Origin of the sequence: Pontixanthobacter rizhaonensis (assembly GCF_012972675.1) — a bacterium.
Classification (GTDB): domain Bacteria; phylum Pseudomonadota; class Alphaproteobacteria; order Sphingomonadales; family Sphingomonadaceae; genus Pontixanthobacter; species Pontixanthobacter rizhaonensis.
On sequence record NZ_JABCRE010000003.1, the window covers coordinates 57,672 to 288,357 of the forward strand.

The 230,686-nt window shown below is 55.8% G+C and carries 213 protein-coding genes, 3 tRNA genes and 1 pseudogene (2 of these 217 only partly in view); 90 read left to right on the top strand and 127 right to left on the bottom strand.

The window, feature by feature from the left end:
* Positions 1–1,249, bottom strand: partial view of a BNR-4 repeat-containing protein gene (locus tag HKD42_RS08030; RefSeq protein WP_211483569.1) — the 5' portion only. The gene continues 206 nt to the left of window position 1, outside the view; 1,249 of the gene's 1,455 nt are visible here — the first part of the coding sequence; the start codon lies at positions 1,247–1,249; its stop codon lies beyond the left edge, outside the window.
* A 174-nt stretch (positions 1,250–1,423) separates the two neighbouring features.
* Entirely contained in the window at positions 1,424–2,473 is a 1,050-nt protein-coding gene (locus HKD42_RS08035; RefSeq protein WP_170012295.1) for a LacI family DNA-binding transcriptional regulator, read from the bottom strand.
* A gap of 216 nt (positions 2,474–2,689) precedes the next feature.
* Between HKD42_RS08035 and HKD42_RS08040 the strand changes: the two genes are divergently transcribed.
* The 6 genes from HKD42_RS08040 to HKD42_RS08065 all read left to right on the top strand — a co-directional run bounded on the left by HKD42_RS08040 (position 2,690) and on the right by HKD42_RS08065 (position 9,742).
* Complete coding sequence (locus HKD42_RS08040; RefSeq protein ID WP_211483570.1) at positions 2,690–3,655, top strand: TRAP transporter substrate-binding protein; 966 nt, start codon at positions 2,690–2,692, stop codon at positions 3,653–3,655.
* Positions 3,652–4,146 (top strand): TRAP transporter small permease, encoded by a 495-nt coding sequence (locus HKD42_RS08045; protein ID WP_170012297.1) that lies wholly within the window; start codon positions 3,652–3,654, stop codon positions 4,144–4,146. The genes HKD42_RS08040 and HKD42_RS08045 overlap by 4 nt, the downstream gene beginning before the upstream one ends.
* Positions 4,143–5,441 (top strand): TRAP transporter large permease, encoded by a 1,299-nt coding sequence (locus HKD42_RS08050; protein WP_170012299.1) that lies wholly within the window; start codon positions 4,143–4,145, stop codon positions 5,439–5,441. The genes HKD42_RS08045 and HKD42_RS08050 overlap by 4 nt, the downstream gene beginning before the upstream one ends.
* Positions 5,442–5,579: 138 nt before the next feature.
* Positions 5,580–7,226, top strand: a complete 1,647-nt coding sequence (locus HKD42_RS08055; protein ID WP_170012301.1) for a purine-cytosine permease family protein — start codon at positions 5,580–5,582, stop codon at positions 7,224–7,226.
* A gap of 48 nt (positions 7,227–7,274) precedes the next feature.
* Positions 7,275–8,228 (top strand): DUF4861 family protein, encoded by a 954-nt coding sequence (locus tag HKD42_RS08060; protein WP_170012303.1) that lies wholly within the window; start codon positions 7,275–7,277, stop codon positions 8,226–8,228.
* The gene (locus HKD42_RS08065) at positions 8,225–9,742 is read left to right on the top strand and encodes a sulfatase-like hydrolase/transferase (RefSeq protein ID WP_170012305.1); all 1,518 of its coding nucleotides are present in this window, start codon (positions 8,225–8,227) and stop codon (positions 9,740–9,742) included. Before HKD42_RS08060 ends, HKD42_RS08065 begins: the two co-directional genes overlap by 4 nt.
* A gap of 32 nt (positions 9,743–9,774) precedes the next feature.
* On the opposite strand, the gene kduI is transcribed toward HKD42_RS08065, so the two are convergent.
* The gene (gene kduI / locus HKD42_RS08070; RefSeq protein WP_170012307.1) at positions 9,775–10,608 is read right to left on the bottom strand and encodes a 5-dehydro-4-deoxy-D-glucuronate isomerase; all 834 of its coding nucleotides are present in this window, start codon (positions 10,606–10,608) and stop codon (positions 9,775–9,777) included.
* Between the two features lie 106 nt (positions 10,609–10,714).
* On the opposite strand from kduI, the gene HKD42_RS08075 reads away from it, so the two are divergent.
* The gene (locus tag HKD42_RS08075; RefSeq protein WP_170012309.1) at positions 10,715–11,029 is read left to right on the top strand and encodes an L-rhamnose mutarotase; all 315 of its coding nucleotides are present in this window, start codon (positions 10,715–10,717) and stop codon (positions 11,027–11,029) included.
* 17 nt (positions 11,030–11,046) lie between these two features.
* On the opposite strand, the gene HKD42_RS08080 is transcribed toward HKD42_RS08075, so the two are convergent.
* From HKD42_RS08080 to HKD42_RS08120, 9 genes are all read right to left on the bottom strand, one after another.
* Complete coding sequence (locus tag HKD42_RS08080; RefSeq protein ID WP_170012311.1) at positions 11,047–12,435, bottom strand: family 43 glycosylhydrolase; 1,389 nt, start codon at positions 12,433–12,435, stop codon at positions 11,047–11,049.
* 12 nt (positions 12,436–12,447) lie between these two features.
* Positions 12,448–13,908, bottom strand: a complete 1,461-nt coding sequence (locus HKD42_RS08085) for a BNR-4 repeat-containing protein (RefSeq protein WP_170012313.1) — start codon at positions 13,906–13,908, stop codon at positions 12,448–12,450.
* Positions 13,908–16,265, bottom strand: coding sequence for a DUF5060 domain-containing protein (locus HKD42_RS08090; RefSeq protein WP_170012315.1), 2,358 nt, complete (start codon positions 16,263–16,265; stop codon positions 13,908–13,910). Before HKD42_RS08090 ends, HKD42_RS08085 begins: the two co-directional genes overlap by 1 nt.
* A 106-nt stretch (positions 16,266–16,371) precedes the next feature.
* Positions 16,372–19,566, bottom strand: a complete 3,195-nt coding sequence (locus HKD42_RS08095; RefSeq protein ID WP_170012317.1) for a glycosyl hydrolase — start codon at positions 19,564–19,566, stop codon at positions 16,372–16,374.
* A 1-nt stretch (position 19,567) separates the two neighbouring features.
* A complete protein-coding gene (locus HKD42_RS08100; protein ID WP_170012319.1) occupies positions 19,568–20,842 on the bottom strand; it encodes a BNR repeat-containing protein in 1,275 nt (424 codons plus the stop codon).
* Positions 20,843–21,025: 183 nt separating this feature from the next.
* The gene (locus HKD42_RS08105) at positions 21,026–24,421 is read right to left on the bottom strand and encodes a TonB-dependent receptor (RefSeq protein ID WP_170012321.1); all 3,396 of its coding nucleotides are present in this window, start codon (positions 24,419–24,421) and stop codon (positions 21,026–21,028) included.
* A 188-nt stretch (positions 24,422–24,609) separates the two neighbouring features.
* Entirely contained in the window at positions 24,610–25,794 is a 1,185-nt protein-coding gene (locus tag HKD42_RS08110) for a glycoside hydrolase family 88/105 protein (protein ID WP_170012323.1), read from the bottom strand.
* A gap of 50 nt (positions 25,795–25,844) precedes the next feature.
* On the bottom strand, positions 25,845–27,137 hold the full coding sequence (locus tag HKD42_RS08115; RefSeq protein ID WP_170012325.1) for a sugar isomerase: 1,293 nt from the start codon (positions 27,135–27,137) through the stop codon (positions 25,845–25,847).
* A gap of 26 nt (positions 27,138–27,163) precedes the next feature.
* Entirely contained in the window at positions 27,164–29,269 is a 2,106-nt protein-coding gene (locus HKD42_RS08120; protein WP_246236919.1) for a bifunctional rhamnulose-1-phosphate aldolase/short-chain dehydrogenase, read from the bottom strand.
* A 99-nt stretch (positions 29,270–29,368) separates the two neighbouring features.
* Here HKD42_RS08120 and HKD42_RS08125 point away from each other — a divergent pair, with 99 nt between their 5' ends.
* Together HKD42_RS08125 and lldD are read left to right on the top strand one after the other, a co-directional pair.
* Positions 29,369–30,769, top strand: coding sequence for an FGGY-family carbohydrate kinase (locus HKD42_RS08125; protein ID WP_246236921.1), 1,401 nt, complete (start codon positions 29,369–29,371; stop codon positions 30,767–30,769).
* A complete protein-coding gene (gene lldD / locus HKD42_RS08130) occupies positions 30,766–31,908 on the top strand; it encodes an FMN-dependent L-lactate dehydrogenase LldD (protein WP_170012329.1) in 1,143 nt (380 codons plus the stop codon). Before HKD42_RS08125 ends, lldD begins: the two co-directional genes overlap by 4 nt.
* Before the next feature lie 8 nt (positions 31,909–31,916).
* On the opposite strand, the gene HKD42_RS08135 is transcribed toward lldD, so the two are convergent.
* Entirely contained in the window at positions 31,917–32,714 is a 798-nt protein-coding gene (locus HKD42_RS08135) for a DeoR/GlpR family DNA-binding transcription regulator (RefSeq protein ID WP_170012331.1), read from the bottom strand.
* A gap of 170 nt (positions 32,715–32,884) precedes the next feature.
* Positions 32,885–34,579 (bottom strand): right-handed parallel beta-helix repeat-containing protein, encoded by a 1,695-nt coding sequence (locus HKD42_RS08140; RefSeq protein WP_170012333.1) that lies wholly within the window; start codon positions 34,577–34,579, stop codon positions 32,885–32,887.
* A gap of 129 nt (positions 34,580–34,708) precedes the next feature.
* On the opposite strand from HKD42_RS08140, the gene HKD42_RS08145 reads away from it, so the two are divergent.
* Together HKD42_RS08145 and HKD42_RS08150 are read left to right on the top strand one after the other, a co-directional pair.
* Positions 34,709–35,575: a 2-keto-4-pentenoate hydratase gene (locus HKD42_RS08145; protein WP_170012335.1), complete on the top strand. Its 867-nt coding sequence runs from the start codon at positions 34,709–34,711 to the stop codon at positions 35,573–35,575.
* Positions 35,568–38,684 (top strand): TonB-dependent receptor, encoded by a 3,117-nt coding sequence (locus HKD42_RS08150; protein WP_170012337.1) that lies wholly within the window; start codon positions 35,568–35,570, stop codon positions 38,682–38,684. Before HKD42_RS08145 ends, HKD42_RS08150 begins: the two co-directional genes overlap by 8 nt.
* Positions 38,685–38,808: 124 nt before the next feature.
* On the opposite strand, the gene HKD42_RS08155 is transcribed toward HKD42_RS08150, so the two are convergent.
* From HKD42_RS08155 to HKD42_RS08175, 5 genes are all read right to left on the bottom strand, one after another.
* Positions 38,809–40,248, bottom strand: a complete 1,440-nt coding sequence (locus tag HKD42_RS08155) for a right-handed parallel beta-helix repeat-containing protein (protein WP_170012339.1) — start codon at positions 40,246–40,248, stop codon at positions 38,809–38,811.
* A gap of 16 nt (positions 40,249–40,264) precedes the next feature.
* Entirely contained in the window at positions 40,265–42,619 is a 2,355-nt protein-coding gene (locus HKD42_RS08160; RefSeq protein ID WP_170012341.1) for a glycoside hydrolase family 3 N-terminal domain-containing protein, read from the bottom strand.
* A gap of 46 nt (positions 42,620–42,665) precedes the next feature.
* On the bottom strand, positions 42,666–43,988 hold the full coding sequence (locus tag HKD42_RS08165; protein ID WP_170012343.1) for a sulfatase family protein: 1,323 nt from the start codon (positions 43,986–43,988) through the stop codon (positions 42,666–42,668).
* A 1-nt stretch (position 43,989) separates the two neighbouring features.
* Positions 43,990–46,740 (bottom strand): family 78 glycoside hydrolase catalytic domain, encoded by a 2,751-nt coding sequence (locus tag HKD42_RS08170; RefSeq protein WP_211483571.1) that lies wholly within the window; start codon positions 46,738–46,740, stop codon positions 43,990–43,992.
* A 327-nt stretch (positions 46,741–47,067) separates the two neighbouring features.
* A complete protein-coding gene (locus HKD42_RS08175; protein ID WP_170012347.1) occupies positions 47,068–48,747 on the bottom strand; it encodes a sulfatase family protein in 1,680 nt (559 codons plus the stop codon).
* A 206-nt stretch (positions 48,748–48,953) separates the two neighbouring features.
* Between HKD42_RS08175 and HKD42_RS08180 the strand changes: the two genes are divergently transcribed.
* Positions 48,954–49,577, top strand: coding sequence for a 3-keto-disaccharide hydrolase (locus tag HKD42_RS08180; RefSeq protein ID WP_170012349.1), 624 nt, complete (start codon positions 48,954–48,956; stop codon positions 49,575–49,577).
* Between the two features lie 5 nt (positions 49,578–49,582).
* Here the strand turns inward: HKD42_RS08180 and HKD42_RS08185 are convergent, their stop codons facing one another.
* Both HKD42_RS08185 and HKD42_RS08190 read right to left on the bottom strand, forming a co-directional pair.
* Entirely contained in the window at positions 49,583–51,313 is a 1,731-nt protein-coding gene (locus HKD42_RS08185) for a GMC oxidoreductase (RefSeq protein WP_170012351.1), read from the bottom strand.
* Positions 51,310–51,912: a gluconate 2-dehydrogenase subunit 3 family protein gene (locus HKD42_RS08190; protein WP_170012353.1), complete on the bottom strand. Its 603-nt coding sequence runs from the start codon at positions 51,910–51,912 to the stop codon at positions 51,310–51,312. Before HKD42_RS08190 ends, HKD42_RS08185 begins: the two co-directional genes overlap by 4 nt.
* 92 nt (positions 51,913–52,004) lie before the next feature.
* Between HKD42_RS08190 and HKD42_RS08195 the strand changes: the two genes are divergently transcribed.
* Positions 52,005–53,573 carry a sulfatase gene (locus HKD42_RS08195; protein ID WP_211483572.1) on the top strand — a complete coding sequence of 523 codons (1,569 nt, stop codon included), beginning with the start codon at positions 52,005–52,007 and terminating at the stop codon, positions 53,571–53,573.
* A 152-nt stretch (positions 53,574–53,725) separates the two neighbouring features.
* Here the strand turns inward: HKD42_RS08195 and HKD42_RS08200 are convergent, their stop codons facing one another.
* From HKD42_RS08200 to HKD42_RS08210, 3 genes are all read right to left on the bottom strand, one after another.
* Positions 53,726–57,082 carry an amidohydrolase family protein gene (locus HKD42_RS08200; protein ID WP_170012355.1) on the bottom strand — a complete coding sequence of 1,119 codons (3,357 nt, stop codon included), beginning with the start codon at positions 57,080–57,082 and terminating at the stop codon, positions 53,726–53,728.
* A 323-nt stretch (positions 57,083–57,405) separates the two neighbouring features.
* Entirely contained in the window at positions 57,406–58,023 is a 618-nt protein-coding gene (locus HKD42_RS08205; protein WP_170012357.1) for a hypothetical protein, read from the bottom strand.
* A gap of 55 nt (positions 58,024–58,078) precedes the next feature.
* On the bottom strand, positions 58,079–62,227 hold the full coding sequence (locus HKD42_RS08210; RefSeq protein ID WP_170012359.1) for an Eco57I restriction-modification methylase domain-containing protein: 4,149 nt from the start codon (positions 62,225–62,227) through the stop codon (positions 58,079–58,081).
* Between the two features lie 141 nt (positions 62,228–62,368).
* Here HKD42_RS08210 and HKD42_RS08215 point away from each other — a divergent pair, with 141 nt between their 5' ends.
* Positions 62,369–62,971, top strand: coding sequence for an SOS response-associated peptidase (locus HKD42_RS08215; protein ID WP_170012361.1), 603 nt, complete (start codon positions 62,369–62,371; stop codon positions 62,969–62,971).
* Positions 62,972–63,020: 49 nt separating this feature from the next.
* On the opposite strand, the gene HKD42_RS13305 is transcribed toward HKD42_RS08215, so the two are convergent.
* The 5 genes from HKD42_RS13305 to HKD42_RS08240 all read right to left on the bottom strand — a co-directional run bounded on the left by HKD42_RS13305 (position 63,021) and on the right by HKD42_RS08240 (position 66,810).
* Positions 63,021–63,539 (bottom strand): winged helix DNA-binding protein, encoded by a 519-nt coding sequence (locus tag HKD42_RS13305; protein ID WP_170012363.1) that lies wholly within the window; start codon positions 63,537–63,539, stop codon positions 63,021–63,023.
* A 376-nt stretch (positions 63,540–63,915) separates the two neighbouring features.
* The gene (locus HKD42_RS08225; RefSeq protein ID WP_170012365.1) at positions 63,916–64,437 is read right to left on the bottom strand and encodes a hypothetical protein; all 522 of its coding nucleotides are present in this window, start codon (positions 64,435–64,437) and stop codon (positions 63,916–63,918) included.
* Positions 64,438–64,908: 471 nt separating this feature from the next.
* Positions 64,909–65,091: a helix-turn-helix domain-containing protein gene (locus HKD42_RS08230; protein WP_170012367.1), complete on the bottom strand. Its 183-nt coding sequence runs from the start codon at positions 65,089–65,091 to the stop codon at positions 64,909–64,911.
* A gap of 282 nt (positions 65,092–65,373) precedes the next feature.
* Positions 65,374–66,588: a tyrosine-type recombinase/integrase gene (locus HKD42_RS08235; RefSeq protein ID WP_170012369.1), complete on the bottom strand. Its 1,215-nt coding sequence runs from the start codon at positions 66,586–66,588 to the stop codon at positions 65,374–65,376.
* Positions 66,589–66,720: 132 nt separating this feature from the next.
* Positions 66,721–66,810: transfer RNA gene (locus HKD42_RS08240), tRNA-Ser, on the bottom strand.
* A 211-nt stretch (positions 66,811–67,021) separates the two neighbouring features.
* Here HKD42_RS08240 and hspQ point away from each other — a divergent pair.
* Together hspQ and HKD42_RS08250 are read left to right on the top strand one after the other, a co-directional pair.
* Positions 67,022–67,402, top strand: a complete 381-nt coding sequence (hspQ, locus tag HKD42_RS08245) for a heat shock protein HspQ (RefSeq protein ID WP_170012371.1) — start codon at positions 67,022–67,024, stop codon at positions 67,400–67,402.
* Between the two features lie 59 nt (positions 67,403–67,461).
* Complete coding sequence (locus tag HKD42_RS08250; RefSeq protein WP_170012373.1) at positions 67,462–68,055, top strand: hypothetical protein; 594 nt, start codon at positions 67,462–67,464, stop codon at positions 68,053–68,055.
* Here HKD42_RS08250 and HKD42_RS08255 read toward each other — a convergent pair.
* Positions 68,052–68,921: an ABC transporter permease gene (locus HKD42_RS08255; protein WP_170012375.1), complete on the bottom strand. Its 870-nt coding sequence runs from the start codon at positions 68,919–68,921 to the stop codon at positions 68,052–68,054. The genes HKD42_RS08250 and HKD42_RS08255 overlap by 4 nt on opposite strands.
* A gap of 85 nt (positions 68,922–69,006) precedes the next feature.
* On the opposite strand from HKD42_RS08255, the gene HKD42_RS08260 reads away from it, so the two are divergent.
* The 6 genes from HKD42_RS08260 (at position 69,007) to HKD42_RS08285 (ending at position 73,481) form a co-directional block, all read left to right on the top strand.
* Positions 69,007–69,702: a GcrA family cell cycle regulator gene (locus HKD42_RS08260; protein ID WP_170012377.1), complete on the top strand. Its 696-nt coding sequence runs from the start codon at positions 69,007–69,009 to the stop codon at positions 69,700–69,702.
* Positions 69,703–69,817: 115 nt separating this feature from the next.
* Positions 69,818–70,570, top strand: coding sequence for a molybdate ABC transporter substrate-binding protein (gene modA / locus HKD42_RS08265; RefSeq protein ID WP_170012379.1), 753 nt, complete (start codon positions 69,818–69,820; stop codon positions 70,568–70,570).
* A complete protein-coding gene (gene modB / locus HKD42_RS08270; RefSeq protein WP_170012381.1) occupies positions 70,567–71,268 on the top strand; it encodes a molybdate ABC transporter permease subunit in 702 nt (233 codons plus the stop codon). The genes modA and modB overlap by 4 nt, the downstream gene beginning before the upstream one ends.
* Positions 71,258–71,878: an ATP-binding cassette domain-containing protein gene (locus HKD42_RS08275; protein WP_170012383.1), complete on the top strand. Its 621-nt coding sequence runs from the start codon at positions 71,258–71,260 to the stop codon at positions 71,876–71,878. The genes modB and HKD42_RS08275 overlap by 11 nt, the downstream gene beginning before the upstream one ends.
* 58 nt (positions 71,879–71,936) lie before the next feature.
* Positions 71,937–72,461 (top strand): DUF1993 domain-containing protein, encoded by a 525-nt coding sequence (locus HKD42_RS08280; protein ID WP_170012385.1) that lies wholly within the window; start codon positions 71,937–71,939, stop codon positions 72,459–72,461.
* A gap of 87 nt (positions 72,462–72,548) precedes the next feature.
* Positions 72,549–73,481 carry a DUF481 domain-containing protein gene (locus HKD42_RS08285; RefSeq protein ID WP_170012387.1) on the top strand — a complete coding sequence of 311 codons (933 nt, stop codon included), beginning with the start codon at positions 72,549–72,551 and terminating at the stop codon, positions 73,479–73,481.
* A 5-nt stretch (positions 73,482–73,486) separates the two neighbouring features.
* Here HKD42_RS08285 and HKD42_RS08290 read toward each other — a convergent pair whose 3' ends face one another.
* The 6 genes from HKD42_RS08290 to HKD42_RS08315 all read right to left on the bottom strand — a co-directional run bounded on the left by HKD42_RS08290 (position 73,487) and on the right by HKD42_RS08315 (position 80,551).
* Positions 73,487–74,164 (bottom strand): polyamine aminopropyltransferase, encoded by a 678-nt coding sequence (locus HKD42_RS08290; RefSeq protein WP_170012389.1) that lies wholly within the window; start codon positions 74,162–74,164, stop codon positions 73,487–73,489.
* Between the two features lie 9 nt (positions 74,165–74,173).
* Positions 74,174–75,223: a succinylglutamate desuccinylase/aspartoacylase domain-containing protein gene (locus HKD42_RS08295; protein ID WP_170012391.1), complete on the bottom strand. Its 1,050-nt coding sequence runs from the start codon at positions 75,221–75,223 to the stop codon at positions 74,174–74,176.
* A gap of 136 nt (positions 75,224–75,359) precedes the next feature.
* Entirely contained in the window at positions 75,360–77,645 is a 2,286-nt protein-coding gene (gene pnp, locus HKD42_RS08300) for a polyribonucleotide nucleotidyltransferase (RefSeq protein WP_170012393.1), read from the bottom strand.
* 176 nt (positions 77,646–77,821) lie between these two features.
* On the bottom strand, positions 77,822–78,091 hold the full coding sequence (rpsO, locus tag HKD42_RS08305; RefSeq protein WP_170012394.1) for a 30S ribosomal protein S15: 270 nt from the start codon (positions 78,089–78,091) through the stop codon (positions 77,822–77,824).
* 4 nt (positions 78,092–78,095) lie between these two features.
* A complete protein-coding gene (gene truB / locus HKD42_RS08310; RefSeq protein ID WP_170012395.1) occupies positions 78,096–79,103 on the bottom strand; it encodes a tRNA pseudouridine(55) synthase TruB in 1,008 nt (335 codons plus the stop codon).
* A gap of 17 nt (positions 79,104–79,120) precedes the next feature.
* A complete protein-coding gene (locus HKD42_RS08315) occupies positions 79,121–80,551 on the bottom strand; it encodes an SLC5 family protein (protein ID WP_170012396.1) in 1,431 nt (476 codons plus the stop codon).
* 133 nt (positions 80,552–80,684) lie between these two features.
* Here HKD42_RS08315 and HKD42_RS08320 point away from each other — a divergent pair, with 133 nt between their 5' ends.
* Genes HKD42_RS08320 through galK form a run of 4 tightly spaced genes read left to right on the top strand, consistent with a single transcriptional unit; the run spans position 80,685 to position 86,441 of the window.
* Positions 80,685–82,817, top strand: coding sequence for an alpha-galactosidase (locus tag HKD42_RS08320; RefSeq protein ID WP_343042277.1), 2,133 nt, complete (start codon positions 80,685–80,687; stop codon positions 82,815–82,817).
* Positions 82,810–84,321 carry a glycerol-3-phosphate dehydrogenase gene (gene glpD / locus HKD42_RS08325; RefSeq protein ID WP_170012397.1) on the top strand — a complete coding sequence of 504 codons (1,512 nt, stop codon included), beginning with the start codon at positions 82,810–82,812 and terminating at the stop codon, positions 84,319–84,321. The genes HKD42_RS08320 and glpD overlap by 8 nt, the downstream gene beginning before the upstream one ends.
* A complete protein-coding gene (locus HKD42_RS08330) occupies positions 84,321–85,400 on the top strand; it encodes a galactose-1-phosphate uridylyltransferase (RefSeq protein WP_170012398.1) in 1,080 nt (359 codons plus the stop codon). Before glpD ends, HKD42_RS08330 begins: the two co-directional genes overlap by 1 nt.
* A complete protein-coding gene (gene galK, locus HKD42_RS08335; RefSeq protein WP_170012399.1) occupies positions 85,401–86,441 on the top strand; it encodes a galactokinase in 1,041 nt (346 codons plus the stop codon). It begins immediately after the preceding gene.
* A gap of 28 nt (positions 86,442–86,469) precedes the next feature.
* Here the strand turns inward: galK and HKD42_RS08340 are convergent, their stop codons facing one another.
* Together HKD42_RS08340 and HKD42_RS08345 are read right to left on the bottom strand one after the other, a co-directional pair.
* Positions 86,470–87,015, bottom strand: a complete 546-nt coding sequence (locus HKD42_RS08340; protein WP_343042278.1) for a GNAT family N-acetyltransferase — start codon at positions 87,013–87,015, stop codon at positions 86,470–86,472.
* Complete coding sequence (locus HKD42_RS08345) at positions 87,008–87,586, bottom strand: thymidine kinase (RefSeq protein ID WP_170012401.1); 579 nt, start codon at positions 87,584–87,586, stop codon at positions 87,008–87,010. The genes HKD42_RS08340 and HKD42_RS08345 overlap by 8 nt, the downstream gene beginning before the upstream one ends.
* A 62-nt stretch (positions 87,587–87,648) precedes the next feature.
* Here HKD42_RS08345 and HKD42_RS08350 point away from each other — a divergent pair, with 62 nt between their 5' ends.
* Both HKD42_RS08350 and HKD42_RS08355 read left to right on the top strand, forming a co-directional pair.
* Positions 87,649–89,253: an AbgT family transporter gene (locus tag HKD42_RS08350; RefSeq protein WP_170012402.1), complete on the top strand. Its 1,605-nt coding sequence runs from the start codon at positions 87,649–87,651 to the stop codon at positions 89,251–89,253.
* A 3-nt stretch (positions 89,254–89,256) separates the two neighbouring features.
* On the top strand, positions 89,257–89,826 hold the full coding sequence (locus HKD42_RS08355) for a YceI family protein (protein WP_170012404.1): 570 nt from the start codon (positions 89,257–89,259) through the stop codon (positions 89,824–89,826).
* 4 nt (positions 89,827–89,830) lie between these two features.
* Here the strand turns inward: HKD42_RS08355 and rbfA are convergent, their stop codons facing one another.
* From rbfA to pspF, 13 genes are all read right to left on the bottom strand, one after another.
* Positions 89,831–90,232, bottom strand: a complete 402-nt coding sequence (gene rbfA / locus HKD42_RS08360) for a 30S ribosome-binding factor RbfA (RefSeq protein ID WP_170012406.1) — start codon at positions 90,230–90,232, stop codon at positions 89,831–89,833.
* Positions 90,225–90,794 (bottom strand): DUF1697 domain-containing protein, encoded by a 570-nt coding sequence (locus tag HKD42_RS08365; RefSeq protein WP_170012408.1) that lies wholly within the window; start codon positions 90,792–90,794, stop codon positions 90,225–90,227. Before HKD42_RS08365 ends, rbfA begins: the two co-directional genes overlap by 8 nt.
* Positions 90,795–90,796: 2 nt before the next feature.
* A complete protein-coding gene (locus HKD42_RS08370; protein ID WP_246236923.1) occupies positions 90,797–91,189 on the bottom strand; it encodes a PaaI family thioesterase in 393 nt (130 codons plus the stop codon).
* 8 nt (positions 91,190–91,197) lie between these two features.
* Entirely contained in the window at positions 91,198–91,617 is a 420-nt protein-coding gene (locus HKD42_RS08375) for a PaaI family thioesterase (RefSeq protein WP_246236925.1), read from the bottom strand.
* On the bottom strand, positions 91,614–91,931 hold the full coding sequence (locus HKD42_RS08380; protein WP_170012410.1) for a hypothetical protein: 318 nt from the start codon (positions 91,929–91,931) through the stop codon (positions 91,614–91,616). The genes HKD42_RS08375 and HKD42_RS08380 overlap by 4 nt, the downstream gene beginning before the upstream one ends.
* A complete protein-coding gene (gene infB, locus HKD42_RS08385) occupies positions 91,931–94,468 on the bottom strand; it encodes a translation initiation factor IF-2 (protein ID WP_170012412.1) in 2,538 nt (845 codons plus the stop codon). Before infB ends, HKD42_RS08380 begins: the two co-directional genes overlap by 1 nt.
* Before the next feature lie 24 nt (positions 94,469–94,492).
* Positions 94,493–95,284: a DUF448 domain-containing protein gene (locus tag HKD42_RS08390; RefSeq protein WP_170012414.1), complete on the bottom strand. Its 792-nt coding sequence runs from the start codon at positions 95,282–95,284 to the stop codon at positions 94,493–94,495.
* A complete protein-coding gene (nusA, locus tag HKD42_RS08395) occupies positions 95,265–96,938 on the bottom strand; it encodes a transcription termination factor NusA (RefSeq protein ID WP_170012416.1) in 1,674 nt (557 codons plus the stop codon). Before nusA ends, HKD42_RS08390 begins: the two co-directional genes overlap by 20 nt.
* Positions 96,938–97,501 (bottom strand): ribosome maturation protein RimP, encoded by a 564-nt coding sequence (gene rimP / locus HKD42_RS08400; RefSeq protein WP_170012418.1) that lies wholly within the window; start codon positions 97,499–97,501, stop codon positions 96,938–96,940. Before rimP ends, nusA begins: the two co-directional genes overlap by 1 nt.
* Before the next feature lie 163 nt (positions 97,502–97,664).
* Positions 97,665–97,964 carry a hypothetical protein gene (locus HKD42_RS08405; protein ID WP_170012420.1) on the bottom strand — a complete coding sequence of 100 codons (300 nt, stop codon included), beginning with the start codon at positions 97,962–97,964 and terminating at the stop codon, positions 97,665–97,667.
* A 3-nt stretch (positions 97,965–97,967) separates the two neighbouring features.
* Entirely contained in the window at positions 97,968–98,282 is a 315-nt protein-coding gene (locus HKD42_RS08410; protein ID WP_170012422.1) for a hypothetical protein, read from the bottom strand.
* Between the two features lie 110 nt (positions 98,283–98,392).
* Positions 98,393–99,211 carry a hypothetical protein gene (locus HKD42_RS08415; protein ID WP_170012424.1) on the bottom strand — a complete coding sequence of 273 codons (819 nt, stop codon included), beginning with the start codon at positions 99,209–99,211 and terminating at the stop codon, positions 98,393–98,395.
* A gap of 66 nt (positions 99,212–99,277) precedes the next feature.
* Positions 99,278–100,312, bottom strand: a complete 1,035-nt coding sequence (pspF, locus tag HKD42_RS08420) for a phage shock protein operon transcriptional activator (protein ID WP_170012426.1) — start codon at positions 100,310–100,312, stop codon at positions 99,278–99,280.
* A gap of 155 nt (positions 100,313–100,467) precedes the next feature.
* Between pspF and HKD42_RS08425 the strand changes: the two genes are divergently transcribed.
* The 12 genes from HKD42_RS08425 (at position 100,468) to HKD42_RS08480 (ending at position 104,898) form a co-directional block, all read left to right on the top strand.
* The gene (locus HKD42_RS08425) at positions 100,468–100,620 is read left to right on the top strand and encodes a hypothetical protein (RefSeq protein WP_170012428.1); all 153 of its coding nucleotides are present in this window, start codon (positions 100,468–100,470) and stop codon (positions 100,618–100,620) included.
* Positions 100,617–101,570, top strand: a complete 954-nt coding sequence (gene pspA, locus HKD42_RS08430) for a phage shock protein PspA (RefSeq protein ID WP_246236927.1) — start codon at positions 100,617–100,619, stop codon at positions 101,568–101,570. The genes HKD42_RS08425 and pspA overlap by 4 nt, the downstream gene beginning before the upstream one ends.
* 4 nt (positions 101,571–101,574) lie before the next feature.
* Positions 101,575–101,880, top strand: coding sequence for an envelope stress response membrane protein PspB (gene pspB, locus HKD42_RS08435; RefSeq protein WP_170012432.1), 306 nt, complete (start codon positions 101,575–101,577; stop codon positions 101,878–101,880).
* The gene (gene pspC / locus HKD42_RS08440; RefSeq protein ID WP_170012434.1) at positions 101,877–102,254 is read left to right on the top strand and encodes an envelope stress response membrane protein PspC; all 378 of its coding nucleotides are present in this window, start codon (positions 101,877–101,879) and stop codon (positions 102,252–102,254) included. The genes pspB and pspC overlap by 4 nt, the downstream gene beginning before the upstream one ends.
* A gap of 24 nt (positions 102,255–102,278) precedes the next feature.
* Entirely contained in the window at positions 102,279–102,584 is a 306-nt protein-coding gene (locus HKD42_RS08445; RefSeq protein WP_170012437.1) for a hypothetical protein, read from the top strand.
* Positions 102,584–102,931 carry a hypothetical protein gene (locus HKD42_RS08450; RefSeq protein ID WP_170012439.1) on the top strand — a complete coding sequence of 116 codons (348 nt, stop codon included), beginning with the start codon at positions 102,584–102,586 and terminating at the stop codon, positions 102,929–102,931. Before HKD42_RS08445 ends, HKD42_RS08450 begins: the two co-directional genes overlap by 1 nt.
* Entirely contained in the window at positions 102,931–103,308 is a 378-nt protein-coding gene (locus HKD42_RS08455) for a hypothetical protein (protein ID WP_170012441.1), read from the top strand. Before HKD42_RS08450 ends, HKD42_RS08455 begins: the two co-directional genes overlap by 1 nt.
* Positions 103,308–103,595 carry a hypothetical protein gene (locus tag HKD42_RS08460; RefSeq protein WP_170012443.1) on the top strand — a complete coding sequence of 96 codons (288 nt, stop codon included), beginning with the start codon at positions 103,308–103,310 and terminating at the stop codon, positions 103,593–103,595. The genes HKD42_RS08455 and HKD42_RS08460 overlap by 1 nt, the downstream gene beginning before the upstream one ends.
* 41 nt (positions 103,596–103,636) lie before the next feature.
* Positions 103,637–103,876 carry a hypothetical protein gene (locus HKD42_RS08465; RefSeq protein ID WP_170012445.1) on the top strand — a complete coding sequence of 80 codons (240 nt, stop codon included), beginning with the start codon at positions 103,637–103,639 and terminating at the stop codon, positions 103,874–103,876.
* Between the two features lie 24 nt (positions 103,877–103,900).
* Entirely contained in the window at positions 103,901–104,308 is a 408-nt protein-coding gene (locus HKD42_RS08470; protein WP_170012447.1) for a SufE family protein, read from the top strand.
* A gap of 3 nt (positions 104,309–104,311) precedes the next feature.
* A complete protein-coding gene (locus HKD42_RS08475) occupies positions 104,312–104,659 on the top strand; it encodes a YbaN family protein (protein ID WP_170012449.1) in 348 nt (115 codons plus the stop codon).
* Between the two features lie 80 nt (positions 104,660–104,739).
* Positions 104,740–104,898 carry a YqaE/Pmp3 family membrane protein gene (locus HKD42_RS08480; RefSeq protein ID WP_170013961.1) on the top strand — a complete coding sequence of 53 codons (159 nt, stop codon included), beginning with the start codon at positions 104,740–104,742 and terminating at the stop codon, positions 104,896–104,898.
* 78 nt (positions 104,899–104,976) lie between these two features.
* Here the strand turns inward: HKD42_RS08480 and HKD42_RS08485 are convergent, their stop codons facing one another.
* The 3 genes from HKD42_RS08485 to HKD42_RS08495 all read right to left on the bottom strand — a co-directional run bounded on the left by HKD42_RS08485 (position 104,977) and on the right by HKD42_RS08495 (position 106,743).
* Complete coding sequence (locus tag HKD42_RS08485; protein ID WP_170012451.1) at positions 104,977–105,477, bottom strand: sterol desaturase family protein; 501 nt, start codon at positions 105,475–105,477, stop codon at positions 104,977–104,979.
* A complete protein-coding gene (locus tag HKD42_RS08490; RefSeq protein ID WP_170012453.1) occupies positions 105,474–106,235 on the bottom strand; it encodes a fatty acid desaturase in 762 nt (253 codons plus the stop codon). The genes HKD42_RS08485 and HKD42_RS08490 overlap by 4 nt, the downstream gene beginning before the upstream one ends.
* A gap of 106 nt (positions 106,236–106,341) precedes the next feature.
* Positions 106,342–106,743, bottom strand: a complete 402-nt coding sequence (locus HKD42_RS08495; protein ID WP_170012455.1) for an acyl-CoA thioesterase — start codon at positions 106,741–106,743, stop codon at positions 106,342–106,344.
* 101 nt (positions 106,744–106,844) lie between these two features.
* On the opposite strand from HKD42_RS08495, the gene leuC reads away from it, so the two are divergent.
* From leuC to HKD42_RS08535, 8 genes are all read left to right on the top strand, one after another.
* Complete coding sequence (leuC, locus tag HKD42_RS08500) at positions 106,845–108,278, top strand: 3-isopropylmalate dehydratase large subunit (RefSeq protein ID WP_170012457.1); 1,434 nt, start codon at positions 106,845–106,847, stop codon at positions 108,276–108,278.
* A 46-nt stretch (positions 108,279–108,324) separates the two neighbouring features.
* Positions 108,325–108,489: an isopropylmalate isomerase gene (locus HKD42_RS08505; protein WP_170012459.1), complete on the top strand. Its 165-nt coding sequence runs from the start codon at positions 108,325–108,327 to the stop codon at positions 108,487–108,489.
* Positions 108,489–109,091 (top strand): 3-isopropylmalate dehydratase small subunit, encoded by a 603-nt coding sequence (gene leuD / locus HKD42_RS08510; protein WP_170012461.1) that lies wholly within the window; start codon positions 108,489–108,491, stop codon positions 109,089–109,091. The genes HKD42_RS08505 and leuD overlap by 1 nt, the downstream gene beginning before the upstream one ends.
* A complete protein-coding gene (locus HKD42_RS08515; RefSeq protein ID WP_170012463.1) occupies positions 109,088–110,089 on the top strand; it encodes an NADPH:quinone oxidoreductase family protein in 1,002 nt (333 codons plus the stop codon). The genes leuD and HKD42_RS08515 overlap by 4 nt, the downstream gene beginning before the upstream one ends.
* A gap of 71 nt (positions 110,090–110,160) precedes the next feature.
* Entirely contained in the window at positions 110,161–110,484 is a 324-nt protein-coding gene (locus HKD42_RS08520; RefSeq protein WP_170012465.1) for a DUF1476 domain-containing protein, read from the top strand.
* Between the two features lie 3 nt (positions 110,485–110,487).
* A complete protein-coding gene (locus tag HKD42_RS08525) occupies positions 110,488–110,724 on the top strand; it encodes a BolA/IbaG family iron-sulfur metabolism protein (RefSeq protein ID WP_170012467.1) in 237 nt (78 codons plus the stop codon).
* Positions 110,725–110,753: 29 nt separating this feature from the next.
* Positions 110,754–111,083, top strand: coding sequence for a Grx4 family monothiol glutaredoxin (gene grxD, locus HKD42_RS08530; RefSeq protein ID WP_170012469.1), 330 nt, complete (start codon positions 110,754–110,756; stop codon positions 111,081–111,083).
* A gap of 274 nt (positions 111,084–111,357) precedes the next feature.
* On the top strand, positions 111,358–112,149 hold the full coding sequence (locus HKD42_RS08535; protein ID WP_246236929.1) for an NUDIX hydrolase: 792 nt from the start codon (positions 111,358–111,360) through the stop codon (positions 112,147–112,149).
* Positions 112,150–112,290: 141 nt separating this feature from the next.
* Here the strand turns inward: HKD42_RS08535 and HKD42_RS08540 are convergent.
* Positions 112,291–112,367 (bottom strand) — tRNA-Arg (locus tag HKD42_RS08540).
* A 62-nt stretch (positions 112,368–112,429) separates the two neighbouring features.
* Between HKD42_RS08540 and HKD42_RS08545 the strand changes: the two genes are divergently transcribed.
* Positions 112,430–113,188 carry a queuosine precursor transporter gene (locus tag HKD42_RS08545; protein WP_170012471.1) on the top strand — a complete coding sequence of 253 codons (759 nt, stop codon included), beginning with the start codon at positions 112,430–112,432 and terminating at the stop codon, positions 113,186–113,188.
* A gap of 5 nt (positions 113,189–113,193) precedes the next feature.
* Here the strand turns inward: HKD42_RS08545 and HKD42_RS08550 are convergent, their stop codons facing one another.
* The 11 genes from HKD42_RS08550 to HKD42_RS08600 form a co-directional block, all read right to left on the bottom strand.
* Entirely contained in the window at positions 113,194–114,726 is a 1,533-nt protein-coding gene (locus HKD42_RS08550) for a Ppx/GppA family phosphatase (protein ID WP_170012473.1), read from the bottom strand.
* A gap of 13 nt (positions 114,727–114,739) precedes the next feature.
* Complete coding sequence (locus tag HKD42_RS08555) at positions 114,740–116,884, bottom strand: RNA degradosome polyphosphate kinase (protein WP_425500387.1); 2,145 nt, start codon at positions 116,882–116,884, stop codon at positions 114,740–114,742.
* 159 nt (positions 116,885–117,043) lie between these two features.
* On the bottom strand, positions 117,044–118,042 hold the full coding sequence (virB11, locus tag HKD42_RS08560) for a P-type DNA transfer ATPase VirB11 (protein WP_343042281.1): 999 nt from the start codon (positions 118,040–118,042) through the stop codon (positions 117,044–117,046).
* 13 nt (positions 118,043–118,055) lie between these two features.
* The gene (locus HKD42_RS08565) at positions 118,056–119,177 is read right to left on the bottom strand and encodes a TrbI/VirB10 family protein (protein WP_170013967.1); all 1,122 of its coding nucleotides are present in this window, start codon (positions 119,175–119,177) and stop codon (positions 118,056–118,058) included.
* Positions 119,177–119,965 (bottom strand): TrbG/VirB9 family P-type conjugative transfer protein, encoded by a 789-nt coding sequence (locus HKD42_RS08570; protein ID WP_170012477.1) that lies wholly within the window; start codon positions 119,963–119,965, stop codon positions 119,177–119,179. The genes HKD42_RS08565 and HKD42_RS08570 overlap by 1 nt, the downstream gene beginning before the upstream one ends.
* On the bottom strand, positions 119,962–121,155 hold the full coding sequence (locus tag HKD42_RS08575; RefSeq protein ID WP_170012479.1) for a TrbL/VirB6 family protein: 1,194 nt from the start codon (positions 121,153–121,155) through the stop codon (positions 119,962–119,964). Before HKD42_RS08575 ends, HKD42_RS08570 begins: the two co-directional genes overlap by 4 nt.
* A complete protein-coding gene (locus tag HKD42_RS08580) occupies positions 121,152–123,614 on the bottom strand; it encodes a VirB4 family type IV secretion/conjugal transfer ATPase (RefSeq protein ID WP_170012481.1) in 2,463 nt (820 codons plus the stop codon). Before HKD42_RS08580 ends, HKD42_RS08575 begins: the two co-directional genes overlap by 4 nt.
* Before the next feature lie 51 nt (positions 123,615–123,665).
* Positions 123,666–123,950, bottom strand: coding sequence for a VirB3 family type IV secretion system protein (locus HKD42_RS08585; protein WP_170012483.1), 285 nt, complete (start codon positions 123,948–123,950; stop codon positions 123,666–123,668).
* Position 123,951: 1 nt separating this feature from the next.
* On the bottom strand, positions 123,952–124,266 hold the full coding sequence (locus HKD42_RS08590) for a TrbC/VirB2 family protein (protein ID WP_170012485.1): 315 nt from the start codon (positions 124,264–124,266) through the stop codon (positions 123,952–123,954).
* A complete protein-coding gene (locus HKD42_RS08595) occupies positions 124,267–124,962 on the bottom strand; it encodes a lytic transglycosylase domain-containing protein (protein WP_425500379.1) in 696 nt (231 codons plus the stop codon). It abuts the gene before it with no gap.
* Between the two features lie 158 nt (positions 124,963–125,120).
* Positions 125,121–125,486 (bottom strand): hypothetical protein, encoded by a 366-nt coding sequence (locus HKD42_RS08600; protein WP_170012487.1) that lies wholly within the window; start codon positions 125,484–125,486, stop codon positions 125,121–125,123.
* A gap of 301 nt (positions 125,487–125,787) precedes the next feature.
* Here HKD42_RS08600 and HKD42_RS08605 point away from each other — a divergent pair, with 301 nt between their 5' ends.
* Complete coding sequence (locus HKD42_RS08605) at positions 125,788–127,365, top strand: hypothetical protein (RefSeq protein ID WP_170012489.1); 1,578 nt, start codon at positions 125,788–125,790, stop codon at positions 127,363–127,365.
* 115 nt (positions 127,366–127,480) lie between these two features.
* Positions 127,481–130,156, top strand: coding sequence for a TonB-dependent receptor domain-containing protein (locus tag HKD42_RS08610; RefSeq protein WP_170012491.1), 2,676 nt, complete (start codon positions 127,481–127,483; stop codon positions 130,154–130,156).
* A gap of 55 nt (positions 130,157–130,211) precedes the next feature.
* On the opposite strand, the gene HKD42_RS08615 is transcribed toward HKD42_RS08610, so the two are convergent.
* Together HKD42_RS08615 and HKD42_RS08620 are read right to left on the bottom strand one after the other, a co-directional pair.
* The gene (locus HKD42_RS08615) at positions 130,212–130,916 is read right to left on the bottom strand and encodes a response regulator transcription factor (RefSeq protein ID WP_425500380.1); all 705 of its coding nucleotides are present in this window, start codon (positions 130,914–130,916) and stop codon (positions 130,212–130,214) included.
* A gap of 56 nt (positions 130,917–130,972) precedes the next feature.
* On the bottom strand, positions 130,973–133,972 hold the full coding sequence (locus tag HKD42_RS08620) for a DUF2339 domain-containing protein (protein WP_170012493.1): 3,000 nt from the start codon (positions 133,970–133,972) through the stop codon (positions 130,973–130,975).
* Between the two features lie 100 nt (positions 133,973–134,072).
* On the opposite strand from HKD42_RS08620, the gene HKD42_RS08625 reads away from it, so the two are divergent.
* Positions 134,073–134,672 (top strand): TetR/AcrR family transcriptional regulator, encoded by a 600-nt coding sequence (locus HKD42_RS08625; RefSeq protein ID WP_170012495.1) that lies wholly within the window; start codon positions 134,073–134,075, stop codon positions 134,670–134,672.
* Positions 134,673–134,675: 3 nt separating this feature from the next.
* Here HKD42_RS08625 and HKD42_RS08630 read toward each other — a convergent pair whose 3' ends face one another.
* Positions 134,676–135,212 carry a flavin reductase family protein gene (locus tag HKD42_RS08630; RefSeq protein ID WP_246236931.1) on the bottom strand — a complete coding sequence of 179 codons (537 nt, stop codon included), beginning with the start codon at positions 135,210–135,212 and terminating at the stop codon, positions 134,676–134,678.
* A gap of 169 nt (positions 135,213–135,381) precedes the next feature.
* On the opposite strand from HKD42_RS08630, the gene ribB reads away from it, so the two are divergent.
* A complete protein-coding gene (gene ribB, locus HKD42_RS08635) occupies positions 135,382–136,662 on the top strand; it encodes a 3,4-dihydroxy-2-butanone-4-phosphate synthase (protein WP_246236933.1) in 1,281 nt (426 codons plus the stop codon).
* 9 nt (positions 136,663–136,671) lie between these two features.
* Here the strand turns inward: ribB and HKD42_RS08640 are convergent, their stop codons facing one another.
* Together HKD42_RS08640 and HKD42_RS08645 are read right to left on the bottom strand one after the other, a co-directional pair.
* Positions 136,672–137,463 (bottom strand): FadR/GntR family transcriptional regulator, encoded by a 792-nt coding sequence (locus HKD42_RS08640; RefSeq protein WP_170012497.1) that lies wholly within the window; start codon positions 137,461–137,463, stop codon positions 136,672–136,674.
* A gap of 10 nt (positions 137,464–137,473) precedes the next feature.
* Entirely contained in the window at positions 137,474–138,637 is a 1,164-nt protein-coding gene (locus tag HKD42_RS08645; RefSeq protein WP_170012499.1) for an acyl-CoA dehydrogenase family protein, read from the bottom strand.
* Positions 138,638–138,740: 103 nt separating this feature from the next.
* Between HKD42_RS08645 and HKD42_RS08650 the strand changes: the two genes are divergently transcribed.
* Positions 138,741–139,616, top strand: coding sequence for an alpha/beta fold hydrolase (locus HKD42_RS08650; protein WP_170012501.1), 876 nt, complete (start codon positions 138,741–138,743; stop codon positions 139,614–139,616).
* Positions 139,617–139,910: 294 nt separating this feature from the next.
* Here HKD42_RS08650 and HKD42_RS08655 read toward each other — a convergent pair whose 3' ends face one another.
* From HKD42_RS08655 to HKD42_RS08665, 3 genes are read right to left on the bottom strand one after another with little or no spacing between them, the layout of a single operon-like run.
* Entirely contained in the window at positions 139,911–141,053 is a 1,143-nt protein-coding gene (locus HKD42_RS08655; RefSeq protein WP_170012503.1) for an acyl-CoA dehydrogenase family protein, read from the bottom strand.
* A 12-nt stretch (positions 141,054–141,065) separates the two neighbouring features.
* A complete protein-coding gene (locus HKD42_RS08660; RefSeq protein WP_170012505.1) occupies positions 141,066–142,214 on the bottom strand; it encodes a CaiB/BaiF CoA transferase family protein in 1,149 nt (382 codons plus the stop codon).
* Between the two features lie 5 nt (positions 142,215–142,219).
* Positions 142,220–142,981, bottom strand: a complete 762-nt coding sequence (locus tag HKD42_RS08665; protein WP_170012507.1) for a crotonase/enoyl-CoA hydratase family protein — start codon at positions 142,979–142,981, stop codon at positions 142,220–142,222.
* Between the two features lie 140 nt (positions 142,982–143,121).
* Between HKD42_RS08665 and HKD42_RS08670 the strand changes: the two genes are divergently transcribed.
* Entirely contained in the window at positions 143,122–144,387 is a 1,266-nt protein-coding gene (locus HKD42_RS08670; protein ID WP_170012509.1) for an acetyl-CoA C-acetyltransferase, read from the top strand.
* 134 nt (positions 144,388–144,521) lie between these two features.
* Here HKD42_RS08670 and HKD42_RS08675 read toward each other — a convergent pair whose 3' ends face one another.
* The 5 genes and pseudogenes from HKD42_RS08675 to HKD42_RS08695 all read right to left on the bottom strand — a co-directional run bounded on the left by HKD42_RS08675 (position 144,522) and on the right by HKD42_RS08695 (position 151,206).
* Positions 144,522–146,144, bottom strand: coding sequence for an FAD-dependent oxidoreductase (locus tag HKD42_RS08675; RefSeq protein WP_170012510.1), 1,623 nt, complete (start codon positions 146,142–146,144; stop codon positions 144,522–144,524).
* 66 nt (positions 146,145–146,210) lie between these two features.
* On the bottom strand, positions 146,211–147,164 hold the full coding sequence (locus HKD42_RS08680) for a polyprenyl synthetase family protein (RefSeq protein WP_170012512.1): 954 nt from the start codon (positions 147,162–147,164) through the stop codon (positions 146,211–146,213).
* Between the two features lie 32 nt (positions 147,165–147,196).
* A pseudogene (locus tag HKD42_RS08685) lies at positions 147,197–149,200 on the bottom strand (FAD-dependent oxidoreductase); the annotation flags it as partial.
* A gap of 125 nt (positions 149,201–149,325) precedes the next feature.
* Positions 149,326–150,822: an NAD(P)/FAD-dependent oxidoreductase gene (locus tag HKD42_RS08690; RefSeq protein WP_170012516.1), complete on the bottom strand. Its 1,497-nt coding sequence runs from the start codon at positions 150,820–150,822 to the stop codon at positions 149,326–149,328.
* 293 nt (positions 150,823–151,115) lie between these two features.
* Positions 151,116–151,206: transfer RNA gene (locus tag HKD42_RS08695), tRNA-Ser, on the bottom strand.
* 92 nt (positions 151,207–151,298) lie between these two features.
* On the opposite strand from HKD42_RS08695, the gene HKD42_RS08700 reads away from it, so the two are divergent.
* Positions 151,299–152,321, top strand: a complete 1,023-nt coding sequence (locus HKD42_RS08700) for a peptidylprolyl isomerase (RefSeq protein ID WP_170013977.1) — start codon at positions 151,299–151,301, stop codon at positions 152,319–152,321.
* Positions 152,314–152,667, top strand: a complete 354-nt coding sequence (locus HKD42_RS08705; RefSeq protein WP_170012518.1) for a DUF1905 domain-containing protein — start codon at positions 152,314–152,316, stop codon at positions 152,665–152,667. Before HKD42_RS08700 ends, HKD42_RS08705 begins: the two co-directional genes overlap by 8 nt.
* Here the strand turns inward: HKD42_RS08705 and HKD42_RS08710 are convergent.
* From HKD42_RS08710 to hemF, 4 genes are all read right to left on the bottom strand, one after another.
* Complete coding sequence (locus HKD42_RS08710; protein WP_170012520.1) at positions 152,664–154,754, bottom strand: RelA/SpoT family protein; 2,091 nt, start codon at positions 154,752–154,754, stop codon at positions 152,664–152,666. The two genes, HKD42_RS08705 and HKD42_RS08710, sit on opposite strands and share 4 nt — an antisense overlap.
* A 96-nt stretch (positions 154,755–154,850) precedes the next feature.
* Positions 154,851–156,725: a M1 family metallopeptidase gene (locus tag HKD42_RS08715; RefSeq protein ID WP_170012522.1), complete on the bottom strand. Its 1,875-nt coding sequence runs from the start codon at positions 156,723–156,725 to the stop codon at positions 154,851–154,853.
* 53 nt (positions 156,726–156,778) lie between these two features.
* Positions 156,779–157,600 (bottom strand): Rieske 2Fe-2S domain-containing protein, encoded by an 822-nt coding sequence (locus tag HKD42_RS13450; RefSeq protein WP_170012524.1) that lies wholly within the window; start codon positions 157,598–157,600, stop codon positions 156,779–156,781.
* Positions 157,597–158,478, bottom strand: coding sequence for an oxygen-dependent coproporphyrinogen oxidase (gene hemF, locus HKD42_RS08725; RefSeq protein ID WP_170012526.1), 882 nt, complete (start codon positions 158,476–158,478; stop codon positions 157,597–157,599). Before hemF ends, HKD42_RS13450 begins: the two co-directional genes overlap by 4 nt.
* 45 nt (positions 158,479–158,523) lie before the next feature.
* On the opposite strand from hemF, the gene pdeM reads away from it, so the two are divergent.
* Together pdeM and infC are read left to right on the top strand one after the other, a co-directional pair.
* On the top strand, positions 158,524–159,228 hold the full coding sequence (pdeM, locus tag HKD42_RS08730) for a ligase-associated DNA damage response endonuclease PdeM (protein ID WP_170012528.1): 705 nt from the start codon (positions 158,524–158,526) through the stop codon (positions 159,226–159,228).
* Between the two features lie 135 nt (positions 159,229–159,363).
* Positions 159,364–159,885, top strand: a complete 522-nt coding sequence (gene infC, locus HKD42_RS08735) for a translation initiation factor IF-3 (RefSeq protein ID WP_170012530.1) — start codon at positions 159,364–159,366, stop codon at positions 159,883–159,885.
* A gap of 86 nt (positions 159,886–159,971) precedes the next feature.
* Here infC and HKD42_RS08740 read toward each other — a convergent pair whose 3' ends face one another.
* A complete protein-coding gene (locus HKD42_RS08740; protein WP_170012532.1) occupies positions 159,972–161,363 on the bottom strand; it encodes a CCXG family PEP-CTERM protein in 1,392 nt (463 codons plus the stop codon).
* A 139-nt stretch (positions 161,364–161,502) separates the two neighbouring features.
* Here HKD42_RS08740 and HKD42_RS08745 point away from each other — a divergent pair, with 139 nt between their 5' ends.
* Positions 161,503–162,927 (top strand): SLC13 family permease, encoded by a 1,425-nt coding sequence (locus HKD42_RS08745; protein WP_170012534.1) that lies wholly within the window; start codon positions 161,503–161,505, stop codon positions 162,925–162,927.
* A gap of 10 nt (positions 162,928–162,937) precedes the next feature.
* On the opposite strand, the gene HKD42_RS08750 is transcribed toward HKD42_RS08745, so the two are convergent.
* Positions 162,938–163,675: a DNA/RNA non-specific endonuclease gene (locus tag HKD42_RS08750; RefSeq protein WP_170012536.1), complete on the bottom strand. Its 738-nt coding sequence runs from the start codon at positions 163,673–163,675 to the stop codon at positions 162,938–162,940.
* A gap of 319 nt (positions 163,676–163,994) precedes the next feature.
* Here HKD42_RS08750 and HKD42_RS08755 point away from each other — a divergent pair, with 319 nt between their 5' ends.
* Genes HKD42_RS08755 through HKD42_RS08765 form a run of 3 tightly spaced genes read left to right on the top strand, consistent with a single transcriptional unit; the run spans position 163,995 to position 167,017 of the window.
* Positions 163,995–165,326: a cystathionine gamma-synthase family protein gene (locus tag HKD42_RS08755; protein WP_170012538.1), complete on the top strand. Its 1,332-nt coding sequence runs from the start codon at positions 163,995–163,997 to the stop codon at positions 165,324–165,326.
* A gap of 3 nt (positions 165,327–165,329) precedes the next feature.
* Positions 165,330–166,232, top strand: a complete 903-nt coding sequence (locus HKD42_RS08760; RefSeq protein WP_246236935.1) for an ATP-grasp domain-containing protein — start codon at positions 165,330–165,332, stop codon at positions 166,230–166,232.
* Positions 166,233–166,249: 17 nt separating this feature from the next.
* A complete protein-coding gene (locus HKD42_RS08765; RefSeq protein ID WP_170012540.1) occupies positions 166,250–167,017 on the top strand; it encodes an SDR family NAD(P)-dependent oxidoreductase in 768 nt (255 codons plus the stop codon).
* Between the two features lie 30 nt (positions 167,018–167,047).
* On the opposite strand, the gene HKD42_RS08770 is transcribed toward HKD42_RS08765, so the two are convergent.
* A complete protein-coding gene (locus HKD42_RS08770; RefSeq protein ID WP_170012542.1) occupies positions 167,048–167,578 on the bottom strand; it encodes an NADPH-dependent FMN reductase in 531 nt (176 codons plus the stop codon).
* Positions 167,579–167,584: 6 nt separating this feature from the next.
* Entirely contained in the window at positions 167,585–168,121 is a 537-nt protein-coding gene (locus tag HKD42_RS08775) for a DnaJ domain-containing protein (RefSeq protein ID WP_170012544.1), read from the bottom strand.
* 184 nt (positions 168,122–168,305) lie between these two features.
* On the opposite strand from HKD42_RS08775, the gene HKD42_RS08780 reads away from it, so the two are divergent.
* Positions 168,306–168,455 carry a hypothetical protein gene (locus HKD42_RS08780; protein ID WP_170012546.1) on the top strand — a complete coding sequence of 50 codons (150 nt, stop codon included), beginning with the start codon at positions 168,306–168,308 and terminating at the stop codon, positions 168,453–168,455.
* 45 nt (positions 168,456–168,500) lie between these two features.
* Here the strand turns inward: HKD42_RS08780 and pal are convergent, their stop codons facing one another.
* From pal to hisB, 13 genes are all read right to left on the bottom strand, one after another.
* Positions 168,501–169,013, bottom strand: coding sequence for a peptidoglycan-associated lipoprotein Pal (gene pal / locus HKD42_RS08785; RefSeq protein ID WP_170012548.1), 513 nt, complete (start codon positions 169,011–169,013; stop codon positions 168,501–168,503).
* A gap of 111 nt (positions 169,014–169,124) precedes the next feature.
* Positions 169,125–170,516 carry a Tol-Pal system beta propeller repeat protein TolB gene (tolB, locus tag HKD42_RS08790; RefSeq protein WP_170012550.1) on the bottom strand — a complete coding sequence of 464 codons (1,392 nt, stop codon included), beginning with the start codon at positions 170,514–170,516 and terminating at the stop codon, positions 169,125–169,127.
* 3 nt (positions 170,517–170,519) lie between these two features.
* A complete protein-coding gene (locus HKD42_RS08795) occupies positions 170,520–171,374 on the bottom strand; it encodes an energy transducer TonB (RefSeq protein ID WP_170012552.1) in 855 nt (284 codons plus the stop codon).
* Positions 171,375–171,386: 12 nt separating this feature from the next.
* On the bottom strand, positions 171,387–171,869 hold the full coding sequence (locus tag HKD42_RS08800; protein ID WP_170012554.1) for an ExbD/TolR family protein: 483 nt from the start codon (positions 171,867–171,869) through the stop codon (positions 171,387–171,389).
* The gene (tolQ, locus tag HKD42_RS08805; RefSeq protein ID WP_170012556.1) at positions 171,869–172,579 is read right to left on the bottom strand and encodes a protein TolQ; all 711 of its coding nucleotides are present in this window, start codon (positions 172,577–172,579) and stop codon (positions 171,869–171,871) included. The genes HKD42_RS08800 and tolQ overlap by 1 nt, the downstream gene beginning before the upstream one ends.
* Positions 172,576–173,034, bottom strand: coding sequence for a YbgC/FadM family acyl-CoA thioesterase (locus tag HKD42_RS08810; RefSeq protein WP_170012558.1), 459 nt, complete (start codon positions 173,032–173,034; stop codon positions 172,576–172,578). Before HKD42_RS08810 ends, tolQ begins: the two co-directional genes overlap by 4 nt.
* A gap of 99 nt (positions 173,035–173,133) precedes the next feature.
* Complete coding sequence (locus tag HKD42_RS08815; protein WP_170012560.1) at positions 173,134–173,514, bottom strand: HIT domain-containing protein; 381 nt, start codon at positions 173,512–173,514, stop codon at positions 173,134–173,136.
* Positions 173,514–173,849: a phosphoribosyl-ATP diphosphatase gene (locus tag HKD42_RS08820; protein ID WP_170012562.1), complete on the bottom strand. Its 336-nt coding sequence runs from the start codon at positions 173,847–173,849 to the stop codon at positions 173,514–173,516. Before HKD42_RS08820 ends, HKD42_RS08815 begins: the two co-directional genes overlap by 1 nt.
* A gap of 60 nt (positions 173,850–173,909) precedes the next feature.
* A complete protein-coding gene (locus HKD42_RS08825) occupies positions 173,910–174,104 on the bottom strand; it encodes a PEP-CTERM sorting domain-containing protein (protein WP_170012564.1) in 195 nt (64 codons plus the stop codon).
* Positions 174,105–174,211: 107 nt separating this feature from the next.
* The gene (hisF, locus tag HKD42_RS08830; protein ID WP_170012566.1) at positions 174,212–174,973 is read right to left on the bottom strand and encodes an imidazole glycerol phosphate synthase subunit HisF; all 762 of its coding nucleotides are present in this window, start codon (positions 174,971–174,973) and stop codon (positions 174,212–174,214) included.
* The gene (gene hisA / locus HKD42_RS08835) at positions 174,973–175,701 is read right to left on the bottom strand and encodes a 1-(5-phosphoribosyl)-5-[(5-phosphoribosylamino)methylideneamino]imidazole-4-carboxamide isomerase (RefSeq protein ID WP_170012568.1); all 729 of its coding nucleotides are present in this window, start codon (positions 175,699–175,701) and stop codon (positions 174,973–174,975) included. Before hisA ends, hisF begins: the two co-directional genes overlap by 1 nt.
* Entirely contained in the window at positions 175,698–176,327 is a 630-nt protein-coding gene (gene hisH, locus HKD42_RS08840) for an imidazole glycerol phosphate synthase subunit HisH (protein ID WP_343042287.1), read from the bottom strand. The genes hisA and hisH overlap by 4 nt, the downstream gene beginning before the upstream one ends.
* A complete protein-coding gene (gene hisB, locus HKD42_RS08845; RefSeq protein WP_170012571.1) occupies positions 176,320–176,913 on the bottom strand; it encodes an imidazoleglycerol-phosphate dehydratase HisB in 594 nt (197 codons plus the stop codon). The genes hisH and hisB overlap by 8 nt, the downstream gene beginning before the upstream one ends.
* A gap of 85 nt (positions 176,914–176,998) precedes the next feature.
* Here hisB and HKD42_RS08850 point away from each other — a divergent pair, with 85 nt between their 5' ends.
* The 4 genes from HKD42_RS08850 (at position 176,999) to HKD42_RS08865 (ending at position 179,695) form a co-directional block, all read left to right on the top strand.
* Positions 176,999–177,502 (top strand): SspB family protein, encoded by a 504-nt coding sequence (locus tag HKD42_RS08850; protein ID WP_170012573.1) that lies wholly within the window; start codon positions 176,999–177,001, stop codon positions 177,500–177,502.
* Positions 177,503–177,504: 2 nt separating this feature from the next.
* Positions 177,505–177,942 carry a hypothetical protein gene (locus HKD42_RS08855; protein ID WP_170012574.1) on the top strand — a complete coding sequence of 146 codons (438 nt, stop codon included), beginning with the start codon at positions 177,505–177,507 and terminating at the stop codon, positions 177,940–177,942.
* Positions 177,943–178,092: 150 nt separating this feature from the next.
* Positions 178,093–178,695, top strand: coding sequence for a guanylate kinase (gene gmk, locus HKD42_RS08860; protein WP_343042387.1), 603 nt, complete (start codon positions 178,093–178,095; stop codon positions 178,693–178,695).
* A gap of 82 nt (positions 178,696–178,777) precedes the next feature.
* Positions 178,778–179,695, top strand: a complete 918-nt coding sequence (locus tag HKD42_RS08865; RefSeq protein WP_170012575.1) for a hypothetical protein — start codon at positions 178,778–178,780, stop codon at positions 179,693–179,695.
* A 491-nt stretch (positions 179,696–180,186) separates the two neighbouring features.
* Here HKD42_RS08865 and HKD42_RS08870 read toward each other — a convergent pair whose 3' ends face one another.
* Genes HKD42_RS08870 through HKD42_RS08880 form a run of 3 tightly spaced genes read right to left on the bottom strand, consistent with a single transcriptional unit; the run spans position 180,187 to position 183,345 of the window.
* A complete protein-coding gene (locus HKD42_RS08870; RefSeq protein ID WP_170013983.1) occupies positions 180,187–180,993 on the bottom strand; it encodes an SDR family NAD(P)-dependent oxidoreductase in 807 nt (268 codons plus the stop codon).
* A gap of 15 nt (positions 180,994–181,008) precedes the next feature.
* Positions 181,009–182,148, bottom strand: a complete 1,140-nt coding sequence (locus HKD42_RS08875) for an acyl-CoA dehydrogenase family protein (RefSeq protein ID WP_170012577.1) — start codon at positions 182,146–182,148, stop codon at positions 181,009–181,011.
* A 3-nt stretch (positions 182,149–182,151) separates the two neighbouring features.
* Complete coding sequence (locus HKD42_RS08880; RefSeq protein WP_170012578.1) at positions 182,152–183,345, bottom strand: acyl-CoA dehydrogenase family protein; 1,194 nt, start codon at positions 183,343–183,345, stop codon at positions 182,152–182,154.
* 203 nt (positions 183,346–183,548) lie between these two features.
* Between HKD42_RS08880 and HKD42_RS08885 the strand changes: the two genes are divergently transcribed.
* From HKD42_RS08885 to HKD42_RS08900, 4 genes are all read left to right on the top strand, one after another.
* Complete coding sequence (locus HKD42_RS08885; protein ID WP_170012580.1) at positions 183,549–184,394, top strand: SDR family NAD(P)-dependent oxidoreductase; 846 nt, start codon at positions 183,549–183,551, stop codon at positions 184,392–184,394.
* The gene (locus HKD42_RS08890) at positions 184,391–185,830 is read left to right on the top strand and encodes an MFS transporter (protein ID WP_343042290.1); all 1,440 of its coding nucleotides are present in this window, start codon (positions 184,391–184,393) and stop codon (positions 185,828–185,830) included. The genes HKD42_RS08885 and HKD42_RS08890 overlap by 4 nt, the downstream gene beginning before the upstream one ends.
* 29 nt (positions 185,831–185,859) lie before the next feature.
* A complete protein-coding gene (locus HKD42_RS08895) occupies positions 185,860–187,149 on the top strand; it encodes an acyl-CoA dehydrogenase family protein (protein ID WP_170012582.1) in 1,290 nt (429 codons plus the stop codon).
* Positions 187,150–187,301: 152 nt separating this feature from the next.
* Positions 187,302–188,360, top strand: coding sequence for a phosphotransferase family protein (locus tag HKD42_RS08900; protein ID WP_170012583.1), 1,059 nt, complete (start codon positions 187,302–187,304; stop codon positions 188,358–188,360).
* Between the two features lie 39 nt (positions 188,361–188,399).
* Here the strand turns inward: HKD42_RS08900 and HKD42_RS08905 are convergent, their stop codons facing one another.
* Positions 188,400–190,784, bottom strand: a complete 2,385-nt coding sequence (locus HKD42_RS08905) for a S8 family peptidase (RefSeq protein ID WP_170012585.1) — start codon at positions 190,782–190,784, stop codon at positions 188,400–188,402.
* 183 nt (positions 190,785–190,967) lie between these two features.
* Here HKD42_RS08905 and dapD point away from each other — a divergent pair, with 183 nt between their 5' ends.
* From dapD to HKD42_RS08920, 3 genes are all read left to right on the top strand, one after another.
* Positions 190,968–191,807 (top strand): 2,3,4,5-tetrahydropyridine-2,6-dicarboxylate N-succinyltransferase, encoded by an 840-nt coding sequence (gene dapD, locus HKD42_RS08910; protein WP_170012587.1) that lies wholly within the window; start codon positions 190,968–190,970, stop codon positions 191,805–191,807.
* A 75-nt stretch (positions 191,808–191,882) separates the two neighbouring features.
* Entirely contained in the window at positions 191,883–192,035 is a 153-nt protein-coding gene (locus HKD42_RS08915; protein WP_170012588.1) for a hypothetical protein, read from the top strand.
* A 5-nt stretch (positions 192,036–192,040) separates the two neighbouring features.
* The gene (locus HKD42_RS08920) at positions 192,041–192,271 is read left to right on the top strand and encodes a hypervirulence associated TUDOR domain-containing protein (protein WP_170012590.1); all 231 of its coding nucleotides are present in this window, start codon (positions 192,041–192,043) and stop codon (positions 192,269–192,271) included.
* A gap of 31 nt (positions 192,272–192,302) precedes the next feature.
* On the opposite strand, the gene HKD42_RS08925 is transcribed toward HKD42_RS08920, so the two are convergent.
* A complete protein-coding gene (locus tag HKD42_RS08925) occupies positions 192,303–193,553 on the bottom strand; it encodes a dipeptidase (RefSeq protein WP_170012592.1) in 1,251 nt (416 codons plus the stop codon).
* Between the two features lie 96 nt (positions 193,554–193,649).
* Between HKD42_RS08925 and HKD42_RS08930 the strand changes: the two genes are divergently transcribed.
* A complete protein-coding gene (locus HKD42_RS08930) occupies positions 193,650–194,048 on the top strand; it encodes a DoxX family protein (RefSeq protein WP_170012594.1) in 399 nt (132 codons plus the stop codon).
* A gap of 5 nt (positions 194,049–194,053) precedes the next feature.
* Here the strand turns inward: HKD42_RS08930 and HKD42_RS08935 are convergent, their stop codons facing one another.
* Entirely contained in the window at positions 194,054–194,305 is a 252-nt protein-coding gene (locus tag HKD42_RS08935; RefSeq protein ID WP_170012595.1) for an SWIB/MDM2 domain-containing protein, read from the bottom strand.
* A gap of 61 nt (positions 194,306–194,366) precedes the next feature.
* On the bottom strand, positions 194,367–194,969 hold the full coding sequence (locus tag HKD42_RS08940; protein ID WP_170012597.1) for a YbhB/YbcL family Raf kinase inhibitor-like protein: 603 nt from the start codon (positions 194,967–194,969) through the stop codon (positions 194,367–194,369).
* Between the two features lie 252 nt (positions 194,970–195,221).
* Between HKD42_RS08940 and HKD42_RS08945 the strand changes: the two genes are divergently transcribed.
* Both HKD42_RS08945 and HKD42_RS08950 read left to right on the top strand, forming a co-directional pair.
* Complete coding sequence (locus HKD42_RS08945) at positions 195,222–196,670, top strand: S41 family peptidase (protein ID WP_170012599.1); 1,449 nt, start codon at positions 195,222–195,224, stop codon at positions 196,668–196,670.
* Between the two features lie 12 nt (positions 196,671–196,682).
* On the top strand, positions 196,683–197,033 hold the full coding sequence (locus HKD42_RS08950; RefSeq protein ID WP_170012600.1) for an Mpo1-like protein: 351 nt from the start codon (positions 196,683–196,685) through the stop codon (positions 197,031–197,033).
* A gap of 77 nt (positions 197,034–197,110) precedes the next feature.
* Here HKD42_RS08950 and HKD42_RS08955 read toward each other — a convergent pair whose 3' ends face one another.
* Positions 197,111–197,689 (bottom strand): fasciclin domain-containing protein, encoded by a 579-nt coding sequence (locus HKD42_RS08955; RefSeq protein WP_170012602.1) that lies wholly within the window; start codon positions 197,687–197,689, stop codon positions 197,111–197,113.
* A 177-nt stretch (positions 197,690–197,866) separates the two neighbouring features.
* On the opposite strand from HKD42_RS08955, the gene HKD42_RS08960 reads away from it, so the two are divergent.
* On the top strand, positions 197,867–198,316 hold the full coding sequence (locus tag HKD42_RS08960; protein ID WP_170012603.1) for a GFA family protein: 450 nt from the start codon (positions 197,867–197,869) through the stop codon (positions 198,314–198,316).
* A 33-nt stretch (positions 198,317–198,349) separates the two neighbouring features.
* On the opposite strand, the gene HKD42_RS08965 is transcribed toward HKD42_RS08960, so the two are convergent.
* The 4 genes from HKD42_RS08965 to HKD42_RS08980 all read right to left on the bottom strand — a co-directional run bounded on the left by HKD42_RS08965 (position 198,350) and on the right by HKD42_RS08980 (position 199,997).
* The gene (locus HKD42_RS08965; RefSeq protein WP_170012605.1) at positions 198,350–198,586 is read right to left on the bottom strand and encodes a hypothetical protein; all 237 of its coding nucleotides are present in this window, start codon (positions 198,584–198,586) and stop codon (positions 198,350–198,352) included.
* A gap of 77 nt (positions 198,587–198,663) precedes the next feature.
* Positions 198,664–198,870, bottom strand: a complete 207-nt coding sequence (locus HKD42_RS08970; RefSeq protein WP_170012607.1) for a cold-shock protein — start codon at positions 198,868–198,870, stop codon at positions 198,664–198,666.
* 244 nt (positions 198,871–199,114) lie between these two features.
* Positions 199,115–199,558 carry a COG3650 family protein gene (locus tag HKD42_RS08975; protein ID WP_246236937.1) on the bottom strand — a complete coding sequence of 148 codons (444 nt, stop codon included), beginning with the start codon at positions 199,556–199,558 and terminating at the stop codon, positions 199,115–199,117.
* 19 nt (positions 199,559–199,577) lie between these two features.
* Complete coding sequence (locus HKD42_RS08980) at positions 199,578–199,997, bottom strand: BLUF domain-containing protein (RefSeq protein WP_170012609.1); 420 nt, start codon at positions 199,995–199,997, stop codon at positions 199,578–199,580.
* A 163-nt stretch (positions 199,998–200,160) separates the two neighbouring features.
* Between HKD42_RS08980 and HKD42_RS08985 the strand changes: the two genes are divergently transcribed.
* Entirely contained in the window at positions 200,161–200,655 is a 495-nt protein-coding gene (locus HKD42_RS08985) for a YaiI/YqxD family protein (RefSeq protein WP_170012611.1), read from the top strand.
* A 119-nt stretch (positions 200,656–200,774) separates the two neighbouring features.
* Here HKD42_RS08985 and HKD42_RS08990 read toward each other — a convergent pair whose 3' ends face one another.
* From HKD42_RS08990 to HKD42_RS09000, 3 genes are all read right to left on the bottom strand, one after another.
* Positions 200,775–201,395 carry a hypothetical protein gene (locus HKD42_RS08990; RefSeq protein WP_170012613.1) on the bottom strand — a complete coding sequence of 207 codons (621 nt, stop codon included), beginning with the start codon at positions 201,393–201,395 and terminating at the stop codon, positions 200,775–200,777.
* Between the two features lie 156 nt (positions 201,396–201,551).
* Positions 201,552–201,941: a type II toxin-antitoxin system death-on-curing family toxin gene (locus HKD42_RS08995; RefSeq protein ID WP_170012615.1), complete on the bottom strand. Its 390-nt coding sequence runs from the start codon at positions 201,939–201,941 to the stop codon at positions 201,552–201,554.
* Between the two features lie 89 nt (positions 201,942–202,030).
* Positions 202,031–202,243, bottom strand: a complete 213-nt coding sequence (locus tag HKD42_RS09000) for an AbrB/MazE/SpoVT family DNA-binding domain-containing protein (RefSeq protein ID WP_170012616.1) — start codon at positions 202,241–202,243, stop codon at positions 202,031–202,033.
* A 310-nt stretch (positions 202,244–202,553) separates the two neighbouring features.
* Between HKD42_RS09000 and HKD42_RS09005 the strand changes: the two genes are divergently transcribed.
* Complete coding sequence (locus tag HKD42_RS09005) at positions 202,554–203,687, top strand: Fic family protein (RefSeq protein WP_170012618.1); 1,134 nt, start codon at positions 202,554–202,556, stop codon at positions 203,685–203,687.
* On the opposite strand, the gene thiC is transcribed toward HKD42_RS09005, so the two are convergent.
* Both thiC and HKD42_RS09015 read right to left on the bottom strand, forming a co-directional pair.
* Positions 203,684–205,576, bottom strand: a complete 1,893-nt coding sequence (gene thiC / locus HKD42_RS09010) for a phosphomethylpyrimidine synthase ThiC (RefSeq protein WP_170012619.1) — start codon at positions 205,574–205,576, stop codon at positions 203,684–203,686. The two genes, HKD42_RS09005 and thiC, sit on opposite strands and share 4 nt — an antisense overlap.
* Before the next feature lie 224 nt (positions 205,577–205,800).
* Positions 205,801–207,306 carry a phospholipase effector Tle1 domain-containing protein gene (locus HKD42_RS09015; protein WP_170012621.1) on the bottom strand — a complete coding sequence of 502 codons (1,506 nt, stop codon included), beginning with the start codon at positions 207,304–207,306 and terminating at the stop codon, positions 205,801–205,803.
* Positions 207,307–207,509: 203 nt separating this feature from the next.
* Between HKD42_RS09015 and HKD42_RS09020 the strand changes: the two genes are divergently transcribed.
* On the top strand, positions 207,510–208,145 hold the full coding sequence (locus HKD42_RS09020; RefSeq protein WP_170012623.1) for an SOS response-associated peptidase family protein: 636 nt from the start codon (positions 207,510–207,512) through the stop codon (positions 208,143–208,145).
* Between the two features lie 560 nt (positions 208,146–208,705).
* On the opposite strand, the gene HKD42_RS09025 is transcribed toward HKD42_RS09020, so the two are convergent.
* From HKD42_RS09025 to HKD42_RS09045, 5 genes are all read right to left on the bottom strand, one after another.
* Positions 208,706–210,088 (bottom strand): alpha,alpha-trehalose-phosphate synthase (UDP-forming), encoded by a 1,383-nt coding sequence (locus HKD42_RS09025; protein ID WP_170012625.1) that lies wholly within the window; start codon positions 210,086–210,088, stop codon positions 208,706–208,708.
* A gap of 3 nt (positions 210,089–210,091) precedes the next feature.
* Positions 210,092–211,939 carry a glycoside hydrolase family 15 protein gene (locus tag HKD42_RS09030; RefSeq protein ID WP_170012627.1) on the bottom strand — a complete coding sequence of 616 codons (1,848 nt, stop codon included), beginning with the start codon at positions 211,937–211,939 and terminating at the stop codon, positions 210,092–210,094.
* Positions 211,924–212,664, bottom strand: coding sequence for a trehalose-phosphatase (gene otsB, locus HKD42_RS09035; protein WP_170012629.1), 741 nt, complete (start codon positions 212,662–212,664; stop codon positions 211,924–211,926). Before otsB ends, HKD42_RS09030 begins: the two co-directional genes overlap by 16 nt.
* An 82-nt stretch (positions 212,665–212,746) precedes the next feature.
* Positions 212,747–213,343 (bottom strand): hypothetical protein, encoded by a 597-nt coding sequence (locus tag HKD42_RS09040; RefSeq protein ID WP_170012631.1) that lies wholly within the window; start codon positions 213,341–213,343, stop codon positions 212,747–212,749.
* 152 nt (positions 213,344–213,495) lie between these two features.
* The gene (locus HKD42_RS09045) at positions 213,496–215,349 is read right to left on the bottom strand and encodes a DUF885 domain-containing protein (protein ID WP_170012633.1); all 1,854 of its coding nucleotides are present in this window, start codon (positions 215,347–215,349) and stop codon (positions 213,496–213,498) included.
* A gap of 236 nt (positions 215,350–215,585) precedes the next feature.
* Here HKD42_RS09045 and HKD42_RS09050 point away from each other — a divergent pair, with 236 nt between their 5' ends.
* Positions 215,586–217,646, top strand: a complete 2,061-nt coding sequence (locus HKD42_RS09050) for a S9 family peptidase (protein ID WP_170012635.1) — start codon at positions 215,586–215,588, stop codon at positions 217,644–217,646.
* 82 nt (positions 217,647–217,728) lie between these two features.
* On the opposite strand, the gene HKD42_RS09055 is transcribed toward HKD42_RS09050, so the two are convergent.
* A complete protein-coding gene (locus tag HKD42_RS09055) occupies positions 217,729–218,646 on the bottom strand; it encodes a MipA/OmpV family protein (RefSeq protein ID WP_170012637.1) in 918 nt (305 codons plus the stop codon).
* Between the two features lie 154 nt (positions 218,647–218,800).
* On the opposite strand from HKD42_RS09055, the gene crtY reads away from it, so the two are divergent.
* From crtY to HKD42_RS09085, 6 genes are all read left to right on the top strand, one after another.
* Positions 218,801–220,012 (top strand): lycopene beta-cyclase CrtY, encoded by a 1,212-nt coding sequence (gene crtY, locus HKD42_RS09060; protein WP_170012639.1) that lies wholly within the window; start codon positions 218,801–218,803, stop codon positions 220,010–220,012.
* Positions 220,009–221,562 carry a phytoene desaturase gene (locus HKD42_RS09065; RefSeq protein ID WP_170012641.1) on the top strand — a complete coding sequence of 518 codons (1,554 nt, stop codon included), beginning with the start codon at positions 220,009–220,011 and terminating at the stop codon, positions 221,560–221,562. The genes crtY and HKD42_RS09065 overlap by 4 nt, the downstream gene beginning before the upstream one ends.
* Complete coding sequence (locus HKD42_RS09070; RefSeq protein WP_170012643.1) at positions 221,559–222,152, top strand: LOG family protein; 594 nt, start codon at positions 221,559–221,561, stop codon at positions 222,150–222,152. The genes HKD42_RS09065 and HKD42_RS09070 overlap by 4 nt, the downstream gene beginning before the upstream one ends.
* Positions 222,153–222,175: 23 nt before the next feature.
* On the top strand, positions 222,176–223,177 hold the full coding sequence (locus HKD42_RS09075) for a phytoene/squalene synthase family protein (protein ID WP_246236939.1): 1,002 nt from the start codon (positions 222,176–222,178) through the stop codon (positions 223,175–223,177).
* Between the two features lie 9 nt (positions 223,178–223,186).
* The gene (locus HKD42_RS09080) at positions 223,187–225,076 is read left to right on the top strand and encodes an acetyl/propionyl/methylcrotonyl-CoA carboxylase subunit alpha (RefSeq protein WP_170012645.1); all 1,890 of its coding nucleotides are present in this window, start codon (positions 223,187–223,189) and stop codon (positions 225,074–225,076) included.
* A 145-nt stretch (positions 225,077–225,221) separates the two neighbouring features.
* Positions 225,222–226,772 (top strand): acyl-CoA carboxylase subunit beta, encoded by a 1,551-nt coding sequence (locus HKD42_RS09085; RefSeq protein WP_170012647.1) that lies wholly within the window; start codon positions 225,222–225,224, stop codon positions 226,770–226,772.
* Here the strand turns inward: HKD42_RS09085 and HKD42_RS09090 are convergent.
* Positions 226,769–228,004, bottom strand: coding sequence for a multidrug effflux MFS transporter (locus HKD42_RS09090; RefSeq protein ID WP_170012649.1), 1,236 nt, complete (start codon positions 228,002–228,004; stop codon positions 226,769–226,771). The genes HKD42_RS09085 and HKD42_RS09090 overlap by 4 nt on opposite strands.
* 186 nt (positions 228,005–228,190) lie before the next feature.
* Here HKD42_RS09090 and dinB point away from each other — a divergent pair, with 186 nt between their 5' ends.
* Entirely contained in the window at positions 228,191–229,240 is a 1,050-nt protein-coding gene (dinB, locus tag HKD42_RS09095; protein WP_484573243.1) for a DNA polymerase IV, read from the top strand.
* Here the strand turns inward: dinB and HKD42_RS09100 are convergent.
* The 3 genes from HKD42_RS09100 to HKD42_RS09110 all read right to left on the bottom strand — a co-directional run.
* Entirely contained in the window at positions 229,237–229,602 is a 366-nt protein-coding gene (locus HKD42_RS09100) for an NUDIX domain-containing protein (RefSeq protein ID WP_343042292.1), read from the bottom strand. The two genes, dinB and HKD42_RS09100, sit on opposite strands and share 4 nt — an antisense overlap.
* A 101-nt stretch (positions 229,603–229,703) precedes the next feature.
* Positions 229,704–230,324, bottom strand: coding sequence for a 6-phosphogluconolactonase (locus tag HKD42_RS09105; RefSeq protein WP_170012655.1), 621 nt, complete (start codon positions 230,322–230,324; stop codon positions 229,704–229,706).
* 74 nt (positions 230,325–230,398) lie between these two features.
* Positions 230,399–230,686, bottom strand: the 3' portion of a protein-coding gene (locus HKD42_RS09110; protein WP_170012657.1) for a Dps family protein. It continues 174 nt past the right edge of the window; only the last 288 of its 462 coding nucleotides appear in the window; its start codon lies beyond the right edge, outside the window; its stop codon occupies positions 230,399–230,401.

Below are 230,686 nucleotides of genomic sequence, written 5' to 3' on the forward strand. Positions count from 1 at the left end.
AACCACTAAACTCCAGCAAAAGCTTGCCGGGTTTAAAACTCATCCCGCCATCTCGGCTTTCCCACCAGCGGACTTGGGTAACGTCGCTATCCGGTTTAACCCCGCTCAGGAGAAAGCGAACGTTTTGTCCATCGACCAGATAGTCCCCTCGGCCGATGGGTAAGCCACTTTTGACATTGCCCACCCATTCTTCACCGTTCCAGCGGAAATAGCTTGCATATTTGGGGCCGCCGATCTGCCAGCCGATATCCTGGCCAATATAGGCGTTGATATGAGGCATGCCATCCTCGTCTACGCGGGTGATGCCATTGAATGTCCACAAATCGCCGGTATCTACTGCCAATGCTTTTTGGTCAGCGACTTCTTTGGTGATGGGGATGGAGATTTCTTCCCCTTCAACATTCATCCAGCGATTTTCTGTGGCATCAAATTTCACAAAATACAGGTTTTTGCGCTCGGTTGAATGTCCGCCGCGATTATTACGCGGCGCGCCTCTGTCCCAGCAGTAGTGATAGTCGAATGCCAGAACGATCTCGTCGCCCTGCCCTTTGGAGACGCTCGCATACCAGCTGTCTGCACCCATCCCGTCATCTCGGCGTTTCGTCTTCAAGAACGATACCGGCTCGGAAAAGGTCAGGCCGTTATCCGTCGACTTTTGATACACCCAATTGCTGCGATGTGCGCCATGGCGATAGAAGAGATAGATATCGCCATTATCCATCTTAATGGCCTGATTATACGTCCCGAAAGGTGAGACATTATTGAGGTCTCTCCAACGGGTAATGTCGTATGGTTTTTGCGACACGGCATGGCGATTTTCGCCTGAATGAACACCGCCGATCGGGTTCTCTCCGTGCAGCTCCGTTACGCCGCCATGCCCGCCATAGAATATGTGGATGTAACCTTCATCGTCGATAATCATGGTCGGCTTTCCATGACTGTCGATCTTCTTTGCGGAATCTTTGCCCAGGATGCTCGTGCCGGCTTTAAAGGGACCGGTCCAAGTTTGAGATTCATGGTCATATGCGGCCACATACGGATCCTCGAGCGGCCCTTGATACGAGACATATGTCTTGCCGTCCAAATATTCGCCCGCAGGATGCTGGACAACAGCAACCCCTTCTCCAAAGCCATTATCCGCGAAGTGATCACGGTGCTGGCGATCCCGCGCAAACAGCCCGCCGCCGAACGGTACTGTCCCGGCGAGCAAGCCTGCACCCACTACTTTCAGTGATTTCCGCCTATCCAATCCAATTCCCCCCGTCAGGTCGTTCAGGGCACATTGCGATTAGCATATCATCGCTAGGTACCGACTCCCCTCAGGTGATCATTATTGGTGTATTTTGATTGAATATGCAATATGAGCGCTCGAACGGCGCTGGATCAACGATCCCGCAGCCTCAACAATTGCGCTGGCCAAGGCTTACGTAAGCCGGGCTGATGCTCGCTCGACAATGTAAGAATCGACCACCACCTGATCGAGATCGAATTCATCCGTCGTCCCGCCCAGAAATTCAGAGACCAGCTTCATGGCCGCAAGCCGGCCCATTTCCTCAATTGGCCAATGTACCGTTGTCAGCGTGGGCCACACATGCGAAGCCGTGGCGGTGTCATCGAACCCGACCACTTCCAAATCGTCTGGCACGGACAGCCCGAAACTGTAAGCTGCATGCAAAACGCCTGACGCCATTTCATCATTACTTGCAAAAATCGCGCTGGGACGGTTCTTACGGCCCAACAAAGCGCGCCCTGCCTCCAATCCGGAATCGAACCGATAGTTACCTTGTCCGATCAGTGATTCATCGAGCGTCACACCGCTATCGGCGAACGCGTCTCGAAATCCTGCTTCACGCTCCACGGGCGAACGGAAACCTTCTGGTCCGCGCACAAAGCCGATGTCTCTATGCCCCTTCGCCAGCAAAGCTGTGGTCAGCTCATGCACCACAGCTCGATCATTCGACGCAACGCAATGGGCTGGATCATCGAGAGCGGTAGATCCGATCCGCATATAGGCGATATCGAGCCGCTTACACAGATCGACGATATCATCCCGTTCTGAAATCGGCGGCAGGATCAGAACGCCCAGCGGGCGCTGCATCGACAGAAAGGCTTCTATCTCTACCAAGAGTTCCGGCGAAGTACGATCAACGGGCCTAACAGCAAGCGCCAGTTCGGAATCCTTGATCGCAGCCAACACGCCCTTTTGAAAGTTGAGCACTGTTTGGCCGTTAGGATTATCATGCAACATCGCAATCATGAAATTGCGACGCAACGCTAGCGCCCTCGCTTGGGGATTCGGTACGTAGCCTAGCTGCTTGATAGCCCGCGAAACTTTGTCGCGGGTCGCGTCACTCATCAGCGAAGATTTGTTGATGAAACGGCTGACGGTCTTCTTAGAAACACCAGCCAGCGCGGCCACATCGTTGATTGTTGGCGTAGTTTGGCCTGACAATTTATCGTCGCCTCGCGGCATCCACTGGTCCTTTCCACAAGCACAGAGCAGACTGCGGCGCGCTTGCACTCGATCCTGCTGACAAGTTTAACGCAGATTGGCAATCAAACAAATCGGGCTTGCAGTTGTTGTGACACCGGTTACCATACAGCACGTTTGTCAGCCACACTTCTTTGGCTGGTCGAATCTCGAAGAAAGGGTTTGCTTGTGCATTCAAGGCGTACACATCTTAAGTTGTTGTCTGCCGCAGGGCTTGCGGGGATGGTGCCGGGGTGCGCACGAATTGGCGGAGTAGACCGTTTAACACTGGCTCATACTCTAGACGAGCAACACCCTGTGCATCTGGCTATGGTGCGGTTTCGCGACGAACTGATCCGTCTATCCGGCGATTCTATCGAGGTGGAAATTTTCTCCAACGCGCAATTGGGCACAGAACGTGAGCTTGTTGAGCTAGTGCAGCTTGGCGCCATTTCGATGACCAAAGTGTCTTCGCTTTCGTTGGAAAATTTCGCGCCAGATATGGGTGTCTACTCTCTACCCTATCTATTTGATGACAGCGAACATCAGCGGCGAGTCGTGCAAAGCGAAATCGGGCAGGAAATCCTCGACAGTCTGAACGACATCCTTCTGAAAGGGATCGGTCACTATGATGCGGGCGCGCGCAGCTTTTACATGACTGGCGGCCCAGTAAATACTCCCGCTGACATTCGCGGCAAAACACTGCGCGTGTTGCCAAGTGAAGCGCTTGTCAAAACGGTTGAGACATTCGGCGGTGCTGCCACACCGATCGCTTTTGGCGAACTATACGCTGCCTTGCAGCAGGGCGTGGTCGATGGTGCAGAGAACAACCCGCCAAGCGTCTTGAGTGCGCGCCACCACGAAGTGTCGAAGTTCTATTCTCTTGATGAACATGTCAGCGCTCCTGATGTAGTCGTGATGAGCCAAAGCGTGTGGGACCGCCTAACGCCAGAACAGCAGGGCTGGACAAAGCAAGCCATGGCGGCATCCGAGAGTTACCAGCGCGAATTGTGGCGCAAAGCCTCTGACGAAGCCTTGGCCGAAATCGAGGCCAGTGGCGTTACAATCAACCGGCCAGACAAGGCACCATTCCGAGAGGCCGTGGCTGAACTGAAAGCAAGCTACGATGGAACACGGATCGGAGAACTGGCTGCCCGGATCGAAGCCATGTCGGAGAATGCATGATGCGGACGATAATTGAAAAGACACTCGCGGGTATTCTGGTGGTGCTGTTCAGCGCAACGGTGTTGACGGTGCTGTGGCAGGTAATCGGACGGTATGTTTTGGAAGCCCCGAGCTCCGCAACGGAGGAAATCGCCCGGTTCCTACTCATCTGGCTGGGAATGGTCTCGATGGCCTATGCCTTTGCCAAGCGCATGCATGTGGGGGTTGACCTTATCTCTGCCCGGCTTTCTTCCCGTTCGCGAGTGAATGCGGCACGCGCCATCTGGCTCGCATGTGCAGTCTTTGCGCTGGCAGTTATGGTCTATGGCGGCGGCCTGCTCGTTAAAATTACCGCGACACTAGGTCAAACGTCTGCCGCAATGGGTCTTCCAATGTGGACTATTTACGCGATTATGCCGCTGTGCGGACTGGTGATTGCTTACCTTGCGATCTCCTTCTTGATTGAAGGAACGTCGACTGAAAATGAACCGGCTACGGGAGAACCGCAATGACCACCGGCCTCATCCTGGTATTTGTGTTTTTCTTGCTCGTTGCGCTGAACGTACCGATCGGTTTTGCCATCGGTTTGGCAACACTCGCCGCGCTCGGCTCTATAATGCCGCTTGATCCTGCTACCACCACCCTAGCCCAACGTATGGTCGCCGGACTGGACAGCTTCACCCTGCTTGCTATCCCGTTCTTTATTCTGAGCGGGTACTTAATGGGCGCCGGCGGGGTTGCCAGCCGATTAATCAATGCTGCCAAGGGGTTAATCGGTGCACTGCCCGGCGGATTGGCCGTAGTCAGTATCATCTCTAGCATGCTGTTCGGATCTGTTTCAGGATCCGCAGTCGCCGCCACATCTGCCATCGGATCGTTTATGGTTCCGGCGATGAAAAAGGAAGGTTACGACGCACCATTCGCAGCCTCGGTGACCACATCCGCCTCTATCGTCGGACTGTTGATTCCTCCTTCCAACGTCATGATTGTATATGCAGTGGCGGCGGGCGGCGTATCAATTGGCGCTCTGTTTCTTGCAGGGTACGGCCCGGGCATCGTTGCAGGCCTGGCGCTGATCATCGCAGCCATACTTGTCGCGCGCAAAGCCGGGTACCCGGTTTCGGACCGGCTCTCGATCCGCGAGTCGCTGCGCACCATAATTCCGGCGATTCCAAGTATTGCTATGCTGGTGATCGTGGTCGGCGGGATCGTCTCAGGCTTGTTTACCGCAACCGAAGCCAGCGCCTTTGCCGTAATCTACTCGCTACTTCTCGGCATCTACCTTCACCGCGAAATGGGATGGAAAGACTTGCCCGGAGTGATCATCAAGTCTGCGGAAACTACCGGCATTGTCCTGTTCCTGATTGCTGCTTCGACAGGAATGGCATGGATGTTAGCCTATTCCGGCATGCCCGGTGCCATTGCCGAGGGGCTGCTGACCATCTCGGACAATCCGTTGCTCTTGCTGCTGTTAATCAACGTTATACTGCTGATCATCGGTGCATTTCTGGATATTACCCCGGCAATCCTGATCTTCACGCCGATTCTTCTACCGGTCGCGGTTGCTCTAGGTATTTCACCGGTGCATTTCGGCATGATCCTTATTCTCAACCTCTCAATCGGGCTGTGCACGCCCCCGGTGGGGACAGTGCTGTTTGTTGGTGCTGCGGTGGGTCAGACCAAAGTCGCTTCAATGATTAAGCCAATGATCCCGCTCTATCTGGCCATGCTGGCTGCGCTTGCGCTCACGACGGCAATCCCGCAATTGTCGGAAGCGCTGCCGCGCTTCTTCGGGATGATGGAATGATCCACAGTCATAGCGCAATCCCCCCTTCCGAGAGCGTAAACTGAGAATAGCATCAATCTTTTTTGATCATTTTCGATCATTTTCTTGCATGCGTAAAAAAGACAGCTAATCTTCCCAAAAGAATCCAAGGGAGTGGATATGGAAGAGTTTGAACGCGAGCCGGTTGCTCCGGCAGCGCTGAAGCCGGGTCGGTATTTTGCAGCATCCTATGCGGGTGAGCATGTTGCCGGCACAGAATTTGTCATCGGCGCATTGTTTGTGAGCATGGGGGTTGGTGCTGGCGAAGTCATCGCCGGTCTTCTCTTAGGAAATTTGCTCGCTGTTTTGAGCTGGGTGCTGATTTGCGCCCCCATCGCGACCCAAACTCGCCTCACCCTCTATGCCTATCTTGAAAAGATCGCTGGGCCGGGCTTCATCAAAGTCTACAGCGTCATCAACGGCATATTGTTCTGTGTGCTTGCGGGCGCAATGATCACCGTTTCCGCCAGCGCGGTTCGGATCCTGTTCGGCATACCGCCGCAGGTGGGCTGGCTGCCATCCAGCTTTGCCTTTGTCTTGATTGTGTTGGGTGTAGGCGCGGTTGTCTCCTTCGTTGCCATGCGCGGGTTTAGCGTTGTGGCGCGTTTCTCCGAAGTCGCTGCTCCGTGGATGATCGTCATGTTCTTTGTTGGCGGCGCTGCGATGCTGCCTGTCATTGTGGCGAATACAGCGTCCGTTTCCAGCATCTCGAACTTCGGCGATTTTCTGACGCTCGCTGAAACAAGCATCTGGATCGAAAAAGGGACGGAGGCCGGTTTCTGGCATGTCGCAGCCTTTGCATGGGGCGCCAATCTGGCCTTCCACGGCGGGCTAGGCGATATGTCGATCCTGCGCTTCGCTCGCAAATCTTCCTACGCTTGGTACTCCTCGCTTGGCATGTTCATAGGGCACTTTGCTGCTTGGCTTGCAGCTGGAATTATGGGCGCGGGCGCTGCCTTGCTCCTGAAGACGGAGCTGGCCTCTCTTGATGCGGGCGGCGTTGCGTTTCAGGCGCTTGGTGCGATCGGCATATTGACGGTGATCATCGCAGGTTGGACCACTTCTAACCCGACAATTTACCGTTCAGGCCTCGCCTTTCAGTCCCTACATCCCGCATGGTCGCGCGAGCGCGTGACACTGGTCGTGGGTGTGATCACGACGATCATCGCCTGCTCGCCCTTCGTCTTTAGCGAATTGCTGGGCTTCCTTGGCATTATGGCGCTGGTGATGGCCCCCATTGGCGGGCTGATCTTCTCCGAACACTTTCTGTTCAAGCGCCTTGGCCTAACCCGCTATTGGCATTCGGCAACAGGCTCAGCGCTTAATGTGCCCGCCCTGCTGACGTGGCTTGTGAGTGTCGGAGTTGCAGCTCTGCTTGGGTACGGTCTTGGAGTGGATGTCTTCTTCCTCTTCATCCCCGCATGGCTCTCGGCATTGGTGTTTTATCCTCTGTTCGCATCGGTCATGGGCGCGAAGGCGGTTGACGCCAGCGCGCTCGCGGCTTCGGAGCAGGCAGAGAGCGCCCGCCAACAGGCAGAGCGCGACTTCCTGGCGAGCCAACAGACCTCTGGTTTGGTGAAATCGGGCGGGAACAAACTGTTCTTTGGAGGGGCTGCATTGTCGCTCTTAGCGGCTGTCAGCTTAGGCATATTGGCGCTGACTTCGGGTGATCTGGAGCAGTTCCAGTCTTTGATCATCTGGCCGACGCTGAGCTATTTCGTCTTCGCAATCCTGCTCGTCAGAGGCGAAACAGCAGCGCAAAAATAACGCTTTCCCAGATCAATAGTCGCCCCGGCGACACGAGGAGATATTCCAGTGAAAACGGTAAAACTAGTTACCATTGTGGCTCTTTCGTCTCTGTTCGCAGGTTGCACAGCGCCAAATGATGATAGCGGAGCAAATTCGGCCGGACCGGCAAACACAGTGGCCGTCGATCTGCGCGTTCGCGACAATGACGAGGCCGCATATGTGGCAGTCGATTCATTCAACGTTCCAGCCTCCCATGAAATTGGTGATGGTATGATGCCTTATGAAGGGATCGGTTGGGAAAATGAGCTGGTAGGCTACCGGCTCTATCTGGACGGACGCCTGGTCAGCGATATCTTCGGCAAACGGACGGGGGAGCCAGCGCTCGCACAGATAAGCGAGTTCGGCAGCTATCATGACTTGGCCCCGTGGGGCATGGACGTGCTGAAAGTCGGGCCCAGCCTTGGCATAGGCGGGCTTGGGACAATGCGGGCTGGCCAGCCGGAACAATTTGGCAGCGTACCGAAACTATCCGCCAAAATTGACGAGACAGGGGGCAGCGCCGGGAACTTCACCGTTACCGCCGACGGCATCGAAACGCCGACTGGCCAAACGGCCGGATTTACCGCCAATTACTCAATCGCCAGCGGCAGCCCATTAACCCGTGTGAAGGTGAAACCTACAGGCGACCTTCCCTTAGCCACCGGTATTGTCATGCATGACGGTGCCGAATTGCTGCAATCTGACAATAACGGAAACGGCCAGTGGCTGTACGTTGCGACATGGGGTGAGCAGCAAAGCGAGAATAAAGACGGGCTAGGAATGGCTCTGTTCTACCGCGCTGGTGAGGCGAGCTATGGCGGTCTCGCCAACTCCACACACTATGTCAGTTTCAATAGTGGTGATTTTGAATACGCATTCCTCGCAGCGTGGGAATTAGACCCGCAAGGTGTGAAATCGCGCGATGCGTTTGTCGCGTTGCTGGACAAAGAACTGCAGGCACTTGAAGGATCAAGCCAATGACACGCAAACCGCTGACCCTACTGGCCGTAAGTAGCGTACTAGCCATGTCCGCATGTGCGGCAAACACCAGCATCGCATCGACAACTGATGATACAGCCACCGCGCCGATCAGCATAGCAAGCACCACCACCCCGGCTACGCAGGCGCAAACCGCTGCGCCCCGTCCTAACGTTCTGCTGATCCTGTTCGATGATATGGGTTATGGCCAATTGGGCATCACCGGGCATAAGATTATTAAAACGCCGAACATCGATAAGCTGGCCCGCGAAGGGATGCTTTTCGCCAATGGCTATGCTGGCAGCACCGTATGTTCTCCATCGCGCATCTCGTTGATGACCGGGCGCGATTCCTCTCGCCTGCACAGCACAGCAAACACTATTTCCTTGCGCCCCGGTGACCGCACTCTCGCGCATCTTCTGAGCGATGCTGGCTATAAGACTGCTCTTTTCGGGAAATTTGGCATCGGTACGACCTTTGGCCAGACTGACCCGATGACCATGGGTTTTCAAGAGTGGAAAGGTCTGCTTCACAATATTCAGGCGCACCGTCAGTTCCCGATGTTCATGTTCGAGAATAACAAGATGGTGCCAGTCCCAGACAATCGTGCTGGCGCGCGCGGCGGTTATGCCCAACGGCTCTTTACCGATGATGCACTTGAGTATCTGGACCAACAAGATGGCAAGCAGCCGTTTTTCGCCTTGGTGAGCTATACCTCGCCCCATTCGGAAATGGCTGCGCCGGAAAAATTCGTTGCGCCTTATCGCGGCAAATTTACGGAAACACCATATAATGGCTTGAAAGGGCCAACACCCGATAGCCAGTTTCCAGATTACTATCCGCTGGCGATTGACGAGCCCAATGCGGTTCAAGCCGGTATGATTGCAGCCCTTGATTCCTATGTTGGAGAATTGGTGGCGAAACTGGAAGCGCAAGGGCTCAAAGACAATACGCTTATTCTTATTACGTCAGACAACGGCCCGCACTCTGAAGGTGGCGGCGATCCGCTAGGCATCGCTGCAGCAGGCCCGTTCCGCGGGGGAAAACGTGACCTGACCGAGGGCGGCATCCACATGCCGTTCATCGCGACCTGGCCTTCTGTCATCAAATCCGGGCGTGTCGAGGACGCTCCAGTTATGTTCGCGGACCTGATGCCAACTCTTGGCGACCTTGCCGGGCGGCCCGGTGCCGCGGAAACAACGGGTGCCAACGGTGTTTCGCTGGCACCATTGCTGCTGAACGACAATGCCAGCTTACCAGAAAGAATGCTGTATTGGGCGTTCTCGCGCCAACTGGGCGACCCCAATTCCGGCGTCATTGGCGTGACGCAACAAGCGGGCCGGATTGGCAAATGGAAGGCACTGCGTTCAAATACCGATGCGGCTGTCGAGCTTTACGATCTGACAAAGGATCCCGGCGAAGCGAATGATGTCGCTACGCAATATCCGAAGATCGCCGCCGATTTTGCGAAACGCTTCGATGCGGAATTGGAAGAGCAAGCGCGCTACGCCCAATAGGCAATAGCGCGCGCTCTATGGGGACCGGTGCCTTAGGCTAAAGCAGCCTGAGGCACGTGATCCATATCGTCGAATTCCTGATTTTCGCCGCCCATCGACCAGATGAAGCTGTAAGCACCGCTCCCTACACCGCAATGCATCGACCACGATGGCGACAACGCCGCTTCTTCGTTGGACAGCGGCAACGCTTTCAGTTCGTCAGGGCGGCCCATGAAGTGGAATACCCGTGCCTCTTCACTCAGGTCAAAATAGAAATAGAACTCTGACCGGCGATCGTGCGTATGCGGCGGGAATGTGTTCCACACACTTCCTTCGGCCAAACTGGTGAAGCCCATCACAAGCTGACAGCTTTCGATGATACCAGGGCGCAGAGGTTGAAAAATGGTCCGTTCGTTGCAGGTTGCTTTCTCGCCCAGATCAATCCGGTTCGCTTCAGCCTGCTTAACCAGCTTGCTGGGATAGGCGGTGTGTGCCGGATAGCTGACCAGATAATAGCGCGCTGGATCAGCGGCATCGTCGCTCGCAAATTGCACGGTATGCTCGCCGCGCCCAATATAAAGGCTGTCGAGCCGATCAAGCGCGAAAGCGTCCTCGCCAACACGTATAGTCCCAGAGCCGCCAATATTTATCACACCCACTTCGCGGCGCGCTGTGAACGCCCCGCCACCCAACTCGTCGAAAGAGCTGAATTCCAACGGTGTCTGGGTGGGAACTGCACTACCGACAATGCCTCGGTCGATATCCGACAGCGTCAGCATCAATTCGCCTTCGCGCATCAGGCCATTGACCACAAAACTATCCCGCAGCTCTTCGTTGCGCATAGTCCGATAACGTTGCTGATCGGCGGCGAATTTTCGGTCAAGCATTGCGGTCAACTCCGTTTGCTAAAGCGCATGATTGTTTTTGAATGAAATTGGATTTTCATGAGTGCTTATGCCTGCTATCCGGCGGAATGAAAAGAGGGAGATTACCATGGCGTCATATGCGTGGGTGCTGGGAATACGGCCGGGTTACGAGGAAGAATATAAGAAGCGCCATGACGAAATATGGCCGGAAATGACTGAAGCCCTGCAGCAATCCGGCATTCGCAATTACCATATTTTCAAGCATGGTCTGACGCTGTTCGGCTATTTTGAAACCGACGATTTCGATGCAACAGCGGCGTTCTTGGCGGACAATCCCGTGAATGCCCGCTGGGCCGAATATATGGCGCCTATCATGCAGGTCGACATCGATCCTGCGACGCAGTTCCCTTATTTGCTGCCGAAACAATTTTCACACGACTGAACCGCAGCAGGCAGCGCCTATTCGAAAGAGATACGATCTAGCGCCAGTTCGTTCCGGCCCGCCCGCTCGATCTTCACAATCAGGCTTTCTGTTTCGCCAAGCGCGCCAAGGGGTACCCGCCAGCGGTTCGCGCCGTCGAACCCCTGCTCTACGATGGGAGCCTTTGCCCCTTTGCGCCAAACCGACAGCGTAAATGGGGCGTCGCTGTCGCCTGCAATATCGAACACGGCACTATCCTTACCAGCTAAGCCGCGAATATTGGGAAAGGTCAGCGCCCGCGCCCCCTCATCCAGTACAATGTCAAAGCCGTTCGATGCGGCTGCGTTTTCGCGTTTGGTAACTGCGTCAGCCGCGAAGAATTCCTCAGCTTCGATCGGCCCATGATCAGCGTTATATTCACCGACACCCGTTTCATCGACACGTATCGGGGCGATACTGCCATCATCACGGTAATGAACATAGCTGATGAAGGTATCACGGAAATAGCGATTGCCGCTTTGCGAAATGTCGCAATAGGCAAAGTATGTCTGACCGTGCCAGGTGAAGAATGAACCATGCCGCCCCTGTTGCGGGCCCGTTGGCCAAGTGGGTGCAGACAACCCGGTCGGAAAACTCTCTTCGGTGATCACCGCACCGCGGTATTGATATGGGCCATACAGCGCTTTTGACGTGGCGTAGAAGGCACCCCAGGAAAGGTAATACACGTCACCTTGCTTGTGTAGAAACGGCTTGTCATCGGTAAGCTTGCCATCAAACGGCGTACCGCTTGTGAAAGTGTAAGGGCCGCGCGCGCCGCGAATTTCAATTCTGCGCGGCGTTTCGGCGAGCGACATCATGTCATCGCCAAGCTTGGCCATATAGTAATCCCAAACACCAAATATGATGTAGCGATCATCGGCTTCTGCAAAGAGGCCTGGATCATATTCATCCGTGGGCGTGAGATCTTTCTTCAGAAGAGCCGCCCCGAGCACATCCTTCCATGGGCCGACCGGGCTATCTCCGACCACCACACCCGTCTGATGGTTACCCTCGGAAAAGTACCAGAAGTACTTACCGTTCTTTTCTGCCACATCAGTAGCCCATGCCGAGGCAAAATCTGGTTGGCTTCGAAGATAAGTCTGGTTGGGTAGTAATGTGGAACGCAGCCTCCAGTTGACCAGATCCTCGGATGACCAGACCTGCCAGTCTTCCATAATGAAATCTGTATTGTGAGGGGATTTGTCATGTGAGGCATAAAGGTATGCCGTGTCACCAAACACATGGATATGCGGGTCATTTACCCCTTGATTGGCAATGATCGGATTGCCTGCATAACCCTCCGATGCTGCGAAGGCTGATACGCCTAGAAAGAGTGCGCACAGACCGCGAACTGCTTTCCCCGGCTTCAGGCTCTTGCGCGAATTCATAGGACGCCGTCCCTATTTAAATGCGATATCGAAGACTTGGAGCGGGGATGATACGCCGGACTTCTCAGGTGCACGGTGCCATAACAGCGACACTTTTCCTTCCTTTACCAGCGATAGATCCCAAGTGATGAACCCACCCCTCGGGTCAAACTTGCGCCGCTTCTCAATCTCGATCTCGAGCCGCTTCCATTTGCTAAACTCGTCCTTGCGCTCAGCGTAATATATCTGGCCCTTGTCTCGTCCTACGAAGGCGTAGAGCCGGTCGCCGACCACGGAGAGCGAGGCGGTATTACCATCAAAATTGGTCTGGCTCTGCGTCCATGTCCCATCCGGCCGCCCCAGATAGTGGTAGTAATAGCTAGTCCCCCCCCGCTGATCGAGGTGTCGCAGCAGAGTGTGCATTTCGCCAGTAGCAGGATCGACGGTGGACGTAATCGAAGGGTTGCTCGGTCCCAATCCCTTCGGCACCTCGATTACAGGTCCACCAAGATTATCGATCGAGATCGTCTCGCCCGCTTCCGTATCGGCAATTTGCGATCCGTCTTTTCTCAGCCAAGTCCGGCCTTCATCCTTGGACCACGCATAGAACAACCCATGGTTACAAAAAATCTCGCTGCGCGAGCTGGTCGTGTAATCGCAAGGCCGTTCGCGGAATACCCATGATGCATGCAACGATCCGTCAGGGCCAACCTGCATCGCCTTCGCATCACCTAGATACGGTCCGCGCGTTGTCTCTTGGCCTTCAAACGTTCCTCGCCGGGAAGAGATGTTGCGGACTTCACCCCATTTGCCAGTCGCTGCATCGTAACGGGCCAATCGCATTTCCCCACCATATGACCCGCCGCTGCGAAAATAGACGATGAGGTTACCACCGGGGAATTGCGAGAATGAAGGGTATGTGACGTTCAGCCGCTCATTTGGATCGCGCCCAAGGTTCTGGGAATAAGTAAAAGTATCCTCGTTCCATAAGGCAGTATCAGGATTTGTGGCCACGCCCGCAGCCGTCACTGCATAATTCATCTTTGGCCGGTTGTGATGATCGAAAGAGATATGGACCCTACCATCACCTTCAGAAACCGCGATCGTCTGACGATTGTGAGCATCGTCCGAGGTGACTTGGTAGTCAGTCAGGATCGAATGTTGCCACGCAAATGTGCCCAACTTGCGGCGTGAGACGACGACATAAGAAACCGATTTTTCCTTCGGCAAGCTACGGTCGCGACCCGAATAGAAAACCACATATTGATAACCATTATAGCTGACGCCTTGCGCGCCCAGCGGCCCTTCAAACCGTGGCTTGCCGTCGCGCGAACGCTCCATACCGTCAGAGACGTGACTGGCCGACGCGAGTTCATCCCACCCAGTGATGAAAGCCCGCTTGGCATTTTCCGGACCGTTGGCGTGCGCTGCTTGGGCGAAGCCAAGCAAGAGTGCTGCTGATATGCCCGAAAGTAATGGCTTCATGCTGATCATCAGTGACCTTTCTTCGACTTGGGTTTGGCCGCTGCAATGGCGGCTTCGTTTGCCTTTTTAAGAGGCTCCGGAAAGTAGGGACTGCGGGTGAGATAGAACGCATCGAACACGAAACCGTCTTCACGCATAGAGAACTCGACCGTGTGTGTGCCTGCACTGGGTACATCCAGCCATAGCCCGCCGGGCACCCCGCAGTGCTGATCACGGGTGCGCTGGCGGCTATCCCAATGCCAACGCCCGCGCCCCTCGCAATATTGCACCCGGGCGCCGCTTTCAGGCCATTCGCCATTCAAGCCGGCATGAATGCCATTATCTTCGGACCCCAGCGCATGAACCCGGACCCACAGATACCAACGGCCAGCCGATGGGAAATCCACATCGTAGGATACGATCGCCATCTTTCCTGGCTGTCCGCTAAAGTTCTCCCCGCGTACCAGCTTATCATCATGCGACTTGCGAGTGTCCGGTACTAAAGCGATGTAGTCTTCTGCACCCTCACGGTTCCAGCCCGCCGGGCAATCGGCCGAACGGCACCAACTGCGGACATCGTTGAGGCGCTGCGATTTAAAACTTTCTGCTTCCACGAGAATGCCGGTGTCGAGCCGTTCAACTACAGCGATCCATTTGCCGCTTCCACCGGATGGAGGTTGGCCAATTTTCGTTCGCCGTCGGTGGTTTTTGACCTGGTCTAAAGAGCCGATTTGCAAGGCCCCTCCCTGCACGCGATCAAACCAGCGGACGGAAAATTCGCCTTCGATACCGCCAGTTGCCAAAACGATCTCTTCCTCGCCCGGGACGATCACATAGAACTCCCCCGGTTGCGCCAGAACATAATCGTCACGCGCCATAGTCAGATGATCAGAAGGTGTCATTTCGAGGACCCGATCGCCAACGTGATCGCGGAAAAAGTCCAGCGCCACGCGCCCCTCACGCCAAAGCCGCGCGCGCGTACGATGGTCCTGACAATCGAGATCGCTGCATCCAGTTTTGTAGCCGTAATAGGCCTCTACCCCGTTGGCACCGGCGGTAAGCGCATTCCACAGTCCGTCACGCAAAAACAGATCGGGATCGAGCACAATCTCCCGCTTGCTGGGCAAACGCTCTTGCGGATAGTCGGGATCAACCCCAGCGCCGCCGTCTGCCCGCCCGGGCTCGTCATAGGCCATCACCAAGGGTTTGCCGGCAAGCTTGGCATTGTTGGACCAAGTGATCACATCAAATCGCAGATCGGAAATATCATCTTGCCGGCCTTGCAGGCTGAGCCCGTTCAATGCCGTATCGGGGCCCAGTAATGCGCGGTAACGCTGCTTCTGATCAGGGTAGGAGTGCAACACCAGCGGATGGTCATAGGGGTCCAGCGCCTCCAAATACGCTGCCATGTGGCGCACATCCCCAGGGTGCTGGACGTTCTCTTCCCCGAGATTCCAGGTCAGTGCCAGAAAATGACCGAACCGAGCGACCATCTCGCGCAGATATAGTTTGCGCGTTCGGCCCAGCGCCCCGCCATCCATGAAGCTGTCATTTTCGGTTTCTTGCAATTTGAAATGAAGGTGCAGCCCGCGCTTGTCGGCGTAAGACAGGGCACGCTGCCACTGATCCAGTTTCGAAAGGTCAAAGCGGTCTTGAACAAGGCCATCCTGCCACTGCGCACGTGGCTCCATCGCTTCATACTGCTGGGCGGGCACGCCCATCAAATGCGGGAAAACATTGCGATCATCGCCGCCAGCATTCCATAGCAGCATGGATACCGAGTTCGCCCCGGCATCAGCGAGATAATCGAACATCCCCAGTAATCCGGTGCCGCGCCGGTCATTGCCCCAAAGGTAAGATTCACCATCGGGCTTCAAGTCACTGGCATGAGCTTGCCAGTTCTTGCGGAAGCCCTTGAAACTGGGCGTGGCGTCAAAGTCGGAATAGGCCAGCATATTCTCTGGCGCATCCGGACCGAATTTGAAAAATACGCTGTCGTCACCAGCGTAACGATAGTAGTTTTCACCTGTGTATTGCAGAAGCCCGCGCGCTCGAATTGGATCGGCGGGTTGCCCAGAAACAGTAAAACCTCCGGCAGCGCCATGCCCGTCCAGACGCTGCCCCGGAGACGGCGCGATAGCCATGTCCCGCCCACTGCGAAAATCGACTTCCCAGTCATACTCACCCTCATATGGCGGCACAAAATGCGCGCGCCAAACCTGTCCACCGGTGCAGCCGCTATCCGCTGCATTGTCGCAACCTGCAAAATACCCCGGAACAACCCAGCTTTTGTCGCCGTGCGTAAGCCGCCATTCGAGACGGACATCAGCGAAGGGATTGCGATCGCTGCGTTCATCAAGCTGGGGCCCCTCTATCTTCAAGGTCACCAGCTCATATCGGGCTCCCGCCTCGGAAACCTCTTGCGCAGCCGTTCCCTGAGCATAAAAAATCCCGAGCAGACAGCAAAGCAGAGGGGCAACACGATGAAGCATTTTACTTGTCCTGAATTGTGACGGTAACCGGTCCGATAAGGCCAGATGGGGTCAGTGGATCATCCGGTTTCTGGAAGTAATGCGTAGCGAAGGTGCGGCGCGGTCCCGGTGGGGGTGGCTGGTTGGAACTGTACCATCCGACCATATCCCGCTTCGGCAAGTTTTCTTCAGGCCGGTATCCAATATTATCTTCGGGCACATATCCGCTTGTATCTGGAAGTGCAGCATCGCCAATCAGGCGGTTGACCCACAGATTCGCGACTTCGATTTCAATTGTATTTCGCCCTTTGCTAATCGCTGACGAAATGTCGATCGCATAAGGCGCGGTCCAGACTGTGCCGAGTTCTTGGCCGTTGACGCGCACACTCGCGACAGTTTCCACGTGTCCGAGACTCACTGAAATGAGCGGCGAACGTTCTAGACTGTCAGCCGTCACCTCAAACGAATTGCGATAGGTGGCCTTGCCAGAGAAGTGATGGATTTCGGGATCGTCGCTCTTGCTCCAATCGAACAAGCCCGTGCCCGTCAAGTTTTTCACATCACCATAGGCAGGGTCGAAACTGATCGACCAGCCCCTATCCAAATTGGCTAGCGTTTGGACATCTGTGGCATTCGCGCCATCACCCGGCTCGAAAGAAAACGTCTCGTCAAAGACAAGGAAGCGCGATTCATGCGCAGCCAATCCCAACTCGATATTCGTACAACCGTTTCCATCGACTGACCCAGCCAATTTTTGGCTGCCGCCGGTAACCGGGTGCCATTCTTCGCCCTGCTTTCCGCTGACCCTGAAACACAGATCGAACGCCTTGCCGTGTTCTGAATCATTGAAGACAAAGAATATGTCGGCCGAGCCTGATTTTCTGTGCGTGAAAGAAGGCAACCCGCTGGGAGAGGAAACACGGGGTTTTAATCCGGCAGCGTTAAACACCTGTGTCGGCGTGTCTCCACGGTGACCAAATACTACGGGAACTCCGGCACGGCTCGCTGCTTCAAGACGCGCAATCTCTGCTGCGGAAGGAACGCGGTCATCTGGCCACCAGATCATGGAATATGTCGCTCCGTTGGGCAGCACCAGCGCGCCATCCACGAAACTGCTGCGATCCAGCAAGGTGGGTGTGTCGATGCAATCGAAATCCACTCCTGCTGGCAGGTGCTTGCTCGCCTCAGACTTTTGCGGACAGGTGACCGGGCTGTTCGACCCCACCGCCATCGCCACATCGGACACTGCGCGCCCCTGCCTCAGCATGTGCTGGCCGCGCGCCATATACGTGAACCAAGCCGCGCCGCCTTTATCCCACCATGGCTGGGTCCGGTCGAAATGAGAGCCCCAACGGTTCATCGTCATGCCGGGCATGACATGGGTATTCGCCTGATGCGCAAACCGATGAAAGAAGAACTGGTTCACACCGGCGATCCACGCGCGGTCACCCCATTTCTTTCCGAAGGCTGGATCGAAGAACCAGTTGTCATCCCACACTGCCGTGAAAGCCTCGGCGGCGACCACTGGCTTGCCATAGATGCGCGCGGCAGACACCGCCCCGTTCAGGTTGGACAAATCATCGCGGCGCACCCAGAATTCACCAGCAGGGATCGACGCGGCAGATGCAACGTTCAATTCGTCAAACGGCCCCAGCCCATAAGGCTGGATCAGGCTTTCCAACCCTTCTTCTGTCATCAGACGGGCGAACTCACCGTAGTAATTATCGTTGATCAGTCGAGCGTTGAAGCTACGGATTTTCGCAAACATGCCCGTGGTTGCCGCGCTGCTGGAGATGAAACGACCGGCGTAAATGGGCAACCAACCCTTTAGATCGATGCCGTAAGCTTGCTGGAATTGACTGTCATATCCCGCTGTCCAGTTCTGACCGCCCACCTCATAACTATCGATCATAACCCCGGTTGTGGCTCTGGGGGCAACGGCTTTCGCGCGCTTGATCACCGGAGCAATAAAGGCATCGTAATGCACACCGAAAGCAGAGGCATCGAATTTGTCAACTTCCAGCCCATTACCCTCGGGAGAGGGATTTACGTTGCGCGCTCCAGTGGACGTGTAGCCAAAGCGCATGACGGTCCATTGTCCTGATGGCAATGTGGTTTGCAAACGCCCATCTTCATCAACAAATCGTGTGAGATCACGGATCGCGTCACGGCTCAGCACATCGGCGACCGGGGGCGCGACCTGAACCGGCAGCTTATTACCCGGAACATACCCCATGCCGCTATGGCCGGAACCGTTGGCGACAGATGCGAGCTGGGAAAGGGCGATTTCTCCAATCAGGGCCTTATGGTCGAACGTCACGCGAAAATGGCGCGCATCAATCGGGGCGAAACTCTCGTCGATTTCCCATTCCGCGCGCAACAAACGGGTCTTCTTGAATTCGCGAACCTTCTGGAAATTCACTCCATCGTCCGACGTTTGGAGCACAATTTTGACATCGCGCTCGCCAATGTTTCTCACCGACAGGCCGCGAATGGGCACGGCGCGATCATAGCTGAATTGCACCCAACCCGGCTCATCCCCCGCTGCTGTAAACATGCTCTGCGTGAAGATTTCTCCATCGGTCACCCGATCAAGATCGAAGTGCCGGTCGGAAGACGTGACCGCTGCCGGATTGGCTTGATCGGCGATCTCTCCTGCTAATGAGGGGTAAGCAATTACCGCAATGTCACGATAGAAATCTTCGACCGTTCCGGGTTTCCTGAGCCCCAGTGATACCGCCCCGCCCTCAACAACGGTTTCGCTCCAAACGAGCCGCTTCATGGATTGCTCCGGCGTAACCCACGGCCCGCCGGTGGACGACCATCCATCGGCATTGTGGAACGAGAATTTGAGGCCAAGCCGCTCGCATTCGGCGGCAACATGTTCGATAAGTTCGAGATGTTCTGGTGAATTGAATTTTACCGGACCGTAAGAGATCCCCTGGGTCACGTGGAACAGCACAATACCGCCGATGCCAACCCGCTCCATGGCCTCAAGATCTTTGGTGATCCCTTCGCGCGTCATATTCCCGCTCATCACATGGAACCACGTCCATGGCCGAGCATCTGCCGGAGGTTCGACAAACTCGGCTTGCAACCTGTCTAGGTCCGCTTGCGCCCATGCAGGAGAGGCCGATGTGCCGACCAGCAGGGCAGCTCCGGTCGCAGCAATACAAGCGCGTCGAAAACCAAAAACCGCTTCGGCTACTTCAATCATCTTATCGCGGGATCTTATGCAGACGCAGGGTGGAAGGTTGAGGGATCTCGCCGCGCGCCTGATCTTGCGCCGGCGGATTGGCCTCCCAACTCAAATAATAGTCGTGCTTGCTATCCGCCGAAACGCCTTCCGCTTTACGAACGAACTGCGTCAAATCAGGGTTATCCTGAAACGTTTTGATGACATCAGGAACGGATTTATAGCTACCGACGCGGACTGTGCGATTGCTTTGCGCGTCTACCGCAAATTCGATTTCCCGGCCATCGCGCGTGACACGAACCCGTATAGTACCGTCATCCGCCAAATATGGGGATTGCGGCACCCGGATGGGCACGTTCAAACTGCCACCGCGATCGAGGAACTGCTTGCTATCCTGCCAGTCACTGATTTGATGCGTGGTCCAACCTGTACCGGATTTCCGCGCGAGCATGATCTGGGTATCGCCATTTTCATCATGCTTGTAATAAGAAATCATCGGCTGCTGCTCAGCGTCGAAGCCTAGCTTTTTTTGGCCGTTCAACAGGCCTGAGAATGTCGGGATTGGATCAACAATCTCGCCAGAAGACCGGACCAGCGGCAGCGTTACCGGCTTACCATTGCTATCTTCCCAATTCACCAGATCCGGACTGCGCACATAAGACAAATTGTTGTTGGTCGCAGCCGATGGTGTTTCGCGCCATACCCAAACCATATGAAACTTGCCATCAGGCCCCAGTTGAGGGCCGATATAATATGCCCCCCGCTCGTCTTCACCGTCGAAAAACTGCCCGTCATGCATCAACGACCAAGTCTTGGTCGCGGTGTCATAGCGGTGGTAATAATAGCGCCCGTTGCCGCTGCCGCCCAAACGATAGATGGCAATCAATCGTCCTTCGCGATCATGCATGAAATTGGGATAGGTTACGTTCTGATCACGCTCTCGATCAATCAGAAAATCGACTTGCTTCAGCGATCGTACATTCCATGGTTCTGTTGAACGGAAATAGACCAACGGATCGTTGTGCATATTTCCCATGACATGGATGTAGCCTTCCTCATCCACATCCACGGTTGCGTAATTATGGCTATCCCACCCCAAAAAACTGGGCAATTTCTGAAAGCGCCAAGGCGTGCGCTGATGGGCACGGTGGGCAACACTCATCTGGCGGCTGGCATCGTAATAAATAATCAACTGATGCTCGCCGCGCTGGATCATCTGGGCGAAGACCCGGTGCCCCGACCAATGAAAGTCGATGGCCTCGACCTCGCTAGCCAAATTGAGCTGATCGTCCGCCAATCTGTCTGTCGGTTGCGCAAGCGCAAGTGGAGATGCAACAGCCACCAAGAGCGGAAAACACGATAAGCGCATTGCTTTTTGCCGCATTCGAAACATGACTGACTTCATCCTCCTTCGCCAAAAAAATAGGCCGACAGCGAAGTCGAAACTCGCTGCCGGCCTTCTGGGAGATAGTTTATGACATTAGAACCTGTACGTCGCCGACAGCGAGTAGGTCCGGCCATCATATTCATACAGACGGAACAGCTCTTCAACACCGAGATATTCAGTCCGTGAACTCTGCGTGATGTTGAATACTTCGGCGCGGATTTCCAAACCCTTCATTGGCTTGATAGCACCGGAGAAGTCCAACTGACCACGCGGAGCAATGATGGTGTTACCTCCAATGAAAGAGGACCCGCCCTGACGCTGAATTGAAGACTGGTGGTTGTACGCCAGTCGCGCCTCAAGGAAGCTGTCTTCATAATAGCCGATGAGGTTGTAGGTATCCTCGGCAACGTTGAAGAGCTGCACATCATTGTCGCCGCCAGAACGAACCCGTGTGTAGTTCAGCACGACGCCAGTATTTTCTAGGAAGCCCGGCAGGAAGTCGAGTGTCTGCTGAATCTGCGCCTCAAAACCTGTTACGTTGATTGTATCAGGATTGTTCACAGTTCGGCTCACGCGAATTCGCTGAGGATCGCCAAGATCGTTGGTAAAGACGCACTGACCTGCAAATGACTGCTCAACCGCGCTTGGCGAGTTGATGTCAGCAAATCGGATCTCGTTAAATGTCCGACCCTCGACCGTAAGGCTTTCACCCTCCGGACAGAAGTTGCGTTGGCGAGTGATGTCACCGACCAGAGATTTACGGAAAAAGCCGATCGAAACAACGCTGCCCGGCTTGTTATACCAGCTCAAACCAAGGTCGAATCCTGTGGAGCGACGCGGCTGCACATCAAGCGTGGAGATATTGATAGAGGTCCGAGGGATCGGGTTACCATCGGAACCGAGGATACGGTCTTCAGGGTCCAAATCGTCAATGTCACCAGAGGTGTCATTTTCAACGATTATGGTCGGTGTTGGCGTAAACTCTGCAAGATCAAGCGCTTCGAACGTTCCGTAAACAGCTGCACGCGCTACGATATCCGGGGTGATCTCGTAGATCAGATTGACCGATGGCAGGAACCGCTCAAATGTGTTGCTTGCCCGGCCGAATACCAGCGCATCATTGTCGCTTGCATCCTTGAACTCCAAGGCGGGACCGCCGTTTGCAGCGCGAATAGCATTCAAATTATCGTAGAATTGGAAGAACGTCGGGTTTGTCTGACCAACCAGATCAGTCCGGACATAGCGCACCCCAAAATTGCCGCGAAGTTGGGTATCCGAAACGTTCCCGAAATCGAACTTAGCCATGCCGTACAATTCAAGCGTCTCGCGCGAAGAATTGAAGTTGTTGTCTACAATTGTCGAGCGCGAAATCTGCGGCCGAGTAAGGTAGGTGTTGCCACCCGGCGCTTGGATCCTTGGTAGCGCAGCGAGAATTTCGGCTGCGGTGATCGTTGCCGCGCTGTCGGCAGTAAGTTGCGGGAAATAGCCCCGAATATTGCCCGCCGACGGCGTGAATTGAAGATCTGGACGCGGCTCCGAACTGGCAGAACCAAGCAAAGATTCCAAAGTTGCAATATCAAGCGAAAGGAAGTTATCCAACTCGACGCCAGGTATATCACCACCCAGAAACGCCCCGCCCTCTGAAACACCGTCATTCGGGACAAGAATGCTGGGATCAAACGCAGCGGCATAGTTCAATCCGAGACCACCGAATTCGTCGCGATAGCGGCGAGAAGTCTCGTCGCTATAATAGCCACCAACCTCGATTTCATTGAATACGCTGCCCTCAAATTTGCGAGCAACCTCGAAGTCGAACGATTTTAGATCACGGTCCACGCCTTCTGTGAAACCCAACGCCAAAAGCGATGTCGGCTGGTTAAACCCGTTTTGGTTCGGCCCCGGAGGCAAGAAGCCTGCGAAATCGTCTCGCGCGCCGATGCCCGAACCAGCCTCAATGCGGGTAGAACCCCGGGTTTGGTCAAGCTGGAGCAGCAGCGGATTAAGGATATTATCAACAAAGATGTTGTCCAGATTGCCGAGACCTTGATCCAAAATCAGGATCGAATCGTTGCCACGATCATCAATACCATCAAGGTTGGAATCGAGAGCCCGAGTGGCTGCACTTCCCCCACGGAAGCGAACACGCAAACTATACTGGTTCAGGCTCGAGCGACCACGCGCTTCAGAATATGTACCGATCGCATTGACCCGCCAGTCATCATTCTCAAAACTGAACTGCGGATATATCGCCCAAGATTCATCCAGCGCAGGGAAGCTGCGGTTTTCGATAGCCGCCTGCGGATCGCTGATCAGGACACGAGGGACAATGAAGACATTTTCTTCGGTGCCGTTCTCGTCAAAGTCCACCACGCCCACATTGACGGGTTCAGACAGAGGCGAAACCAGCGAGTTGAAACCGTTATGCCCTTCAAAGATCGAGATATCCTGGTTGGATTCACTCAGATCACGACGGGTGTAAATGCCGTCAAGACGAAGTTCGATGTTGTCCGTCGCCTCGAATGCCATACCGGCGGAAATTGAGAACCGCTCACCCCGGTTGTTCTGGACAAATTGACGCATGGCCCGCGGGTAAATGACCGCATTATTGAGCCCATTATCGCCAACATCGGGAATATCGAATGCCGCATTCGGGGTTCCGGATACGGCAGTTTGGTCTGCACCCACACCGCTAGCTGCAGTGCCGTTTGCAAAAGCTGCTACCTGAGCACTAGAAAACTGCCGGTAGTTGTTAAGGCGCGCGGTGTCGCGGCGGAAGCTTTGCTCAGAATAGGCGAAATTGCCGTAAATACCAAAGCGATCACTCAGCCTCTGGGCACCGGAAATGAAGAACTTCGGCAGCTCGTCACCGGTTGTTTCTTCGTGGTCAACTTCGGCACGAACCACAAAACCTTCACGGCGCTTCAGCGCGCTGTTCAGCCGCAAATCAACCTGCGCAGCCAAGCCGCCTGCCGGTGTATCAGCGGTGAAAGACTTGATGACATTCGCACCATTAAAGATGGAGCTTTCAAAGATACCAAACGGGTTACCAGTGTTGTTACCCCGTGTCGTTGAGGCGATAGTCTGACCCATCACTGTCGTCTTGGTGAAACGACCAGGCAGACCGCGAACGGAGATCGTTGCATCGCGGCGCGCGCCCTCGCGGTTAATTTGGACGCCTGGAATACGCGCCAGCGCTTCACCCAAGTTCAAATCAGGCGTTGAACCAATATCATCTGAAGAGATACCATCGAGGATGACATCCGCATTACGCCGCTGTTCCAATGCATCGGCGAGACTGGCCCGAATGCCGCTAACGACAATAACGCCGTCATCGTCGGACTGAGGCGGCGTCGCGGTTTGTGCCGACTGCGCATCGTCAGCATCCTGCGCGAGAGCAATAGACGGCGCACTCAACGCAATCGCAGCCACACTCGCCTTTAAACTCAACCCGTAGACGCTACGCGCACGGGTGCTCTGGATAAATGCCATTTATACTCCCCCAAATTTTTTCCTCAACTCACGACTATATGAGCGATTGAATTCGACTGTGTCAATGCGCATTAGTGACGCTTAATGACTTTTTTTGATCGTTTACGGCGCAATTCGGCAAAATTGAGACGCTTTGTTACAATTATGCGTAAAAATTAGGCCACTTACCGTAGCTAACTATATTTTGATCACTTTTGATCACTTTGTAGAATTTGGCCAGCAGCGAGAAGGAAAGCACCCACTCCGTAGAATTGGCGATCATCTGGCTGCACGCCCTCTGGGCGATCTCCAACCTGCTGAACATAGCCCAAGCGACCTTCAGGATCGACGTTAGCAACAAGAGCTGACCACCCCTTATTGACGGCTTCGGAATACCGAGTGCCTTCCAGCAGACCTTCATTCAGGCCCCATGCGAGGCCATAGACAAAGAAGCCGGTCCCGCTCGTTTCGGGCGGCGTTTCACTGGACGCCAACAAAGATGCGCGCCACATTCCATTGCCAGCCTGGATCTGGACCAACCGATCAGACATTTTGCGGAACAGGTCGACATAATATGCGCGCCGCGGATCATCGTCCGGCATCGTGCGCAGGATATTGACGAGGCCGCCATAAACCCATCCGTTGCCTCGGCTCCAGAACAGCTTCTCGCCGTCGGCTCCCCGGCGGTCAAAGAAACGGCTGTCGCGGTAGTAAAGGCCAACATCCTTGTCGAACAGCAGATCGGTCGCGACCTGAAATTCGCTATGGGCGTAATCGGCATAGGCTGGCTCGCCGAAAGTCACGCTTGCATCCCACCATGTTGCAGGCGCCATAAACAGGGCATCTGCCCAACACCAGCGCTTGGCACACCCGGGATCACCATGCTTGTCAGGATGCATCATCTGCGTTTTGGGTGGATCGGCCAGAATGGAATCAAATGCCGTACGCGTTGGCTTTAAATCAGCGCCTTGCACGCCGTTACGCGCGAGGCGGAAATAGACCTGGCCCACAAGATGGTCATCCGCGTGGTAGAGGCGCTTGCCCAGATTCCATTCTTCACGATTGGCTATGGCGCCGAGCGCATCAAAATATCGCGATTGGTCAGTGACCTCCGCGTAGTCTGCCAATCCTAGAAAGAATGTTCCTTTAACCCAGCCGCGCGGGTTGGGCGTTTCACGGCTGATGAAGCGAATGTAGCTTTCCAGACCGTCTAAATTCGCGAGTTGCCAGTCGGCTGCGCGATTGGCGACAAGCCTGACCTGTTCATCGCTAAATACCGATACAGGTTCAGCTTGCACCGTGTTGAGGGAGCTATCGGAACCCGTCGTGGCACAGCTGGCCAACAGAGCCGTTAGCGGCAACAGGCCAAGAGCAAGCGAGCGCAGGTTTCTCATCTTTATTCTCCCGGAATTCAGTCTTTTGTGTTCTTTGTAGAATGGGCTGATCAAACGATCCCGGCACCCAACCCGACGGCCTTGCGCTCTTGCGCCTTGCGATCTCGATATTTGCTTGAGCGATAGACGCCAAGCCAGTCGATTGCGCCGCCAAGCTCGTCGCGGGCCATCGCCAAAATCGGGGTGACGTCGGTTTCATAGGCAGTGCGCAAAGTGCGGAAGGCAAGCATCACATCATTGCCGTCTTGCGCCGCATGCAGCGCATCGCGATCAACCATCGCAGCGCGTGCATAGCACCCAGCAATGGTTTCAGCTGAGGACAACATGCTCTCAATCGGATCGGTAACGTTGTGCGACTGATCAATCATATAAGACGGGTCGAACCCCTTACCTGGACTTAGCTCAGCCTCGATCAATTCGTTGAACACCAAAAACAACTGGTGGGGATTGATGCTCCCGCTATCCAGATCATCATCACCATACTTGCTGTCATTGAAATGGAAGCCGCCCAATTTCCCAGCATGATGCAACCGTGCGACGATCTGTTCGATATTCACATTGGGGGCATGATGCCCCAGATCGACGAGGCACTTACATTGATCCCCCAGCTGCTGTGCAGCCATAAGGGAACTGCCCCAGTCGGAAATGACGCTCGAATAGAAGGCCGGCTCGAACATTTTGTGTTCCAGCATCATTTTCCAGTCTCCGGGCAGTGCCGAATAAACCTGTGATGCCGCCGCCAAATAACGATCAAAAGACCGCCCTAGATCCTGCTGCCCCGGAAAGTTCGTACCATCGCCGACCCAAACCGTCAGAGCCTTCGAGCCGATCTGCTTGCCTATTTCTATACACTCGACATTGTGATCGATCGCTTGCTGGCGGGTTGCCTCCACCGTCGAAGACAATGAGCCAGTCGCGTAAGTGTGCGCTTGACCGGGCTGATCCTGGAACGTGTTGGAGTTGACCGCATCAAATACCAAACCATACGCGTTCGCCTCTTCACGCAAGGCGGTGTAATCATCCACACAATCCCAAGGGAAGTGCGGACTTACACCGGGCGTCGAGCGACCAAGCTGGTGGATAACCGCGCAATCTTCGAGCTTTTCATGGATGTTGGTTGGCTCACCAGCCAAGGGGAACTTGGCAAAGCGTGTGCCACCGCGGCCCGTACCCCAACTCGGTACAGCAACACCGAATGATTTAACTTTTTCCTTGATCGCATCAATCGCGATGCCGCGACGGCCTAGCTTACGGCCTAGCGAGTCATATTCATCGGATAGCGCATCGCGCGACGCAGCATTGTGCTCTGCCACCAATTCAGCAGAGATCGGCATATTGGTCATTGGTAAACCCTCTCCCAAGGCTGCAATCAGCGAGTGAACGCTTGCGCATTGCCTGCGTCAACATTGATCATATTGCCGGTAGACTTGGCCGACGCATTGCTAGCAAACCAATACGTAGCTTCAGCAATATCTTCGGGCAGAACAGAACGCTTAAGCATCGAGCGCTGGCGGTAGTGATCTTCCAGCTCTTCACCCGAATCAATGCCATGCGCGCCAGCTCGCTCTTGCCGCCAGTCACCATCCCAAATCCGGCTACCTTTGATAACCGCATCAGGATTCACAACATTCACTCTGATCCCGTGCTCAGCACCCTCAAGCGCAAGACAACGGGCCAAGTGATTGGCCGCAGCCTTAGCACTGGCATAAGCGCTTGCATTCTTGGCAGCCGCAACAGCGTTCTTTGAGCCAATGAAGATTACGCTTGAACCCCCTTGAGCGGCCATGCCTTCCAGCAGCGGCCACGCATGTTTGGCAGTCAAGAAATAGCCCTGCGCAAGAACATCGAAATTCTTGTTCCATAATTCTAGCGAGGTTTCGCCAATTGGGGCCGATGATGCGATACCCGCATTGGCCACCAACACATCCAGCCCGCCAAATTCCAAAGCACAGGCCGACAGGGCTGCCGTAACCTGCGTTTCATCAGTGACATCGCATGTGACACTGCGAACAACATCGCTGCCAAACTTGTCCTGAAACTTCGCAGACATGGAGGCCACTGCAGCGCCGTCCAAGTCAGCCAGCATAACGCACGCACCTTCGCGCAACAAACGCTCTGCCGACGCAGCACCGATCCCGCCGGCACCGCCGGTGACGAGCGCAACTTTGCCAACCATTTCCTTAGGAGCAGGCATGCGCTGCAATTTAGCCTCTTCAAGCAGCCAGTATTCGATATCGAACGCCTCCTGCTCGTCCAAGGCAATGTAATCACCGATCGCCTCCGCACCGCGCATCACGTTAATCGCATTGAGATAAAACTCACCGGCGATGCGCGCAGTCGCCTTGTCCTTGGCGAAGGTCATACGGCCCACACCAGGCACCAGAACAACCACCGGGTTGGCATCACGCATAGCGGGAGAATTATCGCGCTTGCACCGTTCGTAATATGCCGCATACAGATCGCGATATTCGGCAATGGATTGCGCCAAATACGCGTCATCGCTCAACCGGTCAGGGTCAAGCGTTAGCGGAGCAATCTTAGTTCTCAAAAAGTGATCAGGACAGGACGTTCCCAGTTCCGCCAAGCGGCCAAAATCTTGACTTCCGACGAACTCAATCGTCGCCTCATCATCTGAAAAATGACCCACCTTGCGGCGGTCACCGACCATCAGTGCCCGCAGACGAGGCATTAATTCAGCCGCTGTTGCTGCGCGATCCTCCGACGGGGCGACTGCGACACCGCCAAAAGCAGGTCCGCTGGCCAATTTGGCGTTGAGATATTCGGCCGCCTCGGCAATCAGACGCACAGTTTGATCATAACATTCTTTGGCGGTGTCGGCCCAGCAAATGATCCCGTGACCAGCCAGCATTGCGCCTTTGGCCTGCGGGTTGGCTTTTGCGAAGTCCCGGATTTGCACGCCCAGGGTGAAACCAGGCCGCTTCCATGGCAACCAGCCGATTTCATCGCCCCACAATTCCTTCGTAGCAGCCTCGCCACCGCTTGAGGCAGCCAACGCGATAATGGCATCCGGATGAACGTGATCAATGTGCTTATACGGTAGCAACGAATGCAATGGCGTATCGATACTGGCCGCGCGTACATTCAGATTGAATGTGCAATGCGGAAGAAAGCCGACCATCTTATCGTCATCTTCATCACCATTGTAATGCGCTTCCAACGCGAGAAGCTTCTCTTGATAGAGTGTGGCAAAGCCATCCATACCCATAGAGCCAATATCGCCGCCTGACCCCTTCACCCAAAGGACCTCGACCTCTTCCCCGGTCAAGGGATCTACCTCAGTCACTTTGGCGGAAGTATTGCCTCCGCCAAAGTTTGTGACAGTCAAATCCGCACCAAGCAGATTCGATCGGTAGAGCAAGAGCTCTGCCTCCGTCTTTTGGGATACTACCTGCTCATCCCAGCGATTAACTGGGATAGCGAACGGGATAGCCGCTTCGGCTAGGGATGCGTGCATATTCATGACTGAGTCGCTACCATTGAGGCTTTTCAAAAGCAATCATTTTCGCTAATCCGCAATCAATAAGGTTCATTTATACGTTCGGGAGGCACGGGTTTGAAAGACGGTTTCGCCATCATTGTCGACATTGGTAAGACGCTGGCCAAGGTCAGTCTGTGGTCACGCAGTGGCAAAATGCTCGCACGCGAAACTCGCCCGAACACGGTCATTGAAGTCGATGGCATCCGCCGACTCGATGCAGCGGGTATCGAAAGCCTGCTGATCTCTGCACTGACCAGCTTCGCCGGACATCCGGTAGAGTATATTGTTCCCGTGGCGCATGGCGCTGGCGTGGCGGTACTGAACGAGGGCGTTCTTGCCGTCCCGCCCTTCGATTACGAGCAGGAGCTTCCGTCCGAGCTCGCCGCCGAATACGAGGCAATCCGAGCACCTTTTGCCGAAACGGGCTCCCCTCGATTGCCATCCGGGTTAAATTTCGGCGCGCAATTATACTGGCTGGAGCAGCTTCATACCGATATGCTGGGGCAGAGCACTCTTGTCCCGTGGGCACAATACTGGGCGTGGTACCTGACAGGGCAGGCGCGCACAGAAGCGACCAGCATGGGATGCCATTCGGATCTGTGGGCGCCTGCAACTGGTACGTTTTCCAGTCTTGCGGTGGAACGGGGCTGGGCCGAACGCTTCGCGCCACTGGCTGGGGCCGGGGATGTTGTCGGTACCATCAAAGCTGAACTGGCCGAGCAAACAGGGTTACGGCCCGATATAAAGGTGCTGGCAGGCTTGCATGATTCCAATGCCGCGCTTCACGCCGCCCGGGGTTTCAGCGAGATTGCTGGAAGCGAGGCAACCATCCTATCCACCGGCACGTGGTTCATCGCAATGCGATTGGCTGGACAAACGGTCGATCTGGCCAGCTTGCCCGAAGCACGTGACTGCCTTGTTAATGTTGATGCCTTGGGTAATCCGGTCCCATCGGCCCGGTTTATGGGCGGGCGCGAGATAGAAACCCTGATCCAGATCGACACCAGACAAGTCGACATCAAACCGGATCAACCCCACCTGTTGGCGGCAGTCCCTGATGTACTGGCCCAAGGGGCGATGGTTGTTCCCACTCTGGCACCCGGCAATGGCCCCTTCCCCAATGACACAGGCGGCTGGGTCAATCGGCCCGATGATTGGTATGCGCGGCGGGCGGGGGCGTGCCTTTACGCCGCCATGGTCGCAGACGCGGCGCTGGATTTGATCGGATCCAGAGACTGTTTGCTGGTGGAAGGTCGGTTTGCCGAGGCAGAGGTCTTCGTCCGCGCAATCGCGGCGCTCCGTCCGGAAACCAAAGTGTACATCGCCAATGCACATAATGATGTCAGCTTTGGCGCGCTCAGACTGATAGATCCCGGCCTGCGCCCCAAAGGCGGCCTCATTGAAGTCAAACCGATTGAACACAATCTCACGAGCTACAAAGAAGCCTGGCATAAGGCGCGAAGGGCACAGACATGATTGCAGCGAGCGCTTTAGACTATCGCGAGCTGGCGCGGCGGCGCTTGCCCCGATTCCTGTTCGAATACATTGATGGTGGTTCTTACGCAGAGGTAACGCTGGATCGAAACGTTACCGATCTAAAAGATGTTGCACTGCGTCAGCGAGTATTGCGCGACGTGTCGCAGATCGACCTTACCACACGGATGTTTGACCAGGATTTCACCTTACCGGTCGCCCTCGCTCCGATCGGCTTGGCCGGGATGAACGCCCGCCGCGGCGAATGTCAGGCTGTTCGTGCCGCAAATGCAGCTGGCATTCCCTTCACATTGTCGACCGTCTCCGCCTGCAATATTGAAGAAGTTGCGGAAGCCGCATCGGCCCCCTTCTGGTTTCAGCTTTATATGATTCGTGATCGTGCCTTCATGCGCGATCTGATGGCCCGGGCCGTGACAGCTGGCTGCACTGCTTTGGTATTTACAGTCGACATGCCGGTGCCCGGCAGCCGGTATCGCGATTATCATTCTGGTCTGGCAGGGGCGCCGGGCTTCCTCGGCGGGATGCGCCGCGCGACGCAGGGCGCGATGCGGCCCGGCTGGGCTTGGGATGTCGGCATTCATGGCCGCCCTCATAACCTAGGTAACGTTGCTCCTGTTCTGGGCGAAAAGTCAGGGATCGAGGATTTTTTCGCTTGGATGCGCGACAATTTTGACCCCACCGTTACATGGGATGATCTTGATTTCATCCGCAGCGAATGGGATGGGCCATTGATTATCAAAGGCATTCTGGATCCGGAAGATGCGGTCCGCGCAGCAGACCTGGGCGCAGATGGGTTAGTGGTTTCTAACCACGGCGGACGGCAACTGGACGGTGTACCTTCAACGGCCAAAGCGCTGCCGGCGATTGCTGAGGCTGCCGGTGACAGGCTGACCATTCTGGCTGATGGCGGCATCCGGTCAGGCCTCGACGTGGTCCGCATGCTGGCACTCGGGGCTCAAGGGGTCTTACTTGGCCGCGCTTGGGCCTATGCCCTTGGCGCAAAAGGCGAAGCAGGCATATCGCATATGCTGAGCTTGGTAGAGGCAGAGATGCGTGTGGCCATGTCGTTAACTGGTGTGACCAGTATTGCCGACATCTCTAGCGATATCTTAGTCCGCTAAAACGCCGACTAGTCTTCCGCTTGCACAAGATCGATATGACGTAGACCGGCTTCGCGCAGTGTATCGATCAGTTTGGGGTCAGCACGGTCATCAGTGATCAGTCGATCAATCCGGTCCAGCCCGCACACGATTGCGCCTGAGGTGGTCTGCAACTTACTGCTATCGACCAGAAGGATTACCTTGTCGGTCCTGTCGAGAAAGCGCCGCTGGCTGGCAACCAGCAAGGCGTCGGCTTGAAATATTCCCCGCTGGCTAACCGCAGCGGCACCGAGGAACAGTTTGCTGGCATGAAAGTTAGGCATGCTCACTTCGCCAGCTGGTGCCAGAATGATATTCTGTTCACGGAATATCGGCCCCGACGGGACGATCAGCTGGGTTGTTTCCTGACCCAACAGAGCATTGACGATATACAGCGAATTGGTCAGCACTTGCAGATTGCGTTCCGCCAAATGCTCGCACATTTGATAGGTAGTGGTACCGCCATCGATAATGATGCCTTCGCCGCTTTCGCACATAGCCGCAGCTGCTTTACCAATGGCTCGCTTGGTACCAATATTCAGCTCGAGCGATTTCTCAAAGGGTGTACCCGCTAGGCTTGGCGGGCTACCTGCCGCTTTTGAACCGGTTTCAACTGCCTTAGCTCCGCCATGCAGCCGAACGATTTTTTCCTGCTTTTCCAACCGTGCAAGGTCACGGCGTATTGTCGCAGGCGATGCCTCAACATTCGCTTCGAGATAACGATACGTCGTGAAACCTTTCGACCTAATGGCATCGAGGATTATCTCTTCGCGCTCGGCGGCGTGCATGCCCAATTCCCTGTCAAAAATTCGTGCAGATGGCTGCGATCGTGTTACGAATGCACTCTGTGCCCCCCGAACACGTCAGTATCAAGTCACAACCAATCGCTTTTGCGCAGAATCGTGCGTCGCACGCGCTAATTGGCCCCGTTATCCGCTGTTATGGCCGCCAAATGGTATTAACGCTGCCTTTGATCAAGTTGATAAGCATATAGCGACGGTACCGCCGAAATCGGTCGATTGAGCCATTCCTGATAGGGGGCTGGGGAATGATCCAGCCGAAGTGTCCGGTTGGAATGCATGCCGATAACTCGCGCATCAGGCCCTTCTGATGCGCCCAAAATAACCACTTCTTCGCTCGGGCTTGCACCGCCTTCCACCAAAACTTTGACGTTCCATGCGGTGTTATATCGCCCGTGACCGGGCAACCAATAGCCGGCACCGCCAGCCTTATAAAGATCATACATCGGCGCACCATCAGCGGCCTTCAAATCCGGCCTGATGTGCACAGTCACATTGTCATAGAGATTCTGGTGATTGGCTCCGGCATGCTGGTCCAGCGTTGGTGTCGTCCATACGACTGCATCCTTATAGACGGATCGGGTCGATTGCGTGTTGAAGCTTAAAGCATGAACGGTCGGGTTGAACACTGTCAGCCCATCGACAAGCACATTGTGCACATTGCCAATATGAACGCTGTAATGCGCCAGATGGGAACCCTCTGTGACGATGTTCTTGATTGTCACATTGCCAAGATCATCGGTCAGAATCCCGCTGTCACTGTCTTTTATTCTGACATTCTGGATCCAGCCATTGTGCACCCCGGTGAAATAAATGCCATTGAACCCGGATTCGTTGTGGTGACCAAAATCGGGATTCTCTGGAAAGACCATCGACAAGTCCTGAATCCCGACATCGGACAAATGCTCCCAACTTGCGAAATAAGCTGGCAATTCTGCACTAATCGAATGGAGTAACGGATCGGCAATCGTGACTTGGTTGCCGTCAATTGCCTCAATCCGCGTAGCTTGGCGTACAAGCGGGCGATCCGGCAATTCCCAATGGCGGCTGCCAATCTTCTCTTTGGTATCGCCGTAGAGCGACTTTACCAAGGGGCCATCGGGCCCTGCGCGATTGTGCCAATTAATCTGCAGAACATCACCCACTGTTAGCGCTCCGGGTTCGTTGACTTGCAGTTCACGGGTAAACTGTTTTCCCGAAGCAATGTTCGCAACGGTCTGTATTGGCCGATCGTATCGCTGCAGATAAGTCGCATGTCGGCCGCCGGGCACCCGGGCCCAAATAAATCCCGCCGTCCAACTGTAGGGGGAAAACAGGACATCCAGATTGGCGTTCTTATCACGCGCAAATTTGTCGTTTTCTTTGAGATACTGACGGATTTCGTCAAGCGCACCACCGTCATCTATCTGGTTGAGCGGACGTGGCATAAACAGCTCGGTCCCGCCGTCGCCCATTCCTACTCCTGACAAGACGATACCACTTTTCTCGATCCAGAGAATTTCAGTGAGATTGTAACGACCGGCGTGCAACTGGACCCGAACAGGGCCGACGACTTCATGAGCCGCCTTCATGGCGTCTAACAGCGCTTTACTGTCATCAATACCATCGTCAGGCACTGCCCCGAAATCTGCCACATCTATAACGCGGTCTGCCTGCGGAATCGGTGCCCCGCCGAAATCGTAACCAGCATAAGAGAAATCAGGTAACGGATTTTCTTCCCGCGTCTGCGGATCGGATATGATCGCTGGCAACTCCTGCGCCAAAGCGGAAGGTATGCCTGCCCCAACCATCATCAAAACTGTCGCAACCGATCCGCCGCAAATCCGCAATTTCTGTGTCCAGTTGATCATCATTCCACTCCTCTCGACGTCTTTCAACAAGGGTATTGACCCCGAATGATACCGGTGTCAATAATGCTGAGTATAGACAGAGGAGAGGCGTGCTTGGCAGCCGGCTTCATCTGTGCAGAGCTGGGAGGGCCCGTGAACAAGGTCATAAACAAGATACTGACTGATACGCCGAATCTGGATTCGGAGGGGCCCCAGCACGGGCAAGGCTCTCTAAAATCTGGACTGGCCGGATCGGCATCGCAGATTTCACAGCAACTGCTATCGGCGCGGACAACGGCAACGGCTCTATCTGACTTTCCCGGCAGCCCTCCTGAACATCTGGAGGAAGCCTACGGCATTCAGCGGACGTCATTGGAACAGTGGCCCGATAGCGTTGCGGGTTGGAAAGTAGGGGGCATCCCCGAACGCTTGCGTAACAAACTTGGTGCTGACTGGCTTGTCGGCCCGATATTCGACCGATCTGTCAAACAAGCTGATGAGAATGAGAGCATTGCAATGCCCGTGTTCGGCGGCGGCTTTGCCGCGATCGAACCCGAACTGGTGGTATGCCTCGGGAATAGTCGGAGCGAGGATCGGATGTTTATAGGTGCCGAAATCGCGAGCAGCCCGGTACCGGCGATCAATGATCACGGCCCAACCGCCGTGGTCTGCGATTTTGGCAATAATAACGGCCTGCTTGTGGGCAGTGAAATTGCGGATTGGCAACATATCGACGAGCCGCTCGAAGTGTCCATCTGGATCAACGATTCGCTGATCACAACAAAAATGCTGGGAGGGCTGGCTGAGCACGCCTCACCTGCTTTGCAGTTTTGCCTCGACCATGCCGCACGGCAAGGGCGCGAACTGGCTCCCGGCACGTTCGTATCCACCGGAGCCATCACAGGCATTCACGAGGCGAGTATCGGCGCAAGGTCGAAAATTTCGTTCGGCAAATGGGGCATGCTGCGTTTGCATTTGACCCAAGCCGACCGGCTCACCTTGGAAAATCAAAGTGTTTAACAGTACTGAATACATCACATCTGGAGAGGTAGAAATGATGCAAAAATTTGTGAAAAACACGCTGCGAACTGCAGCATCAGCCGGTGTTATCGCCACCGCGCTTAGTTTGTCGGTTACAGCTGCGGCACAGCAAACCAGCAACGATGCGCCTGTTTCATCAAGCGAAAGTGACACCGGTGCCAATGAGAACGTAATTGTGGTCAGCGGCATCCGTCAGTCACTTCAAAACGCGCTTGAAGAGAAACGTAGCACAGACAACTTGATCGAAGTCATTCAGTCTGAAGATATCGGCAAGCTACCCGATCAAAACCTCGCCGAGGTGCTTGAGAACATCACCGGCGTTCAGATTACCCGCGATGCCGGCGTTGGAACGGGGGTTCAAATCCGCGGTACAAGCGCGAACCGCGTGGAAATCAACGGCGTATCAACCGTTGGGTCAGGAACAGGTCGCTCAGGCATTAGCTTTGAAGATCTGCCTGCTGCACTGATTGCGGCAGTTGAAGTGACTAAGGTTCCCGAAGCCAAGACAATTGAGGGTTCCGTCGGGGGTACGGTCAACTTGCGCACGATCCGGCCACTTGAACTAACCGAACCCCTGCTGGCCATCCGTGCCCAGGGCGAACACAGCAATCTTCTCGACACGATCACACCTCGACTGTCAGCGACCATCGGTAATAGCTGGAATACCGGCGCGGGTGAGATCGGATTCGCAATGAGCGCCAGCTATGCTGAGCTCGATGTTTCAGAATTCTTCGCCCGCGTTGACCGAGATCGGACTGTTCTTCCAGGCGCATCGGCCAGTTCCGAGGCGTTTCCATTTTTACGCGTGCAGTTCCTTGATCAAGACATCAACAATCAAGAATATACGACGCTGAACTGGACCGGCTCGCTTGAGTGGAAGCCATCGGACCATGTGCGGGTATATCTTGATGCGACAATCAACGATCAGGAGCGGGTAGAACAAGGCTCACGCGCTTTCTTCTCGGGAACCACTTCAGCTGCGGTGATCGACAACACTAACAATACGTCCTTCGAAACGGTCGACTTCGGCACAGTTCAGGGCCCCAACGGGCCACTTGTCCTCGGTGAAGTGCAAGCGGTTACGTCAGGCGTCCTGGGCGTTGGTGTTACTACTAACGGAACGATTGACCCCAACCTACGCACCTCGACAACAACCGGTTCACGTCAGACCAACAGCTCTGTCTTCGCGACCGGTTTGGAGTGGAATAAGGACCGGTTCAACGTACTTGTCGAAGCGTCCCGCTCCGTATCGAACTCGGACTTCCCAGGCCTCGGCTTCCAGTTTGACTTCATCAATCCAAATGGACCACAGCCATCGCTTGGTCAAAGCAGTGACAACGGCGTACCGGCGATTTTCGATACGAGTGGCGGCATTCTCCAGTTCGGCATCGCTCCTGGACTCGCAGAGACACCAACATCAGATCAGCTCCTAGACCCAAACAACTATCGCATCCGTCAGGTAACTCGCGGGGCAAACAGCAATGATAATAGCGAGACGGCGTTCAGGCTCGATCTAAACTTCGATTCTGATGATGTGCTACCGTTCTTTTCATCAATTGACGCTGGCTGGCGCTATAGCGTCTCAAAGGCTGAGAATATCGACAGCAGCCTGCGCAATAACTTTACAGCCACAAGCTCACCGTCATTCTTCCGCCCGACGTTGGGGCAAATAAGTCAGTTCGTAACACCTGGGGAGAACGGCTTTGACGCCGCTGGTGGCGATCGGACACTGTTCATCCCCGATTTCCTGCAAATTGATCCGGCAGCAGCGGCAAATAACCCCGATGAAGTATTGGCGGCTATTAATGCTGCGATCGCAGTACAGAACAACCAGAACAATGTTGATCTACCGATGATCAGCGAGCCGACCGAGACGCTCTCTGCGTTCTTCGATATCGAGGAAAAGACTCTCGCGGCATATCTGCAAGGCAATTACGACACCGAATTCGCAGGGATGCCAATCCGCGGTAACGTAGGCGTCCGTTGGGTCTCCACCAATCTGAATTCGATCGGTAACAATGTCATCAATGGCAATGTGGCCGGACAGATCCGGCAGTCGTCGAACTACGAATTCTGGCTGCCACGCTTCAGTCTAGTAGCAGAGCCTGCACAGGATGTACTCATCCGCGGCGGTGTCTCGCGTGATCTGCGTCGTCCAAATTTTGACAACCTGTCGACTTCGGTCGCGTTCGGTGGAAACGCTACTGCGGCTGTGAACGTCGGGAACCCGCAGCTTGAACCTGAAACTGTCTGGTCATTCGACGTAGCTGGTGAATACTACTTCTCGGATACAGGGTTTTTCAGCGTCGGTTTCTTCCATAAACGCCGTACCAACCTGTTCGCACAGCAGACCGAATTCCCGGTAGAGGTCAATGGCCCGAACGGGATTGAACGCGACATTACCGCTCCTTGCGAAGGTGGTGGTATTTTCAACCCGTTTGCAGACCGGAACGTATTTTCGCCGGTCCAGGGAATTGGCATCTGTGTGCCGGTTGCATCCACAATCAACTCGAACGGCGTCGCCACTCAAACGGGTGTAGAAGTAGCGTTTCAGTATGATCTATCGGCGTTCGAAGACACACTGGGCTTTGCCTCAGGCTTCGGATTTATCGGTAACTTCACTTACCAGGAGGATGGCGGAAACGTCTCTAACTTCTTCAACGGTAGTGGTGGCGGTAACGCATTGAACCTTCTGCTAGGGCGCACAGACTCCACCCAGGCGACCGCAACGTTAGATGACGATGTAGTCCAGCAGTTGGTCACTTTGCCTAACTTGTCGAAATACTCGTACAACGCGACGCTGTTTTACGACAAATATGGCCTAAACCTGCGGGCTCGCTACAGCTGGCGTTCGTCTTTCAGAGGGACGGACACGCGTCGCTTCGGCCTTCCGCGTATCGTCGATGACCGCGGCCAGCTAAACGCTAGCCTCAGCTATGCGATCACAGATCAGCTGACGCTCAGCGTAGACGGTATCAACCTACTGCAAGAAAGAACTGACGAGTTTTGCATCAGGGAAGGCGCTTTGCTGTGTCAGCAAGACTTTGCCGATCGCCGTATCGTCGGAGGCGTTAGCTTCAAATTCTAACGATCAACGCCGCAACGCAAGAGGGGAGCGCCGACAATCGGCGCTCCCCTTTTTGTTTGGATCATCGGTTTGAACGGTCCCCCGTCCAAAGCCTTTGTGGGCATTTTGGCCAAACTATAAAATGCTACTCAATATTTGAATCGAGATTTGTCAGTATATTATCAGCTGCAATATCAACATTGGATGACATGATCGGGCCGACAATGCCCTGATGCGGTCCAACCGTGATCCCGACCGTGTTGGATGCGTTCTGCCGGGCGCCGCCAATACCGGCGATCTGGTTACCCGCAACCGATGCATTCGTGACCCCTTCCAGCACTATCCCTTCGTACCGGTTGTAACGCACTGGTCCGTTTTGACCGGCCACACGCGCACCGAGATTGCGAATGAGATTGCCTGACACCGTGACCATGTTCGCGGATTCAACCTGAACCGCCCGCTGGGCTCCGTTGAAGACATTATCGCGTATCAAAACCGGCTGAACGATCCGTTCGGATGTCTGCCCGTTAGTGTCGCGTAACGGTTGCGCCAGCGATTCAAGCGACACGCCGCGTACTACATTTACAAAAACATTGCCTTCCATCGTAATGCTCTGCGCACCGCGCTTTGATGAAATGCCGTCGAAGCCCCCATAAAACTGGTTGTTGCGCATTACATAGTTCGCACCGAATGAAGCGTTGTATGGCGCCGCAGACATATAAATGCTGGCATCGCGAATGCCGAAGAATACAGAATTTTCAATCAGGGCAGACTGGGCGCCCATGACAAATACTCCGCTATCGCCGCCGGCATTACGCCAAGTATCTGTGGTGCTGTCGACCGCTGCCGCATTGTTCGGATCGGTCAGATAGGTTGTACGGTTTGCGGAGCTGATGGGAGCGCCCACCACTGTAAGTCCGTCGATAGTGACCGCATCCACTTTAGCACGCGGGCTAGTTCCCCCCGTGGCGCCGCGAATGGACAGGCCATCCGTTGTGCTGGCGACAGGATTGCCCGTAGTCGTTGCTCCGACCGATGTCCCCTGCGGCACTGTACCCGATAGATGAGCCCGAGAGATATCAATCTCTCCGCCCGTCCAGCTAACATTGACCAACGCATCTCCACCGCAGGCGGCGCTGAAGCTGGAGGTGGTGGCGTCAAAATCAATAATGTCCGAGTTGACATTGCTCCCGGCGACGAAAACCACACCGGTAGCGATAATCGCAAAATCCGCATTTTTGATTATGACACTCACACCGCCGGGGTCGTCAATATTGTAGGTGCCAGCTGGGATCGTGAGCGTATCACCCTTATTCGCGGCCTGCTGCAAAGAGGTGGTGATCGCCGCGGTATCGTCCATCCCGTCATCTGCAATGGCCTGCCATCCTGCAGTTCCATCACATTCACCGCCTGTCGCAGCGAACGTGCCGGTCGGAGTGGATGTCGGAGTCGGGGTCGGGGTTGGCGATGGGGATGCAACCGGGGGTGCTGATGATGAGCCGTCCCCTCCCCCGCATGAGCCAAGCGGTAGGCAGACAGACACCAGCAAGCCTGCGGCAAGCACACGCGTTTTGGGATTATTCACGCAAACTACTCCGAATTTAGGTTAGCGTTATAGAGCCAGTTTTGAGAGCCTCGCTGTCAGGGCCGGCCATTAGAACAAATCGCCCGGGCTCTACTTGAAGTTTCCCATCTGCCTCGCGGAAGCCAAAATCATCCGTATGCAACTCGAAAGTGACAGTGCGGCTCTCACCTGCATCAAGCGCCACTTTCTTAAAGCCGCGAAGCTGTTTGACAGGCCTTGTGCGGCTGGCGATCTCATCACGGATATATAACTGGACGACTTCCTGCCCGGCTCTCTCACCGGTGTTGCGGACAGTAACGTTCACTCTCACTTTGCCGCCCCGAGCGACAGAACCGCTGGAGGGTTGCGGCTCGCCGCACTCAAAACTGGTATAACTCAGGCCGTGCCCAAAAGGATAAAGCGGCGTCGAGTCCGAGAACACATAGTTGCGGAACTTGCCGGTCGGTTTCTGGTAATAGAACGCGGGCAATTGGCCGACATTGCGGGCAATCGTAACCGGTAATTTACCGCTTGGATTGACATCACCGAACAGAATGCTGGCAATGGCATGGCCGCCTTCCTCTCCCGGGTAGAACGTGTCGAGGATAGCAGGGCAGTTTTCGGCCAGATATCGCGGGGATAGCGGCCTACCGTGGATCAGAACCGATACAGTCTTTTTGTCCAGCTCCAGCAAGGCTGCGGCCAGCTCGTTCTGTTCACCGATCAAGTCGAGACTGTCGCGATCACCGCGCGAGTCCCCCGCAAAATAGGCTTCACGCGCAGTTGCTTCATTGCCGCCCAGGCACATGATAATCACATCGGCATCTTGGGCCGCTTCGACCGCTTCGGCGATCAATTGGCGGTTGCGCGCAGGATCAGCCTGAACGCTCTCGTCCGACGCGTCAGTTTCAATCTCGTTATTGCCTTCATCGCCAGCAGTGATCCTGCAGCCCGGTGCATACACCACGTCAAAGCCGGCTTTCTTGCCCAGCGCCTGCACACCCTCCAGCACGCTCACACCCACGAAAGGTTTCGGCGAATATCCGCCAAGATGAACCGAAGCCGCGTTCGGACCGGTAACGAGAACTTTCTTTGTGTTTCCTTTGTCGAGCGGCAGAATGTCGCCTTCATTCTGTAGCAAGACTGCGGATTCCTCCGCCATCTTACGGGCGAGCGCGCGATGCTTCGGACTGCGTGCCAGGCTGGCAGCCTTGGCCGGCTCCGCCCAAGGCAGATCGAACAAACCGCATTTGAACTTTGCCGCAAGCACACGCTCAGCCGCACGGCGGACATAGCTCTCTTCAAGCTTCCCGTCGCGCACCAGTTGAGGGAGCATAAGATAAACACCGTTATTGGCGAGCTCCAGATCAACCCCGGCTTTCAGCCCCATAATCGCAGCCTCGGCTTCATCTTTGGCTACGCCATGCAGACTGTGGATGCGGCGCACGTCATCCCAATCGGACACGACATACCCGTCAAAGCCCCAATCATCGCGCAATAGATCTGACAGCAACGCCGTGTCAGCATGGGCCGGCACTCCGTCGATTTCTCCGTGTGACGCCATCAATCCAACCGAGCCTGCTTCTGTAATTGCAGTGCGGAACGGCGGCAGGATCACATTTTGCAGCTCTACCGGGCCAATATGGGATGGCGCGAAGTTGCGTCCGCCAATACCCTGCCCGTAACCGGCAAAATGCTTGACGCTGGTGGCGATACGATCGGCCGGCAAATATTCACTACGCGCGCCCTGAAGCCCGTTGACGATAGCTCGCGCCGAAACTGACACGACGTAGGGATCCTCTCCCCACGTCTCTTCTGCCCGCCCCCAACGCGGGTCGGTGCAAATATCGATATTGGGTGAGAAGCACGCTTGTGCCCCGCGCGAGCGGGCTTCCTTTGCAGTGGCAGCGAAAGCTTGTTCCACAAGGGTGGGATTGAACGCACAGGCCATCGAAATAGCTTGCGGAAATTGTGTGGCACCATCCGCCAACAGCCCCGCCAAACATTCTTCGAAGATGAAAGCGGGGATACCAAAGCGGCTGCGACTGACCACCTCTTTCTGTAAAGCCATGACTGCCCGGGCATTCTCTTCCGGTCCAGCTTCCAGACTGGCAGAATACACCCCGCCAATGCCGTATTGGTAGTAAGGAAAATCCGCTTCGAACGCTTTGGCATCGGCCATAACGTCCGCCGCCCGCGGACAATTGAGCTGCGCCCCAACCTCGTCCAGCGTCATTAGCGCGACCAGAGCCTTGGCGCGCCGTGCTGGCGACAGCGATGTGTCGCGATAGTCATCACCACTTTGCGCAAAAGCGACACCATGGATATTTCCGGCAGTGATAAAGCCAAGGCCAGCCATTCCTGCCAGCGTCGCACGGCGATCAATCTTCATGTCGGTTCAACTCCCAGTTCGGTCAATTTTGTTCTTTGAAAAGCCACTAATCAGGCCACCATTCTTCGATTTCGTTCCGCATCGCGGATACCCGCATTGCTTGTTCCGGATCAGCGGACAGATTGCTCTTTTCCTGCGGGTCCAAGACCAGATTGTAGAGTTCTGGCTGGCCCTGATTGTGGTCATTAAGGATAAGCTTCCAATCGCCTTTCCTTGCCCAGCGATGGGTCATGTTGACCTTCGGGTCACCCAGCTCGATCGAGTCATGATAATAGATTTCACCGAACACTGTGCGCGGAGGCAGGCTCGCTTGCTGTTTCAGAAACGGCAGCAAATCTCGCCCGGGAAGATCGGGTTGGCGTGAAAGCCCAGCCAGCGACAATGTCGTAGGAAAAAAGTCGATCGAGCTAATCAGATTATCGTGACGACCCGGCTTAATCCGGCCTGGCCAACGAACAAATATTGGTGTCCGGACACCCCCTTCATAAGGGGATTGCTTGCTGCGCGCATCGAACCGTAAAGTCCGATCCTGCAAATCCCGGAAACTTTCCCCATCACGATTGGGAAGCCAACCATTGTCGACAACGAACATGATGACCGTATTGTCGGCCTTGCCACTTTTTTCGAGGATATCCATCAACTGCCCGACAGTATCATCGAGCCAAGAGATGTTGGCGTAATATCCGATCTCTCGCTTGCTCAACCCTTTGCCACGAAAGGGCTCCTTGTAACTCTCCACCGCATCGAACGGAGCGTGCGGCAGATAAGGAGCAAACCAGATAAAGAAGGGATCTTCCTTGTTCTCCGCGAGGAATGTGCGGATCGGCTCCATCGTTTTGCGGCCAATCCGCAAGCCAGCATCGCCATGCCGGGTACCTTGGCTCATCCCATCGGTGAAGCCGCCATTGGTGTAAACGCCTTCCCAGAATTTCCCTGTTTGCAGGCTACGATAGCCGCCTTCCCGCAAGGCCAGCGGAATCGGCCTCTGGGTGTCGAGAAAACTGGTCGTCATCGAATGCGGAATGCCTTCCGGGGGATTGTTGAAACATATCCCGTGATCGAATGCATACTTACCGGTGATCAGCGTGGCGAGAGATGCCCGGCATAGGCTAGACGGCACATAGCCATTTGGAAAAACGGCAGATTCAGAAGCCAACTTATCTAGGTGGGGTGTCCGAACTAGGTCATGCCCCATAAAACCGAAATCGCTGTAGGCCTGATCGTCGGCTATAATCCAGACGATATTGGGCGGCGTCACAGTCGAGCTGCCCCCTCCTACCGCAGTACCGCTTTGTTGCAGAGTGCAGCTTGCGAGTGCCGCAACCACCCCGGCCACAGCGACCAGACGCATTTTGAACGTAGACAGCATGCTATGTTCCCCCATTTTCAGAAGTATTCCAGCCACCCGATGAGCTGAGAACAAAGCGGTGCTTGCCAGGCCCAATTTTCCGCCCTTCATTTGGCATACCGGGCAGGTTTACTGTGGCAGAGGTGTTACTTGGCACCTCAACGCGCCAGACAATACCGTCAGTGTCACGTTTCCATTCGCTCGCAATAGTGCCATAACCCGTTTCCAGCGATACGGTTGCCTGATCGAGATCCGTCGGGAAAACGGGCCGTAGAAAGAAGCTCTTATATCCCGGAATGGCTGGATCAGGATTGATCCCGCCCAATCCGCTGTAGAACCAGGCGTCGTAACCGCCTTTGAATGGGTGATTGAGCGAGCGCCCCGGCTCGGCGCCCTCTTTGGGATCGTACCCGGTGATATTTTCCCACAAGGTCGTGCCATTCAGCGTGTCAAACAGATAGGAATAGCCAGGAGGCCCCTCCGCCTTGAATATTCCAAAGGCTGTATCATCATAACCGGCATCCGATAGCGCGGGATATAGCCATGTCTGACCCAAAGCTCCGACGGAAGCATGGCCGTTCCACTTCTCACGAACATCAGCGTCAATCGCCGCCGCAATCGATGATCGTTTATGCTCAGGCGCTATGCCAAATTGCAGCGCCATCGCGTTGGCAGTCTGGCTGCCATATCCGGTGGTTTCCCCTTGATAATAGGCACGGTCAAATGCTGCGCTGACATCCTTGTAGCGCTGTTGGAACGCTTCGGCTTCTTCGCTTCGGCCAAGCTGTTCGGCCATATCCGACATTTGCTGGAACACCCGCGCCATCAGCGCAGTTGCCGTCAGATCGCCCGGCGTGCTGAACGATGCGCAGCGGCCCAGTGGTCGCTCCATGCCGAGCTCTGGCAATGCATCACACCAGTCACCGTAATAGTGAAACGGATTGGTTACTCGATCATCGTCCATCGCCTTTTCGACATAGGCGACATAATCCAAAAGACTGTCATATTGCCGCTCAATTACGGACACATCGCCGGTGTGGAGATAATGCTCCCATGTCAGGAAGACTTCTGCTGCAGCCCAATCGATCTTGCCCGAATGCGTGCGCCGGCCCGGCACGATGGCCGGTGAGATGAAATCTGTAGTCCTGAAATCGCCGAGATATTTGTCCAGAAAGGGACCCATGGCGAAATTGTAGCTCGCCGTTTGGACGATCGCATGCGCGTCACCGGTCCAGCCATTGCGCTCTCGGATTGGGCAGTCGGACAGGACAGAGACCATGTTGGTTTCGAACGACCACAAGGCGGTTTCGTGAATGCGGTTAAGCAGCGGGTCCGACGAGACGAAGCGTCCAATCCGGTCGATATCTGTCCGGGTCAGGTGGGCAGTGATTGCATCGAGCGGTGGTGGTGCATCGATCCCGCTAATTTCCAAATAGCGAAAGCCATGCCAAGTAAAGGAAGGCGACCAAGGTGTGTCATCATTACCATCGGACACATAGGCATCGACCTGTTTGGTGCGCGGCGCGCCGCCGCCAGAGTTCATGCCGATATTGCCTTTGTCATCAGCCCATTCTGCGAAACGGAAAATGACAGTCTGCCCCTTGGTCAAGCCGAGTTCAGAAAGGTCGATAGTCGGCAAACCAGTGAAGTTCTGCCCGAAATCTATCGTCCAGACATTGTTATCGGGGTTGTAGACAGCGATTGGCTTAACCTCTGTGACGCGGCGAACGGGCGGCATTTCTGCCGCCACTAACAGCTCGGTCGGTGAGGTCGTCAGAACCTGCGCAGCACGCCATGATCCGGATGCCTGAAGCCCGGCTTCGGACCAGCCGGGAACCTGTTTGCGGGCATCGTAGACTTCGCCGGAATAAACGCCATTCTTCAAAATTGGCGAGGGATGCGCGCGCCAGCTTGCATCAGTCGAGACGATCTCGCTCGAGCCATCTTCAAACTGAATTTCAAGTTGAGCGATAGCAGCAGGTTCGCCGTAAAACAGTTTGTCTAATCCGAATGCGGTCCGCTCGCCGTAGAAACCGTTACCAAGATGTATCGCTAGTGCGTGATCCCCAACGCTGAGCCGGTCTGTAAGATCATCAACATCGTAATAGATGCGCTTGTCATAATCAGTCTGGGCTGGATTGAGGACACGGTCGCCAATCTTTTGTCCGCTCAGATAAAATTCTGAATATCCAGCGGACGTCGAATAAAGCAGCGCAGATTTGACAGGCCGGTCAATTGTAAAGACCTTGCGAAAATATGCTGCAGGCCGGACATCGCGCAGCTTCTGTTTGGTATCCGCGACAGTCGCAGCGTTTTTGAATTGCGGATCAGCGGCGGTTGCATTCAACCATCGTTCTAGGCCGGGCGTCGATTTTGCAGGATCGAAATCCGGCGCAGTGATCCATGATGCCTGCCAGTCTTCCTGCTTCAGCAACGCCATCTGCCATGATGCGATCTCACTCCATGGACTCGGAGCACTCGCACCATCCGCCCAAATCCGTACGCGCCAAAACGCGCGCTGACGCGAGGCGAGCGGCGATCCTTTATACGCGACGGCAAGGGAGCGCCCATCTTGCACACGGCCACTGCTCCAAAGATCGGCCCGGCCTGATCTCAAAGCAGCAGGAGAGCGCGCCACCTGAATTTCATAGGCGCTCTGGCTGGTTACCGGGCTCCGCCAAGCTAAACGGGGCGCCCGGCGGTCAACGTCCAGCGGGTTGCTTCGGCTTTCAGTGCTGAGGCGTAAGGGGGCAGCGACTATTTTTTTAGCCACTAGCGGTTGGGATGCAGCTTCAACAGGCGATGGTGCAGCGTAACCCTGCATGCTGAGAATCAAAAGCCCTAGAACAACGCCGCGCAATGACCTGCTGAACATCCAACCCTCACAATCACTTATAATCTATAATGAGCATCTACACGCATTTTAGATCATTTCCAAGCATCTTGTCTGCGCCGCTCCTACATGGTCCTCAAATTGATACCGGGCGGATCGGCTTAGGAAGCCAGTGCGCCGCGCGGCTATAATCAGCCGTTAGAGCGGAACGCAGCGCCGGGCACTTAGCGTCCGCCGACATCCAAATTCAGGCAGGCTTCGCATAGGTTAGCATGGCAGAAGCGATAGCGGAGTAATCAGCACCTCGTCGCTGGGTATGTAGCCGTATCGCACAGCGCGCGCTCTAAAATCTGCGGCGGTATCTATCGCATTCGAATAGAGATTTTGGCCGGCATCATCAGGGCCCCAACCAATGGATGCGCCCGGTGTAGCAGACCGCAGTCGCACCCGCCCATTGGCGAGACGGCAAGCAGTCACGGCTGCTGTTTTTGGCTGCTTTCCATCAGGCCATATCCGGGCGACCAGCTCGCGCTCGGGGACAAGTCCGAGATCGCCGCTTTGATCGATCCACCTCTCCATCCGGCGCGAGAGCCGCGACTTAATTGGGGCAAAGCGTCTATCATCCGCCAGATTGCGAAGCTCGTCGGGGTCCTCTTGCGTGTCGAACAGGAATTCGCGCGGTGCCGGACCGTTGAGATAGGAGGCCTGCAAAGGTGAAAGCTTATCCGCCGCGTTCAGCCGCCGCATCTCGCGCATGATCGGATTGACGTTCTGATATCTGAGCGAGGGGATGACCGGCTGATCACTGAAATACCGGATGTAGTGCCAACGCTCCTCGCGGACGCCTCGAAACCTTTGCGGCACCTCGTCAAATCTGTCACCAGCCATAAAGATCGCCTCAGGTGCGGGGTCATCGAATAGCCGCCGCCCTTGGATCCAGTCAGGCACCGGAACACCAGCCCAGCCCAGGATCGTCGGCGCAATATCGATAAAGCTCACCAGATCGTGCCGCTGCGTGCCAGCGCCATATCCATCGGGGAAACGGACCAACATCGGCACTCGCGTACCGCTATCAAATATTGTGCGCTTATGGCGCGGCAGACCATCGCCGTGATCGGTTGTAAAGATGATGATGCTGTCTTGAAACCGTCCGTTTGCCTCCAACTTGGCGAGCAGTTCACCCACCTGCCGGTCCATCACCCGGATATTGTCATAAAATCGCGCGAGATTGGCACGAACAGCAGGCGTATCAGGCCAATAGTCGGGAACCCGTACAGTCGCCGGGTTGGTCAATGGAAAGTCTTTCCCTGCATCAATCGCCGCGTTGAGCGGACCGCGCCGGGCCACGACAGGATGCAGCGCTGGGTCTGTATCGGGCGGCCAAGTCCGTCCTTCATGCGTGACCTCATGATTGATCATTGCAAAGAACGGCTGCCCCTCCGCCCGCGCAGTCCAATCCGCCCCCTTTCGGTTGTCATCCCAAATCGTAAAGGCATTGCCGAACTGATAATCTGTCTTGAAATCATTTGTGGTAAAATAGCCTGCTGCCCGCAACAGCTCCGGGAACGCCTTCACTTGCGGAGGAGGAACAGCCCGGTAAGGCGCGCCCTCATCCATATTCTCACCATAGCTGGAGGTACGCATATTGTGCGCGCCCAATGTCTGCTGATGCACGCCCGTAATCAACGCCGCCCGCGAGGGTGAGCACACGCCCGCTGTCGTGAAAGCGCGGGTAAATGCCACGCTTTGCGATGCCAGCCGATCGAGATTTGGCGTCACGGCAACCGGATCGCCCATAAACCCAACCCGCGGACTAAGGTCCTCTGCCGTGATCAAAATGATATTGGGCCGGGACAGCTCGCCCGTAACGGGTGTCGCGGAAGGATCCGGCGCAGCAGCACAGGCCTGAAGCAAGGCAAGCACAAGAACGAGGAGGTAGTGTCGCATAGGGGCTATCTTAGCGAGCCCTTGCCAATTTACCACATTCATGATCAAAAACAGGCAATTTCGATCAATTTCAAGCGAAGGACATTGCGATGACCACAGCTAAGTCGAGCAGTCGCAAGACGCCGGAAATATCTCAAAGGCGCGCCTGGATCACCTGGTCGTTTCTGGTCTTGCTCAGCGCATGTATGCCGGTGCCACCAAATCAAATGCCGACGCCGCCTCAGAAGGTTTGGCAAGAACTGTTTGATGGAAAAACGCTCGATAATTGGCGGGTACACGGTGGGAACCATGAATTTACCGTGGCAAACGGCATCATCACCGGCACTGCCGCAAAGCAGCAGCCGAGCGCATTCTTGGTCACCAAGCAAAACTATGACGACTTCATTTTAGAAGCTGAATTCCTCTCTGACGGTTCACTGAACTCTGGCATCATGTTCCGCGCAGGCTCTGATCCGGCATACCGCGAAGGGCGATTATTCGGCTATCAAGCGGAGATAGACCCTAGCCCGCGCGGCTGGACCGGCGGGCTGTTTGAAGAGGCATTGCGGGGGTGGCTTGTCAGGATCGACAGTAACGAGGCCTGCCGCGCCAGCTTCAGACGCGGCAATTGGAACACGATGCGAATTGAGGCGCTCGGACCTGATCTGCGTACCTTCTTAAACGGCGTCCCATGTGCAAGGCTAATCGACAGCAATCTAACTGCAGGTGTTATTGGCCTTCAGGTCCACAGCGTTCCGCCTGGCAAGCCGATGGGGAAACCGGGCGATTACATTTCATGGCGCAACATCCGCATTATAACAGATGATATCGAGCGCTGGCGCATACCCTGACGGGTTCAGATCGCACCTTCTTGCAGCAGGTCGGCGGCATAGTGGGCGGCCCTTGCGGACAAAGCCATATAGGTGAGTGAAGGGTTCTGCGTACCGCAAGACGACATCACGGCACCATCGCTGATGAACAGGTTGGGAATATCGTGCGACTGGCACCATCCGTTTACCACTGACGCTTTGGGATCTTCGCCCATACAGGCACCGCCCATTTCGTGGGTACGTTCCCCCAGCATGATGAATGCGTCGGGATCTGGGGCAATCTCGCGGATGTTCTCGCACCCGCCCGCAGTCAGGATATCTACCGCATCCTTTGACCCTTGGGACCGCATCTTTTTCTCGTTTTGTCGCCCTTCGCAGTCAATATGCAACAGCGGAATACCGAACTGATCGGTTTTGCTCGCGTGCAGCGTGGCGCGGTTTTCAGCATAAGGGAGCATTTCACCATACATGAAAAGGGTCATGCGCCAATTGGCCCCTTGGCGTCCGCCTTGCCAGAGCGCGTTACCAACACCTTTTGCATTCTCCTTTGGGCGATCTGATGTTCGCTGCTGGGCGCTTCCCTGAAAGCCGAAGCCGCGCAAAAAATCTGCGTCTTCCTTTTGCTCATGCCGGTAATTTGGAACATAAATTCCGACCGGTCGGCGGCCAAAGGCATACCGATCATCAAAACCAGGAACATCACCTGATGCACCAGCCCCGCCAAAATGATCCATGATGTAGCGGCCCAGCTTATCACTGCTGTTTGCGAGCCCGTTTGGATATCGCTCACTGCGAGAATTGAGCAGGATATGGACCGAATTGAGAGAGCCGGCATTCAAAAAGACCATCTTGCCAGTGAATGTTTGTTGTCTCTTGTCTTTGGCTCCGATTGTCCGAACACCCGAAACTTTGCCGCTGGTTTCATCATAGATAAGCGACTGGACAATCTGATCGGTCTCGACTGATAAATTGCCAGTCTTGCGGGCTGCTGGAAGTGTCGCGGAGAGTGAAGAAAAATAGGCACCATAGGCGCAACCGCTGGAACAACGGGCACGCGCTTGGCAAACACCCCTCCCCACTGCAGTCGCTGCTTCGGTCGGCTCAGTCAGATTGGCACAGCGCCCGATGATCATCGGGCGATCCGGCCGGGTTTTCCGCAGATTGGCGGCGACGAATTCTTCGGCACAGCTCATCGCCCAAGGTTTGATGAAATTTCCATCAGGCACAGAGTCCAAACCATCGGAATTGCCCGACACCCCTGCGAAACCTTCCACCCGATCATACCACTGCGCCAGATCATCATAGCCAATCGGCCATGGCACGCCGTGCCCATCCTTACGATTGGCATCGAAATCCTGCTGGCTCCACCTGTAGCATTGCCGCGCCCAAGTTATCGACCGGCCACCCAATTGGTAGCCGCGGGTCCACATAAAAGGGCGGTCCTTGGGATAGCTGTATGGATATTCCGCATCATCTACAAAAAACTGCCGGTGCTCATTTCGATAAATATGCCGCTTGCGGCGGAACATTTCGTAGCGATCATTCTCGGCAAGATAGTCTGGTACAAGACCGCGATATTCCAGCTCCCAGGGGGCTTGGCCGTCTGTATATTCTTGGCTCGGATGATCAAGATGCCGCCCGCGTTCGATCACAAGCACCTCATGCCCGCGCTCGCAAAGCTCCTTTGCGACCCAACCACCCGTTATGCCCGAGCCGACTACAATAGCATCAAAACTGGCCGAATTTGCGCTGCTCATCCGGTAAATCTCTCTGCCCGCTCGCGCAGCAAGGCGTTATATTCGCTGTCGCTCAAATCGCCATAATAGCCACCGGGGACACGGACATAATCGCGATTGGCGTCAGCGCTCGACAGGTAAAAACGCAGCATCAACGATTTGAATTCGCGGTAGGCAATGCTGGCATCCGTTTGGCGATCGGCAAAAGCTGCGGCATCGAAACCAGCCAGCACCCGCCGGCGTCTATCCTGCGGCAGAAATGGATACATCTCCCCAGCGGAAGATAATGCATAAATGTCGAGATAATTCGGCAGCCGAGCCAGCCGGACCTTGAGTGCCGGCCCTGCCCAATCGCCGATCATATCATCGATACCGCTTACGACTTGCGCCTCGCTAGCGTTTGGCTTTTCAGGGCTCTCAATTATCAGGTCCGCAACATCACTCAGCACGCTGATGTGGTAACAGTCGAAGAACTTGCCAGCCTCTAGCCTCGCGATTTCCCAACTACTGGCATCGCACTGCGATGTTGGACCGGCGCATGCGGATATCGCGAGAGGAATCGGTAAAGCACCGATTCTGCACTGGCGCAGAAACTGACGTCGCGATTGTTCGAATTGCATACTCCGCCCTCTCCGCCCTCTCCGGACTCCCCAGAATACTTGGCGCCAGCTCGATACTACACATGTGATCATTTTCGCGCTAATGCAATCAAATGACGTCTCCAAAGCTATACAATTCGACCGGTGAGCGCAGCGGCCATTCCGATGACATGTGTGCTCCGTCATCCTTGGCAGCCTCCGATTACAGCCTCATTGGGGCCGTCAAACTACACCTTTTGATAGTGCTTCTCGGCTTTGCGCTCAGCGGTTGCGCGGCAAGTTCTGACCGGTTGGCGGACCGTTCCAGCGGCGGCACATCAGCAGCGCAACCGAATATCATCATGATTGTGGTTGACGATCTGGGTTGGTCCGACGTCGGGTATAACCAGACCACCGACCTGCTCGAAACGCCCAATATCGACGCGATGGCACAGCAAAGCGTACGTTTCGACAATGCCTATGCAGGCGCGGCAAATTGTGCCCCCAGCCGCGCGGTTTTGATGTCGGGCCAGTATGGCCCGCGACACGGCATCTACACTGTCTCGCCGTCAACAAGGGGGGATAGCAGAACAAGAAAGCTGATCCCGATTGCCAATAAACGGGGTCTACAACCAAACGTGATCACTTTGGCAGAGGCACTGAAAGATGCGGGCTATGCCTCAGGTCATTTTGGCAAGTGGCATTTGGGTGACGATCCCGACACCCAAGGCTTCGATGTCAATGTCGCCGGTAGCGGTCAGGGAATGACCTTTCATTATTTCAGCCCCTACAGACTGCCAAACATCGAAGATGGCCCGAATGGCGAATATCTGACCAATCGCCTTACCTCAGACGTCATCGAATGGATGAAATCGGCGAAGGGAGCTCCGTTCTTTGCCTATGTTCCGTATTATTCGGTCCACACGCCGCTACAGGCACCGGAGGCCACAGTGCAAAAATACCGGGACAAAGGCATACTCGGCGGCAAACAGGCCAACTATGCCGCGATGGTCGAGATGATGGACAAGAATGTCGGCCGGATACTGACAATGTTGGAAGCCGAGGGCCTGGCTGATGATACTATTGTCATCTTCACCTCAGACAATGGTGGCTACCGTATGCCATCGTTCCCATCACCCATTCGTGCAGGAAAAGGCTCCTACTATGAAGGTGGACTGAGGGTGCCCTTGCTAGTTCGGTGGCCCGGGAAAATTGCGCCCCGGGCGGATCATACCCCGGTCATCAACGCCGATTTTTACCCGACATTGCTGAGCCTCGCGAATGCGAAACGCCCGGACCAAGTTCTGGACGGGATGGACTTGAGCTCTGTTTTTCTGGGCAAGAAAAAGATCGAAACCCGTGATCTGTTTTGGCACTTTCCTGTCTATCTACAAGCGCATAACGGGCTGGCAGACCAAGCTCAGGATCCGCTATTTCGCACTCGGCCAGGCAGTGCGATACGCAGCGGAGACTGGAAGCTGATCCACTATTTTGAGCGTGACGAGTATGAGCTCTACGATCTATCCAACGACATCAGCGAACGGGATAATCTGGCAATCAGACGGCCAGAAAAGATGTCAGAGTTAAAGCGCAAACTCGGCGCGTGGCGACAGGAAACTGGCGCAGATGTGCCAACCCAGCTGAATCCCGAATATGATGCGGCCATCAATCAGCAGCTCATTGCCCAACAACTAGGCAAGTAGCTGCTATTTTCAGATAGCTACGGTCAATCTGACAAACCCTGTGAGCGAAAGGTCTAGTGTCAACGCATAGCCGCTATGAACCCGGTCATCAGTTCACCGCCCAATTGCTGCCAGCCACTTTCAGTGCCCGATTTGACCCTCAAATTTAGCCCTCAATAAGAGTGGCTATCTCCATCGCCATCACCGTGATTGTGTCCGCCGCCAGCGTGGGTTGCACGCTGAGAGCCGCCCGCATTGCCGCCCATGCCCGCTTCCCACCAATAGGTGCGGCGTCCGCCGTTACCTGTGGCAACTTCCTGCATTGTCTTGGCATTATACATCCGCCCGCCGATCATCACGCTTTCGATCTTGTCGCTATCACGCACGTTGATGGTGGGGTCTGCGGTGAGGACCACAAGATCGGCCAGCTTGCCCACCTCAAGACTGCCTACATCCTTTTCCATGCCGAGCGATTGCGCGGGGTAGATCGTCGCGGTTTTGAGTGCTTCGACGGCGCTGAAGCCGCCGCGGGCGAAGCTCCAGATTTCCCAATGGGCGCCAAGGCCCGGCTGCTGGCCATGCGCGCCGATCGACACCTTGACCCCGCGATCAGAGAGTTTCTTGGCCTCGCGTGCAGCGTTGTCGTCTACAAAGGCCCATTCAGGTGCCTTTGTGCGCCGCCCGCTGCTTGCCAAAAGCACCTTGGGCGGTGAATGGATCATCAGCGGGTGGTCGAACACATCCATCGCCTGACGCCAGTACGGATCGCCCGCAAGGCCGCCATATGTGACCGTCAAAGTGGGCGTATAGTTGGTATTCGACTGACCAAAGAATTGCAGAACGTCTTCATAAAAGACATCGCCCGGCACATTATGTTCCATGGTCGAATTGCCATCAGCGATCAGGTTCATATCCATCCCGAACAGCGAGCCGCCTTCGGCCACGACCAGCATATTTTCTTCCGCTGACGCACGGGCCACCATCTGGCGCTGTTCGCGGCGCGGCTGGTTGTAGTTCTTGATCGAGATGCCGCCTTGGGCCTTGATCCGGCGCACATGGGCCAGCGCTTCTTCGTATGTGTCGATCCGCGCGTAGATGCTCGGCGCTTTGGCCCCGTAAACGATTTCTCCGGTTGAGAAGATGCGCGGCGCCAAAAGCTTACCTGCCATCTGCCGTTCGGCCGAGGCGAAGATCAGACTCGCATCGCTGGACGGGTTGTGCGTGGTCGTGGTGCCCATCGCCAGATCCTGAACCAGGCTCCAGTTCTGCTGCGGGATCAGTTCCCCTGTGCCGTGTGGCCCATGGTGGTGCGCATCGACAAATCCGGGCATGATCACTTTGCCTTTGGCATCGACCACCGTAGCTCCGGCTGGCACGTCCACTTCGCCCGCTGGGCCGATGGCCGCGATCCGGTCCCCGTCGATGATAATGACGCCGTTCTCAATGACGCCAGCATCCTCAGCATCAAGACCAACGGCCATGGTTAGTATCTTCGCGCCCGTGATGGCTACCATAGTCGGAGGCACAGCTTTATTGACCGTGACCGCCATCGAGATAGCGCTGTCCGGCGTTTCATAGCCGGCCTCATCATCCTCACCTTTGGGTTTAGAAGCGAAGAAATCGTTGACCTGAGCCTGCTTCAACTGAGGGCCAATCGACCAAAACAGGGTCTCGCCGCCGCGCGCCCAGCCCATAAAGTCTGCGCCGCCCTTGGAGACCATAGTGATTGGGACCGGCCCTTGAGTCTCGCTGACATCGACCGGCTTGCCGCCCGGGATAACCGGCATCGCAAACACTTCATAATTCTGGCGGAAAGCAATCGTCTCACTATCGGGCGCGATGCGGAAATCGTTCACAAGGCTTCCGGTTGCGTGGGTCTGCACCCTTTCCCCATCCAGATCCGACGACATCAAGGCGAGCTTTTCGCCCGAGCGTCCGACCATGAAAATGCGGCTGTTTGATGCACCGAATTGCGGCGTAGAGCCGCTGCGCGTCACAAGCACCGGGTCACCGCCACTCACCGCTTGCAGATAGATTCCCGGATTTTCCGATTGCTCTGGCGCGGTGAGATAGCCGCCGCGGCGCTTCTCATACGCGATCGTCCGCCCATCGGGTGACCAGGCAAGGTTCGCGTAATGACCGGGCGCAGGCGATACGACCTTGGCATTCGCGCCATTTGCATTCGCCACAACAATCTCGCCCAGCCCGTCATCGGTCCAGCGCACAAAGGCGAGCTTTGAACCGTCACGGCTGAAGGCGGGATAGGCCTCGACCGCGTCGCTGGTGTCGCCGGTCATCGGGCGAGCGCCATCACGGCCGCGTGCCGATTTTGTGTGCAATTTGCCCAGCGTTTCAAAAACGACGCGGCTGCCATCGGGCGAAAGCGTGCCGAATTTGGCCATCTTGGTGGTAAACCGGTCGGGAGATACTTCGATCGCCGGATGGGGCGCATCTGCAATCCCGCGCGTGTCGGTTACGTTAAAAGGGATCACCGCATGGCCCGCCCCGTCGGCGTTCACCCGGTTAAGTTTGCCTCCTGCCCAAAAAACGATGGATGCACCGTCGGGCGTCCAATCGATATTGGGATAAACACCGGTGACCGCCCAGGTCTCCTGCACATCCAGATCAAGCGCGTCGTAAATCATCCGCTCACGCCCGCTGGCGAGATTTTTCACCCATAGCTGCGATGTATCCTTATCGCGCCGGACAAACGCGATTTGCTTGCCATCTGGCGAAGGCGCCGGGCGCACCGCACCGCCATAGCCATCGACCACAGTGGTGACTTCACCCTTTTCGAGATCGTGTTTTTCAATCGCAAACACCCCTGCATTGGAATCCTGAGCGTAGACAAACGTGTTTCCGCCGGTTGTGTTGCGGGTGTAGTAAATCGCCTTGCCGTCGGGTGAAAAGATCGGTTCGCCGAGTTCCTTTTGAAGCGCTGGGTCGCGCCGCTCAACCACTTGGACACCGCCCCCGCCAGAGACATGGTACATCCAAATCTCTCCTGTGCCGAGCGAACGCTGTGTGGTGAAGTGCTTCTTGGCCGCAATAAAGCGCCCGTCCGGCGACCAGGTGGGCTGGTTCAACAGGCGGAAACTTTCTTTGGTCAGCTGCCGCTTGTCCGAACCGTCTGCGTTCATGATCCAGATATTGTCGCCGCCCCCGCGATCAGAGGTGAACGCAATGCGCGAACCATCGGGTGAAAAGCGCGGGTGCACCTCCCACGCCAGACCTTCAGCGATCCGCGTTGCATCGCCGCCGGTGATCGGAACGGTGTAAATGTCGCCCAGCATAGTGAATGCGATGGATCGGCCATCAGGGGACACATCAACGTCCATCCACGTGCCTTCATCCGTCTCGATAGGAACCTCGCGGATAGTCGCTCCGGTGGGCGCCTGAACATCCCACTTGGCACCGTCACCACCCTCCGAAGCGCCCTCGTGATTATCCGCGAGCGCAGGACTTGCACTCGCCAAAACGGATCCTGAAAGCATCACGGCAACACATTGGCGAAGGGTCAAACGGCGCATATACAAATACTCCCCTGGCAGATCCCAATGGCAAGCGGGCCGGGATCCGCGCTGTCAAACTAAACGCCACTAGTCTCTGATTGACGGAACTATGGCAAGTCCACACGTCAATCAGGCAGTAAGAAACTGCCCCTCAGCCAAGGCGGCTAAGCGGCAGGTCTTGTAGGTTTGTCGGTCGATTGCGTGGCGGAGAGACAGTCCGCAAAACCCTCTTCATAAAATGTTGATATTACTTGATTGTTTATCAATTCGGGAATCCATACCCAAGTTTATTCCCAATTATCTGGCGCGTTCCTACCGGTGCAAGGGTCTGATCGGCCAATCTAGCCGCGCAGCCGGTTAACAAGCGCCATCATCTGATAAGAGCATTGCAGGTTCAATTCCCAATACTCTTGCTCCAACCGGTCATAGGTTTGCCGCCACATCCCTTTAGGGCGGCGTATAGGCTGTTCCCAGCCTTCATTGCATCCCAAGCGCCTCTGCAACCGGAACAACGCTTCAAAGGGCTTGTCACGCGGCGCAATGCGTTGCGACTTATAACCCAGCCGCCATGCTTGCCGCCCAGCGAATATATCACCGTTTGATGGCAGATATAGCTTGCCAGCCCGTACTCCGCGCACTGGACAGATCATCCACCAACGCCGCCCGCCAAAATGCGGCTGGGTATAGTCCAAGCGTATATGCTGTTCCCGGCTTATCCAATCCTCACCATATCGCTGGCGTTTATAGTTTAGTGTCAGGCTTGCATTCGCTGGATCAGATAGGTCTGCATAATATTGGATATTGCCAGCCGGTTCCCCGCCTCTGCTCCAGCTTAGCGATCCGCCATTGGAACGCCCCTCAGCAATCCAGCCCTTGCGAAGCATCAAAGCCAGATCAACCTTTAAGGATTGCTCTGCAATTGGCCGCCCGCCTTGCCTACCAGAATTATAACCGCCCATATTAGTGTATTATCATAGCAGCACACCCAAGCAAGTGGGTAGACGAATTATTGCCCTATGATTGCCCTTCCACCACTGCATCCGGCTGCCCGGCCATCAAAGCATTGATGTACGCCAAACATAGATCGCGGCTGCGATATTGGCCGTTATAGGCGGCTTTTTCTTGACGTTCGACAATTGGAAAGGTGGAATAGATATAGCGGATATCATCGCGGCTTTGCGCGGGATCGGCTGGATCAAATACGCCATAAAGGATGAAATAAAGCGCATCCAGCTTGGCGCGCAAATGCAACCGGCGTTCTTCATCCCAAATGAAGGGGCGCAACACTTCGCCCGCTTCATCCACATGGCCCACATCCTTTGCGAAAGGAGCCATATCATGCGCGGTGTAGGTTAATTCTAGCACCGCTTCCTTCACAATATCAGCAGCAGTTTTGGGTCCGAATGAATGGCCATAGTTTTCCATCGGAATAACAGGAAGTTGTTCGAGCGTGTACCATGCTAAATGATTTGTCTGTATTTTCTGCCTTGCTACGTAGTCAAATACAATGCTGTTTAAATTTGATAAAATTTGGCTTGCCAAGGCAGGTGAAAATTCGCCGCTCTTTACTGGCAAAAGCAATGGGAGTGTGTGCCCCGCCGCACAGCTTGGAATGAGAGCGGAAATAACACTACGCACATTAGTGGAAGCAGTTATGTCTTTGAAAGCTACCGCCCACTGAGAGCAAGGCTCTATTTCAGACTTCTGCACCCAGTAACGCGGCTTACCAAGCCTTGCTGGGTTTGAATGATCCGATTCAGTTAGAGGCGATTGCTGTCCCGGTCGTGATAGATTTTCCGTATTGATAGTTATGTCGCTCGCTCGATGATCGAAACCTTGGACAAGCTTGCCTTCAAATAGCGGTAGCCAATCGCCAGCTTGTGATTGCCACTTACCGAGGTTTGCTCCCCATGCCCCCTCCTGTTCTTCCAATTCGGTTTGCGTTCTGAATTTGTCGCTATCATTCGCCATATGAAACATAGTCACATACTTTACCGGCCAGCTTCGCACTTCCTCCCCACTGGATCGATCCACTAAAGCAGGCACACGAGCATAGATTGCTGTTGTCAGTTCCATATCGCGCCGCGTTCGGAATATCGGCGCAGTACCGGTGTTAGGGTTCACATTGGCAAAGTCTGTTGCCGTAATCGGGAAACATTGTTCTGGGTTTTTAGTCTCGCCGATTGCTTGCATAAAAAAGCCACACTGCGCAGCATCGAAAGTGCGGCTGGGACTTGCCACCAATGCAGCAAATTTGAACCTGCTATCCACATCAGGAAAGAAAGGTTCCAATCCGTACCGCGTCCGCCTGTTTTCAAAATCATATAGCGACTTGATATTGCCACCCGTTGCAACCTTGCGGAAAAATTCGCTGGCAGAAAGGTCGCTCGCAATCCCGCTAGGCGTTAGCAACCCTACCATGCCGTTCGGTTTCACTAAAGAATGCGCGCGCTCCACAAACAGGCTGTAAAGGTTGATATCGCCTCTGCTAAGTAGTGGATACTGGCCGCCCTCTTTCGGCTTCTGGCGTGCCATTTTGAGCGTATCCGCCGCGCGTTTATCTGCCTTCTGATAATCATCGAATAGTGGATCATCATTGGCTTTGAGCGCAGCAATCATTTTCTTGCGATCCGATGCACGCTGCGCCTTGGCAATTTCTGGCCGCCGTGCGGCAAACCATTCGACTTGCTGCAATTTGATCCGGTCCCAAGGGGGATTGCCAACTACAGCATCAAAGCCGCCTTCACGCGCTGCACTTGCCCAATTTGTCCAAACGCCGGGAAACGTAATCTGCCAATTCAGGAAGCGTTCCTCATCGATCAATTCGCGCGCTTTCTGCCAGATTGCAGTGAACGCCTCCACTTCCTCTGGCTTGGCCTTGCCATCATCCGGCTGTGCCTTGCCGCGCGCAATCGGGATCGGTTCGCCAAAACGGCCATCCAGCCACAGATTGCGCAGTTTCTTATGCTCTTGCAGCGCAGGGCCTTTCTTGCCAGCCGCCAGCCAATCCAGCGCATGAATAAAGCTGACAAAGCCATCCAGGGGGCCGGTCTGCGCTTCTACATCGCGCCACATTTCCGCGCTTTTATGCGCCTCTGCAATTTCTGCATCGGTTAGGGCTTCAATGTTTTGCATCGCCGCTGCTTGCCGCTGTGCATTGGCCAAAGGTTCGTGCAGGAACAAGCCCCCGCCTTCCCCTGCCTTGTCCATTGCATCACGCACCCAGAGGCCAAAAAGGCTGTCCCCAGCCGCCAAATGGTGATCGATAAAGCTAAGCGGTGCGCCAACGGTAAAAGTATGCAGCCACAGTGAAACCTTGGCCAGTTCCACAGCCATCGGGTTCTTATCCGCGCCGTAAACACACCGCTTCAATACCATGCGCTTGACCAATTGGGGGTCATCCAATTGTTCTTCGGTTACTGCCCAGCCTTCCTCATCTGCATTATGCTGGATAGTCGCACGTATCTGCCTGATATTCTCTGCCACAGGGCTTTCGTATTCGTCCAGCCCTGCATCGCTGGCCAATTGCGCCGCCTCTGCCACGGCGGTTAGCGCGTGATTGGTAAGCCTATCGACTAGAGAAACCAGAAAATGGCCGGAACCCATTGCAGGATCGCAAATGCGCAGCCGTGTAATCGCCGCCGCTGGATCATGTTTTTGCAGCCGGTAAATTTGCTGATCGGCTGGCCGGTTTGTTTCCCGCTCTGCCAGCGCCGTTTTAAAAGCCGCCATTGCATCGCCAATTAGCGGCTCCAGCGTTTCATCCAATATCAGCAATACCAGATCATCGGGCGTGTAATAGCTGCCAGAGTTTTTGCGCGCGAATATATTGGGGCGAATATCAACCGCGCCTTCATCATCGCGGGTAAGTTCAAATTCCAGCAAGCGTTCGTAAATCGAACCCAATTGCTGCACGGATAAATCGCGATAATTGATATAGCGCCGCTCGCCATCGCGCTGTTCAAATGACAGAATATCCAGCGCATCGGCCATAACGGCATCACCCAGCCTGATATTGGCCAGCAAGGGAGTCTGCGCTTCGCTAAACAAGCCGCCATTGTAAGGGGGTACACCCAGTGTTTTATCACCCTTATCAATGATCGTGGTAAGCGTGGTTAAATGGCTCCACAAAGCGGGCGCAGTGTCAGAAAATACATCACCATCATTCTTGCGGCGCTGCACTTCCAACCGCTTTGGCCTTAGTGCATAATCATCAAACCGTTTATCCCGCACAGGCAAGAGGCCGCGATCCTCTGCGTACAGGACGAATAGCAAGCGATAGAGCAATATCAGCGTTGCTTGCCGTACATCCTCCAGTGGTGTTGCGGCTGGAGCCGCCGCTGCCACCGCCTTGCCCAATTCAGGGTAAAGCTGTTCAAAGACAAGATTGGAAAGGCTGGCTGCTACCCGTTCTTCATAAAGCGCAGCATCGGTTCGCGCACGGTCATGAAAACTGCGCCCGCTGGCACTATCGCGTTCAAATGCGATGCGGCTAAACATTGCGGCAAATACGGCCAGCCAATGATCGCGCTCTGCTTCAGTAACGCCGGTATCCAGTAAATCATCATCCAGCCGCAAGATGCGTGATAGGTCTAATTCCAGATAATCATCAATGACAGAGCGCGCGCCTGCAAAATACAGCCGCCACTTTGCCCCATTGGTCAATATGCCCCAGCGCAGATTGCCAGTGGTTAGATCATCGATGCGGCGCAGATAGCGTAGCAATTGAGTGGAAGGGGTATCTTTGGCTGTGCCGCTCTTGCCCTCTGCACGGTCCAATGGACGGCCCCAGCGCTTGCTTTCCACAACCGCTGCACCGTGGCCAAACCGTTCGACTTCATCAAATTTATTTGCTTTTGCCTTGGCCTCTGCATCGATAAATAACAGGCCATCGGGCACATCCACCCGCCCTTTGCCGGATAGGTTTTGCTGGGTCAGATAATCGCTCCAGCCAAGCGCCTCCAGCACCGGCCAGATAAAGTCCAGTTCGGTTGTCGCTTCATTGGGGGCACTATCGCGCGGCAATCCGGCAGCGATCTTTTCCAAGGCATTGCGAATGGCAGCAGTATCCACCTCCGCATAGGCAGCGGAATTGCGGATACCGTCTTGCAGGTAATCCTGGGTGAATAAAGCCCCAGCGACAAAGAGAGTTGGATCAGACACGAGACAGGGCTTACCCCCCAGTCGCACTGCCGCCAAGATTTTCCTAAATCATTTGCAGAGTTTTGTATTTTGGAACACCAAGCAGCGCCAAGCGACAATCGGTTGTTTTTCTATTTGCCTCTAATTTAGCGAAGTTGGCCTATGTGTAATTTATACAAACTGAAGAACGCTCCAGCCGAGATTGCTGCCCTGTTTTCTGTACAGACGGGTACCGCCACCAATGCGGGCGGTGAAGTCTATCCCGGCTATCCCGGCTTAGTCATTGCCAATGGCAAGCTTGAAACAATGGCTTGGGGTTTCCCCTTTGCCCAGAAAAGCAAGCGAACCGGCGAACCGCTAAAGCCGCGCCCTGTAAACAATGCGCGCACTGATAAGCTGGATGGCTTCTTTTGGCGGCATAGCTTTGCAGAGAGGCGTTGCCTGATCCCGTTAAACGCTTGGGCAGAGGCAGAAGGACCAAAAGGCGGTAAAACGCGCACTTGGCAATCTTTGCCGGATACAGAGGTTTTTGCCGTTGCGGGAATATGGCGTGATAGCGATGAATGGGGCCGTTGCTATTCAATGATTATGACCGATGCGGCTGGACCATCGGCAGAGGTTCACAATCGTATGCCGGTTATCTTACAGCCCGAAAGCTATGAAACATGGCAGGAAGGCTCTCCAGAGGCCGCTGGGGCGCTTTGCCAGCCATTCAATGGCAACCTTGTGATAGATCGCACCAGCGACGCTTGGACGCGCCGCTAGGCCGCAAAACGCCATCAATACCCACTAAGGACGGAAACAAGCCAAGCGATCAGCGAACGTTTCCGAGCGATGGATTCATTTGATGAAAGAAATAGGCACGCATTTTTCGCCAACCCGCCTCGGTTAGCTGCACAAATGACTTACGCTTGTCGGCCTCGCTATCGCGGCGCTCTAACAGTCCCTGATCCCTTAGCTGAGCAATCCAACGCAAGCCTGTCGTTGCAGGGACCGCCGACGCGATGCAGAGGCTGGTCACAGAGACGCGCTTACCCTTCATACGTTGTATCGATAAGTCGAGAAGTATATCCCAAGCTGGTTCGCCAAGAATGTCTGAATCTATGAATTTGGAACGAGCACGCCGTGCAGCATATTCCGCTTCAGCAAGCCAAAGCATTCTGGGTTCATATTGTTCAAACATTGCTAGCGAATTGGTTATTAAGCCAGCCTCGGCATCACTGCTATCATTGGAACCATTCAAGGCGTCATCATCGTTCAATGAGTCGGCAACGCCAGTGATGTTTTTAGCTAATTGTAGCAGCACAGATGCTGCATCCTGTCCTTTGCTCACCCCTGATTCCTTAGACGCTAAAAAACGTCCTCATCAGCGTGATAATTAATCAATTCAGTGGATCAAGTCAATTATAGAGTAAACGTCGCTAGACTATTTCTTTTTTTGAAGTGCGTCCAATGCTTCAGTTAGCTTGATTGATACCATCCCATAATGTTTTTTGTCGCAAATCTGCCGTAAATTCACAATATGAGCGCGTATATCAGCATCATTCGGCAAAGGGTCATTGAATTCATTTAGTTTTCTTTTAGTCCACATCAATCTCGAATAGCCACTGGTTGAAATACAATCAACTGTTACATGTACAGCCGCGCGCGGGCGAAAAACTGTATTTACAATTAATCGGCTAGATTGCACCGGTACCCGCCCGGTAGCCCTAAGCGATCAAAGCTCCCCCTTCCCTCCATTGCTTCCAATTTTGCCAGACAGCCGCGCGCTTGCCGTAAACAGGGCATGATTGCCCCCAAGGCTTATGCCCCCTGCCCGCCATGCCCAGAGGTTCCTCCAGCGATGCAGGGGCAGTTTTCATCATGTAGTGCAATTTGCCAAGCAGCTGCGCTTCATAGGCTAGGGGATTGCTCGCAGCCGAGCGCGCCGCCGGTAGCGTTTGCGTGTCCAAGGTTTTGGCAACGTATCGTTCCGGCAATATCGCCTTCACCCATCGTAAAGGCATTGGGCCAAAAAGATCTTTCATCGAACGATCTACATGCAGCAACAGGTGACAATGCTGGCCAAAAACATCGCCGGTTTCTTGTACCCATACCCAAGGCATTGCATGACCATGCCCACGCAGCCATTCGCGCGCGCGGGTAACGAATTGACCAGTTGCTGCGACGCTGCGCTTACCGTCAATACCACTCTTGCCCCACGCAATTGTAATAAACCGATTCAATGGCATACCCGCTGCAAACGCAGCCTCACTTGCACCTATCAACTTTAGGCAATCTGCCTTTGTTAGCTGCTCGCTAAGCCTGCCCGGCCTATTGCGCGCGCCGCCCTGCCTCAATGGCTTAGGCCTATTCGTTTGCCCCAAGAATACCGCCCTATATATAGAGGGGAATGCGCGATGCGGCTAACCCTCTGATAACCAATGAAACCGTTCCATCCGGTTGGTACAACTAGCAACAAAGCACCATAAGTTTCAAAGAGATAATGAGAAACGGCCAGCAACAACAGGGCCGTAAAAACGGGACGAAACGCATTTGCAGCATTCCGCCCCGCCTAAATCAGATCATCACATTTTGTGGTGGACCTTGTCGAATTCTACAGGCTAGTAAGTGTGCATCCAATCGCGACTCAGCTTCTGGATGCGAGCGTCGGTAAAGGTGACAGCCTTTCCGACGTTCTTCTTTTTTAGCCCTAAGAATTTTCAGTCATTCGCCGTGTTATCGCGCAATGATTCATACCACCGCTCTGCGTCTTCCCGCCTAATGCGTGTTGCCCGTCCAATTTTGACGTGTGGCACATCCCCGCTGTCTCGCAAACGATAAGCGGTTGAGCGGCTAACGCTGTAGTATTCGGTGAATTCGTTGATGGTGATTAGTGCTGCCATGTACTTTCCTTTTCGGATTGGCTTTACAACGGGGCACAATTGCACCGCTGCTGGCACGCACTGAATCCCTTTGTCGACTCTGACGCAAGAGGGTAAATGAAGTAACCACGGATTTTCGGCACCAAAGCTTAGTCGCGTTAGTCAAACAACACACCGCGACGCGGCAGAACTCCTAGCAACTTGAGCAGTGCAATACCCTAAATGAATCTGGCAAAAAATAAATCGCGGGAAAAGTTGATCCGACGTCTTTGATTCAAACGAATCGGATACTTGCCGAATATTTCAGCCAGCAAGCGCAACAACACCATTTGTTCCGTTGGCAAACGAATCATAAGCGGCCATTAGTTGCCGCCTTTTATTGACCATATCAGATCGATCATATGCCGCCTCAACATGGCTTGGCAAAGCATGGCCCAAGGCCTTCTCTGCCAATTCGCGCGGGTAAGAGGTTGCATCGGAAACCCATGTTCTAAATGTCGAACGAAACCCATGTGGCACGGCTTGGCGGCCCTGTTCGTCTTTCGCCTCCATCACCCTAAGTAGTTTGGCAAGAGTACCGTCAGAGAGAGGCTGACCGCGCTTTAGGCCGGAAAACAGAAGGTCTGAATGATTGGTTTTATATTTTTGGAGCCTACCCAGCAAAGCCATCGCAGAAGGGCAGAGCGGGACAGTATGAGGCTTAGGATCAGCCTTGCGCTTTTCCGTTTTAATCCGTTCGCCCGGCACAGTCCAAAGCTGATTATCTAAATCAAACTCTGCCCAATTTGCGCCCAGCACTTCACCGCTTCGCCTTGCTGTCAGAATGAGAAATTCCAATGCCAGACGGGATATATTGTCACTAGAACGCAGATCGGCCATAAATTCTGGTAGCTTGCTATAGGGCAAGGCCGGTTGATGGCGCACACCTTGCGGCTGGCGTGGCAGTCCTTTGCCAGCCGTAGGAAGCAAAACTCTATCTGGCCGGTACCCTTCTGTATGCGCCCAATCCAGCACCGCGCCAATACGCTGGCGAACCCGCCGAGCCGTTTCCGGCTTTTCCAGCCAGATATCCATCAAAACGTCCTTTGCATCGGCTGGCGTAATCTCATCAATTTGACGATCTCCCAATTTTGGGAACACATAGGTCTCCAGTGTCGAGAGCCATTGCGCGGCGTGTTTTGCGTTGCTCCAGCTTTTCCGGTTTTCATCTATTAGTTTGGCGGCAACTGTTCGGAAATTAGGCACCCCAGCCGCACGCTTTCGTTCTGCAATCGGGTCCAGCCCCGCTTTGACTTGAGCGCGAACATCGCGGCAAGCCTCCCGCGCTTTGGCGAGTGTAACCAAAGAAACTGAACCTAAACCGATATCCCGCTGCTTTCCGTTGCGAGTGATCCGCGCAACCCAGCTTTTTGCGCCAGTTTTGGAAACATTTAGAAACAGGCATTCGCCATCAGCATATCTACCAGCCGATTTTGCGGCTCTTACGCTTGCCGGTGTTAATCTGTTAGGCCTGCCCATTCCCAAGTTCTTTCCCAATTTTATACTGCATTGCCCAGATAGGACCGGCAGCAATCAGAAGCAATGAGAAATACGAAATCCTAGGTTTTCTGGGCTTTTTGACGCAATCAGAAAATGTGAGGAACAGGCTGTTGGCGGAGAGACAGGGATTCGAACCCTGGGTACGGTTGCCCGCACAGTAGTTTTCGAGACTACCCCGTTCGACCACTCCGGCATCTCTCCGCAAAACGCACAGCATGATACAATCATGCGAAGTCTGGTCTTGGCTTACGGCCTTGATGCGGCGCGGTTAGCGGAAGGTTTTTCTATTGCCAACCCCTGTTATTAGGCCGCTGTTATTGGGCAGCGCGCCCCGCCTGGTTCCCAATCACAAATCCACAGGCACCAGCCTGCACCTTGTTTCGCAACTGCAACATCCTATATTCCCCACCCTATGGAGCGTACACAGTTCTTCTCTCAACAGGCCGGCCGCACGATCGATGTGCCGCGTCATGCCAAGGCACGCTTTGGCATTGGTGATGTTGTGCGCCACCGGTTGTTCGACTTTCGCGGCGTGATTTTTGATATCGACCCGGTCTTTGCCAACAGCGAAGAATGGTACCAGTCAATCCCGGAGCATATCAGGCCCGAACGGGAACAGCCATATTACCACTTGCTGGCCGAGAATGACGAGTCTTCCTATGTTGCCTATGTCAGCCAGCAGAACTTGCTGGGTGATGCTGACGGCGGACCAGTGGAGCACCCCCAAGTCTCTGATCTATTTGAGGAATTTTCCGAAGGTCGGTATATGATGCGGCGTTCGCTTACTCACTAGTTTACTGGTCTGACGCGGGCTTCAACAATTTTGAAAGCACCGGCATTTATGGCGAGGCGATGGAACCACCATTCGCCAATGCCCCCCTTGATAGAGCGCTGAACCGCGAATTGACGCGCGGCGAACGCATATTGTGGCAAGGCCGCCCCATTCCCCGCATCCAGTGGAGTATGTTTGGCATTTGGGTGTTTGCGATCCCGTGGACCGCGTTTGCCCTGTTTTGGACAGCCATGGCATATGCCGGCACGCAATCCGCCACGAATGAGGAATGGAGCTGGCTATCGCTGGCCTTCCCCCTATTCGGTGTGCCGTTTATCGTCGTCGGGTTGGGCATGATGGCCGCACCACTATATCCGCTATATGCAGCTCGTAAGGTGATATTCGCGGTCACTGATCAAAGGTTGATCAAACTGACACTGCGCAAAAGCCTCACGTCCATAACGATCCCTGCTGAAAGAGTAGGGCTGATCACGCGAAAAGAGCGTTCTGACGGATCAGGAACGCTGCGGATTGCGACCCATATCGGTGTCGATAGCGACGGGGATAGGACCACGCACACATTCGATATAGGCGAAGTTGCCGCAGTGATGGACGCAGATGATGCGATCAGCGCAATGATTGCCCGGTCAAAACGCCGTACAGCTACTGCTTAATCTTTCAGCTTCCAGCCTGATTTCAGCAGCGCATAGGTCATTATCGCCAGCACGACGTTAAACACACCCAGACCAATGGCGCTTTGAATGACGGCCCAATTGGTATCGCCGATGTCGCTTTGGCCCAGGAATCCAAAACGGAACCCCGAAATGACATAGAAAAACGGGTTGAGCCGGCTGATCATTTGGAAGGCGGGCGCCAGATTATCGATCACGTAAAACGTGCCTGACAGCAGTGAAAGCGGCGCAACGATAAAATTGCTGATCGCTGCGTTGTGATCAAATTTCTCTGCCCAAATCGAAGTCATCAACCCCAGCAAGGCCAGCATCACCGCGCCCATCAGGCCGAACCACACAATCGCCCATGGATGCGCCGCAGCCAGCGACACGCCTGGCCATAATGCCATCGCGAGCGCAACCGCGCCGCCGACGAAGATGGCGCGTGTGACCGCCGCAGCGACAATACCGCCCATCAGTTCACCTTCCGACAAAGGCGGCATCAGCAGATCGATAATCGTACCTTGGATTTTGCCTGCCAGCAGGGAGAAGCTGGAATTGGCGAAGGCATTCTGCATCATGCCCATTACAATCAGGCCCGGTGCAACAAATGTGGCGAACGGAACGCCCAGAACTTCGCGGCCCGAACGCCCCAAAGCAACCGTAAAGATCACCAGAAACAGCAAGGTTGTGACAGCAGGTGCCCAAATGGTCTGCGTCTGCACCTTTAAAAAGCGGCGAACCTCCTTTATATAGAGGCTCCATAACCCAATGTGGTTGATGCCAGTGATAATTGGCACCCCCCGCGCGGGAAATTCGCTCGCTGGAGACTTGCTGGTGTTCTGCTGTGTTCGGGCTTGATCGGCCATAGCCGCGCGCCTAGGACTTAAGGCAGAAACTGGCAAGTATCTCTTAAATGAGTCGCCTGATAAATTTTTTAATTGGATAGTGTGAATGAGCTGGACTGACGAACGCATCGGTGTTTTGAAAAAGATGTGGGAAGGCGGTTCCACCGCTAGCCAGATTGCTGAAGAACTGGGCGGGGTAAGCCGGAACGCGGTAATTGGTAAGGCTCATCGGCTTGGCCTAAAATCGCGCCCTTCCCCTGTGAAGGCAAGCGACAAGAAGAAAGCTCCTGCAGCCAAGAAGGCGGCCCCGAAACCGCCACCGGTTAAGAAATCACAGGCAAAAATGCCTCCGCGCACGGCAGCGACAACGCCCGCTCGCCCGGCAAGCAATGCGGTTGAACAAGCTGCGCGTGCCGCCGGTGCAAACATTCCGTCACAACCAATCCCCAACAAGGCGCCTTCTTTGCCGAAGATCGTATCTGTCGGCCCAGGCGGGTTCTTGCGCCAAGGCCCGGGTGATCAACAACCGCCTATCCCGCCAGCCCCGCCACGGCGCTTGGTACCGGCGAAACCAAGTCCGGAGATCGCAGATAAGACGAGCCTGCTCGATTTGTCTGACAAAGTGTGCCGCTGGCCTATGGGGCACCCTGGCGAACCGGATTTCCACTTTTGTGGTGGGACAGTGAACCCCGGCTTTCCCTATTGTGTGGAACATTGCGGTCGCGCATTCCAAGCGCAATTGCCGCGCGGCCAGCGCCGTCCCCCGCCGCCACTGCCTTTCGGCGGACCGCGAGTGCGATAACCCCTTGCTGCATGAAAATTTAAACGGTCCGTCAGCAATGGCGGGCCGTTTTTCTTTGATTGGCTGTCACAAAGGGTTGAAAGCGTGTGATGGTTGGCGCATCCGTTGTTACCCCATGAATATGCGTTTTTTCTTCTCCCACTTCGCCGCGCTCTTCGTGTTGGTCATTGCGCTCACTGGATGCGTACCAACAGAGCCGAGGGGGCCGTTAGTGTTGGCAGCGTCGAGCTTGCAGCAACCGCTGGAAGAGCTGGCGGAACAATGGACGGCTGCCGGGAATGATCCGCCCCAGTTCTCCTTTGCATCCTCCGCTGCATTGGCACGCCAGATTGAAAACGGGTCCGCTGGCGACATATTCATTTCCGCCGATAGGCAGTGGACTGATTATCTCACCAAAGCGGGCAACATCGCCCCGAGTGAAGTCGTTGCAATAGCGGGAAACACTCTGGTTGTCGCAGCACCGGCGGGGCCCACCCCCCCTTCCCTGCAAACATTGGCCCAAGCAAACCGGATTGTTACCGGCGACACCCAAGCTGTTCCGCTGGGGCGGTACGCCAAAGAAGCGCTGACCGCCGCCAATCTGTGGGATTCGACCGAACCAAAAATCATCAACGCGGCCAGCGCACGCGGCGCTCTGGTAAAGCTGGCGCGCGGCGAAGTTGATGCCGGCATTCTCTATACCAGTGACGCACAGGGCGTTGAAACAATCGCAGCCACACCGATCCCCCGCGAAAGCCACAGCCCGATCGTGTATATGGCGGTCAAACTACCGGCCAGCGCGCACCCTGATACCGACGGTTTCCTGGGCTTTATTGCCTCGCCCGAAGCTGTGAAGGTCTTTGATCGATACGGTTTTATTCGCCCATGACGGCCCCGCTCAGCTCGGCAGAATGGGAAATAATCGCTCTATCCTTGCAAGTCAGCATCTTCGCCATTGGGCTGGCACTGCCAGTCGCTTACGGCATCGCTTGGCTATTGGCGCGGCGTAGGTTCCCGGGCCGGTTCATTCTGGACGGGGTGGTTCATCTCCCGCTGATATTGCCGCCGGTTGTGACCGGCTATGTGTTGCTGCTGCTGTTTGGGCGGAATGGGCCGATTGGCGGTGTTCTGGATGACGTCTTTGGTATTTCACTGACATTCTCCTGGCTCGGCGCGGCCTTGGCGGGGGCTGTAATGGCGCTCCCCCTGATGGTGCGCGCCATCCGCCTGTCGATTGAGGCAGTTGACCAAAAGTTGATCAATGCCGCCAAAACGCTCGGAGCCTCCCGCTGGCGCGCATTCGCTACGATCACTCTACCGCTTAGCCTTCCGGGCATTCTGGCAGGAACAGTGCTCGGCTTTGCACGCAGCATTGGGGAGTTTGGCGCAACCATCACCTTTGTGTCGAACATCGCAGGCGAAACCCGTACGTTACCGCTCGCGATCTACAACGCGTTGCAGATCCCGGGAACGGACATCCAAGTCGCCCGGCTGGCGATATTGTCCGTTCTGTTATCGCTTGGCGCGCTTCTACTCAGTGAGTGGCTTGTCCGCCGGTCTGATCGGGATAGCGCCCATGTCGTTTGATATTCAGATCACCAAACGGCTGGGTGATTGCACGGTAGAGTGCGTGATGCAAAGCGATGCACAATTGGTCGCTTTGGTCGGCCCGTCAGGGCAAGGCAAAAGCTCTGTTTTGAACTGTATTGCCGGGCTGATTCGGCCTGATAGCGGGCACATCATTGTTGGCGGACACACACTGTTTGATGCCAAACGCCAGATCGACATCCCGACAAAGCTGCGCGGCTGCGGGTATGTTTTCCAAGAAAACCGGCTGTTCCCGCATCTGACGGTGGAACAGAATCTACGCTATGGAGACAATCGAAATTCTGAACCGGCTCAGCACACCCTTGCCGAAATCACTGATCTGTTAAACATCTGCGCGCTTCTGGATCGCAAGCCAGCCACTCTGTCGGGCGGTGAACAGCGCAGAGTGGCTATCGGGCGCGCCTTAATGTCCAATCCCAGCATAGTTTTGCTGGATGAACCGCTGACCTCATTGGATCGCGATCGGGGCGAAACTATCTTGACGATTGTTGATCAATTGCGCCGCGAAACCGATACCCCGATTATGTATGTCACCCATCAAATGGCGGAAATAGAACGCTTGGCCTGCCCCACTTTTACGCTTAGCTAAATCACGCAAGCGGGCAGCAGCATACGACCCGCGATCAATCGATCTGTTGGAGAAACCCATGCCGCTTACGCTACACGCAGCCACAGTCCCGACTTGGCTTCAAATCACCCAAGGCACTCGCGGCCTGATCGATGTGGCGGAAGCCTGGTGTTCGGACAATAACCAGCCTGCCAGCACGCTTTTGGATGCAAAATTGGCTGACGATATGTGGCCATTTGCGCGCCAAGTGAAATGCGTCTGGATGCAAAGCGCCCATGCACTCAATGCCGTTCAGTCCGGCCAGTTTGAACCGGAATTGTCTGACCCGCCGACCGATTTTGACGGGCTTCGCCAAATCCTTGATACTGCCCGCGATACTATGCTGGCTGTCGATCCCTTGGCATTGGACGCATCGGCGGACAAACAGGTGGATTTCGTATTTGGCGGCAAAGTACGGATGAGCTTCACCGCGCAAAACTTCTTGCTCGGTTTTAGCAATCCCAACTTCTTTTTCCACGCGACAACGGCTTTTGACCTGCTGCGAATGAAAGGCCTCAATGTCGGTAAGCGGGACTATCTCGGCTCCCTACCTATTCTAGGCTGACAGACACGATTTTACGTGGGCAGCTCTTGCCCGACAGGTGGAACTTCGGTCATGAGCACCCTCAATGTAAAATTGAAGGTGTCTATAATGTCTAATACCATTTTTAAAACCAGCTGCGCCGCGTTGGCCGCACTGTATACGCTGTCTGCCTCACCTGCGCTCGCCAAGCTGCCAGAACCGGTGAAGGCAATGATAGATGCCGCTATCGAGACAGGTGACGTTGATAAGGTCACCACCGTTCTCGATTTGGCCAAGGCCACCAATCCTGATGATGCCGCCGAAGTGGATGCGATCAGTGCCGATTTCGCGGCCGCGCAGCAGCAATTGGCTGCACAAGAAGCTGCCGCAGAAGAAGAGAAAATCCGGTCTGCAGGGCTGTTTCAGAACTGGTCTGGCCAAGGGCAAATCGGTGCCTTCCGCTCTACCGGGAACAGCAGCAATACCGGCCTTACCGCTGGCATAGAACTGCAACGGACCGGGATTAACTGGCGGCATAAACTCAACGCTTTGGCCGATTATCAGGAAACCGCCGGCGTCACCACGCGCGAGCAATTTCTGGTTGCATACGAGCCAAATTATCAGTTGAATGACCGGGTATTCCTATATGCTTTGGGCCAATATGAGCGTGACCGCTTCCAAGGGTTCTCTTCGCGCATTTCCGCATCCGGCGGCCTCGGCTACCGGGTTATCGATACAGACAGCACCCAATTGTCCGTCAAAGCAGGTCCCGCCTATCGTAAAACGAGCTTCATAAATGGCGGCAGCACCAGCGATATTGCCGGCCTGGCAGCGCTCGATTTTGACTGGCAAGTATCGGATACTGTCAAGCTGACACAGGATGCCAGCGCGTTCATTCAGTCCGGCAACAGCACATATATTTCAACCACCGGGCTCGAAGCGGGCCTTGGCGGCGGCCTATCCGCCCGTGTCGCCTATGCTATCGAGCATGACACTGCCCCTCCTGCAGGGGCTGTTAAAACAGACACGCTCACGCGCTTCACTCTGATCTACGGCTTCTAATCCGGTCAAGCACGCGCGAACCAGATGGTGTGGCGCGGCCCCTTATTGTTAGGCCGCGCCCGCACCTCCCGAACTTCGACGGCAAAGCCCGCTTTCTCCAGACGGCGGGTAAAGCGGGGGTCTTGTGCAGCCGACCAGATGGCCAGTACGCCGTTTAGGGCCAATGCTTCGCGCGCCTGACGCAAACTGCGCGGGGAATAGAGCTTGTCATTCTCTGGCCGGACCAAACCGTCAGGCCCATTGTCCACATCCAGCAGAATGGCATCGAATTGCGGACGCATACCGTCGGCTGCCTCAGCAATAGGGTCCGCCACGTCGGTCATATCCAGCGTAAGGCGCGGGTCACTCAGACAATCGCCTGTGTGATGCGCCATCGGGCCTTTCGCCCATTCAATGATTTCAGGCACCAGCTCTGCCACCACAACTTTGGCATCACCGGGCAAACGGGCAAGCGCCGCTCGCAACGTAAAACCCATGCCATATCCGCCAATCAGCATATGCGGGCGTTCCGCTGTCAGCCGATCAATCGTCAGCTCAGCCAATTGCTCCTCGGAAAACTGCATCCGGGTGCTCATCAGCTCGTTTCGCTCCAGCGTGATCATATGATCGCGGCCATGCGAAATAAGTTGAAGCTCTGCCCCGCCGGGGACCTGAGCGGTGTCGATTAATTTGCGTTCTAACATGCGCCGCGCTTAGACGATCTCGTCCTCATCGAACAGGCCATCTGCGAAAACAGCCTCTTCGATATTACTCAACCGGTCTTCAGCCGTGCCCGGTATCTCCACCTCTGCGACATGAACCAGCGCATCGCCTTGATTGACCACTGGCAAATTGCTGCGCCCGATAATGATCCCGCAGATCGGGGATGGCACGGCAATGTCATTATCGCCGAATGGGTCTGTCAAATACCCGACCGCCTCACCTTCTGTCACCAAAGCACCGCTGGGCTTGGTTGCCCGAAACAGTCCCCCAAGCGGCGCGCGCACCCACGTGGACCGCCGGCTGCGGACAGATTTTGCCCCGGCCTTGCGCGGCAATTTCACACCCATGTCCAGATGATGCATGACGCGCAGAATGCCTTGCACAGCCACGCGAATGCTCAGCTCGTCAAACCGCAAAGCCTCGCCCGCTTCCACCAATAAGACATCACAATCATGATCCGCCGCTGTTTGCCGCAAAGACCCCTCACGCAGTTTGGAAACTATCACTGCGGGCGCACCGAATATGGGTGCAAGCTCTTCTGCCACCGGACGATTATCACTGATGCGCACTTGCGGCAGGTTTTCGCGGTGCAAGCCGGCGGTGTGAATATCCACCCCGATATTGCTGCGCGCGATAATTTCAGTCGTAAAGCAATGCGCCAATTGGGACGCAAGCGATCCGGTAGAATTCCCCGGGAAACACCGGTTCAGATCGCGGCGATCCGGCAGGTATCGCTGATGCGCAACGAAGCCATACGCATTCACAATCGGAATACACAGTAACGTTCCGGCAAGCCGGTTTGCCGATACCGATTTGAGCAATCGGCGGACCACTTCGACCCCGATAATCTCATCCCCATGCACACTTCCGCTGACGAACATCACCGGCCCGGGCTTCTTGCCATGAATGACCCGTACCCGAAGCGAAACTTCCGTGTCGGTCGGCAAGCGGCTGACAGGAATATCAATGGTTTCGGTGGTTCCGGGCGCGATAAAATGGCCGGCAATCTCAAAATGCGGAACAGGTGCGGCTTTGGGCACAGGTATTTACCTTGCAATAATGCGGACACACTTATCCGGCGCGGCGCGTTTGCGCCGGATTGCCGGAAAAGGGAAGCCGCAAAAGAAAAGGGGCCGCGATCGCTCGCAGCCCCTTCCTATCAGTTTGAAGTGACGATTAGTCCTTCAGGAAATCCGGAACGTGACTGTCACCGCCACCGTTTCCATCCCCGGAACCACCTTTGTCACCGCCGCCACGTGGCCCGCGACCACGGCCGCCACCGTCACGGCCACCGCCGCGTGGACGGCGATCACCGCCGCCGCGTGGTTTGTTTTCGCGTGGTGGGCGTGTGTCTTCCAGCTCTTCGCCAGTTTCTTGGTCAACTACGCGCATCGACAGGCGGACTTTGCCGCGCTGGTCGATCTCCAGAACCTTGACCTTAACTTCCTGACCTTCGGAGACAACGTCACCAGGCTTTTCAACACGCTCGTTCTTCATTTCGGACACGTGGACGAGACCGTCCTTGCCGCCCATGAAGTTCACGAATGCACCGAAATCGACGATGTTGACGACTTTACCTTCGTAGATTTTGCCGACTTCGGCTTCTTCTACAATGCCTTCGATCCATTTCCGTGCAGCTTCAATCTGCGAACCGTCGGAAGACGAGATCTTGATTGTGCCTTCATCGTCAATGTCGACCTTGGCACCGGTTTCCGCAACGATTTCACGGATAACCTTACCGCCAGTACCGATGATGTCGCGGATCTTCGATTTGTCGATCTGCATGGTTTCGATACGCGGTGCGTGCTGGCTGACTTCGGTCCGGGCATTGCCCAGAGCTTTAGTCATTTCGCCAAGGATGTGAGCGCGGCCGCCTTTGGCCTGCTCCATCGCGGTTTCCATGATTTCTTTGGTGATACCAGCGACTTTGATGTCCATTTGCAGCGAGGTAATACCGCGCTCCGAACCGGCTACTTTAAAGTCCATATCGCCCAGGTGATCTTCATCACCCAGAATATCGGACAGAACGGTAAACTCGTCACCTTCAAGGATCAGGCCCATCGCGATACCCGAAACCGGATATTCGATTGGAACACCAGCATCCATCATCGACAGACAGCCACCGCAAACAGTCGCCATCGAAGACGAACCGTTGGATTCGGTAATGTCAGACAGAACACGGATGGTGTACGGGAAGTCTTCCACCGATGGTAGCACAGGGTGCAGCGCACGCCATGCGAGCTTACCGTGACCTGTTTCGCGGCGGCTAGTGAAGCCGAAGCGGCCGACTTCACCAACCGAATAGGGCGGGAAGTTGTAATGCAGCATGAAATTGGAATAGCTCAGCCCTTCCAATCCATCGATCATTTGCTCTGCATCTTTGGTACCCAAGGTGACAGTACAGATCGCCTGTGTTTCACCGCGAGTGAACAAGGCCGAACCGTGGGTACGGGGCAGCAAGCCAACCATCGCTTCAATCGGGCGGACTTCATCCGTTTTACGGCCATCAATACGCTGACCGTCTTTCAAGATTGCACCACGAACGATTTCTGATTCCAGCTTCTTAACCGCTTTACCGGCAGTCATTTGTGTCTGGCCATCTTCTTCGGCGTAAGCGTCTTTGGCTTTCGCACGCACTGCATTCAAAGCGTCTGACCGCTCTGACTTATCAGTCAACTTATACGCAGCGGCGATATCATCACCAACAAGGCCGCGCAGCTTTTCTTTGATTTCGGCAGTATCGTCCGAAGTATCAATTTCCCAAGGTTCCTTGGCAGCTTGCTCAGCCAGTTCGACGATCGCGCCGATGACTTTGCGGCTTTCCTCATGCGCAAACATGATCGCGCCGAGCATTTCTTCCTCGGTCAATTCCTTGGCTTCGGATTCAACCATCATCACAGCATCGTTGGTTGCTGCAACCACAAGGTCGAGACGGCCATCATCGCCCAATGCATCCGAAATGCTTGGGTTGAGAACATATTCACCGTCAGTGGAGAAGCCAACGCGGGCTGCGCCGATTGGGCCCATGAATGGAACGCCGGAAATAGTCAGAGCAGCAGACGCCGCGATCATCGCGACAATATCCGGCTCTGTTTCGCCGTCATAAGACATGACCTGCGCGATTACGTTGATCTCGTTGTAGAAACCTTCTGGGAACAGCGGACGACACGGACGGTCGATAAGGCGGCTGGTCAGTGTTTCTTTTTCAGTGGCACGGCCTTCACGCTTGAAGAAGCCGCCCGGGATACGGCCAGCAGCCGAGAATTTTTCTTGATAATGTACGGTCAGCGGGAAGAAGTCCTGGCCTTCACGTACAGATTTAGCGGCGGTTACTGCGCACAGCACCACGGTTTCGCCATAAGTTGCCAGAACAGCGCCGTCTGCTTGACGGGCAATCTGACCAGTTTCGAGAGTGAGGGTTTTGCCGCCCCATTCAATCGATACGGTTTTCTTGTCGAACATGTATTTTCCTTATGAACCCACGCGGCCACATTGCTGCGCGGGGCCTTCTTGTTTCCGGGAGTGCCGGCCCGGGCCGGTGTGGAACCTCTTTGGCTCCGATAGACCCCTGCGCCGAATTGCGAAGGGTGTCTGATAGTCAAAGGGCGGCCCGTTTCCGGCGCCGCCCCCTGTCATTCTTATTTACGCAGACCCAATTTCTGGATCAGTTCGTTGTAGCGGGCCACGTCGATCTTTTTCAGATAGGCGAGGAGGCTACGGCGCTTATTGACCATCATCAAAAGGCCACGGCGGGAATGGTTATCCTTGTGGTTCGCTTTGAAGTGGTCGGTCAGGTTGCGAATGCGCTCTGTCAGGATAGCAACTTGGACTTCTGGTGAACCAGTGTCGCCTTCAGCAGTTGCGTATTCTTTGATAATTTCTTGCTTGCGATCTGCAGCTACAGTCATGTTTTTACTCCGCGACATCGGATAGGTTAAAACCCCTGACGACCTTAGCCGTACCGCTTTCAAGCTCCAGCAATGCCACCGGTATATCCCGGTGGAATCCGCAATAGAGCCCGTCTGCTTGGGGCTGCCCGGTAAGAACGCGGCCCTGACGGACTGCGCCTGCCTGATCGGACGAGAGGATAAGGGCCGGGATGTCGTCCAGCCCCGCCTCCAAAGGCAGGATTACTTCTTCAAGTGGCGCGCCCTTACCAATCTCGTTCAATTTGTCTAGCGAAATCGCCTGTTTTTCGGTGAACGGGCCGGCCTTTGTCCGGCGCAAATATGTGACATGGCCAACCGTGCCCAGCGCCCGCGCAATATCGCGCGCTAAGGACCGGATATAGGTACCTTTGCTGACATGCGCTGTCAGAGTGATAGCATCGGCCAATTCCAGCGGTGCGCCCACATCATAGGGATCCGGCCTGCCCGCCGTTGTGGCAAAGGCGGAATCGGGCAGATCACCCGCATCATACCCTGCCCCCATGGTGAGCGAATAGATCGTTACCGCACGGGTCGTCAGCTCCACCTCTTCACCGGCGCGCGCCAGATCATAGGCCCGCTTGCCGTCCACTTTCAGCGCGGAATAGGCAGGCGGAACTTGGTCAATCTCTCCGGTAAAATGTTCCAATATCGCAGCGACAGCCGCCATTGGCGGACGGCGATCACTTGTTTCGGTGACGTCCCCTTCTGTGTCGAGCGTGCTGGTTTCCTCGCCAAACTGGATGGTGAATTCATAGATCTTGCTGGCATCCAGCATCCGCCCCGCCAGCTTGGTCGCTTCGCCTAAAGCGATCGGCAACACGCCTTCCGCCAGCGGATCCAGCGTGCCGCCATGCCCGGTTTTAGTTTTGGCATAGCCGCCCTCGCGCAAGTTGCGCTTGACCGCTGCAACCGCTTGTGTGCTGCCCAGCCCGCGCGGCTTATCCAGAATGATCCAGCCGTTTGGCGCGGGTTTTTTGGTGGGGTCTGTCATTCAGCCCCGATAGCGCCTCACCGGCCAAGCTGGAAGCGCGCTGTCTGCCCGAAGACCAGTTTATTGCTCACCAGCGCAGTCACAATCGACAAAGCCAGCGTAATCGCCATGCCGTGGATGTAGTGGAACGGCTGCCAGATCATGCTGAAATATGCGTAGAACGCGACGCCCGCGACCACGCCGATCATCGCCGCACCGGCCTTCACATCGCGGAATACCAGACACACGATAAAGGCCGACAGGATCGGCATGGACAGCAAGCCGTAGAGTTCTTGCACCGTATTGATCAGGCTTTCCTGACTGGAGAAAAACGGCACCAGCATCAATGCCAGTACCGACATAGCAATCGACACCATACCGCTCAGGAAAGGAACCGATTTCGGCTTACCGACATAGGCCTCGTGAACATCGCAGACATACAGCGCAGCAGACGCATTGAGGATGGAATTAAACGTGGTCAGCACGGCCGCTGCGATGGCCGCTGCGAATGCACCGGATAACCACACCGGCAACACATCACCCACGATACGGCCGTAAGCGGGATCCCCAATATCGCCGTATAATTTATACGATACGATGCCCGGGATCACCACAATTGCCGGCACAATCAGCAAGCGAATTCCGGCTGCGGCCAGCACGCCCTTTTGCGCTTCCTTGATATTGGGCGCGGCCATCGCCCGCTGGGTAATTGTCTGGTTGGTGGACCAGTAGAATGTCTGGATGAAGATCATCCCCGTCAGCAGCGTGTGCCACGGAATGGGGCTGTCATTATCGCCGATCAAGGTGAGCCGTTCCGCCGGAATGCCCGATAGATCGAAATCAATTGCCGACAGTGCAAGATACACAACGAGCAGCGCAAGGCCGAGGATCAGAACGCCGGAATAAGTATCGGACACAGCCACCGCCCTCAGCCCGCCGAAAATGGCATAGGCGGCCCCGACCGATGCGAGCACAACCGATGCGAACATCAAATTGTTCAGGCTGGTATCAATACCCGTCATCGATAGCAGGAACAGCGATCCGCCATAGAGGATTGCGGGCAGAAAAATGAACAGATTGCCGAATAGGAACAGCACCGAAATCAGCGCGCGAATATGTTTGTCGCCATATTTCTTCTGCAACAGTTCGGTCGTGGTGGTGCAGTTATTTTTGTAATAGACTGGCAGGAATACGAAGGTGAGGATCAGCAAGCCAAACACGGCGGCAAATTCCCACCACGCGAGCAGCGCCATCTGGTTGCCATTCATCCCGACCAGCTGATCGGTGGACAGATTGGTCAGCGTGATGGAGCCGGCAACAAAGTACCAAGTCAGGCCGCCATTGGCGAGGAAGTAGTCTTTCTCATCCGCTGCTTCACCCTTACCCTTACCGCGGCAGTGGAGGTAGGTTGCGAAGGCTATCAGCGCCGAAATCGCCAGAAATACGCCGATCTGGACCGGATTGTTCATTGATCTTCCCTCCCCCGCATATCGCGGGATTATCTCGATCTCTGCCGAGCTAAGAAGCCTTGCCTAGCCCGCTTTTTCCGCAATACCAATGGTTTCTATTTGCCAGCCGCCGATGATCTGCCAGAAGCCCCCTGTGGCTGATCTTACCATCCTTCGCGCCGCGGGCACTTTGGTTGTTCTGGAAACCGCAAAAGGCGCGCGCCCTGCGGTCCTTTATGCTGGCCCCGACATGGAAGGCGCAGCGCCGTCCAGCCTCGCACTGTTGCAAACCAGCCAGCATATTCCGGGCGGGCCGGAGCACCCCGTCCAACCCTCTTTGCTCAATCCGCTTGGCTCAGGCTGGCCGGGCGCGCCGGGTTTGGCCGCGCATCGCGGTGGAACGGATTGGGCCATTGATCTGCGGGTAAGCAAAGCCGAGCAGATTTCTGATTATCAGATCGATGTGCATTGCGCTGACGCAGAGGCCAATATCGCTGCCACCCACCATTTTGCACTGTGCCCGTCCACCGGCGTCTTGGGCTGCTCGGTCAGCCTCTCCAATATGGCCGAGCTGCCGATAGAGCTTGGCCATTGCGCTGCATTGTGCCTGCCGGTCGACAACCGCCTGACCGCCCTGCGGACATTTAGCGGCAAATGGGCGGATGAATTTAGAACCGACGACATTAAACGCTTTCGCGGATCATACGTGAGGGAAAACCGAGCCGGCCGGACAAGCCATTCTGACTTCCCCGGCCTGTATCTTGGCAGTGAACACACCAGCGAAGATCACGGCCTAGCGGCGGCATTCCACCTTGGCTGGTCGGGCAACAGCCAGTTGCGGCTGAGCACAGAGCAAGACGGGTCGGTGATTTTTCAGGCGGGCGAGTTGCTGTTGCCGGGCGAAGTTCAAATCGGCGGCACCTACCGCACACCTACGCTGCACATCTGCTGGTCCAATGGCGGCTATGGTGATGTTTCCCGCCGTCTGCAAAGCCATGTAACACAAAGGGTAATCCCAAGCTCCGCCGCCAATAAACCGCGCCCGGTTCATTACAACACATGGGAAGCGGTCTATTTCGATCATCAGGAAAATCGCTTGATCGATCTGGCGGAAAAGGCTGCTGGCGTGGGCGCAGAACGGTTTGTGCTGGATGATGGCTGGTTCGGCGGCAGACGCAGCGATGCGGCAGGCTTAGGCGATTGGTGGGTCTCGCGAGATGTCTATCCCGACGGGCTGCACGCCATCGCCCGCCGCGTTCGCGCATTGGGGATGGAGTTTGGCCTTTGGTTTGAACCTGAAATGGTCAATCCCGATAGCGATCTGTACCGCGCGCATCCCGATTGGGTTCTGGGCATTGACGGGTTGGACCCGATACCATCACGGCACCAGCTCACTCTTGATCTGACCAAGCCCGAAGTCAGCAGCTATCTGTTTGACACGGTCAGCGCCCTGATTGCCGAATATCAGATTGATTACATCAAATGGGATATGAACCGCGACACCCAGCACCCGGGAAGCGGCGGACGGGCTGTGATGCACAAACAGACCCGCGCGCTCTATACCTTGATTGACCGGATACGCACCGCGCATCCCGATACAGAGATTGAAACCTGTTCATCGGGCGGTGCGCGGGCCGATTATGAAATCTTGCGCCGGACCGACCGTATCTGGACGTCGGACAATAATGATGCCCGCCACCGCCACCAGATCATGCGCGGGGCGAGCCACTTCTTCCCTCTCAGCATTCTGGGCAATCATGTTGGCCCCAAGCAGTGCCATATCACTGGCCGGATGTTCGCGATGCACTTTCGCGCAGCCAGCGCAGTCTTTGGTCATATGGGGATGGAGCTGGATCTCGCGGATGAAACTGAGCAAGACCGCGCGGTTCTCGCATCAGCGATTGCGCTTCATAAGCAATTTCGGGCGCTCATTCACGGCGGCGCGCATTACCGGATAGAGACCGAACGCTATCTCGCCGCGCAAAGCTGTGTCTCTTCGGGTCAGGATGAAGCGCTGACCAGCTGCGCGCTTTTGGATGTGTTCCCTGCCACCAAACCACCTTATTTGCGCTTCGCCGGTCTTGATCCTGATCTGCAATACCGGACGCGGATGGTGTGGCCGCAGCACAACCCATCGCTTTCCAGCCCTTCCATTGTGGATGCAGCGGACTTGACCGGCACCGGCTTTGTCGCCAGCGGTGCGGCGCTTATGGAACATGGTATGCAACTCCCGCTGACACATCCTGATACCTGCATGATTTTTCATAGCGAGGCGGTTGATGCATAATCCGCAGTCCTATGACCTGCTGGTTGTCGGCGGCGGTATTAACGGCGCCGGGATCGCCCGGGATGCTGCCGGCCGCGGGGCGAAAGTTCTGCTGTGCGAGAAAGACGATCTGGCCAGCCATACATCTTCGGCCAGCACCAAGCTGGTGCATGGCGGTTTGCGCTATCTTGAGCATTATGAATTCCGGCTGGTCCGCGAAAGTCTGATCGAGCGGGAGCGGCTGCTGGGTATGGCACCGCACATCATCTGGCCGCTGCGCTTTGTCCTGCCGCATGATAAGGGATTGCGCCCCGCGTGGTTGCTGCGGCTTGGCCTGTTCATGTACGATTATATCGGCGGCCGAAAAATCCTGCCGCCGACCAAAACAGTCAATTTACGCGCTCTGCCCCATGCGGATGTATTGGAAGAGCGACTGGTCAAAGGCTTCGAATATTCCGATTGCTGGGTTGAGGATTCCCGCCTTGTAGTCCTCAATGCGGTGGACGCGGCTGAACGCGGCGCGGATGTACGGACCAGAACGGAATGCACCGCTTTAACCCGCGATGGAGATATTTGGTCGGCGACACTCACACACGCCGACGGGGCGGCCGAAACGGTCACGGCACGCGCGGTCGTAAACGCGGCAGGTCCATGGGTAGATGCCGTTCTGGGCAGGGCCAAGCCGGACGACGCCCATAACAATCTGCGGTTGGTCAAAGGCAGCCATTTGGTGTTCCCGAAACTGTATGACGGGGATCATTGCTACATCTTCCAGAACAAGGATAACCGGATCGTGTTCGCCATTCCCTATGAGGGCGAATTCACCTTGGTGGGCACCACCGATCAGGCGTTTGAGGGCGACCCCAACGGGATCGATATTTCTGCCGAAGAATCCGCTTATATCTGCGACGCAATCAACGAATATCTCGCCACAGATGTGACGCCTGATGGCGCGATCTGGAGCTATGCCGGTGTTCGCCCGCTCTATGATGACAAGTCCGCCAACAATTCAACTGTAACGCGCGACTATGTATTTGAACTGGATGCCCCCGCTGGGGAGGCACCGATCTTGTCCATTTTTGGCGGTAAGATAACCACCTATCGCAAGCTGGCCGAACACGCGCTGCACAAGCTGTCCAAACTCGGCATTGTGGAGGCGGCACCCTGGACTGACGGGGCGACCTTGCCTGGCGGCGATATCGATGTGCATGGCTGGGGCACATTTGTGGCCACTATGCAAAGCCGATATGCGTGGTGCCCGCCTGCGGCCATGCGCCGTTTGTGCCGTGCCTATGGTTCACTGACGGCGGAATTGATCGGCGATGCGGCAGATTGGGCAGGAATGGGGCAGGAATTCGGCGCCGGTTTGACGGAGCGCGAAATTCGCTTCGTGATCGGCAAGGAATTTGTCAAAAGCGCCGATGATGTCCTGTGGCGGCGCAGTAAGTTGGGGCTCCACATGACTGCTGACCAGCGCGCTGAAGTCGCCGAGTGGTTCGCCCAGCATCAAGCAACCATCGCTTAATGACAGACAGCACCGCCTTGCTCGATACGCCTGCGCCGGGGGCCGTCCACCGCCGCAGCTTCTGCAAAGCCGATGGGCGGATGCTGTATCTATACGGCCGTGAGCCCCACCAGCTTGCCCCCCAGACGCAGGATCAAGACGATATTGCCACCGGCGGTGAGTTACGCTTTCACCCCTTGCGCGGTGAATGGAATATCTATGCCGCGCACCGGCAGAACCGGACCTTCAAACCCGCCGCAGCGGATGATCCGCTCGCCCCGACGATACCGGGCGGCGCGCATACGGAAATTCCGTTCTCTGATTTTGAGCTAGCTATATTCGAGAACAAGTTTTCGGGCCTCCATGCATTGGCCCCCGCCCCGCCAAGCTTGGACGGAATAGACCTCGCCGCAGCGACCGGTGCCTGCGAAGTCATTGTCTACACGCCAGAGGCCAAGGGCAGTTTGCACACTATCGGGCAGGACCGCCGCGAATTGCTGATCGCGGCTTGGATCGACCGGTACAAGGCTCTGTTTGAAAAGGGCTGCGAATACGTGTTGCCATTTGAAAATCGCGGGGACGAGGTTGGCGCGACTTTGCATCACCCGCACGGCCAAATATATGGATTTGGCAAAGTGCCGCTTGTGCAACAGATGGCTGCAAAAGCCTTCCAAGACGGATATAATCTCGCTGCAGAAATAGACACTGCGATGCCGGAATACGGATTGCATGAGGTGGATGGAATGGTTGCATTCTGCCCGCGATTTGCGCGCTTCCCGTATGAAGTCTGGATCGCGCCGCGCACCCGGCGCGCGGGGCCGTGGGACTGCACAACAAACGAACTTACAGGAATGGCAGAGCTGATGGGCGATGTGACACGCCGCTATGATGCGTTTTTTGGCAGACCGACGCCCTATATGTTTGCGCTGCATTCCGCGCCCAGAAACGGCGGCGACAATTACCATTTCACCGCGCAGTTCTACCCTCTGTTGCGCGGGCCGGACCGGGTAAAATACCTCGCATCGGTTGAACAGCATTCCGGTGTATTTACAGTGGATGTGATGCCAGAAACCGCCATTGAAGCACTAAGGGCAGTATAAATGGGCTTTACCGCGACATCCCCGGGCCGGGTCAATCTAATCGGCGAACATACCGACTATAATGGCGGCTGGGTGCTGCCCGCGGCCTTGTCTGTATCTTTGACAATTACTCTGAGCCCTAGAGCGGACCGTATCGTCACCATCGCGGCACAAGGGTACACAGACACAGCACAGCGCAGTCTGGATGATGCCGCAAGCGGTCATTGGTCCGATCCAGCGCTAGGCGCCTTGATCGAAGCGAATTCGCTCAAATTGCTGGCTGGCGGCGCTGACCTGAAGATTACTTCCAACATCCCCGCCGGATCAGGCCTGTCATCTTCTGCTGCACTGATCGTGACCATTTTAAAAGCTGCGCGCGAAGCGGCTGGTTCTGCTATGTCAGATACCGAAATCGCCGTGGCAGCACGCCGTGTTGAGAACAACTATATCGGCGTCCCGTGCGGCATTATGGACCAGATGGCCGTGGCCATTGCGCAGCCGGGCGAAGCGATGTCACTGGATACGGCCACACTGGACTATCACATCGTCGCGCTTCCCAATTCGCACGACATGGTGATCATCCATAGCGGGCAAACACGCCAGTTAACCGATGGACGCTATGCTGCGCGCAAAGAAGAATGCGACGCCGCCAAAGCGGTTTTCGTGACAGAAGAACTCTGCCTGCTCGATCCCGAAGATATCGAAGCTTTGGTCAGAATTGATCCGGTGCTGAAACGCCGCACGCTCCACTGCGCGACAGAGCATCGGCGCGTATTGGCCAGCATCACAGCGTTGGAACAAGGCGATATTGACCGCTTCGGCAGCCTGATGAATGACAGTCACGCATCGATGCGAGATGACTTTGAAATGTCCACGCCGGAAATCGATCTGCTGGTCGGGGATGCCATCAAGCTGGGGGCAACCGGCGCGCGCTTAACCGGCGGCGGCTTTGGCGGATGCATTGTCGCCTGTGTCGACCGGCGGCTGAGAGAGACCTGGCAAGCCGAATTGCTATCATCGCATCCAGACGCGCGGTTGATCGACGCGATTTGCCCGGAGTGATGTGGCCGGAATAATGTGGCCGGGCGCTTCAGGCAGACTGGCTCTGCCAATCCTCTTTCAGCAGCCCAAACACTGCTGTATCGCGAATATATCCGGTCCATGTCACGCGGTTCTTGCGCAATGTCCCCTCGTGCACAGCGCCCAGTTTCGCAACCGCCGCCATTGACCGGGCATTCCGGGTATCAACGCGAAATTCGATCCGGCGAAATCCCTTGCCGAACGCATTATCAATCAGCAGCCGCTTCATCGCCCGATTGAAATCCGTGCCGCGGACCACCGGGCGGATATAGGTTCCGCCAATTTCAACAACGCCAAACGGGTCAGGGTTGATGTAATTGGTCATGCCCGCAACCAATCCGGTCCGCATATCAATCGCTGCAAACTGCACCCAGCTTTCCATCTGATGGAATTGTGCCATCGCATCATCAAAACCCTCACCCAGCATATTGACCGGGTAGATATTCCATATCTCCTGATCCTCTGCACAGGCAGCGCGCAGGGGTTCGATATGGTGGTCTGCCAGCGGCTCCAACCGTACTAGACCAGCCTCCAAAACTGCGGAAAGTTTAGTCACGCAGCGCCTCGGAAAAATGTCTGCGGCACAAAGCGACATAGCGATCATTGCCGCCAATTTCGGTTTGAGCGCCAGCCTTCACTGCCTTACCCTCCTCATCAACCCGCAAGTTCATGCTCGCTTTGCGGCCGCAATGGCAAACGGCTTTCAATTCAACCAGCGAATCTGCGATCCCCAGCAGCGTCATTGAACCGGGAAACAATTCGCCCTGGAAATCGGTGCGCAGCCCGTAACACAGCACCGGGATGCCGGCCTTATCCGCCAAACGGGCGCAGTGCCACACTTGGTCTTTGGTCAAAAACTGGGCCTCATCGATCATCACGCAATCAATCGGTTCGACGCGGTGGGCAGAAGACACGCTTTCCCACAGGTCGGTAGTAGCGGTATACCGGTGCGCTTCTGCCCCCAGCCCGATCCGGCTTTCAATCGCCTTCTCCTCGGAACGGTCATCCAGCTGGGCAGTCCATAACATGGTGTTCATACCGCGTTCGCGATAATTGAAATCTGCCTGCAACAAGGTTGTGGACTTACCGGCGTTCATCGACGCATAGTAGAAGTATAGTTTTGCCATGACGGGTCTGTAACCGGATTCCCCTGTGGTACGAAAGAGTAAGCAGATAAGAGGATGTGCAAATGACCGAAGTGAAGCCATCAGAAACGGCTAGCACGGGTATTTTGGGATGGATTGAGCGGACCGGGAATAAGCTACCCGATCCGGTTTTCCTGTTCTTTGGCCTCATCCTGTTCCTGATGGCCATTTCCGTTGTCGCCAGCCTGGCGGGGCTTTCTGCGGCTCATCCGGTCGAAATTGATGATGCCACAGGGCAAGCCAAGATACTGGCTGCACAAAGCCTGTTCTCGCCAGAGAATATTCAGCGCCTATGGGTCGAAATGCCCAAGACATTCACGCATTTTCACCCGCTGGGATACGTATTGGTCGTAATGCTGGGTGCCGGTGTGGCCGAACGTGCCGGACTGTTCGGCAGCGCCATGCGTGCAGGTGTCGCCAATGCGCCAAAACTGCTGCTTACTCCCTTGGTCGTGCTGGTCGGAATGCTGGGTAACTTGGCAGCGGACGCGGCCTATGTGGTCCTCATCCCGCTCGCTGGTATTATCTTCCACGCTGCTGGACGGCATCCCATCGCTGGTATCGCGGCGGCTTTCGCGGGCGTATCGGGCGGCTTTTCCGCAAACTTGTTCCCCGGCCAGCTGGACGCATTGCTGTTCGGCATCACCGAAGCGGCGGTAGAAACCGTATTCGGCGATTACAGTTCCAACATTGCGGGCAATTGGTTCTTCATTGTCGCCATGACCTTCATCTTCCTGCCGGTCATTTGGTATGTGACAGATCGCATCATTGAACCCCGCTTGGGCGCGTTTGATCCATCCAAAGCGGGTTCGGCTGCTGCTGACGATACAGCGCAAGGGGCGCTTTCTGCTGATGAGCGCAAGGGCCTGCGCTGGGCCGGTCTTGCGGTATTGGCCGTCGTCGCATTGTGGCTGTTCTTCACCTTCGGTCCCGGCACGCCTTTAATCGACGAAAGCGCGTCTGCAGAGGCGCGGCTTAATCCGTTTTACCAAAGCCTTGTTGGCGGGTTCCTTGTCCTCTTCCTGTTTGCCGGTTGGGCTTATGGTAAGGCTGCGGGGACAATTGGCGACCACCGTGATCTGGTAAAAATGATGAGCGAGAGCATGGCGGACCTCGCCTATTATCTCGTGCTGGCCTTTGCTGCTGCGCATTTCGTCGCGATGTTTGCATGGTCCAACCTTGGCCTGATTCTCGCGGTTCACGGGGCTGACTTCCTGCAAACATCCGGCCTTCCGGCATGGGCGTTGCTGGCGGGTATCATCCTGTTCACAGGGGTGCTCAATCTGTTTGTCGGATCGGCAAGCGCCAAATGGGCCCTGCTCGCGCCGGTTTTGGTACCCATGCTGATGCTGCTTGGAATTTCGCCTGAAATGGCAACCGCAGCCTACCGTGTGGGCGATGGCGCGACCAACATCATCACCCCGCTGATGGTCTACTTCCCGCTGATCCTGATCTTCTGCCAACGCTGGCAAAAAGATTTCGGGCTGGGCAGTCTGGCAGCGACCATGTTGCCATATTCTATCGGGTTGATGGTTGCCGGCTTGGCGATGGCGATTGGCTGGGTCGTGCTCGATCTGCCGCTTGGACCGGGCGCCAGCGTATTTATCGACATTCCATCCTCGGCCGCCGCCACAACAACGACTGGATAGACAATGCGCATCGCCCAATGGATCCTAGCGCCGCTGGCATTGCTGCTCCTCACCGGGGCGGCAATGCCGCTGCGCTATGTCGTGGATCCAGCAGGCAGCAACGTATCCGCCAAGGTCGGCTTTTTGGGGATTGGCAGCAAAACAGCCGGTTTCCCCGATATGTCCGGCACAGCACAAATCCAGCCGGACCGATTAGATAGCTTGGCCTTGGACGTGTCGCTGGATGCACGATCATTGACCGCGCCAGACAAACTCACACTCAGCCGCCTTCGCGGGGAAAAGTTCTTCTGGGTCGAAAAATATCCGACAGTGCGATTTGTTGGATCGACCCTGAAAATGACTGGAGATCGCAGAGGGCTGGTCGATGGGAAGCTGACAGCGCGCGGCGTGACCCAGCCTGTTCAATTGGCGGTGACCTTCGACACACCGCCAGCCAGTGCCAAGCGCGGCCAGCCGCTGACCATTCGCGGAGAAACGACCATCAACCGCCGTGATTTCGGTATGAAGTCCTATTCACTGATCGTCGGCAAGAACGTGACGATCAAACTGAAAGCCCGGATGGTTCCGCGCTAACCCCTCAGGCGTCGTCCTCATCCAGATCGCGCATAACCTTGGGGTCATTCAAAAGCTGCTCGATCCGGCTTGCCTCGTCAAAACTCTCATCCGGCTTGAATTTCAGCTTAGGGGCGAATTTCAGGCCCAACCTTTTGGCCACTTCGCGCTGAAAGAATGCGGTGTTGGTTTGCAGTGCTTTGACCACAACCGCCTCTTCTTCGCCTAGTAGCGGCTTCACATAGACAGTCGCATTACGCAGATCGGGTGTCATGCGAACTTCGGTTACGCTGACAGTTGTCGCGCTCAGCGTATCATCATGCACCTCTTGGCGCGCCAGCAGCTCTGACAGGATATGCCGGACACGCTCGCCCACTTTCAGGACCCGGACCGATTGCTGTTCGGGGGTTGAATGTTGTTTAGCCATCTGCCTGTTCCAACTCTTCCAATTTGCTCACAACCCGCTTCAGGCTGCGCATATTGCGTGCCGTGCCGCGCAGACCAAGCCTTCGCTCGATAAAATCGCCGGTGAGATTGCTTCGCCCTACCCCGTCGACATAGTCGACGTGCAGTGCATTGGTACCTGCGGCGATACGCTCCTGACCTCTGCCTTCATGATCCATGATCAACGCCTTGACCTGATGTTCCCCCGGCGTGCCTTCCAGAAATATCGTGTGGACGAACTTTTCCTCGCCGCCATTATCCTTATCCGGTCCGAAAGGGTTTTCAGCGATAATCGCCTCAACCTCGGCGCGGGTACGCACGGCGACGAAACTCTCAATGTCGAACTCGTCATGGATGATCCATGCCATCTTCTCCGCCAAACCTTCGGACGGGCATTCCGGATGCGTGAACAGCACATTGCCGCTCGCCGCGACGGTTTCTACATCGTCAAAATCTTCATAGCGCAAGACGTGGCGCAAATCGTCCATCAGCAGCTTGTTGCTGCCGACATTGATGGACCCCAGAAAGGCGACGAAACGCGGCATCGTTATAGTCCGGGGTTTTCGGTCGGGATGCAGGTCGATGTGGCGCGGGCCAGCAGCTTCCCGTCAGTATCGAACAGTTCCGCTTCCAAAAACACCACGCGTCGTCCCGCTTTCACAACCCGGCCCTTCGCGCTCAATGCGCCTTGCGGGACCGGTTTTAATAGAGAGAAATTGACGTCCAGCATCAATGGCGAATGCGTTCCATCGGTTGCATGGGTATAGGCCCAGCCCATCGCTTCATCCAAGAAACCGGCGACCAGTCCGCCCTGCACACTGCCACGCGGAGTGATAAAGCTTTCAGGTGCAGTGAAGCCCATGGTGATGGTTTGCGTTTCTTTATCGAACGACTGGAACTCTGCCCCCATCAACTGGGCATGAGGCCAGGCTTTGGTCATGAAATCTCTCATGCTTCGCTTCCCGGAACGTCTGTTGGCATGGCAGTGGATGTGGCACGGGCGAGCAGATTGCCGTCTTTATCATATAGCTCGCCTTCCAAAAATGCGATCCGCCGACCTTGGCGTATAACGCGGCCTTTGGCGGTAATCGTTTCGAGCGGCACCATCCGGCAAAATGTCATATTGAGATCAAGATTGAGCGGCAGCAATTCGCCGTCTGTCGCGGCGAGCAATGCCGTTCCCATAACTTCGTCCAGAAAGCCGCCGATCAGCCCGCCCTGCACCGCCCCGCGCGGTGATGCGAAGCTCGCGGGCGGGGTATAACGCACGGTCGCTGTTTCGGTATCCGCATCAAACGACACAAACTCCGATCCCATCAGCTCTGCTGACGGGGATCGGCGTTTAGTGAAGTTTGATTGGTTAGTCATGATGCTTTCCGGACCATGCCGCAGACATCACAGGATTTCGAAATCGGAAGGAACCAAAGTGGCACCCAACGCATACCAAGAGTGACTAACCAATACCCCTTTCGGAAGAGCAGGTTAGCTCCACACTGACTACAGCGAATTACAGAAAGCCAGCCAAAACAAGCAAGCGACAGGAACATTGCAATTCCAAATGTCCATTCTTGGATACGATCTAGCGGTGCTGACAAGATATGGGCCATCGCAAAGAAAAAGAAAATAGCCGATGTTCTCTGCACTTTGCGCGCTAGAGCAACCTTGGCAGTATCTTCATGCATTAAAGAACCCGCTCTTTCTCCTCGATCTCGAAGACTTCAAGGCTGTCGCCTGGTTGGACATCATTGGTGTCTTCCAGAACCGTACCGCATTCGAGGCCCGAGCGAACTTCATCGACATCGTCTTTGAAGCGGCGCAGCGATGCAATAGTTGTGGCCGAGACGATAACGTCGTCGCGGGTAAGGCGTGCGAACAGACCTTTGCGAATAACGCCTTCGGTGACCATAAGACCCGCTGCTTTGTCGCGCTTGCCCGATTTGAAGACTTCTTTGACTTCGGCACGGCCAACCACGTGCTCGATCTTCTCCGGACCCAGCTCGCCAGCCATTTCCTTGCCGATTTCGTCGGTAAGGTGATAAATCACATCGAAATATTTCATTTCGACGCCGTCACGTTTGACCAGCTCACGCGCCTTCGGATTGGGGCGAACATTGAAGCCGATAATCGGCGCTTTCGATGCTGCGGCTAGTGTCACGTCGCTTTCCGTGATCGCGCCCACACCTGCGTGAAGGACACGCACCTTGATCAGATCATTACCCAAATTGTGGAGCGCTGTCGTGATCGCTTCCACACTGCCCTGCACATCTGCTTTCACAAGTACGGGGAATTCCACCAGATTGCTCTGCAAGTTGGTGAACATCGTGTCGAAATTGGTCGGCGCCAAAGCGGTCCGTTTCGCAGTCGCCCGTTCACGGCGATATTGCGCCACTTCGCGGGCACGCGCTTCGTTCTCAACCACGGTCAGCTGTTCACCGGCACCCGGCACACCGCCAAGGCCCAGAACCTCTACCGGCATGGATGGGCCAGCTTCTTTGATCTGCTTGCCTTGATCATTGACGATCGCACGGACTTTACCGCTTTCGGTACCGACAACGAAGGTATCCCCGCGTTTCAGCGTGCCGCGCGTGATCAGTACCGTAGCCACAGGGCCGCGGCCTTTATCAAGCTGCGCTTCGATCACTGTCGCTTCTGCCGCACGATCAGGCCGTGCTTTCAGTTCAAGCAATTCTGCCTGAAGCGCGATTTTCTCGAGCAATTCGTCAAGGCCGGTGCCTTTAGTGGCAGAGACTTCGACATCCTGCACATCACCCGACATCGCTTCCACGATGACTTCGTGTTCCAGCAGGCGTTCACGCACTTTCTGCGCATTGCCTTCGGGCTTATCAATCTTGTTGATAGCCACGATCATAGGCACGCCGGCCGCTTTGGTGTGTTTAATCGCTTCGATGGTTTGCGGCATGATCCCGTCATCCGCAGCAACAACCAGCACAACAATGTCGGTCACATTCGCGCCGCGCTGGCGCATTTCCGTGAACGCAGCGTGGCCCGGTGTATCAAGGAAGGTGATTTTCGCCTTATCCTTGGTCGTGATCTGATACGATCCGATATGCTGGGTAATACCGCCAGCTTCGCCTTTGGTGACGTTGGTACCGCGCAATGCGTCGAGCAGGCTGGTTTTTCCGTGGTCAACATGGCCCATGATCGTCACAACCGGAGGACGCGGACGCAGCGTTTCTTCCGGATCTGCATCTTCGACCGGCTTAATATCGACATCATCTTCAGAAACACGCTGGATGTTGTGGCCAAATTCTTCGACCAACAGCTCGGCCGTATCCTGATCAATCGTTTGGTTGACGGTGACCATCATACCCATATTGAACAGGGCTTTGACAAGGTCTGCGCCCTTCTCTGCCATCCGTTGGCCAAGTTCCTGAACCGTAATGGCTTCAGGCACGATAACATCGCGCACTTGTTTCTCGCGCGGCTTGGATGAGCCACCACCGCCTTGTTCGCGGCGCTCTTTTTCACGGGCGCGTTTCAGCGCAGCCAGACTGCGGGCACGGCGGCCTTCATCCTCGTTCAGCGCCTTAGTGACGCTCAGCTTGCCGGAACGGCGCTTATCAACCACGGCACCTTTGGCCGGGCGTTCTTCCTTCTTCTTGGCAGGACGCTTGATTTCCGGACGCGCGACAGGGGTAAACTTACGCGCCACAGGCGCAGAAGGCGCTGCTGGCTTGGCAGCTTCAGGCGCGGCCTCTGTAACAGGTTCAGCCTCTTCTTTTTTGGGCTCTTTGACTTCGGCTTCGGCTTGCTTCTTGGCAGCTTCCTCAGCTTCCAGATCCGCTTTCCGATTTTCCTCGGCGCGCTGCTTTTCTTCTTCCGCAGCTTTCAGTTTTTTCTCTTCATCACGGCGGCGGGCATCTTCTGCCATCCGCAGCCGTTCTTCCTCAGCCTCTCGCTGAAGCCGTGCAACACGCTCTTGCGGTGTCTCATCCGAACCGGAAGGCTTTTTGGGCGCAGGCTGTTCCGCAACGGGCGCAGGTGCTGGCGCTGGTGTAGGCGCCGGTTCCGGTGCAGCAGCAGGCGCAGCGGCAGGCTCCTCGCCAGGTTTGACGAGCTTCCGGCGACGCTTCACCTCGACCGCAACCTTGTTGGTCCGTCCATGGCTGAAAGTCTGTTTGACTTCTGCACCATCGACCGGACGCTTCAGGCCAAGCGGCTTGCGAGTGCGTGTCGGTTTGTTTTCTTCGTCAGCCATAAAGCTCGTCTCTATCCTTAAAACTCAATTCGTCGTTTCATCAGCGGCATGGCCGGCGGCGGAGCTTACCCCGTCACCGGCTGTGCCGCGCACATTCTGTATGGCGTCATCCGCCTGTAGGAAATGCAGCAGGCGCGCTAGGACCGATTGGACCCGCTCGGCTGATGCATCATCGGCCAGCGCCATATGAACGACATTATCGCGGCCCAATGCCACAGACAATGCCATCCGGTCCAGTGGCAAGGTGATACCTCTGTCGCCAGACCCTTCTGCGTCGCGGCCGACCCGCCACGCCTGATCCAGCTTTTTACGGCCATCTTCACGCGCATCTGCCGCATGAAGCACCAATACCGCCCGGCCAGAACGTGCGTGTTCTGCAATCCGGTCCGATCCCAATATAAGCCGTCCGGCCCGCATTTCGAGGCCCAGCCGGTCCAATAATACGCGTGTAAGCGCGCTTTCGATCAAATCGGGCAGGTCATCCGGCACAGTCAATTTGGCGCCTTTAAACGCGCGGGCCAAGGCGCCGCGCAATTTGACCTTGGCCATCGCGGCTTCAAGTTCGGATCGGCTCACTCCAATCCATGCCCCGCGGCCGGGCGCACGCGCCAACGGATCGGGCAGCACATCATGCGTGCCATCGTCTTTTTCAGGAGAGACCGCCAAACGGATCAAGCCATCGCGATCGGCAGATTCGCCCGACAAAATACATTTGCGTTCCGCGCAAGGCTTTTGCCGGCCAGAAGCGTTATGTTTCTGGCCGGCTGTTGTTGCAGAGATATCGGAAGCTACGCGCTCATTGTGTGGAGTCCGCATCAGCGGCCTCCTGTGTGTCAGGCTCGTTTTCGGATCCCGAAGCCGTCTGCGGCTCCTCATCCTCGAACCAATGTGCGCGTGCAGCCATGATGATTTCGTTGCCTTGCTCTTCGCTCAGACCGAACTCACCCAGCACACCGCCTTTGTCTTCAGCGCGTTTGGACTGCACATCCGCACGCAGACGTGGGCCATCTGTGTTTTGACGACGTTTCGGCGCTTCACGCTTCTTCGCGATCAGTTCATCGGTCGCAAGATCGGCAAGATCGTCCAACGTCTTGATCCCGGCCTTACCAAGCACCACCAACATCACTTCTGTAAGATGCGGCATTTCCGCCAGATCATCTTCAACACCCAGCTCTCGGCGTTCGCCGCGCGCGGTGTCTTCGTGGCGTTCCAACGCCTCTACAGCGCGGCTTTGCAGTTCTTCGGCGAGATCTTCATCAAAGCCTTCGATCGCGCCAAGCTCTGCCAATTCGACATAGGCAACCTCTTCCAGCTCAGCGAAGCCTTCTGCAACGAGCAACTGAGACAGGGTTTCATCCACGTCCAACTCCGCTTCAAACATGCTGGAGCGTTCAGAGAATTCTTTCTGACGTTTTTCGGAAGCTTCTTCCTCTGTCATGATGTCGATCTGGTGACCCGTCAGCTGGCTGGCGAGGCGGACATTCTGCCCGCGCCGGCCAATGGCGAGTGACAATTGATCGTCGGGCACGACAACTTCGATCCGCCCTTCATCCTCGTCCAGAACAACACGGGCGACAGTTGCAGGTTGCAGACCATTGACCACGAAGGTGGCTGTGTCTTCCGACCAAGGGATAATATCGATCTTCTCGCCTTGCAGTTCCTGAACGACCGCCTGAACCCGGCTGCCCTTCATACCCACACAGGCACCGACTGGATCGATGCTGCTATCATGGCTGATCACACCAATCTTCGCACGCGAACCCGGATCACGGGCAGCCGCCTTAATTTCGATGATGCCGTCATAAATTTCGGGCACTTCCTGAGCGAACAGCTTGCGCATGAAATCAGGATGCGCGCGGCTGAGGAAAATCTGCGGACCGCGATTGTTGCGCTCTACCTTGGTGATGATCGCGCGGATACGCTCGCCCACACGGGCGGCTTCACGCGGAATTTGTTGATCGCGGCGGATGACACCTTCGGCGCGGCCAAGGTTTACAATCACGTGGCCGAACTCGACCGACTTGATCACACCTGTGATAACTTCGCCTGCGCGGTCTTTAAATTCATCAAACTGACGCTCCCGCTCAGCGTCGCGAACCTTCTGGAAGATCACTTGCTTGGCAGATTGCGCATCAATACGGCCCAGATCAACAGGCGGCAGCGGATCAACAATGAAGTCGCCGAGCTTGGCATCATCTTCCAGCTTCTTCGCAGCTTTCAAATCAACTTGCTTGAAGTAATCTTCGACTTCCTCAACCACTTCAACCACACGCCACAAGCGCAGGTCGCCGGTCATCGGGTCAAGCTTGGCGCGAATGTCATTTTCTGCGCCATACCGATTGCGCGCGCTTTTCTGGATCGCTTCTTCCATCGCTTCGATAACAATCGACTTATCGATCATCTTTTCGGAAGCAACCGCATTCGCAATCGCAAGCAGTTCAGCCTTATTCGCGGAAATTGCACTGGCCATTAGTCGTCAGCCTTCTCTTCATCTTCGATTATATCTTCAACACCATCGGTGTTGATCGGTTGGGTCGCGGCAATCAGGGCATCTGTCAGGATGAGCTTTGCCGAATGGATTATACCAAGCGGGACGTCCAGTCGTCCGGCCTTCTTATCATCTATGGAAACGATACCAGCGTCTATGCCAAGCAATTCGCCGCGCACATTCCGGTGACCTTCCAGCTTTTCGGTCAGGGATATCTTGGCTTCATGGCCTGTCCATGCCGCGTAATCTTTGGCGCGTGTCAGAGGGCGATCAATACCCGGAGAGCTTACCTCAAGGTGATAAGCGCCTTCGATCAGAGTCTCCCCTGATTCTTCAAGAGCATCAATCTTATCGGAAACAGCGCGTGACAGGGCAGCGCATTGTTCGATCACCAGCTGGCCCGTCGCCGGATCCTCGGCCATGATTTGCAATGCGCGGTCGCCATCGCCCGCTTCCGAGGCAAGCATCTTAACGCGCACGAGATCAAAGCCGAGCGCAGCCGCTTCGGGTTCAATAATCTCAATCAAGCGCGCCAACTCAGCCATGTATTCTCCGCATATACCGTCACTATGACATCGATGATTGCAATGGCGTTTTGTGCCGGCCCCTGTTGGCGCCAGCCCTACATTGTCATCACGATGTCGGATTGAGACCCAACTAGGCGTCACTTGCCCTCTTGGCAAGACCAATCACGAATGCGGGGTTCTTTTATCGGCCCGTATCATCAGCAGGCGGGCAGCCAACCGCCCACGGATTATCGGCACAGCGCGCTGCTGCGTCCTTTTGCGCCTGCTGAAGCTGTTGGTCTTCGATCGACTGGCCGATATGCACTGTCGCCACAATCTGGATCGCAAAAAATGCAATGCCAAGGCCGACAGAAATAACGGTTAGAAAGCGTCCATATGCGCTTTCGGGCTTCTTGCCGTTTGAATAGTGATAGGTTTTGTTCGGATCGGTTTGGCCATGCCACCAATCAATCCACTGCCCCAAAACGCGGCCGGCACGCATGGCTTATTCACCCCAGTCGTCGCCATATTGCTTGCGGGCCTTGACCTTGGCGATTTCGTCCTTGGCCCGCTCCCGCGTCCGCTCAACTTCATCGAGCAGGTTTTTGCCGCGCTCTCGGCCATCTTGGAATTGATCCCACTGGTCGCCAAAATCAGAATCTGCATCGACCGACGCAAGACCCATCACGGTGGCCACAGTGGACTCGCTTGGCTCTCCAAAAGCAGATTCGGGGTTATGATACGCATATGTGCCCCATGCCCCGAAAGCAAAAACACCGCCGAACCACAGAATCCCGATTGTCCGGAAAAAATTGCGCATATCCATCCCCCGATACTCTTCCGAGCCTGAGGGATAGCTTCAATTAGGCAACAAAATATTAAGCCGCCCCGCGGCCATCACCGCACCCAATGGTGCAACCAGTCCTACGCCTAGTCAGCCGCATCCACGGTTAAATCAATCGTCCAAAACCGGTTATTGGCGGCAATCTGTAACGGCACTTTCATATGCAGATGGGCGAAATAGTGAATCTCGGTCGGCTGATTATCGAAACTATGGGTGACGTTAAACAGTTCAGGACCGATGCTGGGATCTGCAGGCATGATTGGCCCGTCAAAACACTGATCCGCAAATGCGCGCCCGGTGGCCGCTTGATAGTCTTTATCAATCTCGACCAGATAATGTCCGCCCAGAGGGTAACGTCCCGGCCGCGTAGGACCGGACAAAATATATACCGGCACCGCGCCTGCTTCGCTTTCTGGCAAAACAACTGTATTGGCAGAGGCCTGACCGCACATTTGCGCACCTTGCTGCGCGGCATAGGCAAGCGCAGCCGCGCGGGAGCGGGCCTGCCGTTCCAATGCCCCAGACAGCGGGTTGTCTTCCGGCGTATCAATCAGCCCGCCAGATTTGACGGTTACGCCGTCCACCATGAAGCGGGCAAACTCGTAATGCGCGCCGTCCAACTCTGAATAGAATACCACCGCAATGACACCATCCTCTTCAGGCACAGTCAGATAGCCGCGAACTTCAGGGTGATCAGCAAAATCGATCAGTTTTCGTAATGCAACACTGCTGACGGCTGCCGCTTGATCATGAGCAAAAAGCTGCTTCCCCCGCTCAAGTGCAAAGGCGTCTGCGGCGATTTGCTCTTCCGTCGCCCCTTCAGGAGGCATTGCCGCCAATAGCGGCGGCGCTGCCATGATCACCATTGGCGCAGTTAAAATTGCAGCAAGAAAACCGTTTTTCATCACTCACCCCGTATCCTGCACCATGTGGCACCACAGCGATAAGGATGCAAACACGGTGCCGGGTAATCACTCATCAGCAGTTAAAGCATGTTTCTTGATGCAATGGCGCAATTGGTCATAGCTGAGGCCAAGCGCTTTGGCCGTCTGGCGCTGGTTCCAGCGGTGTTTGCCAAGCGCGTGTTCAACGATCCGTTTTTCATGGTCATCAACAGCGGACCGCAGATCATCCACGCGATCAATATCCGCTGCCAAGTTTTGCGGGGTGCTGGATGCGGCCACTGTTTTTTGACCGGTCACTTGTTTGGTCTTGCCTTCGCCCTTCGGTTTCCAAGGGCTGTCGAACGGATCAAATTGCACGTGCCCGATGGGGGCATTCCAATCATCCCAGCGATACACAGCGCGCTCTACAACATTGCGCAATTCACGGACATTGCCCGGCCAGGGATGGTCTTCCATTTGCTGGTGCACATGGTCGGAGAAACCCGGCCATCCTTCCCACCGCAATTCCGCTGCCATCCGGCGGCCAAAATAATCGGTGAGCACGCCGATATCACCCTCTCTCACCCTGAGAGGGGGCAAGGTTATTACCTCAAAACTGAGCCGGTCGAGCAGATCCGCCCGAAAAGCGCCCTCTTGCGCCATCAGCGGTAAATCTTCATTTGTGGCGGCCACAATCCGGACATCGACATTCACCGGCCGTGACGATCCGATACGCGTCACCTCACCATATTCAACAGCGCGCAGCAGCCGTTCTTGGGCAGCCATCGACAAAGTGCCCAATTCGTCGAGAAATAAGGTACCTTTGTCGGCTTCTTCAAACCGCCCGGCCCGCACTTTGGTAGCGCCGGTGAAAGCACCAGCTTCGTGGCCAAACAATTCAGCCTCGATCAGCGTTTCCGGGAGGGCTGCACAATTCATGGTTACCAGCGGTTCCCCCCACCGGTCAGATAGACGGTGCAGCCGTTCGGCAATCAGTTCCTTACCGGTACCCCGCTCCCCGATTACAAGGACCGGGCGGCGCATAGGTGCAGCCCGGCTGGTCCGCTCCACCGCATCAAGAAAGGCCCCGGATTGGCCGATAAATTGGTTCTCTCGCTCCATTGCGCCAACTTATAGTGAAAAATCCCACCTATTGGCAATAGGCACCAACACCAAAATCTGCAATTTCCCTCAATCCATTGAATTATCAATATTTATTCAGTTTGGCACACCGTTTGCAATATTGTTTCCAACACCAAATGGAAGGAAACCATATCATGTTCGACCGCAGCTTCTTCGCCAGCAAATTGGGCCAAGCCTCTCTCGCCAGCGTAGCCGCCATGTGCGCATTTGTTGCCCTCAGCACGCAAATGCACGTCGCGCCAGCCTATGCGGCCGCGCTGCATGGCGAGACTGTCGAGATCGCATGAGCAAACCTTCTAACATACCGCCTGGTAAAGGCCCCTTAGGGCCGGAGAAGAGTAGTCCCCCTAAAGCCTCTCCGGCCCGCCCCAACCCTACCCTGAATGTAGTTTCACGGTTTGAGGCCGAGGTAGAAAAGCTTAGAACAAGCCCGACACCTACCCAATCTTCACACCGGTCTTCAGGGGACAAGACATATCCTGACCTTGGCCATTCTTCCTTCCGCCAAGATCTGAAAGACAGCCTAATTTCTAACGGAGTACCCTTGATGGGAATATTCAGTCGCACTCGTGATATTATCGCCGCCAACTTCAACGATATGCTGGACAATGCCGATGACCCGGCAAAAATGATCCGCATGATCATCCTCGAAATGGAGGAGACTTTGGTGGAGGTACGCGCCAGCGCGGCCCGCACGATTGCTGATCAAAAAGAAATGCATCGCCACACGGTCAAGCTGGACCGCTTGCAAGCCGATTGGGGCGAAAAAGCCCAACTGGCATTGTCAAAGGATCGCGAAGATCTGGCGCGCGCCGCCTTGGTCGAAAAGAAAAAAGCTGCCGATATGGCGGAGCAATTGACCGCTGAAATCACCGTTCTTGATGATGCACTGCGAGCGTATGAGAAGGACATCGACAAGCTGCAAAACCGCCTGCGGGAAGCGCGCAGCCGCCAGACAGCCATTTCGGCCCGTTTGGAAAGCGCCGAAAACCGCGTGAAGCTGCGCACTTTGATGAGCACGGAACGCACGGACGAGGCACTGTCGCGCTTCGACCAGCTCGATCGCCGTGTCGATTACGCAGAAGGCCGCGCCGAGGCGTTGTCATTGTCAGACGGTAACCAGAAACCGTCTCTGTCGGACGAAATCGCCGCATTGGAAGGCGCCGATAAAGTCGACGAAGAATTGGAAGCCATGAAAGCCGCGCTCGGCAAGAGCAGCGCAGAGAAGAAGGACTAAGACCATGGATTGGGGTAGCGAAATCATTGTTATACCGGCGATTTTCATCGGTCTGCCGTGGCTGATCATGCATTATATGACCAAGTGGAAAACAGCCGGCACCATTACAAATGATGACGAGCAATTGCTTGATGAGCTGTATCATCTTGCCAAGCGCCTTGATGACCGGATGGACACAGTTGAACGGCTCGTTTCCAATGATCACGCGGACTTCAAACCAGCGCGCATTCTGCATGATCAGGAGAAAGACAATCAGCAACTGCGCGAATTGGACCGGTTGCTAGCAGAGAAGAAAGAGGGACGGTTATGACCAGCGAACGGACAACTCTATATCGCGACAAGCAAAATGCGAAGCTGATGGGCGTATGTTCGGGCATTGCCGATTATACCGGGGTGAACTCGCTCTGGATCCGGCTCGGCTTTCTGGCCTTGTTGTTCACTGTCGCTCCGATCTTACTGCCCGCCTATTTCATCGCAGGCATGCTGCTGAACAAAAAGCCGCCGCATCTTTATGTGGACCAGCAGGAGCAAAAATACTGGCAGCGTGTGCGCCAAAGCCCGACCCGCACAGCGCGGGAAATCCGCAGCCAGATGCGCGATATTGATCGCCGCTTGGCCGATGTCGAAACATTCTACGTATCCAGCAATCCGCGTCTGAACGCAGAGATTGAACGGCTACGCTAAACACAAATACCGAGGGGAATACTCATGGACTTAGGCATTCTTGTACCGCTTGCGCCCTTCATCATGGTGCTTGGCATCATCTGGTTGGTCAACAACCGGAAACTCGAAGAGAAGCGCATTTCCGCGACCGCCGAGGCTAGCAGCGAGAAAGCAGCGCAATATGCCAGTCAGGTTACGCAGCTGGAAGACCGGGTTGCCGTGCTTGAGCGTATTGTGACCGACCGCGGATACGATGTTGCGACCCAGATCGAAGCTCTGCGCGACACCCGCGAAGTCGAAGCCCAAGACAGCGGCACGCCGCTCAATATCAAAAGCGGGGAGCGCGCATAATGGATTGGGGCGGACCGGGATTTGTCATCCTTATCATCGCGCTCAGTACAGGCGGATGGCTGATCAATAACTGGATCAGAGCCAAGCACGGCTATGAGCTGGAAGACGAATGGGGCGGCAAAACCAAGCCGCGCGATACCGGCGAAATCAAAGAGCTGCGGGCTCAGAACGCGGAACTCGTCCAATTGCTGAAAGAGCAAGGCAAACGGATGGAAACGCTGGAGCGGATTGTGACCGATAAGGGTTACCGCTTGAATGAAGAGATAGAGGCACTGCGCGATCTGCCATCAACCAACACGGCAGATAACGGCGTACCGCTGAATATGAGCAAGAAGGAAAAAATCTAATGCAAGCCGAAACCATTATTCCGCATCTGCCGTGGATCATCGGTGCCGGTTTAGCGATCGGCGGAGCTGGCGTATTTGGCTGGATCCATACAACCCGCTTGAAGATTAAGCATGGCTACCCGCTCGAAGGAATGTGGGGCCAATCGCTGAAACCCAGCACCGATGGTCAAACCGCGCAGCGCGTGACGTTATTGACCCAGGAAAATGCGGAACTGCGGGCAGAGCTCGGTTCGATCAAGGACCGCTTGGCCAACGTAGAAAAAATCGTCACCGACAGCAGCTATTCCGTCAGCAATGAAATCGAACGCCTTCGCGATGAGCGCGGCACCGAAGCGGGTACACCGCTGACCCAGCGCCAAACAGAAGGGCACGCCTGATGCATCCGCTGACCATCATTTTCAGCTTCATTGTGATCGCATCGATCATTGTATTCGGCTTCACAGCTTTGATGCAGAAGCGCCAACTTGCCTATAAAGAACGCAAAGATGCTCTTGACCGCGAAGCCGCCATGAAAATGGAAGGTGATAGTGACGCCCAGCGCGAGGTTCTCGAACTGCGTGAGCGGATCAAGGTTCTGGAACGCATCGCAACCGATGCCAATTCGACGGAAAGCCTCGAACTCAAAGCGATTTCAGCGGAAATCGAGAAATTACGCGACAAGTAACCAGCAGCTGCCGACAGGCCCGCCGCAGGAGGGAGTATGACATGACCGAACAGATCATTATTTCCAGCGCCACAATCATTGGCATGACAATTGTCGCCTTGATCGCGTTGCGCGGCTGGCAAGGGTGGTTGGCCCTGAAGGAGCGCGAGCTTGACCGTGCACGCAATGCAGAGCCTGCGATGCAGGAAGGCTCCCCCCAGGGTGCAGCCCGGATCGAAATCGCTGACTTGAAAGAACGTATCAGAAAATTGGAAGCCATCGCCAGCGGGGTGGATTTGTAGGCGCGAGCCCCTACATGGGCCGCTATGCGCACACTTGATGACATTCGCGAAGAGTATGAGTTCCTTGAAGGCGACGAACGGTATCGCCTGCTCATAGAATTGGGCCGAGAGCTGGATGAAATGCCCGATGCGTTGAAAACCGACGCGACACTGGTTCGCGGATGTTCGGCCAGCGTATGGGTATATCCCACTGAAGACGGCGGCACCCTGCACTTTCTGGCAGACAGCAATGCCGCGATTACCAAAGGGATCGTCTCACTGGTTATCTCCGCTGTCCAAGATCAAAAGGCTGCCGATATTGCCGCGATGGATGTGCCCGCCGCGCTGGAGCCATTTGATCTGAAGAACCAACTCAGTTCCAACCGGACCCAAGGCATCCCCAATATGATTGCGCTGGTTCAAGAGCACGCAACGCGCATTGCGAGCGCGTAAACTATGCGGCCGATCTATCTTACGATCGGCATAATAGCGGTCATTTGCGGGGCGATTGGTGCGGTTTTGCCGCTGATGCCAACAGTGCCCTTCTTGATCCTTGCCGCGTTCTGCTTTGCCAAAAGCAATCCCGCGTGGGAGAAAAAGATACTCGACCATCCGCATTGGGGCCCGCAATTGATGGATTGGCGCGAACGCCGCGCGATTTCACGCCGGTCTAAAGTGATGGCAATCGGGGCGATGGCGGTTGGCGCAGTGTTCACCTATTTCACGCTGGGCCCGCCATGGGTCTATGTGTCGCTCGGCATCCTGACGATCAGCGGCAGCTGGATCGCGACTCGCAACGAATAGAATATGTTTCTCGGAACAACGGCATCGGCGCTTCATTGGTTGGGTATACCATGAACAAATACGTCTGAGACTTTATTATGATGTCCATTATTATTCTGATCGCCACGATTCTTCTGCCGCCGTTGGGCGTGGCTCTTAAACACGGGATTAGCCGTGACTTTGTCATTAATTTGATTCTGACCATTATCCTTTTCGTTCCCGGCTTGATCCACGGAATTTATGTGAATTACCTGAGATAGCCGCAGACTGTTGTTGCAACGCAGGCTTCCGGCCAAGGCGGATTGACGATCCTTGGACCGCGGCATTGGCAAGATGGCTTAAGCCCCGGCGCTATCGCGGACCACCGCAATACCAGCCTCGCGCTGCTGCTTTAGCTCGGCTTTCAACTTGGCCGGATCGCGCGCAAATACGAACCCAAAGCTGACCCCGCCTTCTTTGCCGATTGTTGCATGATGCAGCTTGTGTGCCTGCACCAGCCGCTTTGCATAGCCGCGCTTTGGCACATATTTCCAATAGCGTTGATGGACCAAACCATCATGCACCAAGGTGTAAATCAGCCCGTAAACCGTGATCCCGAAGGCCGTCCACCACAGGGCGGCCGAGTAATGATATCCGGCCAAGAACATGAAAAATACGATGGTGCCAAACACCACAGCAAACAGATCGTTCTTCTCGAACCGGTTGTCATGCGGCTCGTGATGGTCGCGGTGCCAGCCCCAGCCCCAGCCATGCATGATGTATTTATGCGCCCACCACGCGAACAGTTCCATTCCGACTACGGAAGCGACAATAATCCCGATAATCTCCAGCACACTCATGCCGAATGCCCCTTGTTCAAAGCCTTGCGCCGTTCTTTCGGCAATCCCCACCAAGGCGTATCTGGCCGGCAGTGATGTTCGTGATGATACCCGAAATGGAAACAGCTCAACAGGCTGGCCAGCGAACCAAAACCTTCGCTGCGGGCATTATGCCGGTCGGGAAATTCAGAACCATTGTGATGATGCGGACGATATGTTCCGAAGTAGAAAAGCTGCACCGATGACGCAATGGCAGGCGCCCCATAAAGCAGCACGATTTTCGTGACGGGCACATCCAGAACCAGCCAGTATATCGTCACCACGCTGGATACTAACAGGATGGAACTCAGCCCAAAATACCGCCTCAGAAACGTCTGATACCACGGCCAAAAAGCGGTGGGATTGTTCTCGTCAAAATCCGGATCACCTGCCTTTCCGGCCAATTTATGGTGATCGAAATGTGCATCGCGCATTTTCCGCCAAGAAAACCCCGCATAAATGAATAACAAGCTTGCGCCGATGGCAGAATTGGTCCGCTTTGCCCCAGGGATCAATGAGCCGTGCATGGCATCATGGCTGATGATGAACAGCCCAACAGACAACCAGCATTGCACCACTGCCATTACCACAGCCACAGGCAAGCTGACCCATGTGAGATCGAAGGCAAACATCGCAAACAGATGAATTGCCAGCCACGCACCAACAATCGCTACGGCCAGCGTCAGACCAATTGCTGCCTGCATGATCCGTGAAGAGCCAGAGAATGCGCGTGTCGCCATCACTCAGCTATAATACAGATCGGCGCAGCTGCAACGCAAACTGAGTTGCGTTCTTTGCCATCATCCGTGCCAATCGCTGAATATACGATCCAATCAGAGCCGGATATCAACGCTCTTTCGGGAAGAAAATTTTGGCAATTTCCTCTCCTATGCGCGCCGGGCGCAGCGTTTCTGCATCAATGCAGCACCAGCTCGACTGGATTTCAGCGAGCACTTCTTCACCCCGCAATACAACCGTGTGGTAGAATGCTCTTGCGCCTTTCGTGCTTTCCAAAACTGTCCGCGCCATCACATCATCATTCAGAAATGCCGGTTTGCGATAGGTAATCTCGTGCTTGAGCGCGACCCAAGCCCGGCTGGCTACGGCATCTGCCGGGGCAATATTGCGCCAGTGGGACAAGACCGCGTCCTGCACCCAGCCCAAATAGCGGGCATTATTGACGTGCCCCATAAAATCGATGTCGCTGGGGACGATGGTGATCGGGAAAGTGTATGGCGCTGCTGACATGGATGTTAATTACGCACACAAAGCTTTCTATACCATGACACAAATTTGATAAGCCGCAGATCACTTGCCACTGTTGCCAATTGGCCGCTAATCCTGCCGGTATGACAAGCAAACCAAGCACTTTATACGAGAAAATCTGGGACGCCCATGTGGTGGAGACCCGGGATGATGGCACCAGCTTGATTTTCATTGATCGCCACTTGGTTCATGAAGTCACCAGCCCGCAGGCATTTGAGGCATTACGGCTTGCCGGCCGACCTGTGCGCCGCCCCGATCTGACGCTGGCAGTGCCGGATCACAATTTGCCGACCACACCGCGGCTCAACCCGGACGGCACGCGCATTCCCATCGCAGACCCGCAAAGCGCGGCACAATTGGAGGCGCTTGAAAATAACGCACCAGCATTCGGTATCCGCTACATCGATGCATCGGCTGCGGAACAGGGCATCGTCCATGTTGTCGGGCCGGAGCAGGGTTTCTCCCTGCCTGGTTCAACGATCGTCTGCGGCGATTCCCACACAGCAGCGCATGGCGGTGTTGGCGCGCTCGCATTCGGGATTGGCACTAGCGAAGTAGAACACGTTCTCGCCACACAGACATTGCTGCTCAAACGATCGAAAACGATGGAGGTCCGCGTTACCGGAACCTTGGGGCCGGGCGTTACATCCAAGGATCTGATTCTGCACATTGTCGGGGTTGTTGGCACTGCAGGCGGAACCGGCCATGTGATCGAATATCGCGGCGAAGTGTTCGAGAATATGAGCGTTGAGAGCCGCCTGACTGTGTGCAATATGTCGATCGAGGCTGGCGCACGAGCGGGTTTGATCGCACCGGACGAAACGACTTTCGCTTATCTGAAAGGGCGCCCTCTTTCACCGAGCGGTGAAAATTGGGACAAGGCCGTTGCATGGTGGAAAACCCTGCAAACCGATGACGGTGCCGTGTTCGACAAGACCGTCCATATTGACGCGGCCGATGTCGAACCAACGATCACTTGGGGAACCAGCCCGGAAGACACCGCCCCTATCGGCGGCAATGTGCCCGACCCCGCCAGTTTCGCGGACCCGACAAAGCAGGAAGCCGCTGCCAAGAGCCTGGAATATATGGGCTTGGCACCGGGCCAGAAACTGTCAGAAGTTGAAGTGCAAAACATCTTCATCGGCAGCTGCACCAACAGCCGAATAGAAGATTTGCGTGCGGCGGCAGAGGTTTTGCGTGGCCGCAAAAAGGCCGCCAATGTGAAATGGGCCATCGTCGTCCCCGGATCGGGTCTGGTAAAGATGCAGGCGGAAGAAGAAGGGCTAGATATCGTCTTCAAAGATGCCGGTCTGGAATGGCGCGAACCGGGCTGCTCCGCCTGTCTGGGTATGAACCCCGATAAAGTCCCGCCGGGTGAACGCTGTGCTTCCACCAGCAACCGCAATTTCGTTGGCCGCCAAGGCCCCGGGGCTCGCACGCATTTGATGAGCCCGGCAATGGCAGCGGCAGCTACAGTTACTGGCCGCCTGACAGATGTTCGCGAATTGGTGAAATAGACCAATTACCCTTGCTACTCCGTCGAACCGGGACCATTAAAAGTCTATGACAAAGAAACTCCCCGAAACGCTTGGCGGCAAAGCCGCCGTTGCTGGCGCAGCCATAGGGTCTGCGGCCATTGCTGCCGCCCTGCTCTACGCATCCAACCGTAAGAAAAAGAAGTCCGCAGAACCGCAAGTTCCCAGCGGCGAACCACCGGAAACCGACTAATGGACGCTGTCAGCACTGTTCAAGGGCGCGCGATCCCATTTGGCGCGAAGAACGTTGATACAGATGTGATCATTCCTGCAGCATGGCTGAAGACAATCAGCCGTGAGGGTCTGGGCAAAGGCGCGTTTGAAACGATCAGGTCAAATCCCGATAATATCTTTGACAGCGCAGAATTCTCCGGCGCTCCGATCCTGATTGCGGGTGACAATTTCGGCTGCGGATCAAGCCGTGAACACGCTGCTTGGGCGCTGCTCGATCTGGGGATTAAGGCGGTCATCGCGCCGAGTTTCTCAGACATTTTTGCCGGTAATGCGTTTAAGAACGGTATCGTCACTGTCGAATTACCGCAGGAACAGATTGATCGGTTGATGGAAGTTGCGGCGACCGATCCGGTAACAATCGATTTGGAAAACCAAACCGTCACCACCCCGTTTCAGGACCGTTTCACATTTGAAATGGACCCGTTTCGCAAACGCTGCCTGAGCGAAGGCCTTGACGAAGTAGGGCTGACACTCACACGCGATCAATCGATCACAGAATATGAGAAGCGACAGGCAGACACTTTGCCTTGGCTCGCACAGGGAACAGGAAAAGCCGCATGAGAGCACTACTTTCAAAAGAAGTTGGCGGGCCGGAAACGCTCGTGGTTGAAGACATTGCCGAGCCTAGCCCCGGCGCTGGCGAGGTTTTGATTAAAGTTGCAGCCTGCGCGATCAATTTTCCCGACACACTGATCATCCGGGATCTGTACCAGTTCAAACCCCCGCGCCCGTTCTCTCCGGGTGGCGAGATTTCCGGCACAATCGAAGCGCTGGGTGAAGGTGTGGAAGGCTGGAAAGTCGGCGACAAGATCCTTGCTGGCGTCGGCAGCGGCGGACTGCGTGAAAAAATTGTGGCCCCGGCAGCATCTTTGTTCCGCGTGCCCAATTTTGTGGAACTCCCCCAAGCCTCCGCCCTGTTGATGACATACGGCACCACCATCCACGGTCTGAAAGATCGCGGCGACATCAAAGCCGGTGATACGATGCTGGTGCTGGGTGCGGCTGGCGGCGTTGGGCTGTCTGCGGTTGAATTGGGCAAAGCCTATGGCGCGCGCGTTGTCGCCGCTGTTTCCAGCGAAGAAAAGGGCGAAGTCGCCCGTAAAGCCGGTGCTGACGAAGTTGTTGTCTACCCACGGGCTCCATTTGACAAAGATACGTCCAAAGCGCTGGCGAAAGCGTTCAAGGACGCGGTCGGCCCCAATGGTGCGGACATTGTCTATGATATCGTCGGCGGTGATTATTCCGAACCGGCATTACGCGCGATTGCATGGGAAGGCCGTTTTCTGGTAATTGGCTTCCCGGCCGGGATCGCCAAGATGCCGCTCAACCTTACCCTGCTCAAAAGTTGTGACATTCGCGGTGTTTTCTGGGGCGCGTTTACTGCGCGCGAACCCCGCAAGAATGAAGGCAACATTGCCGAGCTGTTCCGCCTTTGGAAAGAAGGCAAGATCAATCCGTTGATCAGTGAAACCTACCCATTGGAACGCGCGCATGAAGCGATCACCAAACTGGAATCACGCGGGGCAATCGGCAAGCTGGTTGTCACAATGGACAGCTAAGGGCAGAACCAAGGTCGTAAAATCGCGGCCGCGTTCCTATCTTCAAAGCACACTCCTAATATGAGGTACTCATGACCGACTTTTCCGACCGCCAAAAAGGCGAAGAAGCCAAATATGCTTTCGATGAAGAGAATGCGTTCAAAATCGCTGCACGGCGTAACCGTTTGCTCGGCCATTGGGCTGCCGAGAAGATGAGCCTGACAGCAGAAGAAACCGATGCTTATGCGAAAGCTGTCATGCAAGCCGATTTCGAGGAAGCGGGCGACGAAGACGTGATACGCAAACTGCATGGTGATCTGATTGCCGCTGGCGTTGAAATCGACGAAGCCGGCGTTCGCGTGGCGCTCGAAGAACAAACCATCGAAGCCCGCCGCCAGTTGATGAGCGAGTCCTAAGCCATGCCAATGTCTGGCCCCGAAATCGAAAGCATGATCCAAAGCGCCATTCCCGGTGCGGTCGTTGAAATGACCGATCTGGCGGGTGACAATGATCACTGGGCTGCCAAAGTGACGGCCCCTGAATTTGCAGGAAAAAGCCGGGTCCAGCAGCACAAAATGGTCTATGAAGCGCTGGGCGGCAAAATGGGTGGCGTTCTGCACGCCTTGCAACTCACCACCGCAGTGCCCACTTCCTGATCAGTTAAGAAATTACCGGAACCGTTCCTATGTCTGATGCAAATGCCCGTATTTCCGAAGTCGTCACCGGCAACGATGTTGTCCTGTTTATGAAGGGCACGCCGCTCTTCCCGCAATGCGGGTTTTCCAGCCGGGCGGTTTCCATCCTTGATCATTGCGGTGTCGCATATGAAAGCGTTGATGTTTTGCAGGATATGGAAATCCGCCAGGGCATCAAAGCGTATTCCGATTGGCCAACCATTCCGCAGCTTTACGTCAAAGGGGAATTCCTGGGCGGTAGCGACATCATGATGGAAATGTTTGAAGCGGGTGAATTGAAGCAGCTTATGGAAGACAAAAACGTCGCCAAAGCTGAATAAACAAACCAGTAATGTGGAAACAAGAAACCCGCCCTTCGATAAGAAGGGCGGGTTTTTCGTATTACGGGGAGGCGGGGCCGGAAGACCAGGAGGCCCTGCCTTCAGTCAAAGACTAATAAGACATGTTACACTATGCAGACGGCGTGCCAGTTTTGGAGAGCCCAGCATTTTCAGGCATTACGATGGTTAATGGCCCTTAGCGGGTATTTCCTGATGTAAACAATTCCGACACGGCGGTGCCTTGGCAATGTCATCAGGGTGCGGCACAGATGATATGATGAACCCTATATCTGATAATCAGTCGCCGGACGGTATCCCCGCAGCCACCATTGTGATCTTCCGCCATGCGAAAAATGGCGGCCCGCCCGAGCTCCTTATGGTCACGCGGTCCCGGTCGATGTCATTCGCGGGCGGCGCTGCTGTTTTCCCGGGTGGCCGCGTGGATCAGGCCGATTTCGATCTGGCGGCTCAGCTGGAAAGCGACCTGCCGGTAGATGAGGCCGCGCATAGAGTGGCAGCAATCCGCGAAACGCTGGAAGAAACCGGTCTGGCGATTGGAATTAAAGGGACGGTCAATGCAGACCGTGCCCGTCAAGCCCGCAAGCTGCTCCTTGAGAATCCCGCCATTGCCCCCGTTTTGGAGGCGATGGATTGGACGCTCGACTTAAACGCAGTACTTCCCTTTTCCCGCTGGTTTCCCAAGAATGAGAAGCTGACCAGAGTGTTCGACACGCGGTTCTACTTGGCCGATGTCGGTACAGGCGCAGTCGATATCGAAGTGGATGCGACAGAAAACAGCAAACTGTACTGGATTACCGCCCAAGGCGCCCTCGACGCAGCAGATACTGGCGATCTGACGATTATCTACCCCACCCGCCGCAATCTGGAGCGCCTTGCCCAGTTTGATGATTTTGCCGCCGCTGAAAAAGATTGCGCCACCTATCCGGCAGATATCATCTGCCCGTTCCTGACGGAGCGCGACGGCGAGCAATGGCTCTGCATCCCGGACAATCTCGGTTATCCAATCGATGGGGAACCTATCGACGGGGCGATGCGCGGGAATTGAGAATGGCGTGCCCAACGAGCGCACGCTCAAGCCATTTCAAGCAAGGGCGTGACTATTTGAACGAAGTGAGAATGGCGCGCCCAACGAGCGCAAGCTCGAGCCATTTCAAGCAAGGGCGTGACTATTTGAACGAAGTGAAAATGGCGCGCCCGGCAGGACTCGAACCTGCTGCCTCAAGATTAGAAGTCTCGCGCTCTATCCAGATGAGCTACGGGCGCGCGCCGTCAGGGCGCATAGCGTGCTTTTCGCGTAGAGCAAATGCGGTTAAGGCACTTCGTTGATGAGCAGTACCGAAAATACCAGCCCCAACGGGACCGCCGGCGGGATTGAACGCGGCACTGCGGACGGCAGAAACTTCCGCTATTATGACTTGGTGATGGCCGCATTCGTCGCGATCTTGCTGCTTTCAAATCTGATCGGCGCATCAAAGCCATCTTACATCACTTTGCCCAGCGGGGCTGAATGGTCTTTTGGCGCAGGGGTATTGTTCTTCCCGATCAGCTACATCATCGGCGACGTTTTGACCGAAGTATATGGCTACGCGAAAGCCCGCCGCGTCATCTGGACCGGTTTTGCAGCGCTGCTGTTTATGGCGTTTATGGCCTGGGTGGTGGTATCCCTGCCCGCCGCACAAGGATGGCCGGGGCAAGAAGCCTACGAATTTGTCTTCGGCAATAGCTGGCGCATTGTTTTGGCGTCGATGGTGGCATTCTGGGTCGGGGAATTTGCCAACAGCCTGGTGATGGCCAAAATGAAAGTCTGGACCGAAGGGCGATTTCTGTGGGCCCGCACCATAGGTTCTACCGTGGTGGGGCAAGGCTTTGACAGCCTGATTTTCTATCCCTTGGCTTTTTACGGCCTGGCAGGTTGGCCGCCTGAGTTAATCGGTCAATTGATTGTATCACAATGGTTGATCAAGACCGCTTGGGAAGCCTTGCTAACACCCGTGACTTATGTGGTGATCGGCAAACTCAAAAAAGCCGAAGGTGTCGATGTTTTTGATACATCAACCAACTTCTCGCCCTTCGCCAAAAGCTAGCCAGACTATTCAGTGCCGGGGTGATCCGAAATCGCGACCTTGGCTTCCAACCCCAATCGGCTTGCCAATAAGGCCAAGTCTTTCTCATTCGGCAAGCCGAACAGGTCCGAATGAGACGCGTCGATCGACAGGATCAGTTGATCGCCCTCGATCTGCAATTTGCTCAATTGGTACAATTTGGTCGAACGCCCGCCCAACCGGCGGCACAGTCTGATGGCCAGCCCCCAACAGATGGCCTCTTCCAATTGTTCTTTCGATGCCAAATCATACAAAGCAGCAGGTAGATCGAGCTGATTGCCATTGCCGCACACAGTCGCCGCCATCATCGCCCTGCCCGCCGGATCCAAATCAATCCACCGTTTATGGAGCGACCAATCCACCGCAAGGTCGACACGCAAATTCGGCTCAATCTGCATTGCCGCAAGACACAACAACGTCGCGCCCTCCCGAATGCGCTCTCTGCCCGGTTCGCGCTCTCCCAATGTGCTGGCCGGCAAAGCTCGCGCAGTCCAACCGGCAATCCGTGCAGCCAGCAAGGGCGGAGTTCCCCTGAGTGATGCAAATTCCCCGACACCAGCCAGCAGCGGGTCTTGTGCGCGGGCATAAGTCTCAAGATCGTCAAACAGCAGACCTTCACGAAGGCCCCAGGATGAAAAAACAATCTGGTCGGGCCGCAGTTTCTTAAGCACGGCCGACAACAGAGCCCCGGCATCGGGCAGGCTGGCGGCACGCATTGAAGAAATACGCGGGATTGCGCGCAGCACCTCTGGATCCGCTGACGCGATGGCTTTGGCCAGCACCTTCGCCTCGCCGTAATCCAGCGTGAAACCGTGCGGATCGGTGAGAACATGATTGCGTTCCAGCATCGCATAGACAGCCATGGCCCGCCATGTTCCGCCAACCAGATACAAGGTGCCGCTGGCATCATCTGCCCAATCCGCCTTGGCCAATACCGGTCGCAAATTCGCTTTGGTTTCAGCGAAACTGTCGCCCGAATATTCGGGCAAACGCAATGTGCCCAGCGGCAAGGTAATCCCCTTACCAGTAGTCCCTTCAGACAGCTCGATAAGCTCCAAACTGCCGCCGCCCAAATCCGCGACTATCCCTTCGGCCGCCGGGAATGCGCCCAACACGCCCATCGCGCTAATCCGTGCCTCTTCGCGCCCGGACAGCAGTTTCGGCGCAAAACCCAAGGCCCGGACTTGATCGAGAAATTCTTCACCATTCGCCGCATCCCGCGCGGCGGCGGTGGCCACAACATCCACCTTGTCAATTTTGAGATCGGCCAGCAGCAACGCATATCGCCTTAGCCCGCGCATCGCGAGCTCTATGGCTTCATCGGCCAAGCGCCCGGTCTCGGCGATCTCGCGCCCCAAACGCGCGACGACTTTTTCATTGAACAGCACAACCGGCGCACGCGGAGCCCCGCCGTAAACAACAAGCCGGACCGTGTTCGAGCCGATATCGATGATCGCACGTTCAACACGATTGCCCGAAAAAGACCCCTGCCGGTCCGCCGTGCGCGCGCGTGCTACCATGCGCTGCCGGGCATCAGGCCCCGGCCCCTTTTCTAAGCGCAAGTTTGGGCACACCGCCTGCTTCCAACGCATCGCCGCGGCCCGACAAAGACGGGTTCGTCATGAAATAGCGATGGCAATTGAAGGGTTTTTCACCCGCGTCCATCCGCGCATATGATCCGTCCGGCTGCATTTCCCAACTTTGCTCTGTATCCAGCAAATTTGCCAGCAACACCTGCTGCAAAACCTGATCATGCACAGTTTTGTTCTTGATCGGGACCAACGCTTCCACCCGCCGGTTGAGGTTGCGCGACATCGCATCGGCGGATGATATAAACACCCGGGCACGGTCGCTCGGCATACTATACCCGTTGGCGAAGGCCCACACACGGCTGTGTTCCAAGAACCGCCCAATGATGGATTTCACGCGAATATTGTCGGACAAACCTTCAATACCCGCCCGCAAACAGCAGATGCCGCGAATAACCAATTGGATTTCCACACCGGCCTGGCTGGCTGCATAAAGCCGGTCCACAACCCCTTTGTCAGTCAGCGAGTTAAGCTTGGCCCAGATGACCGCGGGGCGACCTTTCCCCGCGTTTTCGATTTCCTTATCAATGTAATCATACAAGCTCTCGCGCAAATCTATCGGGGAGATGGCCAGCGCTTCCAGCTTGTGCGGCGCCACATAACCGGTGACGAAATTGAACAGTTTGGCCACATCGCGGCCCAATTTGGGGTCGGCTGTGAAAAAGCTGAGATCGGTGTAAATCTTGGTAGTAACCGGATGGTAATTGCCGGTGCCAAAGTGGCAATAGGTGCGTATTCCCTTCTCTTCCCGGCGGACGACCATCGATACTTTCGCATGTGTCTTCCAATCAAGAAATCCGTAAATTACCTGCACCCCGGCCCGTTCCAGTTGGGAAGCCCAGAGCAGGTTTTGTTCTTCATCAAACCGTGCCTTCAGCTCCACCACGGCAGTAACAGATTTGCCCTTGTCAGCCGCCGCGATCAAAGCGGATATCACTTGGGATTGATCACCCGCGCGGTAAAGCGTCTGCTTGATGGCTACTACATCGGGATCAGCGGCTGCTTGCCGCAGGAAGTCTACCACTACCTCAAAACTCTCATAGGGATGGTGGATGATCAGATCTTTTTCGCGAATGGCCGCGAAGCAATCGCCATCATGTTCCATCACCCGTTCGGGATAGCGCGGGCTGTAACTGGCAAACTTTAGATCAGGCCGGTCTTCACCCACAATGTTGGACAGGCCCGAAATGCCGATCATGCCGTCGGTCTTGATAATCGTAGTGCCCTGCGTGGAAAGCTGCTGGCGCAGGATATCCTCTGCCACAGGATCAAAATCATCTTCCAGTTCAAGCTGGATAACTTGGCCCCGGCGGCGGCGCTGGATGGCGCTGCGGAAGGTCCGCACCAAATCTTCTGCTTCTTCTTCAATTTCGATGTCACTATCGCGCAGGACACGAAACGCACCATCGCCCACAATCGTAAAGCCGGGAAACAGATGCTTGGCGAACCGGCAAATCAGACTGTCGATCGTGATGTAGATCGCATCTTCACCCGGCACTCTGATAAATCGCGGCAGTGCAGACGGGATCAGCACCATCTCCACCAATTGTTCGCCGTCGCTATCGCGCCTTAGGGTGAACAGCAGCCCAACCCCGCCATTGGCCACAAACGGGAATGGATGTGCAGGATCAAGCGCCTGCGGCGTCATCACCGGGACGATATCTTCAAGGAAATAGCTCTTAAGCCGTTTATAGGTCTTTGGATCGACCCGCCGATCATCCGCAATGGTGAAGCCCGTTTCGGTCAGCCCTGCACGTAGCTCGTTCCAGATATCTTGCTGCTGCTGGTTGATATCTGCCACGGCAGCATGGATCGCAGTGAGCTGCTGGGAAGGGCTTTGCCCATCGATAGAAAGCCGATCAATCCCGCGCTGCGCCTGCCCCACAAGCCCGGCGACGCGGATCATCATAAACTCGTCAAGATTGCTGCCCGATATCGACAAGAAACGCAGCCGTTCGAGCAGCGGATAATTGGTGTTTCTGGCCTCTGAGAGAACCCGTTCGTTAAACGCCAACCAGCTCAGTTCACGGTTGATATAATGGTCTGAAGCCGAAATCTGTACGCCGTCTGCGCCCTGCATATCCATCATGTTGACCTGACTTGCCATGGTGTTGTCCCGACCAGTCAGATGGTTTGATACAGCTGGTCTGTTTGGCACACGCTTGATGGGGTATCGGTCCTATGTAAATCGCACGGGATTGCGTGACATATGACTGTCACATTCCGCGCCGTAATAGCAACCGGAAATTTAGAGCAGCGACGAACTTTCAGCGATCTGGGTGATGCCCCGCTTGCCAGCCGCATCACGCCCCAATTGCACCACCACATCAATCACAGACGCCGCATAAGCAATTGTGTCCGCCCGCGACAGCCCGATCCCCGTTTGCATCACCATTAAGGACAGCTGTTCTAACGCCCCGTTCAGGCTGTTGGCGTGGATGGTCGAAAAACTTCCCGGATGGCCGGTGTTGATTGCCCGCAAGAAGCTGACGCTCTCCGCACCCCTGAGTTCACCCAGAACAATACGGTCGGGCCGCAATCGCAAGGCGGCTTGCAGCAATTCGTTGGCTGTTACTTTGGCTTCTCCCAGCTCGCCTTTCACCGCGACCAAGCCAACACCATTGGCCCCGGGCAGTTTTAATTCAGGCGTATCTTCCACCAGAACCACCCGCTCATGCTGAGGAATTTCACCCAGCATTGCGTTGAGAAATGTCGTCTTGCCGGTCGATGTGCCGCCAGAGATCAGAATCGTTTTGCGGTGCTTGATCGCTTCGCGCAGAAACGCGATCGGGTCCTGCTGCGGATCGGGCATTGCGGGTGCTTCAGCAACCGCCAGCGGCCCCGCATCATACGCATCCAGCGGCAAGTCCAGTCGCCGATGACGGCGGATCGCCATGACCCAGTTTTTGCGGGCGGCGGGCGGCCCGCAGAACTGCACACGCGCGCCGCCCGGTAATGTCGCACCCAGCAGCGGATGTTCGCGGTTGATGCCCTGATGGCTGACGCGGGCAACTTGTTCTGCCAGCCTTTGTACCAGACGGTCATCAATGGCGGGAACTTCCAACCGCTGCATTCCGGGATGGGCGGCATCTTCGATCCACACTTCACCGGGGCGGTTGACGATAATCTCTGTCACCGTGTCGCGGTCCAGCCATTCGCGGAATGGTTCAAGATAGGCATCAAGATAGACGCTGCGTTCCAGCGCCGGATCGCCATCAGATGGCAAAGAATGAATATCCGCCGTCACGATTAAATGCCCCTTACTGGCCGCCGACCGCAGTGAAATCGAGATCGCGCGCGGTAAATACCCGGATAGGCTCACCCTGACGAACGCGGATGGTCGGGCCGATCTGGCTATCTTGCTGGGCTGCCGCCGCAGCCGCTTGGCCGCCGCCGCCCAGCACGACCGAGGCACCGCCTGTACCAATAGCGGACAATCCGCCCACCACCGACAGCAGCAGCGCCGATCCAAATCGCTGGAAGAAGTTGCTGTTGACTTCGCCTTGCAGGCCGGTGGTTCCGTCAAAACCGACCGCCGGAGATTGCAAATTGACCGACGCACCATCTGGCCGGATAAGCCGGGTCCAAATCACGTAAGCGCGCTTTTGGCCGTTTTGCAGGCCTGATTGGTACTGGCCGATCAAGCGTGAACTGCGCGGCACCAGCACAGTTGTACCGTCAAAACTGCGGACATCTTGGCTCACCACAGCCCGCACGAACCCGGGAACATTGGTGTCGATAGCGGTTTCAAGGATTGCGGGGATCAGCGTCCCCTGTGTCACCGTGGTTTTCGGATTGACCATGGCTTGCGCTTGGGCGGGTGCACCGCCCACACCGCCGACACGGCTGGCAAAATCATTGGACGTTCCCCCGCCGGGAACAGCCGCAGCCGGCTTGCCGTCAGACACCGCAACTGCGGGAACAGCGACTGTGCCCACGGGGGCACCGCTGGCATCGAACACGACCGTCGGGGTTGCATAGGGGTTTTGCACTGCGCCCACATTGCTGATCGGGGCCGCTGCCAAAATAGGCGCCGGTGCGGGGTCTGGACGCGGGGCAACAACCGGCTGCGCCACTGCAGCCTGCGTTGCCACCGGCGTGGGCGCGGCTGCTGGCTGGGCGATTTGCGGATTGCCGACACCTTCTGGCGGAGCAACACGGGCGGAATTCATACCCCACAAGGTCACTGCCCCAAGCCCTGCCACCAAAGCAACGCCGGCAACCATTCCCATCGCATCAGACTTACCCTTGCGCTGCGTTACAGCGGGAAAGGAATTGCGGCTGGCCAGGTCAATTACCTCTGCAGATGTAGCCTCTCGCGGGTCGACATCATTGGCGGCATCACCATTTTTGCCAGAGGATATACGGCTTGCAAGACGCATCATTCGCTCTCCCTAATCGCCAATTGCGGGTCTGCTTTCGTGCGCACCGGGCCAACATTTTTGAGCGATGCTGTCTCTTTACCCGACCGCAAAATAAACTCCGACGGGACGCCTTCGACCACGATAGTGTCACCGCGCACAGTGAAGTTTACCGGCCCTTCGGTTCCGCTTGCATCCTTGATCAAAATGGCCGGCACCGCAGTACCGTTTGCCCAACGCAAAAATGTCGCATTGCCATCATCATAGACCTGCGCAGGCAGCAGGTTTGTATCGCCGTCTGTCGCCCACTGAAAATTAAGCTGCGAAGGATCGACTACTGCATAAGGATCGGTCGCCGCAGCCAATTCGGTGGGGTTGGCGCGTTCTATTGCGACCATCTGTTCTTCCTGCCCTGCCGGTTCTTCCGGCTCCTCTGGATAGGTGAAGCGCAAGACATATAGCGGCTTCGCCCGTGGGCTGGCGATGAGATCAAACAGATAGGTATGCCTATCCGTAATAACCGTCATATTGGTGCGGGCGGTGGGGCTTAACGGTTTCACGAATAACAGATTGGCGCGTTTATTTGGCGTCACTTGCCATGCTTGGGAATCGCCAATGGCAACGTTTTCAATCCGTTCCGCTTCATCAAAAGCAATGGTGGCTTGCACTTTTGTCCGGCCTTCAATCCGCACCACTTCCGACGGATTATAAAGCCGTTCGACCAAGCGCGAATCCTGCGACCAGGCGGGCACGGATGCAGCAAACATGGGAACAGCAATTAGCAGCGCAGAGAGAGTCGCGCGGATCATTTCAATTTCTCCGACCGTGTGGTGGCATTGCGGAACCGGTTTCCGATGCCGTGGGTGCGTGATGGCCCAGTGGTAAGCGGCTGCATCTGACTGATGCCTGACGATGTAGCTACAATTCTTGTGGTTCTGCGTGCAGAGGATTGGGGCGATGTGCCGGATGCATCATTCGCCGCTGGCGCGGGCTGCAGGCCCGACACGTCAATCCGCCGGGGCGGGTTGGACATCCCCGCCGCTTGGGCCGTGGTCATTGGTGCAGATGGCGCAGAAGTGACGGGCGCGACAGTGTTAGAGGGGTGTTCGCTCCCCATCCCCGGCTCCGGCACCAAACCAAATACGCGCCACCCGCTCACGATCGTGGCGCTCACTTTCAGAACCATGATCATCAAAGCGACATGAACCGCACCAATCAGGAAGAACGCCATTGCCGACCGGGGATCAATCTGGCCGGGCGTTTGCGTGAGAGAAGACAATATCGGCACCGCCAGTTCCAACATAACCCCGCCGCCAAGAACAGCGAATAAGGGCGTCAGCGCCAACATCACCAGCCCCTTCAACCATCCGGTGAACAAGCCGCGTGTGCCGTTAAACAGCGCCATGACAACAAAAATCGGCCCCAGCGCCACCAGCAACGCCAAAGCAATACGCGCGGTCACCAAAACGCCCACAGTGCCGAGCAGGAACAACAACGCGCCAAGCCATAGGATACCCTGCGGGCTGAATGCGCTGATCTCTGCGCCTTGTCCGCCGCCTTGTGTGCCTGCTCCTTTGGAAGCCTCCTGCACGGCGAGGAACACAATATCCAGCTTGTCACCGAAAGTCGCTGTCGCAGACCCCTGGGTACCCGTCAGCAAACCTGCCAGATAGTCAGGGGCACCAACCGCGACATTCCAAACCACCGATTGGTATATCACCCAGCTGGTCGCGAATGTTGTCACCAGACCCAGGGTGATCATTTTCGGGATGAGTGATTTCACGCTGAGATTGGACCGGCCCAACAGCAGCGAAATCGCAAAAAATGCGATGAACAGCGTGAGAAGCGATGTCAGGACCGGCGCCATCGCCCCGCCCGGCGCGAATATCCGGCCAAAAGCAGCCGCGCTGACTTCTGACGCGGTACAATCGACCGCGCGCAATGCGGCGGCGACACCAGTACCAACCTCGTCCATCAAGGCATCGCAATTGGCGCTCATTCAGCGGCCTGCCAAACGGCGTAATCATGGCCGCCATCTTCCGCCCCGTCGGCGTTACCGGGCCAAGCCCGGCCAGTAAGCGGCGGATACCAGGCAGCAGGCTCATCACCCACAGATTCGCGCAGCATATCCAGCTTACGCACCGTGCCTTCGCGGCCTGACAGGATCGTCAAAACCTCTGGCGCGTTGGACAGATCAAGCCGCACAACCACCGATGCATCCGGCTGGCGAACCAGGAAACACCGGCTATGCGCTGGCAAACTGCGGATCAGCGCCAACTCGTGCTGCGTGAGCCCGAAACCATCGCAATAATCCTCTGCCCGCGCCCGCGCATTGGGCATAAAGATCATCGTCGCTGTCTGTTCGACCAGCGCCGTCGATATTTTACTGTCGAGCGCATCGCGCGCCGATTGTGTCGCAAACCCGACCAGAGCATTGCGCTTCCGCAAGGTCTTGAGCCAGTCACGAATGCGGGCGGCGAAGACTTCATCGTCCAGCGCTTTCCACCCTTCGTCGATCAAGATCATAGTCGGCTCCCCATCAAGCCGCTGATCGATACGGTGGAACAGATACATCATAGTCGGCGTGCGCAATTTCGGGTTTTCGAGCAGCGCTGTCATATCGAAGCCAAGCACACGATTATCGAGGTCGAGCAGGTCTTGCTGATTATCAAACAACCAGCTGTGCTCACCGGCATCGCCTTCACCTATGTCGGCATCCGCACTGCCGATCCATGCTGCCAGCCGATCGGCCAGATCGCCCGGCTTCGGGCGGCGGGAACCAGACAGCAGTTCTTTGAAATGCCGCAAACGGCGCAGGCTGGGATCATTGGCGTATGTCGCATCGACGGCAGCACTAATGATCGAAAGTTCTTCAGGGCCATCGGCGCGCAGCAGCACGCCCAGCCAGTCGCGCAAGAATGCCCTGTTGGCGGGTGTGTCCGACAAGGCGAGCGGGTTAAATCCGGTGGGCTGGCCCGCTGTGATCCGGTCATACCGGCCGCCAATGCCGCGCACGAACAGCTCTGCCCCGCGATCCTTATCAAACAGGATGGTGCGCGGATTGAACTTTTGCGCCTGCGCCGCGAGGAAATTCATCACCACGGTTTTGCCGGAGCCGCTGGGACCAATGACCGAGAAATTGCCTAAATCACCATTGTGAAAATTAAAGAAAAACGGCGTCGCGCTGGTCGTTTCCAGCAGCGTTACGGCCTCCCCCCAGTGATTGTCTTGCGCCTGCCCCAAGGCAAACCCGTGCAGTGATCCAAAGCTGGCCATATTGGCGCTGGAAATCATCGACCGGCGGACAATATAGGTTTCATTGCCGGGGAATTGCCCCCAAAATGCCGGTTCCAGATTGGTGTCTTCGCGCACCGCAATCGCGCCAGTATCGGCCAAAGCAGCAGCAACGGCAGCGCTGGCATCATCCAGCCGCGCCAGATCGCTTTCGCGCACCAGTACGCTCAAATGATGGTCACCAAAACCAACCGCGCCGTTACCCAGTGCATCGCGCGCCGCCATCATATCGGCGCGCTCTGCGGCGGCTTCCTCATCCGCTGATCGCAGCCGCCGGATCGACAGGTCCATCCGTTCACGCGCGGTCTGGCGTTCGCTTGGCGCATAGCTTTCGCATACCACCATTTCATGCGGCAAACGCAGCAGCCCGTCGAGCAATCCCGGCGATGTCGCATCGGGATAATCTTTCAGACTGAGAATGGCGCTAAACTCAGGTTCCCCCGCCCCGCGCAGCTCCATCGCATCCAGCCCGAAACTGACCCGCCGATAGGGCAACATATGCCCGATATCGACATCATCATCAGGTTGGCGGACAGGACGCATTTCGCCATTGTATAGTGCGCTTAACAGTTCCAGAATTTCGTTATTGGTGCCGCCGCTGGCCCCTTCATATTCCCCAAGCAGAGCAGCATTATAGGACGAGAGTGATGCGATCAGACCGGTCGCCGCGGCTTTCAATGCGCGGACATCTTTGGGATCAGCCTCTACTGCGGATTTGCCCTGCCGGTTCCACAATTTGGCCAACCGCTCGGCCAGCCCCGCTTTGCCGCGCGCGGGGCGCCGGATCAGCGTGATAAACTGATCATTGATGAATAGCTGCCCGTCACCCAGCCGTTCTTTCCAGCGCCGGTCAATATGGGCTGCCAGCGGGTCATCAAACTCTGCATCCAATTCCACTTCGACCCTGCGGCGGATGACATGGTGATACATCACAAAACGCGCATCCAAAGTGGAACGCAGCATCACTTCGCGTGTGGCAGTATGCGCATTCAGCGCATCGCTATCTTCAGTCTCGAACAGCAGGCCGGGCACTTGGATGGCGGTCATCACCGATCCATCGCGCAGCATCATTGTGCTGGGATCAATCAAACGTGCGAAAGGCAAACGGTCACCCGCTTGGGCTTCCTTCGCGCTCCACGATGCAGCTCCGATCCAATTCGTCATACGGTCAAGCCTTTTTGTGCAGGCCCTATGGTGCGGGACGTAGTGAATAACCTAGGGCGCATAGCTGTTACACCCCCATCGTTTCCAGTTCTTGACCCGCGAGCATTTGCTGACTTTGGTGATCCAAAGGTCAAAAATGCGCGGCTCCCGCAAGCACGCGAAATAACCGATAATGTGCATCACGATCGGTACCGGAATAATCCAAAAGCTCTTCAAAATCAGGAACGCCTCTGCCGTGACCAGCATATTCAGGATGAAGAAATTCATCGTGACACCGGCAAACATTTGCGGGCGGGTCAATGCGCGGTGGACAGGATGGCGAACAAGCTCGGTCATATCAGCCAGCAGCCGCCTGAATACCGGCCACAATCGTGCTGGCGCCAAACAGAATGAACAGGCCAATCACAACAGTTGCGCCGAAACGCCAGTTCATCCGCCCGGTCAGCATCATAAAACCAACCGCGGCCACCGCCATCACCGCAATTGCCGTGGCGACATTGCCCAGCAGAGTCCCTTGCAACCACAGCAAGCCTGCGGTGATCGGGCTGGACCCTTGCGGATCGGTTGTTTGCTGCGCCAAGGCCGCGCTGGGCCAAAGCGTCAGGGTAGAAAGAGCGGCCAACAGGGCCGACAGGCGGGTAAACAAACGCATTTATTGAGTGCTCCGAGCGAGGTTGGATCGTGAGTGGTTGGAAAGGCGGCCCATAATGGCAGCGACATATTTTTTGGTTTCACGAATATTCGGGATACCGCCAGCGCGTATCACGCGGCCGGGGCCAGCATTATAGGCAGCGAGCGCCTTTTCCAGATTGCCGTCAAAACGGTCGAGCTGTTGGCGCAAATACCGCGCGCCACCTTCCAAATTGGCGAATGGATCGTCAGGATCAACGCCCAGTTCCTTTGCAGTTCCCGGCATCAATTGCGCCAATCCCCGCGCGCCAGCAGGTGAAATCGCATTGGCCCGCCACCGGCTTTCTTGCCAGACAAGCGCCTCTATCAATGCAGGGCTTAGGTCAAACCGCGCGGCCAGTTCATGCACTTTGGCCAAATATTGTTCCGGGATAAGCCCGGTGAGCAGCGCCGCATCCGCAACCGCTTCAGGGGGAACGAAGAAACTGGCTGACAATTCTGTTGCCGGTGCCAGGGTCGATGTTGGGCCCGATGTTGGACCGGCATATTGGACAACCGGCGGCAATGCAGTGCCACCAGCGATCCATTGCGCGCCGTCAGCCCCGATTTCCAGTACATCGGCCCGGGCGTGCGCAGACATCATGGTCATGCCCGGTACGGCAATGCCAAATGTCAAAAGCGCGCAGCCCGCCAATCTGAGAATCATCATTCTCTCCATTCGCCCCCATTGCGCACCGTACATGACAGCGCGGTGACAGCAAGGTTGCCATTTTCAGCAGCAAATGTTGCGAAACTATGGAGATGGGCAGAATAATGATGGAGTCACCCGGCAAAAAATCCGGACTCGATCCAATGATTGCCAGTGATTGCCCGTAATTAGCGCGCGGCGACGCGGCCCGTCACGGCGAATTCGCCCCTATCAATCATCCCGATAACTTTCATCGCCAACCGCCGCGAATCGACCCAATCACCATCCGCTGTCTCCAAACGGTAGCGTGTTTCCGAGCGGGCGGCAGCATTGAGCAATTCCAAAGCAGCGGTCGTTTCACCAGAACGCGCCAATGCGACGCCGATGCTGATAAGCTGTGCGGGATCATCCTGAGCAATAGCTGTACGGATATCGGCGCGCTGGACCGCAGCCGCATTCAAGACTGTCGCAGGCTCACCAATCCGGACGGGCTGCGCCGACGGTTGGCTTAATAGAGCCAATGATAATGCGGTTAGCGCGGTTCCAAGGGCCATTTTCTCTTCTCCTCAATCCTTTTCGAATGGGAAAATGTGCCCTGCTGCGCAGAACTGCAACAAAAATGAAACATTGTCACTGAACTGTAATATTTAGAACTCGGCCCCACGCTGTTTTGCAAATTGGCAAGGCTTAGAAACGCCTAATCCCCCGTCATATTTGTCGTAGTCCTGTCATTCTTCGGACACTGTCATCTATCTGAAATGTTGCACAAAAAGTGAAACTGACACCCCCTAGCTGACGATTCGCGAGCTGAAATTCGCTTCATCTGATTCTCAGTTTTTAGAGGGGACCACTCCCGTGAAGAACGTATCCCGTACCATCGTCTTAGGCTGCGGCCTGATTATTCTTGCCGGTTGTGGCGCTGACGACATCGCCTCTCCGGGCACCGGCGGCAACATCACCATCAATAACCCCCCGGCCACACCTCCACCACCGCCACCTCCGCCGCCGCCGCTGGTTACCCCCGCTGGAGGGTGCCCAACCATTTCCAACAATACTGGCGGTTTGATTGATGAAGGCACAATCACTGGCGATACCGGCGAATACCGCGTTTGCACGATGCCGGCGCGTTTCACGTCCTCGTCCACCCTGCCCTACATTGCAGGCGTTCTATACCGGATGAACGGGCGCGTTGATGTCGGCAGCGATGGCGGCCCGACACCGGACAATACAGACGGTCTGGACGACACCAATGTCGAACTTACGATTGACCCGGGCGTGATTGTCTATGCCAGCGGCTCATCCTTTCTGATGGTCAACCGTGGCAACACGATCCAAGCAAACGGTACGGCCACCCGCCCGATCATCTTCACCAGCCGCGACAATGTAATCGGCGGCTCCTTCATCAGCGATGATTCTTCGGGCCAATGGGGCGGCGTTGTGCTGGGCGGGCGGGCACCGGTTACAGACTGCATCGCACCTGGTGCAACACCGGGCACAATCGCGTGTGAACGGCAGGTCGAAGGCGCTGCTGCACCAGCCGTATTTGGCGGTGCGACCGCCAATGACTCCTCTGGTTCCATGAGCTTTGTGCAGATCCGCTATTCCGGCTTCGTCCTGTCCGGCGATAACGAGCTGCAATCGCTGACCACCGGCGGCACCGGCACGGGCACGAATTTTGAAAACATCATGAGCTATAACAGCTCTGACGATGGCGTTGAGTTCTTCGGCGGCTTTGTAAATATGAAAGGCTTGGTCGTTGTCGGGGCAGAGGATGACTCGATCGACACAGACACGGGCGTCAAAACCAATCTGCAATATGTAGTCGCGGTACAACGCCAGGAAGTTGGCGATACGATCATTGAGGCGGATTCCAACAATGGACTGCAAGATCAAACGCCGCGCCAAAACACGCAAATTTCCAACGCAACATTCATCCAGCGCAAAACAGATGACCAAGTCGTCCGTATTCGCGGGGGTACCGATTATGCGCTGGTCAACACAGTGATCGTGGACAATTCAACCAACGGCACAGCGTGCTTGCGGATCGATCTGCCCGAAACCCTGCGCGCAGCCGATGCAAGCTTGGATGATGTTGGCCCGCCAAGATTTGAATCGCTGGTACTCGATTGCGCTACGGACTTCCGCGACGGCAGTAGCGGCACAACCGCTGCCCAAGTCCAGGCTGAATTCGATGCCGGTTCCAACAACAACGCATCCTTCACCAACACCCTTACGATGACATACATCAACGGGGCGAATGAAGACGCCGTAGTTGCTTTCGATCCGACATCCCTGTCCAGCTTCTTTGAGAACGCTGGCTTCATCGGCGCAGCACGCGCTGGTGACACACGGTTTGAAGGGTGGACCTGCGATTCTGCGGCGATCACGTTCGGCAACAATGTCGGCGCCTGCACATCGCTGCCGGTCTACTAAGCCACCACGATTGAGAGAGGCGCTTGCAGGTCTGCGGGTGCCTCTCTTTTCACATTTGCGGGCCCACGGCCTGGTTCAACACTTCGACCTTTATTAAGCGAAGGGGTCTTCGAAAATGACATCTGGCAAGCGGCTGGCGGAACTGCTCCTGCTCTCAACTGCTCTCACATATCCGGGCGCTGCCCTTGCTCAGGATACAAGCCTATCTGAGGAAGCAGCCACTGCGACCGCAGTAGACGTGCAAGCATCCGATCCGGACGCTGCGGAAGAAGAGTTTAATCAACCAGATATCTCCATTCCCGGCGGCGGCGAGATTGTCGTGACGGGTCGCCGCGTGCGCGACGTAACCCGCAGCTCAAGCCAAGTCGTTTCGGTGCTGAGCAGCGAAGAGATCGCACGGACGGGCGAAGGCGACATTGCTGGCGCGCTGGGGCGCGTGACGGGCCTATCGGTCCAAGGGCAGGGTTTTGTATTCGTGCGCGGATTGGGTGACCGGTATTCGCTTGCTTTGCTAAACGGCCTTCCTCTGCCATCCCCGCAACCCCTCAGCCGGGTGGTGCCGCTGGACATTTTCCCGACCAGCATTGTTGCATCATCGCTGGTTCAAAAGACCTATTCGGCCAACTTCCCGGGTGAGTTTGGCGGCGGTGTCATCAATCTGACCACGCAGGCCGTGCCCGATGAAGGTTTCCTGAAAATCAGCGCCGGGATTAGCGGCGATGAACAGACCACATTTTCCAGCGGGATTGACTATTACGGATCGGATTTTGACTGGTTCGGCTTCGATGACGGTACCCGCGATGTCCCGCCCGCGCTCCAGGCTTTCTTTGATAGCGGCAATCGCTTGTCAGATTTGGGAGTAGACCAACAGGCAATCGCCAGAGAATTGGGCAATCCCAATCTGGTTCTGACGCAAAATATCGATAGCCTGCCCGCCAATTTCTCAGGCGGGATTACTGGCGGAACAGCGTGGGATGTCGGATCGGACGGCAGGTTGGGCATTATCGCCACGACATCTATCAGTAACAAATGGCGCAACCGGTCGATCATCAGCCAATCCGCGGTCGATGCTGACCTCAATCTGGATAGCGACTTCCGCGATTTCGTGACGGACAACCGGATTTTGGTCAACGGCTTGGTCGGATTTGGTCTGGAGCTTGGCCAGCATAAATTCCGCTGGACCAACCTTTATATTCGCGACAGCCTGAAACAGTCACGCCTCTCCATCGGTACAGATTTCCAAGATGAAGATAGCGAGTTTAGCCAAGACACATCTTGGTTTGAACGCGAATTGATCAACACCCAGTTTGTGGGCGAGATGGAATTTGCCGATCTGGATGTCGATATCCGCGCTGGCTACGCCCAAACCCAGCGAGAGGCGCCTTACGAATATAATTTCACCTATGTGCGCACCAATAACGCCAATGATCCCTTGGGTGATACATTTATCAATGTTCTCGATCGCCAGACTGGCAGCGCGTCAGTGGCTTTCTCCCAGCTGAAGGAAGATTTGTATTTCGCCGGGATCGATCTCAGCTACCCCGTGGCTGACTGGCTCCGCCTGACCGCAGGTTACGCCTATACAGATACGGACCGGTTCTCTTCCCGGCGCGAATTTTTGTTCGATGCCAATACGGGTTTTGACGATGCGGTCGGCGCGCTGCGGCCCGATCTGCTGCTCGGCGATGCGGTTATTGATTTTTATAATATCGGACTGATCGAAACGACCCAGTCAGACCCGGCATTCAGCGCCGCTTTGGAAGTGCAGGCCGGATATCTGAAAACAACCCTTACCCCGACGCTGGGCCTGACACTCGATATCGGTGTCCGCTATGAAGATGCAACCCAAGCGGTCAATCCGGTTGAGGTGTTTGCCACTCCGACAAATTCCGGCAGCTCGACCTTGCTTGCCAATGACTATTTCTTGCCGTCAGCAACGGTGACATGGGAAGTTACCGATACATTCCAGATCCGGGCCAATGCATCGAGAACGATTGCCCGTCCGCAGTTTCGCGAACTGATTTTCCAAACCTATTTCAACCCGGAAACCAACCGCCAGTTTAATGGCAACCCGTTCTTGGTCGATAGCGAGCTGACCAATGCAGAAATCCGCGCCGAGTATTACTTTGGCCGCGGCAACCGCGTATCACTGGCGGGCTTCTACAAAGATATCAAAAACCCGATTGAGGTATTTTCCAGCTTTTCTGACAACACGCAGATCAGCGGCTTTGCCAACGCCCCCAGTGCCACATTGTACGGGGCGGAATTTGACATTCAATATGGCTATGACCTGATCGATTGGGGCGGCTGGTTTGAAAGCAAACAAGCCATCTTTGTTGCCAATTACACCTACACCCAATCCGAACTGCAAGTGTCATCCAGCGATATTGCAAGGGTGTTCCCCTTCGCAGACCAACCCGCAACAAACTTCTTCCGCGATGGTGTGCCGCTGACAGGGCAATCCGATCATCTGATCAACCTGCAATTGGGTATTGAAGATCTGGACAGGCTCCAACAGTTCACTCTGCTGCTGAACTACGCCAGCGAACGGGTAACCAGCCGCGGGACAGCGCAGCTTCCGGACATTGTCGAGGATCCCGGCCTGACCGTGGATTTCGTGGTCCGTCAGGAGGTCGATCTATTGAAGCGGCCCTTCGAATTGAAATTCGAGGCACGAAACATTTTCGGGCGCGACAATTTTGAATTTCAAAGCAACGGCACCAACCGGATCGAAATCAACACATATGAGGTTGGACAAAGCTTCAGCTTCTCTGTCTCGACCGAATTCTAACACGCCAAGACTACCCGGCGTTCCCCTGCATCCGATGCGAGAAGGACGTCATATCTCAAGGCGCGTCGAAAACATATCCCAGGGAACGGACGGTCCGCAGTGGATTGCCCGCCCCTGCTACCTTCAGGGCGGATCGCAAACGGCCAATCCACACATCGACAGTACGCTCATCCATGGGGGGTTCTTGTTTGCCAAGTCCCGTGATCAAGTCTTCGCGTGACAAGACCTGGTTGGGGTTTTCCGCAAAGAACCGCAAAAGCCGGAACTCATTGGGCCTCAGGTCGATCAAGGCATCGCCCCATGTCGCACGCAGCGCGGCCATATCGATTTGCAACGGGCCCAGTTGGATTCGATCGGCAGAATATTTTTGATGCTTGGATTGCAAGGCCAGCACTCGGTCCAGAACAATGGTCCGGTCGAGCGTACCCACGACATAATCATCAGCGCCAGCCTTCAACGCCCGGCGCCGGTCTTCGGCATCATCATTTTCCAGCACCATCGTAATGTGGGCGTCTGCCGTGCGCGGATCAGCGCGCAAACGGCGGCACATCTCAAGCCCGGCCAAGTCATCCATGACCCAGTCAACAAACGCCCAAACGGGGCCTTCTACCAGCCGTTTCGGGCCGGATGACCAGAGGCGTGCAAATTCAAAACGCGCATTTCCATGCTCGAAATCCTCCAGCGTTTCGCCCAATTTGCCAGTTAAAAAGATATTGACCACTTCCACCGCGGCAGTCCCCTTATTCGGGCCCTTGTTCACCCAGGGGCCGAGCAAGGGACTGCCGCCATGATGTGACGCTGCTATGACAAATGGGGTCAGTTGCCCGCGGGAACCGAACTATTGTCCGGCGGGTCCGCCGCCTTTGGGCCAGCCAATTGGCGGGTGTAGAACCAGCCAATCCCGATCAGGCTGAAGCCCAAGGCCATAAAGGATGCAATCCGCGCGAGCCCTTCCAAGCCAGCCGTGTCGAATACGAACACTTTGAGCACCGCAATCAACAGCAACACCAATGACCCGATCCGCCAGCTGCGGGTTTGTGATCGCGCACCCCACAGCAAGAAGCCTATCGCCAGAATGATACCCAGCAGTGACCGCAGCAAATCCTCTGTCTGCCCCATCGGATCGACCGACATCAGGCTGCCAGTGAATGCGTGCCTAAGTTCCGACAATGCGAGGAATGCGATCAGCAGCATCAGCACCGCGTCAAACATCCAGAGCCGCGTAAAGCCGTTCATCGGCACGGTCCGGCGCAGCAGCCATGCTGCCGCCAGCGCCAATCCGTAAGCTGGCAGCAGCATATTGGCGATTGGCAGAGCGCCCACTTCTTGCGGCGCCCATAGCGGATTGTGCAGTCCCCATGTGAAATAGAGGAAGTGCAACAGACACGTACCGCACATCGCGATACTCACGGGCTTCGCCCATGACCGATCAGACAGATACTGCCCGATCAGCGCAGCACCGCCCACCAGCGATGCTTGCCATACAGTCCGTTCGGCCAGCCCCAGCGAGATGAATGCCGCCCCGTTTTCGAGGGCAAACAGCTGCTTGTACATCAGGTGCACACCCACCGCAGCGACAGCACCCGATCCAATAATCAGCGCGGTCCGTGTGCTTCTGAGCCTCTCGGGGGCACGCCACAGCAGTGTTCCGACCGCGACCAAGAGAGGCGCGAATTGCAGGGCAATCATCCTCCACCCGATATCATTTGCAACCAGCATCGCTTCGCCGAACAGGCTTTCCAAGGCTGCGACCGACCATATGAGGATCGGTTCGGCAGCCCATGAAAGCGCAAGGGCCATCAATGTCATCCGGGCTGCCGTGCGGTTGGTCTCTTTATAAGCCAGAACCACGGCGGCTAGAGCCACCACCCAAGCGAGCCACATGCCCGGAATAAATTGCGCAGCCATGCCGTACAGAACCAGTGCCGCGAATATTTCGGCTATGGTCATCCATAAACGGTTGCCGCCCCGCACTGTCAGCGCGACAAACATCGCGCCAACCGCGCCCCAGCGGATACACGCTTGCACCAGCTGTTCCTGATCACCGCTGCCAAACAGTAATTCAGCTTCAGCCCAAGCGGTCAGTGTGCCAAGCAGGGCAATTACCGCGGATGCAGCACCGGCCCAGATAACCCAGTGCAGACCGTAATCGGCCACCCGCTTCCACGCCAAGATAATAACGGCAATGGTAACGGCTGAGATCACGATGGGCGCGGCCCAAATCGGCGTCGCGATCAAACCGGCTGACACGGTACCAATCGCCGCCGCTGCGACATTGGCGATACTGGCAATAGGTAGCTTCCCAGCATCAGCTGGCCACAGCATCCACGCCGCCAAAGCTGGCAGCAGCGCGATGCCAAAGCAGACCGCCGCAAGGATCATATCGCTGCCAAGCCATGCAAAGTGCAAATAGGTTACTGTCGTGAGGCCGAGAGCGAATCCTGCAACTTGGAACCCGTCAAACTTGCGGTGCGCATCGCGCCAGATATTCGCCAGAGGCACCCCCGCGAAAATCGCCGCTAACCCCAAGCCGACAACGGTGAATGTCCCGGCTGGTACATCGGGCCAAAAACCCAGCAGCACCACAGCCAATCCTGCAGCAAAGGCTGTCGCCTCCCTCAATTTCGGTTCTGTCCATGCGAAGAACGACAATGCAGCAGCCAGCAAGCCGTAGAGCCCCCAAGCCAGCAAACTAAAGCCGGCTTGCTGGACCATAAATGCCAGTTGCAGCGCCGCCAGTGCCGCAGCGCCGATACGGATGACAGGCGATGCACCGCGGCCTTCGGTAAACGCTGGAAGCACCGCGCCGATGACCACGATATAGCCGCCAATCGCCAGCAGATCGGATATTCCGGTCAAGCCAGTGAACAGCATCAATACGCCCCAACCGAGCCCGCCCGCCAACGCGGCCAGCGCCAGCCAGCTGCGCCCTTGGCGATTACCGGCATATGTCAGCCCGCCCGTCACCAGCGCCAGATATAATGCGAGCATGGGCACATTGGGTTCTTGGCTGTCGACCAGCATCGGGGCCGCAAAACCACCCACCAAGCCAAGCACCGCGCAGGGCAAGCCAAACCGGAAGGATAGCAAGATCGCAGCACCGGTAACGCCGGCAAGGCCAAGAAATGCGACAGCGCTACCAATCAAGCCGTAATGGCTGCCTGCCAGATAGAAGCTGGCATAGAGCGTTGCCAGTCCTGCCCCCGCCAAGGCCTGCCGGACACGCGGGTCAGAAATGCGGTGCTCCTGGCGAAAGGCCAGCTCCGCACCGCCCAATAGAAGCACACCGAAAACAAAGCTCAAGGCGACGCGCACTTGCGGGCCCAGCAAGCCTTGCTCGATCGAATAGCGAACCAGAAAGAAACCCGCGACCGCGAGCGCAATGCCGCCAGCCCAGATCGGCAAAAGGCGGCCAAAAATATCCTCAAAATCAATCCGGATTTTAGGGAGCTTTGGCATTGAGAATGCGGAATCCGGATTGATTGCCGCAATGCCTTGCGCCAAATCTTCTTGTGGCTTGGGAGCGGTTTGAGGGACCGCTTCACCGGCATCAGACTCGGCCTCGCCGACATCAGACACAGAGCGGGTTGCCGGAAGCGCGGCTTCGGCCCTCTGCTGGTGGGCCGCCACTACTGGCGGCTGCTGCGTATTGGCCGGCGTCGCGGCCTGGGGGTCTTCCACGCGGTCGCCCGAAAGCTGCAAGCGCAAACCAGCAAGAATGCGTTCAAATTCACGCAGGCGAGCCTCCAGCGCCTCAGTGCGGCGCCACAGGATGAATAATCCTGCGCCCAATATGACCAGCAAAAGCGTTTCCATGCCCACGTCTCCACATTTTCTCCAATCCGCCTAACCTAAAAATGAACACTGTTCAATATAAAAATTAGACACTGTTCATTTTATCGGCCATGAGGACGCCATGGGAAGACGTTCAGATCATACACCGCAGCAATTGCGCGACTTGCTAATCGATCACGGACACAAGCTGATGGCGGAAGTGGGCTATGCGCGATTTTCCGGGCGGGAAGTTGCCAAACGCGCAGGCTATTCTGTTGGCACCATCTATAATGTCTTTGGCTCGCTCGATGGCCTGTTATCCGCAATCAACACGCGCACTTTCGGGCTATGGGCCCAACACTTGCAAGGCGCGTTGGCAACGGCTGGTCACGACCGGATAGCCAGCCTCGTCAGGGGATATTTCAGTTTTGCGCTGGAAAATCCCAATGTTTGGTCCGCCATTTACGATCACCGCCTGCCAGACGGACAATCATTATCACCGGCAGATTTGGAAGGGCGCGCGTTGCTTACGTCAATCGTCGAACAAGAAGTTCGCAAAGCTCTGCCCGACACCGTTGATCTTGATCTCGCTCGCTACTCCCGCTCGCTTATTGCGTCGGTGCATGGCCATTGCAGCTATGTGGTCAGCGGCAGTTTCGCTCTGCTTGATGAAACCGATCCGGTGGGTAGTGCACTTGATCGTGTCCGGGAATCCCTATCCGTTCATCAAAACGCGCAGTGATAATCAGTCTAGCGCGCCAAACCGCGCAAACCCGCCTTCCATCCAGCCAAGTGGATCGCTTTCCCCGCTTGTATCGCTGTCTTTCACCCGCACATCATACACATCACCAATAAACAGCTCGTGCGTTCCATGAACCAGAGTGTTTTCCACCCGGCAAAAGATATTGGCCATCGCAGACGGCAGGAACGGGATCGTGTCCGCATAGTCCCACTGCGCCATGGTGAAGCGCTGTTCACGCTGTGACGGGTCGGAAAAAGGACGCACCAAGCCTGTTTGATCCGTCCCCAGCAAATTGATGCAGAACCGGCCTTGCCCCTCAATGGCGGCATGACAACGCGCCTGTTGATTGACCGCCACCAGCATGGATGCAGGCTGCATCGAAACCGGCACCACAGCCGATGCAACCATGCCCGCAGCTTCGCCCGCCTCTAGATCATGCGTGGATACGATCGACACCGGCCCCGGCAAACGGCGCATTGCAGACCGCAACAGGTCTGCCAAATCGGTCGCCATTGGCTGCGAGGGATCGGTATTCGACATTCAAATATCTCTTTCGTAGACAACACAGGTCAAAATTATCACACCAGTGTGGTTAAACTCGACAACAAACGCCCTATTCAGTCGAAAACTCTATCAAATCCGCCGCCTACTCACATTGTAATGTGAATTTGAACTTGCTTCATCACATTGGCCTGCTATTTAGATTCGCATGACAGAACATACAACCCAGACAGTCCAGCAAAAGATCCGAGCAATTGTTGATTCCGGAAAAATGTCACGGGCTGGAATCGCCCGCGCTGCAGGCTTGCACGCCAATTCGCTGCGGGACTGCACTGAAGAAAGCTGGAACCCAACGGCCGACACTCTGGGTAAACTGGAAGTATTCCTTAAAGCCAATGATGACCGGCCGGTGCTGGCGACTATTGAAGAGATCATCGACGAGGCGCGCAATGGCCGGATGTTCGTTCTGGTGGATGATGAAGATCGCGAGAACGAAGGCGATTTGGTTATTCCGGCACAGATGGCGACGCCCGCCGCAATCAACTTTATGGCAACATACGGCAAAGGGCTGATCTGCTTGTCGCTCGACCGGAAACGGGTGGAGCATCTCGGGCTTGAGCCGATGACCCGCAACAATCAGGAGTCGATGCAGACAGCCTTCACCGTTTCCATCGAGGCGCGCGAAGGTGTGACCACGGGTATTTCCGCAGCAGACCGTGCGCGCACTGTATCTGTCGCGATTGATGCAGGAAAAGGCCCTGCCGACATCGTCGCACCGGGTCATGTGTTCCCGCTTGTTGCGCGCGATGGCGGGGTTCTCGTGCGTGCCGGCCATACCGAAGCCGCGGTCGATATCTCGCGCCTTGCCGGCCTCAACCCATCGGGCGTGATTTGCGAGATCATGAATGATGACGGGACAATGGCCCGGTTTGACGATCTGATTGCATTTGCCCGGCATCACAATCTGAAAATGGGCACAATCCGTGATCTGATTGCGTACCGGATGCGCAATGATGATCTCGTCGAACAAGTGAGCGAAAGCCAACTGGTTTCTGATTATGGCGGCGAATGGCGCGCCATGACCTATCAAAGTAAAGTATCTGGGGCGACGCATGTTGTCCTGCAGAAGGGGCATGTCGATCCTGACCAGCCCACTCTGGTTAGGATGCATGCAATCTCTATTTTCGATGATGTTCTGGGCCAATCCGGCCCTAAGAAGCGCCAACTCCAAAGATCAATGGCCGCCATCGGCGAAAAAGGGGCAGGTCTGATCGTTTTGATCATGCCCGACCGTGCGGAGAAGCTACAGGCTGAAATCGGCCGCCACGCGCTAGGCGAAGGTCAGCTCCGCGACTACGGCACCGGGGCGCAAATTCTGGTCGACCGCGGGGTGCGCGAGATGATCTTGCTGTCCGATAGTGAACGCACGGTTGTTGGGCTAGAAGGTTACGGACTAAGCGTTGTGGGACGCGAACCTATTCCTAACTAGCTGGAACGATTATCCAGCAAGAGCCTCACGCAGAGTCAGCTCACCGCCCCATTCCTTGTTGGTGTTAGTGAGGTGGAGCGCCCAGTGCGCTTCGGCCCCGTCCACATCGCCTGCTTCGATCAGTTCAACCAGTCGCTTGATCGACTTCACACCCTTGGCGCGGTCGCGCTTGCGTGCTTCGTCTCCGATCGCCGCAGTCACGTAGCGCTTTTGATATTGCGCGGTCACATCCTCCAGAACGCGGGTTAGGAAGTGCAAGGTAGCATTTCCGCCAACCTCCATCAGGATCGAGTGAAACTGCGCACCGGCAAGCATATATTCCCGCTCGCGGTCACTGTCATAATAGTCTGACAAACGCTCGGCCGCTTCGCTCAGCCGGTCAATTGCCGCCTTGCTCGGTTTGGCTGCCAGTTTGCGCACAATATGCGGCTCCAGCGCGAGGCGCGCTTCATAAATATCAGCCACCTTGACCCCGCTGGCCTGTAGATAATAGCTCGCATAGCGCGACACGCTTTCCACCTTGGGCAAGCTGACCCGCGCACCCGAACGGGAACCGCGCTTCACATCAATCAGGCGCTCTGTTTCCAGAATACGAAATGCTTCGCGCAAGCTCGGTCGCGAAATACCGAACTGCTCCATCAATTGCGCTTCCGCTGGCAAAGTATCCCCTTCGGATAACTCGCCTTGGATAATCCGGCGGCGGATAGAATTGGCGACCAGTTCGGCAGTTTTAGGCACGCGGAGAGAGCCGCCATTGCTGACGGTCTCTGCGCTTTCAATGTCTGGGATGGTCACACTCATCGCGGATGCATCACATAGACCGCGCGATGACCATTTTCATCACTTCGTTCGAACCGCCGAAAATACGCGTAATCCGGCAATCACGATACATTCGCGCAATCGGGTAATCATTGATGAAACCTGCCCCGCCGTGGAATTGCAGACATTTATCGACCACTTCACCTTGCAATTCGGTGACCATCAGCTTGGCCATACAGGCAGTCGGGACATCCAGTTTACCCTCCAGATGCTGAGCGATACAGTGATTGACAAAAACGCGAGCGGCGGTGCTGCGGGCTTTCAATTCGGCCAATGTGAACTGGGTGTTCTGGAAATCCCAGATCGTCTGCCCGAACGCCTTGCGATCCTTGACGAATTCCATCGTCACTTCGAGCGCTTTTTCGATGCCGGTCATTGCACCCATCGCGATGATCAGCCGTTCCTGCGGCAGTTCACCCATCAGTTGGTAAAAGCCCTTACCTTCTTCCCCGCCCAGAACATTCTCTGCCGGAACAAAAACATCATCAAAGAACAATTCAGATGTGTCTGCCGCATCCATACCGATCTTGTCGAGCTTCTTGCCACGCTGAAAACCCTCGGCCCCGTCGGTTTCCAACAGCATTAACGAAATACCCTTGGCCCGTTCATTCGGGTCGGTCTTGGCCACAACAATGATGAAGTCGGCTGTTTGACCGTTGGAAATATACGTTTTTGCGCCGTTAATCCGATAGCCGTTGCCATCCTTCAGCGCGGTGGTGGTAATGCTCTGCAAATCAGACCCGACGCCCGGTTCGGTCATGGCAATTGCGCTAACCAGATCGCCCGTTACCAATTTGGGCAGATATTTCTTTTTCTGCTCTTCCGTGCCGTGGCGCACCAGATAGGGCAGGATAACGGTATTATGGAGCGATGCGGCGAAGCCTTCCACGCCGTGCTTCGCCTGTTGATCAATCACCACCATATCATGCCGGAAATCACCACCGTGACCGCCATATTCTTCGGGTACAGAAACACCCAGCAAACCTGCTTCACCCGCTTCATTCCAGAAACCGCGTTCCACCTGGCCATCTTCACGCCATTTCAGAATGCGCTTTTCGGGTGCCTTATCCTGATAAAATTTGCCGACAGCATCTGCAAAAATCGAAATCTCCTCATCATCCATGAATTCGGGCTGGGGTACATCAATTACGGGCATGAAGCGGCCTTTCGGATTGCGAATGTGCTAAAACATTGTTGTATCACTTAGTTAGCTATGTGCAATGCTTGCATGAATCGCAACTTGGCAGCAAAGCGGGTCAATGGAACTTATTGGCCCCACATCACAGAGCTTTATCTCGCAGCGCACCCGTTTGCACTATGCAGATTGGGGTAATCACGGTGCACCTCCACTAATTTTGCAGCATGGCGGACGCGACCATTGTCGCAGCTGGGATTGGCTGGCGGAAAAACTTCGCCATGATTGGCACGTTATCTGTCCCGATTTGCGCGGACATGGTGACAGCGAATGGACCAATACGGGCGTGTATCAAGTATCGTCCTATGTGTATGATCTGGCGCAGCTGGTACATCAGCTTGAACTTGCGCCGGTGACAATCATTGCCCATTCGCTGGGCGGTAACATCGCCACCCGCTACGCTGGGCTGTATCCCGAAAATATGCGCAAACTGGTCAGTATTGAAGGTCTCGGCCCCAGCCCCAAATATTTGGAAAAGATGGACGAGACCCCGTGGTATGACCATCACAAGCAGTGGATTGACAAGAAGCGCAACAGTTCCTCTCGTCTGCCCAAACGTTACGATACGTTTGAGGCTGCGCTTGACCGGATGCATGAAGAAAACAGCTATCTCAGCCGCGCTCAAGCAGAGCATCTGACCCGCAACGGTGCGATCCGTAACGAGGATGGCACTTGGAGCTGGAAGTTCGACCCGCATTTACACGCATGGCCGCCCGAAGACTTGGCACGCGACAAGATACAAGATCTATGGCGCCGTATTAGCTGCCCGATGCTGATGATTTACGGCAATGACAGCTGGGCCAGCAATCCTGAACAGGATGGCCGTATCCAGTACTTTGGCGACAACGTAGAAGTGTCAGCCTATGACCGCGCCGGGCACTGGGTCCATCATGATCGGTTTGATGATTTCACCGCAGAGGTGAAAGCGTTTATCAGCTGAACGGATAGCTGCGAATTTTCCTACTCACTCTGTCGGCGCTACAGCCCGTGTGCTCTTTCGCAATGTCTAACCTGTATCCAATGCGCGGCAGCTGCGCTGGCGCTGCTACTGGCACTGGCACTGGCCGTGCTCAATCGAGCAAAGGTCACAAAGGTCACAGATAGCCCGGCACGGAAGGTCACAACCCGCCCATGCTTTCAGCCATCAACGAATTGAAAAACCGTATTATTCCCCGAAAGTCACAGTTTCAAAAACTGCATAAGTGTACCATTTGCGGGAATGTTCAGCGGACCCTCAAATTCCCCGGCTGATCACTTCTTTCATGATCTCATCCGTACCGCCGAATATCCGCGTCACCCGCGCATCGCGCCACAGCCGCGCAATCGGATATTCGTTCATATAGCCTGCGCCGCCATGCAATTGCAGCGATTCGTCGCAGATCCTGTTCTGGAGATCGGTATGCCACAACTTCGCCGCGCTGGCCTCTTCAGTGGTGAGTTCACCGGCAATATGGCGCTTCAGTGCCCAGTCGATATGCGCCCAGCCGACCTGCAATTCACTGGCCATTTCGGCCAGAGTGAATTTGGTATTCTGGAATTCAAATACGGATTTGCCAAACGCCTTGCGTTCTTTGACGAATTTCACCGCTTCATCAAATGCACGCTGGGCACCCGCCTGACAGCCAATCGCGATGGACAAGCGTTCTTGCGGTAGCTCTTCCATCAGATGGATAAAGCCGCGCCCTTCCTGGCCCAGCATATTGGTTTTGGGCACGCGCACATCGTTGAAAAACAGCTCCGACGTATCGGCGGAATGCTGGCCAATTTTGTCGAGGTTCCGGCCGCGTTCAAAACCGGGCGTGTCCGCATCAACGAGGATCAGGGACGTACCCTTGGCCCCCATTGTGGGATCGGTTTTGGCCACAACGATAATCACATCGGCATGCTGGCCGTTAGTGATGTACGTTTTGGACCCGTTGATGACGAGGTGATTGCCATCTTCCTTCGCCGTTGTCCGGATACCCTGAAGGTCGCTGCCTGCGCCCGGCTCGGTCATGGCGATGGCAGTAATGACATCGCCGCTGATCATACCCGGCAGATATTTTGCCTTCTGCTCTTCCGAACCCAGCCGCTCAAAATAATTGACGGTAATATCGTTCTGCAGCGTAAAACCGGCAGCCGACCCCATGTAGGATAATTCTTCCGCGATAACCGCATTATATCCAAAATCGAGGCCCAGCCCGCCATTCTCCTCACTGACGGTCGGGCATAGCATACCCGCCTCGCCCAGCGCCTTCCACGCGGAACGGGGAACAATGCCCTCTTCCTCATGCTGGTCGAGATACGGCTCCATATGTTCGGCAAACACTTTGCGCACGGTGTCGCGGAACATGTTGTGATCGTCATTATAGGCGAAGCGGTTTTTTAGTTCGAGCATTGGTTAGTTCCTTCAGGCAATCGTGCCGGCTTCGCGCAGGGCGGCGGCGTCGGTGTCGTTCATTCCCAGAGATTGGAGGATCGCGTCGGTATCATCGCCCGGCATCGGAGCCGGAGCGGGTGTCGCCGTTTCGGTGGCGCTGTAACGCGGAGCTGGCGCGGGTTGTTTATCGCCGGCAATATCCACAAATGTCCCGCGCGCGATATTGTGCGGGTGGTCAGCCGCTTCGCTCATCGTCAAAACTGGCGCATAACAGACATCCGTATGTTCCATGATGGCGTTCCATTCGGCACGTGTTTTGGTTTTGAAAAGGTCCGTCAGCTTGTCTTTCAGCATTGGCCACTTGGCGCGGTCATGCTGCACATCGAAGTCCGTGTCCTGCTCCAAACCTGCCAAGCGGCGCAGTTCTGCATAGAATTGCGGTTCGATACTGCCGATCGATACGAATTCACCATCCGACGTTTCATAGGTGTCGTAAAAGGGCGCAGCTGTGTCGAGCATATTGGCGCCGCGGTCTTCTGACCAAACGCCCATATTCTTCATACCGTGGATCATACCCATCAGCGCTGCTGTGCCATCCGTCATCGCGCAGTCGATCACTTGCCCTTCTCCGCCGCGGGCGACGTTGAGCAGCGCAGAGGACATACCGAAGGCGAGCATCATTCCGCCGCCGCCAAAATCGCCGACCATATTGATCGGCGGCGTCGGTTTTTCTCCTGCCCGGCCATAATGCGCCAGCGCCCCGGCGAGTGCGATATAGTTGATGTCATGACCGGCGGCCTGCGCATAGGGCCCGGTCTGCCCCCAGCCGGTCATCCGGCCATAGACGAGCTTGGGATTGTCTTTGAGCAGTTCCTCCGGCCCCAGCCCCAGCCGCTCCATCACGCCGGGGCGGAACCCCTCGATGATACCGTCTGCACTGGCGCAAAGTTTGCGCGCGAGCGCGACGCCTTCTGCGCTTTTCAGATTGATCGCGATAGACTTACGGCCCCGCGCCAATACATCCTTGGTGCTGAGCGGAGTCGATCCACCCCGGCTGCCTGTTGCACGGTCAATGCGGATCACTTCCGCACCGTGATCGGCCAGCATCATCCCGCAAAATGGGCCCGGCCCGATGCCAGCAAATTCAACAATACGAATACCTGATAAAGGACCGGACATAGAGCTTACTTACCCTTCCAGTTAGGCGCGCGCTTTTCTGCAAATGCCAAAGACCCTTCGCGTGCATCTTCTGACGTGAACACTTCGGGAAGCAATTTTGCTTGCTCTTCATATCGTTTGTCGAGCGCCCATCCACGCGAACCTTCGATGATTTGCTTGGAGACTTTCACTGCCAGCGGACCATTTGCAGTGATCGCTTTGGCCAGCTCAATCGCTGCATCGAGCGCGGAGCCATCGGTTACACGGTTAAGCAAGCCCAGCTCATATGCGCGCGCAGCGTCGATGAAGTCCCCCGTCAACGCCAGCTCCATCGCCACTTTGGGAGAGATCAGATCGGGCAGTTTCATCAGCCCCCCAGCCGCAGCCGCAAGCCCGCGTTTCGCTTCTGGAATACCGAATTTGGCTTTGTCATTGGCCACAATCATATCGCAGGAGATCATCAGTTCCATCCCGCCAGCCAGCGCATAGCCTTCAACCGCTGCGATGAGCGGCTTAACCGGACCTTTCTCTGTCAGACCGCCAAAACCACGGCCCGGGACAGACGGCGTCTCACCGCGCAAAAAGCCCTTCAGATCCATGCCGGAACAGAAAGTGCCACCAGCACCCGTCAAAATACCGACTCGCAAATGGTCTTCCCCATCGAGGCGATCAAGCGCCGCCGCGATGGCTTCCGAAGCCGCCTTGGTCATGGCGTTTTTCGCCTCTGGCCGATTGATCGTGATGATCAGAATACCGTCTTCTTCGTGGGTCAGAACTTCTTCGCTCATGCTACTCTCTCCGCTAAACGCAATTGAAATGATTCCGGTCAGCTATTGCCGCCGCCTTTGCGCTGACTTATATAACTAGGTGAACCAGCTTGTCTACGCTTGCTGATGTCGAATTCTAACTCGTATGAAGGAGCCTACTTATGGCCGAAGCCTATATCATCGACACCGTCCGCACCCCTCGCGGCATTGGCAAGGTCGGCAAAGGAGCGCTCGCAAACGAGCATCCACAGCATCTGGCAGCTACTGTTCTGAAAGCTCTGAAGGACCGCAACAACCTCGATACAAGCACTGTCGATGATGTGATCTGGTCCACGTCCACACAAGACGGCAAGCAAGCTGGCGACCTTGGCCGGATGGCTGCACTGGATGCCGGTTACGACATTACTTCCAGCGGAACCACGCTCGACCGGTTCTGCGGCGGTGGGATCACATCGGTAAACTTTGCAGCGGCGCAGATCATGTCAGGCATGGAAGATTGCGTTGTAGCAGGCGGCACGGAAATGATGAGCCTGACTGCGGAAATGATGAAAGAAAAAATGGCCGCTGGCATCAAACCCGCGATGATGGGCAGCTATAATGAGCGCTTGCAGTCCGTTCACCCGCAATCACACCAGGGCATTTGCGGTGACGCGATTGCCAGCATGGAAGGATATAGCCGCGAAGAACTGGATGCTGTGGGCTATCGCAGCCAGCAGCGCGCCGATGCGGCGATCAAAGCAGGCAAATTCGACAAGAGCGTTGTTCCTGTGGTGGATGATGAAGGTAATGTCATTCTGGCCAAGGATGAGTATCCACGCCCTGAAACCACGCTGGAGGGGCTTGCCCAATTGGAGCCGGCCTTTGGCAAAATGGCCAATGTTCCCCTCGATGCCAATGGCACGACTTTCGCGGGTCTGGTGAAACAGAAATACCCTGATCTGGAAATCAAGCATTTCCACCATGCGGGCAATAGTTCCGGCGTGGTTGACGGCGCGGCGGGCGTCTTGGTGACATCCGAAGAATACGCCAAGAAAAATGGCCTGAAACCGCGTGGCCGCATCGTTGCCACCGCCAATATGGGCGATGATCCGACCTTGATGCTGAATGCACCCGTTCCTGCGGCGAAGAAAGTTCTCGCCAAAGCGGGGCTGACCAAAAACGACATCGATCTATGGGAAATCAACGAAGCATTCGCCGTCGTCGCTCACAAATTTGTGACCGATCTCGGCCTGAGCTGGGACAATGTGAACGTCAATGGCGGCTCAATTGCACTGGGTCACCCCATCGGCGCGACCGGCTCCATCCTTATCGGCACCGTGCTGGACGAGCTGGAAGCAACCGGCGGACGATACGGCCTCGTCACCATGTGCGCAGCGGGCGGCATGGCCCCAGCCATTATTGTCGAGCGGGTTGAAGACTTCGTTTGATAGACACCTGCTAACCTCAAAAAATCGGCTTTGCATCACGGCACCCCCGGACTATGTCTTCATCGACATTCCGGGGGTGCTTGATGACTTTTTCGATAAACAGGCACCGGGGCTGATAACAGCGCTTCGTCCCGCTAATCAGCCGGTGAGGCGTGGACGTGGTTCCAGATAGCGGACATAACCACCGACCCTTCGCCTACGCTCGATGCCACCCGTTTTACCGAGCCTGCACGAACATCGCCGACAGCATAAATACCCTCAGCTGACGTCTGGAATGGGGATGGCTGGGCAACCATCTCACCGGTTTTGACAAAACCCTTGTCATCCAGATCCACCAAGTCGCTAAGCCAGCCTGTATTGGGCGCTGCGCCGACCATGATAAACAGCCCGCCGCATTCCATCTCTTCAGGTCCATCGGCTGTTTCCAGACAGATATGGCTGAGCCAATTGTCACCGCTCATAGACGCCACTTGCGTACCATAATGGATGGTCACTTTGGGGTCAGCTTCCAACCGGTCGCGCAAATATGATGACATGGAATCGGCAAGACTATTGCCGCGTATCAGGATGTGCACATGATGCGCCGCGCGTGATAGATACATCGCCGCTTGCCCGGCTGAATTGCCACCGCCGATGATCGCGACCGGTTTTTTGCTGCAAAAACGCGCTTCCATTTCGGTTGCCGCATAGAAAACACCGGCCCCCTCGAAATCTTCCCGTCCCTCAAGTGGTAGCTTCCGGTATTGCACGCCCGTCGCCACTAAGATTGCTTTGGCGCATACGATATCTCCGCCGTCCAAGGTTGCGCAGAATGTCCCGTCGGCGCGCTTCTCCAGCGCTTCCACCCGGCGCGGCATGGCGAAACGCGTGCCAAACTTCATCGCCTGGATTTGCCCGCGATATACCAAATCAGCGCCGGAAATACCGGTCGGGAAACCCATATAGTTCTCGATCCGGCTTGATGTTCCTGCCTGCCCGCCGATGGCGATATCCTCTACCACCAAAGCGCTAAGGCCTTCTGCGCCAGCATAAACGGCAGCAGCCACACCTGCCGGGCCGCCGCCCACAATCAGGACATCATAATCCAGCCCCTGTTCAACATTCAGATCCAGTCCAAGCAGACGGGCGACTTTGCGCGGGCATGGGTCTTCAACCACATGATCCTTGGCATAAATCACCGACGGTTTATGCGATGACAGATCACACAGGCGCGCCGTTTCCTGATCGGGATTATCCATATCGAAGGACTGGAACGGGATCCGGTTGCGCGCAAGGAAGCTGGCGACCCTTTGAACCTTGGCATCGCGGTCCGCGCCGATCAGTTTGATGGTGCTTCTGTTTTGTTCAAACTGCGCCCGCCGTCTGGCAGAAAACACGGTTATCACATGATCTGACAGTTCGGGTATATCGCTCATCAATTGCAGCATTTTCGGCCGCGACGCTTCCAATGTGCGGGTGGCCTTGGCGGCGCGCATAGGCAGTGTCATCACAGAACCTTCGTTCAAGAAGGCTATGTCCCCCATGAACTGGGTTGGACCCAGCGTCGATTCGACCCAGCGCTCCCCGGTATACGGATTGACGACCTCGATCTCGCCATCGAGGACATAGACAAACCGGTCCATCAGATCGCCAACATCAGCGACCATGTCCCCCGCTGCATATTCTACAGTTTCGGAAATTTGGCGTAGAGCCGCCACATGATCGTCGGCCAGTGGTTGCCGCCGCATCACTTCGAGGTCTGCGCCTATCGTTTCCATTGCATTGCCCTTGGTTCACCTGCTCGCATCAATGTAGGGCTGCTGCAAGGCAGGGCAAGGACTGGCTTAGCGGCGGGACAGTTCCCGTGTGTAATCCACCAGCTCCACCAACACTCCGGGGTCGGATGTTTGCGTTTGCGCTTGCCATTTTGCGTCGGTTGCCAGCTTGTCCAGATGGGCATCCGCTGCCGGAAGTTGGGCAATCATTGCATGTTTAATCTGCTCCAGCTCTTCCAGAGAGGGTTCCGGTTTGCAGAACATATCGCAGATCGTCCGGTCTTGGATCGCCAAGGAGGCCGGCAGTGTCAAAATACCATCGCGCAAATCTTCTTCGCCGCCTCCGCCAAGACCTTCCAGCCCCTTCACATCACCAACATCATCGCAGCCGTGATAGACCATGCCAATCAGCCGCCCGAACTTGCGCAAGCTGTCATCACGGGTGGCAAGACAGGCGCAGGTTTCAAACATCGATCCCGTGTCTTCGCCCGCAATCGCTTCCCAATCAGCCACGCCCAATGGTTGGCGGCGCAACCGCCACTGCGCGCATTCGGCAACCCCCAAGCGTTTAACCAGATCAGCGAACAGGCGAATGTCATGCGGGTCTTCGGCAGACATCTCGAAGCCCTCAGCGACGATAAAGCCCGATGCCATCAGGGCCGGTAATTGGCCAAATTTGGCGTGGAGCGAGGGGATGCCGCGGCGTTCATCCGAATGATCCAGAATATCATCCACGATCAGGGTCATATTGTGCATCATTTCCAGAACTGCTGCCGAACGGATCATGGCATCCGGTATGTCCGCGCCATTCTTGCCGCCGAATTTCGCACGGTAACAGCCGAAGATCGTCAGTGGCCGGAAATATTTGGAACCTTCCACAAATTGCCATTCGAGCAATGGCTTCAAATCAGGCCCAACACGGTCGATCCAACCGTTCAGGAAGGTACGGACCCGGCCCATCTCTTCAACAAAACCGAGATCGGACACGATGCCCGCAGTCACACTATCTAATCCAGAATTCACAAATATTGCCCCATCATGTTCAATTGGATGCCTCAGCGTTTGACGCGCCAGCGGCGCTTGCGCGGGCTGATGTCATCATCATCTGACAGCGCGCGATCTTGAAAGAAGCCGGAAGCTATTTTCCCGGCTTGGCGGACCATATTGGCCCCCGCACCCAGCGGCTCACCCTGTCTGGAGGCGCTGCTTGGCCGTGGTTGCCCGCTGCATTGTTCGCTTGCGTAGCTGGCAAATTCGCCAGCAACCATCAGCAGCGCGGCACCGAGATCGATAAAATCATCGTCATCGTGGTTGGCCGGGCCAGTGGTCGCTCCGCCCTGATTACCGGTCAAGGTGCTTTGCCAGAACCAATAGGCTGTGGTCCACCAATCGTTGATGTATTGCAGCGGCAATAGCCCAAGATGCTCTGCCTGAAGAACATTCCCCAAATTTTGCAATCCCGGCTGTGCATCGGGGCTGCGTGGGCCAACCAAAGTCCACGCTTTGGCCGCATAAGCAAATGGCATAAGCGCAATTTTTGCCGCCCGCAGAGCCGAATTGCCATACGTCAGATGCTTGACCAATTTGATCGGCTGGCCGCGCACCTTGCCATTGTTTGCCGCCGCATCGAAGCGTTGGACAGCCTCGGCAGCGATAACCCCACTTTCAACAGCGCCCTCTACAGTCGCCATATCGACATTGCTGCGGCACAAATCACCGGCAAAGGCGATATTGGGCAATGTGACCGGATAGGCTGCCTCTGGCCGCCAGTCCCAGCCGCCAACCTCGTTCAGAAACAGCGCGTAATCCGCGTTGGACCGCGCATGGGTTTTCGCCCAATCGACATCGCAGTTCGGATCGCCCCATTCGCGGCCAATATCAATATCAGGATAGAACTTGATCAGTTCCTGCAACATATACCAAGACTGGTCTGCAAAATCGTGACCCGGCAGAGATTCCCCGTCTGAGGCCGCAATCACCAGAGCCGTTTTGCCGCCGAATTGGGCAGCAGGCCAAAGCTGCGCAATATCAACCACAGACAATCCGTATTTCGCCTTGGTCAGACCGATATTCTCTGGCGGGAAGCCGGGTAACTTACGCTTCAAATACAGGTCGATCACCGGAATGGGGACCGAGGTCAGTCGGCGGACTTGCGACAGGGATGGCTCGCGATCAATCAGCCTGTCACCTGCAAGATTGCTGGCACCGCCCATCACCAAATCGGTCAAGGGTGCGCCGGGTACCGCAATAATCACCTGATCGAATGTGCCGGTGCTGCCGCGGCTATTGGATCCCGCCGCACGCCAACTGACTTTGGGTTTGTCATTCAAAAGCCGCACCGCGGTAACTTCAGTCGATGTCTTGATCGCCCCGCCCAATGATGTGATCAGATTGACAATCGGCGCGATAAGCCCGTCATTCAGGCTGTTTTTCAACATATGGGCGAACGGCGCACCGTCGGGGAACGACAGCGTATGCCGGATAAAGTCTTGATAGGTGGCGGCCGATGTTCGTTCGCTGCTGGCTGACCAGATCACCTCGAGCATATAATTCTCGAGCTCCGCCACTTCCTCCGTCGTGGTGCTGCTGGAATAGAGGAACCCGTTGACGCTTTGCCGTTCCAGCTGGGCATTGCCTTCGCGATCAAACGGATGCCCCGCCAAATCGACCATCGAATAGCCGGTCAGAAACATCTCGGCAGGCGGCAAAGAACCAGATTTCAGATTTTTGAAAATAGCATCCAAAGATGTCGGGTTGAGCAGAGTTTGATACTCCGTCGCGCCTTCTGCGAGCATTTTAACACCCGCGCGCGGTTCAAAATGGGCTGAACGGTCAAGACCAAGATCATTCTCGAACAGATCCCAGAAATTGTCATACCAATCACAGAACATGTGCGGATACACATCGTGCTCGACACCATCGACCAAGGTGGATGACGTATTTCCGCCCAACCTGTCTTTCTGTTCAAACACAGTAACATCAAAGCCAGCTTTCAGCAGCTTGATTGCAGCCGTTAACCCGGCAATGCCCCCACCAACGACGGCTACCGATTTCCCCGATGCCGTGTTGATAGATGCTGAAGCTGCGACGCTTTCCGCCGCTGTCGGGTTGGTTTTCGCTGAACCGGATCGGGCTTTGCGAGCAGCTGCCTTGGACTTTGACGCTGTACGGGTTGATTTGGTGGTCACAGGCCAGTCTCCGTTTCAAAGGGGCCGTTTACTCTGGGATTTTCTTGTCCGGCGAAGGATGGCCCCAATTTGCTGGCAGCACGCACGATGTCTTTCAGCCACCCCATATGCCAGGCAGGGTCATCGCGGACGGAGTTGCGCCAGCCTTGTTGCCACAAATTCCAATCACCCACGAACCCGTCACGCGGCAACCCTCGCCCTGCGAACAGATCCATCAATGCCGCGCTTCCGCCTTGAGCAATATGTCCGAAAATGCCTTTCCATAATTGCGCGGCGATGGCGGCCGGTTGGACGTTGAGCCCGCCAAAGCCCGTCCCGGAAACGCGCGCAAATTCGCGGTCATGCTGCGCGCGTTCAAAACCCTGTTTCGTCATGCTGAGGAAGAAATCCCCGAAATGGCGATTGCGGATCATGGTCGCGTAAAAGCTGAGATAGAGCATCGAATAATCGAAATGCGCCCGAAAATCCGTTTCAAACGGCGCAAAATCTGCTTCTTCAAAGCTGCCCTTCTCCAACGCAGCGGCAATCGTGCGTGCGCCGATGATGGAGCTTTCCATTCCCTGCGTAATGCCTTCGGCAGTCATCGGATCAACAAAGCCGCCCGCATCACCCACCAGAATTCCGCCAGCGAAATGGTTGCGCGTAATTCCGCCATACATATGGACAGCCCCGCCCAACGGCTTGGTCATCATGGTTGCATTGGCGCAGCCGGGATGGCGATATTTTAGCCGGTCCAAGCTATCCCGAAAAGAACGCTGCAACGAAATATCGAACTTCTCGGTCGTCTCGCTCAACATCCCCATGCCGGCATTGGCGCGGCCACCACCCGCTGGAAAAACCCAGCCATAGCCGGGATAGTGATCCTCATCGAACCAGATGCAGGCCTCATCCTCATCCATCTCGACCCCCTCGAGATAGACGCGCTGCGAGATGCCGATATGCCGTTTGTCATCGCGGCGCAGGCCCGCATAAGCCGCAACCATAGACTGGACCCCATCCGCCCCGATAACTACCGGCGCGGTTAGCGTGCCAGCGCCATCCTTTGTTCTGGTCTGGACATGCATGATCCCGTTTTCGCGGGTGACCCCGCGCACCGTGGTGCCTTGGAACACTTTGGCCCCAGCCGCCTGCGCATTATCGAGCAGTGCAGTATCCAGATCGTGACGCGGGATAATATGCCCGTGCGGCGGTATCCCGCCCTCACCATCATAATAGGCTACATCATTTTGATAGGCGATATGCGGTCCGTAATAAGCCCGCACCTTATTGATTGCCGTCCGGCCATCCAAGCCCAGCGCGGCGCTGCACCCCATCCGTTCGATGATCCGCAAACCCGCAGGTTCAACAAAATCACCGCAGACTTTTTCACGGGGAAACTCTGCCCGTTCGACCACAGCAACATTGATACCGCGCTTAGCAAGCGCCCACGCCATAGCCGCGCCAGACGGTCCACCACCTGCAACGATGGCATCGAATTGGCCAGAAGCCCCCATATATCACCCCCATCCGGCATAGTGTCGGATTTGTTTACAATGCTGGCGAGCTATCATCGCGAAATCAAGGCAAGGCTTGTACAAATGCGTAGTTTGTCGGGGATTGTCGCGGAAATAAAAAAAGGTCCCCCAAGGCAAGCTTGGGAGACCTTTTTTATGGAGGACACGGTGGGATTGGCCGCGCTTCGCTTGGCCTTCTCCGCGAGCGGTGCTCGCTCCGATTCCGAACCCTTGGTCTCTTCAGCCTCACACGCGTCATCCACAAAAAAGGGCCCCTTTCGGGACCCTTTTTATGGAGGACACGGTGGGATTCGAACCCACGAAACGGGGTTACCGTTTACACACTTTCCAGGCGTGCGCCTTCGACCACTCGGCCACGTGTCCTCGCGCCTATCGCTTATCAGCTTTAGACAGAGGCGCGCACTAGCGGCGTGTCGGGGCTTTCGCAAGACGGATTCCTTTGCCACTATGCAATGATGATCAAACATCTTCTATTGGCCGCCGCCACTCTCTCGCTTGCAACTGCTGCTAACGGACAAGAAAACACATCTTCTCCGGCCCCTCAGCCCGCTCTTTCACCTAACGCCATTGTCGATGCGGCTGCCCCCGGTGAATGGATCACTATTCCCGCAGAAGATTTGCTGGTGATGACGCTTGCGCCAGACCGTGATGGCAATTCGCGATCTGTCATTATCCAGTTGATGCCCGCCCCCTTCAGCACAGGGTGGGTCCAGAACATCCGCACTTTCGCCCGCGCCAAATGGTATGACAGCATTTCCGTCAACCGCGTGCAGGACAATTACGTCGTCCAATGGGGTGATCCCAATTACGACAATCCAGAGGCAGAGGGTGAGGCAAAGGCGCTGCCGGATGGGCTGAAAGTGATGGAGGAAAGCCAGTACAAATTGCGCCAGCCATTTGCGATGTCCGAAGCCGCCTTTAGCGCTGCGACCAAACAAGCCGGAACTAACGCAGTCGCGGAATTCCTGGGCCCTCTGTTCCGGCCCGATCCCTATGGTGGCGGCAGTACTATTATCGCCGGTTGGCCCATCGGGGTCGACGCAGATGAAATGTGGCCCGTCCACTGTTACGGCATGATTGGCGTGGGCCGAGGATACTCACCCGATACTGGATCAGGCGCAGAACTCTACACCGTCATTGGCCATGCACCCCGCCATTTGGACCGCAATATTGCGCTGGTCGGCCGGATCGTGGAAGGGATGGAGCATCTTTCCAGCTTGCCGCGCGGATCGGGCGCGCTGGGGTTCTATACTGCCGACGAGTTTGACAAGCGCACGCCGATCCAATCGGTCCGCGTGGCCAGCGATTTGCCCGCCGCAGACCAACCCGCTTTTGAATATCTTGCGACCGAGGGCGAGACGTTTGCACGCTACGCCGATGCACGCGCCAATCGCCGCGATCCGTTCTTCATTGTGCCAGCGGGCGGCGCGGATATTTGCAACATTCCCGTGCCCGTGCGACGCACACCTAATGGCTGAAAGGCTGCAATGTACACTACCCCTCACCCGCTGGGCCGGTGATCGCGGCACCTATCATTTGGTGACTCTGACTGGTGCAGAAGCGGAGACCGTCGCTATGCATGCGATGATGGAGAAATTGGAGCTGGGCACCAAACGCGGGTTCGGCTCAGTCAAAGTCCTTGTGCGGATTGGCGATACGGAATGGAAAAGCTCTGTCTTCCCTCAGAGCAAATCCGTGCCCTCAAGCAGCAAAGCGGTAGGGCAACGAGAACGCGAATGGGTCTTGCTAATCAGCAAGAAAGTGATGCGACTGGAAGATTTGGCCGAGGGCGATGACGTTTCGTTGGCGTTGGAACTGCTTTAAATCCGTTCAGCCTGCGCCACTGCATCACTTGCCCGAAGTGCGCTGACAATGCGGGTGAGATGGGCGAGATCCTGCACTTCCAAATCTACTTCATAGACACCGAAAGGGTGCTCCGTCTGGGACAGAGTTAATGCCCGGATATTAGCCATGTTTTGCCCGAATATTCCCGCCATCTCTGCCAGCGCTCCGGGACGGTCATATAGGGTGGCTCGCAAATGCCCCACAGCCCCCTTGGACGCCTTGCCCCAGCTAAGATCGAGCCAATCTGCATCGACGCCAGTTGCCAGTTGCAAGCAATCAATGGTGTGCACTTCAACGCCCTTACCCGGGCTGCGCAAGCCAACAATCCTGTCACCCGGCACCGGATGACAACATTCGGACAAATGATAGCCTGCCCCCGGGGTCAGACCCCGGATGGAAATCGCCTTATCTTGGCGTGACCAGTCTTCGCGATCTTCCATATCGGCAGTGCAACCGGGCACGAGCGCTTCCATCACTTCGCGATCTTCCAGCTTTGCGGCCCCAACCGCATACATCAGATCGTCAGGCTCACTCATTTCGAGGCGCTTTACCGCATCCGTAATTGCCTTCTTGCCGATCTTCGCAGGTACACGGGCAGCAATGTCTTCAAACAGCTTGGTGCCGATCTCGATCACTTCCTCGCGCTCTTTCAAACGCACCGAACGGCGGATCGCAGCACGAGCCTTGCCTGTAACCACAAAACTCAGCCAGCTGAGTTGCGGTGCGGCCTTCTTGCTTTTGATAATCTCGACCACATCGCCATTATTCAGCGGCGTCCGCAGCGGCATATGGCGGCCATTGATCTTGGCACCAACGGTTTGCGCGCCCAAATCCGTATGAACAGCGAAGGCGAAATCAACCGGCGTCGACCCAACCGGCAATTGGTGCAACGCCCCCTTGGGCGTGAACGCAAAGATACGGTCCTGATAGATCGCCAGGCGTGTATGTTCGAGCAGCTCTTCCGCATCATGGCTGGCATCGACAATTTCGATCAGATCGCGCAGCCAACCCACTTGGCCATCGGGCCGGTCGCCCTGCTTATAGGCCCAATGCGCAGCCAGCCCGAACTCATTTTTCTGGTGCATATGCCGGGTGCGGATTTGCACTTCCACTCGCATGGAGTTTTCATAGATCAGCGAAGTATGAAGGCTGCGATAGCCGTTATTCTTTGGCGTCGAGATATAGTCTTTGAACTTGCCCGGAATAAACTGCCACACAGTGTGCAACACGCCCATAGCGGCATAGCAGTCCGCTTCATTTTCGGTAATCACCCGGAACGCCATAATGTCGGTGACTTGTTCAAAAGACACATGGCGTTCGGCCATTTTCTTCCAGATGGAGTAGGGATGTTTTTCCCGGCCGGTTACTTCCACTTGCAGCCCAGCCTCGGCCAGCGCTTGCTTGATGGCTAGGGCAATAGCGTCCACTTGACCGCCATCCTGCATCCGGATCTGCTCAAGCCGGCCAGTGATCGTTTTATAGGCGTCCGGCTCCAACTGCTCGAACGCGAGCTGCTGCATTTCGCGCATATATTCATACATGCCTACCCGCTCCGCCAAGGGCGCGTAAATATCCATTGTCTCGCGCGCGATGCGCAGGCGCTTTTCCGGCTTTTTGATGAAATGCAACGTACGCATATTGTGCATACGGTCTGCCAATTTAACCAACAGCACCCGGATGTCTTCTGACATCGCCAGCAAGAATTTGCGCAGATTTTCCGCCGCACGCTCATCTTCCGGCATCGCTTCAATCTTGCTGAGCTTGGTGACCCCGTCGACCAACCGCGCCACTTCTTTGCCGAAGTGTTTTTCAATATCCTCAATCGTGGCCAGCGTATCTTCGACTGTGTCGTGAAGCAGCGCTGTAATGATCGTTTCCTGATCCAGCTGTAGATCAGTCATCAACCCCGCCACCTCTACCGGATGGCTAAAATACGGATCGCCGCTGGCGCGCTTTTGCGTGCCATGCTTTTGTACGGTGTAGACATAGGCGCGGTTGAGCAGGGCCTCATCCGCATTAGGGTCATAACTAAGGACCCGCTCTACAAGTTCATATTGGCGCAGCATAAGGCGCTGATAGTGATATGTTTCCCAGCCATTGCAACGCCTTTTATACGGCGCATGACGATTTTAACCGATTGTAACCTTTCCGATCACTGTGCATCAACCGGAGAAACCGACTATTTCATCGACCGTACCTGTGGTTACCGAGTGATAGCCCGGCCGCGCTTTGGCATAGACGCGCGTCGCAATCGGCTCGCCCCACGCGCCTTGATCCATCAGAGTTTCAAACAGCGGCGCAACAAATTTGCGCCGACCAACATTGACCAGAAATTCTTCTGCGATTGGTACCACCCGTTCGTTCTGGTTTTCCAGCGCCAGCTCCAACCACAGAAACAATTCCTCATTATTGGTAGAATCGGACAGCTTGAGCGCTTCATCAAGCGCAGCCAATTCCGCCTCGTTCAACCGGCGCGGTAGGCCCGCCAGAAAACGCTGCCGCTCTGCCGATGTCCAGCCGCCCCAAGCCGCATCATTTAGCTCGCGGCTATCCGTAAACAGTTTCGCCGCCGCATCGACCTCTGCGAATGCAGCGGGGTCAGGCTTTGCGACATTGCTGGGCAGGCCCGGCTCATAGATCCATTCGCGCAGCATCAATGCCTCTGCCTCGGCTTCATCCTTCACCAGATTGGCTTCCATATCAGCCAGCATCATGGCCGATGTCGCAGGCTGGAATGCGTGATTGTCAAACCACTGCTCCAGCCACGCATCAAACCGTTCACGCCCGACAATGCTTTCTACAGTCCGCAGGAAATACGCGCCTTTATCATAGATGATCGCGCTGCCGATGGAATCCAGATTGACGGCCTGATGCAGCGATGTACCCGGCGCATCCATGCCCACTTCCGCCAAGGTTTCTTCAATATTGGCAAAGGCTAATGCGGCCTCCTGATCGGCCCGTTTCTTACCGTAAATCTCTTCAACGATCCGGTTCTCAAAATAGGATGTGACCCCTTCATTGAGCCAGCTATCAGTCCAATTGGCATTGGTGACGAGATTGCCGGACCAGCTATGGGCAAGCTCATGCGCGATAAGGCCAGTCAAGCTGCGGTCACCGGCAATGAATGTCGGCGTCAGGAAGGTCATGACCGGATTTTCCATCCCGCCATAGGGGAAGGCTGGCGGCAGAACGATCATGTCGTACCGGCCCCAACGATACGGGCCATAGAGCTTTTCAGCCGCGTCAATCATCGCCTCGGTATCAGACAGTTCAGACGCCGCTGCCTCGATCATAGACGGTTCACTCCACACGCCAGAACGCGGGCCGAGCTCCTGAAATACAATATCGCCCGCTGCAATCGCGATCAGATAGGGCGGAACCGACTTGTCCATTTCAAACGTGAAAGCGTGCTTGCCTTCGCCGGCAGCCTCCGCGTCTCCGCCGGAAAGACCAGACATCACAACGGTCAATTCTTCCGGCGCAACGATGCGCGCATCCCATGTCTGACGGATACCGGGGCTGTCCTGTGTCGGTATCCATGTGCGGTTGAGAGTCGCTTGGCCTTGGCTCAGCAAATAAGGATGTTTCTTGCCCGCAGTTTGATCCGGCGTCAGCCATTGCAGAGCTGCGGCATTGTTTGCGGAATAGGCAATCGTCACTTGCCGCGCATCACCCATTGTGATGGTCAGCGGGGCACCTTTGCCATCCTGAGCTTCGCCCGTTTCAAAGGGCAGCTCGGCACCATCCGCAGCGGTCACCGCGCTGACGACATAACCGTCTTGATCAAGGATTATGGTGTCCGCGCCCTCTGCTGCTTCGATATCCAGGGTGGCGCTGCCCGATACGCCCTGCCCTTCAAAATCCAGCTCAAGATCGAGTGACACATGGGTCACCCGTGCAATTTCCGGTTGAGCGAACGTCTGAATGTCCACCGCGTCTTCTGTTGTCAGAATAGGCGCCACTTGGGACGCATCATTGTCGGGCGCGGCAGTGCAGGCACTGACAAAAAGCAGAACAAAGGCAGCGAGAAAACGCATTGGGGGCAGCTCCGGATATTGGACGGTTTGGTCGTTAGATATGTGTTGGCGGATCAATCGCCGATGAACAAGTGCCCATCAACCTCGCGCAGTGGCGGCGGGGCGAGCAGCGCGCCGCAGCGGCCCTTTGCTTCTGCACCGCCATCCAGCGCAAACTGATAGGCGTGCCACGGGCAGGTGATCTGGCCATCGCCGTCGATTGTGGCTTGATCCAGCGGGCCCAACATATGCGGGCAGACGGCGGAATGTGCGACCCACTGATTGTCATAGTGGCGCACAACGAACCGGCCCTGTTTCATATTGGCGGGATAGGCAGCGTCCGGATCAAGCTCTGAAACCGGCCCAAGATCAAGCGTGGATGGCAGCGCAGCTTTACCGGCTTTCTTTTCATCAAGCGCGGCCTGCCGTGCGCCCATCAATGCCGCATCTTCATCATACAGGGTCTGATATTGGGCCTGTAAATATCCCAAAATCATCGCTGATTGTTCTTCGGTTTCCGGTGCTTGAGGCAGATAAAACCGAACATCGACTTCGATCTGCCGCCCGTCTGGCGTGCCTTTATCTGTGGCTTGGGTATGGATTTGCACGCCTTCGCCCGTGCCTTTCAAAACAGTCGTTGCCCAATAATGGTTCGGCTTATCGACCAACAATTCCACCACCTGTTCCCCGCCGCCAGCGGCAGGCGGTAAAGTGGTCCGGCACCGCCAGCCCCAGTCACCTTCATCGATCAAGTCAATGGAGGCAAATGACGTCGGGTGAACAAACGGAAGATGCTCCCAATCATAGGCATTTTCCATCATCCGGCTAAGGCTAACCGGAATATCGCGGACATAATTTCCAAGGTAATGGAGGCCGGAGGTGTTGTGTGTGGTCACGTCCAAACAGCTTCAGGCGGCAGGCTCATCAAAATAGCGTCAATGTTGCCGCCCGTTTTCAGGCCGAACAATGTCCCCCGGTCATAGACCAGATTGAACTCCGCATATCGGCCTCGCCATTGCAGCTGGGCCAGTTTGTCGGCATCTGAAAACTCCATCTCCATCCTGCGGCGCACGAGTTTTGGGTAGACATCCAAAAACGTCTTCCCGACATCTTGGGTAAAGGCGAAATTGCGGTCAAACGCCGCGTCGTCATCCGATTCCAAGTGGTCGTAGAAAATACCGCCGACCCCGCGATGGCAGTTTCTGTGCGGGATGTAGAAATAGTCATCCGCCCATTTCTTGAACTTCTCGTAATAGGTCGGATTATGCGCCGCGCAGGCCGCACGGAAAGCGGCATGGAATTCTTCGGTGTCCTCGTCATAGGGGATCGGCGGGTTCAGATCAGCGCCGCCGCCGAACCATGCCTTCCCGGTGGTCAAAAAACGCGTGTTCATATGCACAGCGGGGACGTGCGGGTTCGCCATATGCGCGACCAGGCTAATGCCCGTGGCGGTAAAGCCAGGGTTTTCAGCGCTTGCTCCGTTTACGCTCGCGGCGAATTCGGGCGAAAAATTACCCCGGACAGTGGAGACGTTCACACCGACTTTCTCGAACACTTTCCCCTTCATCAGGCCTTGCACACCGCCGCCGGGATCGGGATTGCCCTCTTCTTCCCTCTGCCACGGAGTGAACGCGAAACTGGCATCGCTGCCCGCCTCCCGCTCAATCGCCTCAAAAGCATTGCAGATATCTGTCCGCAGCGTTTCGAACCAGTCTTTGGCACGGGCGGTGTTCGCGGCATTATTGGCGGCTAGGTTGTTGGCAATATCACTCATGCGAACTGGCTTGCCATTATCGGTTCGCTGCGGCAAGTGAAGTGAATGGTTCCCCTTTCGTTCGCCCATCATGAATTCGCGCTGACACAGTCGGGTGCGCTCTATTGGCCGAGCGAATCCGCCCTTCTGGTGGCTGATCTTCATTTGGAGAAAGCCAGTTTCTTTGCCCAGCACGGCCAGATGATCCCGCCCTATGACAGCCGCGAGACACTGGAACGCGTTGCTACCGCGATTCGCGAAACGGGCGCGCGTCGGGTTATCACGCTGGGCGATAATTTTCATGACAGTGAAGGATCAATCCGGCTGGAGGATCACGCCGCAGGGATGCTGGCGGCGCTGACCCGCGCCGTGGATTGGGTCTGGATCACCGGCAACCACGACACTGGCTCGGACTGGCCGCATATGGAAACCCGCACCGGCGGCTCCATTGCAGAAGAGCTGGAGCTGGGCGGAATGATTCTGCGGCACGAAGCCCAACCCGGCGAGACCCGGCCTGAAATGTCGGGCCATTTCCACCCCCGCCTGCGCGTCAATATCCGCAAACGGAGCATCCGCAGGCCATGCGCGGTCGTCAGCACCGGGAAAACCGGCGGGCGGATGATACTGCCGGCTTTCGGAACATTTACCGGCGGTATGGATGCGGCAGACCCTGCCATTTTACGCGCATTACAGCCAGCGGACCGGATCGATGCGGTGCTGCCGGTGGGCGGGAAGCTGGCGCAGTTTCCGCTCTGGAAACACGCAGCGTAGCGCCAGAGTCACTTTGAATACACACACGCCAATATTCCGCCATTCCCCCCTAGCGCATCACCGGTTTACGCCCTAAGTACGGCGTATCAATTTAGTGATTCAGGAGAACACCCCATAGCCCGTCCACCTCGGCGCATGAACACCCCGCCCACCAAGAGCGGTCCGCGCTACGATAATTTCATCCAAAGCGATAAAGTTCGCGTAATCGACGACCAAGGTGAAAACCTCGGCGTTATGTACACTAACGAAGCGATTGAGCAGGCCGCAGAAGTCGGCCTTAATCTCGTTGAGGTCTCCCCTAACGCAGACCCGCCAGTGTGTAAGTTTCTCGATGTCGGCAAACACCGGTTTGAAGCGCAGAAGAAAGCCAATCTGGCGCGCAAGAGCCAGAAAACGCAAGACATCAAAGAAGTCAAAATGCGCCCCAACATCGACACGCATGATTATGATGTGAAGATGCGTAACGTTTTCAAGTTCATCGACAATGGTGACAAGGTGAAACTGACTTTGCGCTTCCGTGGCCGTGAAATGGCGCACCAGGAATTGGGCATGAACCTGCTCAAGCGGGTGCAGGATGATACCGTCGAAGTGGCTAAGGTTGAAGCATTCCCGCGCTTGGAAGGGCGCCAGATGCTGATGGTACTGTCACCGAAGTAACCTTTGCAAATATACCAGATCAGAAGGGCGCGCAGCAATGTGCGCCCTTTTTGTTGGTTGCTTGGCTTCGGAAGATCAACGGCTGTTTACAGTATCTGCCCCAACAGGCTGACGGAGAAACTGGGTTTGCTGCCGGCTTGGTTGGGGCTCATTGCGCCGGTTGGGCGAAACCGGACATGCGTGACACTGGCATCGACCGGGCTTGCCGGGATATAAGAATAATCCGTGCCGTCGACCGAAAATTCCACACTGTCAGTCGTGCTGGCCGGCCCTCCGTAAGTAAAACTAAGCCCCGATGAAACCGGCCCGTCAGTAAACACGAATGCGCCTGCACCGCTCGTCACCAACGCAACCTCCGCAGGGAAAAGATCGGTTATCACCAATGTCGAGGTGTCCACTTCCTGCCCTTGGTTTTCAACCTCCACATTATAGCGAACAATCGAACCGGGGATCGCAAAGTTAGACGAGCTGGAAGCATCAATCACGCTGGACTTGGTCGTGACCAGATCAATCACACAGCTTTCCGCCGTACCAACCGAAACTGTGGCTGTTTCCGCCACGCATTGCGAGGCACGCAGATCGAAATTGCTCGAGGACAGGTCTTGCCAGGCCCCGCCAGGAGCCCGCGCTTGAAACCCAACCGGTCCATCGCAGCAATCTTCAAAACCCAATGCCTCATACCGGTGCCAGCCCGCTGGAAGAGTGATGCTGCCTTCCAATGTCTCCCCGGTATTGGCGTAGTTACCCGCCCACCAGAGGTTGTCATTCCACTGTTCTTCCAATTCCTGGCCCGCAACATACAGGTGCCCGCCGCGCCCGAAATCACCGCCATAGCGAAATTCCCAAAGGCCAGCTGTCGCAGGGGTTACATTGAGCACGGCGCTTACGCACCATCCGAAATTAGAATTGGATCCCCCAAGCGAACGGTTATTTAGGCCAGTGACAGATGGGCGCACGCTGTTGTCCACGTCCACCGCAGCAGATTGGAAGAACGACAATGCGGTCGCAGGGCTTGTTGGATTCGCGCTTGAGATCTTACTGTGCAGCCGGACACCGACATTGGGGAAAACTGCACTGGCAGTTTCTGCCGAACCAATCGCCGTATCCCCGATGTAAATATAAACGAGTTCAGAGGTGCCGCTGGGTATGGTCGGTAAACGAACATAAATTGTCGCACTGCGCGTGGCCCCGTCCCAACCCGTGACGACAAAATCGACAGGCGTCAGATCATTGGCGCGGAAAACCCGAACATCGTTCCCAGCAGCTGTGAAAGCATAGCTCGCCGGGAAATTGGCATCGACCAAATCTATCCTAGTCTCTGATGTATGGCCTCCACCCGTTGCGGTGATGGTCACAGGAATACGGTGCCGGTGGCTGCAGCTTTGCACCGGCCATTCCGCAAAGGCCGTGCCGGGTGAGAATGCCAGACAAGCAAGTGCTGCCGTAACAGCAACAAGTACTTGCATCACAAGCCGCACAATCCCCGCTCCTTGTCTCAGGCCGACATGTATAAAACAGGCTGCTTGTGAATAACAAGTCATCGCCTTTGCCAAAACACTGCATATACAGCGGCCTTACAGTAACTTACGATACTGAACGGGAACAGGGGACTTCTGAATGAGCGCGCAAAGGGTAGGATTCGTAGTCGGGCTGGCTGCCTTCTTGATTACTGTTGTTACACCTGCGCCTGCATCCATGCCGCCAGAAGCATGGCTGGTCGCCGGTTTGGTCGTCTGGATGGCCGCATGGTGGATGACCGAGGCAATCCCGCTCACCGCCACGGCACTTCTCCCCTTTATTGTACTGCCTTTTGCCAGGGTGATGACCGCCAAAGAAACCGCGAGCGCTTATTATGCGCCCATCCTGTTCCTGATACTGGGCGGCGCCTTCATTGCACTCGCTATTGAGCGGACGGGGCTGCACCGGCGGCTGTCTCTGGCGATTCTGAAGACCGTCGGCACCGGGGGTGCAACGAGACATGGCGGGGCCAGACTGCTTCTCGCCTTCATGGTCAGTGCGGCTATTCTGTCGATGCTCATCTCCAACACATCCACTTCGCTCATCATGATGCCTATGGCGCTTGCTGTGTTGGCAGGAGGGGGGCTGGTCGCAGACGACAAGGAAGGTCTAGCCGGAGCACTGCCCATGGGAATCGCCTTTGCCGCGACTATTGGCGGGCTTGGCACAATAGTGGGATCGCCCACCAATGGCATTGCAGTTGCGCTGCTGGATTCGCTTATCGGGGTGCAAATCAGCTTTGCCGAATGGGCACTTTACGGCATTCCTATCGTGATCATTGGCGTACCGATTGCCGCGCTCATCATCGCGAAGGCCCAGAAAGTGGTCGATCATCCTTTTGATGTGGTGGCCGCCCGCAATTCGATCGAAACGCAAAGTGAATGGACCGCGCCAGAACGGCGGTTGGTCCCGCTTATTGCCATCACCTTCGGCCTTTGGATGACCGCACCGCTGCTCAAGCCTTATCTACCGGCAGGGTCGCTGACTGACGGCACGATTGCCATCGCGGCAAGTCTGTTATTATTCATCTTGCCCGATGGCACCGGCCGTAAGCTGTTGTCCTGGCAAGAAGCGGACCGCGCGCCGTGGGGCGTCATCATGATGTTCGGCGGCGGGTTGGCATTGGCAACCGGAATGGGTGCGTCTGGCCTTGCTGAATGGCTGGGCGATGCATTACTGCCACTATCGGCTGTTCCGCTCGTGATCGCGGCGCTGGCACTGGTTGCAATGGTTATCCTGATCACAGAATTCGCCAGCAATGTCGCCACGGCCAGTGCAATCATCCCCGTTGTTGCCAGCCTGACAGTGGCGATGGGGGTCGATCCGATACTCCTCGCCATGCCCGCCGCTTTGGCTGCCAGCTGGGGCTTTATGCTGCCCGCCGGAACCGGTCCCAATGCCATTGCTTGGGCAACCGGCCGGATCAAATTGCAGCGCATGGTCGGCGCGGGGCTGGTGCTCGACCTGATCGGCGTATTCTTGATTGTGGCTGCGGTTTGGGGAATGGCGGCGTTGATCGCCTGACCCGCCGCCCTTACCACATCTTGGCGACCTTCCCTTTCTGATCATGTAAGTCGCCGCCGCTAATCCGGTCCCAGAACCGTCCGCCAACGATCTGTTCCATGTCATACGTATTGACGAGATAATCCTCGATCTCACCGTCCAAACGTTCGTTCTTCATCTCGAACGTATACAGGTCCAGCTGACCCCGCTTATTTTCGGTGAGTACGCTTTTCACAAATGCATGGGGGATCGGCACGTCGATACCGAAATATTTGGAATCTGCACCGATGGTTTCGACCGCCTTGCCGAAATAGAAAATCGGGCAGGTCAGAACATAAGTCTCCAAAATACTGTCTTTGGCATCCAATTTGCGAATTTCTTCCTCCAGCTGCCGCCAAATTCTGCGGTTCAAATCCGGATGCTGGGGGGACATGTTTGATAGCAAGAACGTCTCGCTATTCTGGATATTTTGCAGGTCTTGATTGGCGCTGGCTACCAAGTGTCCGCGATCATATCCGCTGCCTTTATAGGCGCGTAAACCAGCCCTGAACCGGCGGGGAATTCGGGTATCCGCCCGGAAGTTATTGAGCCGCTCAACATCGGGAAGATCAGCCACCAATTCCCGGTTGCGATTAACAATTTCCAAGGCCCATTTTGCCTGCCGGAAATACCACGAATATCCGATAGAAGAATATCGCCCCGTCAAAATCTCGTCGCATTTTGGCGCGCCATAGCGAAGTTCCGGTTGTATCTGAAAAGGGTCATTCATTTCCATCTCCTATCACAGCAAGCCAATTTCCACGGCCATCCCGCCAATATACTATGCTTGGGCTGCCCGCTTATTGGACTATTGCGTCATGCTATCTGGACAGCAGCGACCTCCGCAGTGATCAGGATCACGCAGCATGACAATTTCCAGACCGTCATATAATTTCATTTGCAACCAGTTGATGTGCAGCAGGCGGCGCGCTAAACGATGGCGGCTTTGAAAGCTCGGGCAGATGCGTTCCTGCGGAGGTTAGGAACGGGCGGCCCACATTCATATCCGCCCCTGCCTTCCTAGGGGCGTTTGATTAGGATGCGCTATTATGCCCGATTCCACCCCCAATCCTGTCGATGCTGTTGATACGCCAACCCCGCGCCGCAAGCCAAAGCCAGAAACCAAAACGATCGGTGGCCGCGCGCTGAAACCCAGCACTTTGATGATGGGGCATGGCTATGACCCTGCCCTATCCGAAGGATCGCTCAAGGCGCCTATTTTCCTCACCTCGACATTTGCGTTTGAAAACTCCGCAGCCGGTAAACGCCATTTTGAAGGCATCACTGGCAAACGCCCCGGCGGCGCTGATGGTTTGGTCTACTCCCGCTTTAACGGGCCCAATCAGGAAATTTTGGAAGACCGACTGGCGATTTGGGACGGCGCGGAAGATGCCTTGTCATTTTCCAGCGGGATGACTGCGATTACGGTTATGATGCTTGCCTATTGCAATCAGGGCGACGTCATTGTTCATTCAGGGCCGCTATATGCCGCAACCGAAGGGTTTGTTGCGAAGGCACTCAGCAAGTTTGGCATTACCTATGTTGATTTTGCAGCCGGTGCGACGCGGGAAGAACTGGATGCCGTCCTCACCCAAGCCAAAGCGCAGGCCGAGGCGCAAGGCGGCAAAGTGGCGATGGTCTATCTCGAAAGCCCGGCCAATCCCACAAATGCTCTGGTAGATATCGAGGCAGTACGCGCCGCCCGCGATTCCATTCTGGACGCTAGCGCAACACCTATCGCGATCGACAATACGTTTCTGGGCCCTCTATGGTCTCGCCCGTTGGATCACGGCGCAGACATCGTGGTCTATTCGCTGACCAAATATGTCGGCGGCCATTCGGATCTTGTCGCAGGAAGTATCGCCGGCGCGAAGTCATGGATGGACCCCGTCCGCGCGCTGCGTAATACGATGGGCGGTATTGCCGATCCTAACACTGCCTGGATGTTGCTGCGTTCTCTGGAAACCGTGGAACTTCGGATGCAGCGCGCTGGTGAAAATGCGGCCAAAGTCTGCGCTTTCCTGAAGGATCACCCCAAAGTTGATGGCTTGGGCTATCTGGGCTTCATCGACGATCCCCGCCAGCAGGATATTTTTGACCGCCATTGCAGCGGCGCGGGCAGCACGTTCTCCCTGTTTGTGAAGGGCGGAGAGGCGGAGGCGTTTCGCTTTCTAGATGCGATGAAAATTGCCAAGCTGGCGGTTAGCCTGGGCGGGACGGAAACGCTCGCAAGCTGTCCGGCGGCCATGACGCACCTGTCCGTGCCAGACGAGCGGAAAGCTCAGCTCGGCATCACGCCCAATCTCGTACGTATTTCCATCGGTATCGAGGATCCGGATGATTTGATTGCGGATTTCGATCAAGCTCTTGCGGCAGTTTAACTCTTGACCAAAAAAACCAACATCAAAATCGGCTTTCTCGCATGTCCAGAAACCATGCCGTCCCATGCAGAACGGCGCGGCGATGCCTTTGAGCACGACCTGCAAATGGCAGCACTGCGCCCGGCCTTTGCAGAAGGCGGTATGGCGTTGGAGGAGATAGAATGGCGTGCGCCACTGGCGGGCTTCGCTGGCCATAGTGCTGTTTTGCTGGGGACCGCATGGGATTACCAAGATCACGCTGCCGAGTTTCTGGCCAAACTCGAAGCGCTGGAAAATGCCGGCATACTGGTATGCAATCCGCCATCGCTTGTCCGGTGGAACATGGACAAATCCTATCTCAAGGAATTGGCTGAACGCGGCGCGCGCACCATCCCGACCATATGGAACGAAGATCCTGACGGTACGGCAATACTCGCGGCTTTCGACCATTTCGACTGTGACAGGCTGGTGGTGAAACGCCAGATTGGTGCTGGCGGCATGGGGCAGCATCTGTTTGCGCGCGACAACCCGCCAGCCAGCGATTGGCGCATGGGGCATCCAGCAATGATGCAACCCTTCCTTCCCGCCATTCAGAATGAAGGCGAGCTATCCTTTGTCTTCATTGATGGCGAATTCAGCCACGCAATCCTGAAAACATCTGCCGCGGGTGAATACCGTATCCAGTCACTTTATGGCGGGAAGGAAGCGGAATTTTTACCGAGCGAAATGGACATAGAGGCAGCGACAGCCATCGCCAGAAAAATGCCTGGAGAAACGCCGATCTACGCCCGGATCGACATGCTCCGCGCCGATGACGGGCAGTTGATGGTGATGGAAGCAGAGGCAATCGAACCGTTTCTATACCCCGTGCAAGGCCCCGATTTGGGCAAACGGCTGGCCGCTGCTATTGCCAAGCGACTGAGTTAGAACGACTGGAACACCGCATGGCTGATCGCAAACCTGTATGTCTCGTCCTTGGTGCAGGTGCGGGAATTGGCGGCCATGTGGGCAAACGGTTCGCGCACGGTGGCTACCATGCCGTGCTTGCGCGCAGATCAGACGAAGCAGGGCTGCAGCGACTGGTCGATGACATAGAAGAAGCCGGGGGCGAAGCCAGCGGCAGGCTCCTCGATGCGTCGCTGCCCGATAGTATAGAGGATTTGGTAGCTGATGTTGAACAGGCGATAGGCCCGATTGAATGCGCCGTTTTTAATCTGGGCGCGCAGATCGGAAATCGCGACTTGGCAGATACCAGTTACAAAGCCTTTGAACTGGGGTGGAGGCTCGCCACTTTTGCGCCTTTCCGACTGGCTTCGGCACTGATGCCGCGCATGGAAAAGCGTGGGCGCGGATCGTTAATTGTTACCTCGGCCACCGCCGCAGTCAGGGGCAATGCGGGTCAACATAGTCATGCATCCGCCATGGGCGGGCGGCGAATGCTGTGCCAAACCCTCAATGCGGAGTTTGGCCCTAAGAATATTCATGTCGCGCATATTGTGGTGGATGGGCCCGTCGATGCTCCCGATACGCTGGGCAAAATGCTGGGCGAGCATTTTGAAGCGTACAAGAAGTCCAAAGGTGACGACGGGATGATTGACCCGGCAGCGGTGGCCGAAACCTATTGGCACCTTGCCCATCAACCGCGCAATTGCTGGACGCATGAAATCGACATTCGCCCGTTCAGCAATGTTGCCTGGTGGAATGACAATTGATCGGGTGACCGCACCCCGCGTCGCCCAGCGCTAAGGCAGCTTTGCGACAGCAGCTTTCAATTGGGCGTCCAAATCAGCATCGGTTAAACGGCCAGCGTCACTGTCAAACACATCATTAAAGTTCGGCACAGAAAGCGATGCCACGACATTGCCGCCAAAATGAGGGGCCGCAGTCTCCGCAAGGTTTAGCACGCGGGCTGCCCCACCTCCGCCCGGCGAAGTGGCCAGCATAACCATGGGCTTGTTGTGCCACACATCGCGGCCAACCCGCGAACACCAGTCAAACAGGTTTTTGAAAGCTGCGGAATAGAGCCCGTTATGCTCTGCAAATGAGACGATCAATCCGTCGGCATCAGCAATCCGCGCGAGGAAATCATGTGCCAATTGCGGTATGCCATCCGCCTGTTCACGGTCGTGACGGTAAATCGGCATCTCGAAATCATGGATATCGAGCGTTTCCACCTGAGCATCGCCCAGCAGACTTGCGGCGTAGGTGACCAGTTGATGATTGATAGAAACTGACGAATTGCTGGCCGCGAAGGCAAGGATGGTCTTGGACATCTTGGTTTATCCCTTCCACACGCGGCGGTCTTCGGCCTGCTTCAGCACTTCATAGGCAACCGAAATCTTCTCGAATTCTTTGGCCGCTTCCTTGTCGCCCGGATTGACATCGGGGTGCAGCCCTTTGGCTTTGATGCGGAAGGATTTCTTAATCGCATCAAAATCTGCATCAGCTTCCAATTCGAGAATTTCCAGCGCCAGCATTTCATCCTTGCTGCGCGAACCATCACCCGAACCGCCTGCCCAACCATAATGTGATGCTTCGGCATAGGCATCCGCGTCGCGTTGTTCAGTCCGCTGGCGTTCAGCGGCAGCTTCTTTGTCTAGCCCTTCGAAATAGTCCCAACCCCGATTATATTCCGCCGCATGTTTCTGGCAGAAATACCAGCGGTCCGGATTGTTCGGGGATTTTGGCGCGGGGCATAGGCCCGCCTCGCTACAGCCGTGACGATCGCATTCTTTCTGGGCAACAGCATCACGGTTTTTGCCGTAGCTGCCCCATGAAGGAAAACCCCAATTATCCTTGCGGCCACGACCGCTCACGAGGTTGCTCGGCCGGTGGTCCGGCTGGATGCAGTTTGTCCGATTGGCATGACTGCCTATCTAGCGATCATTGCAAAGTTTTGGAAGAGCGGGAACAAAGTTGCGATGTGAAATGTTGCATTGCAATAACGGATTAATATTTGCCCGCTATAACGGCCCTGCAATCTGAATTGAAAAGCATCAAATGACCAAGCAAGTTTCCTTCTCAGCCACAGTTTCCGCGCTCACCATGACAGTGTTTGCGTTGACGGTTGCCGTCGGGAATTTTCACGATGCCCGCCAAAACAATGCTGCCAGCTCTGCCGTGATCAGCATATCTGCCCACGCCGACTGATAGGGCTGGTTGGGGCGGCCGCGTAAGACCGCCCCTTCACAAAATTTAGCGGATTACAACGCTGACCGCGCGGCGGTTCTGTGCCCATGCCTGCGCATTTGATCCGGTCGCAATCGGGCGTTCTTTGCCATAGCTGACAGTGCGGATACGGCTGGCTGGAACACCCAGACTTACCAGATAGTTTTTCGCAGCATTGGCGCGGCGTTCCCCCAAAGCGAGGTTATATTCGCGTGTCCCGCGCTCGTCGCAATGCCCTTCAAGTGTGATATTCACGCTCTGATTACGGAGCAAATACTGCGCTTGGCTTTGCAAAGCTGGCACATCTTCACTGTCGATATTGTAACGATCCGTGTCGAAATAGATGACATTTTGCCCTTGAACGCCGTTCACGAAATGCTCTTGCGTACCAACAATCGGTCCGGTCGGGGTCACGGCGCTGGGATTGGTTTGGGTCGTTGGCGTCGGATCAGGCGGCAATATATCAGGCGCAGTCGTCTTACAGGCCGCCAGCGAAGCTGTTCCGGCGAGTAGTAGAATTGTCGAAAGACGGATATTCATGATGCGTCTCCTCACGCTAAAGAAATTGATATCAAACGGATTATGCGGCGCGTCAATAACGATCCACGCCCTGTATCAGTATAGGATGGAGTCTCAGTATAGGGTGGGACCTCATGGCAGGATTGGCCCCCAGGCGGGATCCGATGCGTCCACCGGAGTCGGTAATTTGCGTTCATTGCGGCCGGTCAGATCCACCTGCCACAGTCCTGTTTTCCCTGAACCGCGCTCTGTCCGGAAGAACTGCACAATCCGGCCATTGGGTGCCCAGGTTGGCGCTTCATCCTGCCAGCTATTGGTCAAATAGCGCAAACTACCGCCATTCGGGCTCATCACAGCGATCCGGAAATCGCCCGCAATATGGGTGAAGGCGATCTGGTCGCCGCGCGGGCTCCATTCGGGTGTCGCCGCGCGCCCGCCAACAAAACTAATCCGCTTCTGATTAGTGCCGTCAGAATTCATCACATAGAGCTGCTGGCTACCCGAACGGTCGCTTTCAAACACAATCTTGCTGCCATCCGGCGAATAGGAGCCACCAATATCAATACCCGGCGTATTGGTCAGACGGACACTGGGTCCGCCATTCGCCGACACGCGGTAGATGTCGGTATTGCCGGAAACAGCCATCGAATAGAGAATCCACCGGCCATCGGGCGACCAGCGCGGCGCGAAGGTGGGATTGCTGCTCTCTGTCACCAAGGTCTGACGACCGGTACCGATATCATAGATGTAGATGCGCGGATTGCCGTCAGTATAGCTGAGATACATCAGCTTGCGGTAATCGGGTGAATAGCGCGGCGTCAGTGCAGTTGATCGGCCCGTAGTGATAAAGCGGTGATTGGCCCCGTCACTATCCATAATCGCAAGGCGTTTGGTGCGGTTATCCTTCGGCCCGGTTTCCGCAATATAAGCGATCCGGCTGTCCAGAAATGGCTGTTCACCCGTCAGCCTTGAATAGACCAGATCGGCACATTTATGCGCCGCGCGGCGCCAATCGCTGGGCGGAACCACCCACCCTGCGCGCGCCATTTCGTCGCGCAAGGTGACATCATATAAATAACACCCGACTGTCAGGCGGCCATCGGAGCGCGCGCGAACATAGCCATGCACCAGCATTTCCGCACTGCGGTTGGACCATGTCGGCCAATTTGGCGCGGTGATTTGCGGGTAAGTGGGATTGGGCAACGCATCGGGGCCGATGGGCGCGAACAGGCCATTATTGCGCAGGTCGTTATAGACCACTTCGGCCAATTGCTGACCCAAGCCAGCTGTTCCGCTGCTGCTGGCCGGAGTGGCAACATCGCGGTCGGTGGCGAAGCGGGCAATTGCAATGCCCAGATCCTGCCAGTCGCTTTCATCGGTAACGCTTCCTGAAAGGCCAAAATCCTCGTCAACGGTTTCAACTGCTTCGGAAGTTGGAACAGGTGCGCCCAGATCTTGGGCCGTAGCCGGAGCAGAGAGCAGAAACGCAGGCGCAACCGCCAGAATAATTGATGCAATACGCATTATCTAAAGCCTTCTATCGAACTGCCAGTCACGGACCAGTTTCCACCTATCATAGAATTCCTCCGGCAGCTTAAACGGTGCGGCGAGTTGCACTGCACGTATGGCCACTTCCGCGTGGCGCGCCGCCTGAGCGCGGTTCGCATCGGTAATCCCGGATTGCCGCAACACGCGCGGCGTGCCTTTCAGCGAGCCATCGCGGTTCAATTCCCAAGTAAGAACAGTCACCAGCTGATCAGCATCAACTCCCTGCGGCGCGCGCCAATGCGGGCGCAATTGCCGCCGGATTGCAGACCCCAGAGCCGCCCGCTCGCTTGGCCCGAAACTGCGTGCCGGAGCGCGAGTTTCCTCGGTCGTTGCGCTGTCGCCGGAACCGGGCAAGAAATCAGCGCCGACGCGGCTTCCGCCGGAACGCCGCGTGGGTGCGGGCGGAGTGCGCGGCGGCGGGCGACTGGCCTGAGTATCAGGGCGGCGGCGCGGCGGCTGACGGGTAGCAGGCGGTGTACGCCGGGTCGTCCGCCGCGTAGTGGTTGGGGGGGACGGCGGGGCGCGGGTGGCGACCGGTTGAGGCGCGGGTGCGGGTGCGGTTTCTGCGCTATCGAGCGGTGTCGGCGGCGCGGGATCATCAGACAAAGTGGGCGCAATCGCCGCGCGGCTTTCCTGCACCGGTGTTGGCGAAGTTGCTTCCAATCCGACATCATCGGCCAGGCTGACGGTCACTGTTCGCACTGGCTCAATCACTACCGGATCAGGCTTTGCCAGCAGCACCACCAGCAATGCCCCATGCAGCAGCACGGCCGCGCCCAGACCAGCAATTTCTTCAGTTCGGAGCCTGTGCCCTGATGTGGAATGAGTCGCCATAGAATGTAAAAACTATTGCTCCGTCCCTGAACCGCTTATGACCGGCGGCGGAACGGCGGACCCATTGGTGACCATTTGGATGGACGTGAAACCGGCGCGGTTCAGCTCGCCCATCACGCCCATTACGCGGCCATAATCGAGCGTTTGGTCGGCGCGCAAAGTAATTGCGGGTAATTTCCCGTCAGCACCGGGGCGGATCGCCGTCAGCCGCGCAGGTAGAACGCCGGGCGGTAGCGGTTCATTATCGAGATAAATCACGCCGTCCGATGCAACCACAATCGTCACCGGATCGCGTTCTTCGGGCAGAGCGGCAGCGCGGCTATCGGGCAATTCCACCGGCACACCCGATGCTAGCAACGGCGCGGTGACCATGAAAATAATCAGCAGAACCAGCATCACATCAACAAAGGGCGTGACATTGATTTCCGCCATTGGCGCACGCTTGCTACGCCTGCCGCCGCCACGGCGACCGGAAGCAGAGACACTCGCGCCCATCAGACCCGCTCCAGTTCCCGGCTAAGGCTGGAATGGAACCGGTCGGCAAAACGCTGCATCTTGGCTTCCAAAGAATTCACCCCGTGGCTGAACCGGTTATAGGCAATCACCGCCGGGATCGCCGCGAACAGGCCGATGGCGGTGGCAAACAGGGCTTCCGAAATACCCGGCGCGACCACCGCGAGAGAGCTATTTTCCTGCGCGCCGATCTGGAAGAAGCTGTTCATGATGCCCCATACGGTACCGAACAGGCCGACAAAGGGAGCAACCGAGCCGGTAGTTGCCAAGAAATTCAAACGATCCGCAAGGCCGTCTGCCTCATGCGCGACCTGGCTTTCCATCACACTGGCGAGCCGCTGGCGCGTGCCGTCACGTTCCAGTGGGCCGCCTTTGCGCAGTACAGACCGCCGCCATTCGGCAATGCCAGCGGCGGCAACGCGGGCAGAGGGAATGTTTTCTTTCGATTTTTCTTTCACCAGACGGTCAAAATCATCGGCCTTCCAAAATTCCGCTTCAAATTTTTCGCACCTTTTCCGGATACCGGACAGGCGCAGAGTGAAGCTGACAATGATGGTCCACACCCAGATACTGGCAAGGATTAAGCCCGCCATTACCGCCTGGACGACAATATCTGCGTCAAGGAACAGCTCCAGCGGATCAAGCCGGGTTGGTCCGGCGGCGGCAACAGCAAGCAATGAAAGATCGGTCATTCAGTCTCTTCTTGTGAGAGGATAGTCATAAAGGCATCGCGCCATGGCTGCGGCTGGCGGGTCGGGCGGCCGCTGGGTGCGACAAAGCCCACGCGCAATCGGGCTTCGCACAACAATTCTGAACCTCTTATTGCGCGCTGGTGCATGATTACACTTGCGGCCTTGAGCTGCGTGCAGCGCGTGTGGATCACCACATCATCATCCAGTTTGGCCGGGCGCAAATATTGGAGATCAATGCCGGCAACCGCATAGGCCCCCTCACCCGCCTCGATGGCGGCGCGCTGATCAATATCCAGCATCCGCAGCACATCCGAACGCGCGCGTTCAAACCAGCGCAGATAGTTGGCGTGATAGACGATACCCGACAGATCGGTATCTTCATAATACACCCGCACCGCGTACAGATGCAGCGTGCCATCGAAAATGCCGCCGGGCGGATGTGGCTGAATGGTCATATGCACCGCATAGCGCAGGCAGGAATCGCGCGGCAAGCACTATGCGCATCTACCGGCGATATGTGCCGTATTTGCGCCCACCGGAGACGGCAATGCCGCCTATCGGCGCGCAATCATCGGACCAAGCGGTTCTTCGCCAAACAAATGCACATGCAAATGCGGCACTTCCTGGCCGCCATGCGGCCCTATGTTGGCCAGCAGCCGGTAACCGGGTTCCACCAAATTATGCTGCCGCGCGACTGTGCCAACGGCGCGGATAAAACCGGCGATCTCTGCATCGGATGCCTTGGCCGAGAAATCATCCCAACTGACATAACGCCCTTTCGGGATTACCAGAACGTGCAGCTTGGCTTGCGGGTTGATGTCCGGAAACGCATACGCCCATTCATCGTCATATAGCGTGGTCGACGGAATTTCCCCGCGCAGGATCTTCGCAAAAATATTCTCGTCATCATACGGCGAGGTTGCATCGATCGGCATTACGCAGCTCCTTTCGCGGAATTGGCAGACCGGCTGGCCTTTTCGTCGATACCAGAAACACCGTCTCGGCGGTCCAGCTCTGCCATGACTTCAGCCAGAGTAATCTCTTTATTATTGAGCAAAACCATCAGGTGAAAAATCACATCGGCGGCCTCACCAACCAGCTCGTCACGATCCTCTGCCAATGCCGCAACCACAGCCTCGACTGCTTCCTCGCCCAATTTCCGGGCGATAATGGGTGTTCCCTTGGCATGAAGCTGGGCGACATAGCTGGTGGAAGGGTCTGCCCCCTTACGGGCAGCGATCGTTTCTTCGAGACGGGTCAGAGTATCCATAGCCAAGCGTCATGGATGGGCCCTAAACCAGCGTCAATGGCTGGCTGGGCAGCAGGCGGATTATTCGTCGCCGGTCTCGCTATCATCCGCATTACGGTGCTTTGACACGTAGCGGCCAATGATCAGCCCGACCAAACCGAGCCCGAACAGCGCCATATTGCTGGGTTCAGAGATTGGCGTACCTGTGGTCACAGTATTTTGTGCCAAAGCCGGACTGGCCAATAAAACCAAAATGAGGAGAAGCAGATATCGCATAACAGTCCCAAAGCCGGACACACCGCGATTCTACAAGCTCTGCGGTCATGTCGTCCCGTTTTGGAACCACAGACATCAATTTACTTAACGCCGAAAACTTCTGTTTTTCAGCCTCTTGCAGGAAGCCCTGCGGCCCGCAATGCAGCATGGGCTTCGCCGATCGTATGCTGGCCAAAGTGAAAGATTGACGCTGCCAAAACCGCGCTCGCACCGCCTTTTATTACGCCTTCCACCAGATGATCCAGCGTGCCGACACCGCCGCTGGCAATCACCGGAATACTCACCACATCAGCAATCGCGCGGGTCAGTTCCAGATCATACCCCGCTTTTGTCCCGTCCCCGTCCATTGATGTGACGAGCAGTTCCCCCGCGCCCAGATCAGCGCAACGTTTGGCGTGTTCCAGTGCGTCAATACCGGTTGGCTTGCGCCCGCCATGCGTAAATATTTCCCATTTACCGGGTGCAGTCCGTCTGGCGTCAACCGATGCAACGACGCATTGGCTGCCAAATCTGGCGGCGATCTCTGCGATGACTTCGGGCCGTTTAACCGCTGCGCTGTTGATGGCGACTTTGTCTGCCCCGGCCAGCAGCAACGCCCGCGCATCTTCGACAGAAGCCACCCCGCCGCCTACGGTCAGCGGCATAAAGCAGACCTCGGCCGTGCGTTTCACCACATCCAGCAACGTTCCGCGCCCTTCATGCGTCGCTGAAATATCGAGGAAGCACAGCTCATCCGCGCCCGCCGCATCATAGGCTTGCGCTTGCTCAACCGGATCGCCCGCATCGCGCAGATCGACAAAATTGACGCCTTTAACCACGCGGCCATCCGCCACGTCGAGACAGGGGATCACACGCACGCGGACAGTCATTATCCGCGCGCCGCCATTGCCAGTGCCGCCGCCAGATCCAGCCGCCCGTCATATAATGCACGGCCAGTAATCACGCCTTCGATCCCCTGATCGGCTTGCAAGGAAAGGATGTGAATATCATCCAGCCCCTTGACCCCGCCGCTGGCGATAACCGGCAAATCGGTTTGCTGTGCCAGATCCACGGTCGCCTCGATATTGCAGCCTTTCAGCATTCCATCGCGGCCAATATCTGTGAACAGCAAGCTGGCAACGCCCGCATCTTCAAAGCGCCGCGCCATATCGACGATGGAAACATTGGATACTTCAGCCCAGCCATCGGTCGCGACCATTCCGTCGCGCGCATCAACGGCCACAACAATTCCGCCTTCATAGGCGCGCGCCATATCTTTGACGAATTGCGGATTTTTGAGCGCCGCCGTGCCGATCACGATCCGTGCGACACCGGCATCGAACCAGCCCTCTACATCCTCAGGCGTCCGGATACCGCCGCCCAATTGAATATGGCCTGGAAATTCAGCGATAATTGCCTCAACCGCGGCGCGGTTTTGCGCGCTGCCGGCAAAGGAGCCGTCCAGATCGACGACGTGCAAATGCTCTGCGCCCGCTTCGGCAAACAGCATCGCCTGCGCCGCCGGATTGTCGCCATATACGGTCGCGCGGTCCATATCGCCTTCGGCCAGACGGACCACTTGGCCTGCTTTCAAATCAATCGCGGGAAATACAATCATGGAGCCCACTCCAGAAAACGAGACAGCAAACCAAGCCCGTAAGCCTGGCTCTTCTCAGGGTGAAATTGCACGCCCAGCATAGTGTCCTTGGCCACCGCTGCAACCAAGCGCCCACCATGATCGGTCATCGCTGCAATATGCTGCGGATCATCTGCGGCGAAATGATAGGAATGCAGGAAATACGCCTCGCCGGTCTCAATCAATGTATCTGTTCGGGCAGCCGCCGATAACGCAACATCGTTCCAGCCCATATGCGGTACCTTGATCGCCGGATCGGTGGTTTTGATTGCGCGCACTTCCCCCGGCACCCAGCCCAGACCGGCTGTCTCGCCATGTTCCAGCCCGCGCGCGGCGAGCAATTGCATACCGACACAAATACCCAAAAACGGAATGCCGCCTTCATGGACGCGCTCGGTCATTGCCTCGACCACGCCATCGAGCCCGCGCAAACCTTCCGCACAGGCTTTGAAAGAGCCGACACCGGGCAAAACGATCCGGTCCGCCCCGCGCACCACATCAGCAGCGGATGTGATTATCACACCCTCTGCGCCAGCCGCTTTCAAGGCATTGTGAACCGAATGAAGATTGCCCGCACCGTAATCAATCAGCGCGATTTTCTCAGCCACCGAGCTGGCCCTTTGTACTGGGAATCGCGCCGCCCTTGCGCGCATCCAATTCGACACCGGAGCGCATGGCCCGTGCGAAACCTTTATAGATGGCTTCGCAAATGTGGTGATTATTGGAACCATACAGCAATTCAATATGCAGCGTGATACCAGCGGTTTGCGCAATAGATTCGAACCAATGCTGGATCAGTTCGGTATCCCATTCGCCCAGTTTTTCCTGGCTGAAACCAGCCTTGAACACACAATAAGGGCGGCCTGAGATATCAAGCGCCACCCGTGCCAGCGTCTCGTCCATCGGTGAAAATGCTTGGCCATAGCGGCCGATACCCGCCTTATCGCCCATCGCCTGAGACAGGGCCTGACCCAGCGCCAGCGCGCTATCTTCGGTGGTATGGTGCTGATCCACGTGCAGATCGCCATCGATCTTCATCGTTACGTCAATCAGCGAATGGCGGCTGAACTGTTCCACCATATGGTCAAGGAAACCGATGCCGGTGGAAACATCATAGGCGCCAGTTCCATCGAGATTGATCTCGACCAGAATCTTCGTTTCGGCGGTGTTACGTTCTATTCGGGCGGTGCGCATAAAGTGGGCTATACGCAGCCTTTTCGCTGGTGCAAGGCTTTGAGGGTTGACCCTGCGCATTTGCCCCGCCACCTAGCGAAACATTATGACTGAAGAAACAGCCGACAGCCTGATCCCCTATGACGATATTGTGCAGGAAGCCTTGCGCGCTGTCGTTGGCCGCGTTCTGGGCGAAATTGTCGATTCCGGCAGCGAGCTTCCCGGTAACCACCATTTCTACATAACCTTCAAAACGGGTGCGCCGGGGGTTTCCATCCCTGACAGCCTGCGGGAACGATTCCCTGACGAAATGACCATCGTGTTGCAGAACAAGTTCTGGGATCTGGGCGTGGATGAAGAAGGCTTTACCGTCGGACTGACCTTCAATGCCATTCCTGCCAAGCTGGATGTTCCCTACGCTGCGATCACTGCATTTGTTGATCCGGCGGTTGATTTCGGCCTGCAATTCCAAGCCACCGTTGCCGATATGGCGCCAGAGCCGCATGATGATGCCGAAAATGACGGCAGCGATAGCCGTGATTTGAGCGCCATTGCGCAAAGCGAAGACGGATCGAACGTTGTTAGCGTCGATTTCGGCCGCAAAAAGTAGGTATGGCTGAAACAAAGCCAATCACAGATCACGCGGCGGCCCCAGATAACGCTGCAGAAACGGGGCACCCCACCCTACCTGACCCGGCATCAACATTACGGTTGGTGCTTGGGGCGATCGTGATGCAAGCAGGCACACAGGCGCTTACCAAGATTGTGGACCAAGCGGTTCTGGGCATCCATCCAGACAGCGATAATACAACCAAGACGCCAGCCAAAAAGCCCGGCAAACTCAAAACTTTGTCGTCCAAGAAAATTGCCGGATTTGCCGCAAAATCGGTGCCGGGCGCAGCCGTGATTGCGGGCGGCCTGCTGGTCAAATATGTCTTTGATCGCGGCGGACAGCGCAAGGACCGGCAACGCGCCGCAAACCGCAGGCTGCCTGATACGCTTCAAGACGCAGGTCCAAACACTGGTCCGGATGCGGGCGCTGGCGAATAATTCGATTTGCCGTCACGCCCTCTTGATTTTTTAACCCGCCCTGCGCCATGAGCGGCCATGGCCCAAACAGACCCCAACCCGCGCCCGAACCCTGGACGCCCAAACCCTGAACGCTCCCACCTTGAGCGCCCTGACCTTGAACGTCGCGGGATGATGTTCATCCTGTCCTCCCCATCGGGCGCGGGCAAAACCACCATGTCGCAAATGTTGCTGACCGCTGATGAACATATCAAATTGTCGGTTTCGGCCACCACCCGTCCGCCGCGTCCGGGGGAGATGGACGGGATCGATTATCACTTCGTCAGCGATGCCGAATTCGATGCGATGATCGAGAAAGACGATTTTTACGAATGGGCACACGTGTTCAATCACCGCTACGGCACACCCAAAGGCTATATCCGCAAGGGTTTGAAAGAAGGGCAGGATTTCCTGTTCGATATTGATTGGCAAGGCACGCAGCAACTGTATCAAAAAGACCAGCAAGACGTGGTCAGCGTATTCTTGCTGCCGCCCAGCCTGACCGAATTACGCAAGCGCCTCGAAAGCCGCGCACAAGACAGCCAAACCGTGATCGACGACCGCATGGCCCGCGCCCGCGGTGAAATCAGCCATTGGGCGGAATATGATTACGTGGTCGTCAATGACGATGTCGATGCCTGCTTCGTAAAAGTCCGCGAGATCCTCCACGCTGAACGCCGCAAACGCACACGCCAGACCGGGCTAATCCCGTTTGTGCGGGAATTGATGGGGTAGGGTTTGATTAGTTTTCGGAATAAGCGGACCGTCTGCTAACGACCCAATTGCGGACTTTACAAAAGCTTGGCAAAATACAGTAATGCACAAGCCAAACTTAGTTTCATTCCTTCTTATGGCGATTGTTACGACCACGCCCGGTTGTGAAAAAGTGTCTACCCCATCAATGGTCGGCGATGATTATGACTATGTTGAACCGAATTGGGAAAAATTTCGGTCGACTTCATTTGAACAGCGTGCCGTAGAAGCGCCTGCAGGATACCGGCCTGTTGAGGGCCGTTTTGTGTTCGCCGATCTCAAGTACGAAAGCGACGAGAGCCTCTCCAAGCGGCTTGTGGGTGCTCTGTACTCTAGGATCGGCTTTGTCGACCGACATCAAGACAGATGGCAGTACTACTCAGCGGACGATGACCCGATGCACCGCGTCACCCTTTTCGCTAGACCCGAACCTTGGGGCTCTGCCTTTGGATTGTGTAGAAGCGAGAGGTATGAAATCTCTTTCAATGATGACGGAACGATAAGCTCCGTTGATGTGTCGCCGAGGTACGGAGTTGAAGGACCAATTTTCCAGAAGGACAACTTCGATTGGGACGACTTTCGAGGAAGAATGTGCGATGAAGTTCCTGCCAATCACACTCGGTCATATTTTCCGGTCAGCGATAGCGTTTTAGACGCACGAGACCTCGCCATCCTTCTCTCGCTGGCGATCGATGAAGCAGGACGCGAAGGCCCACTATCTTATGATCTTTCGTGCTCCACTTATGACGGCGAAGAATGCCAAAGTGACATAAGGGCTTTTCTAAACGAGCTGAAACTTCATGAGATTGATGCTGTCAGTTCGGAAAATTGCACTGGCGACGCCTACGATTGCTTCACTGCCACCGTAGGAGAGCATGAGCTTGGGCCGAACCCAAAACACATCACGATCAAAGGATCTACCTACATGAACGAGTGGCGCGTTCAATCGATAAGCATCGTTGAGAGCTTCACTATTTCCTAAGCGGATCAGCGTCCGCTTTCACACCACAATCGGACATTCGAGGCAATATTCCTGATCATAAAAGCAGCCAGTCCGCCGTTTCTCGTAAACGCACAAATCAATGTCCTACTTCAATCCGCTACGATAGAACCCACGCGCTCTTTCCAATCGTTGATGACCGCTGCCTCCACTCTTCGTCATTCCCGCGCAGGCGGGAATCTAGGGCGGTTGGCACTATGCTGCACTGGGTCCCCGCTTTTGCGGGAATGATGCGGGCTGTGGGTGCATTCGTGGCGCCAACACTCACCTTCTCCGTCGCAATGTGTCAACTTCGCGGCGGGCCGCTAAGCATCTGACTTATTGTGCTAAATATGCCCAAAACGAAGTTGACACAGTGTCAACTTTGTCACCTTATCGCTGCCTACCCTCTGCCAAAACATATGAAAAAGGCCGCCAGATCGCTCCGGCGGCCCTCCTCATCTTTTGATCGGGTCATCTCGTTTTGGGCGTTACTATTGCCCCGATGGATCGACGAAGTTTCCTGCGCCGATATTTGCGTTTACCACGCCGCCATCAATAGGGATTGTCGTGCCGACTACGTAATCGCCCGCACGGCTGAGCAGGTAAATCGCGCCTGCCGCCATATCTTCCGTCACACCGACACGGCGCGACGGGATACTGCGCTTGACCAGTTCTTCCTGATCGCGCGCGGCCTTGTTCATTTCACTGGGGAATGCGCCGGGGCCGATGCCGTTGACGATGATATTATCGCCCACCAGCTCCGCTGCCATCCGGCGGGTCAAGTGGATAAGACCCGCTTTGGATGCTTGATAGGGATAGGTTGGCCAAGGGTTGCTCTTCATCCCGTCAATGCTGGCGATCATCAGCACTTTGGCAGGCCGCTCGGGCGTGCCAGCAGCCTTCAAAAGACCATGCAGTTTTTGGGTCAGGAAGAACGGTGTTTTGACGTTCAAATCCATTGTCCGGTCCCAACCCGCTTCGGAGAAATCCTTAAACGGTTCGCCCCATGCAGCACCGGCATTGTTGACCAGCAGATCAAGCTTATCCTCGCGCGCTGCCAGATCATCTGCCAGTTGCTGGATACCGTCCAATTGCGACAGATCGCCCGTCATGCCGATCACTTTATCGCCGAGCTCAGCGGCGGTGGCATCGACTTGTTCTTTCTTACGCGCGACGATGTACACTTTCGCGCAGCCCGCCTCCAACAAACCTTCGACAATCATTTTGCCGATGCCGCGTGAGCCGCCCGTTACCAGAGCCACTTTGCCTTCCAGGCCGAACAGATCTTTCAAATTCATCATAGTCAGCGCTCCTTAGTAACCGCTCATCTGGGCGACACGGTCTGCGTGGTAATACGCATCACCGAGAAATTCCTGCAAAGCCCGATCACGTTTCATGAACAGGCCGATATCATATTCATCCGTCATGCCGATGCCGCCATGCATCTGCACGCCTTCTTTCACCGCAAGACCAGCGGCCTTGGCCACTTTCGCTTTGGCAACCGACACCATCAAATCGGCTTTCTCGCTATCAGCATCCAGCAGCTGGCCCGCCTTGATTGTGACCGCACGGGCAATCTCGACCTCGGAATATAGATGCGCGGCGCGGTGTTGGAGCGCTTGAAACTCCCCGATAAGCTTGCCGAATTGCTTGCGCTGCTTGAGGTAATCAATGGTCATATCCATCGCGCCGCCGGCTACGCCGCAGCCTTCCGCCGCTGCGCCGATGCGGCCAGCATTGAGCACTTTGTTGAGGATGTCCCGCCCGCCATCGACTTCGCCGATAACCGCATCACCATCCAGTTCGACGCCGTTCATTTTCATATGCGTTGCGACTGAACTATCAACCAGTTTGACAGCGTCTTGATCCAATCCTGCCGCGTCTTTCGGAACCGCGAACAGTGTGATGCCATCATTATCATCATCATTGCCCGATGTGCGCGCGGCGACGATGATCATGTCGGCGCTCGCCCCGTGAATAACAAAGTCTTTCTGGCCGGACAGTTTGAAACCGTTGCCTGATTTTTCAGCCTTGGTGCTGATCCGCTCCGGACGGTGCTTGCCGCCTTCATCGATGCCAATGGCAAACACGCTTTCACCCGACAGCAAGCCCGGCAGATAGCGCCCTTTAAGGTCTGCACTGGCATGGTTGAGCGCGGTTGCCGCCAGAACCGAGCTTGTCAGGAAAGGGGACGGTGTCAGATTGCGGCCGATCTGTTCCAGAACAATGCCGGCTTCGACATTGCCCATGCCCATACCGCCATCATCTTCACCCACCAATATGCCGGTAAAGCCCATTTCGGCGAACTGCTTCCACAGATCATGGCCAAAGCCGTCTTTACACCCGGTGTCGCGCCAATGGCGCAGCTGTTTCTTGATCGAGCCTTCTTCGGCCATGAATTGCGCAGCGGTGTCGGCCAGCATGGCCTGATCTTCATTGTGATACAGTGGCATTGATCAGGCTCCTGGCAGATCGAGGATACGTTTGGAAACGACGTTCAGCATCACTTCGCTGGTACCGCCTTCGATTGAATTCGCCTTGGTCCGCAGCCAATTGCGTGATGGCTTGCCCCCGCTGGTCTCGTCGCTTTCCCATTCAAGGCTACGCGATCCGCCAGCCGACATCATCAATTCATGGCGGCGTTTGTTCAATTCGGTGCCGACATATTTCATCATGTTCGGTTGAGCAGGATGGCCTTTACCAGCCTTCATCTCGTCCATGAATTTCTCGCCCATCGCAGTGAAGGAAAGCGCATCAACATCGAACATCGCGAGCTCTGCGCGAAGGCATGGATCAATACTGTCGCCGTCTTTGCCCGCGCGGCGGTTCAGCGCCGAGCCAATCGCAGCCGTACCTTCACCCCCGCCCATTCCGGAAATCATCTCACGCTCATGACCAAGCAGATACTTAGCGACATCCCAGCCACGATTGATTTCACCGACGAATCCAGGGCAATCATCACCATAGGATTTCGGCACTTCGACACCGTCAAAAAATGTCTCGCAGAACGGGCTGCTCCCGCTGATCAGCAAAATCGGCTTAGTCGTGACGCCTTGGCTTTCCATGTCGAACAACATGAATGTGATGCCCTGATATTTGTCCGCCTTATCAGTGCGCACTAGGCAGAAAATCCAGTCTGCATGGTTGGCATAAGACGTCCAGATCTTTTGACCGCTCACTTCCCAATGATCGCCTTTATCTTCGCCGAACGTCTGCATGGACACCAGATCGCTGCCCGAACCGGGCTCCGAATAACCTTGGCACCAGCGGATTTCGCCGCGGGCAATCTCATTAAGAAAACGCTGCTTCTGCCCTTCGGTACCAAATTTCAGGAGCGCCGGGCCTAGCATCCAAATCCCGAAGCTCGACAATGGCGGACGCGCATTGATTGCAGCCATTTCCTGGCGCAGGATTTTTGCCTCAGCCGCGCTCAGCCCCGCGCCGCCATATTCCTTCGGCCAAGCCGGTACGGTGTAGCCCTTCGCCACACACGCCTCGAACCACGCCTTTTGCGCATCGTTCTTGAAGGTAGCTTTCCGGCCGCCCCAATAGATATCGCTTTCATCACGAGCGGGCTCGCGCATTTCAGCTGGGCAATTCGCCTCCAGCCAAGCACGTGTTTCGGTGCGAAAATTATCCAGATCAGCCATGTCTTTCCTCTCGACCAAATATACAGGGTTCCAAGAACCCTTGTCAGTTGCCGTTTACGTTAAGGGCAAAATGCAACATCATGCAACCGTATGCGGAATCAAAATATTCCAGCCTCAGAATGCCGTAACGTAAGGCAAACAAGCGTTGACGCATCCACTGCCTGCCGTAAGTTAGTGGCATAAAAAAACTAATGGAGAGGTTGATGCGATTCTCAGGGAAGACCGCAGTAGTCACTGGCGCAGCGTCGGGGATTGGCAAAGCATCAGTTCTGTTGCTGGCATCCGAAGGGGCGACGGTTTACGCCGCTGACATCGATGAAGATGGCGGGGCTGAATTGGCGTCCCAATCCAATGGTGCGATTGTCTTCCAGCGATGCGATGTAACCTCCACCGAGGATATCAAAGCACTGATGGACCGGGCAGCTGCCGACACTGGCGGGATCGATATCGTCTTCAACAATGCAGGTGCGGGCGGCGATGGCGCGCCAATTGACGAAATCGAGCCAGAAGGCTGGGATCGGACCATGGACTTGCTGTTGCGATCGGTCGCGTTCGGTATCCGCTATGCCGTGCCCCATATGATCGGGCGGGCCGGCGCATCCATTATCAACACATCCAGCGTCGCCGCGGTCGGTCCAGGATATTCCCCCAATGCCTATGCCGTGGCAAAAGCTGGCGTCTTGCATCTGACGAAAATGTCGGCAGCGGATCTGGCCAAACATCAAATACGGGTCAACGCGATCCAACCGGGCTTCATCAACACCAACATCTTCACGTCGACGTTGGAATTGACTGGCGAACACGCCGAAATGGGCAAAGCGGCTGTTGCCGCGATGTCCGCCGGAGCACAGCCTGTGAACCGCGGCGGTCAATCAGAAGACATTGCCAATGCGATGGCATTCCTGGCGAGCGAAGAATCGTCATTTGTAAACGGCACATCCATTGTTGTGGATGGCGGCATTACGATAGGCCCGAAATATTCTTGGGACGCCAATGAACCGGATATGTTCGAAGCCCTGCGCGCTATGGCGGAGCAAATCAAGCAGTGAGTATTCCGGCACCGCATAAGCCGTTACCACTCCGGATAAAGCTATTTAATGGCTCAGGCTCGGTTGCATTCGGGATCAAAGATAACGGCTTTTCGGTATTTTTGCTTCTCTACTACAATCAGGTTTTGGGTATGGAGGCGTGGCTGGTCAGCCTCGCACTGGTCATTGCTTTGGTCGTTGACGCCTTTATCGATCCACTGCTCGGCAATCTATCAGACCGCACCTATACGCGATGGGGCAAACGCCTGCCGTGGTTATATGCTGCACCCATCCCGCTTATGTTGGCTTGGTATATATTGTGGGCACCACCGGTGGATGGCACCCCTAGTTTTTGGATGCTCCTTGGCATCGCAATATGCGTAAGGCTGTTGCTGTCAGCCTGTGAAGTTCCATCCATGGCACTCGTCCCGGAACTCACCAAAGACTATGATGAACGCACCACGCTGTTTCGGTTCCGCTTCTTATTTGGCTGGACTGGCGGATTGGTAATGCTGTTCCTGACATATCAGGTCTTTCTAGCCGACAGTCTGGTGAGCCGAGAAGGGTTTGAACAATACGGCCTGTTTGGCGCAGTTGTAATGGGGGCGTTCGTGTTGATCTCTGCCGCCGGGCAGCACAATCACGTAAAGGGCTACCCCAAAGACCGGCCCCCGCCATTCGGTCTGAAAATCGCTTTTGCTGAAATCAAAGAAGCATTCTCGGAAAAGGCGTTTCTGATCTTCGCGGCCGGGGCACTGGCTGCCTATGTCAGTCAAGGCATGACTTTCGCGTTGTCCAATTACCTGTACTACTTCGTATGGGAATTGAACGAGGCGCAGTTCAAATTTTATCCAATCGTCCTGTTCTTCAGCGTTGTTGCCGTATTTGTTGGTCTGGGCGCTTTGCACAAGCGATGGGGCAAGGCCCGTACTGGCGGAATTACGACCTTGGTATCGATGACGTTCTGGCTCATCCCATATGGTTTTTACTACATTGGATATTGGCCGGAACTCGGTTCAACGCCATCTGCTATATTGCTGATGAGCTTTATCTTCGTCAGCAATGCAGCCGGTGTGAGCGCCGTCATATCAGCAACTTCGATGGTCGCCGAAATTGTCGAGGCATTTGAAGAACGCAGTGGCCGGCGCGCCGAAGGGAGCTTTTACGCAGGCAACTGGCTGGTACAGAAAAGCGCCACGGGTGTGGGCATTATGCTCGCAGGCGGGATGTTATCGCTTTCCGCATTCCCGATCGGAAGTGCGCCCGGCACCGTCGACCGCGATATAATCTACGCGCTTATCTCAATGTATTGCGTCTTGATTTTCATCTTGGGTCTCGTCTCCGCATTCTGGCTCAATCGCTTCCCGATTGATCGGGCTGAGCATGAAGCGCGCGTGGTCGCACTGAATGAAAGAACTCTGATGACCAATGTCGACGACATCTCAGCAAACCCCTAAACAATTACCGACTCAGAAAAGGATACCTCATGGATTTTGATCTTAACGAACGGCAGACCCATTGGCGCGACCGCGTTCGCGATTTTATTGAAGCGAACATCCGCCCCAATATGCAAACCTACATTGATCAAGACAATGAAGGTGACCGCTGGAAAGTCATCCCGATCATTGAAGAAATGAAGGCAAAGGCCAAAGCGCAGGGTATCTGGAACCTGTTTATGCCCCCGCAAGGGCAGCTGTCTCACGTTGATGACACTTTTGAATTTGAAGGCCCTGGCCTGACCAACCTCGAATACGCTCTGTGTGCAGAGGAAATGGGCCGGATCGGCTGGTCAAGTGAAGTGTTCAACTGCTCCGCACCGGATACCGGAAACATGGAAGTGTTCCACCGCTATGGCACGCGGGAACAGAAGGACCAATGGCTTGGTAAGTTGATGAACGGCGAGGTTCGCTCTGCCTTCTTGATGACAGAACCGGCCGTTGCATCATCTGATGCGACCAACATCGAGACCCGCATTGAGCGCGACGGTGATGAGTATGTCATTAACGGACGCAAATGGTGGTCATCCGGCCTTGGCGACCCGCGCTGCAAGATTTCGATTGTGATGGGCAAAACGGATCTGGGCGCGAAACGTCACCAGCAACAATCCATGATCTTGATGCCAAATGACGCGCCCGGCGTGAACATCATCCGCCACTTGCCTGTGTTCGGCTATGACGACGCCCCGCACGGCCACATGGAAGTGGAAATGAAGGATGTCCGCGTTCCAGCGGCCAACCTTCTGCTTGGTGAAGGACGCGGGTTCGAGATCGCTCAAGGGCGCCTCGGCCCTGGCCGTATCCATCACTGTATGCGGACAATCGGTGTGGCCGAAGAAGCGTTGGAGAAAATGTGTAAGCGGCTCCAGTCGCGTGTCGCATTTGGCAAACCGATTTATCAGTTTTCCGTTTGGGAAGAGCGTATTGCCCGCGCCCGGATTGATATTGATATGACCCGTCTATTGTGCCTCAAGGCAGCGGATATGATGGATAAGGTTGGCAATAAATCAGCCAAAGCCGAAATCGCAATGATCAAGGTTCAAGCCCCGAATATGGCGCTGAAAATCATTGATGACGCGATTCAGGCCCATGGCGGCGGCGGCGTATCAAGCGACTTCGGATTGGCCAGTGCTTACGCCCATCAGCGCACCTTGCGCCTCGCCGACGGTCCCGATGAAGTCCACGCACGTTCCATCGCGCGGATGGAATTCGCAAAGCACGCCGCTGTGCCAAGCGAAACAGATGCGTTGAGCTCAGGCGATATGGGCGCGACGCGCTAATCTAAATGTTCTCTCCGGCATCTGGTCGATGCCGGAGAGAAATCTGCTGGATCAGGACATTGGCGCGAGCCTTGGTTCTGAAACGGCGGTAAGACTACTGTTTACTGGAAATATCGCGTGCCCGGTAATGGCACTCGGCTAAGGGCGTATTGATGGACTACGAAAAAGAGATGGTCGGCACTGTCGATGTGCCAGATGCAGACAAGTTGGATGAGGCCAAGCTAACCGACTGGATGGCGGCCAATGTCGAGGGTTTTGCTGGTCCGATCAAAATGACCAAGTTTAAGGGCGGGCAATCCAATCCAACCTACCGGATCGATACGCCCTCCACGTCCTATGTCTTGCGGCGCCAGCCTTTCGGTAAATTGTTGCCAAGCGCGCACGCTGTCGACCGTGAATATAAAGCCATGGCCGCATTGGAGCCGACAGGCTTCCCTGTCCCAAAGGCTTATGGCCTATCCGAAGATAAAGATGTTGTGGGTTCAATGTTCTTCATTATGAGCATGGCCGATGGACGCAGCCTGTGGGACGGGGCCTTGCCTGCTTCGGACAATGCAGAGCGGACCAAAATTTATAACGCCATGATCGATACCATGGCCGATCTTCATAAGGCAGACGTATCTGCCATTGGCATGGATGACTTTGGCAAGCCGACCGACTATTGCGCGCGCCAAATTTCCCGCTGGTCGAAGCAATATAAGCTGTCGGAAACAGAGGTGATCCCTGAAATGGACGAGCTGATCGAATGGCTGCCAACGACCATTCCGACCCAGCACGCCAGCAGTATTGTTCACGGTGACTACCGGCTCGACAATATGATTTTTCACAAAACAGAACCGCGCGTCATCGCCGTTCTGGATTGGGAGCTTTCAACGCTCGGCGATCCGATTGGCGATTTTAGCTACCTGATGCTCAATTGGATCACCCCGGTTGATGGCCGTGCAGGCATAGGCGGACTGGATTTGAAAGCCCTGGGCATTCCAACAGTGGAAGAAGCGACCGAAAGATATGTTGCGCGCACCGGCTATCCCGTGCCGCCGATGGATTGGTACTTCTCCTATAATCTGTTCCGCCTGGCTGGCATTATTCAGGGTATCAAGAAACGGGTGATCGATGGTACTGCGTCCAGTGCCCACGCCAAAAAGATGTCTGACCGCGTATTGCCGCTGGTGCAGCGCGCGCATCACTTTGCCAAACAGGCCGGCATGTGACCAAAGGCCGAGCTTCGACTGGCCGCGAAGCTCAGCCTTCTAGAAATCGACATTCCATTTTAGTGCCATTCCAGCGTCATCGGGGGCGGTGGTGATATGCCCTGGCTGACGACGGTAAAACAGACTGAGCGATGCCGCGCCGCCAAAGGCCGCGCCGCTCCAGGCGAGTTCACCCATGATCTCGCGCCCGTCGGGTGCCAAAGTTAGGAAGCGATCGCCGAAGATGGCGCTTTCCGTGCTGTAATCATACGCAATCGGCAAATTGAGCGTCAAACCGCCATTCACCACGCGCAAGGGCTGTGACAGGCGGAACCCAAGTGTATCCCCCGCACCGATAATATTCCGCCGCGATACATCAAACGACCAGGCTTGGCTTTGGAAATCAGATCCAGAAGCAACCAAACCCGCCTGCTTGGCGCGGGTAAACCCTTGACGAAATGACCCGCCAACACGCCAGTTAGCAGCAGGGGAATACGCCAAGTTTGCATCTAAAAACATGGTATCGGCCCCAGCCCCGCCAAAAGCTTCATGGAAGAATGCCCCCAGAATGGTCTCATCTTCTTGCATGACGGTGGCGCTCAACGCCGTTTCCAACGAACCCAAACGGCGATCGACTGCGAAGCTGATGCTACTAACCGGGCGCTGCTCGCGCTGCCGTTCTTGCACGCCATTCTCGATCCGGAACTGGCTCAGCAGGGCTTCGCCGCTTTCGGCGCTGAGCGTTAAACCCCAGCTTCCCACTTGCCGACGTACAGCAAGCGACGTGTCACTGGTTGTATAGAATCCGGTATCTCCGATGGCCGAACGGGCGATCAGAAATGCCGGTCTACTCTGCCCCTGAAGCTGACCCACCAGGCCACTCGCGCTTTCTGCAAAGCCGAATGCCACATCGGTATCGGGTGATAGCTTCAAGGCTACTCTGGCAGCAATCACTCTGGCTTGTTCGGCCTCGATTGGTGATAATCTAAGCTGGTTCAACGGTGCGACACCGCGCCTGTCCCCGACCGTAAACGCCAGGGCGATTTCATCATTGCCCCCGCGTACCCGACGGCCCGAAGCCTCGACAACACCCTGTAATCGTTGCTGCGACGCCGCCCCCCGCAACCGGCTGCCGGCATCATATGAATAGGCTCGCCCATATTGATCGGTGATAATAGTGTTGAGGGAGGCACCATCAAGCGCATCCCCCATCGGGGCCGAGCCAAATCCCGTATCATCGCCCAAGGCTAGCGGTGTGGTGGAACCGCCCAAAGTAGTGGCGTTTCCAGGTGCCAAGGCTGTAGCAATGTCCAAAATACCCGCGCCGAACACAGCATCTGTCCCAGCAGTACCGCCATCCCTAGCGCTATCCAGCAAGATCGAAACGATCTGATCACCGGTTAGATTGGGAAATGCCTGCGCCAGCAAGGCGGCGGCGCCAGAGACTTGCGGCGCAGAAAAACTAGTACCGGAAAAAAGGGTGATAAACTGATCGCCATTTGCTTCAGTCGTGACCCGTAATTCACCATCTTCATAAATGCAGCAAATTGCCTCGCCACGGGCTGAAATAAAGGAGGACGCTGAATTGCCCGCGCGATTGCTAAAGTCCGAGAACTCGCCGGCCTCGTCAACAGAGCCAACAATGATGACGTTTCCGCCACCTGCCGCGAGCAGACCAGAAGCAAACGGGTCGGGTTGATCAGGATCAATGCCCGCATCGGTAGAATCTCCATCGTTTCCCGCAGAAACAACAATGACAAGACCAGCCGCAGCAGCACGCGCAACCGCTTGGCGCAGAATAGATGTCGGCGCACCGCCACCCAAGCTCAAATTGACGACCGTCGCTCCAGACGCAACTGCTTGATCAACGCCGCGTGCAATATCACGGTCATTAAACAAGCATCCATCAAGGGCATCGTCTGTATCTGTTGAACAAGAACCAGGCTCATCACTGCGCAGCGCCAAAATATCTGCATCAAATGCGATACCCAACGCACCCGCATTGTCGCGGGCACCTGCCGCTACCAACGCGACATTGGTTCCATGACTATCTTCCGCTTGCGCGGTTCCGTTGCCCGCCACCGACGTAGAGTCCACGTGAATCCTTCCGTCGAACTCCGGACTATCAAGGTCAATCCCAGTGTCGATAATCGCAATCAGAGAACCGGTTCCCGTAATACCACCTTCCCAAGCAGATACGGCATTGTGAAAATCCGGCCCTTCAGATCGCCGGAACTCAGCGGTGTCGAAGTTCGTCGCCGACGGAGGGGGTGGTGGGGGAGGAGGCGGCGGAGGTGGGGGAGGTGGGGGAGGCGGAGGTGGTACACTGATCGGCCCACCCATTGAACCACTGCTCCCCCCACCACCACAAGCTGACAGCAAAGCCAATGCGGCCAAGCAAGAAGCAATTTTAAATCCAATTTGGGCTGAACGCGGACCAACCATGGTTTCTATCCTTATTGACCCACCCCTAAGCGATGCGAGCATAGGATGAATTGCAGGCCCGGGTAAAGACATGGTTTCGCGGCAAAATTAACGGCCTGATTTCTGTTGCTTTTCTATCCGTACCGCTTGCCGCGCGATTGGTCCCCCGCTAGGCGCTGGGAAATTCTATTATCGGAGCCTGTGATGACCACCACTCTTGAAAACACCATCAATGCTGCTTGGGAAGACCGTGCGAATGTCACGCAAGACAGTGCGGACGTTCGCGAAGCTGTGAACGCGGCGCTGGCAATGATTGACGATGGTAGCGCCCGAGTGGCTGAGCCCGATGGCAATGGCGGTTGGACAGTCAATCAATGGCTAAAGAAAGCCGTCCTGCTATCATTCCGCCTTAACGACAACGCTATTATCGATGGCGGTTCTGCCGGAGCGCCAGGGTTTGACAAGGTGCCATCCAAATTTGCAGGCTGGAGTGACGCACAATTCCGCGAAGCGGGTTTCCGCGTGGTTCCCGGTGCAATTGCCCGGCAAGGAAGCCACATTGGCAAGAATGTCGTTTTGATGCCGAGCTTTGTGAACATCGGGGCCTATGTTGGTGATGGGACCATGATCGACACATGGGCATCCGTCGGAAGCTGCGCCCAGATTGGCGAGGGATGTCATATCTCCGCAGGCGCTGGAATTGGCGGCGTGCTGGAACCCATGCAAGCGAACCCGACGATCATCGGTGATAATTGCTTTATCGGTGCACGCTCCGAAATTGTCGAAGGCGTGATCGTTGGTGAGGGAAGTGTGGTTGCGATGGGCGTGTTCATCACCCAATCGACCAAAATCGTAAACCGTGAAACCGGCGAAATTCTAACCGGTCACATCCCGCCCTATAGTGTGGTTGTTCCAGGCGCCTTGCCTGGCAAACCGTTGCCAGACGGCACGCCTGGGCCATCGCTGGCATGTGCGGTAATTGTTAAAACAGTTGATGCACAAACCCGCTCAAAGACCGGAATTAACGAGCTGTTGCGCGACTAATCGCATAGCTTTCTCGGAACTGTTGCTCGCACAGTCCATTGGTTTTGTAACGCAACACCAAATGGGAAAGATTTTATGCATAAAGAAGGCAACGAAATTCACGTAACCGAACAAGAGGCGAGTGCTGGTAAAAAAGACGGCGTCATGCGGTGGGTGCTCGGCATAAGCCTGACTGGGGCGGTGATCGCCATGTCGATCGTGTGGATTATCCCAGCGCTAACCTCGTAAGCAGCATGGCGAATTCGAATAAGTTTCAGACGAACCAGTACGTGAAGTGGAACTGGGGTGACGGCGAAGGCACAGGTCAAATCGCCGAAAAGTTTGAACGCAGCGTGACGCGCACTTTGCAGGGGACGGAAGTCACCCGCAATGGCGACAGCGATGACCCTGCTTACCTCGTAACGCAAGACAGCGGAGATCAGGTGTTAAAGCTCGGGTCCGAACTGAAAGCGGCGAATGACTAGCTTAGCCCAGACCCGCAGATAGTTTGCCGCGCTAGGGGATACGGGTTTCTATCGGTGGTTGATCAGCGACGCTGAGCTTATATGCTTCCGCTGCCCGCATGACCCGCATCATATTACCGAAGGATATCTGCTCCAGTTCGTTTTGCGTGTAGCCGCGACGCGCCAGTTCTTTGAACAAGGCGGGGTATGTAGACACATCTTCCAACCCGTCCGGGGCAAAGGGGATGCCATCATAGTCCCCGCCAATACCGATACTGGCCACACCCGCGATCGAACGAACGTGATCTATATGATCCGCCATATCGCCAATATCCGCAGTCGGCAGCGGGTTTTCTTGGTCCCATAGCACCAGCCCAGCCTCCACTGCTTCGGGCTGACCTTGCCACAAAGCCTTTAGCCGCGCTTCCTCCGCTGACCTGCCAGCATTCCATTTACGGGCAGGTTCGCTCAAAAATCCCGGAACCGCTGTCACCATAATGATGCCGCCATTCTGGGGCAGCCGCCGTAAGACGTCATCGGGCACATTGCGCGCATGACCGTTGATTGCACGGGCTGAAGAATGACTGAAAATGACCGGTGCCTTTGCAACGTCCAATGCATCGTTCATTGCATCTTCGCTGACGTGGCTGAGATCCACCAGCATACCGATCCGGTTCATTTCGCGGACGATATCTTTGCCGAACTCCGTTAAGCCGCCATGTTCTGGCGTGTCTGTCGCGCTATCCGCCCATGGGGTATTCTTGGAGTGCGTCAGCGTCATGTACCGCGCGCCAAGATCATAGGTCTGCCGCAGAACAGCGAGGCTTGAGCCGATAGAATGCCCGCCTTCCATTCCTAACAGTGACGCGATTTTACCGCCATCCATCGCCGCAACGACGTCGTCTGCTGTCAGCGCCAAGGCAAGGTCATTGGGATAGCGTTCGATTAAACGCTTGGTTACATCGATTTGCTCAACAACCGCTTGCACAGCCTCCGGCTCGCTGAGCGAAGCGGAAACGTAAACGGACCACCACTGCGCGCCGACTTTCCCTTCGCGCAGACGCACAAGGTCCGTGTGCATTGTTCGGCCTTCGGGGTGCGTTTCCCCAGTGCCAGAAGTATCTTCAAAATCGAACGCGTTAATTTCATTGCCAAATCGGGCACGCAACTGGATTGGAACATCATTATGGCCATCCCAGATCGGAGCGGCTTCAAGCGCAGCAGCCGCAACGTCCTCTGGTGTTTCTGCCCAGACAGGGCTTACCCACAGTGCGATCAGTGGCAAAATGGCGAGCTTTTTCATTTACGGTCTCCGGAACATCAGCCTAAGGATATCGCATGGACACTACCGCAATTGGTGACAGTTGAAAGGGTAGCTTGAAATCGGGGAACCACCACAATGATACGCAGCATTCTGCTTTGGATCTTGGCAATATTCTATGCCTATGCCGGATATGCCCATCTGGCATCGCCAGAATTCTTCATGCGGATAATGCCGGGTTGGGTGCCCTTCCCGTTAGAAGTTGTCTATTTCACCGGGGTGGCAGAATTGCTCGGGGCTATCGGGCTAATCCAGCCGTGGTATCCGCAGCTGCGTAAAGCGGCCGGCATTGGGCTGGCACTATACGCATTATGCGTATGGCCAGCGAATATTCACCATATGATGTTGGATTGGGGAGCGGATAGCGGATCAAATCTTGCCTATCATGTCCCCCGTATGATCGCGCAGCCGATTATAATCTGGCTGGCATTATGGGTAAGCGGAACGACCAATTGGCCGTTCCGCCCGAAACCCTAGATCACTTAGGTGAGGTGCTTAGACACCGCAGCAGTCATCTTGAACATGGAGATTTGGTCTTTACCAATCACAGCGCTCAATTTCGCGTCAGGATTGATCTGACGCTTGTCTTTGCTGTCCTGCAGATCATTGCCTTTAATGTATTCCCAAATTTTGGAAGTTACTTGAGCGCGTGTCATCGGGCCTTTGCCGATTACGTTCTCAAGATCACCTGACAAAGTCACAGGTTTCTGAAGTGCATTGTTTTTACCAGCCATAATTATATCCTTTCCAGATTGGCATTAGTTAATAATCGAAATTCATCCTCTCCCCGCATCATCATTCGTCATCACCCTCCTCATCCTCCCATTCCTCCCTTTTATAGGTGGCGGTGAGGATGTTAGCGGCCGTGACCTGACCTTTCATTGACTGGATGAGATCGGCCATTTTCGCGCCGGGCATTACAGTCATAGGGAGGTCGAGTGCGAAGATTTGAAATACGTATCGGTGCGGTTCATCATCTTGAGGCGGTTCTGGCAATAGCCATTCCGAATTGTGTTTGGCATTCTTGCCAACGCGAGGGGGCGCTTCGCCTTCCAGCAGCTTGCCCTTTTGACCGGGAAGACCCCAAACCGCCCAATGCAGTGTCGGCGTATCCCCATTGGCATCTGCATCTTGAACAATAATGACAATTTCTTGCGCACCTGGCGGCGGCGCAGACCATTCGAGAGGAGGCGCAACCGCATCTTCCTCGTCTGCGGTAAAACAAGGGTCCAGCTCTTCTCCATTATCGAAAGCCGGACTGGAGAAAGCAAATCCACCACGCGCAAAGCTGCGTTGGTCGGCAAGCTCTGCAATAAGTAGTTTGGCCGCGTGCTTGGGCATTCCAGCGCCAGTGCTCGCTAGAGCTGTACCAAGCCAATCGGGAACAGTTGCAGACATTAAATTCTCTCTCCTTGAAATATCAGACTAGGCCCCTTGGCGAGAGGCGGCGAGTGCACGCGAGCGTAAAATTCGGGTTTTCCACCGCTCCGACGGAATTATACCGGCTATTTGCGCCGATTTACGGACTAGAGACGTAAAATCATTGGTGATTGCTTGCCCCAATAGCAAACGCAAGGCATCCTTTAGCTTGTGGGAGACTGCGCTGATTCCGGGCCGATTCTGGATCGCGCAATAACCGGAGTGATTTACATGAGTATCGGTCGCAACATTCTCAGCCTGACACTTGCGTTGTCTCTGGCCGCCTGCGGTGGCGGCGATTCCTCCCCCTCGGGACCGGTAGCAGGTGGCGGTGGCAGCTCTAGCAGCGGCGGCGGCGGCAGTACGCCAGGATGCTCTCTGATAGAGCGTCAAAACTTTGCTCTTAGTGTCCTTGATGAATGGTATCTGTTTCCGAACTTGCTGGACCGTTCGGTTCAGCCTGAAAACTTCAACGATGTGCAATCCTACCTCGATGCTTTGGTCGCACCGGCCCGTGCACAAAACCGTGACAAGGGCTTCACGTTCATTACCTCAATCGCCGAAGAAAATGCCTTCTTTGCCTCAGGCTCCAGCGCAGGCTTTGGCATTCGTCTGGCATATGACACGGTCAACAATCGTGTGTTTGTGATTGAAGCTTTCGAAAATGCGCCTGCATTCGCGGCTGGCTTTGACCGCGGCGTCGAATTGCTCTCGGTTGGTACATCGGCAAGCTCGCTCGAAATGATTGGTACCATTATGGCAGCAGAAGGCCCACAAGGGGTCGTCAATCGACTGGGAGCATCAGAGGCAGGGATCGCCAGAACCTTCCAGATCCGGTCTGTAGACGGGACTGACAGCCAGACAACCGTAACGAAAGCGGAATATCCTCTTGATCCTGTATCCGATCGATACGGCGCCAGGGTGTTTAACGATAATGGCAAACCAGTTGGGTATCTTAACCTAAGGACATTTATTGGGTCGGCGGATCAGAACTTACGGGCGGCCTTTGCCAGCTTCCGCAGCCAAGGCGTGAACGAGGTCATTTTGGATTTGCGTTACAATGGTGGCGGTCTCGTCAGTATTGCAGAGCTATTTGGTGACTTGATGGCTCGCAATCGTACAGGGCAAGTGTTCAGCCGAACCGTTTTGCGCCCAAGCAAGTCCAGCGAAAACAGTACACGCAGCTTTACAGCTCAACCAGAAGCCATTTCCGTGACAAAAATTGCGGTGATCGGTCGAGGCGGTACCGCTTCGGCAAGTGAGTTGGTGACGAACGCCTTCATCCCGTATGTCGGCAATAATCTGGCATTGGTTGGCACCAACACATCGGGCAAGCCCGTAGGGCAATTTGGCTTTGATCTGGCAGCTTGCGATGACCGGATCAGAGCGGTCACTTTCCAGACAGTCAATGCTGATGGCAATGGCGAGTATTTTGATGGATTGGCTAGTGTTGTTCCCAATACATGTAGCGCAGAGGACGACATATCCAACCAATTGGGCGATCCCGCAGAGGACTCTATCGCGACTGCGTTAGAGTTTTTGCGTACAGGAGCCGCAACATGCTCGCCCATTACCGGTACACCGGGTGTACAAGGCGCGCGGAGCATTCGTAGCACTCGCCAACTGCTCGAACCGGTCAGCCCATCTGCTGCACAACGCGAAGTACCCGGGCTGTTCTAAGAAAGAACCTCGATGAAAGAAGAGAAAACATACACTTCATTCGCCGAGTTCTGGCCGTTCTATTTACGTGAGCATTCCCTGCCGAAAACGCGGGCCCTCCATTATATTGGCACGACATTGGTGATCGCCGTTGCGCTATTCGCAGTTTGGGCCGGTATTAATTCCGGCAATTGGTGGTGGCTGGCCCTGATGCCAATAGCGGGGTATTTTTTCGCCTGGGTTGCGCATTTCACGGTCGAGAAGAACCGCCCCGCCACCTTCACCTATCCAATGTGGAGCTTAGCCGCAGATTTCAAAATGTACTGGATGTGGTTGACCCGCCGATTGGATGGAGAATTGGAGAGAGCGGGCGTTTCCAAATGAGCGGGACCCCTTAACTGAATAAAAAAGCGGCCCCGCCGAAACGGAGCCGCTTTTCACAAGTCATGTTACGTGCGCGATTAACCCGGCATAACCACCGTATCGATCACATGAACAACACCGTTCGATGCTTCGATATCGGTCGCCGTAATCGTCGATGTATTACCAGCGGCATCGGTCAAAATCACTGCTTCGCCATCGACTGACGCTGTCAGCTTACTGCCGTTTACGGTTGTCAGCTCGGCTGTACCTTCACCCGCAGCAATCGCTTCGCCCAACGCTTCTGCCGAAGTTTCTCCGGCGACCACGTGATATGTCAAAATACCAACCAATGTCGCCTTGCTTTCTGGCTTGGTTAGCTCTTCCAATGTGCCTTCAGGCAATTTGGCAAAAGCCGCATTCGTAGGTGCAAATACCGTGAACGGGCCTTCACCGCTTAGTGTTTCAGCCAGATCGGCAGCGGTTACGGCAGTGACGAGTGTCGAGAAGTCTTCGTTGCCGGCCGCAACGTCGACGATTGTGCCAACGTCAGTTGCAGCTTCTGTGGCATCTGCACTGGTGACTTGGGCTGTTTCAGCCGTTTCCGAATTATCAACTGCATCACCACAAGCGGCTAAAGCGAGAGCCGAAGCCAGTGCCGGAATTGCAAACATTTTCATAAATCGTAGTCCTTGAATAACTATAAGGGGGGAGACACACCGCCTCCGCAGCATGTGTTGAATGTAATGCATCGGCCAGAGCCTGGTTCCAAACAATCTTAATCGAGATTGACTGACCGGACACTTAGGCAGACGGTACTAAGGCAGTACATCGTAAGATACGGAAGGCAATGTGGTATGGATGCACATCATTCAAAATTGGGATCAGTATCAGGCACTTGCTTGTGCAATGCTGTATCCATTACGCTAACGGAGGCCGCCCCGCTGGTCGATGTGTGTCACTGCACAATGTGCCGGACATGGGGAGGCGGGCCGTTCATGGGAGTGAGCGGGGCAAGTTTTAATCTCTCCGGTGCCGATCACGTAACCAGCTATGCAAGTTCCGATTGGGCGGAGCGGGCATTCTGCAAAACATGCGGGACCAACCTATGGTACCGTTTCGTCCCCAGCGACCATTACAGCTTTGCTGCCGGCCTATTTGATTTGGGGAAGTCCGCAGAAATAGAGCAACAGATTTTCGCCGACGAGAAACCCGCCTTTTATGATTTCGCGCAAAATACGCCGATGAAGACCGGCGCCGAAATTATCGCAGAGGCGATTGCTGCCGGTCATACATTTGACGACTAGCTCAGCAATCAAGCCTGAACTTCGCGGTGACTATTAAGCGACGGCTTCCGGTTGAGCGGCGGCTGCTTCGGCAGCTTCTGCCTGACGTTTTTCACGCTCTTCTTTCGCCACTTCGCGCTCTTGCTCCATCTGCAACGCACGATCAGCCATTTCACGCCAAGCTGTCTCTGAACGCAAAGCCCGCTCTCGGACATTATCCAATGTCGCTTTGGCGGCTTCCGCAGCAGCTTCGTTGGCGCGGGTGTTATAAAATTCGTAATTCTGGCTCAAAATATTTCTCCTGCTGGTGTCACTGAATGACCGGATGCGGAGGCATGGTTGCTCCCCGCATCCGGAGTTTCAGTGCGTTATGCAGCAGACAGATTGACCGCCGACATTTTGCCGTTGCGGCCTTCTTCGAGGTCGTAATTCACGCGCTGCTCTTTATCGAGCGTTTGCATGCCGGCTGCGTGAACCGCTGTGATGTGCACGAATGCATCATCGCCGCCGTCTTCAGGCTGGATGAAACCATAGCCTTTGTCGCCGTTGAAAAATTTTACTGTACCGATAGTCATTATGGCGTTCCTTTCGAGAACGATATTCCTAGCACGGCGGAACTGCCGGGCATGGGGGTATGCGTCAGATCGTGAAATGAAAGGAAGTCGTCGCCAGTGTAAGAAACGGAGCGCATGACGCATCCAATTTCGTAGTCATAGTACCGAAGTCCGTCGCAATTTTCGACGTCAGCTAAGCGCTTATAACATAACCCTGAGGATTCGCCTAATTGATCGTTCCAAACGCTTCAAATGCGCCAGTAAATCACGGATTTTCGTCACCAATAAATGGCTGTGCATCCGTCCACCCGCAGCCGGTGCGGACATCATCCGCAATGCTGAGCGTAATCGTAAACGGATACGCCCGGTCAGCCATAGTATCGCTGCATTCACCGGGGGTGACCACCATATCGAACCGCTTTCCCTCCAGCTCGCCGCTGAAGCCCAAACCGTTCATCCCGGCAAAGCGGGTCACGGCGATCGTCACACCGTCGCTATTTTCCGGTGTGGCATAGGTTAGCCGGCCGGACACCACCTGCCCGCCCCAAAACGGTTCATTACCGCCAAACCGGAGCAATTCATCATTGGCGATACCATCATATACCTGCGCGTTTTCGGCAGTAACCGCGCCCTCGCCGCCGCTTCCCTGACATGCACCCAGCGCCAGAGATACAAGTGCGAGGCCAGCGAACCGAGTGTGCATAGTCATGATCTTATCCCAAAACGGCCTAGCTGGCCGAGCCGCCCGACGTTTGCCGCACCATAGAACCAAAACTGGTAAATAATAACCGTGTGTCGAATTCAAAATCATCCGGCAACGACACCGACAGGCGCACGGCATCACCGGCACGTTCCATCGGCACGACAAAACTGCGCATCGTCCAATCCGGGCATTCGCGCGTCTCAATCTCGCGCCGCCGGATAACAATCAAATCACGGTGGCGTTTGTCCTTGCCAATCTTCTCGACCAGCGCCTCTATCTGCGCCTGATTGCCCTCCAGCAATTGCATGAAGCTCTTGCCATTATAGGCCAGCATACCCGTAATTTCGCGCCGCGCATTCTTGCGTGCGGCCTGTGTGGTCAGCTCTTCCAAATCCGCTGGGGTAAATTCCCCGCGGACAGAGCTGACATACATCAGCGAGTGCATTCTAGTCTCTCCAATTGAGTGGTATGCCCACTCCAGACTTTAATACGTACAAACAAGCTCATAGTTTCAGGCGATACATCATTTGACACTTTTATCATAATACCATCTGGTTGTCCTCACGCAGTTTTGTGTAATACCAGCCAGGAAATACTGTAAAAACATCATGACCAAACCCGCTGCCCATACCCCCGCGCCTGCCCCGATCACTATCTATGTCGATGCAGATGCATGCCCGGTGAAGGAAGAAATCTACAAAGTCGCGCTGCGCCACACAGTGCCCGTGATCATTGTCAGCAATTCCCCTTTCCGCATTCCCGACAGCGCGCTGATCAGCCGCGTGGTGGTCAATGACAGCTTCGATGCGGCGGATGACTGGATCGAAGAGCGGGCCAGCCCCGCCGCCATTGTCATCACCGCCGATATCCTGCTGGCCGAACGCTGCGTGAAGGCGGATGCGGCGGTGCTGGCGCATAATGGCAAACCCTTCACCAAAGATTCCATCGGTAGCGCGATTGCCACCCGCGCCATCATGGCCGATCTGCGCAGCGGCATGAATGCAGGTGACGGGATTGGCGGCCCGCCCCCGTTTACCAAGCAGGACCGGTCGGCATTCCTGCAATCACTCGATCAAGTGCTGGTGAAACTGGCACGGCGGTAAGCACGCGTCACCCGAAATTGACGAAGTTGACACCCTGTCACCCGCCCCAATACCGCCTATCTATCTGAATATATGTTATATTCCTGCCCATAACGAAGTTGACACTATGCAGCGCGGTGTCAGCCCTCCGTCACCTCGTCCTCCTCGTCCGCCACCACCTCCTCCTCGTCAGCCTCTTCCCAATCGCCGCCCGCATAGTCATCATATTCGGAACGCAGCTGCGCATAGGCCTCCTCCCGTTCCTCGTCCCAAGTTGCCGGGCCGCGCTCCACACGCTCGGCCAGCCTGCGGAAATCATGCGCGCCATACTGCGCTGCCGGATCGGACATAGCGGGCACAGAGGCACGCGGAGCACGAAAACTATCCCGCATGGCGAGCAGCGCCACCGTCAGCCGCTCATCAAATTTGCGCGACGTGCCGACGACCTCCCCCTTATAGAAATGCGGCACCTTCACCCCGTTCAGCGCGCGGTCCACCGCCGCCTCTGCCAGCATATCAATCCGGCACCGCAGCGCGGCATACCACGCCAGATCAAACGGCTCCCCCCGCAGCCGCGCCCGCAACGCATAGGCGGACTGGCGGCTCATCCCCGCCGCCCGCGCCGCCTCCGCAACCGAATGCGAAGACGCCAATTCGCGCAGAAAAGTAGCCTGCCGCGCGGGCGTCCACCCATCATGGCGCGGGCCGGGCGCTGTGCTGGAATTGTGTGGTATAACGGAAAAGGTTTCGTGCTTGCTCATCGGCAAGGATAAGGCAGATTTTGGCGGAGTAGGAAAGCGACGATCCCACCTGATCGTCGCCCTGAACTTGTTTCAGGGTCCATTCGTACATCTGCTCAGGTCGGCGCTATTGGCAAAATGGATGCTGAAACGAGTTCAGCATGACGAGGTGGGGCACTAAGACAAGTGCCCCCGGAACCACTCCGCCAACTCAGTCTCGCTCAACTTCCCGCCCGCCAGTGCCAAAACAATTGCCACCGCCTCTTTCGGTGTGAACGCAATGCTCTGCCCATTCAGCCGCAGGAACAGGCGCGCAAACACCCATGTGGTGCGCTTATTGCCGTCAGTGAAGGGATGGTTGCGCGCAATACCAAACGCATAGGCTGCGGCGAGCGCGCACAAATCATCCTCGCCATAGGTCCATTGATTGACCGGGCGGCCCAGCGCACTTTCAAGCGCGCCCTGATCGCGCACACCCGTCGGCCCGCCATGCTCGGACAGCTGGCGGTCATGCACCGCCATCGCAATGTCGAGAGAGAGCCATTCCGGCTCTGTGCGGTCGGTCATTGACCCACCCCCAACCCCTCCCGCAGGCGGGAGGGGAGCGAGACTTGCCGAACTGAAAGTGAGGGTAGTCGCAGCGGGGTGGGCATTGGCTACTTAGCCAATTCGCGCAGAATATCGCGGTCCTCGCGCATAATCTCCTCCGCCGCTTCCATCTTGGCGGAGAAATCCGGATCGATGGCCGTCAACCGCACGCCATCGGGGGCCTCGGACAAATACAACGCATCCCCCGGCCCCACACGCAGCCGCGCGAGCACATCCTTCGGCAGGACAATCCCGGCAGGAGCCGGAGGTGCCTTAGGCACCGGAGACGTTCAAGCGAAGCGCGAACAATTGCCGATTTTGGTGATCTTGAGCGGTTTGTTCATACAGGTGCCATAACAAATAGCATTCTTGCAGCCATAGGATTGTAAGATTTGATATGACTAGCCTGCCCCCATTTTGTATATACAATTTGCAATCTTGTTATATACAAAATGGTTTGAGCATAAAGCAACCGACGCAAAATGCGTTGGTTATCATGAATGTCGTCTTTTTATATACGAATCAATTTGCGCTTCGCATATTATAATCTAAGTGTGTTGTGCATTATGAGGGAATGAGTTTTATATACAAATGGCAGATATCCAAGGTTACGATCTCGAAGGCGCTATCGATTACCACGCTGGTCGATTCCCTCCTGCAAACATCGATTATGAACGTATTGCTCCGTCGCTAACCAGAGCTACAAGCGCTCTCGCGCGATACGATGCGAAACTCGAGGCGCTTCATAACAAAGAACTTTTGCTCGCCCCGCTTCGCAATGCAGAAGCGGTTGTTTCATCTCGAATAGAAGGGACAATTGCTACGCTTGATGAGATTCTAAAAATTCAAGCGGATGTAGACGATGATGATGACGACGAACTCGCTTACCGGCAAGAGGCGATTGAGGTGTATTCATATACGCGCGCAGTGCGACGCGCTCAAAACATGATGGATCAGGGTCTGCCAATATCTTCAAGATTGATCCGTGAAGCTCATTCTCAATTGCTATTCTTCGGACGTGGAGCCGACAAAGCACCAGGCTCTTTCAAACGCGAACAAAATTATGTGGCCGACAAGCGCAACCGTCGCATTTTATTTGTACCAATCAGTTCAGATGATTTGGAAAATGGTGTGGCTGATCTCGAGAAGTTCATTCACGATGAGACCATCGAACCCCTTGTGCAAACCGCAGTGATGCATTTGGAATTTGAAGCACTCCACCCGTTTAAAGACGGCAATGGCCGTTTGGGGAGAATGCTAATCCCGCTCAACCTTTGGCAACGCGATATTATCCATGCGCCACATCTGTATGTCAGTGCTGCCATAGAAGAAAGGCGGGATGAATATGTCGAGCGGCTTCGCGCGGTTTCGGCTAATGACGAGTGGGATGAATGGATACTTTTCTTTCTAGAAATTTTGCAACGTCAAGCCGAGATAAACATCTCGATCACCGAACGAATCGGGGACCTCTACAACGAGATGCAAACTCGATTCCGTGAGCTTCTAAACTCGCAATGGGCCCCAGTCGCCGTCAATTATGTTTTTGGCAAACCCGTTTTCCGAAACAGTGCGTTCACATCGTCTGCCGGTATTCCCAACCAGACCGCGCATCGATTCAGCAGAATCTTAATCGACGAAAACATCCTCACAGTTGTTGAAGAGGCTGCCGGAAGGCGCGCAGCATTGCTGTCATTCCAGCCGCTACTCGAAATTGTCCGCGCTTAATCGGTTGAAACATACAAATCCCCGCCATCGCGGTATTTCTCCGACATCTCCCGCATCCCCTCTTCGGCAGCCTTGCGGCTCGCCTCGGCGGTTTCGCTGCCGAGCTTTTCACTCGCCAGGAAGCCTTCGGGTGACTGGTTCTGCTTGGCGGCGAAATCGCGCACCTCCTGGCTGATTTGCATGGAGCAGAATTTCGGGCCGCACATGGAACAGAAATGCGCGGTTTTTGCGCCTTCTGCCGGCAATGTCTGGTCGTGATATTCCTCCGCCGTATCGGGGTCGAGTGACAGGTTGAACTGGTCGCGCCAGCGGAATTCAAAGCGCGCCTTGGACAGCGCATCATCGCGCACTTGTGCGGCGGGATGGCCTTTCGCCAGATCGGCTGCGTGGGCGGCCAATTTATAGGTTACCACGCCGACTTTCACATCGTCACGGTCGGGCAGGCCGAGGTGTTCCTTCGGGGTGACGTAACACAGCATCGCGGTGCCGTACCAACCGATTTGCGCCGCGCCGATGCCGCTGGTGATATGGTCATATCCCGGCGCAATATCGGTGACTAATGGGCCGAGTGTATAGAAGGGCGCTTCGCCGCACACTTCCAATTGCTTGGTCATGTTTTCCTTGATCTTGTGCATCGGGACATGGCCCGGCCCCTCGATCATCACCTGCACATCTTCTTTCCATGCGCGGTGGGTCAGCTCGCCCAGAGTATAGAGCTCGGCAAATTGCGCTTCGTCATTGGCATCCGCGATGGAGCCGGGGCGCAGGCCGTCACCCAGTGAATAGGCGATGTCATAGGCCTTCATAATCTCGGTGATCTCGTCGAAATGTTCGTAGAGGAAGCTTTCCTTGTGATGCGCGAGGCACCATTTCGCCATGATGCTGCCGCCGCGTGACACAATGCCGGTGACGCGCTTGGCCGCCATTGGCACGTAAGGCAGGCGCACGCCCGCATGGATGGTGAAGTAATCGACGCCCTGCTCGGCTTGCTCGATCAGAGTATCGCGGAAAATTTCCCACGTCAGATCTTCGGCCACGCCGCCGACTTTTTCCAGCGCCTGATAAATTGGCACGGTGCCGATGGGAACGGGGCTGTTGCGGATGATCCATTCGCGGGTGTCATGAATGTTGCGGCCGGTGGATAGGTCCATCACCGTATCCGCGCCCCAGCGGGTGGACCAGACCATCTTGTCGACTTCGGATGCGACATCGGACGCGACCGCGCTATTACCGATATTGGCGTTGATCTTGACGAGGAAATTGCGGCCAATCGCCATCGGCTCACATTCGGGGTGGTTGACGTTGGAAGGGATAATCACCCGCCCGCGCGCCAGCTCATCACGCACAAATTCGGGCGTGACGTGGTTGGGGATCTCCGCGCCCCAGCTTTCACCGCCGCTGGATGCCTCGCGCGCGATTTCGCGGCCCAGATTCTCGCGCTCCGCCACATATTCCATTTCGGGCGTGATGATCCCGCGCCGCGCATAATGCATCTGGCTCAGGTTCTTGCCCGGTTTGGCGCGCAGCGGTTTGCGCAGCGCGGTGGGGAATGGGGGCACACCGCCGCTGCGATCGGGCCCGAGCTGGCCGTTATCTTCGGGCTTTACTTCGCGCGGTTCGTATTCTTCCACATCGCCGCGTTCGAGCTGCCATGCACGGCGCATCGGGGCGAGGCCTTTATTAATGTCGATCTCCACCTTCGGATCGGTATAGGGGCCGGATGTGTCATAGGCCCGTACAGGCGGTTCGCCGCTGCTCGGCTCCAGATCGATTTCGCGCATCGCAACGTTATGCTTGCCAACATAGACTTTGCGGCTGCCCCGGATGGGACCGGTGGTCACGCCAATTTCGACCCCGTTTTTTTCGAGACGTGAATTTATGTCGGCCATGCGCGTATACTCCAAATGCGGAGTGCGGATTTCCCGTAACGTACAGGCCCGCTCCCTCCGCCGATGTTAGTCGGTTCAGGTTCAACGGGTCGCAGAATGCCATTCTGCCTCTCAGCGTATTTTTTCGGCCGCATCCAGGATGCGGGGGCAACGCTCCCCGGGGATGAGGGGGTATTACACCAAACACCGATCACGCGAAAGCCCCGCCTCGCTATTTAGCCAGACTAATCAGCCGCCGATCGAACGACGATACCCGCCGGGTAATAATGCGGGTCATCCAGCTGATCCCGGTTGGCATCGAAAATTTCCATATAGCGGCTGCGATCGCCGAGCGTGAGTTCCGCCACATCAAGCAGGGTCTTGCCTTTTTCGATCACATATCCCGACTTGGTTTCTACCCTGTCGGCATATTGCCATTGATCAATGAAATCCGGCCGATGTTTCAACGCACGGGGAATATAGGCGCGGCTACCGCTGGCCTGTCCGCCATCGCGCGCTGCGCGCCACTTTCTATACATCCTCACCAGCCACGGCACCAACCCGGGTTCCACCGGAACTTTCCTGTCCTCATCCATCAAACCATCGCGAGTGGCCACCATCCTTTGACAGGCCGCCAGCGAGAGATCATCGATAGTTTCCGGACCTGATCGAGGGTCCAGAAACGGCAATTTCACGTCTGCAACCACCGTCTGCACAATCGATGCTAAAATTCCCGTTTTGGGCGGAGTATTCAGCAAATATCCCAAACCATTGGGTTCAATATCAAACGTCCTGGCACCCAGATCGGTCCGAACATCCAGGCCCGCGCGCCGCGCGCCGGTTAAAACCCAAAACAACGCCGCATCAGGCAAGCCTTTACGAGCGCCGCCCCCGCCCACAGAGCCATGAATGCCGGGGAACCATTTTTCCATATAGGGGCGCTGCCAATCCGGCACCGCTTCACCTTTTTTCTGCTCAAACAAGCTATTCAGCTGCCGCGTTTTCTCTCTTCCAAACAGCGTAACCGGAAAGAACTGCAATTCTTCATCCAGCGCAACAGCGTGCCGTGCCGCGCCGATTTTGCTAGTCAATATCGCATCATGGAAGCGGTATTTTCGGTTGAACCAGCCCGATAATGGTAAGGTCTCCGGCCAACCTAATGCCCCCACCGTATCCCAAACACCGAGGTAGCGGATATCGAGCAAAGGCACCCCCGCCCAATCCACATCTTTGCGTATGCGGCTTCTAAATTCACGGTCCACTTCGCTAACGCAGATATTCGCGCAATATTTGGCACGAAAGCGCAGCGCTTCTCCGGATTCCAAACCCGTTTTACCAGCGGGAGCCTTGCGGTAAATTTCCAGCGCTTTGTCGATCCGGCTGGCGCTCACCACATCGAGAATGCCAGCGTGCCGGATAAACCCCAAGAAGCTCCGCGCTGTAAACGCGCCGCGAGAGAACCCGAATGCATAGATGTGATCGCCCGGCTCATAGTTGAATATGAGAAACCGATAGGCATCGCGCAGGATCGGCAACATACCCCAACCAAACGCCCCCTGCGCCAGTTTCCTGAGGCCCCCGACGCCGGTTCCTATCCCCTCATCATAATATACCACTTGCGGTACGCCGTCGCGTGCAACCGGACGCACCATTTGCGCCATGCGCGCGACATTGGTCGGTTCATCAACGGCCAATTTGTTAAAGGTACCATCAAAACAAAAAATCAGGCGTTTATTCGGTTTCTGTTTCATCGTTCCATCACCCCAGCCACCAACCTGAACGGTTGAGATGCAACTTATAGGAAAAATACGACAGGCGCATGGTGCCAAAGTTGTATGGTAAGATCAGACGGGGCCCACCATCGGGGCTTCTGGCACCGCGCCAAAAATTATCTGATAATGGGTTTGCGCGTAGTGGGTTTGCACGGCGGCCTGCTTCGCTACAGATGCACAGCATGACGCTCCTCTATCGTTTGGACTGTAATGCGGCGGCCATCGCCAAACATTTTGGCGCGCGGCAGGGTGAAGACCCGTGGGCGGGTGGCTATGCTGCGCCCGGGCAATTCGCCCCGATTATTACTGGTGGCAGAGAGTTCATTGCCGGACCGCGCCGGGGGATCGCAGAACCGCGCATGATCCCGCGAATATGGGGCGTACCGCCACCACCAAAAGCAGCCGATCCAACCCGCGGAATTGCCACAGTCCGAAATCCCGACAGTCCGTTCTGGATCGGCAATCTGCGCAATAGCGAATTTCGCTGCTTGGTCCCGGCCACCACCTTTATGGAATGGGGCCGGAATACAGGTGCAGAGGGACGCCGCCAGCAAATGTGGTTTGCGCCCGCCGACCAACCTATTTTTGCATTGGCAGGCGTATGGAAAGACAGTGAAGTGCCCAGCTTTGCGCTGCTCACCTGCCCCGCCAATGCCGCCTTGCGGGCACAGGGAAGAGACCGGATGCCGGTGATATTGCCGCCCAACCGGGCCGAGCAAGCCACATGGCTCCATGCCGATTGGCGTCAGGCAAAAACCTTGCTTCAACCCTATTCATCATCGCTGATGCGGCACAGCGAAATGCCCCCGCCCTTTTGATCACCACCGCTGATCACCCCCGGCCGATCACCCCGCCTCGCTAATCAAATGGCATGGATATTTCGCATCACACGCTTTGTGGCCAAAAAAACGCCCGAAAGCAGCCGCCAGGACACAACACGTTACATAAGCCTAACGCGCCATTTACTTTTTACGCTCACCTAAGCCTGACCCCCGGTGGCATGGGGCAATCTTGATAGAGGAGACTGTGAGTGAAATCTGTTCGTATTGACGGTAGTCAAACCCCAATTGCTAATCATGATCACGAGGATTGTGATTTGGCTAAGCTTGCTGCGCACCGTCCCCGCGCGGACAAGGTATGGGATTTTGCCGCCATTGAAGCGAACGCTTTGCAAACGGGCGTAGATGCAGTGCACGAAACCGCCAACAGGTGACCGCATTCGTCAATCTTACGCTTGACCGGTAGCTCCAAGACCAAGCTCCAATTCTCCCTCCCTTGAATTGGCCGCCGATCAAGCAGGTCCCGCGGCATACTCTTGTCCCTCTACCAACACTTAAATGGGCGGCCATCGTGCCGCCCATTTTTTTGATAGCGAGAATTATGGAATGTGTTTGAGGTCACTCACGAAGTTCTGCGTCCAACCGTGGATATCATCATCACGCACTGTCTTGACCAGAATATCATAACGGCGCTTGCGCTCCGATAGCGGCATATCGAGAGCTTCGGCGATAGCGCGTGCAAGATTATCCGGGCTGTGCGGATTAACCAGCAATGCCTCGGTCAATTGATGCGCAGCACCGGCAAATTGCGACAGGATCAAGACGCCGGGATCGTCGGGATCTTGCGCCGCAATATATTCCTTCGCGACTAAGTTCATGCCATCGCGCAGCGGCGTGACCAAACCGATCTTGGAGGCGCGATAAAACCCGCATAGTTCCGCCAAACTATGGCCTTTGTTCACATATCGGATGGGGACAATATCAACCTCTGACCAAGCGCCGTTAATCTGCCCGGTTTTTTGCTCCAACTCGGCCCGGATCTTTTGATAGCTGTCGACATCTTCGCGGCTGGGCGGCGCGATTTGCACAAACACCAAATCTCTTGCGCGGTCCGGATTCTGGTCAAAGAAACGGGAAATTCCGTCAATGCGTTCAGGCAATCCTTTGGAATAATCCAGCCGGTCAACCCCGATCATCGCGGTCCGGTGCCGAGTGCTGCTGAGCATCCTTTGCGCCGCCTGACGGGCTTCAGGCGTTTCGCCTTGCGCTTGGATATGATCCCAATCAACCCCTATGGGATAGGCTCTGGCATGGGTGACGCGGCCTTCAAATGTGATCTTGCCAGTGACCTCATCAACCTCTGCACCCAATTCCTTGGCGCAATAGTGTTGGAAACTGCCCAGCCATTCCTCTGTCTGGAAACCGATGACATCATATTCCAGCATCGTTCGCACCAATCGCTCGTGATAGGGCAAGGACACAAACAAACGCGCTGGCGGCCACGGCGTATGCAGGAAAAAACCGATCCGGTTTTTATGCCCCCTGGCCCGCAGCCGTTCCCCCAAGGGTAACAAATGGTAATCATGGACCCAGATCAGATCGTCCGGCTCGGTCAGCAGCGAAACACTCTTGGCGAAGGTTTCGTTCACCCGTTCATAACCGCGACCGGTTTCGTTCTCATATTCGGTCAAATCGATCCGGTAGTGAAACAGTGGCCACAGCGTCGAATTGGCGTAACCATTATAATATTCCTCAACATCATTGGTGCTGAGATCGATGGTCGCAGTGGTGACGCCATCATTGGTGTTCAGTTGTAAATGACCGGTGGTTTCCTCCGCCTCTTCACCGGACCAGCCGAACCAGATACCGCCATATTTTTTTAGCGCTGAATTCAGCGCACCAGCCAAACCACCTTGCGCGCCCGCTGCACCCCGCGCTTTGGCCACGGCAACGCGGTTCGAAATGATCACCAGACGGCTCATATATTATCTCACTTCGCTCCAAGGTTTCGACAGTAAGCCGGCGCAATTGATGATCCCGACCAGCGAATAGGTTTGCGGGAAATTGCCCCACAGCTCGCCCGTCTTCCAATCCAGATCTTCGCTCAGCATCCCTGAACCTGTCCGGTGACCCAACATTGTTTCAAACAGCCCGCGCGCTTCTTCAGAACGGCCAGCCAAATGAAGCGCTTCGATCAGCCAGAATGTGCAGACATTAAACGCGGTTTCAGGTGCGCCGAAATCATCCTCGGTCGCGTAACGCAGCATATGTTCGCCGCGTCGAAGCTCTTTTTCAATCGCTGCAAAGGTCGATTGGAAACGCGGATCGTCGGGCCTGAGGAAACGCAGATCGATCATTTGCAACAGGCTGGCATCGAGATAGTCGGTTTCAAAGCTGGCTTTGTAATGGCCTGCCCCGCCGTCACTGCTTCCTTCGACCCAAGCAGACCCCTCAATCGTGTCGCGGATGGCATCGGCCCGCTCACGCCACAGTTGCGCCCGGTCATCCTTGCCAAGATATTCTGCCGTGCCCGCCAGCCGGTCACACGCTGCCCAGCTCATCACTGCGGAATAGGTATGGACTTCCTGACGGGTACGGAATTCCCACAAGCCCGCATCGGGCTGGTCGTGCATCTTCCACGCCATTTCGCCCACTTCTTCCAAATTCGCAAAGTCGGTATCATCGGCAAGACGCAGCAGGCGCTTATCGACGAAGCCCTGCACCGTTGGCAGTACGATCTGGCCGTAACAATCGTGCTGGATTTGCTTATAGGCCGCATTGCCTTTGCGCACTGGCCCCATACCGCGATAGCCCGCCAGATAGGCAGCGGTGGTTTCATCCAGCTCGCTTTCCCCCATCACCGAATATAGCGGCTGGATTTGACCACCCTTGGCCCCGTCGACAATGTTCCGCAAATAGCCGAGATATTTCTCCAGCACATCGAGCGCGCCAAGCCGGTTAAGCGCCTGAACCGTATAATAGGAATCGCGGATCCAGCAGAAGCGGTAATCCCAGTTACGCTCACTGCCATCATGTTCCGGGATGGATGTGGTGAGCGCAGCCACAATTGCGCCGGTTTCTTCATGCTGGCACAGCTTGAGTGTAATCGCACATCGGATAACTTCGTCCTGCCATTCAAACGGCGTCGCCAGTCCGCGCACCCATTGCTGCCAATAGCTGCGGGTGGACTGCTCCATCCGGCGGATCTCTTCGCGCAAATTTCCGACAAAGGGTTCATCCGGCCCGAGGAAAAAGTGCGTATCCCCCTCAATGCGGAACGTCCGCCCCTCCATGATGTAGCCAACCGGTGCATCCGTGCTGAGCCGCAGCCCCTGATCGCCAACCAGATACCGGATATGATTGGTGCCATTGGTCATCTCTGCCAGCTTGGCCCCGTAATTCTTCATCGGCCGCAGGATAACTTTGATCCGCGGGTTGCCAGCAATCGGGCGGATAATTCGGCCAATCGCAACCGGGCGGTACATCCGCCCCTTGCCTTCATAACGCGGGCAGAAATCCAGCACTTCCACCACACTGCCATCGGCTGCCTTAAGCCGCGTCACCAAAATGGGCGTATTGCGGATATATTCCTGTGTTGCCGATATTTGCCCGTCCAGTTCAAAACGCCACACACCAGCATCCTGATTGTCACCGTTGAGCAAGGCGCAAAAGGCAGGGTCACCGTCGACCCGCGGGATGCATCCCCAAACCAAGCCGCCGCGCTTGTCGATCAGTCCGCTGACCTGACAATTCCCGATCGGCCACAGATCAAGATCAGAGATATGCCCCGTATCACTCAGGGTTGATACCGGATCGGTCACAGGTTCAGCCATGCATGAACATCCTTTACTAGGGGTAGATGGTAACGGGCATTTTGCGATGCTCTTTCGCCGACCGCAATGCCGAAACCGCCAAGCTTTTCAGCAGCAATAAACCCGTCTTCATCGGTCACGTCGTCGCCAATGAAAATGGGGGTACTGCCTGCAAATGGTGCAACCTTCATAAAGGCCGCCACTGCGCCGCCTTTATCTGCGCCCGGCCGAACCAGTTCAGCCACGCATTTGCCGCGCTTGACGACCAGCCCGTTTTCGCTGGCAATGGCCGCCGCAGCCACGCCAATCGCCTCGCCGCTTTCAGGATTGGACCGGTAATGCAGCGCAGCGCCATGCGCCTTGCGTTCCAGCAAAGCGCCATATTCCTCAGCCAGATCGGCCAGTGCCTCGATAACTTGCGGCATCAAAGGTTGCGCATGCTCGCCCAGTACCGAGCCATCTGCCAGCACACGGTCTGCGCCATGCGATCCGGCCCGCGCAATTGTAAGCGCGCCAATATGGCGATGGATATTGTCGAGACCGCGGCCCGAAACCAACGCCAGCCGCCCCTCCAGCCGGGCCGCGAGGATATCAAACCGGTCCGGTAGATTATCGGGAACATCGATTGCGTCAGGGCCGCTGGCAATTTCGATCAGCGTTCCGTCAAAATCCAAAAACAGCGCGACCTGCCCTGCCTCACAAAGCTGAGACAAAGGGGGTGGCGGGGGCAATGTGTCGAAAGACATTGCCTTTACCTAACCCGCTAAGGCAGATCTGGGAACAGCATGTGCAGACCTATTCACGCCATAGAGACAAAGGGGCCAGCGTTCAGCCCGCTTCTGTCTGGGCAAGCATCCCGGCGGCCATTGCCAAGAACAGGGTTGCTGCGGTCCCGGCGGCGCCTGCAATCATCACCATATCCATACCCGCTGACATACCCATCAGGTTGGTGGCCAACGCACCCAAGCCTGTAAGTGCCGCCAGAGCTCCAACAGCTTTGGCAGCGCCGCCGCCAATGCGGATCAGATGCAAGCCCAGCAGAATACCGGCAAACCCGAACAGAAACTTACCGGCAAAATACAAGAAGAACGCACCGGCAAGGATAGATTGATATACCGGGGCCAGCGCCTCACCCGCTTCGGACACCGGCCCGAACATCGCCAGTCCCATGCCCACTTGGATCACATTGAAAGCGCCGCCCAAGGCAACCGCTGCCCATGCCGCCGTATGCGCAGAACCTCGCGCCATTGGGACAAGGGCGAAAACCGAAATCGCCAAGAATGCAACCGCTTCAATCGTCCAGATCGTGCTGGAATCAAATTCAATCTCTGCGCTCCGCAAACCGATATAGATCAGCTGGGTTACAACTGTAACAATCAGAAAAAACGCGGCGATATATGAAGCACGGCGTGCGGAATATTGCATGAAATGTCCCCTTAAACGGTACCAGCTTTATAGACCGGTCTGCCATCAGGTTCGTTCTATTGGCTGATATGGTTACAGCTGCAACCAAAAATTGGTTTCATCAATCCCGCCCAGCAGCCTTCTCAGCCGGTGTCGCGGCGGATACCGCCAATTTAACCTTGGCTGGCGATCCAGTCGTTGATCTTCTTTTCGAGCACTGGCAGCGGCAAGGCCCCGGTGTTCAATATCTCTGCGTGGAAGCCCTTAATATCGAAGCGGTCGCCAAGCTCGGCCTCGGCTTTCGCGCGCAATTCCTGAATTTTGAGCGCGCCGACCTTATAGGCCAATGCCTGTGTCGGGATGGCAATATAACGCTCCACCTCGGCAGTCGCATCGGTCGTGCCCATGGTCGAATTATCGATCATGTATTGAATGGCTTTTTCGCGGCTCCACCCCTTACTGTGCAGTCCGGTATCGACCACCAGTCGCATCGCTCTCAGCATTTCGTCGCTAAGCGTACCCATCCGCTGATAGGGATCGTCAAACAGGCCCATCTCGTAGCCAATCGTTTCGGAATACAGCGCCCAACCTTCGACATAGGCGGTATTCCCGCCGAACCGCATAAAGGCGGGTAACGCTTCATTTTCCTGCGCCAAGCTGATTTGGAAATGGTGCCCCGGTGCGCCTTCATGCAGATATAATGTCGTGTTGCCGATGATGTTGCGGCTCGGCAAATCATAGGCGTTGAAATAAAAGGTGCCCGGACGTGATCCATCAGGCGCGCCGCCCTGATACGATCCGCCTGCCTGGAATTTCTCGCGGAACGGTTCGTAAGGTTTGATTTCCAGCGGCGTAATCGGAACGAGCGAGAAATAGTCTTTGATTTTCTCGTCCACGATCTTGCCGATCCGGTAATAATCCTGCGTCAACCACTCGCGGCTTTCAGGTTGCAGCGCAGGATCGGCCCGCAGGTTCTCGAAAAATTCTTGCAATGTACCTTCGAAACCAACTTCCTCTTTGACCCCTTCCATGCCTTCAAGAATACGGGCAACTTCGGACAGGCCAAGTTCGTGCAAATAGTCGGCAGTAAGCGGCAGCGTTGTCGTGCCTTCGATCATTTGCGCATAAAGAACGTCGCCGCCCTTCATTTCTGTCAGGCCCGTTGTTGTGCGGGCCACCGGCAAATATTCTTCGACCAGAAAGTCACGCATCCGCGTATTGGCAGCATAAATCGCGCTGACGGACTCATAATAGTCGGCTGTTAGCTGCGCCTTTTGCTGGTCGGTGAATTCTTCCGGAAAATTCTTGATCGGACCCCAAAACGGGGATTCCTGAATACCTTGGCCAAGCTGGGTATTGAGCTGCTCGATCACGTTGTTGATGGTCAGGCTGGTTTCCAAAACGCCGCTTTCCATGCCTTTACGAAATTTCGCAATCGCGCGGTCGCTAATGGCGATATAATCCGCATTGCGGGACAAATTGTTCTGATAATCTTTGACCGTTGCGAAGGGCGCGGCGCTCTTACCACTGGCAAAGGTCGGGTAAAATGTATGGAAGCCGGTAAAGTGATTGACCGGGCGAACTTCGGTTAAGGCGCGGATTTCTGGCGCGTTGCCCTTCATCGACTGTTCTTGATTATACAGGAACACATCATAGGCGATTTTGTCAGTCGCATTGAGCGCGTCGCGATCAATCGCAGCCAGACCTTCCATATTGGCCTTGGTGTTGGCGATGTCCTGCGCAACATACTCGTCGGTCAAAAAGTCACCGAGCTTGTCAGCATATCGCATATCACCGCGAAACAGTGCGCTGATCGGGTTGAGCTTCAAATTCGCTTCGTCCGATGCTGCGAACAGGGCCTTCAGTTTGGCCGCCTCCGCCGCCCGATACTCAGCTCCCGTTTCCACTTGAGCATCTGCGGCTGTCTCTGCCCCGCTTGGCTTCGCGCCGTGATGATCAGCCAATGCAGGCGTCACAGGCAAAGCGATGGCGGCAGTGGCCAACAAAGCCAGTTGGAATTTGGTCATAACAGTGTCCCTAACAATATTGCACGCAGCGCTTGCCGGAATGCGGCAGACAACGCCCGAAGCTATCGATCAACACTGCGGGATGGTCGATCAATGTCAATAGCGCTCACGATCGCAATCCTATTTGGCGGAACGATTGCTATTCGCCCGGCAGAGCGCCGGATATAGTTGCATCCGAAATCAATCTTGTCATAACAAGCAGCATATTACGTTCGTCACGAGAGGAATAGACTAACATGAAACGCACGCTTTTGCTTGGCGCAACCTTGCTCGGCTCTGTGTCACTTACGGCCGCCGCATCTGCGCGGCCCATGACGCCAGAAGATGTGGCCAAATTGGAAAGCGTCGGGACAATTGCTGTCTCGCCGGATGGTAGCCGCGTTGCGTACACTACCAACAGCTTGCCTGATGTAACCGAAGGCGAAAAAAACGGCAGCACCGACAGCCAGCTCAAGATCGCCTACGGCCCTGACAATGCCCGCGTCTTCCTGCCTGATGATGTCAGCCCGGGCGGCGTCAGTTTTTCACCAGATGGCCGGATGGTCAGCTTCGTTTGGGCGGACGAGGATGAAGACCGCGCTGTTTGGGGTGTCCCTGTTGATGGCGGCGCGCCAGTCAAACTGGCAGCTGTGGCAGATACAAATGTGCGGTCATACAGTTGGAGCCCGGATGGCTCGGTTCTCTATATGCTGGTTGGCGCTGGCGAAGATAAACAACGGGAAACCCAGAGAAAAGCTGGCTTCAACGCGGTTGTCTATGAAGAAGAGGGCAAGCTGAACCGTGTTTTTGCAGCATCCGTGGGTGGCGGTTTGGACGAAGAGCCGACCGAGATCAAAGTACCCGGCTATGTCAGCAGCTTTACCGTAACGCCTGATGGCAGCAGAGCGATTATCGAGACAGCGCCAACCCCCAATGTCGATGACAGCCTGGTTTTAAAACAGATTAACATCATTGATCTTGCATCGGGCGAAGTGTCCCAAGTGATCGATACGCCGGGCAAGATTGACGATTTTGAAATCTCGCCGGACAGCAAGAAATTGTCCTTGGTCGCAGCAGTGGATATGAATGATCCGGCGGCCACCACTTTGCACATGGTCGATATCGCCAGCGGTGCGATCACGGGCATCACAGTCGGGGCAGCCGAAGCGACCGTCGACACAGAATTTGTCGATGGCGGCCGGCTCGCCGCAGTCATCCACAAAGGCGCCAACAGCTTCCTGCGTTTTTATAATTCTGACGGTTCACAAGACAGCGAAATGTCGATGGGTAATCTGGCTGTGACCGGCATTGATGCTGGCGGCGACCGTATCGTGGTGCGCGCCAGCACCGCACAGCACCCCAGTGAATTATTCGCTTGGGAAAACGGCGCCTGGCAACGCTGGACCAACCACAATACGTGGTTGTCGGATATCGACTTCGGCAAGCAAAGCGTCATTACCTATACTGCCCGTGATGGTCAGCAAGTCGAAGGCATTCTGATCGAACCTGTTGGCGGCGCGCCAGCTGGTGGTGCCCCGCTGATCATGAATGTTCATGGCGGGCCAGAAGCGCATGAAAGCAATGGCTGGCTGACCGCTTATAGTAAGCCGGGCCAGGTCGCTGCCGGGCAAGGATATGCAGTATTCCTTCCCAACTATCGCGGTTCTACCGGATATGGTGTCGCTTTCGCCAAGCAGCATCAGAACGATTATGCCGGGAAAGAATTCAATGACATTGTCGATGCCAAACGCCACTTGGTGGCAGCGGGTATCGCAGATCCAGACCGGACCGGGATTACCGGTGGTTCTTACGGTGGCTATGCATCTGCCTGGGGCGCCACCGCGCATTCTGAAGAATATGCGGCCAGCGTGATGTTTGTCGGCATTTCCAACCAGATCAGCAAGTTCGGCACCACCGATATTCCGGTTGAGATGTTCAATGTGCACAGCCTCAAATGGCCGTGGGATGCATGGCAGAATATGTTGGAAGTCAGCCCGATCTATCATGTCGACAAAGCGAAAACGCCCATTTTGATCATGCATGGCGCGGAAGACACCCGTGTTGCCCCAAGCCAGAGCTACGAACTGTACCGGAACATCAAAGTCCGCACAGACACACCCGTCCGTCTGGTTCTGTACCCCGGTGAAGGTCACGGAAACCGCCGTGCTGCCGCCCGCTATGACTATAATTTGCGGATGATGGAATGGTTCGACACCTATCTGAAAACCGGTGACCGTGATGCAGCAATGCCCGGCCCGCGCCCTCAACTGGCAGACGGTGCAAAAGGCGCCAAAGCCAAGGTTGCTGGCGAGGATTGATTAGATAGCATCCCCTGCGACGAAAAAGGCCCCCAGCACTTCGGTTGCTGGGGGCCTTTTTTGTGCCGGCTGTTTCACAGGATCAGAAAGTATAGCCCAAACCAACCCCGACAAAGAATTGGTCTTTGGAACCCCGCACGCTGGTGAAGGGCGTATCGGCGGCATCACCGGTCAGCCGCGAGTACCCGCCGATAACCACCGCATTCAGCCCGCCATTAAGCGCATTTCCATCCAGATCGACGCCAACCAGTGTGGTCACCCCATAGCTGGTAAACCCGCCTTCAGCGTCAAATGTCGGCAGGCCAGTGGCCGCAGATTGTGCTGGATTGACGGTAAAATAATACTCGGCAAAATCGTCACTGACATAGGTTGTGCTGAGCGACAGCGAGGCGAAAGTGCCGCGGTTGAGCGGGGTCGAATAGGTAACGCTGGGGTCGATCACCATACCATTATGGGCACCGGCAACATCCCACCGGACATCGGCACCAACAGTTAAACTGTCAAAGCGCCCCAATATACCGGGAAAACTCACCCCGCCGCTAACCCCCAACTCGATCGCATTATCAAGCTCTCCGGCCAGCTCGACAACCGGATCTTCAATTTGGTTGGCCCGATCGTTCCGGAAACGGAATACCGGCCCCAGATTAACCGATGGCTTCCCTTGCTTGTCTTTGATGAAGTCCAGCGCGACACCCGCTGGCCGGGGCGCGATATCCACCCCGCCAACGCTGCCTTGCAAGACAGGCAACGGGTTGATCACATAGTCATCGGAACCAGTATAGGATGGTCCATATGCGACACCGAAACCAACATTGATCCACGTGTCATCGAATACAGAATCTGCCAGCGATGCTGGCGGGCCGCCTGCGCCGGCCGGCCCTTCTGCTGGTGCAGATGCATCGCTGGTTGCTGTAGTGTCTTGCGCCGAAACGTGTTGCGGGCTTGCAGCCACAGCAAGAATGGCCGCGCCGCAAACAGCGGCGATCGGTTTGATAGGCATATTATAAATTTCCTTTATTCGCCATATTAACGGACGTACCCGCGAACCGTTCCTATGGAATGCCAAAGGCGCGACCGACAGGATTGGCACAATGATGCATGGGCCAGCACGTAAACCGTTTGCGCGGCTCAGTTTACCGCCCTACTGACAGGGTATGGCTGGCCGCGGCAAATCCTCTTCAGACATTCGGACTGAAATTGCCATTGTCGGCGGGGGGCTGGCTGGCGGCCTCATCGCGCTCGCCCTGCGCAAACGCCACCCTGATATGCAAGTGATGCTGATAGAGGGGCAGGATGTCCTTGGCGGCAACCACCGCTGGAGCTGGTTTGACAGCGATCTCGACGCTTCGGGAACGGAGCTGCTCGCGCCCTTCCGCAAAGCTGAATGGCAGGGCTATGATGTGCATTTCCCTGCCTATAGCCGCAAGCTGCCATCCCACTACCGGTCTCTTACTTCGGAAGATTTTGACGCTGCACTGCGCCGCGAATTGGGCCAAAATGCGATCCATACCGGCCGCACGGTCAGTGCATTGGATGTCCAAGGTGTCACGCTAAATGACGGCAGGCGCATTTCGGCACGGACAGTCATCGACTGCCGGGGACCGGGGCCAAGCGAGCATCTGACCGGCGGCTGGCAAGTTTTCATGGGCCGCATCACGCGAACCGATCGCCCGCACGGGGTCGAAAAACCGATCATCATGGATGCCAGCGTTGATCAGCACGGTGCATACCGGTTTGTGTATGTCCTGCCCCTTGGGGCCAATGATCTGTTTGTTGAAGACACCTATTACCAAGACAGCCCTGTGCTGGACCGTAACGCATTGTCGGGACGGCTCGACAGGTATCACATCCGCAATGATTGGCACGGAGAGATACTGGGCGGCGAAACCGGTATTCTGCCCGTAATCACCGGCGGCGATTTTGCTGCATTTCAGCAGGAAAACCGCACTTTTGGCGTCAGCTGCGCGGGGGCGAAGGGCGGCTTTGTGCATCCGCTCACCAGTTACACTTTGCCCTTTGCAGTCGAAACGGCCCTTGCCATTGCTGAGGAGGCGGAATTGCCCGGCGAACAGCTGGCCGCATTGATGGAAACGCGCGCGCGCAGGCATTGGGCAAAGACCAATTTTTACCGCCGTTTGGGCGCTATGTTGTTCGGTGCGGCAAAACCCGGGGAACGATATCGGGTGTTCGAGCGCTTCTATCGTTTGGACGAGACGCTGATCGAGCGTTTCTATGCCGGCAAGTCACGCTTTTCTGACAAAGCGCGCGTCTTGATCGGCAAACCGCCCGTACCTGTCACCAAAGCAATTGGTGCTTTGACTGGCAAAGGCGCGCCTTTGGTCGCGCAGAAAGAGACTATCGGATGAGCAGCGATCTGCTGGACAAAGCGACTATCAACACTGGTGCGCGATCAGGCAGCAACATTGTGCCAACCGGGAAAACCGCCTGCGTTGTGGGTTCCGGCTTTGGCGGCATGGCGCTGGCTATGCGGCTGCAATCTGCCGGAATACAGACAACTGTTATTGAAGCCCGCGACAAGCCGGGTGGCCGCGCGTATTTTTGGGAGAAAGACGGTTTCACCTTTGATGGCGGGCCAACGGTGATTACGGACCCGCCTTGTCTGGAAGAGCTGTGGGAACTGTCCGGTCACGATATGAAAGACGATGTGGAACTGATGAAAGTCCACCCGTTTTACCGCCTCAATTGGCCAGACGGTCACAATTTTGACTATTCCAACGTTGAAGAAGAGCTGTTTGCGGAAATCGCCAAGCTCAATCCTGAAGATGTCGAAGGCTATCAGAAGTTCCTCGAATATTCGGCGGGCGTGTATGAAGAAGGCTATGTGAAATTGGGGACGGTGCCGTTCCTGGATTTCAAATCCATGCTCAAAGCGGCCCCTGCATTGGCCAAGAAACTGGCATGGCGCAGCGTCTATTCCATCGTTTCCAGCTTCATCAAGCACGAGAAAATTCGCGAAGCATTGAGCTTTCACACGCTGCTGGTCGGCGGCAATCCGTTTAAGACCAGCGCGATTTACACGCTGATCCATAAGCTGGAAAAAGATGGCGGCGTGTGGTGGACGCGCGGCGGCACCAACCGTTTGATCGCCGGAATGATCCGTCACTTTGAACGGCTCGGCGGAACGATGATGATCGGCGATCCGGTTACGCAAGTCCACACAATCGGCAACAAAGCCACCGAAGTGGAAACCAAAAGCGGCTTCAAGCAGCATTTTGACGCCGTCGCCAGCAATGGCGATATCATGCATTCCTACCGCGATCTGCTGTCTGAAAGCCCGCGCGGAAAAAGCTACGCCAAGAAGCTTGCCCGCAAAAAATTCAGCCCCGGATTATTTGTGGTGCATTTCGGGTTGGAAGGCACATGGCCGGGCATACCCCATCACATGATCCTGTTCGGCCCGCGCTATAAGGGGCTGCTCGATGACATCTATGATAACGGGGTCCTGCCGCAGGATTTCAGCATCTATCTGCATCACCCGACCGTGACCGACCCAAGCATGGCCCCGAAAGGCCAGAGCACATTCTATGCGCTGGTACCTGTCGCCCATATGGGCAAACTGGCAGTCGACTGGGACGAAGTTGGGCCAGTGCTCGAAAAACGCATTCTGGATGAGATCGGCCGCCGGTTGATCCCGGATATTCACGACCGGATCGTGACCAAATTCAGCTATGCACCCAAAGATTTCCAGGAAGATCTCAGCGCGCATTTGGGCAGCGCCTTCAGTCTGGAACCGGTGCTGACCCAAAGTGCATGGTTCCGCGGCCATAACCGCGATGATGTGATCGACAATTTCTACCTGACGGGCGCAGGCACCCATCCCGGCGCAGGTATTCCTGGGGTTGTTGGCAGTGCCAAGGCAACAGCGGGGTTGATGATCGAGGATTTGGTGTCTTGAGCAATACCCTCAAACGCATCGCTATTTATTGCGGCTCTGCAACGCCGGAAGATCCGCGCTATATGGAGCTTGCCCGTAGCGTCGGTGCCGGTCTGGCTGAGCGCGGGATCGGTGTTGTCTATGGCGGCGGGCGGCTTGGTCTGATGGGCGCGGTGGCATCAGGCGCGCTAGACGCTGGCGGCGAAGTGATCGGCGTTATCCCGGAGGCGCTGTTCAGTTCAGAAGTTGCCAACCATGATTGTACTGAGCTGCACACAGTGCCCGGTATGCATGAACGCAAGAAACTGTTCACTGATTTGTCCGATGGCTTCATCACAATCCCTGGCGGGGTCGGCACAATGGATGAATTATGGGAAGCGATGAGCTGGGCACAATTGGGCTATCATTCCAGCCCGGTCGGCCTCCTCAACGCATTTGGATTTTACAACCATTTAATTGCCTTCAACAACACGATGGCAGAGGTGGGATTTGTGCGGCCGGCGCATCAGGGGATCTTGATCACCGCCGATACACTCTCTGATCTCATCCAGAAAATGGAAGAGTACCGGCCGCACACACCTATTTTCAACATGAAGGCCGACGACCTCTGACACATCCGGGCACTTCCAAGCGCATGCTCGCACCCTCCCGGATTATCCGCAGTACGGAAAGCCGGGCTGGCGGCATGCGGCACAGGGCCGCACTGGTGGAAAAAGCCCGTCTGTCGATTGAGGAAGGCAGCAAAAGTTTTGCTGCCGCATCCATGCTGTTCGACAAGACAACCCGTGAACGGGTGTGGCTGCTCTACGCGTGGTGCCGCCGATGCGATGACATTGCCGACAATCAAGATATGGGCGGTGAACTAGGGGACCAATCAAACGCAGCGAGCCGCTTGAAATCTATCAGAGTGCTAACCCGCCGCGCCTTTGACGGCTTGCCCACTGCTGATGTGGCTTTTGATGCCTTTGGCCTTGTCGCGCAGGAATGCGGCATCACCCCGGAAATGGCGGATGATGTGATCAGCGGCTTCGCGCTGGACGCCAAAGAATGGCGACCACGCAATGAAGGCGATCTGCTGCAATATTGTTTCCATGTCGCTGGCGCGGTTGGCGTGATGATGGCTCTGGTTATGGGCGTCGATAAAGATGACACCGAAACACTCGACAGGGCGTGCGATCTGGGGCTTGCATTCCAGCTTGCCAATATTGCCCGCGATTTGGTGGAGGATGACGCCGCTGGCCGCTGCTATCTGCCAATGGAATGGCTGGCGGAGGAAGATATCGAACCGGGCCAGCACACCAAACCGCATCACAGGACAGAGCTCGCCGATATGGCGAGCAAACTGGTGCTGCTGATGGACACCCACACCAAGGCAGCCCGGCTCGGCGCCGCCAGGCTGCCCTTCCGCAGCCGCTGGGCGATTTTATCCGCAGCCCGCATCTATTCCGAAATCGGCTATGAAGTGCGGCGGTTGCGGGAAACTGCGTGGGATGGCCGGGTATACACATCGAAAGCCGCCAAACTGCGCCATGTTGCGGCGGCATTCTTTGAAGCCATAGCCAATACCCCGCGCGGCCCTGATGAAATGCCGCGCTGGACCCGCTCACAGCTTGCGGAAAAGGCGCGCTCGGCTTAACCGTTTCGCATGATCAAAAAGCTGCTTATCGCCAATCGCGGCGAGATTGCCTGCCGCATTATCCGCACCGCTCGCACAATGGGCGTGGCGACGGTTGCGGTCTATTCCGATGCTGATGCCAAGGCGCTGCACGTCCGCCAGGCGGATGAGGCTGTGCATATCGGCCCCTCACCCGCAGCGGAAAGCTATCTGGTGGGCGAGAAAATCATCGCCGCGGCCAAGCAAACCGGCGCGGAAGCAATTCATCCGGGATACGGCTTCCTGTCCGAGAATGCGGACTTTGCGCAGGCCGTGCAGGATGCGGGGCTGATCTGGGTCGGGCCTAACCCCGACAGTATTCGCGCGATGGGTTTGAAAGACTCGGCCAAGGAATTGATGCAAGCGGCGGGCGTCCCCGTGACTCCTGGCTATTTGGGAGACGACCAATCGGTAGAGCGCCTGGAAAAAGAGGCTGACGCCATCGGCTATCCGGTGCTGATTAAGGCGGTTGCTGGCGGCGGCGGCAAGGGTATGCGCAAAGTCGATGCTGCGCAGCATTTTGAGGCTGATCTGGAAAGCTGCCGGCGCGAGGCGAAGGCCAGTTTCGGCAATGATCACGTGCTGCTGGAAAAATGGATCACCAGTCCGCGCCATATCGAGGTGCAGGTTTTCGGTGATAGTCACGGCACTGTCGTCCATTTGTTTGAACGCGATTGTTCGCTGCAACGCCGCCACCAGAAAGTGATCGAAGAAGCGCCCGCACCGGGCATGGATGCTGCAACGCGCGAAGAAATATGCTGCGCAGCAATTCGTGCAGCAAAAGCGGTCGATTATGTTGGCGCAGGCACGATCGAATTTATCGCCGATGCCAGCGAAGGCCTACGCGCAGATCGCATCTTCTTCATGGAAATGAACACGCGGCTTCAGGTTGAACATCCAGTGACTGAGGAGATTACCGGGGTCGATCTAGTGGAGTGGCAATTGCGTGTCGCGAGCGGTGAGCCAATTCCGCTTAAGCAGGACGAAATCCAGATCAACGGCCATGCGATAGAAGCGCGGCTCTATGCGGAAGATCCTGCCAAGGGATTTTTGCCGAGTACGGGGCGGTTGGAAGAGTTAGTACTGGATCAGACAGTCGCGAGAATTGAAACAGGTGTCATGGCTGGAGATACGGTTTCCCCATTCTACGACCCGATGATCGCAAAAATTGTCATATTCCAACCAACGCGGCGGCAAGCAATCAATGCGCTAAAATTGGCTTTGGATGAGAGCATCGTTTTCCCGGTAAAAACCAATAAGGGTTTTCTGTTTGAATGCCTTGACCATCCCGAATTTGCGGCTGGCAATCTAGACACAGGCATGATCGAGCGTGAGGGCGAGGCTCTCCTACCCAAAACACAACCTAGCCAACAAGCGGCGGACGCTGCGGGTTGGCGGTTGCGTGCCGATCAATTTGACTGGGACGCGCCCACACACAGCCTGTTGGACCGCAACCTATACGGCTTCAGGCTCAACACGCGGCCACAGACCACTGTCAATTTGTGGAGCAGCGAAGCATATTATTCAGCCCAAACCGAAAGCATCGGCAATCTCGCCAGTTTCGGCAATCGCGACCACACCGTACTGGTAACTGAACGGGGCCAAGATTGGCATTTCACTCCGCATCCTGATCGGGGAACGGGCTCTGCCTCCGCCGCCGACGGCGCAATCCTTTCTCCCATGCCGGGCAAAGTCATCGCGGTCGATGTGGCTGAGGGTGACAGCGTCACTGCCGGACAACGCCTGATGGTGCTTGAAGCGATGAAGATGGAGCACGCGCTTACTGCTCCGTTTGACGGGATTGTGGCCGAGCTTAACGCCAGCGAAGGCGGGCAGGTTCAGGTCGAGGCAGTGCTGTGTGTGGTGGAGCCTTCCGAATAAGCCCCTACCCCCAGCCCGATTTCGTCACCCTGAACTTGTTTCAGGGTCCATTTCGCCCCATGATCCACAGCACAAAACCGAAGAACGGATGCTGGAAGCGAAACTGCCCAAGGGTCGATCAGTTCAGCATAACAGGAGCGATGTGTTGAGCTGGGAAAAAGAACTCGAAGAACTCCGCCAGCGCGAAGCCTTTGCCGAACAGATGGGCGGCGAGGAAAAAGTCGCTCGCCAACATTCGCGCGGCAAGATGGATGCGCGGGCGCGGCTTGCGGCGCTGTGCGATGAAGGGTCCTTCCGCGAAATTGGCAAGATCGCTGGCAAGGGCGAATATGATGCCGATGGCGAATTGCAAAGCGTGCTCCCCCCACCCTTTCTATTCGGTAAAGCCACCGTGCATGGCCGCCCCGTTGTCGCGACAGCAGATGATTTCACCATTCGCGGCGGCGCGGCCGATGCCGGGATCAAGCGCAAAATGGTGCAAGCCGAACGGATGGCGCATGAGCTGAAACTGCCGCTGATCCGTATGATTGACGGGACCGGCGGCGGCGGGTCGGTCAAAACGCTGGAGCAGATCGGCGCAACCTATATTCCTGCTGTTCCGGGCTGGGGGGATGTGGTCACCAACCTCGACACTGTGCCGGTGGTGGCATTGGCATTGGGCCCAACCGCCGGTCTTGGCGCGGCGCGGATTGTTGCCAGCCATTATTCCATCATGGTGCGCGGATTATCGCAGATCTTCGCTGCGGGTCCGGCGGTGGTCGATGGTTTGGGTGCAAGCTACAAAAGCGCCGCCGATCACCAACAGGCCAAGGAAGACCTTGGCGGCAGCGACATTCACACGCGCAACGGTGTGGTCGATGATGAAGTGGCAAGCGAAGCGGAGGCGTTTGCGCGCGCGCGCCATTTCCTCAGCTTCATGCCCGAATATACCGGCCAACACGCACGCCGCACCGAATGCACCGACCCGCGCGACCGGCGCGAAGAAGCGCTACTCAGCCTGGTTCCGCGTGATCCCAAGCAAGTCTATTCGATGCGCCGCTGCATGGATATGCTGTTCGATACAGGCACAGTGTTTGAAATGGGCAAAAATTGGGGCCGCGCCGCGATTACCGCCTTTGCGCGGCTTGATGGTTGGCCGGTAGCGGTCGTCGCCAGCGACCCCAGCTTCTTGGGCGGATCATGGGAAGCCAAGACATCGGAAAAGGTCGAACGCTTTGTCAAACTGGCCGATCAATTCCGCCTGCCGATTGTGCATCTGGTCGACAATCCCGGCTTTATGATCGGGCGCGAGGCGGAAATGGCGGGCACGATCCGCTACGGCGTGCAAGCGATGAACGCGATCTACAAAGCCACTGTTCCGCTGGCCACCATCGTGATGCGCCGGGCATACGGCATTGCGGGCAGCGCGATGAGCAATGCCGAGCGTCATCAGTACCGCTATTGCTGGCCCAGCGGGGATTGGGGCTCGCTCCCCATCGCGGGCGGGCTTGAGGTTGCCTATAAATCTGAAATCGCAGCGTCGGATGATCCGGCAGCAGAATTGGAAGCGGTCAAAGCCCGGCTGGACAAGGTGACATCGCCCTTCCGCAGCGCGGAGCTGTTCAATGTCGAAGATATTATCGACCCGCGTGACACACGGCCATTATTATGTGAATTTGCTGATCTTGCGTGGCGGCGTTTGGAAGCCGATGCTTAGCCCGGCTTTCCGGAATTAACCCGCCGGAACAGTTTGCCACGCTCGCTAAACAGTACCATTATCAGCGCCAATATTGAACAGCTGAGCATAGCCAAGGCGAGCGGCAAAGCGGTGCCATCATACAGATTGCCAATATAGCTGCCGAGCACCGCACCGGTGATCATCCGCAAGCTGGTTTGCGCAGAGGACGCCGCGCCCGCAATGTGGAAGAATGGCTGCATCGCGATCGAGCCAAAGTTCGCCCCGATAAAGCCCATCGTCGCCATCGCGAGACTGAGCAGAGGGACAAATTCCCACAATGTCTGATCAGGCCTGCTGGACGACCATACTTGAACACAGCTTATCAGAAGGAATGCGATAAGCGCTGTGTGGCTCACCCGCCGCGCGCCGAAGCGTTCAACAATTCGCGAATTGGTGAAATTGGCCGCGACCATGCCCAGAACCGCCGCACCAAAGATCAAGGCAAAGTAATTGCCCGCGCCAAAGCTTTCACCGATCAATTGCTGGCTGGAATTCAGGAAGCCAAACAGCGATCCAAATACCAGCGCACTGCCGATCACATAACCGATGGAATCGCGCCGTGTCAGCGCAGTGCCCATATTGACCAGTATTGTTCGCACATTGATATCCTGCGCGTTTTCCGGCGCGAGAGATTCCGGCAGGCGCAGCCATACCCAGCCGCCCACTATCAAACTCATCACCGCCATCGCGCCAAATATCCACCGCCAGCTTGCCACCAGCAAGATAAGCTGGCCAATGCCGGGCGCGATGATCGGAACGACCAGGAAGATCATCATAATCAGGCTCATCATCCGCGCCATCCGGTCTCCGCCGACCTTGTCGCGAACAATTGCGGCGGGGACTACGCTGAGCGATGCAGCGCCAAGCCCTTGCGCCAGCCGAAAACCGATTAGTGTCCAGAAATCTGTCGCGAGCGCGCAGGCGACCGACAGGACAAAATAACAGGTAAGGCCAAAGAACAGCACTGGCCGCCGGCCAAACTTATCGGCAAACGCTCCGGGGAAAAATGCCCCGATGCCCGCCCCCAGAAAATAGGCGCCGATCACCATCTGCCGGTCATTCCCGCCAGCACCAAAACCGCTGGCAATATCACCTAAGGCTGGCAGCATCGCATCAATGCCGAACGCCTGCAAACTCATCAACAGCGCCATCAGCACGATCAGTTCGCGCTCACCCAAAGGGGGTGTCTCAGGCTTGGTGGCAGGGCTCATGACCGCCCCTTGCGCGTTTGGTTAATGAAATGCCAGCGGCAATTTCTATCGTACAATCGCTGCGCAGTTTCACCGCAGCGCAATTCAGACTATCATCCATTGGTGAGCAGCACAGCCGATCAATGGGAAACAGAACGCGAAAGCGCTGACGAAGCCGATGGACTGCGCAAGATCATCCATGTCGATATGGATGCATTCTTCGCCAGTGTGGAGCAGCGCGACCACCCTGAATTACGCGGCAAACCGGTCGCTGTTGGCGGCAGCGGTGGGCGCGGCGTGGTTGCCGCTGCCAGTTACGAGGCGCGCAAATTCGGGGTGCGCTCAGCAATGCCTTCCGTCACGGCCAAACGCCTCTGTCCCGATCTGATCTTCGTAAGGCACCGGTTCGATGCCTACCGCGAAGCATCGCAAACCATCCGCGACATTTTCCGCCATTTCACGCCGCATGTCGAACCCCTCAGCCTGGATGAAGCCTATCTTGATGTGACCGATGATTTGCGCGGTATCGGCAGCGCGACACGGATTGCAGAACTGATCCGCGCGAGGATTAAGAAAGAAACTAAACTGACGGCTAGCGCCGGGGTCAGTTACAACAAATTTATCGCGAAACTCGCCAGCGACCAGAATAAGCCGGATGGTATTTGCGTTATCAAACCGGGTGACGGCGCCCGGTTTGTGGCCGCTCTGCCCGTCCGCCGGTTTCACGGTGTTGGCCCCAAAGGCGCAGAGAAAATGGCCAAGCTCGGCATTGCAACCGGCGCAGATTTGGCCGCCAAAGATATAGATTTCATGCGCGCTCATTTCGGTAGTCTGGCTGATTATCTATACCGGGCCGCGCGCGGCATTGACCTGCGGCCCGTACGCGCAAACCGCGTCCGCAAATCGGTGGGCGGGGAACGGACCTATCGCGAAGACATCTCCAGCGGAGCAGCGCTGCGCGAGGCGATGGATAGTATCATTGATATTGTTTGGGACCGGATTGAGCGGGCCGAAGCCAAAGGCCGCACTGTCACCTTGAAGATGAAATATACCGACTTCACGCAAATCACGCGCGCCCGATCACTGGCCGAGAATGTCTCTGACAAAAGCGAGTTCGGCCAGTTAGGCCACGCCTTGCTGGAAGAATTGCTGCCATTGCCGATGCCCATCCGCCTGATGGGCCTGACGCTGTCCAACCTGGAAGGTGCGGAACGGGACGAACCCGCCCCGGATACCGCGCAATTGTCGCTGCTTTAAGTTGAGCGTTTGAGACTATCGCGCCACAGATCAAGACGCCGCCGGGTGATGACACCCAAGGGTTCTGGCAAAGAATGCGCCGGAAAGAATTTGGCTTCCACAATTTCGCGCTGATCGGGCACCGGTACCGCATCAATCATTGTGGTAAAAACGTGTGCGATATGCGGCGATCCGGAAATCTCCTCTGCCATAGTGCCCAATCGGGTCATCACCGTTGCCTCGCAGCCAATTTCTTCGCGCAGCTCGCGAAATGCGGCGGCCTCTGGCGCTTCATTCCGGTCAAGCCCGCCGCCCAGCAGGCCCCAACCCTTTGGCCCGTAACTATGGCGCAGCAACAAAACTTCGCCACGCGGATTGGTCACAATGACAGTGCATCCCTCTATCTTTTGCTTGCGCCATACCCGCCAGAAATGTCGCACATTATGCGCGGCCGGCAATAATAGCCGGTGCAATGGTGCGGGGATCAAGTGAAGCAATGGACCGGCTGTTTAGCTGTGCCCAGCAACCGGGCAATGGGAAGGTCATGGTGGCCAGCGGCAGCGGCATCAAATACCGCCCGCTTATCATCCCCCCTAATTACGAACAGCAGGCTGTCGGACCGTATCAAGGCGGGTATCGTCAGGGTAATCCGGTCAAATGGTGCCTCTGGCGGTAAGGGATCGGGCGTCAAACGGCGCACCATCAGCGGATCATCGCTTTGCGGATCGGTATTGGGAAACAATGAAGCGATATGGCCATCCGCGCCCATTCCCAACCACGCCAGCGCAAAATGTGGCGGCACGGCATTTTCAGTCAGCGTTACCACCTGTGCGCCGACAGGCTCCAATAAGCTGCGGATTTTGCCCGTATTGCTGGCCGGGTGATCTTCCGGCACGATTCTGTCATCGCCGGGCCAGACAGAGATTTGGGTCCAGTCGAGATCCGACCGGGCCAGCTCTTCCAAGATCGGGAAAGGGGTCGAACCACCGGGAACCGTAATGGCTATTGGTCCGCCAGCCTCTGTCATAGCTGCCTCTAATCGCGCTTTGATCCAGTCAGCGATCGCGGCGCTATCTGCGCCGGCTTGGGTGGTGATATCTGCCATACAAGATGCATAGCAAAAAGCCCGCCCCGGCGCAGTGCCAAAGCGGGCTTTTTCACAAGAGTACGTATGCGTACTTACTTCAAAGTTTGCGTCAGGAACCAGACCCGCTGTTCTGCCATGTCGGTCCAATCGTCGAGCAAGCCGTCTGTGGCATTGTCACCCGCATTTTCCGCAAGGGATTTTAGGCCTTTCAGTCGCTTGACCATATTGGCATTATCATCGCGCAGTTCCTCCAACATCGCTTCCGCACTCAGCGTTGCATCATCTTGGTCTTTGACCTGCGTGTTCTGTGCGACAGACCCGATTGAAGTGAGAGTGTTCCGGCCCAGCTTGCGCACCCGTTCTCCGATCACGTCGATTTG

What these genes read in the sequence shown, in the direction of transcription:
- HKD42_RS08035 (WP_170012295.1), bottom strand. Translation starts at nt 2,473, where the DNA reads ATGCCGCGAGGCGACGATAAATTGTCAGGCCAAACTACGCCAACAATC.
- HKD42_RS08045 (WP_170012297.1), top strand. Translation starts at nt 3,652, where the DNA reads ATGATGCGGACGATAATTGAAAAGACACTCGCGGGTATTCTGGTGGTG.
- HKD42_RS08050 (WP_170012299.1), top strand. Translation starts at nt 4,143, where the DNA reads ATGACCACCGGCCTCATCCTGGTATTTGTGTTTTTCTTGCTCGTTGCG.
- HKD42_RS08055 (WP_170012301.1), top strand. Translation starts at nt 5,580, where the DNA reads ATGGAAGAGTTTGAACGCGAGCCGGTTGCTCCGGCAGCGCTGAAGCCG.
- HKD42_RS08065 (WP_170012305.1), top strand. Translation starts at nt 8,225, where the DNA reads ATGACACGCAAACCGCTGACCCTACTGGCCGTAAGTAGCGTACTAGCC.
- kduI (WP_170012307.1), bottom strand. Translation starts at nt 10,608, where the DNA reads ATGCTTGACCGAAAATTCGCCGCCGATCAGCAACGTTATCGGACTATG.
- HKD42_RS08075 (WP_170012309.1), top strand. Translation starts at nt 10,715, where the DNA reads ATGGCGTCATATGCGTGGGTGCTGGGAATACGGCCGGGTTACGAGGAA.
- HKD42_RS08080 (WP_170012311.1), bottom strand. Translation starts at nt 12,435, where the DNA reads ATGAATTCGCGCAAGAGCCTGAAGCCGGGGAAAGCAGTTCGCGGTCTG.
- HKD42_RS08085 (WP_170012313.1), bottom strand. Translation starts at nt 13,908, where the DNA reads ATGATCAGCATGAAGCCATTACTTTCGGGCATATCAGCAGCACTCTTG.
- HKD42_RS08095 (WP_170012317.1), bottom strand. Translation starts at nt 19,566, where the DNA reads ATGATTGAAGTAGCCGAAGCGGTTTTTGGTTTTCGACGCGCTTGTATT.
- HKD42_RS08105 (WP_170012321.1), bottom strand. Translation starts at nt 24,421, where the DNA reads ATGGCATTTATCCAGAGCACCCGTGCGCGTAGCGTCTACGGGTTGAGT.
- HKD42_RS08110 (WP_170012323.1), bottom strand. Translation starts at nt 25,794, where the DNA reads ATGAGAAACCTGCGCTCGCTTGCTCTTGGCCTGTTGCCGCTAACGGCT.
- HKD42_RS08115 (WP_170012325.1), bottom strand. Translation starts at nt 27,137, where the DNA reads ATGACCAATATGCCGATCTCTGCTGAATTGGTGGCAGAGCACAATGCT.
- HKD42_RS08120 (WP_246236919.1), bottom strand. Translation starts at nt 29,269, where the DNA reads ATGCACGCATCCCTAGCCGAAGCGGCTATCCCGTTCGCTATCCCAGTT.
- lldD (WP_170012329.1), top strand. Translation starts at nt 30,766, where the DNA reads ATGATTGCAGCGAGCGCTTTAGACTATCGCGAGCTGGCGCGGCGGCGC.
- HKD42_RS08135 (WP_170012331.1), bottom strand. Translation starts at nt 32,714, where the DNA reads ATGCACGCCGCCGAGCGCGAAGAGATAATCCTCGATGCCATTAGGTCG.
- HKD42_RS08140 (WP_170012333.1), bottom strand. Translation starts at nt 34,579, where the DNA reads ATGATGATCAACTGGACACAGAAATTGCGGATTTGCGGCGGATCGGTT.
- HKD42_RS08160 (WP_170012341.1), bottom strand. Translation starts at nt 42,619, where the DNA reads ATGAAGATTGATCGCCGTGCGACGCTGGCAGGAATGGCTGGCCTTGGC.
- HKD42_RS08165 (WP_170012343.1), bottom strand. Translation starts at nt 43,988, where the DNA reads ATGCTGTCTACGTTCAAAATGCGTCTGGTCGCTGTGGCCGGGGTGGTT.
- HKD42_RS08175 (WP_170012347.1), bottom strand. Translation starts at nt 48,747, where the DNA reads ATGCGACACTACCTCCTCGTTCTTGTGCTTGCCTTGCTTCAGGCCTGT.
- HKD42_RS08180 (WP_170012349.1), top strand. Translation starts at nt 48,954, where the DNA reads ATGCCGACGCCGCCTCAGAAGGTTTGGCAAGAACTGTTTGATGGAAAA.
- HKD42_RS08185 (WP_170012351.1), bottom strand. Translation starts at nt 51,313, where the DNA reads ATGAGCAGCGCAAATTCGGCCAGTTTTGATGCTATTGTAGTCGGCTCG.
- HKD42_RS08190 (WP_170012353.1), bottom strand. Translation starts at nt 51,912, where the DNA reads ATGCAATTCGAACAATCGCGACGTCAGTTTCTGCGCCAGTGCAGAATC.
- HKD42_RS08195 (WP_211483572.1), top strand. Translation starts at nt 52,005, where the DNA reads ATGACGTCTCCAAAGCTATACAATTCGACCGGTGAGCGCAGCGGCCAT.
- HKD42_RS08200 (WP_170012355.1), bottom strand. Translation starts at nt 57,082, where the DNA reads ATGCGCCGTTTGACCCTTCGCCAATGTGTTGCCGTGATGCTTTCAGGA.
- HKD42_RS08205 (WP_170012357.1), bottom strand. Translation starts at nt 58,023, where the DNA reads ATGGGCGGTTATAATTCTGGTAGGCAAGGCGGGCGGCCAATTGCAGAG.
- HKD42_RS08215 (WP_170012361.1), top strand. Translation starts at nt 62,369, where the DNA reads ATGTGTAATTTATACAAACTGAAGAACGCTCCAGCCGAGATTGCTGCC.
- HKD42_RS08225 (WP_170012365.1), bottom strand. Translation starts at nt 64,437, where the DNA reads ATGCCATTGAATCGGTTTATTACAATTGCGTGGGGCAAGAGTGGTATT.
- HKD42_RS08230 (WP_170012367.1), bottom strand. Translation starts at nt 65,091, where the DNA reads ATGGCAGCACTAATCACCATCAACGAATTCACCGAATACTACAGCGTT.
- HKD42_RS08235 (WP_170012369.1), bottom strand. Translation starts at nt 66,588, where the DNA reads ATGGGCAGGCCTAACAGATTAACACCGGCAAGCGTAAGAGCCGCAAAA.
- hspQ (WP_170012371.1), top strand. Translation starts at nt 67,022, where the DNA reads ATGGAGCGTACACAGTTCTTCTCTCAACAGGCCGGCCGCACGATCGAT.
- HKD42_RS08250 (WP_170012373.1), top strand. Translation starts at nt 67,462, where the DNA reads ATGGAACCACCATTCGCCAATGCCCCCCTTGATAGAGCGCTGAACCGC.
- HKD42_RS08255 (WP_170012375.1), bottom strand. Translation starts at nt 68,921, where the DNA reads ATGGCCGATCAAGCCCGAACACAGCAGAACACCAGCAAGTCTCCAGCG.
- HKD42_RS08260 (WP_170012377.1), top strand. Translation starts at nt 69,007, where the DNA reads ATGAGCTGGACTGACGAACGCATCGGTGTTTTGAAAAAGATGTGGGAA.
- modA (WP_170012379.1), top strand. Translation starts at nt 69,818, where the DNA reads ATGAATATGCGTTTTTTCTTCTCCCACTTCGCCGCGCTCTTCGTGTTG.
- modB (WP_170012381.1), top strand. Translation starts at nt 70,567, where the DNA reads ATGACGGCCCCGCTCAGCTCGGCAGAATGGGAAATAATCGCTCTATCC.
- HKD42_RS08275 (WP_170012383.1), top strand. Translation starts at nt 71,258, where the DNA reads ATGTCGTTTGATATTCAGATCACCAAACGGCTGGGTGATTGCACGGTA.
- HKD42_RS08280 (WP_170012385.1), top strand. Translation starts at nt 71,937, where the DNA reads ATGCCGCTTACGCTACACGCAGCCACAGTCCCGACTTGGCTTCAAATC.
- HKD42_RS08285 (WP_170012387.1), top strand. Translation starts at nt 72,549, where the DNA reads ATGTCTAATACCATTTTTAAAACCAGCTGCGCCGCGTTGGCCGCACTG.
- HKD42_RS08290 (WP_170012389.1), bottom strand. Translation starts at nt 74,164, where the DNA reads ATGTTAGAACGCAAATTAATCGACACCGCTCAGGTCCCCGGCGGGGCA.
- pnp (WP_170012393.1), bottom strand. Translation starts at nt 77,645, where the DNA reads ATGTTCGACAAGAAAACCGTATCGATTGAATGGGGCGGCAAAACCCTC.
- rpsO (WP_170012394.1), bottom strand. Translation starts at nt 78,091, where the DNA reads ATGACTGTAGCTGCAGATCGCAAGCAAGAAATTATCAAAGAATACGCA.
- truB (WP_170012395.1), bottom strand. Translation starts at nt 79,103, where the DNA reads ATGACAGACCCCACCAAAAAACCCGCGCCAAACGGCTGGATCATTCTG.
- HKD42_RS08315 (WP_170012396.1), bottom strand. Translation starts at nt 80,551, where the DNA reads ATGAACAATCCGGTCCAGATCGGCGTATTTCTGGCGATTTCGGCGCTG.
- glpD (WP_170012397.1), top strand. Translation starts at nt 82,810, where the DNA reads ATGCATAATCCGCAGTCCTATGACCTGCTGGTTGTCGGCGGCGGTATT.
- HKD42_RS08330 (WP_170012398.1), top strand. Translation starts at nt 84,321, where the DNA reads ATGACAGACAGCACCGCCTTGCTCGATACGCCTGCGCCGGGGGCCGTC.
- galK (WP_170012399.1), top strand. Translation starts at nt 85,401, where the DNA reads ATGGGCTTTACCGCGACATCCCCGGGCCGGGTCAATCTAATCGGCGAA.
- HKD42_RS08345 (WP_170012401.1), bottom strand. Translation starts at nt 87,586, where the DNA reads ATGGCAAAACTATACTTCTACTATGCGTCGATGAACGCCGGTAAGTCC.
- HKD42_RS08350 (WP_170012402.1), top strand. Translation starts at nt 87,649, where the DNA reads ATGACCGAAGTGAAGCCATCAGAAACGGCTAGCACGGGTATTTTGGGA.
- HKD42_RS08355 (WP_170012404.1), top strand. Translation starts at nt 89,257, where the DNA reads ATGCGCATCGCCCAATGGATCCTAGCGCCGCTGGCATTGCTGCTCCTC.
- rbfA (WP_170012406.1), bottom strand. Translation starts at nt 90,232, where the DNA reads ATGGCTAAACAACATTCAACCCCCGAACAGCAATCGGTCCGGGTCCTG.
- HKD42_RS08365 (WP_170012408.1), bottom strand. Translation starts at nt 90,794, where the DNA reads ATGCCGCGTTTCGTCGCCTTTCTGGGGTCCATCAATGTCGGCAGCAAC.
- HKD42_RS08370 (WP_246236923.1), bottom strand. Translation starts at nt 91,189, where the DNA reads ATGACCAAAGCCTGGCCTCATGCCCAGTTGATGGGGGCAGAGTTCCAG.
- HKD42_RS08375 (WP_246236925.1), bottom strand. Translation starts at nt 91,617, where the DNA reads ATGACTAACCAATCAAACTTCACTAAACGCCGATCCCCGTCAGCAGAG.
- HKD42_RS08380 (WP_170012410.1), bottom strand. Translation starts at nt 91,931, where the DNA reads ATGCATGAAGATACTGCCAAGGTTGCTCTAGCGCGCAAAGTGCAGAGA.
- infB (WP_170012412.1), bottom strand. Translation starts at nt 94,468, where the DNA reads ATGGCTGACGAAGAAAACAAACCGACACGCACTCGCAAGCCGCTTGGC.
- HKD42_RS08390 (WP_170012414.1), bottom strand. Translation starts at nt 95,284, where the DNA reads ATGCGGACTCCACACAATGAGCGCGTAGCTTCCGATATCTCTGCAACA.
- nusA (WP_170012416.1), bottom strand. Translation starts at nt 96,938, where the DNA reads ATGGCCAGTGCAATTTCCGCGAATAAGGCTGAACTGCTTGCGATTGCG.
- rimP (WP_170012418.1), bottom strand. Translation starts at nt 97,501, where the DNA reads ATGGCTGAGTTGGCGCGCTTGATTGAGATTATTGAACCCGAAGCGGCT.
- HKD42_RS08405 (WP_170012420.1), bottom strand. Translation starts at nt 97,964, where the DNA reads ATGCGTGCCGGCCGCGTTTTGGGGCAGTGGATTGATTGGTGGCATGGC.
- HKD42_RS08410 (WP_170012422.1), bottom strand. Translation starts at nt 98,282, where the DNA reads ATGCGCAATTTTTTCCGGACAATCGGGATTCTGTGGTTCGGCGGTGTT.
- HKD42_RS08415 (WP_170012424.1), bottom strand. Translation starts at nt 99,211, where the DNA reads ATGAAAAACGGTTTTCTTGCTGCAATTTTAACTGCGCCAATGGTGATC.
- pspF (WP_170012426.1), bottom strand. Translation starts at nt 100,312, where the DNA reads ATGGAGCGAGAGAACCAATTTATCGGCCAATCCGGGGCCTTTCTTGAT.
- HKD42_RS08425 (WP_170012428.1), top strand. Translation starts at nt 100,468, where the DNA reads ATGTTCGACCGCAGCTTCTTCGCCAGCAAATTGGGCCAAGCCTCTCTC.
- pspA (WP_246236927.1), top strand. Translation starts at nt 100,617, where the DNA reads ATGAGCAAACCTTCTAACATACCGCCTGGTAAAGGCCCCTTAGGGCCG.
- pspB (WP_170012432.1), top strand. Translation starts at nt 101,575, where the DNA reads ATGGATTGGGGTAGCGAAATCATTGTTATACCGGCGATTTTCATCGGT.
- pspC (WP_170012434.1), top strand. Translation starts at nt 101,877, where the DNA reads ATGACCAGCGAACGGACAACTCTATATCGCGACAAGCAAAATGCGAAG.
- HKD42_RS08445 (WP_170012437.1), top strand. Translation starts at nt 102,279, where the DNA reads ATGGACTTAGGCATTCTTGTACCGCTTGCGCCCTTCATCATGGTGCTT.
- HKD42_RS08450 (WP_170012439.1), top strand. Translation starts at nt 102,584, where the DNA reads ATGGATTGGGGCGGACCGGGATTTGTCATCCTTATCATCGCGCTCAGT.
- HKD42_RS08455 (WP_170012441.1), top strand. Translation starts at nt 102,931, where the DNA reads ATGCAAGCCGAAACCATTATTCCGCATCTGCCGTGGATCATCGGTGCC.
- HKD42_RS08460 (WP_170012443.1), top strand. Translation starts at nt 103,308, where the DNA reads ATGCATCCGCTGACCATCATTTTCAGCTTCATTGTGATCGCATCGATC.
- HKD42_RS08465 (WP_170012445.1), top strand. Translation starts at nt 103,637, where the DNA reads ATGACCGAACAGATCATTATTTCCAGCGCCACAATCATTGGCATGACA.
- HKD42_RS08470 (WP_170012447.1), top strand. Translation starts at nt 103,901, where the DNA reads ATGCGCACACTTGATGACATTCGCGAAGAGTATGAGTTCCTTGAAGGC.
- HKD42_RS08475 (WP_170012449.1), top strand. Translation starts at nt 104,312, where the DNA reads ATGCGGCCGATCTATCTTACGATCGGCATAATAGCGGTCATTTGCGGG.
- HKD42_RS08480 (WP_170013961.1), top strand. Translation starts at nt 104,740, where the DNA reads ATGTCCATTATTATTCTGATCGCCACGATTCTTCTGCCGCCGTTGGGC.
- HKD42_RS08485 (WP_170012451.1), bottom strand. Translation starts at nt 105,477, where the DNA reads ATGAGTGTGCTGGAGATTATCGGGATTATTGTCGCTTCCGTAGTCGGA.
- HKD42_RS08490 (WP_170012453.1), bottom strand. Translation starts at nt 106,235, where the DNA reads ATGGCGACACGCGCATTCTCTGGCTCTTCACGGATCATGCAGGCAGCA.
- HKD42_RS08495 (WP_170012455.1), bottom strand. Translation starts at nt 106,743, where the DNA reads ATGTCAGCAGCGCCATACACTTTCCCGATCACCATCGTCCCCAGCGAC.
- leuC (WP_170012457.1), top strand. Translation starts at nt 106,845, where the DNA reads ATGACAAGCAAACCAAGCACTTTATACGAGAAAATCTGGGACGCCCAT.
- HKD42_RS08505 (WP_170012459.1), top strand. Translation starts at nt 108,325, where the DNA reads ATGACAAAGAAACTCCCCGAAACGCTTGGCGGCAAAGCCGCCGTTGCT.
- leuD (WP_170012461.1), top strand. Translation starts at nt 108,489, where the DNA reads ATGGACGCTGTCAGCACTGTTCAAGGGCGCGCGATCCCATTTGGCGCG.
- HKD42_RS08515 (WP_170012463.1), top strand. Translation starts at nt 109,088, where the DNA reads ATGAGAGCACTACTTTCAAAAGAAGTTGGCGGGCCGGAAACGCTCGTG.
- HKD42_RS08520 (WP_170012465.1), top strand. Translation starts at nt 110,161, where the DNA reads ATGACCGACTTTTCCGACCGCCAAAAAGGCGAAGAAGCCAAATATGCT.
- HKD42_RS08525 (WP_170012467.1), top strand. Translation starts at nt 110,488, where the DNA reads ATGCCAATGTCTGGCCCCGAAATCGAAAGCATGATCCAAAGCGCCATT.
- grxD (WP_170012469.1), top strand. Translation starts at nt 110,754, where the DNA reads ATGTCTGATGCAAATGCCCGTATTTCCGAAGTCGTCACCGGCAACGAT.
- HKD42_RS08535 (WP_246236929.1), top strand. Translation starts at nt 111,358, where the DNA reads ATGATGAACCCTATATCTGATAATCAGTCGCCGGACGGTATCCCCGCA.
- HKD42_RS08545 (WP_170012471.1), top strand. Translation starts at nt 112,430, where the DNA reads ATGAGCAGTACCGAAAATACCAGCCCCAACGGGACCGCCGGCGGGATT.
- HKD42_RS08550 (WP_170012473.1), bottom strand. Translation starts at nt 114,726, where the DNA reads ATGGTAGCACGCGCGCGCACGGCGGACCGGCAGGGGTCTTTTTCGGGC.
- HKD42_RS08555 (WP_425500387.1), bottom strand. Translation starts at nt 116,884, where the DNA reads ATGATGGATATGCAGGGCGCAGACGGCGTACAGATTTCGGCTTCAGAC.
- HKD42_RS08565 (WP_170013967.1), bottom strand. Translation starts at nt 119,177, where the DNA reads ATGCGTCTTGCAAGCCGTATATCCTCTGGCAAAAATGGTGATGCCGCC.
- HKD42_RS08570 (WP_170012477.1), bottom strand. Translation starts at nt 119,965, where the DNA reads ATGATCCGCGCGACTCTCTCTGCGCTGCTAATTGCTGTTCCCATGTTT.
- HKD42_RS08575 (WP_170012479.1), bottom strand. Translation starts at nt 121,155, where the DNA reads ATGAGCGCCAATTGCGATGCCTTGATGGACGAGGTTGGTACTGGTGTC.
- HKD42_RS08580 (WP_170012481.1), bottom strand. Translation starts at nt 123,614, where the DNA reads ATGACGAATTGGATCGGAGCTGCATCGTGGAGCGCGAAGGAAGCCCAA.
- HKD42_RS08585 (WP_170012483.1), bottom strand. Translation starts at nt 123,950, where the DNA reads ATGACCGAGCTTGTTCGCCATCCTGTCCACCGCGCATTGACCCGCCCG.
- HKD42_RS08590 (WP_170012485.1), bottom strand. Translation starts at nt 124,266, where the DNA reads ATGCGTTTGTTTACCCGCCTGTCGGCCCTGTTGGCCGCTCTTTCTACC.
- HKD42_RS08595 (WP_425500379.1), bottom strand. Translation starts at nt 124,962, where the DNA reads ATGGAGAGAATGATGATTCTCAGATTGGCGGGCTGCGCGCTTTTGACA.
- HKD42_RS08600 (WP_170012487.1), bottom strand. Translation starts at nt 125,486, where the DNA reads ATGGCCCTTGGAACCGCGCTAACCGCATTATCATTGGCTCTATTAAGC.
- HKD42_RS08610 (WP_170012491.1), top strand. Translation starts at nt 127,481, where the DNA reads ATGACATCTGGCAAGCGGCTGGCGGAACTGCTCCTGCTCTCAACTGCT.
- HKD42_RS08620 (WP_170012493.1), bottom strand. Translation starts at nt 133,972, where the DNA reads ATGGAAACGCTTTTGCTGGTCATATTGGGCGCAGGATTATTCATCCTG.
- HKD42_RS08625 (WP_170012495.1), top strand. Translation starts at nt 134,073, where the DNA reads ATGGGAAGACGTTCAGATCATACACCGCAGCAATTGCGCGACTTGCTA.
- HKD42_RS08630 (WP_246236931.1), bottom strand. Translation starts at nt 135,212, where the DNA reads ATGTCGAATACCGATCCCTCGCAGCCAATGGCGACCGATTTGGCAGAC.
- ribB (WP_246236933.1), top strand. Translation starts at nt 135,382, where the DNA reads ATGACAGAACATACAACCCAGACAGTCCAGCAAAAGATCCGAGCAATT.
- HKD42_RS08640 (WP_170012497.1), bottom strand. Translation starts at nt 137,463, where the DNA reads ATGAGTGTGACCATCCCAGACATTGAAAGCGCAGAGACCGTCAGCAAT.
- HKD42_RS08645 (WP_170012499.1), bottom strand. Translation starts at nt 138,637, where the DNA reads ATGCCCGTAATTGATGTACCCCAGCCCGAATTCATGGATGATGAGGAG.
- HKD42_RS08650 (WP_170012501.1), top strand. Translation starts at nt 138,741, where the DNA reads ATGGAACTTATTGGCCCCACATCACAGAGCTTTATCTCGCAGCGCACC.
- HKD42_RS08655 (WP_170012503.1), bottom strand. Translation starts at nt 141,053, where the DNA reads ATGCTCGAACTAAAAAACCGCTTCGCCTATAATGACGATCACAACATG.
- HKD42_RS08660 (WP_170012505.1), bottom strand. Translation starts at nt 142,214, where the DNA reads ATGTCCGGTCCTTTATCAGGTATTCGTATTGTTGAATTTGCTGGCATC.
- HKD42_RS08665 (WP_170012507.1), bottom strand. Translation starts at nt 142,981, where the DNA reads ATGAGCGAAGAAGTTCTGACCCACGAAGAAGACGGTATTCTGATCATC.
- HKD42_RS08670 (WP_170012509.1), top strand. Translation starts at nt 143,122, where the DNA reads ATGGCCGAAGCCTATATCATCGACACCGTCCGCACCCCTCGCGGCATT.
- HKD42_RS08675 (WP_170012510.1), bottom strand. Translation starts at nt 146,144, where the DNA reads ATGGAAACGATAGGCGCAGACCTCGAAGTGATGCGGCGGCAACCACTG.
- HKD42_RS08690 (WP_170012516.1), bottom strand. Translation starts at nt 150,822, where the DNA reads ATGGGGGCTTCTGGCCAATTCGATGCCATCGTTGCAGGTGGTGGACCG.
- HKD42_RS08700 (WP_170013977.1), top strand. Translation starts at nt 151,299, where the DNA reads ATGATCAAACATCTTCTATTGGCCGCCGCCACTCTCTCGCTTGCAACT.
- HKD42_RS08705 (WP_170012518.1), top strand. Translation starts at nt 152,314, where the DNA reads ATGGCTGAAAGGCTGCAATGTACACTACCCCTCACCCGCTGGGCCGGT.
- HKD42_RS08710 (WP_170012520.1), bottom strand. Translation starts at nt 154,754, where the DNA reads ATGCTGCGCCAATATGAACTTGTAGAGCGGGTCCTTAGTTATGACCCT.
- HKD42_RS08715 (WP_170012522.1), bottom strand. Translation starts at nt 156,725, where the DNA reads ATGCGTTTTCTCGCTGCCTTTGTTCTGCTTTTTGTCAGTGCCTGCACT.
- hemF (WP_170012526.1), bottom strand. Translation starts at nt 158,478, where the DNA reads ATGAGTGATATTGCCAACAACCTAGCCGCCAATAATGCCGCGAACACC.
- pdeM (WP_170012528.1), top strand. Translation starts at nt 158,524, where the DNA reads ATGGTTCCCCTTTCGTTCGCCCATCATGAATTCGCGCTGACACAGTCG.
- infC (WP_170012530.1), top strand. Translation starts at nt 159,364, where the DNA reads ATGAACACCCCGCCCACCAAGAGCGGTCCGCGCTACGATAATTTCATC.
- HKD42_RS08745 (WP_170012534.1), top strand. Translation starts at nt 161,503, where the DNA reads ATGAGCGCGCAAAGGGTAGGATTCGTAGTCGGGCTGGCTGCCTTCTTG.
- HKD42_RS08750 (WP_170012536.1), bottom strand. Translation starts at nt 163,675, where the DNA reads ATGAATGACCCTTTTCAGATACAACCGGAACTTCGCTATGGCGCGCCA.
- HKD42_RS08755 (WP_170012538.1), top strand. Translation starts at nt 163,995, where the DNA reads ATGCCCGATTCCACCCCCAATCCTGTCGATGCTGTTGATACGCCAACC.
- HKD42_RS08765 (WP_170012540.1), top strand. Translation starts at nt 166,250, where the DNA reads ATGGCTGATCGCAAACCTGTATGTCTCGTCCTTGGTGCAGGTGCGGGA.
- HKD42_RS08770 (WP_170012542.1), bottom strand. Translation starts at nt 167,578, where the DNA reads ATGTCCAAGACCATCCTTGCCTTCGCGGCCAGCAATTCGTCAGTTTCT.
- HKD42_RS08780 (WP_170012546.1), top strand. Translation starts at nt 168,306, where the DNA reads ATGACCAAGCAAGTTTCCTTCTCAGCCACAGTTTCCGCGCTCACCATG.
- pal (WP_170012548.1), bottom strand. Translation starts at nt 169,013, where the DNA reads ATGAATATCCGTCTTTCGACAATTCTACTACTCGCCGGAACAGCTTCG.
- tolB (WP_170012550.1), bottom strand. Translation starts at nt 170,516, where the DNA reads ATGCGTATTGCATCAATTATTCTGGCGGTTGCGCCTGCGTTTCTGCTC.
- HKD42_RS08795 (WP_170012552.1), bottom strand. Translation starts at nt 171,374, where the DNA reads ATGGCGACTCATTCCACATCAGGGCACAGGCTCCGAACTGAAGAAATT.
- HKD42_RS08800 (WP_170012554.1), bottom strand. Translation starts at nt 171,869, where the DNA reads ATGGGCGCGAGTGTCTCTGCTTCCGGTCGCCGTGGCGGCGGCAGGCGT.
- tolQ (WP_170012556.1), bottom strand. Translation starts at nt 172,579, where the DNA reads ATGACCGATCTTTCATTGCTTGCTGTTGCCGCCGCCGGACCAACCCGG.
- HKD42_RS08810 (WP_170012558.1), bottom strand. Translation starts at nt 173,034, where the DNA reads ATGACCATTCAGCCACATCCGCCCGGCGGCATTTTCGATGGCACGCTG.
- HKD42_RS08815 (WP_170012560.1), bottom strand. Translation starts at nt 173,514, where the DNA reads ATGCCGATCGATGCAACCTCGCCGTATGATGACGAGAATATTTTTGCG.
- HKD42_RS08820 (WP_170012562.1), bottom strand. Translation starts at nt 173,849, where the DNA reads ATGGATACTCTGACCCGTCTCGAAGAAACGATCGCTGCCCGTAAGGGG.
- HKD42_RS08825 (WP_170012564.1), bottom strand. Translation starts at nt 174,104, where the DNA reads ATGCGATATCTGCTTCTCCTCATTTTGGTTTTATTGGCCAGTCCGGCT.
- hisF (WP_170012566.1), bottom strand. Translation starts at nt 174,973, where the DNA reads ATGACTGTCCGCGTGCGTGTGATCCCCTGTCTCGACGTGGCGGATGGC.
- hisA (WP_170012568.1), bottom strand. Translation starts at nt 175,701, where the DNA reads ATGATTGTATTTCCCGCGATTGATTTGAAAGCAGGCCAAGTGGTCCGT.
- hisB (WP_170012571.1), bottom strand. Translation starts at nt 176,913, where the DNA reads ATGCGCACCGCCCGAATAGAACGTAACACCGCCGAAACGAAGATTCTG.
- HKD42_RS08850 (WP_170012573.1), top strand. Translation starts at nt 176,999, where the DNA reads ATGACTGAAGAAACAGCCGACAGCCTGATCCCCTATGACGATATTGTG.
- HKD42_RS08855 (WP_170012574.1), top strand. Translation starts at nt 177,505, where the DNA reads ATGGCTGAAACAAAGCCAATCACAGATCACGCGGCGGCCCCAGATAAC.
- gmk (WP_343042387.1), top strand. Translation starts at nt 178,093, where the DNA reads ATGATGTTCATCCTGTCCTCCCCATCGGGCGCGGGCAAAACCACCATG.
- HKD42_RS08865 (WP_170012575.1), top strand. Translation starts at nt 178,778, where the DNA reads ATGCACAAGCCAAACTTAGTTTCATTCCTTCTTATGGCGATTGTTACG.
- HKD42_RS08870 (WP_170013983.1), bottom strand. Translation starts at nt 180,993, where the DNA reads ATGAATTTGAAAGATCTGTTCGGCCTGGAAGGCAAAGTGGCTCTGGTA.
- HKD42_RS08875 (WP_170012577.1), bottom strand. Translation starts at nt 182,148, where the DNA reads ATGCCACTGTATCACAATGAAGATCAGGCCATGCTGGCCGACACCGCT.
- HKD42_RS08880 (WP_170012578.1), bottom strand. Translation starts at nt 183,345, where the DNA reads ATGGCTGATCTGGATAATTTTCGCACCGAAACACGTGCTTGGCTGGAG.
- HKD42_RS08885 (WP_170012580.1), top strand. Translation starts at nt 183,549, where the DNA reads ATGCGATTCTCAGGGAAGACCGCAGTAGTCACTGGCGCAGCGTCGGGG.
- HKD42_RS08895 (WP_170012582.1), top strand. Translation starts at nt 185,860, where the DNA reads ATGGATTTTGATCTTAACGAACGGCAGACCCATTGGCGCGACCGCGTT.
- HKD42_RS08900 (WP_170012583.1), top strand. Translation starts at nt 187,302, where the DNA reads ATGGACTACGAAAAAGAGATGGTCGGCACTGTCGATGTGCCAGATGCA.
- HKD42_RS08905 (WP_170012585.1), bottom strand. Translation starts at nt 190,784, where the DNA reads ATGGTTGGTCCGCGTTCAGCCCAAATTGGATTTAAAATTGCTTCTTGC.
- dapD (WP_170012587.1), top strand. Translation starts at nt 190,968, where the DNA reads ATGACCACCACTCTTGAAAACACCATCAATGCTGCTTGGGAAGACCGT.
- HKD42_RS08915 (WP_170012588.1), top strand. Translation starts at nt 191,883, where the DNA reads ATGCATAAAGAAGGCAACGAAATTCACGTAACCGAACAAGAGGCGAGT.
- HKD42_RS08920 (WP_170012590.1), top strand. Translation starts at nt 192,041, where the DNA reads ATGGCGAATTCGAATAAGTTTCAGACGAACCAGTACGTGAAGTGGAAC.
- HKD42_RS08925 (WP_170012592.1), bottom strand. Translation starts at nt 193,553, where the DNA reads ATGAAAAAGCTCGCCATTTTGCCACTGATCGCACTGTGGGTAAGCCCT.
- HKD42_RS08930 (WP_170012594.1), top strand. Translation starts at nt 193,650, where the DNA reads ATGATACGCAGCATTCTGCTTTGGATCTTGGCAATATTCTATGCCTAT.
- HKD42_RS08935 (WP_170012595.1), bottom strand. Translation starts at nt 194,305, where the DNA reads ATGGCTGGTAAAAACAATGCACTTCAGAAACCTGTGACTTTGTCAGGT.
- HKD42_RS08940 (WP_170012597.1), bottom strand. Translation starts at nt 194,969, where the DNA reads ATGTCTGCAACTGTTCCCGATTGGCTTGGTACAGCTCTAGCGAGCACT.
- HKD42_RS08945 (WP_170012599.1), top strand. Translation starts at nt 195,222, where the DNA reads ATGAGTATCGGTCGCAACATTCTCAGCCTGACACTTGCGTTGTCTCTG.
- HKD42_RS08950 (WP_170012600.1), top strand. Translation starts at nt 196,683, where the DNA reads ATGAAAGAAGAGAAAACATACACTTCATTCGCCGAGTTCTGGCCGTTC.
- HKD42_RS08955 (WP_170012602.1), bottom strand. Translation starts at nt 197,689, where the DNA reads ATGAAAATGTTTGCAATTCCGGCACTGGCTTCGGCTCTCGCTTTAGCC.
- HKD42_RS08960 (WP_170012603.1), top strand. Translation starts at nt 197,867, where the DNA reads ATGGATGCACATCATTCAAAATTGGGATCAGTATCAGGCACTTGCTTG.
- HKD42_RS08970 (WP_170012607.1), bottom strand. Translation starts at nt 198,870, where the DNA reads ATGACTATCGGTACAGTAAAATTTTTCAACGGCGACAAAGGCTATGGT.
- HKD42_RS08975 (WP_246236937.1), bottom strand. Translation starts at nt 199,558, where the DNA reads ATGACTATGCACACTCGGTTCGCTGGCCTCGCACTTGTATCTCTGGCG.
- HKD42_RS08980 (WP_170012609.1), bottom strand. Translation starts at nt 199,997, where the DNA reads ATGCACTCGCTGATGTATGTCAGCTCTGTCCGCGGGGAATTTACCCCA.
- HKD42_RS08985 (WP_170012611.1), top strand. Translation starts at nt 200,161, where the DNA reads ATGACCAAACCCGCTGCCCATACCCCCGCGCCTGCCCCGATCACTATC.
- HKD42_RS08990 (WP_170012613.1), bottom strand. Translation starts at nt 201,395, where the DNA reads ATGAGCAAGCACGAAACCTTTTCCGTTATACCACACAATTCCAGCACA.
- HKD42_RS08995 (WP_170012615.1), bottom strand. Translation starts at nt 201,941, where the DNA reads ATGACCGACCGCACAGAGCCGGAATGGCTCTCTCTCGACATTGCGATG.
- HKD42_RS09005 (WP_170012618.1), top strand. Translation starts at nt 202,554, where the DNA reads ATGGCAGATATCCAAGGTTACGATCTCGAAGGCGCTATCGATTACCAC.
- thiC (WP_170012619.1), bottom strand. Translation starts at nt 205,576, where the DNA reads ATGGCCGACATAAATTCACGTCTCGAAAAAAACGGGGTCGAAATTGGC.
- HKD42_RS09015 (WP_170012621.1), bottom strand. Translation starts at nt 207,306, where the DNA reads ATGAAACAGAAACCGAATAAACGCCTGATTTTTTGTTTTGATGGTACC.
- HKD42_RS09020 (WP_170012623.1), top strand. Translation starts at nt 207,510, where the DNA reads ATGACGCTCCTCTATCGTTTGGACTGTAATGCGGCGGCCATCGCCAAA.
- HKD42_RS09025 (WP_170012625.1), bottom strand. Translation starts at nt 210,088, where the DNA reads ATGAGCCGTCTGGTGATCATTTCGAACCGCGTTGCCGTGGCCAAAGCG.
- HKD42_RS09030 (WP_170012627.1), bottom strand. Translation starts at nt 211,939, where the DNA reads ATGGCTGAACCTGTGACCGATCCGGTATCAACCCTGAGTGATACGGGG.
- otsB (WP_170012629.1), bottom strand. Translation starts at nt 212,664, where the DNA reads ATGTCTTTCGACACATTGCCCCCGCCACCCCCTTTGTCTCAGCTTTGT.
- HKD42_RS09040 (WP_170012631.1), bottom strand. Translation starts at nt 213,343, where the DNA reads ATGCAATATTCCGCACGCCGTGCTTCATATATCGCCGCGTTTTTTCTG.
- HKD42_RS09045 (WP_170012633.1), bottom strand. Translation starts at nt 215,349, where the DNA reads ATGACCAAATTCCAACTGGCTTTGTTGGCCACTGCCGCCATCGCTTTG.
- HKD42_RS09050 (WP_170012635.1), top strand. Translation starts at nt 215,586, where the DNA reads ATGAAACGCACGCTTTTGCTTGGCGCAACCTTGCTCGGCTCTGTGTCA.
- HKD42_RS09055 (WP_170012637.1), bottom strand. Translation starts at nt 218,646, where the DNA reads ATGCCTATCAAACCGATCGCCGCTGTTTGCGGCGCGGCCATTCTTGCT.
- crtY (WP_170012639.1), top strand. Translation starts at nt 218,801, where the DNA reads ATGGCTGGCCGCGGCAAATCCTCTTCAGACATTCGGACTGAAATTGCC.
- HKD42_RS09065 (WP_170012641.1), top strand. Translation starts at nt 220,009, where the DNA reads ATGAGCAGCGATCTGCTGGACAAAGCGACTATCAACACTGGTGCGCGA.
- HKD42_RS09075 (WP_246236939.1), top strand. Translation starts at nt 222,176, where the DNA reads ATGCTCGCACCCTCCCGGATTATCCGCAGTACGGAAAGCCGGGCTGGC.
- HKD42_RS09080 (WP_170012645.1), top strand. Translation starts at nt 223,187, where the DNA reads ATGATCAAAAAGCTGCTTATCGCCAATCGCGGCGAGATTGCCTGCCGC.
- HKD42_RS09090 (WP_170012649.1), bottom strand. Translation starts at nt 228,004, where the DNA reads ATGAGCCCTGCCACCAAGCCTGAGACACCCCCTTTGGGTGAGCGCGAA.
- dinB (WP_484573243.1), top strand. Translation starts at nt 228,191, where the DNA reads ATGGATGCATTCTTCGCCAGTGTGGAGCAGCGCGACCACCCTGAATTA.
- HKD42_RS09105 (WP_170012655.1), bottom strand. Translation starts at nt 230,324, where the DNA reads ATGGCAGATATCACCACCCAAGCCGGCGCAGATAGCGCCGCGATCGCT.